This window comes from Synergistaceae bacterium (genome assembly GCA_017450125.1).
In the GTDB taxonomy this organism is placed as follows: Bacteria; Synergistota; Synergistia; order Synergistales; family Aminobacteriaceae; genus JAFUXM01.
Genome location: JAFSWZ010000034.1, coordinates 1 through 168,835 on the forward strand (window position 1 = coordinate 1; position 168,835 = coordinate 168,835).

Below are 168,835 nucleotides of genomic sequence, written 5' to 3' on the forward strand. Positions count from 1 at the left end.
CTCGTGAAATTGCAGGACTATGTTGACGCTGAGAGGCTCGCGGACGCAATCATGACGACTCTTCACGCACACCCTGCATACTTGACCGTAATTGAGGAACGAGACGGAGTCCCGGTTCAGCGTTACGTGCCTGACATCATCGCCGACATTCCCGTAGAGCGAATCAGTGAGGATGAATTGATGACGCTCAAGGACGATCTGATTCAGCCCTTCCGCTGGGGAGAAGCATTGTGCAGGTTCAGGCTGTTCATCACAGAGGCGGGAAAGTATCTGTTCTTCGACGACCATCACATCATCTGCGACGGTTTCGGCAAGGTAATTTTCTGGCAGGATATGCAGAGAGCCTACGACGGCCAAGAAATAGCACCTGACTCGTGGTTCGCTTACCTTCAGGAACGTGAAGCCGCTAAGTCATCGCCGCATTACGACGCGTCCCGCAAATGGTACGAGGACAATTACGGACATCATGATTTCTGCGGGTATCCTGTTACGGATTTTGACGGACTGGGGGGGGGGCATAACAAGCAAGGGCTTCTGAAAGTCAGCACAGGCCTCAATGATGACAGTTTCGACGCTCTGAGAAGTTATCATCTCACCCGCACAGAGTTCTTCATCGCAATATCACTTCTCGCTACCGCAGAATACAATCTCAATCCTTCCGTACTCATAACATGGTGCAATAAAGGCCGCTGGAAAAAGGAACATCACAGAATCACAGGCATGATGATTCAGGATATGCCCGCATTTCTGAATGTTGAAGGACTCTCGCCGGAGGAGATAGCTTCATCCGTCAGGCAGCAGGTTAAAGGCTGTATGCTTCACCGTGATTACCCTTATGCGTCGCTTGATGAGAGAATGCTTGCGGACGAGAATTTATGCCTCATCTATCAGGGCAGGATATTTACTGACGGGCCGAAGATTCCTCTGTTTGCCGGGCTGCTGGAGATGCAGAACAAGCACGCAGGCTCAGATAACATTCTTAACGTTGAGGTTCTGGAGACTGATGCAGGAATAGATCTGCTGTTCGACTATGCCGTCCACAGGTACAAGCACGAGAGCATAGAGAGATTCGCGGGGCTGTACGTGAGGATTCTTCATGACGCTTTGAGAAGGATGAATGCTGATGCGTAACTCTTTGGGGCAGAGAAAATTCTTGTCCATGCTGGCCGTCTCAAGCACAGAAATGGTGCTCACGATAATTGCGCTTCTTGCTGACACTGTGATTGCGGGACATGCCGCAGGAGAAGCCGGCCTCTCCGCAATGAACATCATGACTCCGTTCGTAAGCGTGATGGCGTTCATCGGCGGGCTGATCTCAATGGGAGTGTCATTCACTTACGGCGAGGCTATGGGCAGAGCGGACAAGAAGCGTGCTGACGGCCTCTTCGGAATGAGCCTGATTCTGGCTGTGGCGTTCGGGCTGGTGATGTTCTTGCTGGTGAGCGTGCTCCGAGATGAGTACTTTGCGTTCATCAAGCCTGATGCTGGCGTGATGGGCTTTGCTGTTGAGTATCTCCGCTTCTTCAGGTTCGTGATGATTATTGACCCGCTCGCTATGCTCTTGGGCGTTATGGTCTACAATGACGGCGACGAGCTAATCTCCAACATCGCTAACCTCACCAACATTGCCGGAAACATCGTGCTGTCGCTGTTCTTCGCATTCACCCTCAAGATGGGAATAGCCGGAATAGCTCTCGGTACTCTCATGAAGGACGTAGTCAGCTTGGCGGTGCTCTCCTGCCACTTCATGCGGAAGACTAACTCGCTTCATCCGCGTCTGCACTTCAGCTTCAGTGATTTATGGGACTTCGTAAAACGGGGCTTCATCGACTCGGGAATGTACCTGATGCTCGGAGTTATGCTGTTCGTGATGAACAAATTTGTTATTGCGCAGTTCGGCGGCGAATATCTGCCCGTCCTGTCAATGGCTGTCAGCTTAATCGAGGTGTCGGTGGTCTTTGACGGCATCGCTCAGGCTATGCTCCCGCTGGTTAGCGTCTATCACGCAGAGGGGAACTCTCCGGCTGTCCGCAAGGTTATCACTCTCGCGGCGAAGGTCTCAGTGATTGAGGGTGTCGCTTTCTCGGCGGTTATGATTGTGTTTGCTGAGTACGTGCCCGCGATGTTCGGGATAGATGAGCCGGAGACGGTGAGGCGTTGCGTGAGTGCTGTGCGTATAATCTCGACAACGCTGGTTGTGTCGTCCCTGCTGTTCCTGTTCGAGACGTACTATATGATTCTCGGCAAGAACGGTCTGGCGGTAATCTCGTCGTGTGCCCGCAACCTGATAGCGATTCTGCTTATCTCAATTCCTCTCGGCATGACGGGAAGCATCAGCGGAGTCTGGTGGGGGTTTGCCCTTGCGCAGCTGTTCACGCTGATTCTGTGCTGTGCCCTCGCTGTCATGAAGTACGGCCGTGAAGCCTTCCCGCTCTACCTTGAGGAGAAGCAGCCCGTTGCGGATTATGACCTTCTACTCTCGCCGGAAGCCTTGATGTCAGTTCGGGACTCTGCTGAAGAGTTCCTGAACGCTCACGGCATCCCGAAGGACACAGTGAATCAGGTGATGCTTATCATCGAGGAAACAGGTATGCTCATCATCGAGCGCAACAAGGGCGATGTCTTGGCCGAATACACTATAGAAGTTGATGAGGATGAACGCGTGAGGATAATCATTCGTGATGACGGAGAAATCTTCGACGTTACGGACGAGGATCTGAACGTAACATCACTGCGGAGCTATGTTGTGTCGCGGCTCATGACGAGGCAGAGACTGCGCAGGAACATCACGACGACGAGCTTCAACCGCAATGTGTTCAACGTTAGGGGCGGGCTTGCAGAAAAATTAATCATGCGCTAGAATTTTAGCCGTTCTTGCGGACGTAGCTCAGTTGGTAGAGCATCAGCTTCCCAAGCTGAGGGTCGCGGGTTCGAATCCCGTCATCCGCTCCATAGTGAGATTAACAGACCCTGCGGAATATCTGCGGGGTCTTTGCTTATACTGAGAGGAGAAATCATCATGAACTACAGGACAGAGCGCGACTCGATGGGAGAAATACAAGTCCCCTCCTATGCTTACTGGGGAGCGCAGACGCAGAGGAGCAGCGAGAATTTCCCGCAGACGGTCGAACACATGCCCGCACAGATTATCCGTGCACTTGCAGTCGTGAAGAAGGCCTCCGCACTCGCGAACTTCAAGGCAGGACGGCTCGATGAACGCCGAAAGGACTTAATCATTACCGTGTGCGATGAGATTCTTGACGGGAAACTTGATGCACATTTCCCCCTTGTCGTGTGGCAGACAGGAAGCGGAACGCAGACCAACATGAATGTTAATGAAGTCATCGCCAACAGGGGCAACGAGTTAGCAGGAGAAAAGCTCCTTCATCCCAACGACCACGTGAACATGTCCCAGAGCTCTAATGACACTTTCCCGACAGCAATGCACGTTTCTGCAGTTCAGGAGGTCAAGAATCACCTTCTGCCCGCGCTCGATGAAGGCATCAAGGTTATGGACAGGCTCATAGCTGAGAACAAAGACATCATCAAAACGGGGCGCACTCACCTGATGGACGCTGTGCCGGTGAAGTTCTCGCAGGAGATTTCCGGCTGGCAGGAGATGCTCAGGCACGACAGCGCGAATCTCGGCCAGGCAGTAACCAGCCTCTACCGTCTTGCTCTCGGAGGAACAGCAGTAGGTACAGGCCTCAATGCTCCTGCAGGTTTTGCGGCGGACTCTGCGCACGAGATTGCTGAACTCACAGGACAGCCCTTCACCACAAGCCCGAACAAGTTTCACGCGCTCTCCAGCATGGGAGCAATGGCGTACGTTCACGGTGCAGTGAAGGCACTTGCGGCTGACTTCATGAAGATTGCCAACGACATACGCTGGCTCGCGTCCGGGCCCCGCTGCGGGCTCGGAGAAATCTTCATCCCCGAGAACGAACCCGGAAGCTCCATAATGCCCGGCAAGGTCAACCCTACGCAGTGTGAGGCTCTGACGATGGCGGCCGTTCAGGTTATGGGCAATGATGCGGCGATAGGTTTTGCGGCTTCGCAGGGCAACTTCCAGCTGAATGTGTTTCTGCCCGTTATCGCGTATAACTTCCTGCAGTCCGTTCACCTTCTTGCTGAGACGTTCACGTTCTTCACGAGGAAGTGCCTTGCAGGAATACGCGCAAACACCGAACGCATGAGCGATAACCTTTCGCGGTCATTGATGCTCGTTACGGCTCTCAACCCGCACATAGGCTACGACAACGCCGCGAAGATCGCGCATTACGCACACGAGCACAGCACGACTCTCAAGGAAGCGGGAATCACTCTCGGGCTTCTGAGTGCTGAGGACTATGACAGGTATATAGTGCCGTCGGATATGGTGTAGGTTTGCGGAAAGTTTGTGCATTGTATATACTAATTCTGCACCACAAATATTTTCAGGAGGCATAAATTACAGATGCGTGTATTGCTCTCATGCATTCACATAATTGTTTCTGTTGTTCTCATCGCTATAGTGCTTCTTCAGCAGAGGAAGCAGGGAGGATTCTCTGGGGTCTTCGGCGGAGGAACTCAGGCGGACACAGGCCAGTGGCAGAGGTTCACGGGGGCGACGAAGCTCACGATAATCCTTGCGACGGTATTCATGATTACCTCATTCTTCCTCGTATTTATGAGCTAAAGGGGAAATAACATTGCTTAACTCACTCAAGGACGTTACAGCACTCAAGGTCAATCCTGCCAGGCTTCACAGCGCAACCCACGACGAAATCAAGGCCGGAGCAACGACAGATATATACTTCATCAACACGCGCGATGTTCTTGCGAGCGTCGGCAAACTTGATACTGAAGTTACGGCGGAAATCTTCACGCGCACAACAGGAATGTTCGCGGGTCTCGAGGAAGTCATGGAGCTTCTGAAAGACGCACCCGTGAAGGTAGAGGCACTCCCTGAAGGCGAATACTTCTCGCCGAAGGAAGTTGTGATGAGGATACGCGGGCCGTATGGGGCATTCGGCTATCACGAGACGAACCTGCTCGGAATACTCTCCAGCTCCTGTGCGTGGGCAACTGCGGCGCGCGAGTGCGTCGAGGCGGCAGGCGGAAAACCCGTGCTGGTGTTCGGCGCGAGGCATCTTCATCCGGCGATTGCTCCCGTGATGGAGTCTGCGGCGGTGAAGTTCGGCGGGTGCACTGCGGCAAGCTGTGTTCTCGGCGCGAAGCTCTGCGGGCGCGAACCTTCCGGCACTGTCCCTCATGCGGCGATCCTCATCATGGGCGACACCCTGAAGCTCGCGGAAGCCTACGATGCCGCGATGCCCCCCGAAGTCGGCAGGACGTTCCTCGTTGACACGTTCCACGACGAGTGCGAGGAAGCGTTGAGGCTGGCTGACGCTATGGGCGACAGGTTAGGTGCTGTACGTCTCGACACTCCGGGAGAACGCGGGGGAGTTACGGCGGAGCTCGTGAAGGAGATGCGTTACCGTCTTGACCACGCAGGACACCCGAACGTCAAGATAGTTGTTTCCGGCGGTCTCAACCCCGAACGCATTAAAACACTCGCGGCGGCCGGAGCTGACATCTTCGGAGTAGGGAGCTACATTGCCCACGCTGTCCCGATGGATATGACGATGGATCTCAAGGAAGTTGCGGGCAAACCCGTCGCAAAGAGAGGCCGTCTTCCCGGTGTACTTGAAAACGCGCGGCTTGTTGCGATAAAATAGCTATCCATGTGAACAAGCCCCCGTTCGCTGATGAATATACACAAAGGAGAATCCAACACACTATGACGGGCAGCAGCTCATACTTGGCCAAGCCCGGCCAAGTCGAACGAAAATGGTACGTTATTGATGCCGCAGACAGGTCGCTCGGTCGTCTTGCGGCGGCGATTTCACGCATACTCACGGGCAAGAACAAGCCCACCTATACTCCGCACGTTGACACGGGAGATTATGTCATCGTCATCAATGCGGCAAAGGTGAAGCTCACCGGCAACAAAGCCTCACAGTCCACGTGGCACTACCACACGGGACACCCGGGCGGCTACCGCGCGACGACTTGGGGAAAGCTCCTCGAGAAGAAGCCTGAAGCACTGTTCCATCACGTCGTGAAGGGAATGCTTCCCAGAAACAGGCTGAAGTACGCATCGAAGCTCAAGGTTTACGCAGGGTCTTCGCATCCGCACGAGGCACAGAACCCCCAGCCGCTGGAGATATAGGAGGAATTGAGAGATGGCAGACGATAAATACATTTGGGGAACAGGCAGGCGCAAGAACGCCGTAGCAAGAGTACGCATCTGCTCGGGCACCGGCGAGGTCAAGGTCAACGGCCGCGCAGTGGAGGAGTACTTTCCGCGCCTTATGTGGCAGTCTCAGGTCTACCAGTCGCTGAAGACCGCAGGCGTTGAAGGACGCGTTGACGTGTTCGTGAATGCTTCGGGCGGCGGACTGACCGGCCAGGCAGGAGCTACGAGAATGGGCATTGCACGCGCGCTCGTGAAGATGAACGCAGACCTTAAGCCCGCGCTGAAGAAGGAAGGGCTGCTCACCAGAGATCCGAGAATGGTTGAGCGCAAGAAGTTCGGCCAGAAGGGCGCAAGAGGAAAGAGGCAGTTCTCAAAGCGTTAGTGAAAACGTTGTCCCCCCGCGTTATTGGGGGGAATTTTTTTGCTCTCCGGCTTCAAGAGGAAGAGCAGTACTCCCTGCAATTGAGTGTGTCCCGTCAGTGAAGACAACATCCGCCAGCATCCCCGTCGGCGCAACAACAGACGAAAGTATCTTCCTCACGTTTCCGTCCGAAAGCTCAAGCAGTCCGTTCTTCAGCTCATGTTCCCTCACGCGCTCAAGGTCTGCGGTGATCTCGCGGTTCTGGTCTTCCAGCTTAACGCTCGTGAAGATTCCTGCGCTCTGGTCGTAGACTTCGAGGCTCTGAAGGTCAGCGTACATGTCGAGAATCTCGCTCTTCGGGAGGGTGATTCTCACTCTGTCGCCGTAACCCTCAGAGACTTTCACCTGAGTCAGGTCGCACCCGCAGACTATCGTGCCGTTGTAGCGGAGCATGAATTTACGTGTTGTGCCGGGAATAGTCCAAGCGAGGCCGGGAATCTTCTTGCTGCTCGAGAAGGTTACTATGGACTGGAAGTCCCGCCGTACCGTAGCGAGCTCGCTGACACTGCGGATGCCCTCAAGTATCGTTGTGCGGACGGACTCGGGTTCTGGCTTCGGCTTCTTCCTGAAAATCAGCATGGTATTTATCGCTACGGAGATTACGAGCGCGAGGATTAGTATTATTGCTGTCAAGGTTACGCCTCCTTTTGGGGATTATAAGGATGATAATATCATGATGGATTGCCATTTTCTAGAAAAATGTTATCATACCACAATATGTACAAAATTACGTTGACAATAAAGGAGTAGTGTGCTATGGTTTTGACCAGACCAGACCAGACCAGACCAGACTGTCTGTTGCTTTCTTCGTGAGTGGCTGAACAGGGAGGCATCGTTTATCTTTTGGATGACGGTGTTGGGTTTTACTGCCGCATGAGTAACTTATCAGATGTTTATGCGTGGTTTATTGGCGGCCGTTACGGAGTTGCTCATACTTGCTAGAGATGTGTCAATCACTTTCTTCACTGTAGTTGTTATCGATTTCCTGCTTTATTGTGTCATAAGACGATTCGTCGCTTTCTTCAGGCTCGCAAAGTTCATCCTGCTTAGCGTAAGTTGTTGCATGTTTGCTTCCGACCTCTTCACTCTCTACAACTTCGGACTGCCGCTAAATACTCTGATGCTGGAAATGATCGTCATGTCTAATCCCACAGAGAGCATTGAGTTTTTGCAGGCCTACCTCTCTGACCCCAATATATGGCTGTTCTTCGGCATAATCGCGATGGTGCTGACAGCCCTGCGTTACGTGTTCGGAGCAATATACAGGCACAAGAAGCTACTGTACGTCTTAGCGTTAATCGGACTAATTCTAGGTATTTTTGCCACAGGAAGAGAGTGCTTGTACGTGTGGTACGAAAAACGTCCGCTGCGAGCTTTTGGGTTGTCGAGGTTATGCTTCATGCTGAACACCGTCCATGAAGGCAACAAGGCCTATCAGAGAATGCTTGCGAGTTCTCCGCAAGATGTACACATCACGAAGAATAACGGCAACATACCTTACGTTGTGTTCATACTGGGCGAGTCCACGTCCAGAAACAGAATGTCGGCGTATGGTTATGAGCTGAGGACTACGCCCTTCCTTGATGAGGCCGTGCGTAACGGCATGGCATATGTTTTCAGCGACGTAATCAGCCCTCACGGAATAACGAGCCTGAGCCTGCAGAAAATGTTCACGTTCTGCAACTACGAAGCTCCTAGAAGATGGTTTGAGTATACGAGTCTCTTCAGAATCATCACTGAGGCGGGTTACCGAACTGCATGGCTATCCAATCAGGAAAGCTCGAGCAGCTGGAAGGTTTCTGGCTTCTACATCAAGGACTGTACTACACATGCATTTACGGATCGCCTCAACGAAAGCCATAAGCGTGGCGCGTTGTATGATGAACGGTTGCTGCCAATTATCGATGATGCTATGCGGTCGGATACAAAGAAAAATTTTTACCTCATCCATCTGTTGGGCACTCATCATCACTATCACAAGAGATATCCCGAAAATTTCGAGACATTCTCTCTTGAGGACGAGGGAGGGTACGATGGAATCTCTGCCCTTCAGAGAAATGTGCGCGCAAAATACGATAATGCGGTTCTATACAATGACTTTGTCGTGAACGAGATAGTCAAGCGTTTTTTGGACAAGGATGCAGTAGTGATTTACGTGTCGGATCACGGCGAAGAAGTCTATGACACGATGAACTATTCAGGTCATAACGAGGGGCTTATTAGTCGCTTCGTGCTGGAAATTCCTATGATAATCTGGCTCTCAGACAGCTTCAGGGAGTCATATCCCGAACTGGTGCAGAGGATAGCGGGCAGTGTTGACAGACCTTACATGACGGATGATATTATTCATACAGTGCTTGATATTATGAGCATCGAGACGGAGGAGTTCGCATCTGCCAGGAGCATAATCAGCCCTGAATTTGATTCTTCACGGCCAAGAGTCTATGCAGGCCAAGTTTACGACAAGGAGACAGGGTTTCATGAACTACGGTAATCCTCTGCAGAGAATCATCAATGCTTCAAGATACTCGCTCGACGGTCTGGCGTACGCTCTGAAACATGAGCAGGCCTTCAGGTACGAGGCTGTAGTGCTTGTGATTGTGTGTACTGTCATGGTGATCGTGGATATTCCCGCACTGCAGGGAGTTATATTTGCTGGAGCATGGCTGGTTGTGATGTGCCTGGAGCTGGTCAACAGTGCTGCAGAGAAAATTTTTGACCTGCTCACCGAAGACTACAGCCCCATCGTGAAGGCCGGAAAAGATATGCTGTCGGCTTCCGTGTTTCTCGGTATATGCTTCAACATAATCTTATGGGTCGTTGCTATAATTAGTCATTCCAATTAACGGAGGGCAACGGCAATAGAACACTCAGAGACTATCACACACCTCAAGACGCTCGGCCTCGACGTAGGCGCAGCTCCTGACGATATACGCGCGGCATTCCGCCGGCTGGCGAAGGAGCTTCATCCCGACGTAACGGGACAGAAGAGCGACTTCCGCTTCAAGCTGGTTACGACGGCCTACAACGCCTTGAAGGGGCTCAGTGCTGAGGACTTGGCCGGACTCGCGGAGAGCAGCCCCGCATACGCACAGATTCGCGAACGCAGGCAGCGTCAGGAGGAAGAGCAGAGGGCAGCAGAGAAGATTGACGCTATCCTCGACAAGTACGAACGCGAGATGAAGGACTACTGCACTTCACGTCCGCCTGATGACCAGCTCGACGTAAAAGCTGCCGTCCTCCGCATGAAGTCCCGCAACCCCAAAGCACTCCGGGCAGTCCTGAAACACTCGATGCACCTCGCCAACAGAGTGGAGTTCCGCAAAGCAGTAACAGAGATTCTCACGAGGCCGGAAGTTGACGAGGAGTGTGCGAAGGTTATCGCCTCGTTCCCGTTCGACGCGATGACGCGGAAGCTGATAGCGCAGGATGTTTCCGGCAACGCAGGGAATCTTCCTGCCGGGTTAATCATCAGCCTTGCGGGCAGCGACACGGATGCGATAGAGAGCTTTCTCCTGCACATAAAGCCGGAAGATTACGCCGCACTTCTCCGACGCTGGCCTTCAGGCAAAGCCATGAACCCCAACATCACACGCAAGCTCCTAGAGGCCGATGACGCAAGAATACTCGTGCCGCTTCTGTCGCTGATAAAGACGAACTTTCCGCAGGCCGCCGTGCATTACAGGAAGAGGCTCGTTGACCTTGAGGCGCATCCTACTGCGGCGGTCAGGGCTTGGGCGAAAAAACTGGTATGATTCACACACAATACTTCTAGGGAGGCGGTCTAAATGACTTGCAGAAAGTTTTATGCGTTCATGTTTGTCTTGTGCCTGCTGTTCCTCTCTCTCTTCACTTCAGGCTGCGGAGGCGGAGGTGGCGGAGGAGATTCTGGACAGGATAATGTTGACCCGGACGTTCCGGCGACAAGCCCCGATGTTCCCGCGCCTTCACCATCACCTACAAGCCCCGACAATCCCTCACCCTCACCATCGCCCTCAAGCTGTACTGTGGACTTCAGCACAAACGGAGGCACTGGGATAAGCAGCATTCTCGTCAGCCGCGACAGCACTATCGAACAGCCCGAAGACCCTACACGTGAAGGCTATATCTTCGTCGGATGGTACAAGGACAACGGGACATTCGCTGAGCCTTTCGCGTTCGGTGAAGGCGGCGACACAGTTACTGAGGATATTACGCTCTATGCGCAGTGGGTTGAAGACAACCCCGCAATGTTCGCCGTTGAAGACGCGCTGGCTTCCTTAACGATAACTTACGCATCCAGCGACAATCCTAGTTACGTTACGCAGGATGTCGGCCTGCCCCCGAGCTCCGAAGGCCTCGCGATAACGTGGACGAGCTCCAATCCCGGCGTAATCTCAACGAGCGGAAACGTGTCCCGTCCTTCAGGGAGCAACGCAGAGGTTACGCTGACGGCCTCAGCAACGAGCGGGGACTTCACGGCGGAGAAGAGCTTTGCGCTGACGGTCATTAAAAAACGAACACGCACGGTTGAGGAGGCAAAAGCTCATGAGCCGGTAACTCCTGAGGACATCGAGCTGCTGAACGAGAGCGACGACAACTTCGAGATAACTTACGGTGATGAGGTTGTGCGGCACATTGACGGGCAGTTCACGGACGTTAAGGTAGAGACGGCTGATGATGCGCTTGACGCACTGCAGAGCGTTCACGAGATTCTGGGCATTGATGACCCGTACACGGAGCTTGAGTTCTTCACGACGGCGCGGGATGAATACGGTGCGCAGTATTCCTTCAGGCAGATGCACTCGTCCGATAATTCCGGCTATGCTGAGACGCTCGAGGTATGGGGACGTACCGTAATGGTCTCGGCTAACGCTTCAGGTGATACGGACTTCCTCAGCTCGTCGTTCATCGAGACAAGCAGGCTCAACGACGTATACACGCAGTACGCTCAGGAATCTGCGGAAAGCGCGGCACTAAGGCATTACGCTGGGGAAACAGGGCTTGAGGTTGTCTCTGCAGACACGAAAAAGATCGTGTACTCGCTCGGAGAGTATGAGCAGGAGCCCGTGATGGCGTTCATCGTCAGAGTTACGGGACAGCTTGGGAGCGGCGAACCTGTTGATGACACCGTGATAGTCAGCGGCCAAGACCTCGCAATAATCCGCGTAATGAGCAATATCCGCACGTGGACAACCACCGACTACGGAACTGACGAGCTCGGCGTGAACCGCAAATTCCCGGTAACGGTCGGCTATATGCTGTTCAGGAAGCATCTCAGGGACAGCGGCTCTCCTGAAGTCAGGATATATTCTGCGGATGCCGATCACCCTGTCAGCACGAGTTACAACGGCAGGTGGAGGGACAGGCATCAGATTTCTGCCTACACGAACATGAGGACTGTGCTCAAGTGGTGGAAGGATACCTTCAACAGAAATTCTCTCAACAACAAGGGAATGACCGTTAAGGTGATAACCCACGACACGAGCATGAATGACAATGCGTGCTGGAGGCCAAGTCTTGAGATGATCAGCATCGGCAACATCAGCGATACTTCACTGTACAACATGACCCGCGCGATAGGCCTCGACACACTGACCCACGAGACCACTCACGCCGTAATGTACTACTCGACCGGCGGCATACCCTACCAGAACGCTACGGGAGCGATTGATGACGGTTACGCGGACATCTTCGGCTGTCTCAGGGACAGGGACTGGCGGCACGGCTGGAGGACTGCGGGCAACACGCAGAATCCCGACGAAGGCATCACGTACTTCATCGACAAGACACAGTGCCTCCGCGACGCAAGAGAAGACGTAACAGTGAACAGCATCTCTAAAGTTGACTGGAACAGCGGGACTCTCGATACGATTGATGACCTCTATAACATGTACAAGACAGTTACGCCCACCCGCACCGGCAACGACTACAACGGCTGCCACTTCTATTGCAGGCTCGTAACTCACGCCGCGTACCTCATGCATCAGGACTACGTCGGCTCAAGAGGCCTCACATGGGAGGAACTCGGCGATCTCTGGTACAAGTCAATGTCTATGGGGCTCGACGCAACTTCCGACTTCCACACAGTCAGGCGCAACGTCCTGCGTGCCGCGAAGCAGTACGGCTTCACTGCTTCTGAGCAGCAGATCATCAAGGACGCTTTCGACAAAGTCGGCGTAACTGTTCCGCAGGGTACGCTGAGGGCTCGTGCAGTTGACGGCTCTACGTACACAGTAATTCCCGGCGCGGTAGTCCAGCTCATCAACGATACAATACCTCACCTTCACGACGGAGCACGCACGGACGCACTCGGCTACGCTTCTGTGTCGTCGGATGCGGGCTCGTACAGAGTACGTGTAACGGCTTCGGGCTATCAGGTAGCGGAGTTCAGGAAGTACCTTGCTGCTGACAAGACGGAGAACGAGACGGTGTATCTGGTGAAGACAGGGACAGCCAGCTTTGACCTCGCAGTCAGAGATTCCGGCGGGAGTGCAGTAAGCGGAGCAACAGTGAACCTCTGCACGGGCTGGTACACTCTGACGGGATTCAGGCGTGCTACTACGGACGCAAACGGCAGGTGCACATTCGAGAACATTCCTGCGGGGTACTACACTCTTCTTGTGAGCAAGACATCAGCGAACTACTCCGAGCACAGGACGAGAGTAACGATAGCACCGGGCGGAAACAGCATGACCAAAACAATCTTCGAGGATTCGGAGCTGTATTACACGGCGTGCCTGTACAAGATGAACAGGTCGTATCTCGACTCTCACCTGAAGGCACACATCTGGGGCGGGGATAATTTCCACCTCAGCGAGGAAAACAAGACGGCATACCTCAGCAACGGACGGCAGGCCGCGCGGTTCTGGTCGTATTCGTCAAAGGACTGGGAGTACATCAAGTTCACGAACTTCTACGGGAGCTCCTTCACGTATTATGTTCACTGGGACAACGCCAATGTCCCGGACTGGAGCAGCAACGTGTACGTGTACCTGTACTACAAGAATAAGTTTCTGCGCACGTACACCCCGCCTTCGAACGGAGGCACAGGCACTTACTGGAAGGTGTTTACCCTCAAGAACGGAACGCGCAACGACGTGAACGAAATCGTGAACGCTGAGCCTGAAGCAGAGTAACCGGCATTACAAGGGCGGGATGGTGAAACAAATTACTGTCCTGCCCGTTTTGCGTTTAGGGCTGTAAAGGCTATAATCACAATATCCGCAAACTTTTATTCAGGAGGATTATTCTTTAATGGCAGACATCAAGGGACTAACCGACTCCGAAGTCCAGGCCAGCCGCGAGCTGCACGGCTCAAACGCTCTCACTGAACTTCCCCGCGAATCTCTCCTCGCGAAATTCCTCGCTTCTCTCTCTGACCCGATGATCATCATCCTGCTCTGCGCTCTGGTGATCCAGCTCGTGCTGTTCTTCTTGGGACGTGCTGAATGGTTCGAGCCATTCGGGATACTCGTTGCCGTGCTGATAGCTTCAGGGGTATCGTCGGTAACCGAGTACCAGCAGGAGCAGAAGGCCTCTCTCCTCAAGGCACAGCAGGAGGCCGGAGAGACCACGAAAGTTATCCGCAACGGCAGCATTCACGAAATCCACGTGAGCGAGGTTGTTGCGGGCGACGTGGTGTTCCTTCAGGCGGGCGACAAGATACCTGCGGACGGGACAATCATTGACGGCAGCGTCAAGGTCGACCAGTCGGCACTTAACGGCGAGACTGAGGAGGCAGAGAAGCTCGTCAACACAGAGAACGCTTCCTTCGACACGCGCGACCTGCTCAACAAGTTCTACGTGTATCGCGGGACTGTCGTTGTGTCGGGCGAAGCGTACATGAAGGTTGACGTTGTCGGCGACAAGACGCTGTTTGGCGAACTTGCGCTCGAGGTTCAGGAGGCCACGAGGAAGACACCCCTTCAGATCAAGCTGGGCAAGCTGGCTCACCAGATCTCGATCTTCGGGTACACCGGCGCAACCGCGATCATCATCGGCATACTGCTGCGCACGCTCATTAGCGGAAACCTTCCGGCAGATGCTTACGCGTGGATAAGGCTCATCGTCGACGCAATCACAGTCGCAGTTACGATTGTTGTGTGTGCTGTGCCCGAAGGACTACCGATGCTCACATCAATGCTGATGTCCTTCCAGTCGATGCAGATGGCCGGAGACAATGTTCTTGTGAGGAAGCTCAACGGTCTCGAGACAGCCGGAAGCCTCAATATACTTTTCAGCGACAAGACGGGGACAATCACCGAAGGCAGGCTGACAGTGGCAGAGATTGCCGCACCAAACGCGAAGGTCTACACGTCGCTTGATTCTCTGCCGAAGACGCTGCTTGATGACCTCATCTCTGGTGCGGGCGTGAACAACAGCGCAAGTGTCGGAGACGGCCAAGTCATCGGCGGCAACAGCACAGACCGCGCACTGATGGGGTTCTTCCTGGCCAAGCCCGAACTCATCAGCAAGATTGAGGAGCGGAAGAAGGATGTATCTGCGTTCGAGGCCTTCAACTCCGACAAGAAGACTTCAACGGTGGAATTTTCCGGCGGCGTGAAGTACATCAAGGGCGCACCCGAGAAAATCATAGCCGAGTGCACAAACATTCCTTCGGTGAAGAAGCTCGACTCGTACATCAACGCTCAGGCAGGACGCGCAATGAGGCTTCTTGCTGTGGCTAAGGACTCCGGCATGGGCATGGAGCTTGTGTGCATTCTCAGCATCAGGGACAACGTCAGGAAGGAAGCAGTTGACGCGATAAAGCAAGTGCGCAAGGCCGGTATTCAGGTAATCATGGTTACGGGAGACCGCAAGGAGACCGCCGCCGCAATAGCCCGCGAGGCCGGATTAATCACGAGCCCGGAAGAAATCGCGATGACCTCCGCAGAGATGGCCGAGAAGACTGACGACGAACTGAAAGCTATTCTCCCTGATTTGAGGGTAATCTCACGCGCGCTGCCTTCCGACAAGAGCAGGCTGGTGAAGATTGCGCAGGAACTTAACCTCGTTGTAGGAATGACCGGCGACGGAGTGAACGACTCGCCCGCCCTGAAGAAGGCAGATGTAGGGTTCGCGATGGGCTCGGGCACGGAAGTCGCGAAGGAAGCAGGAGACATCACGATACTTGATGACAACTTCAAGTCGATTGCGAAGGCGATTCTCTACGGGCGCACGATGTTCAAGAGCATCCGCAAATTCCTCGTGTTCCAGCTCACCGTCAACGTCTCAGCAGTGGCAATCTGCTTCTTGGGGCCTCTGTTCGGCGAGAACGTTATCCTGACGGTCATCCAGCTCCTCCTCATCAATCTTGCGATGGACACGCTGGCAGCAATAGCTTTCGGCTCAGAGCCACCGCGAGAAGTCTACATGAACGAGAAGCCCATTCCGCGCGACGAGAACATCATCACGAAGCCGATGCTGAGCGACATTCTGACGGGAGCGGCGTACATCACGGTTATCTGCCTTGCGGTGCTGTTCGCCAAGCCCGTGCGGGGACTGTTCGCAGGTGCTGATGCAACGTACCTCAAGACCGCACTTTTTGCCGTGTTCATGATGGCTATAACCTTCAACGGCCTGCGTATGGCTTCGTCGCTGAACTGCGTATTGACGATGCTGTTCATCTTCGCGCTTCAGTGGGTGTTCATCGAGTACGGCGGGGAAGTGCTGAGCGTTGAGGCACTGAGCCTTGACTCGTGGCTGAACTGCTTTGTACTGGCGGCGTGTGTTGTGCCGTTCGTGTGGCTGGTGCAGAACTTCATCATCAACGGGAAGCTGTTAGAGCTCATCGAGAAGTGGCAGAAGGCCTAGCTGCTGATAACGGCTGATATTTCGCGGCACTCCTGAAAAAATTTCGGGGGTGCTGTATTTTTTCGGTTGAGTATAATTAACGATACACATTCTATTGTTCACGGAAGGAGATTTTTGCTTGCCGAAATACATATGCATTCACGGACACTTTTACCAGCCTCCGCGAGAGAACCCGTGGCTCGAGGCCGTAGAGGTTCAGGAGTCCGCCGCCCCGTTCCACGACTGGAACGCCCGCATATCGTCCGAGTGTTACAGCCGCAACGCAGCATCCCGCATACTCGACGAGAAAGGCGACATCCGCCGCATCTGCAACAATTACGCCCGCATGAGCTTCAACATCGGCCCGACGCTGTTGGCGTGGCTTGAGGACAACGACCCGCTGTGCTACGAGGCGATTCTTGAGGCGGACAAGATAGGCCGTAAAAGATTCTCAGGGCACGGTCCGGCGATGGCTCAGGTCTACAATCACATAATAATGCCCCTCGCGAACCGCCGCGACAAAGAAACCCAAGTCCGCTGGGGAATAGCAGACTTCCGGAGCAGGTTCGGACGGATGCCGGAAGGTATGTGGCTTGCTGAATGTGCAGTCGACACCGAGACCCTCGAAGTCTTGGCCGAGAACGGAATACTCTTCACGGTGCTTTCTCCGTACCAGGCACAGTCAGTGCGCGTTCAGGGCTGGGGAGACTGGGAAGATGTTACCGGCGGGCGCGTGGACTCGCGGTGCGCATACGTCTGCAACCTTCCTTCTGGACGGAGCATCAACCTCTTCTTCTACGACGGCCCCCTGTCCCAGCGTATAGCCTTCGCCGGACTCCTGAACGACGGCGGAAACTTTGCCCGCGAACTCATAGAGGCCGCACCGAATCCCGGACATCCCGTGCTTACCCACGTAGCAACCGACGGAGAATCGTACGGGCATCACCACAAACATGGTGATATGGCGTTGGCGTACTGCCTCGAGACGATTGACCAGAGCGCGGATGCACAGCTGACGGTTTACGGCGAGTTTCTCTCGTTCTACCCGCCGGATCGCGAGGCCAGAATTATCGAGAACTCTTCATGGAGCTGCGCGCACGGAGTAGAACGCTGGAGGAGCGACTGTTTCTGCGGGGACGGAACTCCGGGCTACCACCACAAGTGGAGAAGACCTCTCAGGGTTGCGCTTAACGATTTGCGCGACAAACTGATAGAGATTTACGAGAAGAACAGCATGTTTATCGATGCATGGGCGGCACGGGACAGGTACATTGACGTTATCCTCGACAGGAGTGAAGAGAGCGTAAATATCTTCCTGCGCAACAACGTAGCCCGCGAACTTACCCATGACGAGCGCGTCAGGGCATTACAGCTCCTCGAGATGCAGAGGAACTCCCTGCTGATGTTCACGTCGTGCGGGTGGTTCTTCGACGAGATTTCGCGGATTGAGCCGGTGCAGATTATGCGTTACGCGGCACGGGCAATACAGATTGTGCAGATGCTTACAGGCGAAGACCTTGAACCCGCCTTCCTGAAACTCCTGGCCGAAGCACCCAGCAATGTCCCCGAACTTCAGGACGGCGCGAAAATCTACGAGCTCCGCGCGAAGCAGGGCATCACCGACCGAAAGCAGATGGCGGCGTACTACGGCATAACGACATTACTGCGGGACTTCAAGCCCGAGTTCTCGGAAGGATGCTGGGACATGAAGGGAAGCGTCCTCAAGCTCGAGATCGGCGACGGAAAATCTTTCTCCGCCGGAAAAGTTCACGTGCACTCAAACATTACGGACATTGAGGGAGATTACATGTTCGCCGTCAAGCACAACGGAGGCACGTCAATAGCCTGCGGCATCTCTGAGGCAGAGAACCTCGACGCTCTGACCATTGAGCAGGTCAAGGAACTGCAGGCCGTCTTCTACAACGAGGACAGCGCGAACCTCCTCTATGACGAGTTCGGCTATGACCAGTACACGCTGAACAACATACCTTCAAATTCGCGTTACAGGCTGATTAACGAGCTGTTACAGCAGGACGTTCAGAACATGGAGAACAGAGTCAGGGACATCGTCAAGAATTACGATCAGCTTATGGAGTACCTTACGCTTCTGGGTTCGAGGCCTCCCGCAATAATCACGATGGCGGCAGAATTTACCCTCACGAGCGACATAATCCAGAAACTTGCGAGTCCTTTGCCGGAAGTGTCGAGCATCCGCAGGGACTTCGAGTTTGCGGGCTTCTGGCAGGTCAGGCCTTACGAGGAGCAGATACGTTACGCCTTCGCGGAATGCATGGGTCGTATCCTTGCCGGAATGTGCATGAGCGGGCTTGATGTGGATATTCTGGAAAACTTGAACGGGCTGATAAAATTATTCACCGAGAAATTCGAGTGGCACTTGACGCTTGATGATGTTCAGAATCTGTATTACGAGCTGCTGAAGAAATACGGCGTGTTTGTTCTCGGAGAGTCTGAGCGCGTTCGGGACGGGCTTTATGAACTTGGCCGGGCACTGAGATTTTCCGACGAACTCATCAATGAGTTTATGCCAATGAAATTATGAGGTGATGATAATGTTCTGGTTCAACCGCCTTAAGGAGTACGTTACGAAGCTAGTTAAGCCGTCAATGTACATAAGCGGGATGGATTACGTGTTCAAGCTGTGGCAGGAGTCGGACGCAAAGGAGCGCGGAATACTTCTGCTGACGTTCTCGCCGATGTTCCTGAGCATGGGAGGCTTCGTCTTCACGATAATATACTTCGTGCTGTTCGTTCTGCCGTCGTACCTGTTCAGCGTATTGGGCTGGGGAGTATTGACCGCTCTTTTCGGTGCAGGGGGCAAGTACTGCTTCAAGTACTTCACGGGCAAGGAGCTCAAAGGCGCAAAAGACTCTAACGTTATCGACGTGTCATTCACTGATGCGGACGATGAGGAGGAAGAGGACGAGCCTGAGGAAGAGCCTGAAGCATCCGCCGAGCCCAAGAAGAGGACTTCACGGAAGAAGTCAGATGCACAGTGATAGCAGCAAGCTGGTGAGGTTCAGCGTAACAGTTCCTGAGGGACTGCTTGAGGAGTTCGAGGGGAGCTATTACGCTGAGAACCTGCCCAACCGTTCGGAGGCTATCCGTAGCCTTATGCGGGGGTGGATTTCCTCCGGGCGGTGGCGGTGTTCTGAAGGCGAGGTGTGCGCGACAATCACAATCGTGTATGATCATCATCTGCCCGAACTTACCCGCCAGCTCACAGCCGCACAGCATGACTTCGGCCAAGTGATAATCTGTTCGACGCACGTGCACCTAAATCACTCGTCGTGCCTTGAGTGCATAATCACGAAGGGAGAGACAAAAGAAATTCAGGCTCTAATTGATGCATTGAAGAAGGTACGGGGCATCAAGAGCCTGAACGTCAACGTTACAGCGGAGATTTAGCGCGCTACATGCTCTCCTTCAGAATCTCTATGACTTCCTCGCGGGTCAGCTTCCTGTAGCCTCCGTCAAGAATGAATGTCCCGTCAGCTATTCCGTCGTACATTTCCGGCGTAACTCCGAGTTCCTTAAGGCTGAGGACGACTCCGATTTCGCGCATCCAGCCTTCAAGAGCCTTCAAGCCTTCATCCGCCAGCTGTGCTTCAGACTTCCCGTCGGGGTTGACTCCCCAGACGTTCACGGCAAAACGTGCGAACTTCGCGAGACCGTCATTCATTATGTGCCTGTAGTACGCGAGGGAGACGGCGGAGAGTGTCATTCCGTGCGTTGCGTTTGTGTAAGCTCCTACGGACTGCCCTATCATGTGAACCATCCAGTCCTGCGTCTTGGCCCGGCCGATTAACGTATTCAGTGCCCATGTTGCCGTCCACATGATGTTGCTGCGAGCCTCGTAGTCTTTGGGATTCTTCACGGCGATGCGCGAACTGTGGACGAGGGACTTCATGAGGCCTTCAGCGAGGTAGTCGCTGGTGTTGTCGTCAGTGCCGGAGAAATACTGCTCCATTATGTGGCTCATGATGTCGAAGAAGCCAGCGACCATCTGATACTGAGGAATCGTGAACGTATATTCCGGGTTGAGCACCGAGAATTTCGGGAAGACTTCCGGGCCGAAAACGTGTCCTATCTTGAGCTTCTGCGCATGGTTGGTGATGACGCTCCCGCCGTTCATCTCGCTTCCTGTCCCGACCATCGTTAAGACGCACCCGACAGGAATAATCTTGCACTCGGGCTCTTCCATCTTCAGGAAGTATTTTTCCCACGCGTCGCCGTCGTAGTATGCCGACACTGATACCGCCTTGCTGTAATCGCACACGCTTCCGCCTCCGACAGCAAGAATCAGGTCTATGCTGTTCTCGCGCGCGAGCTTTGCGCCCTCAATGAGCTTCTCGACTGTGGGATTGGACATTACGCCGGGAAGGTCGACGATGTTTTTGCCGCTGGCTTTCAGGATTGCGACTATCTCGTCGTAGAGGCCGCTCTTCTTCACCGAGCCTCCGCCGTAAGTCAGCAATACGTTCGGGCCGTAGTTCTTGAGTTCCTGCGCAAGGTAACCCAGTGCGTTTTTCCCGAAGTATAAGCGCGTCGGGTTTGAGTACATGAAATCGCCTAACATGAATTGTCCTCCTATATTATTATGGATACGCTCAATGATACACACTTAACCGCGCTTCAGGTCAACACAATCCGTCTGCGCTGGTGAATGAAGTAATACCCCGTCATAATGACCGCACACAAAATCCATCCCGCAGGATACCCGAACCCCACAACATAGACATTATCAGGTACGAGCCGCGTAATCACGAACAGGTATATCTGTCGGAAGAATACATGAGTGCACAGAGTGATAATCATCGGCATTCTGGATTCTCCGTCCCCGCGAAGGTAGCCCGCAAGCAGCTGGTTGAAGCAGGTTACTACGGCTATTGGGGTGCACATCCTGATGAACATTGCACCGTAAGCTATGACTCCTGCATCAGGACTGAACAGCCGCGACAGTTCCGGCGCAAACACGCAGAGCATCAGAGCAACGAGCGACGAAATCCCCAGCATCATCCGCAGTGCTGACCACGTTCCGGCCTTAGCGCGGTCATTGTGTCCTGCCCCGAGATTCTGCCCGGTGAAGACCGTAACCGCCTGCCCCATGCTCTGAATCGGAATCATCATGTACTGGTCAAGTTTCATGTATACTCCCCAGCCAGCGATTACCGCCGTCCCGAAAACATTAATGTACCCCTGCACGAAGACATTGGAGAACGCCACAACTGCCATCTGAATCCCGAACGGCAGCCCTATCCTCAAAATATCCCCCGAGAGTTTGCGGTTCATTCAGAGAGTCCCGAAAGCTCCCGTAGAGACAGCTACAGCCCTCATCACCAGCACCGCGCTCAAAGCCTGCGCAAGCACCGTAGCCCACGCAACTCCTGCGATTCCCCAGCCGAACGCAACAACGAACACAACATCAAGCACGATGTTCAGGACTGAGCAGAAGACGAGGAAGTACAGAGGACGCTTCGTGTCGCCCATTGCGCGGAGGACTGCGCCGCCGACGTTGTAGAAGAGAAGGCCGGAAATTCCGCCGAAGTAGATTTTCAGGTACAAATCAGCTTCTGCGAACACGTCTTCAGGGGCTGAAGTTATGCGCAGAAGCCACGATGACAGCCCCACGCCCATAACCGTGAGCACTACACAGCCCAACGCCGTAAGCAGTATCGTCGTGCTGACTGCTTCGCGGAGCTTGTCCCTGTCTCCTGCCCCGAACGAACGGCTTATCACAACCCCCGCCCCTGTCGCAGTGCCGTTGAAGAACCTCACCAGCATTCCGACAATGTGAGTCGTGGCACTTACTGCGGCGAGCGCGGAAAGTCCGACGTACTGGCCGACTACTACACTGTCCGCAGTGTTGTAGAGGAGCTGTAACGTGTTCTCGAGGAGCAGGGGAAGCGTGAAGGCCAGAAGGACAGGCCAGATTCTGCCTCTGGTCATGTCGAGCTCGTGATGTCTCATCGGTGAAGCCTCTTCGCGATGGCGGTTAATGTCCTGCGTGAGTTCTCGATAAAGAACTTATCACGTAAAATCAGCAGCAGCGTGAAATATATTGCCGCACCTGCAGGAATTATCGTGAAGGTGTTTGCGACGGATGGAGTCATGTTCCTGCCAATGAACAGCACGGCGGCAAGCATAATCACTCCTGCAATGCAGTTCTTCACGCCGAGAGAGAGAATCTTCCTGTAGTCGAGCTCCTTGCGCAGAATGTAGAGCTGGCTGGCGGCTATTGATGCCTCCGCAACGACAGAAGCTACCGCCGCACCGTATGACTGGAACTTAGGGATAAAGGTTATGTTCAGGCAGAAGTTCACGGCCGCTCCGATTACGATTGTGAGGGTGTAGAGGTTGTGCCGGCGCGTGGGGACTAAGTACTGTCCTCCTGTTATGCTCCCGAGACTGATCGCCAGAACGAGGAAGCTGGTTATCTTCATCAGCCCCGCAACCTTCATGTAGCCCGGCCCAAAGAACCAAGGGACGAAGTTGTCCGCTATCCCTATCAGACCCAGACACACAGGCACTCCCAGAAACCAAACGAACCTGTAGCTCTGGTACGTGTACTCCTTTATCTTCTCCATGTCGTTCTGTGCGAACAAGTGCCCTATTCTCGGAATCATCACGCCGGACTGCGATACTATTATTGCCAGCACTATGCGGGAAATCCTTATGCTGAACTCGTAGTAGCCGTTCTCCGCAGCTATGCCGGTGAAGAGGCCTATCATGATCTTGTCTAGAACGGTATACACTTCGGCGGCGATGCTCGGCAGGAACAGAAGCCAGATCGTCCCGAAGTCGTGATAAGGCCGCAGCCTTCGGAGCTTTGGCCTGTTGATGTATTTCGGGAGCATTAACCACATGGCAAAGTTGCCCGCCATCCCAAAGAATACCTGGCTGCCCATGTACAGGTGAAGGTCTGACCTGTGCCTCACAAAGGTTATTATGAATATCACGTTGCTGATTCTCACGATGAGATTTTTCAGCACCATCTCCCTGAACTCCTCGAGCCCCTCGTACAGCCATCCCACCTCAAGGAACACGTTGATGATGTTCATTGCGGCGATGAGGTACAGATGGCGGTTGTCCTTGACGTACGTGAATGTCATCACAAGGAATGCCGCCATGCTGAGCACTGCATTAATCAGCGCAAGAGTCTTGAGATTCCAGAAAATCCAGCTGCGTCTGGTTATGTCATCTTGGTTGTAAGATATTTCCCGCTTCCCGTAACCGTAAATTCCCATCCCCGCAAACAGCAGGAAGTTCTGCGCCACAGACAAAATGAAGCTCGCTGTCCCTACACCGTCGGCCTTCAGGACTCGCGACAAATACGGTGTCGTGATGAATGGTGTGAATATTATCAGCAGGTTGTACGATGCGTTGTATATGTAGTTTCTCCGTAAGCTCTTGGCCATACTCTAACGTTTTTCCCCCGTCATCTCTCGAGATTAATAGCTTGATATTTTACCCTCTTTCGCATAGAATTACCGGCGATAATTAATCAGATTTGGTTAAAGGAGTGAAATTGACATGGACGCAAATAAACTTACACGCAAAAGCCAGGAGGCACTAGCACAGGCTCAGGTTATAGCCAGCGATTACAGCCACCAGAGCGTGGACGCAGAGCACCTGCTCTCGGCAATGCTGAAGGACTCCGGCGGGCTGATAGTTCAGCTGCTGAAGAGGATGGGCGTTGATGTTCCGGCGTTTGACCGCGCGATTACGGACGAGCTGTCGAAACTGCCGAGAGTTACCGGGCCGGGCGCGGAACAGGGAATGGTGCGCATAACCCAGAGGCTGGAGCGCATACTCAACCGCGCAGGTGAACGTGCACAGGCACTTAAGGACGAATATATTTCCGTTGAGCACATATTCTTAGCGATGCTCGAGGAAGGCAGGAACAAGGCCTTTGCGGCTTTCGGCATAACAGAGGAGAGATTCCTTCAGACGCTGAACGAAGTCAGAGGCTCGCAGAGAGTCCAGAGCGCAGACCCCGAAGCAACGTATGAAGCTCTCGAGAAGTACGGCAGAGACCTCGTGCAGGCGGCGCAGAACGGCAAACTTGACCCCGTTATCGGCAGGGACGAAGAGATACGGCGCGTTGTGCGCATCCTCAGCCGAAAGACGAAGAACAACCCCGTACTTATCGGAGACCCGGGAGTCGGCAAAACCGCAATAGTTGAGGGTCTTGCACAGAGGATTGTGCGCGGGGACGTTCCCGAAGGACTCAAAGACAGGACAGTTTTTGCGCTGGATATGGGCTCGCTGATTGCGGGTGCGAAGTTCAGGGGAGAATTTGAGGAACGCTTAAAGGCTGTGCTTAACGAGGTGAAGAACAGCGACGGCAGAATAATACTCTTCATCGACGAACTTCACACGATTGTCGGGGCAGGTGCGGCGGAAGGAGCAGTAGATGCCGGAAACATGCTGAAGCCTATGCTTGCGCGCGGAGAGCTTCACTGCATCGGAGCAACGACGGTTGACGAATACCGCAAATACATCGAGAAGGACGCGGCACTAGCACGGAGATTCCAGCCCGTTGACGTTGAACAGCCCAGCGTAGAGGACACAATCTCGATACTTAGGGGAATCCGCGAGAAACTGCAGGTGCATCACGGCGTAGTAATCAGGGACAACGCGCTTGTTGCCGCCGCAGTTCTGTCGGACAGGTACATAACCAACCGCTTCCTTCCCGACAAAGCTATAGACCTCGTTGACGAGGCTTGCGCGATGATCAGGACGGAGATTGACTCACAGCCCGCAGAACTCGACGCGGCTTCACGCAGGGTAATGCAGCTGGAGATTGAGGAGACAGCCCTGAAGCGCGAAGAGGACGACGCGAGCAGGGAACGCCTTAAGGCACTGCAGAAGGAGTTAGCGGAAGCACGGAACGAGGCGGACACCCTCAGAGCACAGTACGAGACCGAGAAGAAGGCCATTGCGGGAATAAGAGACCTGCGCAAACAGATTGAGGAGGTCAAAGCGGAAATTGAGAGGGCAAAGCGTGATTACGACCTCGAGAAGGCAGCAGAGCTCGAGTACGGGAAACTCCGCGACCTCGAGACAGTTCTTGCCGCAAGAGAGACCATCAAGCAGGAGACGTTAGAGGGCATCGACGAGAAGAAGCTGTTACGTGAAGAGGTTACCGACGACGAGATAGCCGGTATCGTGAGCCGCTGGACAGGAATACCTGTTAGCCGACTGCTTGAAGGAGAACGTGAAAAGCTCCTGAAGCTCGACGAGATTCTTCACCGCCGCGTTGTCGGACAGGATGAGGCCGTGCAGTTGGTGGCTGATGCAGTCCTCCGGGCACGGAGCGGCATAAAGGATCCCGGTCGGCCTATAGGTTCGTTCATCTTTCTCGGCCCGACCGGCGTGGGCAAAACGGAGCTGGCCAAGACACTGGCTGAAGCACTGTTCGACACAGAAGACAACATGATTCGCATCGACATGAGCGAGTACATAGAGAAGCATTCGGTCTCGCGATTAGTCGGAGCACCTCCCGGATACATTGGCTATGACGAAGGCGGACAGCTCACGGAGGCAGTCAGACGCAGGCCGTACAGCGTGATTCTGTTCGACGAAATCGAGAAGGCGCACCCGGACGTGTTCAACATTCTGCTTCAGGTTCTGGACGACGGAAGGATAACGGACTCGCAGGGGCATGTTGTGGACTTCAAGAACACAGTAATCATAATGACGAGCAACATCGGCTCACAGAACCTCCTTGAAGGCAACGTAGGCGGGACTATTTCCATCTCTGCGCGCGAGGAGGTCATGCAGTTATTGCGGGAACACTTCAAGCCCGAGTTCCTGAACAGGATAGATGACATAGTTTTCTTCAAGCCGCTGAGCATCGACGAGGTGAAGTCAATCGTGAAGATTCTTCTTGCGCGTCTGTCGAAGAGGCTCGAGGACAGGCAGATAGAGCTGAACTTCTCCGACGAGGCAATATCCTTCATCGCGGAGGCCGGGTATGACCCGGTGTACGGTGCGCGCCCGCTGAAACGGTACATCACGCAGAACGTCGAGACACGGCTGGCGAGGGCGATGATTGCCGGAGGTGTCCACGAGAAGAGCACGGTGAACGTGAACGTGAAGAACGGAATGCTGGCGTTCAGCTTCGTGTAGAGAGCGCGGATGACGAAGATGGGGCTTCCTGAATGCCGGGAGCCTCATTTTTTGTGTATACTATCCGGCAGCAGAGGAGGTAGAGTTATGGAACAGCAGAAAACGTATATTGTCAGCTTCAACAGCACGGGGGAAGAGTACGTGTTCGGCGACGAGAGGTTTGCGGGGTTCTTTCAGGCCTGCCGGAGCGTCTACCCGATGATTATGGGAAGCCAGCCCAACGACGGCGGAAATCTCTTCCTGACTCCCGAAGAACGCGCCGAAGTCCTCAGCAGAGAACCGGGGCTCGGGAAATTCATCAGGAGGGTATACGGCTCAAAGGAGTTCATTCAGAACATTGAGCGTTACTGCTTCTGGCTGGTCGACGCAACGCCCGCAGACATAAAGCACTCTAAGATACTCTATGAACGCGTGAGCAGGGTCAAGGAGCACAGGCTTGCGAGCAGAGCAGAGGCAACGCGCAAGAAATCCGACAACCCCGCGCTGTTCTCCTGTATCCGCCAGCCGTCAGAAGAATACATGTTAATTCCACGTCATTCCTCAGAATGCAGAAAGTATATCCCTATGGGCTACGTGTCGCCTGACATAATAGCTACTGACGCTGTTATAATCCTGCCGAAAGCTACGCCCTATCATTTCGGAGTCCTCACAAGCAGTGCACACATGGCATGGATGCGCGTAATATGCGGAAGGCTGAAGAGTGATTACCGCTACTCGAACACTGTGGTGTACAACAATTTCGTGTGGCCGAAGGCAGACCCCAACATGGTCATGAAGATTTTCCGCACCGGCAGCGAAATCCTCCGCGCCCGCGAGAAGCACCCTGAGTCCTCGTTTGCCGACCTCTATGATGAAGTCTCGATGCCCAAAGACCTGCGCGACGCACACCGCGAAAACGACCGTGCAGTTCTCGAAGCATACGGGCTTCCTGCGGATATGGATGAGTTCCACATAGTAGAACATCTCGTGAAGCTGAACTATGCGATGACCGGCCGTGAATATCCTGAATGATTGGGAGGGGGATTAGTGGCGGTCCCAGCGGGATTCGAACCCGCGTCGCAGCCTTGAAAGGGCTGTGTCCTAGGCCTCTGGACGATGGGACCTCTTGCGTGTAAGCTAGTGGTGAATCGCGCGGGACTTGAACCCGCGACACCCGGATTAAAAGTCCGGTGCTCTACCGACTGAGCTAGCGATTCGGAAAAGCAACAGGGGCTATTATATTCTCACAGGCGGAAAATTGCAAATTCACGTGTTATTATTACTGCAATTATCATACACAGGAGGCAGGTAATCATGTTCAGGAAAGCAGAGAGGCGCAAGGCAAAACTCAGGCTCGCAATCACCGGCCCTGCAGGAAGCGGCAAAACATGGGGAGCACTCACGCTGGCTCAGGGGCTCGGAGGCCGCATCGCGATGATAGACACGGAGAACGGTTCGGGAGACCTTTACGCGGATATGTGCAGCTACGACGTTGAGACGCTCACAGCACCGTACTCTATACAGAAATACCTTGCCGCAATCCACGAGGCGGAAGAAGAAGGGTACGACGTGCTGATAATCGACTCGCTGTCCCACGCGTGGGCAGGAGAAGGCGGACTGCTTGACGTTCACAGCCAGCTCACGCAGAGCATGAAGAGCGGCAACAGTTATGCGGCGTGGAACAAGATTACCCCCATGCACAACAAGCTGATAGAGACGATGCTGGCTTCACCGTGCCACATAATAGGCACAATGCGGAGCAAGACAGATTACGCACAGCTCCAGAACGACAGAGGCCGGACAGAGATCCGCAAGGTAGGGCTCGCCCCCGTCCAGCGCGACGGAATGGACTATGAGTTCACCGTAGTGTTCGACTTGGGGATGGATCACAGCGTAACGGTCAGCAAGGACAGGACGGGGCTCTTCGACAGGCAGGTCTTCACGATAACTGCGGACACAGGCCGTATCCTCAAGGACTGGCTGAACAAGGGGGCGGAAGCTGTCCCGAATGCTCAGGACATCAGGAACGCCATCAACCGTCTGTATTATGGCTACATGGAACTTTTCGGGCAGGACGCGGCGACGGCGCAGGCGGCAATGCTGGCGGTTACGGAGGGGCGGGCTTCGCGTGAATGGACGCAGGAGGACATGAGGAATCTCGCGGAGGACCTGGCACTAAGGACGCAGAAGCAGGGGGTTGCGGACTCGGAAGCACTCTGAGGAGAGGAAGCGGCAGGAGGTGCTGAGCTGCTCCTGCCGGTGGGTTCACGTGCGATGTGTTTTATGTCGGCAGTAACATATGATGTACAATAGCAGAGTCCATACCATCACAATTTTTACCATGTGCTTGCCGAACAGTATAGTCCCCATCAGGGGGAAATAAAGCAGTGATTTCTTCCTGAACAGTATAATAAGTGCCATGCAGGGGATTGATAAATACTGCATTGATATAGCTGATGCAAAGCACACAGCTGAAATTGTGTAAAGCAGGAAATTGTTATCTATGTCTTCATATCTGAACGTGTACGCTCCAGCCAGCATAAACAGAGCATATACAGCGAATAAATACCTGTGAAACGGCAGAAATTCCATTCCATAAGGATCTGCAATGCTCCGGCTGAATACCGGGAGATGATTAATAATCCTGTGCAGAATATCAAGCCCGAATAGTGGAAGATTATTCCGCGATCTGTACAGAAATACGTTACTGATTATTCCCTGCTGTCCTGTGCTCCAGTATGGGGCAAAGCTCATTAGGAACAGCAGAACGGGAACGAACGCGTACAGAAACTTTTTGCGCGTATTAATCCTTCTGCTCATGAGAAGCCACATAGGAAACGCCCACATGATATGCTTAATTATGAGGCTCATCGAGAGCAGAACAATTCCTGCTGCGTCATTAATAGTGAAACGTTCATTCTCAGCAGAGTCTTCGATGTAAGATATTCCGTAAGCAGCACAAGCTACTGCCAGACCGTCAAACTGGCTTAAATAACTTACTGTCAGAAACGATAATGGATTCAGAAAAAACACGAGCCCCCACGTCAGGCTTGATTTCTTTGCTACAAGTCTGGCAATTAAGAGATCTGCAAGCGTCAGGACTGCGACGAGCATTAACTTGAAGACCAGCGCAACGTTCGGGAAATGAGATGCCACCTTGTACAGCCAACCCAGCAGTATGAAGAACGCCGGGCCGTAGTTGTAGAATTTCTGCTCAGCGTAGACGTTTCTTCCAGAGGCTGCAATCTCGCCGGTAGCTAGGAAGTTCCTGAAGTCAACGTAGTTCAGGGAGAAAGCCCCGACAACGAAGCGCGCGGCTACACACAACACGACCAGCGACACGCACAGAATTATCTTGCGTTTTTCCGTCATGCCGCCGCCTCCCTGAGATTCTTCCTGAGCTTCAGAAAATCACGGACAGTCCTCCAGCCAATCTTCACGATGCTCTTGATGTTCACAAAACTTTCTCCGCCCTGTCTTGGCCGGAACGTAATATCCTTGAACGTAATATTCTCGTGAAACCAGACGAAGCAGACTGTCTGCATAACGTTCAGCAGGAAAAGGTCATCCGTAAGGTACGGCAGATACTTTGCGACAAGCTCAGGTTTCATAAGTCTGTAAGGCACGTTAGCGTCAGGTATGTATATCCCGAACATCACGCGCTCAACAAGCCGCAGAACATTGCTGATGAATACCCTAGCCGCCCCATCTTTCCTGTCAGGCCTCTTGCCCAGCACAGCGTCATAATCATTCCGCAAAGCCCAGAACGCCTCGAACTCTTCTGCTCTTGTCTGCCCGTCCGTGTCCGTCTGGAAGATATACTCTGCCCCGTGTTCCAGCGCATACTTGTAGCCGTAAATGCACGTGCTCCCGTGCCCGCTGTTGGGCTTGGTGATGGGCTGGAGAAGCGGGCGTGCGCGCGACAACTCCTGAAGGATCACGTACGTGTCATCCTTGCTTCCGTCATCAATAACAACAAGGCGCGACAATCCTCCGCCGTCATGACTCTCAACAACGGGATACCATTCTTCAACAAATTGTGCTATATTTTGGGATTCGTTATAGGCCGGTGCAATGAGGTATAATACGGCGCGTGAGCTGTGAGCTGTGAGCTGTGAGCTGTGAGCATTGTACTTACATTATCTGCCATTGTCAACCTTCCTTCCTTACAAAATTTCCCGAAATTATATCACACATCATCACCTCTCAATTCAGCAAGTATCTTTTCTGCCGTCGCTTTCCCGATGCCCGGCACAGCCATCAGTTCTTCAGCACTAAGCTCGCTGACCTTCCTCGCGCTCCCGAATCTCACGAGCAGTTCTGCCGCAGTCTTCTTCCCGATGCCCGGAATGTCCTCAAGCCTCGACCGCCGGAAGCGTTTATCCCGCGCGTTCCTGTGAGTCGTTATCGCGTACCTGTGAACCTCATCACGAAGCCTCTGCAGGAGCTGTAGTGCCTCGTCGTCCCGGCCAAGCCTCAGAGGTTCAGCCCTGCCCGGCAGAAACAGAATCTCCTCGCGTTCCGCCAGCGCAACAAGAGGGAGACTGTACCCCAGCTCCTCGAGTGCACGTAACGCGTAATCAAGCTGTCCAGTCCCGCCGTCAATCACCGCCAATTGCGGGGCGGGCTCGGACTCGTCCAGAACATGACGGTAACGCCTCTTCACCGTCTCGTACATCGACTCGAAGTCGTTAATCTCCCCGTCCTCAATGCTCCGAATCTTGAAGCGTCGGTACAGGCTCTTGTTAGGACGACCCTGCTCGAACACAACACAGCAACCGTACGTGTCGTGCCCTGCCGTGTGTGAGATGTCGAACGCGTCAATTCTCCACGGGAGAATCTCAAGCCCCAGAAGCTCCTGAAGACGGTTCAAGACCTGCCACGTCTCATTGTCGAGGTCTTCCTGTAACGCCGACGACACTTTTTGCCGCGTCAGCCTCCAGATCGCCCGTATCGTGTCCCGGTAACGTGCCGCCTTCTCGAACTCCTGCTTCTTGGCCGCCTCGTCCATGCGTTTGCGGAGACGCTCGACTAATTCCGCCTGTTTCCCCTCGAACAGAAGCACAATGTCAGCTACGCGTTCCCTGTAATCGCTCTGTGAGCACAGCCCCGCACATGCACCCATTGACCGGCCAAGAGAATACTCAACGCACGGACGGCGTGAGGTGTCAGGCTTGATGGTCTGTCTGCACACACGAAGCGGGAAGTAGCGTTCCGCGAGCCGCATCAAGTTCCGTATGTTACCCGCATCGACGAACGGCCCGAGATACAGCGAGCCGTCATTGTTCTTGTGGCGCGTAATCTCCAGTCGCGGAAAGTCCTCGTTGGTGATTCGTATGTACGGGTACTTGTCCGACATCTTCAGCTCGACGTTGAAGAAGGGTGAGTAACGGCGGATAAGTTTTGCCTCGACGATAAGGGCTTCGGCTTCGGTTTCGGTGCGGATGATTGAGATGTCCTCGATGAGTTCAACGAGCTTGTTCAGGCGCGCCGATGCATGATGCCGGAAGTATGACGACACTCTGCGCTTGAGCTTTATTGCTTTGCCGACGTAGATAACTTTCCCGTCAATGTCCCTCATAAGGTACACGCCCGGTTTCTGCGGCAAGGTCTTAAGGATGGCTGAGATTTTGTCTTTCATGATTTCGCATTATAGCATCAACTTTCATCAAGCCTTATAATTTCATTACAATCCAAACTTTCACATAGGAGTGATTCATTAATGAAGTCATCTCGTTTATTGATGGCAGTGCTCGTTGCTGCATTGCTGGCTGGCTGCGCATCAGCTCAGGACAAAGCGGACTGGCCTTCACAGCTCCGTTTCATGGCAGGCCCTCCCGGCGGCAACTGGTTCGCACTCGGAACTGCGTTAAGTGAAATGTGGACAGGCGCAGGCCTCCCGCAGACCACCAGCTCCAGCGGCGGCGGAGTCTCCAACATCCTCAACGCTCACGCAAGGCGCGGGGACTTGGGGTTCTCGGTTACGTCCCTTCTCGGTGCGGCACTAAAGGGAGAAGCCGACTTCAAGGGAAGAGTCGTGAACAACGCGGTAATCATGGCGAACCTCTACACGCAGTACACCTACTTCATCATGAGGAAGGATTTTGCGGAGAAGAACGGCATCACGTCAGTCGAGGACATCATCGCAAAGAAGCTCAAGATGCGTTTCGCAACCCTCAAGCCCGGCACAAGCTCAGAGTTCGTCGTCAAAGCACTCTTCGACAAAGGCTACGGCTTCGACTACAAGAAACAGTTTCAGGAGTGGGGCGGAAGCGTAGAGTACGCATCATACGACGGCGGAGCTGACCTCCTCGCGGACAATCACCTTGACTGCTTCGCGTTCTCAATCGGCAAAGTCGCTTCAACCGTCATGAACATTGAGAGCCAGGTTGATATAGTGCTCCTTCCCGTAGGACAGGAAGCTCTCGACAAGCTCGCCGAAGCATACGGAACTGTTACCCTCACGATTGATCCGGGCATCTACAAGTCCGTTCCCGAAGGTGCAGAGCCGGTTAAGGTTGTAGGAGATTACACGTGCATAGTGATCCGCAAAGACCTTCCCGAGTCCCTCGTGTACGAGCTCAATAAAGCAGTTTGGGAGCACAAGGCCGAGCTGGTTGCGGCTGTTAAGGACATGGGAGAGCTTGAGCCGTCAATAGCTATCCCTGCGACAGTCCCTGCACATGAAGGCAGCGTGAAATTCTGGAGTGAAGTGAACAAGTAATGCGCAAACTTTCAGGTTTCCCGAAAACTATAATCTACCTCTACGTGCTGGCTATGGGAGTGTTCCATCTCTTCACGGCCAGCGCAGGAAACTATGAGGCGTATCTTCAGCGGAGCATTCACCTTGCGTTTGTGCTGCCTCTGGCGTTCGTGCTTTTTCCGGTAAACAGCAAAGCCCCTAAAGACAGAGTACCCTTCTACGACTGGATATTAGCTGTCTTGGCCGCCGCTCCGGGCGTGTATTCGATGGTGAACTACACGGCGATAACCGAGCGCATTCAGCAGATAGACCCTCTGACGACCGCACAGCTGGTACTCGGCTCACTGCTTGTGATTCTTCTGCTCGAGGGCACACGCAGAATCGTCGGGCTTCCGTTGTCGTTAATCGCGGCGTTGTTCGCGGTGTACATGCTTTACGGCTACAAACTTCCCGGGCTGCTTCAGGGCTTCCCGTTCTCGTACCCTGAAATTATCGAGCAGCTGTACTTGACTGATGAAGGCATCTTCTCGTCGCCGTTAGGAGTCTCCGCAACGTACGTAATGATATTCCTGATATTCGGCGCGTTCCTCGAGAAGTCGGGTGCGGGGGACTGGTTCATGAGCGTTGCACAGGCTTTCACGGGAACAACTCCCGGCGGACCGGCACAGATAGCAGTGCTGAGTTCGTGCCTGTTCGGCTCAATCTCAGGTAGCGCGGTTGCGAACGTCTACGGCACAGGAACTTTCACGATTCCGCTGATGAAGAAAATCGGTTACGAGCCGTTCTGTGCGGGGGCTGTCGAGGCTGTTGCGAGTTCGGGCGGTCAGATAATGCCTCCGATTATGGGAGCGGGCGCGTTCTTGATGGCTTCATTCTTGGGTCTGCAGTACCGCGAGATAATGATAGCCGCAATCTTCCCGGCACTGCTCTATTACGGCGCGCTGTTCCTGATGGTGAGGCTTCGTGCACTCAAGACCGGCCTTAAAGGTCTGAACCCTGAAGACCTGCCGACGAAGCATGAAGTCTTGGCCAAGTTCTACATGATTGCGCCGATTCTGGGGCTGATTGTGTTCCTGCTGATAGGTTATACGCCGATGCGCGCGGCACTTCTCGGGATCGGTCTAGCGTGGCTCGTGTCGTTCTTCAACTTCAAGCCCGAAACCACCGGCACACAGAAGGCAGTTGCGTGCGTTGTTGCGTTAATCTCTCTTGCTCTCGGAGTGTTCCTCACGCTGAAGCCTGAAGTGTTTAGCGGAATAAAGCCCGGCCTTCAGTTCGTGATTATCGGTGCGTACATGCTGATAGCTTCGTGGTTCAACCCCGGCATGAACACCCGCGAGTTCATCGACGCGATAGAGCAGGGCGCGCAGGGTATCCCTCTGGTGTGCGTTGCGTGTGCGACGGCGGGAATAGTTCTCGGTGCTGTGTCATTAACTGGCATCGGCGGTAAGCTCGTGGGGTTCGTAATCTCCTTTGCGGGTGATGCTCCTCTGCTTGCGTTAATCCTCGTCATGCTGATTGCTACCCTTCTCGGAATGGGACTACCTACGACCGGCGCATACATTCTTGCGGCGGCACTCGGTGCACCGATTCTCGTGAAGCTGGGTTTCCCTCCGATTGCGGCTCACATGTTCGTATTCTACTACGCAATAATCTCGAACATCACGCCCCCTGTTGCGCTGGCGGCCTATGCGGCGAGCTCAATAGCTAACTCCAACCCCAACAAGACAGGATTTCAGGCTATGCAGCTGGGATTCCTAGCGTATGTTGTGCCGTTCGCGTTCTGCTATGACCCGGGCCTTCTCATGCAGGGAAGCTGGGCGCAGATAGGCTGGGCAGTGCTGAGCGGGCTCGGGGCGGTGTTCTCGTTCGCGTATATGTGGATGGGTTACATCAAGAAGCCGATTAACGTCGTGATGAGAATCCTGCTGTGCGTTGCGGGCGTACTGTGCTTGACGGTGTGGCCTGCCTCGACTGTTGCGGGACTGGTGATTCTCGTTGCAGTGTATGTTCTGAACAGGAAACAGTAATCTTTGTGCGCAGACTCGTAAAACTCTTGCGGGTCTGCGTTTTTCGCGTTTACAGCATGAAATTGTCCTGAGTGATGCGCCTGAAATCTTCCGCGCCTAATGCTTCCGATGCTTCATCGATTCTCTGCCGGTAATACTCTTCCGCCGGAATGTCGTAGTAGTACCTCATGACGGGAAAATCACTTCCCCACAGCACACGTGAGATCATCCCTTCATCCCTGAGCCTCACAATGTTTTTCACCGGCATGAACGCGGTATCAGCCCATGCATTGGGACACTCCTTCATGACGGCTATGCACTCATCGATAGGGCGGCCGTGCGCGAGGATGACTCTTACGTCAGGGAAATCACGGCAGATGTTCATGTAAACTCCGGCCTCGCAGGCATCCCTTCCTCCTGTGTGGAACATTACGGGAAGGTTTCTGTCCCTAGCGATGTCAAATATGCGGCGGATTTCCTTACCGTCAGGATTCCAGTCCTGATGGTAGCCGTGAACCTTCAGCCCAGCAAACTCACGGAACAAGTACGGTTTCAAGCCCCGCGAGTGCCTGAGCATTCCCGGCGACACCCACAGGAACGGGACGGCTCTCCCCTCACTCAGAGAGACCGTCTCCTCAATCTCGCGCCGAACTTTACGGAATGGAACGCTGCCCGTTGAAGTTGAGGAGAAATAGTACCGTTCAACGTTCAGAGCCTTCATGCCCTCCGTGATTTCTTCGGGAGAGAAATACAGCTCGCCCTTGAAATATCCCGTGTGTACGTGAACATCAAACATTATTGTTTCCCAGCTTTCCTGTATTCTTCAACAAGCCTCTTGTTCAGGAACGCCACATCACAGAAATGTTTGCTGACCTCAAAGATTGAGCCCGTCTCGTTGAGATTCCTGACCATGCACATGGCGCAGAAAGGTTTTGCTTCGCACGCCATGCACTTCGGGAAATCCCGCCACTTCACAGCCCGCAGTTTCTTCAAGGCCTCCGAGTTATTCCACACATCGGCGACAGTCTGAGCGTGGGCATTGCCCAGAGGCCAGCCCTGAAACCCGGAGCACGGGTAAAACTCCCCGTTTGCCGCAACACACATCGAGTCTAGTCCCGCGCCGCAGATATGCTCGTCAGGATTCAGCGGTGAAGGCTCAATGTCCGCGTCAAGGATTGTCCTGTACTGTACATCGTAGCTGATTATGTCCTTGAGAAGTAGCTCTGTCTCATCGAGCGTCAGCCTGTTATCGAGGTTGTCCGTTGTCCCGTCAATCCTAGCCATCATGATATAGTCGGTGTAGCCCTTGATGCCGTGAGAATATGCCCAGTCAAGAACGTCCTTATATGATGCATAAGTTCTCCTCATTGTCGGACAGCTTATCTGTACGGGAACATCAGCGGCTATCAGGCGTTCGAGGCTGGCGATTGTCTTTGCGTGGGAGCCCGGGAGCTGAGTGATATAGTCATGCTCTCCCGGGTTCATGCTGTACACGGAGGCTTGCAGAAGGTCTATGTTTGCTTCCTTGAGGGCAGAGATTATCTCGTCAGTAAGAAGCGTAAGATTGCTCAGCACGGAGATTGAGAAGTCATTTTCCCGTGCTCGCCTGAGAATGGGGATGAAGTCCTCGTGAAGAAGACACTCACCGCCCGAAAATGTAACCTTCAGCGTTCCCATTTCCGCGAGCTGGTCGAGGATGCTCAACACAAGGTCAGTCTCCATGTCGTGAAAATTCCTTGTTCCCGGCAGGTAGCAATGTCGGCATCTCTCGTTGCACCTGCTCGTCAGTTCGAACTGGAACGCGAAGAGGTGCGGATCATTCCTGAAGTATTGTCCGAGAAATTCTGTCGTGGCCTGAGCGTCAGGCGATGCATCAAGTGCTGTAAGCGGTGCTGTCTTCTTATCCTTATGGGAGTAACTGAAGCGGGGCATCTTTACGCTGATTTCCTCCTCCGTCATCCCGGAAACAACAAAACTTTCAGCCTCAAGCTCATTCACGAACTCTGCGAAGTCTTTCGCAAGTTTTTCGCGTTCCGCACCCGTATAAACCTTCATGAGGCTGTCAATTATTTCGTCTATGGTCTTGGGTTTGCGTGTGAACTGCTGGAGAAAGATTTTGCCGTTGATGTCATAGATTCTGTCCTGCTTTGTGAGCTGGTTGACAATGTACCCAATATCCCCGAACGTTCGGACAAATGAATCATTAGCGAGACATACTAACAATTATTATTCCTCCTGTGAACAAAAAAAATTTCCCGGAGGATAAACTCACTCCGGGGCTGGCTTGTTTAGTTCTCGAATTCGCACTTATGGCAAGAAAAAGTGTTGCTGTACTCTTCGGGGCAGCCTGCGACGAATGACCTTTTCCTCGCGCTCTTTGCTACTGTCTTCGGTTTGCTGTATGCCATTGAAATTCACCTCCTTCTTGTAATGCCATCCATTGACGAAAATTTAAGCACACAACTATCAATCATCTTATTTCCCGAACTATGCTATAATACATGCGGGACAAGATAAGACCGCTGGCACACGCCAAAAAGTCATGTGCTTTTTCAACTTTGGTGAGTATGATTATAGCATGAAAACTTGTCCTTTTGTTGTTTTGTGAAAAATTAATTTTCCGCATCCTTAGAACATGACTCCCGAGACCAGATACACCCCTCCCCAAATAAGAGCAATCCCGCACAGAACGTTCACGACTTTCACAGCCCAGTACGTCAGGCTGTCTTTGCCGCTGTCCAGAAACTCCGAGAAAATCTGCGCAAACGTCCCCGCCCCGACAAGCACCGCACAATACCCCAGAGCGTAGCACAGCACCAGCAGGATACTTCCCGCCATTCCGCCCGAAGCGTCGGACATCGCGAGCGACAGCACGGGACTCACGTAGCCTATACTGCACGGCCCGACCGCCAGCCCCGACACAACGCCGAGCACAACAGCACCCTTGAGGCTGCGGCTTTCCGTTCCTGTCCCTCCTGAACCGAGCGCAAAGAACTTCACGCGGATTATCCCGATAAGGTGAAGCCCCATCACGATGAACACTGCGGCAGTTATCAGCGTCAGGAAACGTTCATAGCCGCCGAGCAGCATACCTATTCCCGACGTTATGAACCCCACAAGCAGGAGGTTCACGATTATTCCCAGACAGAACGCGCACGAAATCTTGAACGCGTTCCAGTGCGACGGGCTGTCAGTGTTCGCGACGTAACCCACAACCAGAGGGACGGTGCTTATACCGCAGGGGCTGAGCAGTACGCTGGCGATTCCCCAGAGGAACGCGCCGAGAAACTTCACAGCTCCCGACGCGTACATAAAGCGGAATATACTACTGACCATTATTCAGCCACCTTGCAACATCTTCCTTGAGCCTTCCGCCGCCGGAATAATGCACGGAGAGTCCTTCAGTGATGTTTGCCTTCGGTGCGAGCTTGGCTATTGCGGTGAGTGTCTGCCCGAACCTTCCGCCCCCGTGTGAGCAGAACGGCATTATAGTTTTGCCGGAAAAATCGTACTCCTCAAGGAATGAGGCAATCGGCATCGGGATGCTCGCCCACCAGTTGGGATAGCCAAGAATAATCACGTCGTACTGCTCGAAATTCTCGACGTGAGTCCTGAGCTTCGGACGTGCCTGCCTGTGCTGGTCTCTCTGTGCTTCGCGTAAAACTGTGTTGTAGTTCTCGCTGTAGGGTTTCTCCGGCGAAATCTCGAAGATGTCCGCCCCCGTCTGCTTCTGAATCTCGTACGCTATTCCCTGCGTGTTCCCGCTCCACGTGAAGAACGCGATTAACGCCTTCCCGCTGGTCTTGGCCGGTTCCTGCACAGCCTGAGAGGTCAGCGTCCCCGTCCCGACTGCTCCGCGCGCGAGCCTGAAGCCGACATTGTAGAGCCTGCGTTCTTGAGGAGCTGCCGCACGGTACGCACTGCGCATGTTCTTCGCAAAGTCATTCCAGCCCCCGCCCCTGTACACTCTGCGCGTACCTGTCTCCGGCCCTGCAGGAAGTGAAGGGTAATATGGTGCGTAAATGTCCCAGCACCATTCGCCAACGTTGCCGTGCATGTCGTACAGTCCCAGCCTGTTCGGAGGGAAGCTCCCGACATTGACGGTAGTAGCGCGATAGATGCCCGGTTTCGTCGTCAGCTTGCTCTGCGAAAAGTAATTCTCCTCTATCTCGTAGGGATAATGCCCGTAGAAATTCGCCTCGTCCGCACCTATCGAGTGTTCAAGGTTGAAGGGTGTTGACGTTCCAGCCCTGCAGGCGTACTCCCATTCTGCCTCTGTCGGGAGACGGTAGCCGTCTGCGGCCCAGTCCCACGTAACGCGTTCGCCCTCTATCTTATACGCAGGAGCAAGACCTTCCGCCGCGCTCTTCGCGTTGCAGAACATTACGGCTTCAAGCCACGTAACATTCTCGACGGGCAAACTGTCTCCCCTGAAGCTCGAGGGGTTGCCGTTCATCAGCGCGGAGTACTCCTTCTGCGTAACCTCGTACGGAGAGATGCTGAAGTCCTGCACCGTAACTTCATGCTGTGTCTCGTCGCTGCTCCGCCAGTTCTCGGACTCGGGGCTGCCCATCAGGAACTTTCCGCCCTTCACGCTCACCATTTCGTCAGCAAACGCACAGCCAGACATCAGCGCAACAAGTGCAAAGATGATTAATGCCCGCATTACTCTGCCGCCTTGTTGATGCAGGTTATTGCGTTGAGGCTTCTCGGGTAGCCGATGTACGGCACGCACTGCGCAACAACGTCCAGCAGGAACTCCCTGTCGTTGCCCATGTTCATATTGCCTTTGGCGTGGCCGATGAGCTGGGGTTCACAGCCTCCCTGTGCCGCAATGTAGCAGAACGTAATCATCTCGCGTTCACGGAGCGTCAAGCCTTTGCGCGTGTAGTAGTCCCCGAAGCAGTTGCCCGCAAGAAAACGGTTGATGACTCTCCTATCCTCAGGAGCATTCTCCACGAAGCCGCGCATCACTTCGCCGAAAATCTCTATCTGCGTGTCATTCCCGGCCTTCACGCGGGTTTCCGGCGTTGTCGTTGAAGCTGGAGGCAGAGGAAGGGAGATTCCTTTTTCCGCGAAAACTTCGTTGGCGGCCTTGAGGAAGGGACGTGTGCGTCCTATGCCGAGATACGCCGTGCCCTGATAGATGACTTCCTTCACCTCTGAGGGAGTCAGTCCTGCATCGAGTGCCTCAGGCAGAACTGCCCTGAACTCGTCGACACCCTGACAGCCAAGCAGCGTCGCGACAATCGCCATGTACCTCGTGCGTGCATCCAGCTTCGACTGGGCAGGCACTTCCTCAGAAGCGAAACGGCCGAAAAACTCCGCGAACTCCGGGTCTGTCTCCCTGAACTCCTCAACGTTCGCGAACACACATGAACTCATCACCATAACCATAATCACCCCGAAAAGTATTGTTCTCATCACGTTACCTCAACTTTGCGTATTCTTCTGCAGAGACGGCCTCGCACCACTCGTTTGAGGTCGCTTCTCCGCTGACTTCGACGGCCAAGTGCTGGAACCACGAGTCTTTTGCCGCTCCGTGCCAGTGCTTGACGTTCGCGGGAATGTTCACCACGTCGCCGGGAAAAAGCTCGCGCGCAGGCTTCCCCCACTCCTGATAGTAGCCTCTGCCGTACACGCAGACCAGTATCTGTCCGCCGCCGGTCTTTGCGTGGTGAATGTGCCAGTGATTCCGGCAGCCGGGCTCGAACGTTACGTTGAAGATCCCGACCTGCTCGAGCGAAAGGGGCGCAAGGTAGCTCTGTCCGTCGAAGTACTGCGCAAACGCATCGTTCTTCTTACCGAGCGGAAACGCGCTCAGCTTCTGCGCCTCAGGCTCAAGGTGAAGCCCCTTCGTGCTCAGCGTAATGTTCACGGGGTTGTTGGTGATCACCTTCACCGACTTCACGAGTCCTGCTGCCTTTGCGTTGTAGGCCTTGAACCTCTCGGACGCAAAATACCTCTCTCTTGCTTCGTCGTCCGCGAACATCTCCAGCGTGTGGACGAAGTTATTCCTGTCGCCCTGCTCCGCCGTCGCGAACAGCCCCATCACTCCCGCGTCCTCAGCCACAGCCCGCGAGAACTCCTGCACTGTCAGAGCCCTGAACTCCTCGAGGCATTCCGGCTTGACCTCGACGAGTGCCATCGACACGGTCTTGGCCGAACCTTCCTTCTTCTGCTCGAGGACTATCGGGTCAACCGGCAGAATCTTGAGGCTCTCGAAGATAGGTTCGCGCTCCGCAACGAATGCCTTGAACCCTTCACTGTCCCTGTGAACCTGATACGCGGCTTCATCCTCGTAGATTTCGAGTATCCTCATCAGATCAGGATTCCCCGCGTCAACTCCTCCGTAGAGCGAGTAGCTCCCCGACTCGTTTGGCGTGTACTTCGCGACGGTGCGGGCACTGATTGCCGCCATCTCTGGCATCTTGCCGGGCTTGGCCTGAAGCACCGCCCAGTGAACCTTCAGGGTATGACCCTCCGGCGCAAACACCGTGTGTGCCTCCGCAGTCCTCGCGAACAGCACGCACATCATCAACAACAACAATACTTTCATGATTCCCTCCTTAATTATTGTTAGGATGCCTGCGATTATACATGTTATATCTAACCTTCAAGCCTACGTAAAATTAACTATTGCGTTTTAGGGTTGAGGGGGTTATCATTCCCCGCGTTGTTCAGTTAGCACTAAATATGATTGAGTGCCATTAAGCAGGAGGAAGAAGTCATGAAGCTGAAACCGTTAGGCGACAGGTTGGTTGTCAAGGTACTTACACGCGAAGAGAAGACCAAAGGCGGAATAGTTCTGCCCGATACCGCAAAAGAGAAGCCCACTGAAGGTGAAGTAGTAGCAGTAGGGACGGGCAAGGTTCTCGACAACGGCCAGAAGCAGCCCGTAGAAGTCAAAGTAGGCGACAGGATAATATTCAGCAAGTACGCAGGGACAGAAGTAACAGTAGACGGCGAAGAGCTGGTAATCTTCAGCGAGCGCGACGTTCTTGCAATCGTAGAGAAGTAAGCAGGAGGATACACAGATCATGGCAAAGATATTAGCATTCGGCGAAGAAGCCCGCAGAGCAATGCTCAGGGGCATCGACAAAGTAGCAGATACAGTAGGAGTAACACTCGGGCCTAAGGGACGCAACGTAGTCCTCGAGAAGAAGTTCGGCTCACCGATGATCACGAATGACGGCGTAACCATCGCGAAGGAAATCGAGCTTGAAGACCCGTTCGAGAATGCCGGCGCACAGCTCCTCAAGGAAGTAGCCAGCAAGACCAACGACATAGCCGGAGACGGAACGACGACCGCGACGATTTTCTCGCGCGCAATCATCCGCGAGGGCATGAAGAACGTAGCCGCCGGTGCAAACGGAATGCTTATGCGTCAGGGCATCGAGAGGGCAATAGAGTTTGTGGTCGAGGAGCTCAGGAAGCAGAGCACCCCCGTAAAGGACAAGGAGAAGATTGCGCAGGTAGCATCAATCTCCGCCAACGACTCGGCAGTCGGCGCGCTCATCTCTGAGGCAATGGCGAAAGTCGGAGAAGACGGCGTAATCACCATCGAGGACAGCCAGACGGTCGGAACAACCCTTGAGATGGTCGAGGGTCTGCAGTTCGACAAGGGATATATCAGCCCTTACATGGTAACCGACAGCGACAGAATGGAAGCCAGCTTCGACGACGCATACATTCTGATTCACGACAGCAAGATAAGCAACATCAAAGACCTTCTGCCCATCCTCGAGAAGGTAGTGCAGACCGGCAAACCCCTCGTGATTATCGCAGAGGACGTAGAGGGCGAGGCACTTGCAACGCTCGTAGTGAACAAGCTACGCGGAGTAATGCAGGTTGCGGCAGTGAAGGCACCCGGCTTCGGCGACAGGCGCAAGGCAATGCTTCAGGACATCGCCATCGTAACGGGCGGAGTTGTCGTGAGCGAAGAGACCGGCATGAAGTTCGAGAACACTGACCTGTCGATGCTCGGCCGTGCCAAGAAGGTCAAGATCACGAAGGAAGACACGACCATCACTCAGGGTGCAGGCAACCCCGACGAGATCCGCGCACGTGCAAAGCAGATCCGCAAGGAGATCGAGGACAGCACATCGGACTACGACAAGGAGAAGCTCCACGAGAGGCTGGCCAAGCTGGTCGGCGGCGTAGCGGTAATCCAGGTCGGCAGTGCAACCGAGACCGAGCAGAAGGAACTTAAGCACCGTATCGAGGACGCACTTAACGCGACGCGTGCGGCAGTCGAGGAAGGCATAGTAGCAGGCGGCGGAGTTGCGGCACTGAACTGCGCGGCGGCACTTGAGCCGTTCGTCGAGAAGCTCAGCGGCGACGTACGCACCGGCGCAAGGATAGTGCTTGACGCGCTGAAGGCTCCTCTGTACCTCATCGCAGAGAACGCGGGCTATCAGGGTGATGTAGTTGTCGAGAGGGTCAGAGCCGAGAAGATCGGGCACGGCCTCAACGCGGCAACCGGCGAGTACACCGACATGGTAGCGGCCGGCATAATCGACCCCGTGAAGGTTACGCGCTCAGCACTCCAGAACGCGGGCTCAATCGCGGCAATGGTGCTCACCACTGAAGGCATCGTCGCCGACAAGCCCGAACCCAAGCAGGCCGCTCCTGCAATGCCCGGCGGTATGGGCGGAATGGACGGCATGTACTAGACGCTGTAAGCAGACAATTATCCCCCGTAAGTCAGAACGGCTTGCGGGGGAGTTCTTTACCCGTTAAGTGCTTCGTCAAGACCTGCCCAGTCCATGTTTCCCGCACATTCAGCAACTGCCTTGAAGCGTTCGGCCTCTGCCTGAGGTATCTTGTACTTCCTGAGCTCGGCAACTATCCCGTCAATAGAATCAATGTCGAAGCTCGACGCAAATTCTCTTATCGCTTGGTAGGCCTCATGAAGTTCATCGAGAGTGATTTCTTCCTTGTCGGCATCGTCATCACCAAACAACGGCGACAGAATCTCCGACAGCTTGCGGTAATCCTGCAGGAGCTTCGGCGTGAGGCTATCGATTTGTTCCGCGTCCTCCGCGTTGCCCAGTTCCTCGAGCTTGGCCGCGTCTGCCGACAACCCCAACGCTCCTATCAGCCGTGCAGAACTCTTCAGCGCGTGAACCTTTATCGTGTAGTTCCTGAGGTCATGCGCGCGTAGGAAGGCCTCTATTGCGTCGGCGTTGGCTGTGATTGAGCGGTAGAACTGCTCGAGCGTCTTGATGAGGATTGACTCGTTGGAGCAGAAACGCACTGCGTCGTCATAGCTCAGGCTTCCAGTGCCCTCGTAAAAGGCTTGAAGCTCGGTCTTTGGCTGTTCTTCTTCCGGCTCGTCGTCAGAGGCCTCCTGAAGCATGACTTTCTCCTCTGGGAGGTACTGTATCAACGCCGCCTCAAGCGCAGGCCCCTCGACGGGCTTCGACAGGTAGTCCGTGAAACCTTCCTCGAGGTACTTTGCCCGTGCTCCGCTCACTGCATCAGCTGTCAGGCAGATTACCGGCGTTCCAGTGTTCATGCCGCCGGACTGCGAACGTATGCGCTGCAATGCCTGCGTTCCGTCCATAACGGGCATTCTCTGATCCATCAGGATGAGGTCATACTTCGTGCTTCTCGTGAAGGTCAGTGCCTCAGAGCCGCTCTGCGCGGTGTCAATCTGAACCTCCGTCTTGCTCAGCAGGCCTTCAACAACGGTGAGGTTCATCTCCGTGTCATCAACAACGAGAATCCTCGCGTCCGGCGCACGGAACGATTCCCTGTAAGCGCGCATCTTGCGGATGTACTGGCTGAACTTCTCCTGAAAGTCTCCGATTGGGCTGTCATCAACAATTTTCTGTGGAAGGTATACCGTGAACGTCGAGCCCTTGCCGTACTCGCTGGCTACGTCGACTTCTCCGTTCATCATCTCGAGCAGGCTTTTCGTTATCGACAAGCCCAAGCCTGTGCCCTCAACCGTGCTGTTCTTCTCGAGGTCAACGCGCTGGAACTTCCCGAAAAGTTTGGGGAGGTCTTCGGGCTTTATCCCTATGCCCGTATCCTGGACGGTGAACACGAGGCTGATTGTGTCTCCCTTGCGCTCTCCGCCGACATGGAATGACACTCCCCCTTCGTGCGTGTACTTCACCGCGTTGTTGAGGATGTTGATGACTACCTGCCTCACCCTGACTTCGTCGCCGTGAAGACCGTCAGGCAGGCTCTCGTCAACGTTCACCGTGAACTGCAAGTCCTTCTGCCGCGCCTTGAACACTATCATGTTCGTTACGTCGTTGAGCACGGAGCTGAGCTTGTAGTCTGCCTCGACAATCTCCATCCTTCCGGCCTCGATCTTGCTGAAGTCAAGAATGTCGTTGATGATGGAGAGGAGGTTTCGGCCTGCGCTCTCTATGTTGCGGGCGTACGTCGTGATGCGTTCGTCGCGGCTCTCGCGGATAATCATCTCGTTCATGCCTAACACAGCATTAATCGGCGTTCGGATCTCATGCGACATGCTGGCGAGAAATTCGCTCTTCGCAGCGTTGGCTTGTTCCGCCTGAGCTCTGGCGATCTCTAGAGCTTTCTCGCGCTTGTTCCTGATGGAGAATATGCTGAACAGTATTACCAGGCTGAGAATACACAACGCCATCTGTATCATGCTATTCTTGATGAGCGAGGCACTGATTAAGCGGTACACTTCGCTGTTGTCAACGACAATCCGTATGTCGTTGTATATCTCCTGCCTCATCCACAGCGCCGACACGAAGAACAGCATCAGCAGCATCGCAATCCACACAACTATGGACTTGCTGAATCTATGCCCGTCATCCCCTGCGACAAGCCTGCGGAAGAACGCAAGGCCAAGAATACCCCATATCGTCAGTATAAGGTACGACTCCGCCGCAAGCGTGCTGACCGACCAGAAGTTAGGCACAATAGCCAGCATGAAGAACCCCAGCGACACAACCACTCCCAGCGCGCCGAGAAGCTGCATTTTTCTGTCTCTCTCCTTGCCCGCTGTCCTGAACGCCGCCGCAGAAGTGTACCCGTAAGCTACCGTAGCACCGACCGACGTAACATCAACTATCCAGCCTATCGCGGTTCGCCCGAAGAACGGGATGAACACTGACACGCACATTATGAGCAGAATGCACTTTTCGGGAGTTCCGTACTTTCCCAGCTCGTGGAACTTCTTGGGGATTATGCCTTCGCCCGCAAGAGCGTAGAGCAGACGCGAGGCCGCAATGTAGTTCCCAACGATGCCGGTAACTACTGCTCCGAGAAGAGTTACTGCGAGAATCACTAGGCCGATATTGCCCATGATTTCCTTCGTCGCGTAGAACACTGGCAGACCCTGCAGGCCGTCCATCTTCCCCAAGTCCTTGATGTACGCGAGCCACGACGAATAACCTTCGGGCTGAACTGTTACAGCAAGCCACGTGAGGAACGTGTAGGCTACTCCGCCTGTTGCAACAGCTATGGCCATAATCATTAATGACTTTTTCGGCGAGAATCTGAATTCTCCCGCAGAGTGCGAGATTGACTCGAACCCCACGAACGCCCACGGGACTAACGCGGTTACCTGCACAACCTGAACCCACGCCTTTTCGCCGTCAGCAAACAGCGGGTAAGCCGTACCATGCCCCCTCGTGCCGAACAAGCAGACCGCGAGGCAGAGGACTATTCCGGCGATGAGCAGGACGGCCATCACGGACTGGACAGCTCCGGCGAGGGACTTGCTGCGTATGCAGACAAACCCGAACAGCACAACAGCACCTGCGGAGACGAGAAACTCTCCGAACCAGACATCATAGCCCGCAACAGTGTAGTGAAACCCGAACTGCAGGACACCTCCGGCCAAGTTGCGCGCGATGAGGACGAGTGCCGTTGCGTTTGCCCAGAGTATGGCGATGTACGTCAGAACGAGAAACCAGGCGCACAGAAAACCGTGCTCGTCGCCGAAAGCCGCCCGCGTGTACGAGAAAGCTCCTCCGCTGTCGGGATACCTGTTCAGCATGTAGTGGTACGTTCCGCAGATTACGAGCATCAGGGCAGTTCCGGCGGTCATGCCGATTATCGTGCCCAGAGGCCCGGCCGTCGGCAGAAACGTTGAGCCGGGCATTACGAACGCTCCCCAGCCGACAGTGCACCCGAAAGCCAATGCCCACGCAGTCAACGGAGAAACATACTTGTCTTTGCTGTCTAGTCTTTCCATGAAACGACCTCCTTGAATTAACGCCGTAGAAATATCCCTCCCTGTTCACTCTCGAACAAGGAGGGACGGTGTTACTTAGTGCTTAGGTTGTCTGCGTTGTGTATTACTTCTTGCGTGCCGCGATGAATCCGCCGAGTACTGCAAGTGCTAAAGCTGTGAATCCTGCCGAGCACCCGCCGCCTGAACTGCCGGGATCGTTGAACGTAAGGTTGTTGTTCTCTTCACCGCCATTATTTTGTGCTGCAACCTGCAGCTTCGCCGCGAGAACAGGAGCACTCACGTCATACGCTGAAATGCTCACGATGTCATCAGCTGCGTCGTTGACCTTGAAGACCACGTAGCAGTTGGTCTTGCCGTATGCATCGTTCGGTGTTGCCAGTTCCGCCTGAGCCGAGTCGAACACCCTTATGTCCTTTGAAGCTGAGCTGAAGCCCTTAGGATAGAAGTCGAAGGACGCATCAGCATCAGCAGATGCCGGCTTTGCTTCAAAGTCTATCGAGGCTACGTAGTACAGACCGGCAGGAAGGTTGTTCATGGCAGGGATTCCCGTCGTCATTACAGCATAGTTACGGCTCTTTGCCTCAGTAATGACAGTATCCATGCTGTAGGTCGGGAACTCAGCTCCCTCAACAAGCAGAGCGTTCGTAGGAGTTGCACCGAGAACAGCCGCCATAACCGACGTGTCTACCGCTACTACCACAGACTCCACAGTGTTGCCGTTCTCGTCAGTTACTACCTTCACCGTCTCGACATCGTACGATACAACATTCACCGTCGCGGAAGCAGTGTCCGTGCTGACAGTGTCAGGGAGATCGCTGACAGATGTGTAAATAGTCGGCTCATACACCTGGCCTGCTTCCATGACTACCAGCATGTTCACGAAGCCGGGCATGACGGTACTATCACCTGAGCCAGGGATCGCATCGATGGATTCACCCTTGCTGTTCAGGAAAGCAATACCGCTGTTGTCAACTGCGCTTGCCTGTATGCCTGAACCCTTGACGCTAGCCTTGAGGCCTCTGTCTCCCATGATCTTCGTACCGAAGAGAGCTGACCCGAAAACCTTGGGCTGCTTGTACGTTCCGCTCTTCTTGGGTCTTACCGCCGTTCCTGTTGAAAGGGCAGTGTTGCCGCTCCCGAGTCTGTCTGAGACCGCCGCGAGCTTCTGCTCAACTGTCGCATCGTCCGATGTTGAGGATACCGCTGCCTCAAGCTGATCATTTTCCTGCGGCGTAGTATCTGTCGTAACGCCGGGGAACAACGCGGCTCTCTTTGCATCAGTGTCAACTGCTCCCTGAGCACTGGTCTGGATTGACTCCGCACTGCTTGCCCACTGCTTCTGCTCTGCTGTTACACCAGCTAAAGCATTCGCCAGAATATCCGCAATCGCCCTTGCTACCGACATGATCGTCTGGGCAAAAGTCGTCTGCGCCACTGACTGCTGCGCCGCTCCCGTGATGACTGTCGCCGTAATCGTCCTCGTGCTGGTGATAGTCTCAGTTACCCTAGTAACAATCTCGACTCCAGCAGACGGGGTAGTGGGGGTAGGAGGGGTAGTAGGCTCGTTGTGCCCTGCACCGAAAGCCGCTCCGGCAAATGCCATTACCAGCACTGCCGCCATTAACGCTAAGTACTTCTTCATAAACATAAAGCACTCCTTCCGAGTAAAATAAGATTGGTAAAACTAAGTAATACACGCAGAACCGAGATGTGCACATTCTACACCGTGTTAGCGTTTTGTCAATTGATACCGCACAAATTTTTACGTGTTTATACTAATTCAGCGAGCCCCTCAGCATCGCAGGAAGCCGCCCGTCATTCTTGAGCTGCCTCACGAGTTCCGCTCTCCTCTTATCTTTAGCGTCGTACAGGTCCACAAGCCGGCACTTCACCAGCAACGCCCTGCGCGAGTTCGGGTAGTTCTTGAGGCACAGCTCCAGCATCTCCGCCGCCTCCTTGCGCATCTCCTCAGGAAAGCCGTCAAGGTACAAGTCGGCCAGATCCCAATACGCCGCCTCGCCCTCTTCTGTGCCCTTGCACCTGTCAATAATCCTCTTGAGGACTGCCTCGCGCTCGAACGGGTCTCCGTTAGTGCCCAGCCGGTTGTACTCCGACTTCAGGATCATCCCTTCACGCTCAATGCTCACGATGTCCGCGCACCATCCCGCAGACGCACACGCAAGCACCAGCGCGAAAGCCAGCAGCTTCCTCATGCCCTGACCTCCGGCCTGCCGACCGAAACGTACTCGAACCCTCTGCGCTTCATCTCGTCGAGCGAGTAGAGGTTACGTCCATCCACTATAAGCTGACGATTCATGAGCCTCTTCATGCGCTCGAAGTCGGGCTGGCGGTAGATGTCCCACTCCGTCATGACTGCGAGGACATCCGCACCATTCACTGCGTCGTACATGTCGTTGACGTACACGAGACCCTGACGGTCGCCGAGAACTGCGCGTGTCTCCTCGACTGCTCTCGGGTCGCTGGCCTGGATTCGTGCTCCGGCATCGAGCAGAGAACGTATCAGCACCTGAGCGGGAGCTTCGCGGGTGTCGCTGGTCTTGGGCTTGAAGGACAATCCCCACACGGCGATAACTTTGCCCTGAAGTGCGTCGAACTTGGCCGAAATCTTCGTGAACATTGAGGTCTTCGCGCGTTCGTTCACGTCGTCAATTGCCGTGAGAATCTGGGGCTCGTAGCCTGCCGCACGTGCAAAGTCCCTAAGTGCCCGGACATCCTTCGGGAAGCATGAGCCGCCGTAACCGCATCCGGCGTTCAGGAAGCGTTTGCCGATTCGTTCGTCGAGGCCGATGCCGCGCCTGACGCTCTCAACGTTTGCGCCGACGTGCTCGCAGATTCCCGCCATCTCGTTCATGAAGGAGATTCGGGAGGCAAGCATTGCGTTTGCGGCATACTTCGACATCTCCGCGCTGGCTGTGTCCATGAAGAGGAGCTTGGGCGGCTCAAGGAAGGAATAGAGCTGAGAGAAAATCTTCTGCCCCTCAGCGTCATTCACGCCGATGATTACGCGGTCAGGCTCGAGAAAATCGGTGAGCGACGAGCCTTCGCGCAGGAACTCGGGATTTGAGGCCATGTAGAGCTTGAAGCCTGCCTGCCTCTTGGCCAGCTCTTCCTCAATTATGCCCTGAACCATCCTGTTCGTTCCGACGGGGACGGTGGACTTCACGATGACGAGGAGGTCTCCGGCCATTCCCTGCCCGATGTCGCGCGCGGCACTCTGGATGTAGACCATGTTTGCGCTTCCGTCGGGAGCTTGGGGAGTTCCGACGCAGATGAAGCAGGCTTCCGCACCCTCGAGGGCTTCGGCGGTGGAGGACGTGAAGGACAAGCGGCCTTCGCGCATGTTGCGGGTCATCATCTCTTCGAGGCCGGGCTCGTAGAATGGGACTGTGCCCTTGCGGAGGGTCTCGACTCTCTCTTCATTGACATCGACGCAGATGACGTTGTTGCCGTAGCGGGCGAAACATGTTCCTGTAACGAGACCTACATATCCTGTGCCTATAACTACTAACTTCATTAATTTTTCTCCTTACGTTGAATGTGTGAACGTGAGAGATTATACACTCTGTGTGATATAATGCGGTCATTCTACAAAATCAGCAATTCAGGGGGGATTGACAAGAATGAAGCCGAATCAGTATAATGGATCGTGGCTCGTGGCTATTCTTGTCAGGTAAAATCCCTACATTATAATTCCCACAACACAACAATAAATCAGGAAGCAATATGCTCCGCTGAGATGTTCTGCGTGAACTCCGGCGGGGCATTTTTTATTGTGAGGAGTGATTAACATGTTCGGAATCAAGCGCGCGGCAAAATTTCTGCTTCAGAAGTGTTATCTGAATCAAGTAAAGATAAGGCAGAAAGCATACCGTATGGTTTCTGAAGAGGGGAACGTTCTGGACAGAAGGGGTTTCCTTCAAGGCACGGACAAAGCCTCGCTTCAGCAGACATCGGGCTACATTCGGATTGCTCACGACTACTTGAGGCACTACGACTACTTGTTCAGTCCGTTCAGAACAGAAAGTTTCCCGCTTATCGAGTTCGGTTGTGCAAGGGGAGATTCCCTCAGGATGTGGGAGGAGTATTTCCCAAGCGCAGACATCTACGGCATAGACCTCGACGAGACGGCAAAGCGTCATGAAACAGAACGTATACACGTTGTTATAGGCGACGCAACATCACAGAAGACCCACGACGATCTGAAGGCCTCAACCGGCGGAAGTGCGTTCATCATCCTCGACGACGCATCCCACGCGTGGGGAGACCAGCGCAGGAGCTTCGAGCTGTTCTGGGACATGGTGAGCCCGGGCGGGTTTTACGTGATTGAGGACTTGGAGTGTGGAACTCTGGGCGCATACCCTGCCTATCCTCCTAAGGTGCTTGATGCACAGCCGCTGAACGAGTACATGCACGACAGAAGCAGGATACTACGCTGGGCACCTGACAGACAGCCCGAAGAGAATACGTACCACTTTGAGCATCTTCCTCCGCACATACAGCAGATAGAACGCGAAATGGACATGTGCATATTCATTCCCGGTGCTGTGATTGTCCGGAAGAAGCCTGAAACTATTTCGGGGGTTGCAAAAAACTGACACTCTGAGTAAAATAATCCCCGCGTTGCCCGGGTGGCGGAATTGGTAGACGCGCTAGATTCAGGTTCTAGTGGTCGCAAGGTCGTGGAGGTTCGAGTCCTCTCTCGGGCACCATCAATCAGAAGATAATTAGAGGTACAGTTATGTTGCTTGACATGGCTGTACCTTTTTTGTTATCATTCGTCATTGCACCAAAAGCCAGACAATCAGGGGAGGTACAAAATGCCTGAGTTCGTACCAATCAGCAAGAGCCGGAGCAGGTACACATTCGGCCGGGCGCATGACGTGATAGAAATGCCTGACATGATAGAAGTACAGAGAGCATCATATCAGTGGTTCTATCAGGATGACATGGAACCTGAAGAGAGGAAGTCGCAAGGTCTTCAGGAACTGCTAGAAGAGGTATTCCCCATAGAAAGCTATGACGGGACATACGCTCTGGAATTTGTAAGCTATTCGATCGATAAACCCAAGATAACAGAAGAAGAAGCAAGGCAGAAAGATATGACGTGGGCACGTCCCATCAAGGCGACGATACGGCTCACGAACAGGAAGACCAACGTCAGGAAGGAAGCCCGCGAGGTGTTCCTGAGTGATTTTCCTGTGATGACGGAGAGAGGAACATTCATCATTAACGGCACGGAACGTGTAGTGATAAACCAGCTTGCGCGTTCGGCCGGAATATACTTTACGCATTCAGGCGACGCATACTCGGCCAAGCTGATACCCGACAGAGGGGCATGGCTGGACTTCTCGTTTCCCGACAAAGAAGGCATAACTGCCAACATCGACAACAGGAAGAGGATGCCTGTAACACTTCTGATGAAGGCACTGGGAGCACAGAACAACGAGGAGATCATGAGGCTTCTTGATGTGGGGACGGTGTTCATGCCGTTCACTGCTGACCTGAAGGGTTACATGTCCGCCGAAGAAGTCCGCAATAACGAGGGAGAAGTCATAGTCGCCAAAGATGCCATTCTGACGGAAGAGATCATCGGAAAACTTTTCGCGAACAACCCGGACAGCGATGCTGGGATAACTGTTTACGACATGGACACTGCCCTTGCCCGAACCTTTGAGAAGGACAAGACCAAGAGCCCCGACGAAGCCATACAGGAAATCTTCAAGAAGCTGCGTCCCAACGAGTTAGCACGAATCGAGAACGCACGGGACTACTTCAGGGGGCTGCTCCAAGACCCAAGACGCTACACGCTCGGACGTGTCGGAAGGTACAAGCTGAACCGCCGTCTCGGGATGAACATCTCGACGGACGAGAGGCTGCTTACACTGCAGGATGTTGTGGCGATCGTCAAGGAGATGTTCGCGATGAAGGCAGAGGACAAGATAACCGACGACATAGACCATCTCGGCAACAGGAGGGTACGTTCAATCGGAGAGCTTCTGCAGAATCAGGTGCGCATAGGGCTTCTGAGGATGGAGAGGATAGTCCGTGAACGCATGACCACAATCCCGAACCTCGACGAAGTTACCGGCCGCGAACTCATCAACAACAGGCCGATAGCCGCGTCTCTGCGTGAGTTCTTCGGGTCGGGGCAGCTGTCGCAGTTCATGGATCAGACTAACCCACTCGCGGAAGTTACGCACAGAAGAAGGCTCTCAGCACTTGGCCCGGGAGGCCTGAGCCGCGAACGTGCAGGCTTCGAGGCAAGGGACGTGCATTACACGCACTACGGGAGAGTGTGCCCGATAGAGACACCCGAAGGCCCCAACATCGGACTTGTCTCATCACTTACGACTTATGCCAGCCTGAACTCATACGGATTTCTTGTTACACCGCGCCGGGTAGTCAGGGACGGCAAACTGACGGATGAGGTTGTGCTCCTCTCTGCTGATGACGAGGACAAGAGCTATGTTGCTATGGCAAACACTCCGCTTGAGGATGACGGCATAACGTTAGCGGGGGATTCCTGCCCGACAAGGCACGCGGACGAGATTGTTACCGTGCCTGTGGAGATGGTGAACTACATGGACGTTTCGCCGCGTCAGATTGTCTCACCGTCGACAGCATTAATCCCCTTCCTCGAGCACGACGACGCTAACCGTGCGCTTATGGGCTCTAACATGCAGAGGCAGGCAGTACCTCTCCTTGTGCCGGAAGCTCCGAGAGTCGGGACGGGAATTGAGCACAGGATAGCGAAGGACTCCGGCTCATGCGTAACTGCGCGCGAGGCAGGGACAGTAACTTATGTGGACTCCGACACGATAAAGGTCAAGAACAAGAAGGGCAAAATCAGGACGTACGAGCTGATAAAGTTCAGGCGTTCTAACCAGTCAACGCTTATCCACCAGAGGCCGCTTGTGCGGAAGGGCGAGGAAGTTGAGCGCGGGGACATTATCGCTGACGGACAGGCAATCGAGAACGGAGAGCTTGCACTTGGCCACAACGTGCTTGTTGCGTTTGTCCCGTGGGAAGGCTACAACTTCGAGGACGCAATACTCCTCAGCGAAAACCTCGTCAAGGAGGATAAATTCTCCTCAATACATATAGAGGAGTACGAGATAGAGGCTCGAGAGACAAAACTTGGCCGCGAAGAGATTACCCGCGACATCCCCAACGTCGGAGAGGACATGTTACGCAACCTCGATGATGACGGAATAATCAGGATAGGCGCGGAAGTCAGTGCAGGAGATATTCTCGTGGGCAAAGTTACGCCCAACGGCGAAAGCGACCAGACTCCCGAAGAGAAGCTGTTACGCGCGATATTCGGCGAGAAGGCACGTGAAGTCCGCGACAACTCCCTGAAGCTGCCTAACGGTTCGTGGGGAAAAGTCGTATCCGTCAAGCAGATGAGCCGCGACGAGAACCCCGAAGCCATGAGCTCGGGTGTGCTACGTTCGGTGAAGGTGTACGTTGCACAGCGCAGGAAGATAACCGTAGGCGACAAGATGGCCGGCCGTCATGGCAACAAAGGCGTTGTGAGCCGCATTCTTCCCGTTGAGGACATGCCTTACCTTCCCGACGGAACACCCGTTGACGTTGTGCTTAACCCTCTGGGAGTTCCGAGCCGCATGAATCTCGGCCAAGTGCTCGAAACCATCATGGGCTTTGTCGCTCTGAACAACGGCTGGCACGTCAGCACACCCGTTTTTGAGGGAGCGAACGAGAACGAGATTTTCGCGGAGATGCGCAAGATTGCCGCGACGAAGTACAAGGACTTGACGGAAGACGGAATGATAACCATCCGCGACGGCAGAACCGGGCGGCCTATGGATAAGAAGGTAACGATAGGCTGTATGTACATGCTGAAGCTGAACCACCTCGTTGACGACAAGATTCACGCGCGCTCGACAGGACCTTACAGCCTCATAACACAGCAGCCTCTTGGCGGTAAAGCGCAGTTCGGAGGCCAGAGGTTCGGAGAAATGGAGGTCTGGGCACTCGAGGGCTACGGTGCGGCGAACGTACTGCAGGAGATTCTGACGGTCAAGAGCGACGACATCAGAGGACGCGACAAGACCTATGAACGCATCGTCAAGGGTCAGAGCCTCGTGAAGCCCGGCGTTCCCGAGAGCTTCAGGGTTCTCGTGAAGGAACTGCAGGGACTCGGGCTTGATGTCGAGGTTACGTTTGACGACGGCTCGCACGGCGACATACCGATTGAGGACGATGATAAGCCGGTCTTCATGGGCAAGCCTTCGGAGATATTCGCGCCTTCGCCCAGAAAACAGCGCAAGCGCAAGCAGTCCCAGCCCGCAGAAGATGACGCTGTGAGCATGGCGGACATAACGGACATCATGAGTGTTGCAGACGAAGCAGCGGAGATGCCGCAGGAGACGGATCTCTTCGAGGAGACAGAACCCAGCATTGAGGATTTGATGAGCATGGGCGAAGAGATTGATCCGCTGCCAGAAGATGACGAAGAGGAGGAGATGTAGGCTTGGCGAAGAGGAAGGAAATTACGGGAGTCCGCATAAAGCTGGCAACTCCCGAAAGGATACACGCGATCTCTAAGGGTGAAGTTACCAAGCCCGAGACGATAAACTACAGGACATTACGGCCGGAGACTGACGGACTGTTCTGCGAAAGGATTTTCGGCCCTACGAGAAGCTACGAGTGCAAGTGCGGGAAGTACAAGAGGAGCGGCCCGAAGTTCAAGGGAGTTGTGTGCGAACATTGCGGTGTCGAGGTTACGGACAACAGGGTACGCCGTGAGCGCATGGGACACATAGACCTTGCCGTGCCGGTGGTGCACATCTGGTACTTGCGCGGAATACCCAGCAGGCTCAGCCTTCTTCTGGGGACGAGCGCGAAAGACCTCGAGAGAGTGATCTATTTCGCTCCATCCAGAAGGGGCGAAAAAGGCTTCAAGGTTACGGAGTCCGCACGGCCTGAGGTTGTGGCAAAAGGCGACATAGTTTTCGATAGCGACATCAAGATTCACACGCACTATCAGGGTGATGCCTTCAAGTACGAGGAAGCGATACAGATCGAGGGCATCGACAACATGCCTTCGGTGGATGTCGGAGACCTTATCACCGCACAGCAGGCGGCAAAGTACATCTCTGACTACGGCATGGAGAGCCTGAAGGTCGAGCCCGCGTTCATCCTCAGCAATGACAACGAGGAGCTTGGCCTCAGCGCAGGTGCCGCAGTTCCTCAGTCGAAGGCCGGAGAAGACGACGTGCGCGCAAAAATCGGCAGCAACGAAGCCTTCATCGTAACTGATGCCGTGAAGATACCTTACAGGAAGGGCGACGTTCTCTCACGCAGCGAACTCACTGAGGTTGAAGCCAGATACCACAAGTTCAAGTGCACGTTCAGGGTTATGCGCTACGAGAAGAACATAGATGACCCCAGCCACCTCGTCATTGAGCCGGGAAGCTCGTACTTCTCTCAGGGCGACGTAGTCTTCGAGCACCAGCAGGAACTCTGCAGGAAGTATGACCCTGATTTCGAGGCAGGGATAGGTGCTGATGGAGTTCTCGCGCTCATCAACAAACTTGACCTCGACCTCTTGGCCGACAACCTCCGCGAGTGGATAGCCGACTCAACGGGACAGAAGAAGCGCAAGTTCATCAAGCGTCTTCAGGTTGTGGAGGACTTCAGGAAGAGCAACTCACAGCCGCAGTCGATGATTCTGCAGGTGCTGCCGGTAATCCCGCCGGACTTGAGGCCTCTGGTTCAGCTCGACGGCGGACGTTTCGCCACCAGCGACCTTAACGACCTCTACAGGCGCGTCATCAACCGCAACAACAGGCTCAAGAAACTGCAGGCTCTGAACGCTCCCGAGATAATCATCCGCAATGAAAAGAGGATGCTTCAGGAGTGCGTTGATGCCCTTATCGACAACGGCAGGGTAGGCAAAGCAGTTCTCGGTGCAGGGAACAGGCCGCTGAAGAGCCTCACTGACCTGCTCAGGGGCAAGAAGGGACGTTTCCGCCAGAACCTGCTCGGCAAGCGCGTAGACTACTCGGGCAGGTCGGTTATCGTTATCGGGCCTCAGCTCAAGATCTACCAGTGCGGACTTCCCAAGCAGATGGCGTTGGAGCTGTTCAAGCCGTTCGTGATAAGGCGGCTCGTCGAAGGGAATTTAGCCCCCAACGTCAAGAACGCAAAGCGCAGGATAGAGAAGGGCGGTGCTGAGGTCTGGGAGATTCTGGAGAACATCATCAAGGATCACCCAGTAATGCTCAACCGTGCTCCTACTCTTCACCGTCTGGGCATTCAGGCATTCGAGCCCGTGCTTATGGAGGGCAAGGCGATACGTCTTCACCCGATGGTTTGCACGGCCTTCAACGCGGACTTTGACGGCGACCAGATGGCGGTACACGTTCCGTTGAGCATCGAGGCTCAGGCGGAAGCACGGCTGCTGATGCTCTCGGCGAACAACCTTCTTTCACCGGCTAGCGGCAAGCCTGTCGTTACGCCGACACAGGATATTGTGCTTGGAGTGTACTACCTCACCGACATGCGCGAGGGGCTTCAGGGAGACGGAAAGCACTTCATGAACGTTGAGGACGTTCTCTCCGCAATCTCTCACGGCACAGTCCACGTTAATGCCAGAATATGGCTCAAGGAGAACCCTGACGAGTGGGGACACCCCAAAGGCCGCAGGATGTACATCGCCAACAATGAAGCAGTTGTCGTGGACGGCTTCGAGGACGTGCAGGGCGAACCCAGAAACGTATTCTTCGAGACGAGTCCCGGCCGCGTGATGTTCAACACACGGATTGCGCCGGTACTGCGCTACGTCAATGAACAGCTCGGCAAAAAGAGGATCGGCACACTTCTTGATGCTGCGTATGACAAGGTAGACAGGCCGGGAGTTGTGGAGATGCTCGACGAGATAAAGTCTCTGGGCTATCACTGGGCGGCACGGAGCGGAATCAGCTTCGGAGTTCAGGCAGTGAGGATTCCCGACGAGAAGGCGATAATCACGCGCGCAACTCAGGCGGAAGACGACATCGCCAAAGAGAACTACGAGATGGGGCTTCTTACGCATGACGAGTACCTTGACCAGAAGAGCAAGCTGTGGGCTCAGGCCACGAGGGACATTGCCGAGAAGATAAAGGAACACATGAGCGAGGACAATCCCGTTCGAATGATGGTAGATTCCGGCGCAAGAGGTTCACTCGGACAGATGGGACAGATGGCGGGCATCAGAGGCCTCATGGCAGACCCGACGGGCAAGACCATCGACTACCCGATAACCGCGAACTTCCGCGAAGGAATGAACATGCTCGAGTACTTCATCTCCACTCACGGAGCAAGGAAGGGCTTAGCGGACACTGCACTGCGCACGGCCAAGTCCGGCTACCTCACGAGAAGGCTCGTCGACGTTTCGCAGGACTTAATCATCACGGAGCACGACTGCGGAACGGACAAGGGAGTCTGCATCATGCCGCTTCTCAGCGAGGGCAAGGTCATGATAGGCATCGCCGAGAGAATTGCGGGACGCACCGCACTTCACGACATCGAGAAGGACGGCGAACTCTTCATCAAGGGCGGAGAGATAATCACCGAGTCCGTCGCGAAGAGAATAGAGGCCGCCGGGTTCGACAAAGTGTGGGTGAGGAGTCCTCTTGCGTGCGCGCTGAAGAAGGGCGTGTGCCAGATGTGTTACGGTCATGACCTGTCCTCACGAAAACTCGTGCCGATCGGCGAGGCTGTCGGAGTTGTTGCCGCGCAGTCAATCGGCGAGCCCGGAACTCAGCTCACGATGAGGACGTTCCACACGGGCGGAGTGCGTTCGGCGGACGACATCACGCAGGGTCTTCCCAGAATCGAGCAGCTCTTTGAGGTCAGGAGGCCGCGCAAGGTCTGCATTCTCGCGGGGCTTGACGGGCACATCAAGGAAATCATCACCGAAGGCAAGCGCAAAGTCATCATCGAGAACGACGAGGGCGAGACCATAACCCACGCCATCCCTGCAGGCCAGGAAATCAAGGAAGGCATAGAGGTCGGCATGGAGGTTCAGAAGCTGACTGCCCTCACGGAAGGAAGTATTGACCCGCAGCAGCTGCTTGAAGTTGAGGGCATAGACGCGGTACAGAGAATGCTTGTCGACGAGATTCAGAGCGTCTACAACTCTCAGGGTGTCAGCATCAACAACAAGCACATAGAAGTCATCCTGCGCAAGGTTGCTCCGCTCAACAAGGTGAGAGTGATCGAGGAAGGGGACAGCGATTTTGTTGCCGGAGACATGGTCTGGGAGGATCAGGCCGAAGAGGTGAACCGCCAGATTCACGACGACAACGAACGCAGGATCGCTGGTGCAGTGAACGCGCTCTCTGGAGATGTACTTCTCGCCTCCGACAGGCCCGACGAGGTCATAGAATCACTGATAGGCAAGCCTCTCACAGAGGAAGCTATACGCGCAATCCTCACGCCCGGCACAACGATAAAGACGCTCACGGTCGAGCACGAAGGCCAGGAAGTTGACGTAGTTCTGGGCAAGTCAGCATTCAGGAAGCGCATGGAAGGTCTGAGCCTTGTCCGCGACGTAAAGACCGAGAAGAAGGGCAAGCTCAAGAAGAGCACGAAGCTCACGAGGGACGAACTCAAGCGCATAACCAGCGGCGGCCCGACGATAATTCGCGTGAGGGACAAGGAAATGCTCCAGCGTATGGTTGGCGTGAAGTGGATCGCTGAAGACATCACCGTCGGAAGCAGGAAGGTCGCGCCTCATGACACACTGATCACCCCCAAGTACGCCGACAGCATATCAGGAAGCGGCATCAGGGACATTAAGGTCTGGAGCAGCGTCGAGCACTACAACGTAGCCGACGAACTGCGCGTGTTCCTTCAGGAGAAGAACATGCTGGGCAAAGAGATCTACGAGGACGGCGAAGCTACCGGGCGTGTCGTTGACGATGAAGTCCTCCGCGAAATGGCAGAAGGCACGCTGGAGACCATCGACATCGAGGACGAGAAGGACGGTGTCAAGACATACTCGCGCGCTGATATGCTCGAGCGTATGCTCAACACCAAGATCAAGGGCAAGATTATCGTGAAAGTGATCTTCTACCGCACTCCCGAACAAATCGCCGCAGACGAGGAACGCGAGAGAGCCTTAGAGGAAGCCCGCGCCCGTGCCAGAGAAGAGAACAAAGCCAGAACGAAGGAGTTCATGAAGCGTAAGGCACTCTTTGAGGCCGGAGAGATTGCAGAGATGCCTGAAGAGCCGGAACTCATCAAGGTCGAGGAACCTGAAGACGACGCTGACAGCATAAAGTTCACCGGCGGAACGGAACTCAAGGGCGGAATTATCGAGGATATGGCCTCGCGCAAACCTCTCGATGTCTACGTCAGGACGCAGGGCGTGAAGGCGGAAGTCTGCCACCTCATCCGCGACTATACGTTCGTGCAGAAACTGCGTGAGTTCCCGTTATGCAGGCCGTTCATTCACGGCATCACGAAGGCAGCACTAGCGACGGACAGCTTCTTGAGCGCGGCATCCTTCCAGCAGACTGCGCAGGTTCTCGCAGGTGCGGCGGTAAAGGGAGAGTTAGACCCGTTGAGCGGCCTCAAGGAGAACGTAATCATCGGTCATCTTATCCCCGCAGGAACAGGAGCAGAAGCCTTCAGGGGAATAGCCTACCAAAGCTCCGGGAGGCCGAAGCCCAAGCCTGCCGCAGCCTTGCAGGAGGCCGAAGCCAAGCCCGAACAGCCGACGATAGCCAGCGAAGACCTCTTCACCGAGTAGCAGCAACAAACAACCCCTCCTCATCATCGGGGAGGGGCTTTCTCTTACCTAATACCTCAGGTCGTATGACGGATGGTAGATTCGTTCGTCGTTGAGGGTTTCCTTCTGGGTGCGCAACGCCTCACGCCCCGCACTGCCCATGTCCTTCGCCAGCATTGACGTAAGGACGTGAACAGCGAACATCGAGCCGATGAGGCTGCTCCCGAACAGCGGAGAGTTGTCGCTCACGTAGAAGTTCATCCGCGAGTACCCGCACACAGGTGCCGCAGGGCTGTCGGTTATCGCGGCGGTGATGACGCTGCGCGAGGCCGTAAGTTTCACCGCTTCGGTTACCTCTATGACGTAGCTTGGCAGCTCGCAGACGATTAACATGTCATTCTCGCCGATGCTACGTGCCTGTTCGAGGAGGGAGAGCGAACCGCGCTTCATCAGTACGCTCTTGAGGCCGAGCTCGGAAAAGCGCGTGTAGAGCCATTCGGCAGGAAGAGCAGAGATTCCCCAGCCCATGCAGTAGATCGCGTCGGCTTCCTGCGCGGCGTTGCAGAAGTCGGAGACCGCGTCGGGGTTGAGGATGATGCTCCTGTAGGTCTCGTCGATGTTGGCCTGTTCGAGGCGGCAGAGTTTGCCGGGCATGTCAGAGTCGTCGGACGGGTCGCTGATTGCCGCAGGGATGACCTGAGCAAGCAGCTTCTTCTTGAGAGTATTCTTGAGGTCAGCATAACCGTTGAAGCCCAGCATTCGCGCGACTCTCACAAGCTGGGCTCGCGAAACGCTCAGCTTCTCCGCAGTCTCACTTATCGAGTGGAAGGCTACTTCAGGAGAGTTCCCCAGAATGTATTCTGCCACCCTCCTGGTCTTGGCCGGAAACTCGTTGAGGCGGCCGCGTATTTGTTCCTCTAAATGCCGGGCATCCATAGTTATATCACTGTCCTATCTTTACGCACCTTACGTAATTAACTCCGCTTCCCCTCGATGAACGCAGCGTGCCTTCAACGTGAACGGGGTCTTTGTCCTTGAGTGTGGCGAGAATCTCCTTCTGCTCGTCGTCGTAAACGCGCACAACGATGAAGTCTATTCCTGTCTCCGGGTTGTCCTGCCGCACAGCAAAGCGTATGTACCTGCCTGTTCCGTTCTCGCCTTCTGCCTTTGCCTTGACGAAATGTACATTTCCCGAAAGTTCTGCGGAGTTCTCGGGGACTGCAGGAAGTTCGCTTAACGGTTCTGCTTCGAGGACGGACAGGTAGAGCTCGCCGCTGCCCTTCGAGGAACTCAGGATGCCTTTTACGCGCACGGGAGCGTTCTCGGGGAGCTCTGAGAGCTTGGCCTGCAGTTCTTTCGGGAACGCGCGGGCGTTCAGGAAATCCTTGCGGGTTGTGCAGTCAGTCCAAGTGCTCTCGTGGCGGATCGAGAAGGGAAAGTACTTGCTGTCCTTCTTGCGGCTCAGATGATGCACCAGGCCGGTAATTGTTACTGTGTTGATGATGTTCAACGGGTATCACCTCTGTAGTGTAATAGATAAAATCTACACCGGCTATTCTACAACTGAGATTGAGGGGCTGCTACGTGTTAAGCACAGAAAGTTTCGGCGGCTGTGCTACAATTCCAAGACATATGAGGTGATTTGATGGTGAACAGTTCGGACAAGAAGCTCAAGGTGCTGCTGTTTATGGCGGCGTATTCGTTTTTCACGATAATTAAGCTGGCACGGCATTTTGTTACGAGTGCCAGACATGCGGCACAAGGTATGGGAACGTTTCTGCAAGATTCTGCTGAAGGAGTCATGATGTCTAGGATCTCGCGTGTAAGCGTAATCTTCCTGGCTATGGTGTGCTGTGTGCTCGTGCTGGCGATGGGCAGGAAGAAATTTGAGTGGGGACGGGCGGCAAGCTCCTTCGTGTACGGGATTACTCTGTAGGGAGCATATATCACGCACTTCAACGGCCTCGAGTTTCTTGACGGGCTGTCGGGTATCTTCATGGCTCACGGAAGGTACAGGGAAGCGTTCGGCTTGGGGCACTACAACACGGTCGGCAGGTTGTGCCTGTATTATTTCATCTTTACCGCGTTGTACCGCACCACGCTGTCAGAACGTCAAAGTCAGCACAGTAATTTACGTAAGGGGGGGGGGGGGCAAGAAAGTTCAAGCCTAACGCTCTGTATGTATACCTGATTGTTATTTCTCCCGCAATATTTCTGATGCTTCTCTCGTCCGCTTCCCGGACCTCACTCTCTGCCCTCATACTCTTCTACTTGGTCTACACCTCACTGAACGTCTATTCACGCTCTGGATTCCACACAAAGGCTATGATGATTGTAGCTGTAATGTTCGCATTGGCAGCCTCTGTATTAGTGTGGGACTGGATGGAAGTGTGGGACACGTTCTGGTACAACAGGGGCATGAATTACACAGCCACCCTGCCTATACTTACGCAGAAAAGCTCATGGATAGCCGGACTTGGCTTCAACTTCCACGAGCACGTTGCTGACATAATCGGCACTACAATGCTGGACAGCTTCTACCTCTGCATTCTGCTCGAGGCGGGAATAGTGGGGTTCATCCTGCTGATAGGGAATATACTGCTCTTCACGAAGAGGTATTTTTCTGACATCAGGCACATGACCAAGTTCCACAAACAACTGGGCGGCCTGCTTGCCGTCATGCTGTATTACGCCGTCTTTGAGAGTGTGCTCCTTAACGGCGGACCGTTCGACCTCCTCAACTGGTGTTCGCTCATTACCGTACTGAACGACAGGCAGGTCTCAAGAAAGTCTTTGCTCTCATGAATACCCATGAACTCGGGCTAAAGCTGTTGCATAATTCATAAACGCTGATATAATGCAGGAAAATTCCAGCTAAGAGGTGCAAATTATGACCAAAGCAGAACTTATTGACGCAATCACCGCGAAACTCGCAATGCGCAAGAAAGATGTCGCGCCCGTAGTAGATGAAGTGTTCGCGGAGATTCAGGGAGCACTCGGCAAGGGCGACAAGTGCACGTTCGTGGGCTTCGGCGTGTTCGAGGTGAGGGAGAGAGCCGAGAGAGAGGGTCGCAACCCTCAGGATCCCAGCAAGAAGGTCATCATCCCGGCCAAGAAGGTACCCGTCTTCAGGCCCGGCAAAGACCTTAAGGACGCAGTGGTGAACGTAAAACTTCACTAGGCACGCAGATTTCATTCTGACCTAGAGGCGGCTTCTGAGCGATTCAGACCAGCCGCTTTTTTGTGTACATTCACGAAAGGATTGTTGCTATTCATGTTAGAGTTCCGTAAATTCTCATGGCACGACAAAGATACCTACACTCCCTACTTTCAGGCTTCACCCGTTCATTACGCAGAATACTCCTTCTTCACGCTGTGGGCATGGCTTCACTCTTACCCCCTCGAAATCTCCTGCGGCGAAAATTTATGCTGGCTCAGATCCGGCGGCCCATTGCCGGGAATCTTCGGCCCGGTCGGAAACTGGAATGCTGTAACTGACTGGGGCAAAGAGTTATCATGTTTTGAGCCCGGCGACTTGGTCTACGAAGTTCCCGGAGGAATCAGGGACATCCTCGATGGCAGGGAAGGACTCCGCTTCACAGAGGACAGAGACCAGTACGAATACCTCTACTCGGTGAAAGACTTAGTGGAGCTGAAGGGCAAAACCTACAGGCAGAAGCGCAACAGAGTCCGCGCGTTCCTCGACGGCTACGAATGGGACTACGAGGAACTTACTCCGGCAGTGTTCAGCGAGGTGATGGACTTTCAGGAGAGATGGAGGGTAAGGCGTGAAAGCACGATGACTCCCGACGAGGCAGAATCACTCGACGGAGAGGACGAGGCGATAAGCAACGCATTCAGCAAGTGGGATGAGTTCCAGCTCTGCGGGGGGCTTCTGCGTGTTGACGGGCAGATAATCGCCTACACTATCGCGGAGGAACTTGACCCAGAGAATCTCGACATACATTTTGAGAAGGCGTTTGGCGAGTACGCGGGGAGCTATCAGGCCATAAACTACATGTTCCTGAAGAATCACGGCGCAAAGTACAAGTTCGTGAACCGCGAGGAAGACATGGGAGAACCCGGCCTGCGTGAAGCGAAGGAGTCATATCATCCGACAATTATGCTGGAGAAGTACCAGATGGAAATCTTGTAGGACGGGTGAACTTATCGCATGATATTCATAGTTATCGGTGTAATCGTAGCTGTCGCGGTTGGGGCATTCCTGCGGCAGCAATCCAGACAGTCAGCGCAGACCACTCCGACTGAGGAGTCTCATCCTCCGTTCGGGCAGATAGACATTCCTGCGGTTGAGGTCTCTGATGAAGATGAAGGCTACACGCTCACGGCCAAGCCCGTAACCTCGCCGGAGCTTGCGTCGGGAGCAACGTACTCATCACACGCACCTGCTGGGGAAGAGTCGCCTTACGGACGTTCCAGCGAGCCGAGAAAGCAGGCACAGCCCGCCGCGAATCTTCTCAGGTGGTGCGGGAGGACGGGCATCATCCAGCTCGAGAACTTCGCCGTTCCCAACCCCGTAGCGTACTGGTCGAACGGAGACCCCGCAACTCAGGAGCCCTCGTGCATTGACGTAACGCTTCCAGTGCTCTTCCCGCAGCCCGGCGAACAGTTACCGGCGGAAGGTGCTGCATCGTACGCGGAGATGTCGCCTATGCAGAGAGGAATCTATCTCACGTGGCTTTCCGGCGCGCGCATACAGCCCCCGTTGCACATGTGCTACCCTGCGCTGTGGCTTTACGGCATCGAGAGACGTACAATCGTCGACAAACTAGACCTGCCGATGTGTATAAGCGAGTCGTTCAGGCTTCTTCCGTTACTGCGGTGGGACGCGCTCAAGGACAAGCTGATAACGTTCATCACATGGCTCGCGGTCAAGGTGTGGCTTCCTGATGAAGACCTGCTGGGCTTCTGCAGAAGACTTAACTCCGTGCCTGAAGGACTGCTCGACATCCTAATGAACTCCTACGCAAACTCAATGCTTCCCCTTCCGTCAGCAGTTGCCTTCACGATAATACGAACTTCCGCAAAACTTCACAGGGAGGATGAACCAGTAATCCCCCATTCCGACGAAGACTTAAAGACTTTCACGCCGATCTACAAGGACTTGTGCAACGGCGGACTTGTGCTGATAAAGCCTGAAGAGATGCTCAGGCTCAACTACACTCCCTCCAACCCGTCAATAGAGCTCAGCGACAAGGACAAAGAGCCGGTAGAGATTCCCGACTTCTTCAGCAACCTTGCGCCGTTCAAGCCGCTTGTTGATGCGTGGGAAGTTTTCCTGACGGCCAAGAAGCAGGAACAGCCCGTGCCGGACTTGTCCGACATTGCGGAACGCCCGGACTTCGAGGGATTCATCAAGAGCCTGCGCCCTGAAGGCAGCGACATTCCGTTAATCACGAACCTTGAGGCACTCGGAAAACTTATGAAGTTCGACACGTCTCCGGGCACGAAGCTGAGCGGCAAGGAGAGAAAGTCTGTCGTGGACACCGCGCAGGTTGAGGGCTGGCAGATTGTGCCGGACTTAGGGGTCTCGGGGAGAAACTACAACTGGCAGGACAGAATACTCTTCCTCGAACTTGCGCCGGGTACTCTTCTGCCTCACAGCTACCGTGTCGCGTCGTTTATGCTGGAGTTCATATGCGCGTCGATTGCGGCGGATGAAGACAGAGTGTTTGAGCCCCTCCGGCAGAGGATGAATGAATTTTTCCCGCTGAGCGAGGACGACAACATACGGCTTGAGGCACAGAAGCCGCTGAACCTTCCGACGCAATACGGGCCGGAGTTCTACGGGGAGTTTCTGTGTTCGTGGCTGTCCGAGAAGGAGCGCAAGGCCGTGCGGAATCTCGCGCTTGATGCCGTGAGCCTGCTGACCGGCTACGGCGGAAATCCTGAGGTCAACTCGATACTGTGCGAGGTTCTCGGCCTTCGGGAGGACGAGGAGATTCCCGAAAAAGACCTGAAGAAGTCCCCGAAGGACAAGGGAGCAGAAGTCATGAAGATGATGGCGTTACTGTTCAAGAACGGATAAGCAGAATTTCTCTACACGGCAGGCCATCTCCTGAACCGTGATAATTTTCTCAGGGTTGAGGGGGCTTGCCGTTCCTTCCTCGAAGAATCTTCGTATAGCCTCGCGCCACGCCGACACATCCCCGTCCGGCACTAACTCACCTTCCGCAAAGTCCCGCAGTGCCTCAAGGTCAGACGCAATCACCGGCAGTCCGATGCTCAACGCTTCCAGCACCACAAGCCCCATCCCCTCGCTGTGCGACGGAAACAGCAGGCACGACGAGAACGCCATAAACTCCTCCGCGTCGTCGTTGCTCACCGCCCCGTGAAACCTCACACGCTCGCCGATGCCCAAGCTCTCCGCGAGCTCCTCTAGCTCAGCGTGCTGAGACCCTTCACCTAGAACGTCCAAGCTCCACGCGTAACCTTTGAGCTCCGAGAGTGCACGTAATGCGTCGTCGAGCCCCTTAAGCCGCGTCAAGCGTCCGACAAACAGCAGGCGATTCCTCGCCGAGCCCCTGTGTCGGAACTTCGGGGGAGTTATGCCGTTGGGTATTGTGATAACGTTCTGCGGAAGGTAACCCGCGAGGTCATGGCGGACGGCTTCGGAGACGCAGATTACACCGTCAGCATGTCGCAGGGGCAGGAGGCCGGGATTGTGGGAGTAGAACGCGTGAGCAGTCATCAGCCACTTCGAGCCCGTCAGCCTTGCCGCAAGCCACGCCGCCCACGCAGGAACGCGCGAGTGTGCGTGAATCACGTCGAACCGGCCAAGACGCGACAGCCGAAATGCACAGTACAGAACCACAAGCGGATTCTTCCGCCACAACGGAAGGTGAATGCTTCTGATGCCTTCGGGGAGCTCTCGTTCAAGATGCCCGCCCGATGATGCCAGAGTTATATCATGCCCGCGCTTTGAGAGTTCGCGGATAAGGTTCAGCACGTGAAATTCTGCCCCTCCCTCGTCGAAGCCAGGCACAACGTAGAGTATCCTCATGGCATCTCAAGTATCCATTCTGCCGCTCTCTTGGCCTCGTTGAAGTCCTGTCCGTGCTTCTGCTCCGGCTCTGAGAGGAAGTTTACGTAGTCAGGATGCTGTCCCAAGTCAACGATGAGATTCCTGCTCTTCATCACCTCGAACATGTCGTCAAACCTCTTCGGCCCTCCGCCGAACATCTGCTTCATGAACTTCTTGCGTCTCGGAACTCTCAGCAGTCCCACCCTGAAGCCCGCAGTTACCGCCTCAGACACCATCGATACAGAGTCTTCCGTAACCAGCACGTGAGTAGCCTTGCCCATCATCGCGGTCAGTGCGTTCACGCGCGGCTTCTTGGAGAGTATCAGCATGTAGCCCAGCGATGCATCGTTGATGAACATCTTCTCTATCGTGTCGTCGAGAGCTTTTCCCGAACGTCTTGAAGTCGTCAGCAGAATCTTTATGCCGTCAATGTAGCGCAGAGGCCCGAGCGTGTCTTCTGCCCAGATGGAATCGGGATTGTAGTTGTTGTCGCTGCCTCCGACGAGAACCGCAACTATCTTCTTGCCGCCGAACTCACGCCCCGCGAAGAAGTTAGAGCCTATGAGCTCAAGCTCTGAAGGGTAAATGTGATTCGGTGCTCCTAACGTAGTGAGAACGTGCTTGTCTTTAAGGTCATGCTTGTCGTGGCTGGGGATTATCGCGTAGTCGAAGGGTTTTGTGCTGAGAACTGAGGGGGTCATCACAACCGCTGACTTGCTGCCGGTAGCTTTTGCGCTCGCCAGGCAGAACGGTGCTGCGGAACTTCCGGCGGAGATGAACAGCGTACGCGGTGCTGTCCGGCCGATGTTGAGGCCTGCGGCGTAAAGCCAGTTCTGTGCGTAGGAAGCATCATAAACTGTGAGCCCGTGTACAAAGATCTTCAGCTTGAACAGCCAGTCGAGCCCCGTAAGGTGCGGGACGTTTATCGGCTGGTGAAGCTCTCCGCCTCCAAGACGCACGAGCCATTCTGCGATACCTAATGACTGGTGATAGTGCCCGCGTATTCCGTCGCTGATTAACACAATGTGGTCAAATTTCGGCATTCATCAACGCCCTCACTCTCTCCAAATCTTCCGGCGTGTCCACACCTATGCTCTCTTCCCTGCACTCCGTAACCTTTACCTTTATACTGTAACCGTGCTCCAAAATCTTAAGCTGTTCCAACGATTCAGCATCACTCAGCGGAGTCGGGGGAAGTGATACGTACTTCTTCAGGAAATCTATTCTGTAGCCGTAGATCCCTATGTGCTGGTAGTACGGCAGGTTTGATGCGTTGCGCTTGTAGGGGATTGCTGAGCGCGAGAAGTACAGCGTGAACCCGTACTGAGACATTACGACTTTGACGGTGTTAGGGTTGTCGATATCGCCGGTGAGTTCACGGCACAGCGTCGAGCAGTGCGCCCCCCCTAAAAGCTCCGTAACCTCGTCAATCATTCGCGGATTCAGCAGGGGTTCATCTCCCTGAATGTTTATCACTCCGCCAACGTCATAACCTCTTGCGGCCTGTTCGCATCTTGCCGTTCCGTTGGGGAGGTCTGAATCCGTCATGACTGCCTTTCCACCGAAAGACTCGACGCAGTCATAGATTCTCTTGTCATCTGTCGCAACAAGCACATCATAGAGATTTTCTGCGAGTTTCGCGCGCTCGTAAACGTGCTGTATCATCGGTTTTCCGCAGATGTCAGCGAGCGGTTTGCCGGGAAATCTTGTTGATGACCAGCGGGCCGGTATTATTCCGATAACCTTCATGCTATACCTTCTCTCAGAAGTTCGTGAATGTGTACAATTCCTGCAGGTTTGCCGTCCTCTACGGCTATCAGTACGCTGATTTCGTTGTTCTCCATCACTCTAACTGCTTCGGCGGCCAGCGCGTCGGGTGAAATTGTCTTGGGAGTCTTCGTCATTGCGTCCTGTATCAGCGCGTCGAACGCTCCAGCTCCCAGCCTCTCCATGAGCCGCCGCAAATCACCGTCCGTAAATATACCCGTTAATCTGCCCTCTATGTCAACAACGCACACAGCACCATAGCCCTTGCCGGTAATGACAAACAATGCATCCCGAACGCTCACGCCTTCGTGCACGACTGGGAGGCTGTCTCCTGTGCCCATAACGTCGCGGACACGGGTAAGGAGCTTCCGGCCAAGTGCACCGCCAGGGTGGAACAGCGCGAAATCCTCACGTTTCAGCCCGCGCAGAAGCGTAACCATCACCGCCAGAGCATCGCCGATAACCAGTTCAAGCGTCGTGCTGCTCATCGGTGCGAGCTGGAGAGGGTCTCCCTCAGACTCGACGTGCGCATCAAGAACTATGTCGCTGTGTTCGGCAAGGGGTGAGGACATTGCGCCGGTTATGGCAATCATCTTTGCGCCGAGCCTCCTGAAGTGCGGGAGAAGTGCGGTCATCTCTGGTGAAGCTCCGCTGTTGCTGATGAGCAGTCCGACATCCTCGCGCCGAACCATGCCTAAATCACCGTGCGAGGCTTCTGCGGCGTGAAGGAAGAACGACGGAGTACCCAGAGAAGCGAGCGTCGCAGAGATTTTCCGTCCCACGAGGCCGGATTTCCCCAGCCCAACAACCACAACGCGCCCCCTGCATCCGTAGATTAACCGCGCGGCCTTCACGATGTCGGGAGTCAGGCGCTCAGAGGCCGATAGTATCTCGTCTGCCTCCGTCTTCATGAGCGTACGTGCGGCTTCAAGTAATTTGCTGTCAGTGCGGGGCAATCAGTCCCAGTCCTCCTTATTGCGGATTACCAGATTATACAGTGCTCTTATTGCCTGGTTGTAATCCTCGTCAGCAACCCCAATGATAATATTCATGTCGTCCGCTCCCTGCTCTACCATCTTCACCTTGATGCCGACACATGCAAGCGCGTCGAATATCTTGCTGAAGATTCCTTTGGCAGTACCCATTCTTTCGCCGATTATGGCAATCAATGACAGCCCTTTTTCCACAGTTATGCTGTCGGGGCTGACCATGCCCTTAATGTCGTTGAGAATCTGTGCACGCCGGAGGTCAAAGATCGGGTCTTTCAGAATGAGCGACATCTTATGAATACCGGTGAGGTAATGCTGGCAGGCTATGCGGTGCTTCGCGAATATCCCGAAGAGTTTTTCTCCGAAACCGTAAATCTTGTTCATGCCGTACTTGCTGATGTGGAGCGTCGTGAAGTTGCTGTGTCCGGCTATACATGCCGCAATGTTGCGCGAGATATTCTCGGGGAGCTTCGGCGTGATGAGCATTACGCTTTCTTCAGGGTTGTGGGTGCTGCAGATCTTCATAGGGATACCAGCTTCATTGAGCATGAACGACACGTTGTCCTTCACTATCTCTATTCCGACGTAGGTCATCTCTACGGCTTCCATGTAGGTTACGTTCCTGACTATCTCCGAATCGGGAATCACCTCAGGGTCAGCACTGTAGACCTTTGCGTCCTCGCTCCACTTCTCGAACAAGTCGGCTTTTGCGGCACAGGCTATCAGTGCTCCGGCAGTGTCGCAGTCCCCGCGCGTGAAGGTCTTTATCTTCCCGTCAGGTCTCGTACCGTAGAAGCTGGGGATGACTGCGTGGTCAAAGCCGCTCAGGATTTCTCCTGCCGTGCTGAAAGTCTTTTCTGTGTCGGGAGTGCCGTCCCTGCTGAAGAAGATCAGCTTTGACGCATCGATGAACTCCCAGCCCAGAAACGCCGCGAGAATTTTTGCGATGATGTATTCTCCTCTGCTGCCGATGAAGTCTAAATCCATTCCGAGCAGAAGATTTTTCTTCAGCTCAAGTATCTCTGCCTCAACGTCGAAATTCATTCCGAGCCCGCTCACTATCTCTTTGTAGCGGTCAGAGATTTTGCCCAGCATCACGGAATAATCTTCATTGTTCCTGACGGACGCGTGGCACATGTAGAGCATGTCAGTTATGCCGACTTCATCAAGCGTTGCACCCGGCGCGGACACAACAAGATAACGCCGTGCAGGGTCAGCCTTGATTATCTCGAGCGTCTTCTTGACTTCCTCAGAATTTGCCGCTGCGTTTCCTCCGAACCTCGAAACAATTAACTTATTCATCATTTTCACCGCCTTCCGTCAAACTAAAACTCTGCTGTACGTTGTGAACCGCCAGCACTTGGTCAAGGAACTCACCCATAAGGTTTAGGGGTATCATGTTGGGGCCGTCGCTGAGTGCTTCTTTGGGGTTAGGGTGAGTTTCCGCGAAAACTGCATCAATCCCCACACCTGCCGCCGCCCGTGCGAGAGGGAACGCCAGCCGGTAATCTCCCCCGCTCATTCCGCCGAGACCTCCGGGCTGCTGTGCGCTGTGGGTTGCGTCGAACATCACGGGGTAACCGAGTGCACGCATCTTCACTAGGCCTGTCATGTCGACAACGAGCCTGTGATAACCCATGAACGTACCGCGCTCGCAGAAAATCACCTTGTCGTTGCCGGACTCCCTGCACTTGGCCGCGACGTACTGCATGTCTTCAGGGGCAAGGAACTGTGCCTTCTTGATGTTGATGATGCGTCCTGTCTTTGCCGCAGCAGTGAGAAGGTCTGTCTGTCTGCACAGGAAGGCCGGAATTTGTATTATGTCGGCGACTTCACCGGCAGGGGCAGCCTGATGTGATTCGTGAATGTCCGTCAGGATTGGCACTCCGACGGCGGTCTTAATCTCTGCTAGCTGCTCGAGCCCCTTCTCGAGGCCCGGCCCTCTCCATGCGTGGACGGAAGTACGGTTAGCTTTGTCGAATGAAGCCTTGAACACGTAGAGCAAGCCGCGTTCTTCACACAGTCTCTTCATGAACTTTGCGACTCTGAGGCCAAGTTCAGGGCTTTCAAGCGAACAGGGCCCCGCTATTACTGCGAGGCTCCCGTTACCGATAAACTTACCGTCCAGAAAATATGTCCTTACGCTCACGGTTTACGCTTTGCCGTCCGAACCGAACAGGCGGATCTTTGCGCGTACGGTCTCCTTGATGGCCTCAACGCCGGGTGCGAGGAGCTTGCGCGGGTCATAGCCTTTGCCCTGCTTGTCCTTGCCCGCTTCGACGTATGCTCTTGTTGCCGCCGCGAATGCCAGCTGGCACTCCGTGTTGACGTTGACCTTCGACACTCCGAGAGTGATAGCCTTCTTGACCATCTCATCGGGGATGCCTGAGCCGCCATGAAGAACGAGGGGCATAATTCCCGTCTTCTCCTGCACTGCCGCGAGAGTCTCGAAGGATAAGCCCTTCCAGTTCGCGGGGTATACTCCGTGAATGTTGCCGATGCCTGCCGCCAGCATGTCAACGCCGAGATCTGCGATGCGCTTGCACTCGTCGGGGTCTGCACACTCGCCCATTCCTACGACTCCGTCTTCCTCGCCGCCGATTGCTCCGACTTCCGCTTCAATCGTCATGCCGAGCATGTGTGCCGCGTGGGTCAGCTCTACGGTCTTTGCGACGTTCTCGTCAATGGGGAAATGCGAGCCGTCGAACATGATTGACGTGAAGCCGGCCTTGATGCACTTGTACGCGCCTTCGTACGTTCCGTGATCGAGGTGCGTGCAGACGGGTACGGTGATGCCGAGTGAAGCGTCCATCGCCTCAACCATTGCCTGAACGGTGCGGAAACCGCCCATGTACTTGCCTGCGCCTTCGGACACGCCGAGAATTACGGGAGACCTGAGCTCTTCGGCGACCTGAAGAACTGCCTTAGTCCACTCGAGGTTGTTGATGTTGAACTGGCCGACTGCGTAGTGTCCTGCCTTTGCGGCGGTGAGCATCTCTTTTGCGTTTACTAACATGTGAGATTTACCCTCCTGAATTAATTTATGTGGATTGGCTTATAATATCACGAAATCATTATCACGCTATGAGGAGAATTATTAGTATGACAGACCTTGAGCTTGCTACATCCCGAACATGGGCAGAGATTAACCTTGACGACCTCGCACACAACTACACAACATTACGCAGCATACTCACTCCTTCCGCAAAATTCCTCGCCGTCGTAAAAGCCAACGCCTACGGGCACGGAGCAGTACCCTGCGCGCGGAAACTTCAGGAGTGCGGAGCAGACTTTCTCGCCGTCGCAACAGTCCCTGAAGGCGCGGAACTCAGGCAGAACGGCCTCACACTGCCCATTCTGTGTCTTGGCCAAGCCTCCCCTAACATGGCTTCCCTTATGTGCGAATACGGCATCACTCAGGCAGTCGGAGACCTCGAGAACGCACGTGCACTCTCAGATTACGCGGAGGCGAATCGCAGGAAGATTCGTGTTCACGTGAAGATAGATACAGGGATGAGCAGGACGGGCTTCTGGTGGCCGGACGACAAAGAAAGCAAGGAGGACACCGCCCGCGATATAGAGGAGCTGTGCAGTTTGCCGGGCATCGAGGCAGAAGGGCTCTTCACACACTTTGCTGTTGCCGATGACGACAAAGACTTCACACACCTTCAGCTTAACCGTCTTCTTGAAGCAAGGCGATACCTCGCGAAAATCGGCCGGACTTTCAGCATCACTCACGCGGCGGCGAGTGTCGGAACTCTTGATTACCCTGAAGCTCATCTCGACATGGGACGCTTCGGGCTTGTGCTGTACGGTTACGCGTCAACAGAGACCGGCAACAAGGGCAGCACTCTCGGCCTCCGTCCCGTAATGACCCTGAAGAGCAGGATAACTGCAGTGCGCAGACTTCCCGCCGGGACAACGATAAGCTACGGGCGGACGCACACCCTCAAGAGGGATTCTGTGATTGCTGTGCTCCCGATAGGCTACGCTGACGGACTTCACCGCGTTCTGTCCAACAAGTTCAGCGTGAAGGTTCACGGTGCGCTTTGCCCGAACGTAGGACGTGTCTGCATGGACATGACGATGATTGACGTTACGGACATTGACGGCGTTAAGGCGGGTGATGTAGCTGTGGTGTGGGACGAGGAGCTGATTACTGCCGCCGCAAAGAACGCAGGCACAATAATTCACGAGATGGTGTGCAGTCCGTCGCTGAGAGTGCCGCGCGTGTACGTCGAGGACGGGAAGCTGAGGGCATAGGGACATGCTGCCGTTCCGACTGTCTCCGGCGTACAAGAATTACCTCTGGGGTGGAACGAGGCTGCTCGAGGAGTGGGCCAAGACTTCGGGCACTGAGACACTCGCCGAGAGCTGGGAGCTCGCTTCGCATCCCGACGGGGACAGCGTAGTTCTTGACGGCGAAATGAAGGGATTGACGCTCTCTGAGGCAGTGAGGCAGCATCCCGCGATAGTCTCGCCAGCCTTCACGCCGCACGATACCTTTCCGCTGATGGTCAAGCTTATCGACGCACAGAAGCCCCTCTCAGTTCAGGTGCACCCGTTCAACGACTACGCACGCAGGGTGGAGAACAGCAAGGGCAAGACTGAGGCATGGTACATTCTGGATCATGACGATGGAGCGTACATCTATCTTGGCTTCCGGAAGAGCGTATCACGCTGGGAGTTCGAGCAGGCCATCATTAACGGCACAGCAACTGACCTTCTGCGGAAAGTTTACGTGAAGACGGGAGACCTGTACTTCATTCCTGCAGGGACAATCCACGCCATAGGTGCAGGGATACTTCTCGCCGAGATTCAGGAGAACAGCAACATCACCTACAGAGTTTACGATTACGGGCGGTTAGGGGCTGACGGGAAGCCTCGAGAGCTCCACATCGCGAAGGCACTCGACGTAACCAACACCTTCCCGCTGAACATCATTCCTCCGGGTCGTAACGGCAACGTCATCGTTGACTGCAACAAGTTTCGTGTCGAGAAGGTTAGAGCTCCGTACGAGGGGCGGGCTGGCGGAAGGTTCAGGTTCGTGCTGTGCATTGACGGCGTGGGTGAGTTTGCGTGCGGAGGGTTCGCGTGCGGGCTTAGGAAGGGCGGGAATATCTACGTGCCCGGCGACTGTGAGGAGAGTTTCCGGCTTGAGGGAGACTGCGTGTGCCTGATAACAAAAACGCCCCTCCTGTGAGCGTACAGGAAGGGCAGATGTTGTCGCCTAGTAGTTCTCTGCGCGAATCTCGAAGTACGAGCCCGGGTGCGCACACACGGGACACACCGCCGGAGCTTTCGTCCCGACAACGATGTGCCCGCAGTTCCTGCACTCCCACACCTTCACTTCACTGCGCGCAAATACTTCCTGCGCCTCTACGTTCTTCAACAGTGCGCGGTAACGCTCCTCGTGGTGCTTCTCGATTGCCGCTACCATCCTGAACTTCGCCGCCAGTGCCTTGAAGCCCTCTTCCTCCGCAGTCTTCGCGAAGCCCTCGTACATGTCGGTCCACTCGTAGTTCTCGCCGTCAGCCGCCGCCGCCAAGTTCTCCGCAGTCGTGCCGATGCCGTCCAGTTCTCCGAACCAGATCTCCGCGTGTTCCTTCTCGTTCGCCGCCGTCTGAAGGAATATCGCCGCTATCTGCTCGAAGCCTTCCTTCTTGGCTACTGACGCAAAGTACGTGTACTTGTTGCGCGCCTGCGACTCTCCTGCAAATGCCGCCTGCAGGTTCTTCTCGGTCTGAGTTCCTGCATACTTGTTCGCCATATTGTTTTGCCCTCCTCTGATTTGGTGCAATGAAGTTATCCGCGTATTATACCATGCATTATTCTTCGAGCTCAGGAAGTATCTTCTCGAACTCGCTCTCGTACGCGTGAGCCTTCTTGCTGATGCGGCGGATCTTCGCGACTTCACCAGCCGCCTGCGTGATAAGTTCGACAGTCCCTGCACCTCCGACGCAGCCTCCCGGACACGCCATGCCCTCGAGAAGGTAGCCGTTGCGTTTCCCGGCCTTCGCCATGAGAAGCATCTTGCGGCAGTCGTTGAGGCCTTCGGCACGCTCGGTGAGGACTTCGCGGTCAGGGTGAAGCTGCTTGATGCAGTTCACGACAGCTTCAGCTACTCCGCCACTCACCGCAAAGCCTCTTCCGTCAGCACTCGCCGTGTCGGGAAGCTCCATCTTCTCGAGGTAGTCGAAGTCAACTTCTTTGGCCTCGAACATCCCCAGCACTTCCTCGAACGTCAGCACAAAGTCAACATCACTGCGTACGCTCCGTCTGCTGGCTTCGAGCTTCTTGGCCGCGCACGGTCCGATGAAGGCTACCTTACAGCCGGGATGCTCCTTCTTGATGAGCCGTCCAGTCAAGACCATCGGAGTCAGTGCCATGCTGATGCACTCGGCGTACTGCGGGAACTCCCTCTTTGCCATGACCGACCACGCAGGACAGCACGACGTGCCCATAAACGGAATCTTCTCGGGAACTTCCTTCACGAAGTCTTCTGCCTCCTGCAGTGTGCACAGGTCAGCACCGACCGCAACTTCTACGACATCGTGGAAGCCCAGCTCACGGAAAGCAGCCCGCATCTTCTCTGGTGTCAGGGTCTTGCCGAACTGTCCGGCGATGGCGGGGGCTATTGCGGCGTAGACGGGAACATCACTGCGTATTGCCTGTATGCACTGGAAGATCTGCGCTTTGTCGGCGATTGCTCCGAACGGGCAGTTAGCGAGGCACATTCCGCAGGAGACGCACTTGTCCTGGTCAATGTCGGCACGTCCGAACTCGTCGGTAACGATTGCTTTTACCCCGCAGGCAACGGCGCAAGGTCTCTGCATTCGGAGGATGACTCCGTACTGGCAGACGGTCATGCACTTTCCGCACTTGATGCACTTGTCGTAGTTGATGTGCGCCTGTCCGTGCTCAAAGTAGATTGCGTCTTTCGGGCAGACCTGAGAGCATGGACGTGCGAGGCAGCCCTGACACTGGTCAGTGATGACTACTTTGTTGTCGGGGCAGGAATGGCACGCGAACTTGATGATGTTGATTAGCGGCGGCTGGTAGTACTTCTCGGGGTGGACGCACTCTTCTGCGCCAGTTGAGACTGGTGCGTGTTCTGAGGCTTTACGCAGGGGAAGCCCCATTGCGAGCCTCATGCGTTCGCGGACGATTGCGCGTTCAAGGAAGACGCTTTCTCTGTAGCGGGAGACTTCTCCGGGAATCACTCGGTAGGGGATCTGCTCCATCTCGGAGAGGTCGCCTTCCTTGTAGTTGTAGGAGAGGCGGGCGACTTCGGCGAAGATTGCGCGGCGGATGTCGTTGATTGACGTGTGGATACCTCTCATGCCCATAGCGATAGTACCTCCTCAATAGATTTTGTGTAATGGAATTAGGGGATATTATAATTCACACAATCTATATATGGCTGTGCTATCTTTATGATTATGAAAGGCGGGATGAATCATGAAGAAAGTTATCGTGTTATTCGCACTGCTCGTGGTCATAGCGGCCGGAGCATGTTCAGCATCAGCCGACACACCTGCACGCGAGGGAATGATCGCCTACTCAGGCACGGAAGCCTTCACCAAGCTCACGCCTGAGGAACGCCAGGCCTGCACGAGCTGGCTGGTCTACGGCGGCGAGATGAACGACGACTGCAAGAAGGCGACCATGAAGCTCATCGCGGAAGCCCCTGAAGCAGTTACGGCGGAACAGCGCAAGGCACTCACTGCGGCGGCCTCAGGAAACACCGTTGCGGCCAAGACACCCGAAGCCCCCAAGCAGGAAGAGCCCCCAGTCATCAAGAAGGACGACACCGGTGCTAAGATAGCGGCTATAGGGCTGATAGCGATTATGGGACTGGTGATACACAACAACATGAAGCGTCATCACAGATCCGAGCCCGTGTACCAGCCTGAACCTCCGAGATCTGCACCCGGCCGCGAACGCGTACCTGCTCCGAGAAACGACAGACGGCCTCCACAACCGCCGAGAGTTCCCACGAACCAGCAGCAGAGGCCGCCAAGACGCTAAGGGGGAAGCTCCCCCTTTTTTCATGCCTTGCCCGGAACGTCAATGCTTGCCGCGTATGCACTGTTGCACAGCCCGAAGACCGCCGACAGCATGAACAGCGTCTCAATCCCCATTACCTGCCATATCCACCCGCCGAACAACGCGATCAATATCGTTATGAGGTGGTTCACTGACACTCCCGTCGAGATTGTTGCCTTCACCTCTTCGGGGTTGTCGGACAAATCCTGAACGTAGACGTTCGAGGCCATCGACGCAAGAGAGATTACCGCGTCAAGGACGTAGTTCACACAGCACACGATGAATGCCGTCTGCATAGAGAACAGGTGATGCGCAAAGCCGTAGAAGAAGCACACAACCACAAGTATAATCGTGTCCATGACCATAACAATCTTGTAGCCGAAGCGGTCAATTATCTTCCCGACGAGCGGCGAGCACACGAAACATGCTATCGCCGACAGCGCGAACAGTATACTTATCGCCATTGCCCCTGCTCCGTAGAACAGAACCAGAAGGTACGGCCCGAACGTGAAGAATATCTGCTTCCTTGCTCCGTAGAAGACTTCCAGCATGTAGAACTTGAAGTATTTTCGCCGGAAATAGAACCTGCTCACGGTGTGATCCGGCCTGCTGTGTCCCTTCAGGTGCAGTGAGAAGATGAAGCCCGCGACGATTATTGCCGACGACACGCAAAACACCGGTCTGTAGAGGTTCATCCTGCTTCCCAGAAACCCGAACACGAACGCGACGAGGATATACCCCGCCAACGTCCCGAACTGGTACGCGGAGTTCTGGATGCCGAGTGCCGCTCCTCCGTGCCCGTCCTGCGAGTACTCGAGGGCTATCGTGCTCCTCATGCCGAACTGCATGTGTTCACCCAGCGAGTAGACGAACACCGCGCATGTAACAAGAAATCTGCTGGGCGGAATAACAGACTGCATTAACATTCCGGCAAGCATGATCAACGCTCCGGCCTTGAAGATTTTTTCTGCGCTGAACTCGTACAGCACAGCGAGAACAAACACCAGCATGAAGCCGGGAAGTTCTCTGAAGAACTCCGATACTCCTCTGTCAAATTGTGTCATGCTGACGATTTCAGCAAGGTAGTTGTCGATGATTGCTTTGTAGAGGCCGTAAGCCAGTCCGAACGTTACGAGCGAGATGATGAATGCCCTGTACTGTGAATCAGGCTTGAATGCTTGCGTCATGTTTCCTCCTTGAACGCTGATATAATATCTTCTGAGTTTTATCAGGGGGGTAATATACCATGAAGGCACTATTTGTAAACGGGTCGCCGCGAAAGAACTGGAACACCTACAAGATGTTAGCAAGCGCGATGCGGGGAGCTACGGACGCAGGAGCAGAGTGCGAGCTGGTGAATCTCTATGAGCTTCAGCCGTTCAGAGGGTGCATAAGCTGTTTTGCGTGCAAGGTCAAGAACTCGAAGACTAACGGACTGTGTGCGGTGAGGGACAGTTTGAGGCCGGTGCTCGAGAAAGCGTTAGCCAGTGATGTTATTGTTGTGGGAACGCCGGTATACTTCAGCCGTGCTACAGGAGTGGCGTATTCATTCCTTGAGCGTCTGATGTTCCCTGTGCTGAGCTATAAGGGTGAAGGTGAAGCGGGGATATTGGGCAAGACGATTCAGACGGCCATGATCTACACGATGGGCTATCCCAATGAAGAAGGCATCAAGAAGTTCGGCTACTTCGAGATGTTCAGGGAAAACAGCAGGTTCATGGAACAACTGTTCGGGACGTGCGAAACTCTTTACGCGTACAACACATACCAGTTTGCGGACTACTCGCGCTATGATGTCATGGAAGGCATCGAATCAATGAAGGCCAAGTGGCGCGAGGAACATTTCCCCGAAGACCTCAAGAAGGCGTATGAGCTCGGCAAACGTTTAGCAGAGAAAGCAGGAGGTATAGCATGAAGGCATTATTCATCAACGGAAGCCCGCGCAAGAACTGGAACACACACAAGATGCTTGAAGAAGCTATGCATGGTGCGGCAGATGCGGGAGCTGAGTGCGAGCTGGTTCACCTGTACGATTTGAGCTTCAAGGGCTGCATGTCATGTTTCGCGTGCAAGCTCAAGGGCAGCAAGACTAACGGGCTGTGCGTGATCCGCGACTCGTTGAGGCCGGTGCTGGAGAAGGCATTAGCGAGTGATGTCATCATCATGGGAAGCCCTGTGTACTTCAGCTATCCTACGGGAATGTTCAGGCTGTTCATCGAGAGACTGTTATTCCCGATAATGAGCTACAGCATTAACCCCGACGGAACGAGACCGCGCGCGATAGACAGGACGATATACTCCGGCATAATCTACACGATGAACTGCACGGAGGATTTTGCCCCGAAGGTGCACTACCCCGAACTTCTCGCGCCTAATGCTGATGCCTGCGAAAGGGTGCTGGGGTACTGCGAGACGTTATGCGCGTATAACACGTACCAGTTCGCGGACTATTCACGGTATGAGGCTAACATGTTCAGCGAGCCGGACAAAGCAGAATACAGGGAGAAGGTTTTTCCTGAGGATCTGCGGAAGGCTCACGAGCTCGGGAAGCGTCTTGCGGAGAAGGCTGCAGCACAGAACTGAACACGCCGATGAATGCCCGGACAGCCTTAGAGGTGTATTCCCGTCTGGGCAGCACTCCATAAAACGCCCTCTCTGTTACATCAGAATCTATCCTGTAGAACCTCAGTCCATCATCCCCGCGCTGTATCATCCTGTCGCTGATGAACGCCGCCCCGAAATTCGCGCCGGCCAAGTGATACGATGTCGCAAGCTGTGCAATCTCGAGCTTTATTCGCGGAGTTATGCCCGCCTCCTGAAAGATAGTCAGCGCACGGTCATGAAGGTTGTTCCCCTCCGACAAGATAACGTACTCCAGCCCGTTCATTGCCTCAGCGGGAATCGCAGGACAGTCCGCCTGAAGATGCTTCCCCTCTATCACGTCCTCAGCACTCAGTGCGCACGGAAGATTCATCCTTAACGGAGACACCGCCAGCAGTATGTGATCCTTGAACGCCGGAATATGCTCAAAGTTATTGATTATGTCCTCCCTGCACGAAAACGTGAGGTCAATCAATCGTTCTTCCAGCATCTCCGCAAGTTCCGCCGAGCTGGCTTCGACGAGCTCAAGCCTTATGCCGGGATATTCCGCGCTGAAAGTCGCCATAGCTTCAGGAAGAATATACGCGTTGATGTAGTGAGACCCTCCGATGCAGAGGCTTCCTGCTCTAAGTTCGTGAATGTCGTGAATCTGATTCGTCATGTCCTCTTCGAGAGCAAGCATCTTCTCTACCGCATCAACGTAAATCTTTCCGGCTTCCGTAAGGCTTACAGGTCTTGTGCTTCTGTCAAACAACGCCATTCCTATCGAGGCTTCGACCTTCTTGACGGCCATGCTCAAAGCAGGCTGTGTGATGTAGAGGTTTTCCGCCGCCCTCGAAAAACTTCCGGCCTTGTAGATTGCGTAGATGTATTCCAGCTCCTGCTGCATTATAACTCTCCCTTATTCCCGCATAATTAATGATAATTGGAATTTATGCACGGACAATATTAACATAAGCTCATCCACAAACAAACCAGACAACAAAACTTGAGGGGGTCAACTCATGAAGATTAACGCGCTCCTTATCGATGACATTGACAACGTAGTTACGTGCGTTGCTGATGTTCCGGCGGGGTCGGAAGTGTGCTACAGGAAGGGTGATGAACTTCTGAGCCTCAGAGCTGAGGAGGACATTCCTTACTGCCACAAGATAGCACTGAAGGATTTTGCGGAGGGCGACGAGGTCATCAAGTACGGCGAGTCTCTTGGCCGGACTACGGAAGCAGTGAAGACGGGGCACAGGCTGTGGGATAAGAACATGCGGAGTGTTCCGAGAGATTACGACAGCGAGTTTGTCGAGATAACAGGAGGTAACGGCTAATGCAGTTCTGGGGGTACAAGAGAAGCGAGGGCAGGGCAGGAATCAGGAATCACATTCTTATTCTTCCGACGTGCGTCTGTGGTTCGGAGTCAGCCCGCATAGTCGCCAGCCAGGTGCGCGGTGCGGTCAACATCGTCTTCAACACGGGATGCTCTGACGTTCAAGCGAATACCGACATGAGCCAGAAGGTACTCACGGGCTTTGCGTGCAACCCCAACGTGTGGGGAGTGGTGATTATCGGTCTGGGCTGCGAGACCGTAGGGCACAAACAGCTGCGCGAGAAGATTCAGGCCATGACGAAGAAGCCGGTTGTGTCGTTCGGGATTCAGGAGGAAGGCGGAACGCTCAAGACGATAGAGAAGGCTGTACGTGCGGCGCGTGAGATGGCGGCTCAGGCAGGACTTCAGCAGAAGGAACTGTGCGACATCTCGGAGCTTCTGCTGGGGATTGAGTGCGGGGGCAGCGATGCAACGAGCGGACTTGCCAGCAATCCTGCAGTGGGTGAACTTAGTGATCTGCTTGTGGACATGGGAGCATCAACAATGATGAGCGAGTCCATCGAGTGGATAGGCGGCGAGCATGTCCTTGCGAAACGTGCGGCAACCCCTGAGATTCACAACCAGATTATACAGGTCTGCAAGGATTACGAGGCTCATCTTCTGGCGGCGGGTCAGGACTGCAGAGCAGGACAGCCCACACCCGGCAACAAGGCAGGCGGACTCTCGACGCTCGACGAGAAGAGTCTCGGATGCATCCGCAAGGGCGGGACTCGTCCCATCGTTGAGGTCCTCGAACAGGCGGCACGTCCCACGAAGCGCGGAGCTGTTGTGATGGACACGGCGGGTTTCGACATCTCGTCAATCACCTCAATGGTTGCTGGAGGGTGCAACGCAGTAATCTTCACGACCGGCAGAGGAACTCCGACGGGCAACGCGATAGTTCCCGTGCTGAAGGTTACAGCGAACGCGAGGACGTATCAGGCGATGGAGGACAACATGGACGTAGACCTGAGCGCAATAATCTCCGGCGAGAAGACATACAAGGAGATGGGGCGTGAGCTTGTCGACGTAATTCACGAGGTCTGCAACGGCAGGCTGACGAAGGCAGAGGCATACGGTTTCAGTGATATAGCAGTAGATCACGTGTGCAGGTTCGTATAGAGGAGGAATAAGAATTATGGGATATATCTTCAAGCCGTGGCGCAATTGGAGTTTGTTCACAAGAATAATGATAGGGTTTGTTCTGGGTATAGTTGTCGGACTGTTCTGGGGGCCGGGTGCAAAAGCTCTTAACCCTCTCGGGACAATCTTGACCCGTCTGCTCACAATGGTAGTTGCTCCGCTGGTGCTGTGCCTTCTTGTGTGCGCGGCAGCAGATGTCGGCGACGGAAAGAAGCTCGGACGAATGGGCATCAAGACCGTTGTATGCTTCCTGCTCAGCACGGCAATAGCAATCGTGTTAGGCCTCGTAACCTCGAACATTATCGGTGTCGGAACGGGAGTAACTATCCAGCAGACGACACAGGCAGTTTCCAAAGCAAAAGAAGTATCGATGCTGGACACCCTGATTAACATTATCCCCAACAACCCCTTTGAGGCACTCTCGAAGCAGAACCTTCTGCAGATAATATTCTTCGCGCTGATACTGGGCTTCTCGCTGATGAAGATCGGCGAACCGGCCAAGCCCCTGCTCGACATGTTCAGGGCGGGACAGGAAGCCATGAAGGAGATCACCAACATAGTGCTTGAGTTCACGCCTTACGGGGTGTTCGGACTTATGGCTAACGTAGTCGGGAGCAACGGCCCGGAGATTCTGATACCGTACATCAAGGCGATTGCGGCAATGTACATCGCGGGTGCAATCTATGTAATCATTGTTCAGGCAGGAATCATGGTCGGAGTAATCGGCAGGGTCAACCCCTTCAAGTTCCTTAAGACGATGAAGGAAGCTATGGCGTTCGTGTTCGCGACATGCTCGAGCGTTGCTACGATACCGCTGAACCTCGAATGCACGAAGAGGCTGGGAGTTGACGACGAGACTGCTAACTTCGTGATACCTTTCGGGGCAGTGATGAACATGAACGGCACGGCAATCTATGAGGCGGTTGCGGTAGTGTTCACGGCACAGATTTTCGGGATTGAGCTTGGCTTCACTCAGCAGGTTATGATTATGCTCACGGCTACTCTTGCTTCAATCGGGACGGCAGGTATCCCGGGCTCAGGACTCGTGATGCTTACGATAGTGCTTTCTTCGGTGAATCTTCCGATGGAGGCTATAGGTCTTCTCGCAGGGATTGACCGCATCCTCAACATGGGACGCGTTATCCCGAACATTGTCGGTGATGCTGCAAGTGCGGTGATAGTCTCGCGTACAGAAGGAACGTTCAAGGATTAAGCACAGAAAAAAAATTATCCCCCCTCGATGCTGAAGGGGGATTTTGTTCTGCGTTATTACCTGCCGGACTTCCTGAATGCCATAACTCCGAGAAGTAGCAGGCTCATAATTCCCAGACCTGATTCACAGCCGCCGCCGCCTTCTGATTCTCCAGCGTCATTATTATTGTTGGGGGCTGGAGGCGTTGGGTTGTCGTTGGTGTTGTTATTGCCGTTAGTGTCTCCATCGTTGCTGTTACCGTCGTTATCTCCGTTGTTGCTGTCGCCGTCTGTGTCGGTGTTGTCAGGGACATTAGGAGTTGTGCTCTTCGCCTGAACCTTAAGCGTAAACTCTTTCGTTGCTGGTGCGCCGGATGCCGGGCTTGCCTTGACGGTGAAGGTGTAGTCTCCTGCAGTTTTCGGTGTGCCCGAGATTGTGCCTGTATTTCTGTCGAGGCTCAGGCCTTCGGGAAGGGTTGTGCTGTTGGTGAGCGACCACACGACCGCAGAGCTGGAGTCAGTCGTGAGGGTTGCGGAGTAGGGTGATTCTGCTGTAGCGTCTGGGAGTGAAAATGTTGTGATGGAGATGCTTGCGCCGACCTTGATACAGCCTTCCTCGCTGGGGACACCCTGAGCGTTGTTGCCGATGCCGTGTTCTGCGGAGGAGTAGCGGTTGTTGCTGATGGTGTAGGATGCCGCGTCGAGTTTGCCGACGACTCCGCCCATGTTGGGAACGTCGCCCGAGATTGTGGCGTAGGACTGGTTGTTGCGGACGGTGGAGGCGTTCATGAGGCCGACTATGCCGCCGATGCCTTCTGCCGTTGTGTCGCCGGAGACGGTAACGAGAGAGGATACATCACAGCTTTCGAGGAGTGTTGACTCGCCGATACGTCCTGCGATTCCGCCTGATGCGTAACGGCCTGCTATAATACTCATTGCGTTTGTATTGGCTACGATATTGTTGCTCTGGAGATTGCCGCTCTGCATGTAACCTACAATACCGCCTGCGTACTGACTGCTTGCTACTGTTCCTGAAAACGTACAGTCCTTTATTGCCTCGAAGTTCGCAATATTGGCATAGCCAACTATTCCTCCCGCGTAGGCTGGCTGTATACCTGACGCATAATTACGAGAATACGCATATATGCCCTCTGAAGCTGCTGTAACAGTACAATTTTCCACAGTACCGCCTGTCATGTTAGCTACAATCCCACCAGCATATCCAGGTTGATCTGAATTACCTGCGATGCCGCTTTTTATTACACCGTTAAACGTGCAGTTACTCACTAGACCGTTGGACATATTTCTCACTATACCGCCTGCGTATGTACGAATATCACCGTACCACAGATAGTATCTGCTCTCGATCGTTCCTGTGAAATCACAATTCTCAACAGAAGCTGAAGTATTTAGAGTATCAACGACTCCAGCAGCATATCTCCCGTTAGAAGTTCCGCTTACTGTAAGGCTTCGTACAGCAAATCCCTCTGATGTGGAAACTGTCCCAAATAGTCCGGCAACATTGCTTCCCCTGTCTATATTGATATGAATCGATTTTCCGTTGCCGTCAAAGTGTCCAGTGAACGGGTGCTCTTCTGTTCCAATAGGCTCCCAGTCAGTGATAGACGATATATTCAGATTCTGAGTCAGCTTGTAGTACATATCTCCCGACTCCGTACCCGCATTCACCCTGTCCCGCAACGCAACCAGATCCGCGTTCGTGTCAATCACATACGGATCCGCCGCAGTCCCGGAATGCCCCTCGTTGTAGTACTCGGCAGACGCACAAGACGCAAGCCCGAGCACCGCAACAGCCATCAGTACCACACGCGCAAAGTTCTTCATGGTATACCTCCTGAAAAATTAAGAGTAAACAAGAATACACATGATTGCCCCCGCCTGCCTTATGGTATAATTGCAACATAAAGCAAGGAAGACTAGAAGCCGCAAACTTCTAATCGTGTGTTCGAAAACTGGTGAAGCAATTATAACACACCTTGCTTCTTTTCTCGTCTTCTTGTTTTACGCTGTCCTGAACGACGCGCGCACCTCCGTACCCTTGCTCGGTGAAGATACTATGCTCAGGTTTCCGCCCATGAGGCTCATCCTCTCGGTCATGCTCGCAAGCCCTCTGTGTCCCTCCACCCTCAAGGTCTCGGGGTTGATGTTCCCAGCGTCAAAACCCGTCCCGTTGTCGGAGATGTTCATTATCACAACGTCTTCGTTCTTGCGCAGGTACACGTCAACTTCATCCGCTCCGCCGTGCCGTACCGCATTAGACACAGCCTCCTGAATTATCCTCAGGATTGAGAGTATGCGTTCATTGTCGATGTCGAGTTCTCTTATTCCGTCGTCGAAGTCCGCAATCACCGAAATATCATAGACCTGCGACAGCCTCTCTACCAGCTCCGTAACAGCCTCCGCAAACCCCAAGTCCATCCACGGGGGAGCAAGTTCATCACACAGCGAACGGAGTTCACGCACGACACTTTTCGCGATGATTTCCGCGCGCTTTATCCGTGCTCCTGTGGAGTCCTCGTCGTCAATCGCCATGTGAATCTGTTGCAGCAACGCCGTAATGTCCTGAAGCGGCCCGTCGTGAATCTCACGTGCCATGTCCATACGTTCCTGCTCCTGCGCGCGCACAACGTCTTTCACGTAGCTGTTCCTGAGAGCATCACGCTCGATTGCCGCCTGAGATGAGCGTACAAGCGCATTATGTACACGCTCAATCTCCATGATCGCGCCTTCCGCGAGCTCGTCGGGTACGTCCTTCCCGAGCGTCATGTTGTCGATCTCCGCAACGAGGGACTGAAGCGGAATCACCAGCCTGCTCCAGAGAATCCTTATCGCCGCGAAACTTGCCAGCGTGATAATCATTATCAGCACGGGCCACAGCCTTACGACGCTCACGAGTCCGCCGAGAAGGTTAGTCCACGAGACAGCCGCGATGACGTAGCCTCCGCTCGGCCTCTTCACGGGGTAGACTGCGAGCGTGTAATGTGCTCCCTGCTTGTCGTCAATCTTTATGGCTTTGCCGATGGGAAGGTCAGGCTTCCAGATTGTGGCGATGTTCATTGCGCCGGGCGAAGCCAGAATCACTTTGCCGTTGTGGTCAGTCAGGGCAACCCAGCCCGGAATCGACGGCCCCCACGAGAAGAACGGATACCGCGTGAAATCACTCAGCATCTGGAACGTCCACGAGTCCGAATCACTGCTGAGGTGATAGCTCATGCTTTCGGCCAAGTCCTGAACGTAGGAGCTCACGGCGGCTTCCATCGCGCTCTCCTGATTGACCATTCCGGCGACAGCGACAATGACAACTGCGGCGGAAGGAAGTATCAGAGCGCAAAGCAAAAAGGCCAGGAAGTGAGATCTTGGCCTTGTGAAGAAATCAAGCATAAAGCTCTTAGTCGTCCTCTAAGAGTTCCTCGAGGGTAACGACTCCGTACTTGAGGGCTAACAGTAATGCTTCGGTCTTGTTCCGGCTTCCCAGCTTGTCGTATATCGAGGCAAGATGAGTCTGTACGGTGCGCTCGCTGATGAATAACTTTTTGGCGACTTCCTTGCTGGAGAGCCCCTTTGCGGCCAGAAGCAGCACTTCACGTTCCCTCACGGATAACTGCTCGGGGATAAAGTCCTGCTCGCCCATCACTGAGGCGACTTCCGGGTCAAGGTACAGTCCGCCCTTCGCGACAGTGTTAATCGCCGTAGTGAGTTCCTTCGGGCTCACGGTCTTAAGGACGAAGCCGCGTGCTCCTGCCCTGAGGGAAGCTATGACGTACTGCTGGGCATCGTACGATGTGAGCATCAGCACGGCAGTCGGGAGTCCCTCGTTCTTGACCTTCTGCGCTACAGTAACGCCGTCAAGGCCGGGCATTCTGATGTCCAGAAGGGCAACGTCAGGCTTGAGCTCCTGCAGGAGTTCCCACGCTCTTATTCCGTCCTCAGCATCAGCGACAAGCTCAAAGGTAGGTTCGCGCCTCACAAATTCACCGATGCCCGAGCGGGTCAGAGGGTGGTCATCGGCGAGCAAAATTCTTACAGCCATATCACTACATCATCTCCTGAAAAGTTATCACATGCCTATCTGTTTCTCGACAGGCCTTAATGCCAATATTGTCTCATTAATCACGTCATCAAGGGGCATGTTCATTCTCTCCGCGCCCTGCTTGATGATGTCTCTGTTCACTCCGCGCGCAAAAGCCTTGTCCTTCCACTTCTTCTTGACGGACTTGACTTCGAGGTCTGCGAGGGACTTCGAGGGTCTCACGAGCCCGGCAGTGATGATTAAGCCGGTGAGCTCGTCGATGGTGAACAATGTGCGCTCGAGGCTGTTCGAGGGCTCGATGTCGGTGCAGATCCCGAAGCCGTGAGACTGTACGGCGTGAATTATGCTCTCGTCGACTCCGGCTTCCCTGAGCATTTCGGGGGCTAAGTGGCAGTGCTGCTCGGGGGTAGCGGCGGTCTGTTCCCAGTCTATGTCGTGAAGAAGTCCGACGACTCCCCATAGTTCGGGGTCTTCGTGGTAGAGTCCTGCGAAGTGGCGCATTGTGGCTTCAACAGCCTGTGCGTGGTGAATATGGGACTCTTCCTTATTGTACTTGCGCAGAAGGTCTAATGCCTGCTCTCTTGTCGGTATCAATTTTCGTGTCTCCAATGGAATTTTTCCAGTATTATATATTATTTCGCGCAGTGTATAATCTCTTACATATAAACTTTTCAGGAGGTTATCTCTCAATGCACAAACTTTTAGCCGCAGTATCGCTCGTTCTTCTTCTGCTGTCCGGCGTTTCCGCTGCTGAGGAGAGCAAATCCGCAGTCCTCGTCGTGTCGTTCGGCACGTCAATGCCCGAAGCACGGCAGGCCATCACCGCACTCACAGACGAAGCCCGCCGGGAGTTCCCCAGCTTTGACGTACGGCTGGCTTTCACGTCGAACATAATCCACCGCAAAGTTGCCCGCGAGTCCGGCGAACTCATCCCTAACCCTGTACAGGCACTAGCACAGCTCAACGACGAGGGATTCAGTGAAGTGTACGTTATGCCGACGCACATGATTCCAGGAGAGGAGTACGACGAGATCGCGAACGTCGTCGATGCTTTCGGCTCGCTCTACGGCAAATACGGTTTCGAGACGCTGGCACTTGGCCGCCCGTTCCTCGACGGAGTTGACGACTGCGAAGGAATGGCTGATGTCCTGCTCGAACGCTTCAAGGCTCAGCTTGAGGACAAGGACACCGCAATAATCCTCATGGGGCACGGAACGCCAGAGCATTTCGCCAACGCAATGTACTCACAGCTCCAGCTTGCTCTGGACACGAAGGCCTACGGACGGTTCTTCTTGGGGACTGTCGAGGCAGCTCCGAAAATTGAGGACGTAATCACGAGGCTGAAGAGGCATCCCGAAGTGAAGAAGCTCGTACTGAGTCCGTTAATGATTGTTGCCGGAGACCACGCACATAATGACTTGGCCGGAGAGGACGACGATGAGTCGTGGCTTAACGTCCTGAAAGCTGAGGGCTACACGGAAATCAGCACGTACCTTGTGGGGTTGGGCGAGGATAAGAACATACAGCGTGAGTTCGTGAGAAGGATTCATGAACTGATGGAGTAAAACACACAAGGGAGGGCAGAGCAGAAATGTAACGTCCTCCTTGTGATATACTTGTGCAAAATCCATAAAAGGAGGCTTGACAAAATGGAATTTATCCCCATAATTGACACGACACGACCGTTGTTGCTGTCTCTGATGGCGAAGATAACTACCTAGATGCCCTCAACACCGCTTCAGGGAAGTATATTTACTTCACCAGCAGCAAGTCCATCCTCGAACCACAAGCAATAGAGATCCTACAATCCCTCTCCGAACAGAATAACCTCGACGTACTGTGCTTCAACTCCGGGCTGTTGTACGGGAAAGACCGCACAGAGATTCCCGACTTCTGGCTGGCCGTCGGCATGTACCCTGACGTTCTGCCGGGCCAAGAACTTCTCGGGCAGTTACTCAGCAACAACGACTACAAAGCACTCTTGCCGTTGTACTTCTACAGGACAGACTTCCTCAGGCAGAACAGACAGGCCTTCAGGGATGGAGAACCCTTCACGTCCGAAGCTCTGCGCAAAGCTGAACGCGCAATGCACATCCCCGCCGTGCTGTGTTACTGCAGGGTGCGGAAGGGAATGCTCCTGCGTTACGGGCGGAATTACCTGCTGTACCGTCATCCCGTGCTCAAAGAAGCTCTGAGGAACTGCTACAAACCGCTGAAGAGAGCTGTACGCCGACTGCACCCAAAACTCGACGACGAATGCAGAAGCATAATCAGCACCCTCAAGGACACAAACAAGCCGGGCATCAGCCGCATTATCACTCTCAACGTTCCCAGATACGGCAACAGAGGCGACATCGCCATAGCACTTGCAGAGCGTAGGCTCTTCAACGAACACTGCAGAGACCGCCTCCTCATAGAATTGCCGTTCGACCTGTGCGATGATTATCCGCATCTCATAATTCCTCACATCAACAGCAGGGATATTCTCATGACTGTAGGCGGAGGCTGGTACGGCAGCTTCTGGAGAAACGCAGAGATGACAGCTCTGAATATCCTCCGGCACTTCCCTAATAACAGGGTAATCATAATGCCGCAGACGATTTATTACTTCGACAGTGCGCAGGGTAGGAAGGAGCTTGCCGATGACAGAAAGTCTTTCGCGAGGTTCAAGGATCTTCACGTATTTGTGCGGGACAGAAAGTCCTTTGAGATGATACATAGCACAAATCTTTTCCCGAATGCACAGAGTGTTGACCTCGTGCCGGACATGGCCTGCTCTATGGACTTCACGAACCTTGCTCCCGAAAAACGTGAGGGCGTGCTGGTGTGCCTTCGCCCCGACGTTGAGCAGGTACTCACTAACCATGAACGCAACACGCTCTGTGTCCGTCTGCTCCGCGAGTTCGGGCACGTCGGGTTCTTCTCGACGAATCCTGTCCGCAGTACGGTCATGCTCAGCGAGTGGGAGAAAGTGCTGGATGAGACACTGCGAATGATCGCAGGTGCTGAGCTCGTCATCACTGACAGGCTTCACGGAATGCTTTTCGCGGCAATCACCGGGACTCCGTGCGTGGCGTTCGACAACAAGACCGGGAAGGTGCACAGCGTCCACGAGTGGATTTCCGGCTGTGAGTATGTCCAAGTGTGCAGGTCAGCTGAGGAGTTCGACGGTGCGGTGAAGAAAGCCCTCTCCTCTCCGCGAAAGTGGGACAACTCGGAGCTTCTGCCGTATTTCAACAAAATACTATCACTCATCTCATAGGAGGAACAAATGGACAAGATAAAGAAGGCACTGATGTTCACCATTCCTACATCAATCTGCAATTTCCGCTGCCAGTACTGCTACATAGCACAGAGGCCGATACACTATCAGGGAAAGCAGGCAAAGATGCAGTATTCTCCCGAGCAAGTTGCGTACGCGTGTCGCCCCGAGAGGCTCGGAGGCCTGGCGTTCATGAATTTCTGCGGAGACGGCGAAACTCTGCTGTCGAAGGATATTGACCTGTACGTCAGGGCACTCGTCGAGCAGGGGCATTATGGAGAGATAGTTACGAACTGCACAATAACGCCGATGATCGACAAGATATTATCATGGCCTGCAGAGCTCAGGGCGCGTACGGAGTTCAAGTGCTCGTTCCACTACCTAGAGCTGAAGAAACGCGGGATGCTGGATACTTTCGTGAAGAACGTGCATCACATCTGGGACGCGGGCTCTTCGGCAAACATCGAGCTCACTGAACATGACGAACTTGTGCCGTACATTGACGAGGTCAAGGAGTTCTCGATGAAGCACTTCGGGGCACTGCCGCAGGTAACTATTGCGAGAGACGACGTGAGCGGCGGCATCGACTACCTCACCAAGCTCCCGATGGACGAATACGAGAGGATATGGAGCACCTTCGACTCTAACTTCTGGGAATACAAGAAAAGCGTCTTCGGTGTGAAGCAGACTGATTTCTGCTACTCTGGCTTATGGTCGGCGTTTATCTTTCTTGACTCGGGAGTCGCACGTACCTGCTACGGCGGCTATTTTCTCGAAAATGTCTTCGAGCACCCGGAGCGTCCTTTTCCTGCCAGACCGACGGTTAAATGCGTCCTTCCGCACTGCTATAACGCACACGCCTTCCTGACGCTAGGCTGCATACCCGGCGCAACTCCTGTAGGTTACGGCGACATACGCAACCGTAAATGTACGTATGGGGGGGGGGGCATGATTGGCTTCAGCCCGGACTGCTTAGCTTCTTCAACACCAAACTTGAGGACAGCAACGAACGTTTTACTCCCGAGCAGGAAAAGCGTCTGCAGGCAGTAAACTCCGTGAAGATGATTTACCTGAAGCTCAGACGGCAAGCCGGAAGGGTGAAGAGGTTTCTTCAGAGGCTGGTGGTCAAGCAGTGAGCATTATAGCCAGATTACTCAGCAAGATTGTTTACAGGTTCAACGGTGTGATTGATGTGGAGAAGACCGAACGCTACAAGTTCCAGCTTGACGTATTCAGGGCTTCTCCGCGTGATGACGATGTTATAGTCATGCTCGGGGACAGCCTCACGGAGAACACGCCGTTCAACGAGCTTCTGCATTTCCGTTTCCGCGTGAAGAACAGGGGAATCTCCAGCGACAACACATGCGGAGTCCTTGCGCGCATAGACGAAGCCGCAAACAACCTGCCCGAAAAGATGTTCATTCTTCTGGGCACAAACGACATCGGCAACGGAATACCCTTAAGCGAGAGCATGTCGAACTACAGGGAGATAATCCGCCGCGTTAGAGCGCTTTCACCGCGCACAAAAATCTACGTTCAGTCAGTGCTTCCCGTTGACCACAAGAAGCTGGAGGACAACGTACGCTGCAGACGCAGAACACGTGAGGCTATTGCGGCCTTCAACACTGCGCTTGAGGAGCTTGCGCGCGATACGGGCTGTGAGTTTCTGGATACACACAAAATCTTCAATGCAGGGGACGGCGAGATGGATGCAACATGCACAGCTGACGGACTTCACCTCAACGGCACAGGAATGCTGAGATGGTGCGGCTTCCTTGAACAGTACATGTGAAAAACGATCCCCCTTGCCGTAAGGGGGATTCGTGTTTCTGCGTTACTCCTGCTCTGTCTCTTCCTTCGTGCTGAAGTGGAACATCACTATTCCCAGCGGCGGGAGTGTCAGCATCAGTGAATAAGGCATATTGCTGCAGCCTACCATTTCCGCTTCCATGCCTCCGCAGTTCCCGAGACCGCCTCCGCCGTACTTTGTCGCGTCGCTGTTCAGAATCTCCTTCCAGAAGCCCGAACGCGGAACTCCCACACGATACCCGTAACGCGGTACAGGCGTGAAGTTCGCGGCACAGAGTATGTACTCATCATCGCTCCTGCCCTTCCTCAGCCACACAATGATGCTCTGCTGCCAGTCCGAACAGTCAACCCACCTGAACCCTTCAGGCGTGAAGTCCAGCTCATAGAACGGAGGATATTTCTTGTACGCGGTGTTGAGGTCGCGCACCCAGTCCTGAATCCCCCTGAAGTCGTCCTTCTGCAGGAGATGCCACTCAAGCGCGGAGTCGTGATTCCACTCGAGACCCTGCGCAAACTCTCCGCCCATGAAGAGCAGCTTCTTGCCGGGATGCGCCCACATGTAGCCGTAGAGCAGACGGAGATTCGCCCTCTTCTGCCACCAGTCGCCGGACATCTTGTTGATGAGGCTTCCCTTGCCGTGAACAACCTCATCATGTGAGAGCGGAAGCATGAAGTTCTCGCTGAACGCATACCAGATGCTGAACGTCAGCTGGTTCTGGTGATAGCTCCTGTAGATCGGCTCAAGGCTCATGTAGTCGAGCGTGTCATGCATCCAGCCCATGTTCCACTTCATGCCGAAGCCGAGTCCTCCGAGAAACACCGGGCGCGTAACCATCGGCCAGTCTGTGGACTCCTCCGCAACTGTCTGGATTGTCCCGAACCTGCCGAACAATTCACTGTTCATGTCGCGAAGTAAGGAGATTGCTTCAAGGTTCTCACGGCCTCCGTAAATGTTGGGCACCCACTCGCCGTTCTTGCGGGAATAATCCAGATAGAGCATCGATGCCACTGCGTCAATCCTCAGCCCGTCCGCGTGGAACTGGTCAACCCAGAACGCCGCGCTGGAGATGAGGTAGCTGCGTACTTCGTTGCGTCCGTAGTTGAAGATGTAGCTTCCCCAGTCAGGATGGTAGCCTTTGCGGGGGTCTTCGTGCTCGTAGAGTGCTGTTCCGTCGTAACGTGCAAGCCCGAAGTCGTCCGTCGGGAAGTGGCTGGGAACAAAGTCGAGGAGCACAGCAATGCCCTTCTTGTGGAGGGAGTCGATGAGGTACATCAAGTCTTCGGGAGTGCCGTATCTTGCCGTCGGAGCAAAGTAACCGAGCGTCTGATAGCCCCACGAACCGTAGAACGGATGCTCCATCAGCGGCAGGAACTCTACGGCGTTGAAGCCCATGTCCTCGCAGTAGCCGGGCAGTTCTTCGGCCATCTCGCGATAGGACAGCGACAGTCCGTCGTCCCAGTGCCTGCGCCAGCTTCCCATGTGAACCTCATACACGCTCAGAGGTGCAGAAAGGTTCATTCTTTCGCCGCGCTTGGAGAGCCATTCATTGTCGCCCCACTCATATTCAGGCCAGTGAACGATTGATGATGTTCTCGGAGGAAGCTCGAACGCCCGCGAAAACGGATCCATCTTCTCCTTGACTTCACCGTGAGAGTTGCGGATGTGGAACTTGTACAGCTCCCACTTCTGAATGCCGGGCACAAAGCCTTCCCAGATTCCAGAACCGTCCCAGCGTGCCGCTAAAGGATGTGCTTCGGGATTCCAGCCGTTGAAGTTTCCGACTACGCTGACTGCCTGAGCGTTCGGAGCCCACACGCTGAAGGCTACTCCCTCTGTGTTGTCGGCGGGATCCGTGAACTTCTGCGCTCCCATCTTCTCGTAAAGGTGGTAGTGAGTTCCCTGCTTGAACAGGAATATATCATAGTCGCTTAATGGTGATACGCCATGACGTACTGAACCGGCCATAAATTAATCTGCCTCCTTGTGAAAAATTGTGATTTGATTGGGTGGGTAAATTTTACCGTATTTATCACGCCTTATTCAATCACCTTTCTACTTGCTTGGAGGCTTCCTCGAGTGCGCGGGCTATAACTTCGTCCATGTTGTAATACCTGTACTCGCCTAATCTTCCCCCGAAGATGACTCCTTCCTCGCGCGAAGCAAGCTCCTTGTAGCGTTCGTAGAGTGCCTGATTCTTTGCGTCGTTGACGGGGTAATACGGTTCGTCGCCCTGCTTCCACGTGCTGCTGTACTCCCTCGTTATGACCGTGCCCCTGCATTCGCTGAACGTGAAGTGCTTGTGCTCGATTATGCGCGTGTAGGGAGTTTCTGCGTCCGTGAAGTTCATGATGGCGATTCCCTGATAGTTGTCGATGTCGGGGAGTGTCTCTGTCTCGAACCGAAGGCTTCTGTACTCGAGAGTTCCGAGCGAAAACCCGAAATACTCATCTACCGGCCCGGTGTAGACCACACGTCCGGCCAAGTTTCTGAGTTCATCCCTGTGCTCGAGGTAATCCGTCCCAAGCCTGACTTCGATTCCGTCAAGCAGACGCTCGAACATTGCCGTATAACCGTCTGACGGGATTCCCTGATACGGGTCGTTGAAGTAGTTGTTGTCGTACCTGAACCTCACGGGAAGCCTCCTGATGATGAACGCAGGAAGTTCCGTGCACGGCCTGCCCCACTGCTTCTGCGTGTAGCCCTTGATCAGGCGTTCGTAGATGTCCCGCCCGACAAGGCTTATTGCCTGCTCCTCGAGGTTGGAGGGTTCGCGGCCTGAGAGTTCTGCGCGCTGGCGGGCGATTTCTGCCTGTGCTTCGGCAGGAGTTATCACGCCCCACATCTGGTGAAACGTGTTCATGTTGAAGGGAAGGTTGTAGAGCTGCCCCTTGTAGTTCGCGACCGGCTCTGTGCGGAAATGGTTGAACTCCGTGAAACGCGAGGCGTAATCCCAGACAGCTTTTCGCGCCGTGTGGAAGATGTGAGGGCCGTACTCGTGAACCTGAATCTCTCCGGCACTGCGGGTGTATGCGTTTCCGCCGATGTGGCTTCGCTTGTCGATTACGAGGCACCTGCGGCCTGCGTCCGTCATCTGACGTGCGAAGACCGCGCCGAAGAATCCTGCCCCTACGATGAGATAGTCATACTTCAAATCAATATGCTCCTTCTCCCCTGAATACTACGGGAATAGTCTTCAAGATAAGTTTGATGTCTTCAAGTATGCTCATATTCTCGATATAGTCAAGATCCATTTCTATCCACTGCGCCCATTTCACGTCCGCCCTGCCGCTCACCTGCCAGTAACACGTCAAGCCCGGCGTAACCAGCCATCGCTGTTTGTCGTAGTCGTCTATGCTGTCTGTGCCGACGGTCATGATTGCGCGCGGCCCTACAACAGACATATCGCCCACAAAGATATTCCAGAGCTGGGGGAGTTCATCGATGCTCCACTTCCTGATGAAGTGTCCTACACGTGTGATTCGGGGGTCATTCTTGATCTTGAAGGCGTGGCCGGTCATCTCGGAGTCTTTCAGCAGTTCGTTAATCATTGCTTCGGCGTTCACTCTCATTGAACGGAACTTGTGCATACGGAAATTTCTCATGTCTTTTCCCCAGCGGTCGGCGGAGTAGAACACCGGCCCTCCGTCCTCGAGCTTTATCGCAATTGCCGTAGCAATGAACACCGGCGACAGCACCACGAGCGCGAGCCCCGACGACAGGATGTCAAACAGCCTCTTCAGCGCAAGATAGAGCCTGCTCTTCCGCGCGAGCACTGCCCTCATGTTGTAGCGGTAATCCTTCCTCAGCGAGGTATCTGTTTCTCCTGAGGGGCCTTCTGCGGCAAATGCTGCCTTTGCTCTGAAGACGCTAAAAAACTTACGGACTAAGGATGGAAGGTTATTCATCATGCTTCCTCCTGCTTGAGAGGAGAAGTGAGGACATAGAGAAGGCGACACGCGACACGCGACACGCGACACGCGACACGCGACACGCGACACGCGATTATACATAGGTGATGCCATTGCGTCAAGCTCCTTTGCACAAAAGATTTTGTTAGTTGTTGGGGTATTATAGCATTGAGGGTACAGGCCGTGAAAATTTAGGGTATAATCAACTTCACGAACAATACACATAAAATCTCACACACTTATTATCTTTCGGAGGAGGAAATTTATTGATGCGCATAAAACTCTCGCACATACTCCTAATCTCATTCACGCTGCTTTTCACGGCACAAGCCTTCGCCGCCTCACCCAGAATCATCATGAACGGCGATGCCCACGTCGGAGAACAGGCAGTGCTAGCCGTCGATGCGTCCGGCATAGCGTCGGGCGGGTCAGTTGAGTGGTCAGTAAGTCCGACAACCGGGCAGAACCCCGACAGAATCTCCCTCAGAGCCGGAGGCCGCGAATGTGCCTTCACCCCGCTCGACACTCACCCCGTCAAGGTCGTAGCGTCATTCATCGACAGGGACGGAAACGTGATGTCCAGCACAGAAAGCCTCGTAACGCCCAAAGAGTTCCTGATTAACATCGCTGTAGTCGTCGAGAGGCCTTTAACCCTCTGGGACTCCTCTAAGCGTTCGAACTACGTGCTGAGCCCGGAAATCCTCATGGCTGACACTCCCATACGCGTGCGGGCATCACTCACCCCTGCCTTCAAGGGACAGCACAGCTTCAAGTGGGACGGAGACGCTGCTACTGCACTGATGAGCCAAGACAAGGACGACATCTTCATCAGGCGCGGGGCAGTCGGCGAGAGTGAAATCTCCGTTACGGCCTTCAACGCGAACGGAGTCCGTCTCGGCAGCGGAGAAAGCAGGGTGAACATAACCCTTCCTGTGTCGACCTATGAGGAGTCAGCCAGCGAGCGCGAAGCATGGCAGAACTGGCAGAGAGCCCAAGCACTATGGGAGAGCAAGAATTACGCAGAGGCAGTCGAACTTGCGCAGAGAGCTTCAGCATTGTCGCCTAGAGACACGGAGATTGCGGAGGGACTGCGGGCAATAACGACGAACTATGCACGTTTCACGAAGGCACAGAAGCTCAGGGAGGACGCGGAGAACTTGGAGTCGCGGGGACTTCTTGATGATGCGCTGAAGAATTTGCGGGCGGCGCAGGTTATCTGGCCGGTAGACTCAGGAGCAGAGGAGATAGCGGAAGCCGAGCAGAAGGTCAACGAGCAGAGACTCCTGCAGCAGCGCGCGAACTGGCTGCGCGACACTGCCAGCGCATACGACAACGAGAACATGTACGAGGACGCTCTGGACTACTACGCGCGGAGCATTGCTGTTGTGTCGAGCGATGCAGTAACCGACAGGATGAACAAGATACGCAACCGCCTGACCCTTATTGCGGACGCGGACAGGTACGCCGGAGAGGGCAACACGTTAGAGCGCGAGGGGAAACTTCAGGAAGCTCTTAACCGTTACGGAGCAAGCATAATGAGCAACCCTGATGCAACGTTACGCCAGCACATCGAGGAGCTCCAGAGCGTAATCTCGAGGCGTGAACGTCAGGCCAACGCACTTTACCGCGAGGGACAGGACCTGCAGAGGCGCAACCAGAATCAGGAAGCCCTGAAGCGTTACACTGAGAGCGTGAACGTCTGGGACAACGACAACGCCAGCCAGCGTATCCGCCAGCTCAGCCGGAGCGTGAGGCTTGCACCGGGGACAGTTATTCGCGGGCCGGAAGACTTCGGGATAGGGACGAGGCTCGATGCGCAGAAGATGATTCAGGCCGCCGACGAACTGTACGCACAGGGAAATCTCACGGAGGCCGCCGCACTCTACAGAAAGGCACAGAGCATAGCACCTTCCGATGAGATGAAGAACTGGGTTGCACGTCTCGATGCCCTCATCAAGGAACGCGACGCAGTAGAAGCCGCCAACAAGCAGATAGCGGAAGCCAATGCACTCTACAAGGCCGGAAAGGTCAAGGAAGCACTTGAACTTTACCGCGATAGCCTGAAGACGCACAAGAACGCAGAAATAGAAGCATTCATCAGAAGGCAGGGGAATTAGCGTGATAATCATAGGATTCTGCAACCTCAAAGGCGGAGTAGGGAAGACTACTGCCTGCCAGAACATAGCAGCAGCCCTCGCGAAAATGGGAAAACGTGTCGCAGTTGTCGACATGGATCCGCAGAGCAACCTGAGCGCGGGGTTCGGGGTTACGCCTTCGGAGACTGAAGCTCAGGTGTTCGACCTCTTGAGCGGCGGGGCATCGTGGGATGACATAGTCTGCCGCAAAGAAGGCGTGGACATTATCCCGAGCTGCCTAAACCTCGCGATGGCGGAACTCAACGACGCAAGCCCGGTGAACAGCAACACGGCACTTCGCGACGCGCTGAAACAGGTTGACCCGGACAGGTATGATTTTATTCTGCTGGACAGCCCTCCTCAGCTGGGAGTCTTCACGCGCAACGTTCTGTGTGCCAGCGACAAAATCATTGTGCCGATGGACGGAGGGTTCTACAGCCTGTTCGGCCTGCGCCTGCTGAATGGTGCAATGCCTGTTTTCCGCGAAAGGCTTAATCCGGGACTCGAGATTGCGGGCATCCTTATGACGAACTACAACCCCAGACTGTACATCACCAAGCAGGTTTTCGAGGAAGTCGGAAAAACGTTCGGGGATGTTCTGTTCAGGAACTGCATACGGCAGAACGTGAGCCTTGTTGAAGCGTCGAGTATGGGGATGTCAATCTTCGAATACGCGCCGAAGTCTAAGGGGGCGGAATGCTACAGGGATGTTACGCGTGAACTTCTAGACAAGCTGGGAGGTCATCACGTGCCATCAGAGGTGAAGTACGAACCGGTCATGATCGCACGGACTCCTGTTCCCGAGCCGATGCCCGAGCCCGAACCGGAACCTGAGGCGGTGAGCTTGGCCGAACCTCCCGCTGAGCCTGAACCTGTCCCTGAGCCCGAGCCTGTTGCTGCTCCAGAGCCTGAGCCGGTGAAGCCCGAACCTCCTGCACCTCCCGCGCCGCCGAAGCCGACTGTTGTGTACCCTGAACGCCGTACGCTTGGGGAGTACGAGGAGAGCATAAAGCAGTCCGTCCTAGCGATGCTGCCCGAGAAACGGCGTATGACGTGGGAGCAGATACTGAACTCCGTGCAGGACATTTCGCGCGACGAGATAGATGCACGGAGACTGCGGGAAGACTTCGAGGAGTGCGACAGGGAACGCTACAAGTTCTACGTTCTCAACGACGAGAAGGACTCTTTCTGGCCGGTTGTGTACCCTGACCAGATAATAGACCCGATGAGGTGCGTCATGAAGTTCGACGAGTATGAAGGTTCTGCTGAAGTGTATATATAGCCTGATGAACAAGTGCCCTCTGGAGGATTCTTCAGGGGGCTGATATTGGACAGGAGAGCGGGTATTATGGCAATTGTGATGTGTGTCGTGGCGGTAATAATAATTGCTATAGCAAACTTACGGAATAGTGTTAACGATCTCGGCAAAAGGAATACTCAGCTGACAAAAGCTAATACTCAACTAAAACACGACCTTAATGCTATGCAGGAAGAAAACTTAAAACTTACTCAGTTTTTGGAGGCGTTACGGGCAGAGAATGATACTCTCAGAAAATCTCTCTCCGAAGCTCCTCTAGGCTTCCCGTCCTTGCTGGAAGCTCTCAGGCAATATGACTTTCAGCATGACAGACATCTGGCATACTGGCTGAAGACTAAATCTCACCCTGCATACACTGCCGCAGAAGTAGTCAGAATCGAAACCAAAAAACGCCGTGATGCTGAATCTGTTCTACGCAGGACAAGGTTGCTGCTGGAATACTACTTCAGCATTTTCCCGGATGTTCAAGAGTTCAGCGAAGCTTCTGCAGAACAATCCGCTGTTCAGACGGAAGCATCATCCCCAGACAATAGCGTGGACACTGCCAGATATTACTTAAGCAGTGAGGAGTATTCCAAACTGTCAATCACCCAGCGAAACCAACTGGCTCTGGACAGATTTTGGTCCGCAAGAAAGTCAAGACACCTCATAGGCAGACTTTACGAGCAATATATAGGCTGGCTCTATGAACATGACGGCTGGCTGGTAGAATATTTCGGAATCAGTGAAGGTTTCTCCGACTTGGGACGCGATCTCATCTGCCACAAAGACAACACAACACTGATAGTCCAGTGCAAAAACTGGTCAAAATCCAAGCGTATCTATGAGAAGCACATTTTCCAGCTGTTCGGCACAACGTACGAATACATGAAGAATAATCCGTTCGAGGAAGTACACGGAGTATTCTTTACATCAACACAGTTATCCGGATTGGCCCGGTCATTCGCTGGAGAGTTTCACATAGAGCTGCATGAAGAGTTTGAACTAAAACGCTTTCCGATAATCAAGTGCAACATAGGGCGTGAAGGAGAGAAAATCTATCACCTGCCGTTCGACCAGCAGTATTACACCACGAGAATCAAGCCTAAAGACGGAGATTTGTACTGCTCAACTGTAGCTGAAGCAGAGTCTCTAGGCTTCCGCAGAGCATACCGCTGGCACGGCAGCAGGGAAGATTAAGGCTTACCTCTTCCAAGTAAAACTGTCGGGAAAGAACACTGCAAGCCTCTGCACAATCAGTCCTGCGCACAGGCTCTTCACGATGTCGCCGGGAAGGGGCATAAGCACAAAGTACATCAGCAGTGTCTTAGCTCCGAGCTCGTTGCCTAGATAGTATTTCGACATCACATAGTAGTACGGAATCCCGAACGCATAAATCACCGCAATTCCAGCAAGCGCACCCAGAAACCACGTCCGCCAGCACGGTCTGAACTTCTCCGCCACGTACCCCGCAAGCCACGCGCCCGGAATGAACCCGACAATGTAGCCGAACGTCGGATTAAGCACCGAGCCCGTGAACACAGGAAGTCCGATAAGCCCCGCCGCAACGTACACGCACACAGCCACAGCCCCGAACTTTGCACCGAGCACAAGCCCAGACAGAACCACAAACAGCGTCTGCAGGGTCAAGGGCAGAAGCGGAGTCGGAATCTTGATGTGCGTTCCTATGGCGATAAGTGCCGCGAAAAGTGCACAGAGCGTCAGTTGTCTTGTAGTAGTCATTAATTCATCTCCTCTGGTCTCACCATGAAGACTTCTCCGCTCCTCAACGTCTCGAGTTTTCCGGCATAGTTCAGAATCACTAACCCTCCGGCATCATCAATCCCCTCAACGCAGCCCGTGCACTTGGCCTCACCCTTCATGAACGTTATGTGCTTCCCGATGAGGATTGAGCGTTCACGGTAGGCATTGATGAGGGACGGAGCTTCGAGGTTCTCCGCAAAGTCCATGATGTAATCAGCGACACGTGCGCAGAGTTCGTCCCTCCCGAAAGACGGAGCTTCGCTGTCGAAGATTGAGCCCGCTGTCTCGACGGAAAACTTGTGCGCTGAAACGTTGATGCCTATTCCAGTAACAACGCTGTCTATCTCTCCGTTCTCGAAGTTCGTAACAGCTTCCGTGAGTATGCCGGTTATCTTCCTGCCCCTGAAGAATATATCGTTGACCCACTTTATCCCGAGTTTTCCGCGAGCTTCAGGGTAAAGGTCCTCTACAGCAAGGCACACAGCCACCGCGTCAGCAATCGTAATCATCTGGAAGTGTTCAGCATCAACGTCAGGCTTCAGGATAAGCGTCATGTACAGACCTGTTCCTGCAGGAGACTCGAACGTATGCCCGTGCCTCCCTCTTCCGGCTGTCTGTCGGTCTGCCGCAACAAGAGTCCCGTGTTCTGCTCCGGCCATTGCGAGCTTCTTTGCGTAGTTGTTCGTGGAATCGACTTCCGCGAGACAGATTACACGGCTTATGCGCGAACCCTCCTTCAGGTTCAGCAGGATACCTGACTCCGTGAGTGCGCCGCTTTGGGTTACCAGCTTATAGCCCTTGTTCGTTACGGCCTCGATGACGTGCCCGTCCTTGCGCAGCGAGTCTATAGCCTTCCACACGGCGGCTCTCGTAACTCCGAACGTCTCGGCAATAGATTCGCCAGACACAAATTCTCCCCTCTTGTCATTGAGGAGGCGTAATAGTTTAGTCTTCATGATGCGGATAGTTATAGCACATCGAACCCGAAACTGTAAACCATAAATTTTTCTGCGGTTGACAATGATATACAGCTTGCACAAAGATTGCAGTTACGGTTATAATCTGGCTATCCCGTATCTTTTATGTTAAGGAGTGTTCAGAAATATGGCACTTGCTGCTAATCTGCGAATGCTGAGGAAGAAAGCAGGCCTCACACAGATTGAGCTTGCGGAAAAAGTCGGCGTGTCTATCGCTACGTTACGGCGTTGGGAGTCCGGCGAGACAGCACCCAACGGAACGCGCATCATCGAGCTAGCGAACCTGCTGAAAGTTTCGCCCGACGAGATAATCAACGACGCAGAGAACTATCAGATGAGCAAAGCTGCCCTGCTTTACCCTGTACATGAAGCCAGCAACGGAATGCTGGTATTTGAGGGGGAAGGCACAAGGATAGAGCTTCCCCCGACAGAACAAGGTTACGAACTCTTCCGTCAGCTCATCCAGAACCTGATGGAGCGGAAGAAGGAACTTCGCGAGCAGATTCAGGAGAAGTCTTAGCAGGCGTAATCCTGAGATGTCCCGTTTGCGAGCTGCTCGATGTTGCTCATCACCTGAGTGCTGAGACCCATAGCTTTGCCGAGTTTGGCGAGGTACTTGCGCTCTGCGTCGGTATCAACGTTAATCGCCATAAGAGAAGCCGAGTAGACTTCTGCGGCGAGTTCGGGACGGCCTTTGACTGCAGCGACAATCTTTGTGGTCTCCATAGGCCCCTGAAGCTTCTGGATGACGTAATTCATTCCGTCCTGACCGAGACCGTTCTTCTTGAGGCTGCTGGTTATGCGCTGGAACTCGTCAGCGTCAACCTGTCCATCTGCTTTTGCCGCGTCAATCATTGCCGTGATGATTATCTCCGCGTCGTTGGCCTGCTGCTGGGGCGTGGTCTGAACGTAGGGCTGTGCACTTGCTGATGAAGCAGAGGCCGAGCTTCCGCCCATTGAACCCCTGAGAGCCTTGTAGGCCATCATTCCGAGAAGCCCCATCATTCCGCCGCCGAGTGTGTTTGCGGTTGTGCTCTCAGAGCCGCCCATAAGTGCACCGAGAAGCGCACCGATTCCGCCTGCCGCGAGGTTGTCCCCGCCGACTTTGTTCTTGACGGTCTGTCCTGCGCCCATCAGCGAGCTGAGGATGTCCTGAATGCCGCCGCCCGCGTTGGACATTCTGGAGGAGGCTGTGCGTGAGGATGACATGTTGCCCTGAACCATAGAGCCGAGAAGACTCATGAAATCCATAGAAAAATTACTCCCTTCATGTTTAGTGAATGATGGAATGATTGTAGCATGTTCGTGAAAATTTACGGCTTACATAACAATTCTGTAGACATCGTTATGTGCCCAATAACCTTCGTCGTCCTCATACCTTGTATAATCTCTAGGATATTTTCCTTCGTTATCCTTAGCGTATTTGTTCGCCCCGCGCCTCATGAGAATATCTGCTCTTTCTACATCCCCTGCTCCGGCTGCCAAATGCAATGGTGTCCTGCCGGCATTATCCCTAGCGTTTATGTCTGCGCCGTGCCTCAAGAGCAGCTCCATGGTGTCCACGTTACTAGGCCTGAACAAGGGGGTACGTCCGAAATTATCCTTAGCGTTGACATCTGCACCATACTTCAGCAGAAGTTCTACTGTCTTTGTGAGTGGGAGATACCGCGTTTCATACACAATTACGTGCAAAGGTGTCTCGCCGTCATTGTTTCTGGCGTGGACATCTGCACCGTTTATCAATAAAACTTCTGCTGTCTCTGCGTTTCGAGCAAAATGCAAGGGTGTATTTCCCTGTTCGCTCCTAGCATTGATATTAGCACCATTCCTCAGAGCCTCTTCAACTGCTTTGACATCGTCCGACCTGCAGAGTTTCAGGAAATCGGCATCACTCATCGCAGTACGCGGGAGAAGTGCCGCAACACTTTTATGACCCTTAGCCTGTGCAATGTCAAAAGCCGTCTTGCCTTGATCGTCCCTAGCATCGGCCTTAGCACCGTGACTCAGGAGCACTTCCGCAGCGTCTGCGTGGCCGTTCAATGCCGCCCGCATTAAAGCTGTCTCGCCTTCATCGTCTCTGGCGTTGACATTAGCACCGTGCCTCAGAGCCTCTTCTACTGCTTCCGCATCGCCGCTCTGACACAGCTCCAGAAACTCCTCATCACTCATCGCCGGACGCGCAGGCCTCGCAGGTGATGCACTCTGTCTCCTCTGTGCCCTCGAACCTTCAGCACCGTGCTTCAGCAGAACCTTCGCAGTCTCACGGTGTCCTCCGGCCTTCGCCATCCGCAAGGGCGTGTCCCCGTCGGACGTCTCCGCGTTGACATCAGCCCCGTACCTCAGCAGCATCTCCGCAATCTCCGCGTATCCGTAGAACGCCGCCACGTGAAGCGGTGTCTTGCCGTACTCGTCCTGAGAGCTCGCGTCCGCACCGTGCTTCAGCAGAACCTCCGCAACCTCCGCGTACCCCTTGCTCACCGCAAAACCCAGTGCCGTAGCACCGATAAAGTCCTTAGCGTCAACCTCTGCACCATACTTCAAGAGTACTTCGGCAACATCAGGGTTTCCGCTGTTTGCCGACTCGTGAAGTGCCGTCGAGCCGAACTCGTCGCAAGCGTTTGCATCTGCGCCGTTCTTCAGAGCTTCTTCGACCGCCCTAGCATCCCCCGAACTGCACAGCTCCAAGAACTCATCATCACTCATCGCTTCCACGACTACGGGTGCTGAACTCACCTCGAGGCCGAGAACGCCCGCTATCATGTTCACGAACTTCACAGCTACGTCCTCAGGAATGTAGTTGTCCGTCAGCTTGCTCTTCTCCGCGAAAATCCTCCGCCGTAGCTCATCTCCTGACGTACCGGCCTGTTTGAGCTTCACCAACGCCTTCATAATGCCTTCACGCGACATCATGTTCAGCATCGAGTAATCCCCTTTGTGCGACGAGGGGCTGAAGAAGTCAGGCAGAAGGCTCATGATGTCTTCCTTGCCAGCTGTTTTCCCCTGTCCCGCGAGAATCTCTATCCCGAATTTGCCGGTGAGATACCGTAACACGCTCTCCAGATCATCCTTGTCGAAGTCCTGCAATTCTGTTACCTCCTGAACGTTGAGACTGCACACGATTATATCAGCCGTTTGTGATACAATCAGCGCATCCAACATTTATTCTTTCAGGGAGGTATTCTCGTGAAAAAGTTAGTGTGTGCAGTTCTCGCAGCTGTACTGGTGCTCAGCTGTGCGGCGTTCGCATCCGCAGAGTGGAAGTTCGAGCGCAAAATCTCCATCGTCTGCCCTTGGGGTGTCGGCGGCGGTGCTGACTCTACCCTCCGGCCTATGGCTAACCTTCTGAAGCCCATTCTCGGCCAAGAAGTCGAAGTAATGAACGTTACCGGCGGAAACGGCGTTACTGCAGTCGAGTACGTCTACAAGCAGCCCGCAGACGGCTATACGTTCATGCTCGGGACGCAGAGCCTGTTCATGCAGGACATTCAGGGCACAACGTCAATGAACTTCAAGGAAGAGTTCATTCCTGTAGCGCGCCTCGTACACGCAATCAACGTCATCACCGCGTCAAAGAAGGCAATGGACAGGAAGGGCTACAAGACGTTCTCCGAGATGAGGGAGTACGTAACCAAGAATCCCTTTGAGGTCAGCGTAGGAATGCTCACGAGCACGGGGCTTGACGGTGCGTCGCTGAAGCAGGCTCTCGAAGGCCTCGACATTCTGGACGTGTCCTATCCTTCCGGCAGTGAGATGAACTCTGCGCTTGTCGGCGGGCACATTGACATCATGGTAACCGGCACGGACGAAATAGAGGGTCTCATTGCGGCCGGTGATGTCGTTCCTCTTCTGACGCTCGCGGAAAACAGGATGAAGCGTTATCCCGACGTAGAATGCTCCGTAGAGCTGGGCATAAACTCAGTACTTGGCCCGGCAAGAGGAATCTTCGCGAAGAAGGGCACTCCTCAGGAAGCCATTGATGCACTTGTTGCGGCAATCGAGCAGGCCTCTAAAGACCCGCAGTGGCAGGCGTTCCTCGTTCAGGGATGCTACGACGAGAGGCCGGGTTTCGCAGGACCTGCAGAGTACGCGGCGGACTGCGAGACAGACTATAAGCTCCTCAGCGATTACCTGAAGGCTGAAGGCGTAATGAAGAAAGATTACTACGCGAAATAGTATGAAGTGAAACTGCGGGGTGTGTAGTCATGCCCCGTTTTTTTCTGCAAAGGAGAAATCTACAGTGTTCGAATTAATCTGCAACATTCTTCTGTGGTTAGGGCTTCTGTACGCGTACTTCTTCAACGTGCTCGAAGCTCCCATTCCCGACAGGACAGCAAGGAATCCCTACACCTTAAAGCCCGACATCTGGCCTAAGGCAATAATCATCCTCCTGCTGGTCTGCATCGCAATCAACATCTTCAACATCATCCGCAAGAACAAGGGCAACCCTGATTTCACGTTCGCATCAATGTTCGACATCAGAGTCAGACGCTGGCTCGGCATCGTCCTCATTGTCGCCGCAAGTTTCGTCCTTGAACCCTTCGGCTACATGCTGACGTGCTTCCTCGTGCTGTTCCTCTACGGCCTTCTTCTCGGACAGACGCACGTGATAAGGCTGTTCGTGTTCTCCGTAGTGATTACGTTCGTGCTCTACATCGTGTTCAGCGTGTTATTGGCGGTCAACCTTCCGCGCGGTACAATCCCGGAACTGCGGAACTTCTCGCTGTACATTGAGAGCCTCGTCTCTGCGGCCAAGTCCGCGATAATGTAGGAGGTGCATGAATCATGTCAACATGGGAATTATTCACTAACGGTTTCAGCGTGCTCATGGATCCCTACACGTTCTTGATGGTCGTGTTCGCCATCGTTGTGGGCACGATCTTCGGGGCACTTCCCGGCGTGAGCGCGACAATGGCTGTAGCACTCGGACTGCCCTTCACCTACTCGATGCAGCCGATACCCGCGATCGTGTTTCTCGTTGCTGTGTACTGCTCGTCGATAACGGGCGGGAGCATCACTGCAATACTCTTCAAGATTCCCGGCGTTCCTTCGAGCGCGCCTACAACGTTTGACGGCTACCCGATGGCACAGCGCGGAGAAGCGGGCAAGGCACTCGGCATAGCGTTAGGTTCTTCCGCAATCGGAGGCCTCGTGTCTGCTCTGGCAATGCTCACGCTCTCTCCCCAGCTCACACAGGCGGCACTGTCCTTCAGCCCGTCAGACATTTTCGCGATTACGTTTATGGGACTGTCGATTCTTACGTGCCTCGACAGCAAAAACATTCTCCGTACGCTGATTTCAGGACTGCTCGGATTGCTTCTCGCGTGCGTAGGCCAAGACCCGATGTACGCTGTCCAGCGTCTTACTTTCGGGAGCGGCGAGCTCATCGCGGGGCTGGAGATGATTCCTGTCCTGATAGGAATATTCGCGGTTACGGAAGTCCTCAAACAAACGAAGGTAGCGGACAGACTTTCGGCGGACAAAGGAACTGCGAGCGTCAACACCAAGATGCCTTCTTGGCGCGAATGGTGGGGCATAAAGTGGCTGTTAGCTCGGTGCTCAATCATCGGTACAATCATCGGCATTCTTCCCGGAGCAGGCGCAACAATCGCATCATTCCTGTGCTACTCGACTGAGACGAAGCTCTCGAAGCACCCTGAGAAGTTCGGGACGGGCATCATCGACGGAGTAGCTGCCTCCGAGACGGCGAACAATGCCGCAACGGGCGGAGCAATGGTGCCGCTTCTGTCTCTGGGTATTCCGGGAGGGAACGCCGCCGCAGTCATGATGAGCGCGCTCGTGTTGAAGGGCGTACAGCTCGGGCCTCTGCTCCTCGTCAATCAGCCGCAGTACCTCAGCGCAACATTCGCATCAATGGTCGTAACCAATATCCTCATGGTCATTGTGGCAATCGGAATCGCTAAGGTGTTCGCGCAGATTCTCGCCGTGCCGTATTCGTATCTCGGCCCGATAATCATAATGCTCGCGATAATCGGTTCTTACGCAACGAACATGAGCATAGCTGACGTAAAGATTATGGCGATTGCGGGAGTTCTTGGTCTGGTGATTTCTGCCTGCCACTTCAACAGTGCGGCACTGATTCTGGGTCTGGTGCTCGGTGTAATCTGCGAGGGTAATTTTTCACGGGCGTACACGATTTCGCGCGCCAACCTCGTGAACATGTTTGCGCGTCCTGTCGCCGGGACGTTAATGGTAGTGAGTATCGTGCTTCTGGTCTGGCCGATAGTTTCGGGGCTGTTCAAGAAGAAAGAAGGCTAGCATTAACGGTGTGCCTCTCCTGAAGATTCGGGGGAGGCATTTTTACGGCACAATACGCGTATTCCCATTTCAACGGGCTGTGATAAAATTTCAGTCAATCCATACCATAACATTCAACAGATATTCACACGTGCACCACAAATTTTGCAGGAGGTGTTTGTTCACATGGAGTTAAAAGCGGTGGGAACTGCCGGAACTCTGGAGTCAAGCGACGTAATGATTACGCTTGAACCCACGACGAGCGGCGGTATCGATTTGTCGCTTGAGAGCTCTGTACTCAACCAGTACGGCCGCCAGATCAAGGCACAGGTGCTGGCTTCGCTCGAAAGGCTCGGCGTGAAGAACGCAAAAGTTATCGTCAACGATCACGGTGCTCTTGACTGCACCATCAAAGCCCGCGTTGAGTGCGCATTCTACAGGGGATGCGGCATCGACATGGACGGCAAGTTCGACTGGGGAGGAGTGATCCGCTAATGAGTATACCGAGACCAAAGCCGGAGAGATTCCGTCTCCGCAGAACAATGATGTTCATGAACGCCCAGAAGCCCGGCCTCATCAAGGATGCGTACATTTACGGCGCAGACAGCATCATGCTCGACCTTGAAGACGCTGTAGCAGAGAACCAGAAGGACAGCGCGCGCTTCTCCCTCTACCATGCTCTGAAAGAAATCGATTACGGTGATACAGAAGTCATCGTGAGAATCAACGGCCTTGACACTCCGCACTGGAGGGAAGACATCAGGGTATGCGTTGCCGGCGGAGCAGACGGAATCCGTATCGCGAAGACCGAATCGGCAAAGGATGTCCAGATTGTTGACGAGGCAGTTACCGAAGCAGAGAAAGAATTTGGCGTTGAAGTAGGACGTACGCTCCTCATGGCGGCACTCGAGAGCCCGAAGGGAGTCCTTAACGCCGTAGAGATCTGCGCGGCCTCCCCGAGACTGTTCGGCGTGGCACTTTCCGGCGGAGACTACAGGAAGTGTATGCAGGTCAAAGTCATTCCCGGCGGAATCGAGATGCTGTTTGCACGCGGCTTCATGCTCAACGCGGCAAGAGCGGCAGGCATCCAGTGCTTCGATACGGTGTTCACGAACCTGAACGATGACGAGGGCTTCAGGGCAGAGGTTAAGCAGAATGTGGAGATGGGCTTTGACGGAAAGTCGCTCATCAACCCGAAGCAGATACCGATAGTCCACGAGATGCTTGCTCCGACGCAGAAGGAGATAGCGGAGGCCGAGAAGATAGTCCGTGCATTCCGTGAACAGGCGGACAAGGGAGTCGGAGTCTTCACGCTCGACAACGGCAAGATGATAGACATAGCCTTTGTGCCCGGCGCAGAACGCGTAATCCGGCTCGCGAAGGCCAGCGGAATTTACGAGGGGGATCTTTAATCATGAAGAACGCAGTAGGCAGAGAGATACCCGAAGAAGCATTAGCAGTACAGCTCCGTAACGGCAGGAAGTATGAGCCGTATCAGGGCAAGGGTTACAGGGACGGAAAGTACATCAAGAAGGCCGGCCCTACGAGCAAGATTTACGAGAACCCTCAGGAGAGCAAGCTCCTTCCGTCGATCCGTGATGCAGTTATTGCTTGCGGAATCAGGGACGGAATGACAGTATCCTTCCACCACCATTTCAGGAACGGTGATTACATCGTCAACATGGTCATGAAGGAGATTGTAGAGCTGGGCATCAAGGACATCACGATAGCGGCATCAAGTCTCGGAGACGCTCACGACCCGATAGCCGAATACATCGAGCAGGGAATCGTAACGGGCATCCAGACATCAGGAATACGCGGAAAGATGGGCGATGTCGTTTCTCACGGCAAGCTGAAGACACCGGCAATCCTGCGCTCGCACGGCGGACGTGTCAGGGCAATCGAGGAAGGCGACGTACACATTGATGTAGCGTTCATCGGTGCACCGACCTCCGACGAATACGGCAACGCACGCGCGCTCGGCGGAAAGGGAGACTGCGGAGTCCTCTCCTATGCAGTGCCCGACTCAGAGTACGCGGATAAAGTCGTAGTCATCACTGATACGCTCGTTCCTTACCCGAACTTCCCGCCCAGCATTCACGGCGTAAATGTTGATTACGTTGTGAAGGTCGACGAGATCGGCAACCCGAAGAAGATTGCTTCTGCGGCGGCACGCATGACCCAGAACCCCAGAGACCTCATGATGGCCGAGAACACCGCAAAAGTTATCGCGGCATGTCCGTGGTTCAAGGAGGGCTTCAGCTTCCAGACAGGCGCAGGCGGTCCCTCACTCGCTGTGAACAGATTCCTTGAGCCCTTCATGGACGAGCGCGGAATCAAAATGGCGTGGGCAATCGGCGGAATCACTTCGGCAATCTGCGAGCTCCAGCGCAAGGGCAAAGTAGGGAAGATTATCGACGTTCAGGACTTCGACACCGGCGCAATCGAGGACATCAGGACGAACCCCAACCACTTCGAGATGACAGCCAGCGAGTACGCGAACCCCGCGAACAAGGGAGCGTTCGTGAACAAGCTGGACTTCGTGGTCTTGGCCGCGCTCGAGGTTGATATTGACTTCAACGTCAACGTTATCACGGGCTCTGACGGAGTACTCAGGGGAGCACCGGGCGGACACCCCGACACTGCGGAAGGCGCGAAGTGCTGCGTAATCGTTACCCCGCTCACGAGGGGCAGGATGGCGACGATCTGCGAGCATGTTGTTACGGTAACGACACCGGGCGACTGCGTTGATGTTGTGGTTACGGATTACGGCATTGCGGTCAACCCTGCACGCAAGGACATCATCGAGGCACTCGACAAAGCCGGAATCAAGCACGTACCCATCAAGGAACTTCAGGAGAAAGCGTATTCGCTCGTCGGAAAGCCTGACGACCTGCAGTGGAAGGATAAGGTAGTGGCGATTCTTGAGGCGCGCGACGGAACGATACTTGACGTTGTGCGGGAGATAAAGCCTTACGAGGTCTAAGAAGAGTTGTTATCCCTCCTGAAACATGGAGGGAATTTCTTTGCGCTGTCATTAGAGGCCATAAATCGCAAAGATAATCAACCGTAAGCATTATCAGGACAAATCAGCTCCGTGAAACTATAATCACTCACAAATTTTTCACGAGGAGCTGACTTCATGAAACACGTCATAAAAATTGTAATCGGCATTCTCATAATTGCCGGAATATACTACGGCCTTAACACTTTCCGAGAGAACAGCACTCCCGAACCAGAACCCGAAATCGTCCGACCGGTCAGAACTGTAACACTGAGCGGAGGAGCGGGGTCATTCAGGCGCAGATACTTCGGGACAGTTCAGGGCGGCAGACGCGCAGATTTGTCGTTCAGGGTCTCGGGAACGCTCAGGAGGATTTACGTCGACAAGGGAGCATCAGTGAGAAGAGGTACTCTTCTTGCGACGCTTGACCCGCGGGACTTCAACACGAACATCAAGCAGGCACAGAGCGCGCTCTCTCAGGCACAGGCTCAGCACGAGAACGCAAAAGCAGACTTCAAGCGTTATGAGAATCTCTACAAGCAGAAGGTTATAGCCCGCGCACAGTACGACAGCTACAAGACACAGCTTGACGTAGCGCAGTCCGCAGTGAACTCCGCACAAGCGAACCTCAAGAGTGCACGTGATGCCCTCAAGGATACGGAGCTCCGCGCACCGTTCGACGGAATAATAGCCGACAGGAAGGCCGAGAACTTTCAGGACATTACGGCGAAGGAGACAATCTTCAGCCTTCAGGACTTGAGCAGCCTAGAGATTGTGTTCAACATTCCCGACAACGATATACTTCTTGCGCCGATACCCAGAGTTAGGAGCATTGACGACCTCCGCAGAAACTCTAACCTGTTCACGATGAATGCACGTTTTGACGCGATACCGGATCGAGTTTTCCCGCTCGCACTGAAGGAGATTGCGACACAGGCAACGGCCGCGAACACGTACCCTGTTACCGCGACAATGTCCCAGCAGAAAGACATACGTATCCTGCCGGGAATGGCCGTAACGGTTGAGGTGGCGTTTGCGGGCGAAGATGATGCTGTTGAGGAGAGAGACAGCTACCTTGTGCCGTCGACAGCAATTCTCAGCGAGGGAGGAAGTAATTACGTGTGGAGGTTCGCAGTCGGCCAAGTGTCGCGCGTACCCGTGAACGTCGGACAGATGCACAATGACGGCACAATAGAGATTGAGGGGAAGACGCTCAGCAATGGTGATGTCATCGTTACGGCAGGCGTATACTTCCTTCACGAAGGCCAGCGCGTGAGGCTTCAGGAGGATTAGCACATGGACATAGCAAGAGCAAGCATACAGCGTTACCGTGTCGTGATATTCATCTGCCTTCTGACGCTGGTAGGGGGAGTGATGGCGTACTTCGAGATCGGCAAGCTCGAAGACCCGTCATTCACCATAAAGACCGCCGTAGTCTCCGCTGTGTATCCGGGAGCAAGCGCGTACGAGGTTGAACAGGAAGTAACCTCGCGCCTTGAAGACGCGATTCAGGCAATGGGTGAGGTCGATGTCATACGTTCGCGTTCAACACCCGGCCTCGCAATAATCTACGTGGACATCAAGGACGAATACTCCTCAAGCGAGCTTCCGCAGGTGTGGGACAAGCTCCGCCAGAAGGTCAACGACGAGCAGGTCTACATGCCTTCAGGAGTAACTGTTCTGGTCAACAACGACTTCGGGGAAGTTTACGGCCAATACTATGCATTAGTAGGGGACGGCTACACGATGAAGGAGCTGTACGATTACGCGGACTTCCTCAAGAAAAATCTTGTGCTCGTTAAGGATGTCGCAAGAGTAGAGATTCTCGGAGAGCAGACGGAAGCAATCTATATCGAGTTCTCAGCCTCCAGAATGTCCGCGCTCGGAATATCCCCAGAAGCAATCTTCGGCGTGCTCAACCAGCAGAACACTTTATCCGAGACCGGCAGCATCACTCTGGGCAGCAGGTATATACGCGTCTCCCCGACAAGCGCGATATTCTCCGTCGACGACATAGCGGACTTAGTTATAGGCGGAACAGGAGGAAACCTTACGCGCCTCCGCGATGTTGCGACGGTCAGAAGGGATTACGAAGAACCTCAGAGCTTCAAGCTGAAGTTCAACGGTCGCCCCGCGCTCGCAATAGGCATCTCTACTGTCGAGGGCGGCAACGTCGTGAACATGGGACGTGCAGTCTCCGCGAGGCTGAAGGAGTTAGAGGCTTTCCGTCCCGTCGGAATTGAGCTGACCCCGATATACATGCAGTCCGAACAGGTTATAAAGTCCATCAGCGACTTCATTGTCAACCTTCTCGAATCGCTGGCTATCGTCGTCGGAGTCCTGCTCGTGTTTATGGGGCTGCGTTCCGGGCTGATTATCGGGCTTGTGCTGCTGATCACTGTGGCCGGAACGTTCATCATCATGAACCAGATGGGAATAACCCTGCAGATTGTCTCTCTCGCGGCACTGATTATCGCGCTGGGTTCTCTCGTCGACAACGGAATAGTTGTAGCTGAAGGTATGCTCGTAGGCACTGAGCGCGGAATGTCCATTGAAGATGCGGCCTCTGACTCGGTGAACGGCTCGATATGGGCGATGCTCGGCGGAACATTCATTGCGGTGCTGGCATTCGTACCTGCAGGGCTCTCGGCTACGCAGACAGGCGAATACCTGCAGAGCCTCTTTCAGGTTGTCGCAATCTCAATGATGCTGAGCTGGTTTGCCGCACTGATTGCCGCTCCTGCACTGGGAAAGGTCATGCTGAAGCCCTCGAAGCAGGAAGGAGACCCCTACGGCGGGTTCTTGTTCCGTGCGTACAGGGCGTTCCTTGAGCTGTGCCTGCGTAACAGGTTCACGGTTCTGGCTGTCATCATCGCGGTGTTCGTGTTCTCAATGATGGTGTTCTGGGAGATGCCCACGTCGTTTTTCCCTGACAATGATACTGTGTATTACACCGTCGACTTGTATTCGCCCGAAGGTACGTCGCTGAATGCTCAGGAAGAAGTCACGCAGAAACTAGCCGCCCACATACAAGCTCAGCCCGGCGTGAAGAACATAACGCAGTTCGTGGGAGGAGGCGGCCTGAGGTTCACGTTGACCTACAACCCGCCGGAAGACGACACATCATTTTCACAGCTCCTTGTTGAGACGGAGGACGGGAAATTTACGCGCCCATCACTTCTTGACACACAGGCATATATCGATGAATTGCCGGAACTTCAAGGAGTCTGCAAGCTGTTTGCGCGCGGGGGTGATGCTGAAGAGAAAATCGGCCTTAGAATCTACGGCTCTGACCCTGCGACATTGAGGAGGATTGCTGGGCAGGTCATGGCGATAATGGAGAAAGACCCTGCGAGCCAGTTCATACGCACGGACTGGCGCGAGCCTGTGGAAGTTATACATCCCGTGCTCTTCAAGGATCAGATGCAAAGTCTCGGCCTGACCCGACCGGCAATCAACCAGGCGATACTCACGGCAACGACTGGTGCGGCTGTCGGAGCTTTCAGGGACGGGGACAAATCGTTAGCCATACTTGCGGCCTTCACCCCAGAAGAACGCAACAGGATAGACGTTCTCTCGTCGCTTCTGGTGTGGGCACCTGCTGCCGGTAAATCCGTCCCGCTGGGTACAGTGTTCTCGAGCCTTGAGACAGCTTTTGAGGACAACATAATAATACGCAGGGACAGAAGCAGAATGATAACGGCCAAGAGTGAAGTCAAGTTCGGGATGAATGCTGATGCTATGCTGGAGAGGATTACGCCGGAGATTGAGGCACTGAAGCTTCCGTTCGGCTATCACGTTGAATGGGGAGGCGAGAAGGAAGAGGACGACGAGGCTATGGATGGCATGGCTGTAGCTTTTCCTCCGGCGATACTGATAATGTTCATCATCATGATTTTCCTGTTCAACGGATTCCGTCAGACTGTGATAATCTTCCTGTCCCTGCCGCTGATTCTTATAGGCATTGTTCTGGGCTTGTGGGTTATGGGAATGGACGTGAGCTTCTTGGCGATGGTCGGTCTGTTGTCACTGGTGGGGATGCTGGCCAAGAACTCGATAGTCCTGCTAGATCAGGTGAGCGCGGATTTTGCGGCCGGACGCGACAAGTATGAAGCCATCGTTGAGGACGGAATATCACGCTTGAGGCCTGTAGCTATGTCTGCACTCACTACGGTGCTCGGAATGATTCCGCTGGTTTGGGATGTGATGTTCGGGCCGATGGCTGTAACGATTATGGCGGGCTTGACGGTGAGCACGGTGCTTACGCTGCTGGTTATTCCTGTTATGACCGCAATAGCGTACAACGTGAAGTGTCCTGAACCTGACGACGAAGAAGACGAGTAACAAAAAAGGGGGCTGGTGTCCCCCTTGCTTTTTGTCGCAATACTGTGGCTAACTGTGAGATATTCTCTCCTTAATCGCTGAGACATGTTTCATAACTGCATCAAGGGCAGCCTGTTCCAAGAGTCCTCCTGTTTCTTTGCTGTAACCGCCGATAAAGAAGCCCCTGTAATTGGCTGAAGCTCCCTTTGAGGTCTGCTTGTAACTTCCTGTTTGTCTTGCAGTATAAACTATCTCGCCTGTGGAGCTGTCGACTATCCTGATGTGGATGACCACATATGCAGTCTTGGACTGGGTTGCTATTCCGAGAATAGGGATTACGACTCCCGAGCCTTTCTCGTAGTATTTGCAGAACATGATTGACCCCATCATGTGGTACTGGATGCCCTTCATCTTTCCTACACTAGGTGCTGTTGAGGGGTCTACCAAGCCAGACTGCCCGATATTGACTTCTCGGCCAAGATAATCGTCGAAATGTTCACGTTCCATCAGAGCAAAGAGATGTGTATTGCCCAGTTCGTCAATCATAAGGTCCGTTATTGCTGAGGCGGTCTTCTTGCCAATATCGCACTTGTCATCAAGCGTACGGACTGCCAATCTTAGCTTAGTGTCTGCGAGGTGCAGGGGATTGGCTTTTCGTTCCTCGCTCTTGTCCTCGACGTCAAGAACGGCGAGTCGCGGTTTTGGTGGAGTTGCGGGCGTGGGGGGAGTCGTTGCGACAGCTGGAGCAGAGGGCTTCTGCTGAGTTTCGAGCCTTGCGAGGGCTTCTTGTGCCTTCTTGTTGCCTTTAGCCGCTGACTGACGGTAATATTCCATCGCCTTACGCAAATCCCTGCTTGTGTTTATACCGTTCTCGTACATATGACCAAGATTATTCAAGCCATAGTGGTCGCCTCCCTCTGCCGCTTTCGTGTACCAGTAGAAAGCCTGCTTATAGTCAAACTTCACCCAGAGGCCTTGTTCATAAAACCAGCCAAGCTGATTGAATGACCTAGCAATACCACGCTCTGCTCCCTTTGTGTAATACTCAAAGGCCTTTCTGTAATCTACCTTGACTCCTAATGCTTCTTGATACATCCACCCGAGATTGTGGAAAGCCCAGCCATAATTCTGAGCGGCAGCTTTCTCGTACCATTCGCGGGCTTTTCTGTAGTCCTGCGCTACTCCGTCGCCTGTCTGATACATCCGGCCAACCCGAAACTGTGCGTAAATATCTCCGTTCCTAGCTCGTTTCATCAGAACATTGAAGTCATCGCCGAATGCTGAACACGCCAGAAGCATCACCAGCACCACCGCCGCGAACCGCATCTTCCTCACGCACATTCACTCCTTCCCGGAATTTCCCGCGCCGCCTGCACCTCTACAGATCCAGATTAATGATTGCGGATACGTGCTTCACTACGGCGTTTCGGGTTGCCTCCTGCAGAAGACCTCCCGCCCTCTTGCTGTACCCTCCGATAAAGAAGCCCTTGTAGGACGCTCCTCCGCCCTTCGAAACCTGCTTGGCTTCGCCGTACTGGTTGTTGGCGTAGATTATCTCGCCGGTCGAGTTGTCGATTATCATGAGGTCTATGACTACGTAGGCGGTCTTGGCCTCAGTCGCTACCCCGATGATGGGAAGCACCATCCCAGCACCTTTCTCGGTGTAGTAGTAGAGCGTGATTGACCCCGTCATGGTGTACTGAAGCCCCTTGAGCTTGCCGACAGCAGGAGCAGTCTTCGCGTCAACAAGGCCGGACTGTCCCATCTTGATCTCTGTGCCGATGTAGTCGTCGAAGCGTTTGCCTCGAAGCATGACGGTGAACTCGTCGGTCTTCATCAGCTCGGTTATCATCATGTCCGTTATCGCGTCAGCAGGAGCTTTTCCGTCCTCGCTTCTGTCCTCAAACTCACGGACTGCCAGTCTTGGCTTGGGACGCGAATCGTCATCGGTCTTGGCCTTTTGTGCAGTAGGTGTCGGCTTTGACGGAGTTTTTGTGGGCGCAGGAGCAGGTGCAGGTGTCGGAGTTCTTGCAGGTGCAGGCGCAGGCTCAGGCGTTCTCACGGGTGCGGGCGCAGGCTCAGGCGTTCTCGCGGGAGGTGCGGGCGGAGTTGGCTCAACCGTAACCTGAGGGGGATTGCTGGCGTACGTCGGCTTTCCGGGAACATTCCGTGAACCGTCCAGCCTTGCGATAGCTTCTCTCGCATCCTCATTGCCGCGACTTGCGGACTTCCCGTAGTATTCGCGTGCCTTGTTGATGTCCGGGTACACTCCTTCTCCGAACTCGTACATCCAGCCGAGACTGAAGAGCGCGTGCTCGTTGTTCCTCGAGGCGGCCTTCTCGTACCATTCACGAGCCTTGTCGAAGTCCTGCCTCACTCCGTTGCCGAAACGGTAGAGGTCGCCCAGATTGTTCTGTGCCATGTCGTGCTTGCGCATCGCCGCCTTCTGATACCATTCCGCTGCCTTCGTGTAGTTCTTCTCAGTGCCGTCGCCCTCTGCGTACATGCGCCCGACTTCGAACTGTGCGTTGACATCCCCGTGCTGTGCCTTGTCCATGACAGCAAAAAAGCCGCTCCCCACACTCTTAGGACTTTTTGATGTCGTAGAAGCGGCTTTCTTCGAAGAGCTAGGTGCAGGGGTCTTAGGGCGCGCAGGAGCTACGCTTGTGCTTCCCCGCGACGAACCGTAGGGAGGGTTTTGCGGCTGGTAAGCGGCGCGCTGTGGGTTGTTCAGCCTTGCGATGGCGGCTTTCGCATCCTCGTGACCGCGACTTGCGGCTTTCTCGTAGTATTCTTGCGCCTTAGCAAAATCCTGGCGTACACCTTCTCCGGCTTCGTACATCGTGCCAAGATTGTAGAGCGCGTACTGATTGTTCCTCGAGGCAGCTTTTTCGTACCACTCGCGGGCTTTGTCGAAGTCCTGCCTCACTCCGTTGCCGAAACGGTAGAGGTCGCCCAGATTGTTCTGTGCCATGTCGTGCTTGCGCATCGCCGCTTTCTGATACCATTCCGCCGCCTTCGTGTAATTCTTCTCAGTGCCGTCGCCCTCAGCGTACATGCGACCGACTTCGAACTGTGCGTTGACATCCCCGTGCTGTGCCTTGTCCAGAACAGCGAAAAATCCGCTCCCCACGCCCTTAGAGTTCTTTGACGCAAGCGGAGCAGCTTTCTGCCGGGAAACGACAAGAGAAGCCCCGCGCTCTGCCTGAGGGCTGGCAATCCCTGCATTCCCGGCCATATCACCAAACTCAACGCCGAATGCCGCACACGCAAAAAGCACCGGCAACAATGCTGCTGCAAAACATGCCTTCTTCATAGATCCTCACTCCTCCTTATAAGCTAACCCTCTCGTCCTCACTGCGTCAACAAACAAGTAGTCCTTGTCCCTGACCTCAACTATGTACACGTTGCGTTCCGCAGGACGGTGGAGACCGGGCGAAATGTCCAGCACCTGATTCCCGAACGGTATCGACTGCACACGGCTCAAGTTCGCGAGGAGCTGTCCTCTGGGCATATTGTCCACAGGCTGGGGCATCATGTCAACCGCCCTCTTCAGCCACTCGTACAGCGCAACTGCTTTTCCCGCCGCCGCAGGGTCATGGACGGGCATTGCGCGCGTCCTCCACATCATGCGCTTGGTCTCGATGAAACCGCCTTGAGTGTTCAGCAGTATGTTCTGGTCGGCGAAGACCATCCCGCGACACGACAGGTACGTCTTGTCCGGCGCAGAACAGTTCCACAGCCGCCAGTTTGTACGCAGGCGCATGAAGTTCCGCCATATCTCACGCGCTCCCATGCTCCCCATGAACGAGATAACTACTCCGGCCTCTTCTCCCTCGAAGCTCTCGATCTCCTCCGACAGCATAAGGTACGTGTCCCTGACGCTCGCATCTGCCCAGTACGGCATCGGCATGAATCCCGCCTTGTCCATGAGGTCATAGCAGATTTTCGCCTCGCGCTCCTGATTCACGGTGAAACGGCTGGCAGCTAATGCTATGCGCTTCTGGCGGTTGTAGATTGTTTTCGCGTACTCAGTGAACGCCGCTGAACGGTAATCACGGTACAGGTCAAGCGCAAAAACGTTAGATAGCGGACGGCCTCCCCTGTCGATGACTACACTCTCTCCGCCGGAAAGAATCAGAGGCACATCACGGCCTGCCATCCGCGCGACCAACACCCTGTCGAGCTCAGGAAGACCGGCAAAGCTCATCACTGCGATTACGTCCCTGCCGTAGTTCAGCCCGAGCGTCTCGAATGACCTTATGTCGCCGGAAACTTCAGCCCGCAGAAAGTGCACGTCATGCCCGCCTACTCCCGAACTGCTCTCAGAGATTTCGCGCTCGCACCACGCAAGGGCTGTGCTGATGGATTTTCCGGGCTCGGTGTCCCAGCCGCCTGAAGGGGGAATAACAAGAACGTTCCACACCCAGCTGTGAGACTGAGCGCAGAACGCCTCCGTGTTTCCCCAGACTGTCAGGCATAAAACCGCCGCGATAACCGCAAGAAGTTTACGCATGACACATAGGAACGTTATTTGCTCTTGGCCAGCTGCTGGATTACGTCCTGTGTGATGTCCTCTCCGCCGATGAGCACTACGAACTTGTCCAGTACCAGCGTCAGTTTCTTGCGCACGGCAACTTCACGCACTGCCTGCTCGCAGTCCCTGTATATCGGTGCCATCAGCTTCTGCTCTTCCTGCGCAAGCTCCATCCTCTTGGCCTGCACTGCCTGCGCCTTCTTGGCCGTGTCGGTCTCTTTGTCGGCGGCGGCTTTGGCCTCGTTCTCCTTCTGGCGGGCAATGTTCGCTAATTCCTGGCGAACCTGGTTAAGGCGCGGATGGTTGTTGAGGATTTCTCCTCTGTCTACTATGCCTACTGCGGTGGCTGATGATGCGGCGGCGGGTGCTGCTGCCTTCTTCGCGGCGGCAAATGCTGATGTTGCGCTGAACAGAACTGATACTGCGAGTACGACTGCTAATACTTTCTTCATAAGAAATGTATTCCTCCCTTATCTTGCGTCAAATGATTCGTGTTGCATTCTAACATTCACGCTTTGCAAGCAAAAACGTAAAGATTACTAATTAGCCCGTGTGATTATTTTGCGCGCGTCAAGCACCTTCATCAACGGCACTCCGACGAGCCAGCAAGCTCCTGCTTCCCCGAGACCGACATAGAGGCATGTTGCCATGAGCGGCGCAGAGACGAGCACATGAAGCATTACGCCGATGATGACCATGTTCGAGACGACAGGCCAGAGCGCGGCAATCCAGATGTTCCCGGACTTCCGCGAGAGAACTGCGGCAATGAGTGTCGCCAGAGACCCGAACACCATGTCCGGCAGTCCGAACCCTCCGAAGAAGTTCGCGAAGATGCACCCTAAGAACAGTCCCGGTATTGCCTCAGGCAGGCAGAACGGCAGAAGCGTCAGTGCCTCCGAGACTCGGAACTGGACGGGGCCGTACGAGATGGGAGCAAGGCTTATCGTCAGAACCGCGTAGAGTGCTCCGATAAGTGCTCCGCGTGAGATTTTTGCTGTGTTAATCGCTATTCACTCCTTACTGTGATGCTGAGCATTCCTGAATACTGCTCAAGAATTTCTGAGACATCATCGAGCCTGTCGGTGTTCACGTAGAGAGGTTTGGTCTCGTCTCCCGGATCCATCACGAACAGCCCGTTATCCTCAAGAATGTCTATCAATGTTTCGCGCGCTATTTTACCCCTTGTGTCAATCTCTATCATGTATCCGCACGGAGGCATCATGAACTCGTCGCGTTCCCTGAGCTCCTCAGCAAGGAACTTTTCCCAGCCCTGAAGCAGGTATTCAGCCAGCTTGAGCCCAGTCCGCCGGGCTTGTACGAGAACCTTGCGCGGTGTTCTGCTTCCTGCGTACAATGACCTGTACAACATGCTGAAGACCAAGCGGCGTTTATCGTAATCATCACCCCAAAGCTCCAAGTCCAGGTCAACCCACGCAATCAGTGAGACATCGACCTTCTCGACGACATCGAGGCCTGAACGTGTCGCTAGGATCAAGCCCCTGTTGTGCTTGGCGTTCTTGTCGTAGAGCTTCACCTTCGGGTAGTACCTGCTGACAATCTCAGCGAGTGCCTCAATGCCCGGCCTCCTGCCCCTGAAGAATCTGCGCCCGCATTCGCACTTCTCGGGAAGTTCACGGACAGAACCGCACATCGGACACTTCAGGAGCTCTCCTCCGCCGAAGCTCCGCATCACCGAGCCGCAGCGAACGCACTTCAGGACTGCGCCGCACTTCTCGCAGTAGACTTCACGGGCTGTGCCTGTCCTGCTGAGAATCCATACTACATTATTCCCGTGAAGAAGTTCTGTGTACGTCCGCCGTATCAGCGAGAACGTCAGCGGTATTTGCCCGTCGATGCCCTGTGCCTCCTCCTTGCGGCTTCTCCAGATGTCAGCAAGAATGATGTTCCTGCGATCCGGCTTGACGGTCTGCGATGGATGAGCGCGCATGTAGGTTTTCAGCGACGGCATTCGTCCTCCGAGAATCAGCGTCGCCCCGAGAAATGATGCCCTGTGTCCGGCGAGGCTTCGTGCTGAGATTCTGAGGCCGTAAGGAGTGATGTAGTTCGGGCTGTCTTCGTCGTCGACAATGATTTTCTGCGGGGAAAGCGGCGCGGAAACTGCTCCGGCCGTGCCGACAACAACACGGAACTTCTTTGTGTTCACGGCCTCCCAGTCGGACGAACCCTTCCAGAACAGCACGTCATCGGCGGCAATGGTGCGGTAGAACCTCTGCGCGGCTTCCCTTGACGAAAAGAGGATGAGTACACGTTCATCACACTTCATCTCTTCCGCATAAAAATTAACCCGCTCAGCATCAAACGGGTTAAAGTTGTGCACCTCTCTGAACTGCCCGCGTGTCTCGGCAAGATATGGAGGAGCTTCGACACGTTCTCCCGTCCAGAAAATTTTGGGGAGCAGGAAGCGCAAGGCAGTATTCATTCCGCACAGGCATACCTTGCCCGCCCACTTGGCCAAGTCCCAGATGTCCGGGTCAGTCATCAGCCGGTCGTCAATGATGCCTGCCACCGGCTTTATCTCCGCGTCTCCAACGTCCCGCTGTGTTTCACCGAGAACAAACCCCGCGTGAAGACTCCTCTGTACCTCGACAATAACCCTCGCGCCTTCGGGAATGTCCGTGTCCGTGCTGTAGGTCAGAGGCGGCAACGCCATTTCCGGCACGGCAACATCAATGAGCATTCAGCGCGCTCCAGATGTCGAAGGCCGCATCTTCCTTGAGGCCGGAAAAGACCTGCTCGCTGTCATAACTTATCAGGCGCAGAGTGTTTGTGTCCGTCCCGAAGCCCGAGCCCTCAGCAGTAACGTCATTAGCTAGAATGTAGTCGAGGTTCTTGCGGGCGAGTTTTTCCCGCGCGTGCGCAATAACGTCGTCAGTCTCTGCCGCGAAACCTATCAGCACCTGTCCTTCACGCTTGAGCCGCCCTGCTTCTGCGGCAATGTCGGGGTTCTGCACGAGCTCGAGCGTCAGGGTGTCCTTGCCCTCACGCTTGAGCTTCCGCGAGCTGTAGTCCTTAACGCGGTAATCTCCTACTGCGGCGGCCTTCACCACGTAATCAGCCCACGAGAGATTTGCTTTCACCGCATCAAGCATCTCGAGAGCCGACGTAACGTGCTCGACCTTCATTCCCCAGCCGTCAAGTTCAACAGGCCCGGCAACAAGTCTCACGTCCGCGCCCCTGTACCACGCAGAACGTGCCATCGCAAGCCCCATCTTTCCGCTCGACGGGTTGCTGATGAAACGCACAGGGTCAATGTATTCGTGTGTCGGCCCGGCGGTAACGAGAACGTGTTTTCCCGACATGTCGTGAACCGGACAGAGTGCCCTGAAGACCTCGTGCATAATCTCTTCCGGCTCGGGCATCCTGCCTTTGCCGGAAACACCGCACGCAAGCTCGCCGTCCTCCGGCTCAATCACGCGTATTCCGCGACGCTTCAAGGCCGCTACGTTCTCCTGAACGGCAGGGTTGGCGTACATGTGTTCGTTCATTGCCGGGAAAACCAGCATCGGGCACGTTGAAGCGACAGCCGCAGAGGTCAGGAGGTTGTCGGCGATTCCGTGCGCGATCTTGGCGAGGGTGTTCGCGGTGCACGGTGCAATCACGAAAACTTCTGCCCATTCAGCAAGCCGTATGTGTGGGATGGTTCCGCCGAAATCGTCGTCAGTCCAGACCTTACGCCCCGACAAAGTCTCGAGAGCCATCGGAGCAGCGAAGTTTTTGGCCGCGTCCGTCATGATGATTTCCGCCTCACAGCCCGCCTTGCGTATCAGACGGACAAGGTAAGGTGTCTTGTAGGCGGCTATGCCTCCCGTAATGCCCAGAAGAATCTTGCGGTTACTCTTCCAGCAGGGCATCAGGGTTAGTTATCTGGCTCGTGCCGTCCTCTATCTCCTGAAGGACGTTCGAGATGTAGCGTTCGTTGCCGGGTGTCCCCTTCTCGAGCGAGGCTTCTTCGCTCTCACGCCGTGCCTCCGCCGCAATCCGTGCCGTAATCTCGTACTTGTTGTCCGTCCCGCATTTCTGTGCGAGCCACTCCAAATCATAGAACTTCATTCACTCTTCCTCCTACACAAAACGTCTCGTGAGTTCTGTGATGCTGTTGTCCTTCGTCGCCTGGCCTATCGCGTTGAACTTCCACTGGCCGTTTCTCAGGTACATTTCACCGAACACCATTGCCGTCATTCCGTCGTAGTTCTCCGATAAGTTGTAGCGGCAAAGTTCGGTGCTGGTCTCGTTGTCGCAGATTCGTATGAAGGCGTTGCGTATCATCCCGAAGTGCTGGCTTCTCTCGGAGGCCTTATAGATGTTCACGACGAAGACTATCCTGTCGCAGTTCGCTGGAAGCCTCGTGAGGTCAACGAAGATTTCTTCGTCATCGCCCTCGCCTTCGCCCGTAAGGTTGTCGCCCATGTGCCGGATTGCGCCGGAAGCGTGCTCGAGGTTGCCGAAGTACACGATGTCGTCATTGCTTGCGAGCTTGCCGTTCCTGCACACAAAGACTGTAGCGTCGCAGTCGATGTTATGCGTCCTCTTCCGTCCTCTGAAGAGCCCGCCGAGCATTCCGCCCCCAGCGGCCTTTTCTGCGGCATCCCAGCCCAAACCTATCATCACAGTCTTGAGGCTGCTTCCGTCAGGCTTCCTGAGGTCTACTTTCTGTCCCTTGACTAAGTTCACTGCCATTGCTTAACACTCCTTTAGCGCGGGCCTATCATTCCCTTGAGCCACGAAGAGAATGATGAGGGGTTGCGCGTCTGAATCAGCACTGTTCCGGGCCCCCTGAACCTGCACACGAGGCTTTCGCCGCTCGTTATGCTCGAGACCCAGCCCGATGATGCCTTCTCCACCTTGTAGTTCATGAAGTCCGGCCAAGCTACAAGATGTCCGTTGTCGATGAGGACTTCCTCACCTGCCGCAAGCTCTACCGGGTGAATCGCCCCGAAGCTGCTCAGGAAGACTATTCCTTTGCCGTGAACATCCAGCACGAAGAAGCCTTCACGCGAGAACAGCCCCTGTGCCAGGTTCTGTACGGCCGTCCCTGTCTCTATGGTCTCTTCGCTCGCAAGGAAACCGTCTTTCTGCACCCTAAGACCGTAAGACCCGTCGAGCACAACGTCAGCAATTCCGCCCGGAGCACTGTGCCCGAGCAGGACGCTTCCCGGCCCGCGCGTGGCGGTGATGCGCTGGAAGAAGAAGCTCTCGCCGGTGAGGAACTTCCGCGCCAGTCCGCCGAGAACTCCGCCTTTGCCCATTGAGCCTTCAACGTCGAGGGTTGCGGACATGGTTACCATCGCATCACTCTCTGCCTTGATGGATTCGCCGCGCGACAGGTCGCACCTCACGACGGGAAATGCGTCCTGATGAAGTATCTCGTACCTCATACGCTTACGCCGAAGTTCAGGCACAGCGCGCGAAGTCCGCCCTTGAAGCCCGAGCCGATTGCGTTGAACTTCCACTCGCCGCCGCTGCGGTAAAGTTCTGCGACAACTACAGCCGTCTCAATCGAGAAATCTTCCCCCAAGTCGTAGCGTATGAGTTCCTCGCCCTTTGCCTCGTCGAATACGTGGATGAAGGCATTGCTGACCTGCCCGAAATTCTGTTTGCGCTCCTCTGCCTCGTGGATTGTTACGGTGAAATCTATCTTGTCGATGCTTGCGGGTACTGCGGCCAAGTCTACGCGTATAACTTCGTCGTCGCCTTCTCCTGCTCCTGTCCTGTTGTCGCCCATGTGCTGGACTGAACCCGACGAGTGCTTAGGGTTGTTGTAGAACACAAAATCTGCGTCGCCGGTTACTTTGCCGTTCGCGCTGAGAAGGAACGCCGCCGCGTCAAGGTCAAAGTCTGCCTGTCCGTCGTACTTGTTCACGTCCCAGCCCAAACCTATAATTATTTTCGAGAGACCGGGACGGCCTTTGGTGAGGTCTACCTTCTGGCCTTTGGAGAGACTTATCATTTGTGTGTTACCTCCTGCATGGGAAATTTCAGCCATTATAGCAAAACCAAAGCTGTATAATTCTTCAATCCTTATATTGAGAGAGGTGCATTCTATGAAGCTGTGCAGATATGTACTGCTGCTTCTTGCGCTGGCCTTCGGAGTCATAGGCTGTGCTGAGGCTGAAACCAGCCCGCAGATCCGTGCATTCGATGGCAAACGTATAGGAGTCTTCACAGGGACAGTACACGATAAGATTATTCAGGAAATCCTGCCTGATGCCAAGCTGTTCTACTTCGACGTTTCGGCCAATGCCATAAGTGCTCTGACGAACGGCAAGATTGACGCAATCGCGCAGGACAAGGCTATAGTTCTGTCAATGGAGCGGGCAACTACCGGCCTCACGCACATTGATGAGTACCTGAGCACGTTCGACAACGCATTTATCTTCACGAAGTCCCCTGAAGGCGACAAACTACGCAGAGAGTTCAATGAGTTTGTACGTTCACTGAAGGCAGACGGTACGCTAACGAAGATTGGTGATGTGTGGTTCGGCACGGACGAGAGCGCGAAGACTCTTCCTGACTACGAGAATTACCCTGCAGAGAACGGGACGATTAAGGTTGCGCTCGACAACGAGACTCCTCCATTTGCGTATATCAAGGACGGCAGAAGCGTCGGCTATGACGTTGATGTTTTCGTGCGGTTCTGCAAAGCTAAGGGTTACAGGCCGGAAGCCTCTGCTATGACATTTTCCGCGATACTCCCTGCCGTGATGTCGGGGAAATGTGCTGTGGGCTTAAGCGCAATCACAATCACTCCCGAACGTGCGGAAAACGTGAATTTTTCCGAGCCGGTCTACACTGACGGAGCAATGCTGCTCGTGAAGAGGACGGACGACGGGCAGGAAGCCTCAGTATCCCGCGCGAAGTACACGAAGATTTCTGACCTAAACGGCAGACGCATCGGTGTACAGACCGGCGTAGAAGAATGGGCTGATATTGTCCGCGTCCTGCTCCCTGACTCGAAGATAATCTACTACAACACATTTGCTGACATGACAGCCGCCCTGAAGAGCGGGAAGATTGACGCTTTCCCTTGCGACAGCCCGGTACTTTCGCTGATTATGGCGCAGAACAAGGAAGTTGCTGTGCTTGGTGAAGTGCTTGAAGAGAGCTTCGATGTGGCTGTGGCCTTCCAGAAAAGCGGGAAGGGCGAAAAGCTGAAAGCCCAGTGGGACGAGTACATTACCGCCATGAAGAACGACGGAAAGATAGACTCCCTCATCCAGAAATGGACAGGTGCTGATGAGAACGCCAAAACCATGCCGGACTACTCCTCACTGCCCGCGACAAATGGAGTCCTGCGCATGGCCACTGAAGGCGAATATCCCCCCTTCAACTATTACAGCCATAACAAGTTAGTGGGGTTTGAGGTTGAGCTTGCGGTCATGTTTGCTGAAAGGTATGGTTACGGCCTCGACGTAAAAGCTATGGCGTATGACGGGATATTCTCTGCTGTGCAGTCAGGCAGGTGTGATTTCGCGCTGTCTGCTCTGTCGCTGAAAGAAGAACATAAAGAAGTTATGCTGTTCTCCGTGCCGTATTATGCATGTTCAACGCAGATGGCAGTGCTCGCCGAAAAACTGCAGGCATCTCCTGCTCCAGCTCCTGAAAAGCGCGCGAGGTTCACAACAATTGAGGACTTGGCCGGAAAACGAATCGCTGTCCTCACGGGTACAACTCACCCGCAAATCGCGAAGCAGTACGTTCCGACAGGGGAGCTTGTGTACTTCGACAACGTGCCGGACACTTTCACGGCTCTGAAGACGGGGAAGGTTGAGGCAATCTGCACGAGTATTCCCATCGCAAAAATGGTTATGGCTGAAGACGACAGCTTTGCGTTTTTCGGCGAACAGCTCACTTACGTTGAATGTGCTCCGATTTTCGCGAAGACTGAGGCAGGCCGCAAGCTCTGCGAACAGTTCAGCAGCTTCCTCAAGGAACAGTGGGACAACGGCACGATTCAGGAGATGGACTCCCTGTGGTTCGGCTCAGACGAGAGCAAACATGTCGTCAAGGATTACTCTAACCTTCCTTCACCGAACGGAGTCCTTAAGATGGCCGCTGAAATATCGCTTCCTCCGTTCATCTACGTTAAGGACAACAAGATTACGGGCTATGACGTTGATACTGCGGTGCGATTCTGCGAGGCAAACGGTTACGGGCTGGAAATCGTGCCTATGAACTTTTCGGGTGTGATACCTTCCGTTGTGTCGGGGAAATGCGACTTCGGACTTTGCGGCATAACACGCACAGCCGAACTTGAAGAGAGCGTGTTGTTCTCGTACCCCAACTGCAGGGGCGGGAATGCTTTTGTTGTGAGGAAGGCAGATACACAGCTGGAGGTAACTCATCAGACTTCCGCAAGGTTCTCAAAGATTAGCGACCTGGCAGGAAAACGCATCGGTGTAACTGTAGGGACTACCAATGCACAGACTGCCTCTAAGTTTGTCCCGGACGCGGAAATAGTCTACTTCGACAGCAGGCCTGATGCATTGATCGCCATAAAGCAGGGGAAAATCGATGCTATATGCATGGGACAGAACACGGCGCGCTTCCTTCTTCTGGAAAATGAAGACCTCGCTATTCTGGGCAAGCCTATGGTTACTACGGATACCGCTCCGATCTTTCCCAAGACCGAAGCCGGCCGGAAGCTGTGCGCACAGTTCAGCGAGTTCGCCAAAGCCCAGAGGGATAACGGCTTTCTTCAGGAGCTCGACGCAATATGGTTCGGCAGAGACGACAGCAAGAGGACAGAGAAGGATTATGCGAGCCTCCCTGCACCGAACGGCATCCTGAAAATGGCAACAGATACTGCGGCGGCTCCATTTGCTTACATCAAGAATGACAAGATAGTCGGCTATGAAGTTGATTTCGCCGTGAAGTTCTGTGAAGCGTACGGTTACGGCCTCGAGGTTGTGCCGATGAGCTTCGGTGCAATTATTCCTGCCGTGATGTCCGGGAAGTGCGACTTCGGAGCATGTACGCTCTCCATCACGCCAGAGAGGGCAGAAAGCGTGTTATTCTCCGCTCCCAACGGCATAAGCGGTGAAGTTATGGTCGTGAGGAAAGCAGACACAGAAGCAGAGCCAGCCCCTCAGCCTTCCGCGAGGTTCACGAAGCCTGCGGACTTGGCCGGAAAGAGAGTAGGCGTTCAGACGGGGACAACCAACGACAAAGCCGCCGCAAAAGCCATTCCTGACGTAACAATCGATTACTTCGACAGCTTCGCGGATATTCTTGTAGCTCTAAGGCTGGGGAAGATTGATGCCGCGTGCCTTGCACTCAACGCCGCAAGATTCTCGCTGCTCAGCAATGAAGACCTCGTTGTGCTGGACAAGCCCTTAGCGGAGCTTGATGCCGCACCTATTTTCGCGAAGACAGATGCCGGCCGTAAGCTCTGTGAACAGTTCAACAAGTTCATCAAAGCCCAGTGGGACAACGGAACGTTCCAGAGGATGGACGCAGTGTGGTTCGGCAGGGACGAGAGCAAGCGCACCGTGAAGGACTACTCGAACCTTCCTGCCCCTAACGGAACTCTGAAGATGGGTGTAGATACTACTCTTGCACCGTTCGCCTACGTTAAGGACAACAGGGTCGTCGGCTACGAGGTAGAAATGGCGGTGAAGTTCTGCGAGGAGAACGGTTACGGCCTTGAGGTTGTGCCGATGAATTTTTCTGCGCTTATCCCTGCGATTGCGTCAGGGAAAATAGACTTCGCGTCCTGCACCATCGCCATCACTGCGGAGAGGGCAGAGCAGGTGCTCTTTGCGTCGCCCAACGCCAAGACGGGGAATGTTCTCGTTGTCAGGAAGTCGGACTCTCAGAGTTCAGGGCAGCATGACGGCATTGCGGCGATGTCAGGCAAGCGCATAGGGGTTCGCACAGGCTCGAACAGCGACCTTATCGCCTCACAATTCATCACTGAGGCAAAACTGGAATACTACGACACAGTTACGGACATCGTTACAGCCCTGAAACTGGGGAAGATTGACGCTATGTGCACAGGCATTCCGATAGCAAGATACATCATGATTGAGCATGATGATATAGAGATGTTTGGAGGCCCACTCACAGACTTGGATTGCGCGCCTGTCTTTGCGAAGACTCCTGAAGGCGAAAAACTCTGCGCACAGCTCAGCGAGTTCATCAATGCCCAGCGTGAGAATGGGACGCTAGCTGCTCTTGATGCTCTGTGGTTCAGCACTGACAATGCCAGAAAAACAGTGAAGGACTACGCGAAGTTCCCTGCTCCAAACGGTATTCTGAAGATGGCTGTTGATCCGTCAACTGTCCCCTTTGCATTCATTAAGGACGGGAAATTTGTCGGCTATGATGTCGATATGTCTGCACGTTTCTGCGAAGCCTACGGCTATGGACTGGAAATTGTACCGATGAACTTTGCCGCTATCATCCCTGCGGTACAGTCCGGGAAGTGTGATTTTGCCGCATGCAGCATAGCAGTAACCCCCGAAAGGGCGGAGCAGGTACTCTTTGCCGCCCCTAACGCTAAAGGCGGAAACTGTCTGCTAGTCCTCAAGTCCAGACCAGAAGCCCCGAAAGCAGCGCAGACTGTTTCAGCGGCAACATCCCCCGACACACCGTCATTCTTCGATGAACTTGCTGCCAGCTTCAACAGGACGTTTATCCGCGAGAACAGATGGCGGCTCTTCGTCGACGGCATAATCAGCACAATGATAATCACCGTGCTGTCCATAATCTGCGGGACAGTGCTTGGCTTTGCGGTGTACATGTTCTGCAGAGGCGGGAATGTTTTTGCGAACCTCATAACGAGATTCTTTGTGTGGCTGATTCAGGGTATGCCGATGGTCGTGCTGTTAATGATTCTCTACTACATAATCTTCGGGAAGGTTGACATCGCAGGAATCTGGGTAGCAGTGATTGCGTTCTCGATGACCTTCGGGGCAGCAGTCTACGGGATGATTTGTTCCGGCGTGAACGCCCTCGACAGAGGCCAGACAGAAGCAGCCTACGCGCTGGGCTTCTCGGACAGCCGGACGTTCTTCACGGTGATACTTCCTCAGGCGGCACTGCACTTCATGCCTGCGTTCAAGGGTGAGGTTGTCGCGCTCATCAAGGCAACGGCGATAGTGGGCTACATAGCTGTTCAGGATCTCACCAAGATGGGCGACATCGTCAGAAGCAGGACGTACGAGGCATTCTTCCCGTTAATCGCTGTGGCAGTGATATATTTCGTGCTCGCCGGACTGCTGAATGTTGTCGTGAGCATGATACACAGCCGGATAAGGCCAGAGACACGGAGCAGAGATGACATATTAAGGGGGATAGATACTCATGATAAGGATTGAGCACCTCAGGAAAGTTTACCCTAACGTTACGCCGCTTGCCGACGTTAGCACGGAGATAAATGACGGCGACGTAATCTCAGTAATCGGGCCTTCAGGGACGGGCAAGAGCACGCTTCTGCGGTGCATAAACCTTCTGGAGAAGCCCGACGGAGGAAGAATATTCCTCGATGATGAGGAGATAACATCCCCCAAGTGCGATGTTCCGGGAATGCGCCAGCGTATGGGGATGGTCTTCCAGTCGTTCAACCTGTTCGGGCATTTAACGGTGATAGAAAACATAATGCTTGCTCCCGTGAAGCTGAAGGGTGCATCACGGCAGGAAGCCTTCGACGACGGAATGAGGCTGCTGCGTCAGGTCGGGCTTGCCGAGAAGATGCTGAACTACCCACACGAACTTTCAGGCGGCCAGAAGCAGAGAATCGCGATTGCCCGCGCCCTCGCAATGAACCCCGACGTGATTCTGTTCGACGAGCCCACGAGTGCCCTTGACCCGACGATGGTGGGTGAGGTTCAGGCAGTAATCCGCGACTTGGCCAAGACCGGGCACACAATGATGATAGTTACGCACGAGATGAACTTTGCGCGGACGGTCAGCAGCAGAGTTTTCTACATGGACGAAGGCGGAATATACGAGGACGGAAGCCCCGAGCAGATATTCGGTTCTCCGAAGCGCGACAGAACCAGAAGGTTTATACAGAGGCTTAAGGTGCTGGAGCTGAAGATTCGTAGCAGGGATTACGATTATCCCGGCACTGTCTCGGCGATCGAGGACTACTGCAGGAAGAATCTCATTTCCCCGAAAACCTGCGGGCGTATACAGCTGGCGTTTGAGGAGCTTGTACAGCAGATACTTCTGCAGAAGCCCGGGAAGCCGGAGATAGATATTGCTGTGGAGTACTCAGAGGAGAAGGGCGGAGCAGTCATGAACGTCAGCCACAGCTGGAAGGGCAGCAATCCCCTCGAGGATGCCGACGAAATATCGCGTGCTGTGCTGAAGAGTGCTGCGTCAGACTTTCAGGTCTCGCAGGATGCCGGGACTATAAGGCTGGTCATTCGTTAGCACACACAAAATCCCCCTAGCTTGCGGGCCGGGGGGATTTATTCATTCGTGAGTGCGTTAAATCCTGCTGAGCTTCTCGATGAGCTCGGTGAAACCGTAAATTTCCAGCGTTGTCTTTCCGGCCTTGAGCTGTTCGACGATGTGAGCTTCCTTCTCGAACTTCGCAAGTGCCTTCGCGAACACATCATCTTCATCCTCTCTCGGGACAACTACAACCCCATCGCAGTCCCCCGCAACAATATCACCCGGCCTCACTAATACTCCTCCGCAGAGCACAGGCACATTCACTTCACCGAGCGACTTCTTCACCGTGCCCGAAGGGTTGAACGCCCGGACGAACATCGGGAAGCCCATTGCCTTAATGTCCTGTGAGTCCCTGCATGAACCGTCGAGAATAACCCCAGCGATTCCCCTGACCTGACACGCGAGAGCCATAATGTCCCCGAAGTGCCCGGCCTCAGTGTACCCGTGAACATCTAGAACCAGAACATCACCTGCGTTTGCGGCGTAGATTGCCTGATGAAGCGCGAGGTTGTCGCCGGGGTAACACCGTGCTGTTACTGCGCGGCCAAGCACATGGCTTGCGGGGTCAATGGGCTTGATTGAGGAGTGCATGACTCCCTGACGCGGAGCATTGTTGTTGTTGTCGGCGATGTTGCCCGTCGGAAGTTTCGAGAGTTCGGCGAGCTTCTCTGCTGTGAGTTCCATGATGCTACTCCTCCGGTGTCTGCAGTGTGTGATAGCCCGTAAGCCTTCTGGCTTCCTTGAGCGGCATTCCAGCCCTGACGTGAGCAAGTATCTGCTGCTCTACCTTCTCGATGTTCAGAGCAACTTCCAGAACCTCACTCACCCTCTCGAACGGTACGACAATCACTCCCGTGTTGTCCCCGCAGACTAAGTCGCCCGGGTTGACCTGAATACCTGCAATGCTCACGGGGCAGTTAGTGCGGTCGACAAATACGCGGTCTTTCCCCGTAACCATGTATGTACCCTTCGTGAAGATCGGGTACTTCAGCTCACGGATGACGTTAATATCTCTGCACACTCCGTCAATGACTGTTCCGGCGATTCCGTGCTGTGATGCGTAGATTGACATTATGTCGCCCCACACAGTGCAATCATCGCGTCCGTTGTTGTCGAGCACCGCAACTTCTCCAGGAAGAATGTCGTCTATGAAGTCGCCTACTGTTCCCTTTGTCGTACCGTTGGGCATGTAGTGAACAGTGAAGGCCTGCCCGCATAAATACGTGTCCGGCACAACAGCTTTGATGCGGTAGAGTGCTCCGAAGATTCTCAGCTTGTCCATTGCGTCAGAGATTGACGGAACATCAAGCCTCTTGTACTCCGCGATAATTTCAGGTGCTAACGTTCTTTCTGCCAACATAATTATTCCTCCTTAGAATATCTTTCTGTGCGTGTTCATGAAGAGCAGTCCTATTCCGTAACATACGGCCATCAATCCCGCGCCGAAACCCAGAAGCATCATTGTGCCGTTCTCCAATACAGCAAGTTCCGGGCCGACCGCTATCATTCCGACCCAGATGGGCATGAACAAGAACAGTCCCATTCCTCCGGCATCACCTGCACAGCTCTCTGTTTTCGGGTCAATGCAGCGCAGAAGGGTAAGGCCTGTTGCCGCGTTGCCTATGCACTGTCCGAACACAACAACCATCTTCTCAAACCACTGTTCGCGGCAGATTTTCGCGCTCATGTAGACGTAAAGGAATGTGAGGATTGCGAGCATCAGCACACAGTAAATCGTGATGGGGATTATGAACGAGACCATTGCACTTACGCTTATTGTTCCTACTGCCGAAACAATCAGGTATTCCAGGCAGAAACCGCTGATGTTCGAGCATGTCTTCTTGTCGACGTAAACATCTGCACCTGTCCTGCACATTATCGGCCAGATTATTATTGCGCCGATTATCCCCAGCACGAGGTCATTAACATTCTTGAAGTAGGGTGATATGTAGGTTATACCTGCGAGCCTGAGAACGTAGCCGAGCATTATGCACAGCGAGATGAAGAACATCTGCAGGGCTATAGCGTTGATGCCCGCTGTCGAGGTCTTGACTGTTCCGATTGGAGTCTGTTTCTCGACGGGCATAGGTCCTCCGTAGTAATCCGGCGGAAGTTTCTCGGGTTTGTCGACAAATTCGCAGTAGCCTTTGCGTATTCCCCAGTTCAGCAGGGGCATTCCGATTGTGAGGGCGGCAACGAGTCCGACAGTAGCGATGACCATTGAGATACCCATAAAGTCAGGGTAACCCTTCTCCGTGAAGATTGCGGACGCGCTTCCTGCTGCTCCGTGCCCTGCGAAGAAGGAATAGATTGCGCTTATGCCCCAGTTGGGCGGCATGTTCGTCCAGAGTTTGGAGAGCAGTGCTCCGATGCCGACACCGAAAAATAACTGTGCTCCGTATGTCCCAGCGGCTACAAGCGTATAATCCATGTATGAACGTGCTCTCTTGCTGTCGAATTTTGTCCCGAACACGAGGCAGGTCAGTATGATGATGATTAAGAAGTTGGGGTACTTGCCTATCATCGGGGAAATGGGAACGATGTTAAGGACTTGAGGGCCGCAGATTAGGAGCATTATTCCGCCGACGACTGATGAAGGCATGAAGATACGCTGCAACACCGGGAACTTTTCGCGCACAAACCAGCCTAATCCGAGAAAAATATTGAGGATCATGAAGTCTAACAGCAGGTTCATTAGTAACTGCCTCCGTTATGATTCAAATTTTCCTTCGCGCGTCGGAATGCGTGTATAATATCAGCGTCTATAATTCCCGTAAAACAGATAATTATCATGATTAACATTTGCTGAACAGATATTTTGTGTACGGCGGGTGAAAACAGTATGACCTACGAACAGATAGAAGCCTTCATCGCAATAATGACCTACGGGACAATAACCAGTGCCGCAAACTTCCTTCACGTCTCGCAGTCAACAGTGTCATCACGAATCCAGATGCTCGAGGATGAGTTAGGTACAGCCCTCCTCATACGGCACAAAGGGCACAGAAGCATTGAGCTGACCTCTTACGGGCAGGCGTTCCTTCCTCTGGCCTCGCAGTGGTCTTCCGTCTTCAGGGACAGCAGAAGCCTAAAGACTCTCGCGAACATCCGTACCCTCTCAATTGCCAGCGTTGACGCGGTGAACAATTACACGTTTGTTCCGCTCTTCAACCGCATCATAGACACACAGCCCAACATACGCCTTCAGATCCGTACGCACCATTCAGACGAGATTCACGGCCTTATCTCGAACAGGACAGCAGACATCGGCTTCGTGTTCTCGCGCTCGCCGTACCCGGACATAATTTCGCGCCCCGTCTACAGGGAATTGATGTACCTGATATGCCGCAAAGACAGCCCCTACTACGACGGCATCAGCCCAGCAGAGCTTCAGCCAGAACTTGAAGTGTACCTGCACTGGGGATTAGACTTCCAGCAGTGGCACAACAGGTACTTTTCGCCGGAACGTTATCCCCTCGTGAGCGTGAACACCGGCTCGATGCTCCAGCACTACATTGACGCGCCGATGAGGTGGGCAGTTGCTCCGCGCTCCGTCGTCAACGCGATTGCGCACCGCACTAGCCTGACCTGCTATACCTTGAGCGACCCTCCTGCGCCGAGAATCTGCTACATGCTCACGAACAGATACCCCAACGCCCGCCGTCTCGAAGCAATCACCGTCTTCACATCCGAGCTCGAGAAGTTCATAGCAGGAAATTCCGACATATGCAGGTTCGAGTCATGGATGCTTGACACGGTGAGATAATATCGTTTGAGGTGATAATAATGAACTTTCTCCGCCATGTCAGCGAGGCCTTCGGGCGGTATATGGCCGCAATCGTCGTAGTTGTTACGCTTCTCGCGCTGTTCGTTCCGCAGTCGTCGCTGTGGATTCAGACGGGCTGGATTACCCCGCTCCTGATGATAATAATGTTCGGGATGGGCTTAACCCTCGAGCCGAAGGCTTTTGCTCTGGTCTTCACTCAGCCGAAGTACATCCTTCTGGGATGCCTCGCGCAGTTCATCATCATGCCCGCACTGGCTTACGGGCTCAGCTTGGCGTTCGCGCTTGATGTTGGGCTGATGGCTGGTGTCGTCCTCGTCGGAACATGTCCCGGCGGAACGTCCAGCAACGTAATCACGTACCTTTCACGCGGTGATGTTGCACTCTCCGTCGGAATGACCAGCGTCAACACACTTCTTGCGCCGTTCCTCACGCCAGCGATAACCTACATGCTGTTGAAGACCACAATACGCGTTGATGTTGTAGCGATGTTCATGTCAATCGTTCAGGTGGTTATTGTCCCGATAGTGCTCGGCTTCATCATCAACAAGCTGTTCTCGAAAGTTACCCGGACTCTCGTTGACGTTCTGCCTGCAGTGAGCGTTACGGCAATCTGCATGATCGTCGCCTGCGTCGTCTCTCACAATGCCGCTCGCATCCTCTCGACTGGGTGGCTGGTGTTCGCGGTGGTGTTCCTGCACAACATGCTGGGGTATCTGTGCGGCTTCCTGCTCGGCAAAATTCTCGGGCTCGATGTCGCTCGCACTAAGGCACTCTCTATTGAGGTCGGGATGCAGAACAGCGGGCTTGCTACTAGCCTTGCGGGGTCAACGTTCCCTGACTTGGCGATGGCGACAGTTCCGGGAGCAATCTTCAGCGTGTGGCACAACATCTCCGGCGCACTGCTGGCTAGCGTGTACCGCAGGTGGGAATGATTTAGAGAAACCAGCTATTGACAATGCCCCCCCCCCCCATACAGTATAATACGCAAAAAATCAAGTAGGAGGTAACAATCTATGAGAAGATTTTTGAGTGTATTACTGTCGGTCTTTGTGATTGTAACCGTATGTGCTGCGATGTGTTCGGCAGATGCTGCGTCAGACTTTGTGAGGAGCTTGACACCAGAACAGCGGGAGTTGTTCTTGAAGGCTCTTTCTGAAGGCAGCGATGAAGATACTAATCATCCTGTACCCAGCGGTGTAGATCCTGCTCTCAAGAACGGTGTAAAGAGCGGAGATATTATCACTGGCGGCAATAGTGATTCTCCTGCGCCCGCTCCACAGCTGTCAAACGGTCAGGCATGGCTAGAAGGTGCACAGCGTCAGATAGTCAACCTTAAGTTCAGCGACAAGAGCGCGTCATTCCAGTATCTCGACAGGAAGACAGGAGCGACGGGGGCAGCTATAAGTCTCACACGTCTGCAAGACGGAGGCTTTCAGCTCAGGAAGAAAGTACCTGCGCGCACCCAGATGAAAGTCCCGGAAGGCTGCACGGTTCACTGTAACCCTTCAACGGTTGATATGGGCGGCAAGGAGAAAACAGATAATTACGTCGAGTTCTCTGGGGGCGAGACAATTTACTTCATCAAGGATGTGAATCCGGGCTTTACGATATTCCGTCTTTGGTAAGCAGCAAAACTTGTCAGGGTAAATTTTTGCGCGTATAATCTGCAACAATTTCACACTAAATTCGTGAAGGAGCGGGAACTTCAGCCCTCTCCTTTTTTTCTACGTATGAGAGATTACACATGGAAGAAAATTTTTTGCACAGCATTGAACAGATTGTTACGGGATTAGGCTTTGAGTGCGTCAACGTCAGCGTCAAGAGCGACTTCGGGAAGCTCCGCCTTCAGATACTAATTGACACTCTCGGAGGCATAAACGTCGACGACTGCGAGACAGTCTCAAAGCGCGTCAACAAGTTCCTCGACGAATCACCTGACCTGCCCGAGCTCGACAAGGGACGCTACTACCTCGAAGTCTCCTCTCCCGGCGTTGAACGTCCGCTCTACAGGCTGGAAGACTACGTGCGGTTCTCGGGACGCGAAGCCCGCGTGAGGCTCTCTAAGCTCCTCGACGGACGCAAGACCTTCACGGGAATAATTCTCGGAGCAGAGGCAGGGACAGTGAAGCTCACGTGCGACGGAGAAGAGAAACTGATACCGTTCGAGGCTATACGGAGTGCAAACCTTGTGTACAGGTTCGAAGATGACACCAAGCACACCAGAAGAAGGAGGAAGAAGTAGATGCGACTGGGGCGCGATTTTATTGCAGCACTGGATACACTTTCTGAGACGAGGGGGCTTGATACCGCCGTGATAATCTCAGCTCTGGAAGCGGCGTTATTGTCAGCGTACAGCAAGTTCCATCCAGGCGACCAGAAGACAGAGATACACATAGACCACGACACCGGCGAAATGACTGTCAGCGAGCTCCGCACCGTCGTAGAAGGCACGGCCAAAGCAGGCACGGAGATTACCCTCAACGACGCGAAAGCCCTTGACCCTTCCGCAGAACTTGGCCGGATCATACGGATAGAGCTCAACCCTGAGGACTTCGGGCGAATAGCCGCACAGACAGCACGCCAGGTCATCACCCAGCGTCTCAGGGACGAGACCATGAAGGCAGAGGTGAGTGCTTTTGCGGACAAAGTCGGCGACATGGTCAGCGGAACGATCTACAAGACTGAGGGCGACAACGTTATAGTGAGGCTGAGCGACAAAGCAGAAGCCGTCCTCCCAAAGAGAGAGCGCATACCCGGCGAGAAATACAACTACGGGGACACGATGAAGTTCTACGTTCTCGAGGTCAAGGACAAGGCCAGAGGCCCGAGAATAATGCTCTCGCGGACGCATCCCGGCCTCCTGAAGAAGCTGCTGGAGCTGGAAGTTCCCGAGATACAGCAGGGCATAGTCGAGATACGCAACATCGTCAGGGACGGCGGAACACGGGCGAAGGTCTCTCTTGTGAGCCTTGACCCGAACGTTGACCCTGTAGGTGCATGTGTCGGCAACGGAGGAGCACGCATAAAGGCGATAAGTTCCGCGCTCAGGGGCGAGAAGATTGATGTGATAGTCTTCAGCCAAGATCCTCTGACGTACATCAAGAACGCCCTGTCGCCAGCGCAGACGGCGAAGATTGAGCCTGTTCTCGACAATGAACGGGCAGTAACTGTGTACGTTTACCCTGACCAGCTGTCGCTCGCTATCGGCAAGAGCGGGCAGAACGTGAGGCTGGCGGCCAAGCTGACGGGCTGGAAGATAGACATAACGCCTGTAGAGCCTGAGAGGATGCCGACCTTGAAGGATATATTCAGCGATGTATTCCACGAGAAGAACTAGAGAGAGGAGCAATGCCATTTGAACAAGATAAGAGTGTACGAACTGGCCAAAAAGTTAAACAAGAGCAACAAGGAATTGATAGCTGTACTGCAGGAGCTTGGTGTAACGGTGAAATCGCACTCAAGCTCAATTGACGCAGACATAGCGCAGACAGTAGAAAACCTGCTGAGCGAGGCACAGTCTCCCAAGAGCAAGCCAGAAGCCTCTCCCAAGCCTCAGCCTCAGCCCGCACCAGAACCCGCACCTAAGACACCCGCCGCACCTGAACCCAAGCCCGCCGCAAAGACCTCAGAACGCCCGCCCATCATCACTGTGATGGGGCACGTGGATCACGGAAAGACAACGCTTCTTGACCACATCCGCCACGCCAGCGTAGCAGCTCACGAGGCAGGCGGAATAACCCAGCACATCGGAGCATATGTCGTCATGCACGACGGCAAGCCCATCGTCTTCCTCGACACGCCCGGGCACGAAGCCTTCAGCGCAATGCGCATGAGGGGAGCTGACGTTACGGACATAGTGATTCTGGTGATCGGCGCGGATGACGGAGTGATGCCGCAGACACGCGAAGCCATCAGCCACATCAAGGCCGCCGGAGTTCCGCTCGTCGTCGCCATCAACAAAATCGACAAGCAGGGCGCAAAGCCTGACAGAGTCCGCCAGCAGCTGTCCGAGCTCGGCATATTCGTTGAGGGCTGGGGCGGAGATGTCGGAGCTGTGGAAATAAGCGCAAAGCAGGGCATCGGTGTTGATGACCTCCTTGAACGCGTACTGCTTGAAGCCGAGATGCAGGAGCTTAAGGGAGACCCCAACGCTACCCCTGAAGGCGTAGTCATAGAAGCACGTCTCGACAAGGGCAAGGGACCTGTGGCGACAGTCATCGTCAAGGACGGCACGCTGAAAGCCGGAGACACTGTGCTGTTCAGTTCAACGTGGGGCAAGACGCGGGCACTCTTCGACTGGGCGGGCAAGGCACTCAAGAAGGCCGGGCCAAGTACACCGGTGGAGATACTCGGGCTTGATGGTGTACCCAACCCTGGCGAAAAATTCACGGTCGTGAAGTCGGAACGCGAGGCACGGGATGCTATAACCGCCGCGAAATCCGCCGAACGTGAAGGCACTGCGGAGACTAAGCGTGCATCCTTCGAGGACTTGTACTCCAGCCTCAAGGAAGGCGAACTCCCTCACCTCAACCTTGTGGTGAAGTGCGACGTTCAGGGCTCGCTTGAAGCACTCTGCGCAGTCCTCGAGAAACTCGCGACAAACGAAGTCGGAGTGTCCATCGTTCATAAGGGAGTTGGCAGGATAGCAGAAAGCGACGTGATGCTTGCCTCAACCTCCAACGCAGTAATTATCGGCTTCAACGTCCGCCCCGACGGCAACGCAAAACGCATCGCTGACCTCAACGGCGTAGAGATACGCATCTACAACGTAATCTACGACATCATTGACGACGTGAAGAACGCAATGGCAGGCCTCCTAAAGCCCGTTCTCCGCGAAGACACGTTAGGCGAGGTCGAGATACGGCAGATTTTCCGCGTCCCGAAGGTCGGCAAGATTGCCGGCTCTCACGTAACAAGGGGAGTAGTGAGGCGTACTGCGCGCGTGCGTGTTATCCGCGACGGAATAGTGATCTGGGACGGCAGGATAGCGTCTCTCCGCCACCTCAAGGACGAGGTCAGGGAGCTTCGTGAAGGTATGGACTGCGGGATTTCGCTTGAAGGTTATCAGGACTTCGGGGAAGGAGACGTTCTCGAGGTCTACGATGTGATAGAGGAGAAGAGAAGCCTGTGAGCACGAACCTGCGGATGTCGCGCATCAACAAGCAGCTTCAGCGCGAGATTGCGTTAATCTTCGAGACACAGATAAAGAAGGCCAGCCTCAAGAGCATAATCATCACCGGCGTTGAGTGCACGAAAGATCTCATGAAGGCGCGGGTGTACTTCACTGCCCTCGAGGCACGGAAGCGTCCCGGCATTCTCAAGGACTTGAACGAGGTCAAGGGAGTGGTACGCGGTCTTCTCGGCCAGACAATAAAGCTGAGGAGAGTTCCAGAGCTGGAGTTCGTGATAGACACCAGCGAGGATTACGGCGCGCACATTGACGCGATACTTGACGGCTTGGGCTTCAGCAGCAATTACCGTCAGGGCAACAGCGAGGAGGAAGACTATGACGAATGACGACCTTATGCGGGCATCAAAGACCCTCAAGGCAAACCGCTCGTGGCACATCTTCACGCACAGGAAGGCCGACGGTGATGCGTGCGGTTCGGCTAACGCGCTGTTCGAGGCAGGGGTGAACGCCGGACACTCGGTGAAGTGGTCGAGCCCTGACGATGTTCTGCCGGACGGCTACGGCTACCTTCCGCACTTCAAGGAGCACAGCACGGCCGAAACCTTTGCCTTCGACGAGCCTGACACACTCTACGTGTTCCTTGACTGCTCGAACGAGGCACGTAGCGTCGGAGGTTTCCGGGACGGGCTGAACTCGCTGAGCATTGACCACCACGAGGACAACTCACATTACGCGCGGGTGAACTGCGTTGACGGCAAGGCATCATCAACGTGCGAGATGCTGTTCCGCGTCTTCAAGGCCGGAGGCTGGGACATCACACGGACAATCGCCGAGTGCCTCTACACCGGGCTGTTCACGGACACGGGGAGCTTCACGTTCTCGAACACATCCCCGCTCACTCACAACGTGGCCGCCGAACTAATCACGCTCGGAGCTGAACCCGGGCACATGACTGACCTCATCACGCAGAACAAGACTGTTGCAGGAATGGCGTTGTGGGGAGTTGCGCTGTCGCGTGTGAGGACGTTCGGTGAAGGGAACATCTTTGCTGTTACGCAGCTCTACGCTTCGGACTTTGCGGACACAGGAGCAGTTGCCGCAGAGACTGAGGGCTTGCCCGCATCGTTGATGAGTATTCGCGGCACTCTGTTCGCCGTAACCTTGACGGAATACCCCAACGGCTCAAAGCGTGTGAGTTTCCGAAGCCGTGAAGGCAGTCCCTTCGGAGCAGGAGAGATAGCGCGTCTTCTCGGCGGCGGAGGGCATGAACGTGCGGCGGGAGCATCGTTTGAAGGCAGTGTCGACGATGGCGTGAGGATGATGGAGGAGCTGTTGTTGCGGAAGTACCATGAATGCCGTAGTCCTGATTAACAAGCCGGAAGGGTACAGGAGCACGCAGTGTGTTGCGATAGTCCGCAAGGCACTCGGAGGCCAGAAGGCCGGGCACGCCGGGACGCTCGACAGCACGGCATCAGGGTTGCTTGTGGTGCTGGCCGGGCAGGCGGCGCGCCTGAGCGAATACGTTATGAGCCTCCCCAAGACTTACAGGGTAGTGATACAGTTCGGGAGCGAGACGGACACGGCGGACTATTCGGGTGAAGTAACGAGCTCTGTCGGCTGGAAGGACGTTGACCCGCAGGCAGCATATGACGCGCTGTACACGTTCACGGGGTGGAGAATGCAGGCACCTCCTCCAGTTTCTGCGGTGAAGATTGACGGTGTTCCGGCGTACAAGCTCGCGCGGAGCGGCCAAGAACCCGTCATGAAGCACCGTCCTGTGTTCTTCCGCCGTATAACAGTAACCGCCCCCTTCAGCCCTGACGACGGCACAATGACCCTCGAAGTCTCGTGCTCGAAGGGAACGTACATCAGGAGTTTGGCGCGGGACTTTGGGCGTATGCTTGGGTGCGGAGCTCACGTTAAGGCTCTGGCGCGCACGGCGATAGGGACATTCACTCTTGATGAGGCAGGTTCGCCGGAGGACTTCGCGCTTCTGCCGCTTGGCCGCCTCGCGGAGAATTTCACGCGTATACTCGTCGGCGAAAAGGACGCTAAGAGCTTCACCAACGGAATGAGCATACTTCTCGGGCACGCGGAAGGAATTGTGCGCGGAATTGCGCTGATGAACGGGTCTCTTTGCGTTGAAGGCAGGGGGTTCGTGGGCTTCGGGCAGTACGCTGGCTATGATTACGTCCGGCCGACAGTGATTGTGCCCAAGTAATAATCATGCTGATAACTATCGGAGCATTTGACGGCTTTCACAAGGGCCACGCGCAGCTGCTCAGGCTCTGCCGCGAAAAGTCTGGCGGCAAGGACTGGGGGGTAATGACGTTCAGCCCGCATCCCGCGCAGTTCATGAGGAAGCTCCCTCACACCTTGTTCACCAGTCGTGAGCGCGAACTAATCCGCCGTGTTCTGGGCATCCCGAAGATGTACGTTCTGGAGTTCAGCAGTGCACTGCGCAACCTTTCTCCCGGAACGTTCATTCAGATGATACGCGAGAGGTTCGGTGTTGACGGCATAGTGATGGGGAGTGATTTCCGTTTGGGACGCGACCGTGAAGGCAGCGCAGAAAGCCTCTCGAAGCTCGTGAAAGTCATCACAGTTCCTCTCCTCGACAAGTCAGAGTACTCGAGCTCCAACGCCCGAAAGTGTTTCGCCGCAGGCAACGTTGAGGAGGCCGCCGAAATCTTCGGTTATCCTCCGTTCATGATTAGCCGTGTGCTTCACGGACGGGGGCGCGGGCACGCGATGTCTTTCCCGACCGCCAACATCGACATCACGGACAGGATAATTCCTGCTTTCGGAGTGTACGCTTCTGCTGTGCTGGTGAACGGCGAGTGGCACTGCGGGGCGGTCTCTGTCGGGACAAATCCTACGTTCGGGGACGTTTCTTCGGCGCGATGCGAGGTGCACATAGAGGGCTTTGACGGCGACATTTACGGCACGGAACTGCCAGTGTTCTTTCTGGGGCGGGTGAGGGACATGAAGAAGTTTTCCTGCCCCGAAGAACTTGCGGCACAGATAGAGCACGACATAACGGAATGCCGGAGGATTTACCGTGATGCGACGGGGACAGCGGAGACGCGCAGGTTTCTTGACGAGGCGCAGCGAGTTTACAGCAGGCAGGAATTGAGCACAGAGGTTATAAGGCTGGTGGAAAAATGTATATAGATTCGCATTGTCATATCAATTCACAGGAGCTCAGGCTGGACGCACGGGGAGTTATAGCGCGCGCCAGAGACGCAGGGGTCAGCCGGATGGTGATAGTCGGGTGCGACTTCGAGGATTCGTGCGAGGCGGCCGCGATGTCGGAGGACTTCTCGCAGTTCGGGCTGTACGCGTCAATCGGCATTCACCCACACGAGGCCGGACGCTACGGCGCAATACCGCCTGAGTTCGCTAAACTTGTCCACAACGACAGGGTAGTAGCAGTCGGCGAGATAGGGCTTGACTACCACTACGACCATTCATCGAGGGCAGACCAGCAGAGGATGTTCGAGGCACAGCTTGACTTTGCGCATGAACACAACATGCCGGTAATCCTCCACATCCGCGACGCAATGAAGGAAGCGATGGACATCCTGAAGTATCACAGGGACTTGAAGCTGATGTTCCACTGTTACAGCGGCGGGCTGGAGTGGCTTGAACGTGTCATCGAGATGGAGGGCATGTGTTCATTCGGCGGGGCAGTAACGTGGACAGGCAAGGCTTCGGACGAACTCCGCGAAGTGGTGAGGCGCATCCCCATCGACAACATTCTTGCCGAGACGGACAGTCCCTACATGGCCCCCTCGCCGCTCAGGGGCAAGCTCAACGAACCCGCGAATGTCCGCTACGTTTACGCACGGATAGCAGAAGAGCGCGGCCTTCCGTTAGCTGAGCTCGAGGCCAAGATAGACAGCAACGCAGAACGGTTTTTTGAGTGGAGCATGATTAATGTTTGAGTTCAGGATAATCGCGGAGTGCCCGCATACGGGTGCGCGTGCCGGAGAACTCACGACACCTCACGGCGTGATACGTACACCTGTCTTCATGCCGGTGGGAACGCTTGCGACGGTCAAAGCGATGTCCCCGCGCGAACTTGAGGAGATAGGCTCGCAGATAATTCTCGGCAACACGTATCACCTCTACCTTCGGCCGGGCCCGGAGATTATCGGTGAGGCGGGAGGCCTTCACGCTTTCATGAGCTGGGACAAGCCCATACTGACCGACAGCGGAGGGTTTCAGGTGTTTTCGCTCGCACGCCTGCAGAAGATAACGGACGAGAAGGTGATATGCAGGTCTCACATTGACGGCTCATTGCTGGAGATGTCGCCCGAATGGTCAATGAAAATGCAGGGAGTGTTAGGGAGCGACATAGCGATGTGCTTCGACCAGTGCTGCGAGTACCCCGCCTCTCACGACAAGGCAGAAGAGGCTCTGCACCGCACGACCTTGTGGGCAAAGCGTTCGCGGGAACACTTCATGACGCACAACGACACCTCACGTCAGGCACTGTTCGGGATAGTTCAGGGCAGCGTGTACGACGACCTGAGAAGACGCAGTGCGGAGGAGATCTGCACGATGGATTTTCCCGGCTACGCAATCGGAGGCCTGAGCGTCGGCGAGAGCCACGAGGCAATGTATCACAGTCTCGACGTGCTCAATGACGTGATGCCCAAGCACAAACCCCGCTACCTTATGGGAGTCGGTTACCCGCCGAACATCGTCGAGGGCATTGCGCGCGGGGTTGACATGTTCGACTGCGTTTTACCGACACGCAACGGCAGGAACGCGACGGTCTTCACCTCGACGGGACGGCTGAACATGCGGGGAGCGAAATACGCGCATGACTTCCGGCCTCTCGACGAGAACTGCGACTGCTACACGTGCACGAACTTCACGCGGAGCTACCTGCGGCACTTGGCGATGTGCGGGGAGATTCTGGGTTCGAGGCTCTTTACGTGGCACAACCTGCACTTCACGATACGCCTCGCTGAGCAGGCAAGGGAAGCAATAATCGCCGGGACATTTCCCGAGTTCATTAAACACTTTACAGAGACATTCCATGACGACACAGAGAGCAACAGTTGACAGGTGGCATCCTGATCTGATGGTCATAGCCCGTGCCGCAAGAATAATCAAGAAGGGCGGGCTTGTAGCATTTCCGACAGAGACAGTTTACGGGCTCGGGGCTGACGCGCTGAACCCCGAAGCTGTGGGGAAGATTTACGAGGCGAAGGGCAGGCCGTCAGACAACCCGCTTATCCTTCACGTTGATTGCATCGCGCAGGCAATGAGGGTTGTTCACACCAACACAGCCGCAGAAAAACTCATGATGAAGTTCTGGCCCGGACCTTTGACCTGTGTACTTCCGGCCAAGACTGCGGTTGTCCCGTCAGTTACGCGCGGAGGCCTCGACACCGCCGCCGTGCGGATGCCCGACAACGTCATAGCCCTCGCGCTTATCCGCGAAGCCGGAACTCCCATCGCCGCACCGAGCGCGAACCTCAGCGGCAGGCCAAGCCCTACGGATGCAGAGAGCGTTATGGCGGACATGAACGGGCGCATAGACATGGTGATTGACGGAGGTAGCGGGCGCGTGGGGATAGAGAGCACGGTCATCGACCTCACGAATCCTCTCAGGGCAGTGCTGCTCCGGCCGGGAGGTTTGGGGCGCGAAGCCATCGAGGAAACGTTAGGGATGAGGCTCGCAGCTCCAGACGAGACGGGCGCGAAGAGGTCTCCGGGCACACGGTACAGGCATTATGCACCGTCAATCCCGGTGAAAGTCTGGCGGCGAACGGAGGACTTCCCGGAATGCGATTACTCTTCGGCGGGATACATAGGAGTTCACGAACCTGCGCACAAGACGGCAGAGGCTGTTCTCTGCGAAGATTTTGCCGGGTACTCACGCAAACTTTTCGCAGTGTTCAGGCGGTTTGAGGCTAAAGGTTTCAGCTGTATCATCGCGGAATGGCCCGATGAAGATTCTGGAATCTGTGAGGGACTTAGGGACAGGATAATACGCGCGGCTATGGATTAACCGACAAAGCCCGTTATGTATAATTAAGGCTACACAACTCAAGAAGGAGTGAAATGCGTATAAATGATCTGGATAATTTTAGCCCTGACGCTCGGAGCATCGATTACCTCGATAATACACGGAGTATTTATGCTGTTCGGCTCACTCTCCATAACGGGGGCAGCAATTCCCGGCATTCCCTCAACGATGCTGGCGATCCTGCCAATAATATCGGCTATCTTCGCACTCATCGGAGGAATAATAGCCTTCAACCGCAGCAAGTGGGGGGCACTGTTCCTGTTTATTGCGATGGGGCTGTGTATTCCTGCGCGTGATACCTGGCTCTACGGAGGGCTGTACTTTTTCGCCGGACTGTTCTGCTTCTTCCTGAGCGGCAAGAAGTCGGACGAGTACCAGGACGTCTACGATGATTACGGCGATGGCCAAGAGGACGAAGAAGCACCGTACCCCTACTATTCCGACGGAGCGGACTTCTACTACGAGCCGGAAGAAGAACCATCTCCCAGCATTCCGCTTGATGTTACGGCACAGCCGGAAGGAGGAGATGTTCTGCCGGTCGTCAACCCTGATCCCCCGAGAATGAGGCGTAGCAGGATCTCGAAGTCGTGCCCTGAATGCGGAGCTATAGTTTCGCGTGATGCGTTCTACTGCCCGACGTGCGGGGCAAAGTTATTCGTCATCTCGGATGACCCGGAAGCGGCTGCCGGGACGGGGCCTGTTCTGGCACATGAACCGCTCGAGCAGGAAGAGGACCTGCAGAGTGTGAACGAGCAGCTGTTTACGCCGGAAGAAGGAGATAATCCGCCCGGAGAGACTACAGCCGGATACGACGAAGGCGGCACGGCAGGAAGCCCGGAAGTCCCTAATTACCGGGTAGCAGTAAACCAAATGAGGCAGGAGGCAGAAAGGGCAATGGCATCGACCCGTCAGCGTAGCAGTACGAGAGCGAAAGATGCGGCATCAAGTTACACGGAGTTTTCGCGTTACACGAACAAGGGCAAGAAGCGCAGGAAGTCATTCGGCCGAAAGATGCTGAGTATGCTTCTGCTCGTAGGGGCGGTAGGAGGAGCGTTGTATTTCCTTCTAGGCTTGAGGAAGCTTCCGCCCGGAGACCTTCCGCCGATGAACCGGCCTGACCCTATACCGGCCTCCGACACGAGGAGTGTACAGCCGACACCGTCAACGCCGTCGACCCCAGCAAACGACACGCCTATAGCCGAGCCCGGAGAAGTCAGCGTGGGGGACAACAGCCTCCCGAACTTTACGCCCGAGCAAACGCCCCGCAACGGTGCTATAATCGGCAGCAACGTCAATGTACGCGCAGACCACACGACGAGTTCCGCCCGTGTAACGCGCCTGAGCGTAGGTACTCGCGTAGAAGTGATAGGGATGTTCAACGTGCCTTCTGGGCAGTATTCCGGCACGTGGTACAACATCAGGACGGGCGGACGTGAAGGCTGGGTTTACGGCAGATACCTTCAGCCGCTTGGTTCAGGCATTCCGGCGGGGTACAGCAACGGGCTGCTGAGGACGTTCGGCAGCACGAGGACGCAGATGATCGAGGCACTTGGCCAGCCGACGCGGAGCACGAGTTCCAGCGTGGAATGGAAGGGGCTGACTGCGACGGTGAAGGGCGAGGACATCACGAGGCTTCGTCTTACGGGCAAGGACAGGGAGCTCCAGAACGGACTTAAGCCCGGAGCGAGCCAAGACACTCTGCGGGACATCATGGGTTATCCTTCGAGCGTGAACAACAGGACGCTGAACTACAACGAGAACGGCAAGACGGGATTGAGCATACAGCTTGACCGCAACAACGCAATAAGCACGATCACTGTGAATGAAGTTCAGTGAAGCGCAGGACAAACAAATACCCCCTAGCTTGTGAGGCTGGGGGGTAAATTTTTTGCGCTGGATTAACGCTCTTTTCTCCTGAGGAAGAGCAGCGCGAGGAGTGCGAGTGCGGACGGGACGCTGCTGCATCCGCCGCCGTTGCTCCCTAATGTATCTGATGTTTCCGGCGCAGATGCCGTCGTTACCACAGGCGCGTAAGTAGTGCCCGCTTCCATGTAGGCCGCCGCGTTGACGCTCTTGCTGGCGGGGACGTTGGTTACTTCGTTGCCGTCGTCGTCGACGAACACGCACACATCCTCCTCAGCTTCAGCCGCCGAGAACTCAGCATTACGTGCATCGCTCTCCGGGAACATGTGCAGGATGATGATGTCGCCTACGTTGAGGTTCGAGAGGTCAACTGCCCAGACGTACACCGCAGACTTGGTTACCTGCATTACGGGGAAGATTATCGCTGGTGTCTCGTCTTCAGGGATAGCCGCCTCTTCTTCCGGGCTGAGGGATTCTCTCTCAGTTCCAGACGCACTATCCGGGAGTTCGACAACTTCGGTGTCGCCGCTCAGTACTCCCACTATGGCCTGAAGAAGGTCGACTATCCTTCCGGTTACCGTTTGGTTCTGCAGGTTAGCGGTCGGACGAGAAGGTCTCGCAGGCTTGGGCTCGACTGTCGGTGCGGGAGTGTCTCCGCTTTCGGTTCTCACGTCGCGGCTTTCAGGTCTAACGTCGCGGCTTTCGGGGTTCACGTCGCCACTGTCAGGTCTCACATCGCGGCTATCGGGTCTAACGTCTCCGCTGTCGGGGCGCACATCGCCACTGTCAGGTCTCACATCGCCACTGTCTGGTCTAACGTCCCCGCTGTCGGGTCTAACATCGCCACTGTCGGGGCGCACGTCTCCGCTGTCTGGTCTAACGTCGCCGCTGTCGGGGCTGGGATCAGGCTTATCACTGGGCTGAGTGCCGCTAATAAGTCTCACGTCCTCAGACGTTGCTTCTGCCGCAATCACAGGCGCGTACGTTCCGGCCTTAAGGTACACCGCCGCGTTGATGAACTCGTCCCCAGAAAGAACGTTCGCGAAGTTCACGGAGTCGTCCATGAAGATTGCTCCGTCCTTCTCGAACGATGCTTTTGCGTCAGAACTTGCCGTCGCCACAGCAGAGACATTGACCGCCGTCTCTTCCTTGTACGCGTGCCAGAATATTGCCGTACCGTTCCTCGTGATGTTGTCCACAGGAATGCGGAACACGTACACCGCGTCATCGTGAACCGTGAAGCGCGGGAGAATCACCGCCGCAAGCTGCGGAGTGTCCTCGCTGATTAACGCGGCCTTGAGTTCGTTGAAGACCGCGACAGCATCGCGTGAGGCCAAGAAGTCAGAGCTGACGAGAGAATGTATGTCGTAGCTCAGTCCGAGCCCGCTGAAGAACACGCTGACTTCTCCGTACACGTCATCAGAAACATCGCGCGGCATCGCAAATCTCGGCTTCACTGAGAGCCCGGCAATCCCTGTATCCTTCGCAGTCTCATCGTAGGCTGACGGGTCAAGAGGAATGTTGCTGTCGGATTCTTCCGGCTCATCATCACTGACTATAACCAGCCGCAGTGTCTTAGAAGCAGCATCCACGCTGTTCTCCACCCTGACGGTAACATCACCCGAGAACACCTCCGAAGGTACACCGCTGATTGTTCCGGCAGCTTCGTCAAGGGTGAGGCCTTCAGGCAGTCCCTCGACTGACCATGTTACGGGCTTTGTGCCAGTTGCCGCCAGAGATGCATTATAGCTCTCGCCGACCTTGCCTGACGGAAGGCTGTTGGTCGTGATCACAGGAGCAGCAGGTCTTATCACGAGCGTGTAGTTCTCTGACGCTGTAACTCCGCCGAGTGCCGCCGTTACTGTGATGTCAAACGAGCCTGCCTCTGAGGGAGTGCCGGTTATGCTGCCGTTCGCGAACGCCAGACCAGCAGGGAGCTTCCCGCTCAGTGTCCACGTGATGCTGTCTCCTGCTTCTGCGTCCGACGATGTCGCAGAAAACGTGAACGAGTATCTTTCGCCGTCTTTGCCCTCAGGGATGCTTGATGGCAAGGTAGCTATCTTTACACCCACTGTGAATGCAACTATCGTGAACTGCTTTGAGCTCTCTCCGGCTTCGTTGGAGGCTTTCACCGTGAACGTGAATGTTCCTGCCGCTGTCGGTTTGCCGCTGAGAGTGCTGCCTGAGAGCGTGAGCCATCCGGGAAGGCTGTCTGCTGTCCACGTAATGGGAGCTGTGCCCGTCGCCTCGAGGGTGATCGAGAGGTCTCTTCCGACACGGACGCGGCCAAGATCTGCTGAGGTTATGATGTCAGGCGAGACTGCTTCTTCGGGCTTCTTATTCACGCTGAGCTTTAGGGTTCTGCTGTCGGTGCTCGTGTCGTTGCTGGCGGTTATGGTTACGTCGAATGACCCGGACGCTGTCGGTGTGCCGGTGATTTCGTCGCCGGAGACGGTGAGGCCTTCGGGTGCGCCTGACATGGTCCACGTTATGGGAGTATAGCCGAGAGCTTCAAGGGCGAACGTGTACGGTTTGCCTTCCGCTGCGTCGGGAAGATAGCCGGTTACTATCGTGGCTTCGGGCTGAAAAGGCAGCAGCGTTACGTGAAGTAACTTTTCGCCTGCGGGCAGCTTCGTATCGTAGTAGTAAGTTACAGCACCCGGTTCTGCCAGCTGTGCTAGGCCTGTCGTCTTGTCGTAGCCGTCCATGCTGACATTCTCGAGCTTTGCTGCAGGAATGCTGACGTAATAGAAATTGTCAGTGCTGTGAATAAGCGTCATGCCTATGTGGTTCTGCGTCGAGAGGTCTGCGCTGGCCGCGTCAAGCTGTGTGTTCTTGTCGAGGTCAAGAGCCGTCAGCTGGTTGTTGAAGCAGTTTAGGTACGTCAGAGCTACGTTATTGCTCACGTCGAGGGATACCAGCCCGATGCTTGAGCAGTCCAGGTATGTCAGTGCGGTGTTTGCGCTCACATCAAGAGCCTTAAGCTGGTTACTGCCGCAGCTCAAGTATTTCAGGTCAGCGTTGCCGCTCACGTTGAGAGCTGTAAGGTCGTTATTTGAACAGTCCAGCATCGTTAGTTTCTTGTTCCAGCTGAAGTCAAGAGCTGTAAGGTGGTTCAGCGAACAGTTCAGGTACACAAGCTCAGTGTTCTTGCTGACATCAAGAGAGGTAAATTTGTTCAATGCGCAGTCCAAAGACTTCAGCGCAGTGTTTATGCTCAAATCAATTGATGTCATTAAGTTGCCGTAGCAGTCCAGACTTTCGAGGCTGGTGAAAAGCTCAATGCCCTTCAGTGAAGCTATCTCTGGAGTGCTTGTGTTCGTGCGGCGTACATTGATGCTTGTTGCGGCCGCAATCTCCGCGTCAGTCAAGTAACCGTCCTGGTCTTTGTCAAAGCTGGTATCTGCGCTCGCGACGTATGCCCTGAAGGTTTCGTCGGGGAATATCTCTGCGTCAATCTTGATGCCTTTGGGCTCAGATGAGGTTGCAGGGACGGTGAAGGCCTTGAGGCACGCATTGCGGGGCGTTGCGGATGCTGCTCCGTCGTTCCATGAAGTGCCACTGCTGGAAAAATAACTCTCTCCGGCGTTCACTACAGGCTCGGCATAGGGACTCCCGTTGCCCCAGTTCAGAGGCCACTCCATTGATGACCAGCTGCCTTTTCCGTTCATCACCACCGAGAAATAATGCCCGGCCTCGAGCGTTACCGTCTTGTCGAAACTCACCGTGTGGTATCCGGCATAAGGGCTGGTAACATCAACGCTCACGAGCAATGTCCCGCTTGTCGGCGAAGAAGGCGCGCTTGTTCCGAGATCGTACACGTAGATTTCATAGCTCTGGTTGTTCTCTACGGTGTAGAGGCTGACCTGCTTGAGAATCTCTTTTGCGTCGGTCTTGAAGACATTTGCCGCCCATGTGGAGGAGGTCTTGCCGCAATTTCCCAGAGGAGAATAATCGTAGAGCTTGAACGTCTCCTGTCTCGACTCGGTGATTATGGCTGTAACTTCGTCCATGTACTGCTCATAGGATATCCAGAAGTACCCGCCTTCTCCGTACCAGTCGCCCCACGAGTTGCGTGCGAGCCAAGCTCCCGGCTTTGACGGCCGCATGTCAGAGGAGAAATTCTCGACGGCGAAATTATCGTCCCAGCCTATCAGCACGATGCTGTGATTCGTCGCCGTGTCCTGCGTGTTGTCGAAGTACGCTGAAACCTTCACGCCGCCGACTGAGCTCGCGTAGGCATCCGCTCCAGCATAGTAACTTATGTCGACCGCGCCGTTCTCGACGATGAGGTTCTTGACGGTGTTCATCATTTCGTCGCCGCTGAGGACTCCGAGAGTGTAGGCTTCCTTGAGGTATATCCCGGACAGGTCGTAGCTCTCAGGCCACAAAGACGGAGCGGTGTAATTCTTGCTCTTGTCTGTTGGGTAAGGCAGGACTGACTCGCTCACAGTGCCGATGCGGCTGAAGAGTGCTATTGCTTGGTCTGCGTTGCCTCCCTGATCCAGAATGTCATCTTCAGCGTGGGGCTCGGAGAATGAATACCCGGTTCTCGGGTCGCCGTACACGAAATAAGCCACGTGAAACTCGGCCAAGTCCGCCGAAGTCCCAGCGTTCTGCGTCATCCAGCTCGACTCGGCCGCCGCAGTTGCCGCGAATGACCAGCAGGAGTTCCATGGACTCTGACTCCTGATTCCTCCGACACGGTCATACTGCCTCAGGTCATATGACACCGGCAGAGGCACAATCCCTTTCGGGGTCTTGCCTTCAGCGGCGGGACGCGGAGGGTTCTTCCAGAGGTCCGACCTGTCTATCGGGCTTGGAATAGCTCCGCCGTGCATATACTCCGGGTTTGCCGCCCATGACGGCATAACACACAGTCCGCACAAAATCCCGGCAACAATCATAATGCCGGCAAACTTGCTGCGCATAAAACATAACCTCCTATAATGAGATGTGAATAGCTGTATTATCGCACAAGGCACAAAAAAACTCCCCCCGTTCATGTGGGAGGAGTACTGATTTTCTCTGGCGCGGTTACTTCTTCTTTGCGCGTACGACTCTCTTCGCGGGAACTGTCGAGCTCTTCGACGTGGACGACGTGCTTTTGGCTGCTGTCGAGGATGACGGTGTCTTGCCCGTCGCGAGCACTGCTCCCCTGTACACTGCGTGCTTTGAGCCTGCCGCCGCTACTGACGCGAACGTCTTGTTCTCGCCCTCGTATACTGTGCCGTGAAGCTCGTTGCCCAGCATGTCGTAATGACGCAGATAGGTCATCGCGTACTGCTTGCCGTCGGGAGTGTATTCGTAGCCGTATTCCGTGAAGTACAGGCTTCCGGCAACTTCGGGGGAAAGCCCGAACTTCGACATGAGCAGCTCGATGGTGTCGTTCTTGATTGTGGCGTTGGTGTAATACTTCCTCGAGATTGCGAAGGGTACTCCTGCTTCATTCGTGCCGTAGTCGAGGATGTACCACTGCATTTTGTTGGCATCCTGCCCCAGATTCTTCTGCTTGGCCGCATCCCACGCAAATACAGGGGATGCAAGAGCGGCGATTAACAGCGCACATACTATTAACTTCTTCATGACTATAACGCACAGCCTTTCTCTGCTGAAAATTTAGGTGCTATTCTATCACAAATCCGTTATCTGGCTATTGCTCCCAGTCCATAACTTATGCTTCGTTCGTAGCCGTCCGAAGGCATGTTGTAGATCCTGCCGTCAACAATCAGCTCCGTAGAGCCGCCTCCGTCGAGGTTCAGGGCGTGAGTTACGTTTTGCGCGCGCAGAATCTCCGTGAGCTCGCTTATCGTTGCTCCTGACGAGTGCATTCCGTTGCGCCCGTCCACGATCATGAACACCCACTGCCCTGCGCTGTTGACACCTACAGCCGAACGCGGATGCCTCGCGGCGGTGAACGCGCTGGTGAAGTCCTCCTCCGTGCGGGCGGGAATCCCGTTGTCGATGAGCATCGGCCCGGCCTGAATGACGTTGCTCATCTCGTACACGGAATAATCTTCTTCCGTCGGAATGCCGAACACTGCCTCGTCGTTGTCGTCCCAGCCCAAGCCCCCGCGTCCCTCGTAGAGAGTGCCGAAATCACGCCCCCCGACCTTCAGCGCACCTATCGGGTAACCTTTCCCGCCCTTCTGCGCGGCGAAGAACCCGGCGTTGATGACCGCGCCTGTGTTGTTCTGGCGGGCAATCTGCGACAGCGGAGAAAGCTGGGTCGGGCCGTTCCTCGAAGCTACGGGAAGAATCTTCCAGTAAGACGGGTCAACCGTAACCATGACCCAGAAGCGCGGGACTATTCGCGTCTTGGGGTTGGTCATTGACGGAATCAGCCTGTACTTTATCTTGCGGAAGTTCAGGAACGCGATAAACCTTCTCGCCACAGAGAAATCTTCCAGCTTTGCGGTGCGTACGCCGGAATTATTGCCTGAACCTGTGAGGCCGGACTCTATGCCCTGAGACTTCAGGAGGTTCTTGACGTTGTTTGCGGTCTCGCGGTTCATCCCGTAAGCGTAGACCCTCCACGACGGAATCCCCGTCGGCACTCCTTCGCGGTGAATGTACACCCTGATTCCGTTGAGAGGGTTGCGGATCATGTTGAGGGTGAGGCTTCTGCCTGCCTGGATCACGCGCGACAATACTGCGTCATATTCCTTGTTGGTGAGTGCATTCGATGGGTTGAAGGTGTCGGCTTTGGCGAACAGCGGAGGGTTCATGTTCGTTGCGACGACCAGACACCCGCGCTCGAAGTCAGAGAGCTTCCCTGCGTCCCGAAAGCCTGAAGGGTAATCGGAGAGAAGCTCAGCCTCGAAGGCCAGGCCAAGACTCTCGATGCACCACCTTAGAGCCTCAATGCGCGTAACGGGCGAGTCGAGCTTGTCCACGTCGTCGGTAACGTAGCCAGTCCTCAGCATGAAGCCGCCCGGGTCGTCGAACTCTGCTTCCGGCGAACTGCTCCAGTCTATTCCGCGCGCGTCAAGAAGCCCGGAGAGGAAGGCATACTTGGTTACGGCCTCTGCCTGCGATGCTGTAAGGAACAGAATCACTATCAGGCACAAATGCTTAAGTTTCTTCATTATCTGTCAACCTCGCGTAAAATTTTGGTGAAACCTGATATAATTTACCACATCGCCTCTGCGGTATGCGTGATAATGATGAAGTTCTGAGCCAACACTCGTTTACTCAAGGCTAAGGCCGCAGACTTCATGTCTTTTCAGGGACGGGTCAGAACACTCGTTACACGGTACGCGCGGAGGTTTTGTCTATATCAGCCCCAAGTGCCTGCAAGCCTCAAGTATTCCCCCCTCGTCGATGTCCCCGCAAACGTAATCCGCCGCACTCTTCGCGTTCTCGTCTGCCCTCCCGACAGCCACACCGATTTTCGCCCGCGCAATCATCTCTACGTCATTCGGGCCGTCCCCGAACACAACAACATCATCAAGCGACGCACCTTCATGCATGATAACTCTCTCGATGCCGTTCCACTTCGATGAACCTCCGCACCGCACCTCCGTGAATGCGTGCATAAGCTCAACGGTTACACCCTCAGGCGGAGAGAAGAACAGCCCGTGCTCTGGGGTAAGTGTTTCGGGCGGAAGCATGATGTAGCAGATTATTGCGTGCTCGAGCTCTGAGAGCGAACGTATGCAGTTGTACCCTGCCTGAGCGTTGAAGTAGCTGAAGAACGGGGAAAATGCTTCCGTCGCGTACAGATAACGTTCATCAATCGCGGCTGTCAGGCTCGGGAATCTCCCTGCAACTTCGCGGAAACCGTCAAGCTGTTCATCAGGGAACATCGCGCGGTGAATCTCCTTTCCCCTCACGAAGACCTGCGCACCTCCCGAGCACACCTTGTAATCAATCCCGACCTCTTCAGCCGCCAGTCGTGCGAGAAATGCCCCCCTGCCTGTGGCTATCGCGGGAACGTGTCCGGCCTCGCGCAGAAGCCTCACAGCCTCGCGTGTCTCCGGCGGAATGTGGGGAGTTCCCTTGTGGCTGACTAACGTATTGTCGATGTCAAAGAATATGTACTTCATGAATCATCCTCCATTAATGAAGGTAGTATATCCTACGAACTTCTTTTTTCTTGACGCTTGAGCCCGCAAATGATATTTTTAGCTTAACCCATTGTAGGAAGTAGGTATTAACACGTTGGAACATTTAAGTAGACTTGCAGAGGTCTGCTGCCAGAAGAATGCGGTAATGAGATTCTGCTCGCAGAACAGAGAGATGAATCTTGCCGAACTTCTCGACGTGCAGGCCGGAAAGGTGAAAGCTAACCGCAGAATCACTCCGCTCTATGAGCCTGAAGATTTCTTCGTGCAGGCAGAGAGTTTCGCCGCTGAACGTGTCGGCCAAGAACTCGCCGCAAAAGTCGCTGAAGCATTGAGGCTCGGTGCAATAGGTACTGCGGATCATCACGGCGGTATATATTGTGCGCAGACGTTCCAGTCAGATCTTCTGTTCGGGCAGATTCTGCGTAAACTCGGGGTGGGGGGGGGGGGGCAACAAGGTCAAGTTAAGGTAAAACCTATATTATCCTGCGGTCAGGTGAAATTGAGCAGCTCGACATGGGCAAAAGGTATCTCGATTTTTTCGGACCGCGATAACATAAGGAACATTCCTATTTTCCCGTTCAACCCCAAACTGCAATTAGCATTCAGTGCTCCGACAATCAATCAGGAACTACTTTCGCGCTTCCGTCATCGCTTCGTTGACATTCAGGATCCCGGCCCGATAGAACATGCACTCGACGAAATACTACGCACGGCATACGAGACAGCGTACGCACAGAACAGCGTAAGGTTCGAGGATCAGGTTACAAGGATAGGCGCGACACTTTCACGCGGACTGTTCAGCCAGTCAGAAGATGCGCCTGTGATTGTCTACCTCGAAATTGAGAGCCTCTTGACACCCCTGCTGCTCCGGGAACTTTCCGACAGTGATTCGCTCGTATCACGTCTCCTGTTTGATAAACGCTTCAACAAGTATCTTGCAGCCGAGACACTGTCTGATGTTATCTTCAAGATGGCAGATGACCAAGGGCAGCTTGTCAGAGTAGACATGACTTCAGAGCATACATTGTACGGGACAGATCTTAAGGGTAATGAAATTTCTATCCCGATGGAGCGTCAGACTATCGTAGGCCTGATTGAACAGCGCAGATTAATTCCAGGCGTGTTTCTTACCTCACTTCTTACTGTCTTTGAACGCGGCCTGACCTGCTTTAACGGTGTCTTTGCCTCGCTGTATACCCCAATGTGGCAGAAAGCTCTAGTGCACATGCTCGAGGCAGAAGGCATGAAGCATGAAGCTGAAGTGATAGGCGAGTACGACACGACCGGCTATGTGTGCGGGCCGGTATTCGCTGTGTGTCAGGGGGACGGGTATATCACTCCTGCCGGGCCTGTAGAGTTCTGGCGGGCAAAACCAGACTTCCGCACGCTGGAGAAACTCATGAATGAAACTCGCCTGTGGGACTCGCAGTTAATGGGTCTCACCATTATGTACGACGACCTCGTGAATCATCATGAGCGTGAAGACGGGTGGTACAGAGCCATAACAGAAGGCTCTAGAAATTCTTTCAAGGAGAATGTGATTATCAATGTATAACAGGAAGAAGTTTTTTGTGTCTGCATTGTCGCTGATGATGATGCTTTGTGCGTTCGTCCCTGCTGCGTTCGGCGCACAGGAAGTTGACATGCCCCCTCACCTGAAGCCGGACGGAAGCAAGTACCAGTTCGCTTACATCGACTATGACGAGTATATGCCCGCGAGCACGCAGTTCTTCCACATCTTGGCCGGGCTTCAGGAAAGAGGCTGGATTAAGGAAGGCGGTCTTCCTTTCACGATTAACGACATCGAGACAAAGCGCATGTCAACCCGTGAAATGTATTCAGCACTGCAGGAGGCCGATTTGGGAGAATACATCGCGTTTGCGAAGGGTGCGTTCCACTATCTCGGCTACGAAGAAGCATCGCAGGTTGAGCAGGATCTCAGAGCCCGTGCCGGAAAAGGTATAGACTTCGTAATCACGTTCGGGACAAGTGCCGGTGTGTTCGTGAAGAATCTGGGGCTGCCGATTCCTATGGTGGACTTTTCCGCAACTGACCCTGTAGCGTCGGGGATTATCGCCTCGTCAACAGAAGGGAGCGGAAATCCTAACGTATGGGCACAGGTTGAGCCGTCTTTTGCGCTGAGGCAGATAAAGTACTATTACTCCTTAAAGCCGTTCAAGAAGCTGGGCGTGATAATTTACGGGGACGAAATAATCTCAGGCCTTCCCGACATAAAGAAGACTTCACAGCAGAACAGCTTTGATCTCGTTGTGTACCACATCGACGAACAGCCTAGAGAAACTGCGGCGGAACAGCAGCAGTATTATCAGCTTGTTGAGGACAAGTTCAGGCAGATGTCGGGTGAAGGTATTGATGCGTTTTATCTGACTGTAGACCTGATTAATGACCCAGAACGCTTATACCCCATAATTTCCCTGCTTTACGAAAAAGGTATCCCTGTTTACCTGATGGACGACCCAGTGAACGTGAGATACGGAGTGTTAATGCTCGTTTCGGCGTACGACTTCGAGAACGTCGGGCGTTTTGTGGCTGATGCAATCGTAAAGATATTGGGCGGTGCAGAGGCCGGATCTCTTCCGTGTGTTTATGCCAGCGCGCCGAGCATCTACTTCAACTACGAGGTTGCCCGCAGAATAGGCTACCCGCTGCACTTCGAGTTTCTTGCGGTGTGCGATGAGATTTTCACGAAGGTAGGAGCACAGTGATGGCCGGCAAGAGGAACATACAGCGTTCTTATGTGCTGCTGCTCGTTGCCATTGCTGTATTCGCCGTGAATTTCGTGGCGGTGCTGAGCTACCTGAACTACCGCTCAATGGTGATCGAGATGGAAGAGAAGCTGATTGCGCGTGTCGAGAAGGAAGCAATCTCCTCGATGGAAGTTGCGCTGAGTTTCGGCAAAGACTTCCGCAACTACTACGGGATACAGGACGTTTTCAGGACATTCGAGGCGCAGATCAAGGGCCCTCACACGTTCATTCTTGACGCAGATTTGAGGCTCCTCTACGAGACCGACAGCAACACATCCGCGACTTCGGAGCAGGTCGCGGGATTCCTTGCTGATAACTCCGTACGCCGTGCGATGAAGGATGCCGCATCACAGGACAGCCTGCGGACAGAACTGAACGAACGCAAAGCGATATTCACCCCCATTCATGCGGATGAAAACATCGCCGGTTACTTCGGGTGCTTATACACCAACGATATTTTCAGGGAAGGCCTGAGGCCTATCTTCATGAGAGTCGTGATATTCGACGTGATTTTCTCGCTGATTGTGTGTGCGGCTCTCGTTGCCTTCCTCTGGACAGTGCAGAGGGAGTCATTCGTCCAGCAATACGGCAGGATTAATCACGGGCTTATGCGGTTCTTGTCGGTGCTGATAATCGAGCTCGTCATCTTGGGCATTTCAGGTACGGTGATGTACAGCTACCAGCAGGACTACAGAAGCAGGATAGAGGACTCCGTAAGATTCTCTCTCCGCAACATCAGCGAAACCATCAGGCGCGTCCGTTCTGAGGGGGTAGACCTTGCGGAAGTCCCGGATTTGAGGAACTACATAGAACGCCGAGTGAAATCGCTGGAGATTCTGCACAGGACAAGAATAACCGACAACATTTCTGATATAAGGCTGACGAACGAAGATCCGAGACAAATGGTGTTCCAGCTCGATACGGGAGATGCAAACATTTCGTTCTACTTTGAGGCAGAAGTCTCGGAGGTGGCAATGCAGAGGCAGAGGCAGGAAACATTCTTTGTGCTTCTGTCGACGATGATAATCCTGCTGATATTCATCTACGAGCTGATTAACCTCCTGAAAATTTTTGAGATAAAGGATGAGCGTACCAGTCTGGGATTTTCTGAGGGGCAGATTGCGCTCTCACTGCGCTTCTTCAGCTTCCTGTGCTGTGCGGCAGAATATCTGTGCGTACCGTATGCAGCTATGATGATTCGTGAAAGCGGGGAGGCACTTTTCGGCCTGTCTGTCGGAATGACGGCGGCACTTCCGCTCACAATAGAGTCATTCACGCAGTTCATAGCGACTGCGATTTTCCCGCGCGTCGAGAAAAGAATCAGCGTACGTTTTGTGCTGATATTCTCGGCAGTGCTTATGATAGCCTGCAACATAACAACGTTTATTGTCGGCGGAGCGTTGACCGTCGTAACATGCCGTGCCCTTGCCGGTATCGCTTATGCCGGAACAAAACGCGTCTCTAACTTCCTGATAACGCAGGGCTACGAGACAGAAATAGGCCGCAGCAATAACATCGCTCAGGACAGTGCGGGCGTTGTTGCCGGGCTCACGTGCGGGGCAGGTATGGGCGCTATCCTCGCATCTAACGGCGGCTACGGGGTAACGTTCCTGTGTTCGTCGGTCGTGTTCGTGTTCTACTTCATGAGCACGCTCACTATGATTCCGTGGAAGGCTCTCTATGACCGCAAGAACAGTGTCTGCGATTTGGGAGCACGGCCGGTAAGCATGATGGATCTCGTGAAAATACTCGTGTCCCGCGAGGTTGCATTCTTCTGCGTTGTGGTTGCCGCGCCGTTATTCATCGGCACAATGCTGTGCATGACGCTTATACCCGCAATCTGCCAGGAACAGGGTATCTCTGGTGTTACTCTGTCTTACTGCTACATAGTCAACGGCTTGTCGGGTATCTACGTCGGCCCGGCTCTCGTTGCGAAGGCGAAAAAGTACTTCGGCTCGTATCTTCCTGTTGCGTTCGTGTTCGCTCTTACGGCGGCCGGGTTATTTGTCGCTAAGCTCCCTCCCGTCGCAATGATGGTGATTCTCACGAGCCTTATTCTCGGCCTCATCGACGGACTGGCGACCCCAATAGCTACGGACAGCTTCATGAGCCTTGACATCGTGCGGAATTACATCGACGAATCCACAGCCCTCACGTTCTACAACATACTCTCCTACCTTCTCATGATGGCAGCTCCCGTAGCCGCTGAGTTACTGCTTCTCCCGTCCAACGGCATAATCTCACCTATGGCGGTAGGTGCGTTCCTTTACGGGCTTGCGGCAGCAGTTATCGTGATGAGCAGGATGTTCACGGGACGCAGGAGCGCGGCAGCATAACATGCAGAATTTCATGAAAGCAGAGGTAATAATCTGATGGCAGAAAGAAAGAAAATGCCGCGTTCATATGTATTAATGCTCGTTGCAGTTGCTGTGTTCGCGGTGAACTTTATAGCAGTCTTGAGCTATCTCAACTATCGCTCTATGGTCATGGAGATGGAGGAGAGGCTGATAGCCCGTGTCGAGAAAGATACTATCTCATCAATGGAGGTAGCGTTGAACTTCGGCAAGGATTTCCGCAATTACTATGGCATTCAGGACATATTCAGGAGCTTCGAGATACAGTTCAGCGAACCGTACTCCTTCATCCTTGATAATGACCTGAATCTCCTCTACGAGACAGACAGCAGCAGAACGATAACTCCAGAACAGGCAGCGAGGTTTATTGCTGACGAATCCGTGCGCAAGGAGATACAGGCAAACGCAGGGCAGGAAAGCATACAGGCATCACTTGACGAGCACAAGGCTATCTTCACTCCCATACGCATTGACGGGGAAACGGCCGGGTATTTCGGATGCATCTACACAAGCGGTATGTTCAGGGACGGCATGAGGGATATTCTCAGGAAGGTTCTCGTTCTCGACGGAATATTCTCGCTGGTCGTGAGCCTTGCACTCGTGATATTCATTTGGGTTGTGCAGAGAGACTCATGGATTGAGCAGTATGGTGAAATGAGCAACGGCCTGATGAGGTTCGTAGCCGTCCTGATAATAGAAATCGCGGTATTAAGCTTCTCTCGTTACGTAATGACTGACTTTCAGCATGACTACAGGACGAAGATAGAGAACTCCGTGCGTCTGTCGCTGCGGAACTTGAGCGAAAGTGTCAGGCGCGTACATTCTCAGGGAGTCGAGCTGTCGGAAGTCCCTGACCTCAGAGACTACATAGAGAAGCGCGTAAAGTCTCTAGGTATACTTCACAGGACGCGCGTAACCGACAATATCTCGGACGTAATGCTGACGCAGGAACAGTCTAACTTGATGATGTTCCGCCTAGAGACCGGCGAGAACACCCTTCCGCTGTACCTTGAGGCCGAAATCTCAAACACAGCGATGGAGAGGCAGCAGCAGGAAACGTTCTTCGTGATTCTGTCGACAGTAATTATCCTGCTGATGTTCACGTTCGAGCTGGTCAACCTGCTGAAGATCGTCGAGGACAAGCAGAAGCATTCCGGCACAGGATTTTCGGAGGAGCAGATAGGGCTCACGGCGAGATTCACGAGCTTCGTCATCCTTGCGGCAGAGTATATCTGTATGCCTTTCGCGGCGATGATGATTCGTGAGAGCGGAGAATCTCTGTTCGGGCTGTCAGTCGGTATGACCGCAGCACTTCCGCTCACCGTTGAACCTCTGATGCAGATGCTCACGGAGATGATTATTCTCCCGAAGCTCAAGGTTGATGTCCGGGTGAGGCTGCTTGCCGCGACGGTTCTCATGGCTGTGTGCAACATCACGACGTTCATAGCCGGGAGTGCTCTGGTTATCGTGGTATGCCGTGCGCTGGCCGGTGTTGCGTTCCAGTGCCTGAGGTGCGAGCGCATAATGATTGTGTCGGGCTGCGAGACGGAAGAGGGTCGCGTCAACTGTATCACGCAGAATGCAGCCGGAATGATGGCAGGAGGTACGTGCGGTGCAAGTATGGGGGCTATTCTTGCGGCAAACGGCGGGTACGGAATAACGTTCGCGTGTTCTGCCGTAATGTTCGCAGTCTACCTTGTGAGCGTGTACACGATGGTTCCGTTCAAGGCTATGTTTGCCCGTGAGGTTTCGGCATCCGGCGAAGAAGAGAAGCCCGTACGCCTTAAAGACCTGCTGAAGATTGCCCTGTCCCGAGAGGTTGTATCTTTCAGCGTGATAGTTCTTGCGCCGCTGTTCATCGCAACGATGCTCTGTATTACGCTTATCCCTGCAGTCTGCCAAGAAGAAGGCATCTCTGCTATCACGCTGAGCTACTGCTACATCCTGAACGGTATTGCGGGAATATACATCGGCCCTGCTCTTGTTTCATGGGCGAAAAAATATCTCGGCTCATATATTCCTGTCGCGATCGTCTTTGCTCTCACGGCGGCGGGTATTTTCGTCGCGAAACTTCCTCCTGTCGTAATCATGGTAATCATCACCAGCACGATACTCGGCCTCAATGACGGTCTTGCTTCTCCTTTGGCTACAGATACTTTCCTGAGCCTGAAGGTTATAACCAGCAATGTTGATGAGGACACGGCACTGGCGTTCTTCACGATACTGTCATTCCTCATGACGATGGCAGCTCCTACGGCGGCAGAACTTATGCTTTTACCGTCAACAGGTGCTATATCACCCGCGATGATAGGTGCGATGCTCTATGCTCTTGCTGCGGTGGTTATCGTTGTCAGCAGAATGCGTGCGGGGGGGAGGAAGCCGGCATGATGAATGAATTTCCCGGAATTGCAGGACGTTTGCGGGAGCTTGGTTACCGTCCTGTTACAGCGGAGGACTATAACACGTTCGCACCGTACTATGACGAAATGAACGAAGCGTGGTCTTCTGCGCTCTCATTTGTCTGTATACTGGCATGGAGTGATGCTGTACCGGCTTTCTACAAGGTAACGGGAAGGCTCATCACATGCCTGCAGTATGACGGCACAGTCCAGAAGTGGACGGCAATACCCTTCATCGGGCACTACTCGGACGAGAGTTTCGGAGAGGCCTTCAGTGTTCTGCGTTCCGACATGAGGGCTCTGGGGCTTCCTATGCTTATCGTTGATGCGAGTGAATGGATGCTGCCGTTCTATCAGGGAGTCAGCGGTGTCTTCTGGAACGTTGAGCGTCCGCGCAAATGGATGGACTATATTTACCGGCGCGAAGATTTCGTGAAGTCTATGGAGAGTTCTGATTTCCGCTACCGTTACCGCTACTTCCTCCGGCACTTTTCGCCCGAAACAGTTCCTCTCGGCCCGGAGCACCGTGAAGAGTGCATGAACCTGATGCGTGAAGCGTGGTGCTCGTCTCATGAATGTTCCGAGTGTTTCGCGTGTCCCCTTAAGGCTGTCGGAAGGGTCGCCGGAGCAATGGGCACAATCGGTGCGGAAGGGCTTCTTGTGCGAGTGAACGGAAAAGCGGCGGGGTTCTGCGTCGTGTCGATGCGTAACGGTGTCGCTGTCTACGAGTTCAAACACGCCAACAACCGCATGAAGGGTATCAACGAGTACATGCTGAAGGAATGCTTCACACGGTTTCTGTCCGGCGTTGAGGAGATAAACTTCACGGAGGACATCGGGAACGAGGGCTTGAGAGCGTACAAGTGCAGGCTTGCTCCCTACACTTTGGCGGCAAGAATAACGCTAAGCGCAATGGAACTGCGGGAGGCGACTCCTGAAGAAGTCCGGCTGGTGTACGAACGGGATCTTGTTGAAGCGTTTCCGTACGAGGAACTGCGGACACTGCCCGAAATCGAGGAGCTTATCCGGCGGGGAAAGTATAAGTTTCTGTGCCTTCATGACGGCCCGGAGATTGTTGCATCACTCACCCTGTATTCAGCAAAGCCGGGCTGGATGTTGTGGGACTACCTTTATGTTAATCCTTCACACAGAACTTCATTTCTCGGCTCACACTTGATACGCTCTACGGTGAAACGTTATCATGACAGCGTGATAATCGCAGACGCAGAATCCCCAGAACACGCGCCTGACCCGTCATTTGCGAGGAAGCGTCTGGCATTGTTCAGGCGTACAGGA

The 168,835-nt window shown here is 54.4% G+C and carries 134 protein-coding genes, 4 tRNA genes and 1 pseudogene; 77 read left to right on the forward strand and 62 right to left on the reverse strand.

The features are described from left to right. The 8 genes from IJT02_07330 to rpsI form a co-directional block, all read left to right on the forward strand. Positions 1–1,131, forward strand: a 1,131-nt coding sequence (locus IJT02_07330) for a hypothetical protein (GenBank protein ID MBQ7544740.1), incomplete at its 5' end; no start/stop codon positions are given. Next, positions 1,124–2,860 (forward strand): ATP-binding protein, encoded by a 1,737-nt coding sequence (locus IJT02_07335; protein MBQ7544741.1) that lies wholly within the window; start codon positions 1,124–1,126, stop codon positions 2,858–2,860. The genes IJT02_07330 and IJT02_07335, both read left to right, overlap by 8 nt. A 16-nt stretch (positions 2,861–2,876) precedes the next feature. Further along, positions 2,877–2,952 (forward strand) — tRNA-Gly (locus IJT02_07340). A 67-nt stretch (positions 2,953–3,019) separates the two neighbouring features. Next, positions 3,020–4,384 carry a class II fumarate hydratase gene (gene fumC / locus IJT02_07345; GenBank protein MBQ7544742.1) on the forward strand — a complete coding sequence of 455 codons (1,365 nt, stop codon included), beginning with the start codon at positions 3,020–3,022 and terminating at the stop codon, positions 4,382–4,384. A gap of 72 nt (positions 4,385–4,456) precedes the next feature. Then, the gene (gene secG, locus IJT02_07350; GenBank protein ID MBQ7544743.1) at positions 4,457–4,678 is read left to right on the forward strand and encodes a preprotein translocase subunit SecG; all 222 of its coding nucleotides are present in this window, start codon (positions 4,457–4,459) and stop codon (positions 4,676–4,678) included. 7 nt (positions 4,679–4,685) lie between these two features. Beyond that, positions 4,686–5,720 carry a nicotinate phosphoribosyltransferase gene (locus IJT02_07355; protein ID MBQ7544744.1) on the forward strand — a complete coding sequence of 345 codons (1,035 nt, stop codon included), beginning with the start codon at positions 4,686–4,688 and terminating at the stop codon, positions 5,718–5,720. A 62-nt stretch (positions 5,721–5,782) separates the two neighbouring features. Continuing rightward, the gene (gene rplM, locus IJT02_07360) at positions 5,783–6,214 is read left to right on the forward strand and encodes a 50S ribosomal protein L13 (GenBank protein MBQ7544745.1); all 432 of its coding nucleotides are present in this window, start codon (positions 5,783–5,785) and stop codon (positions 6,212–6,214) included. Positions 6,215–6,227: 13 nt separating this feature from the next. Next, entirely contained in the window at positions 6,228–6,623 is a 396-nt protein-coding gene (rpsI, locus tag IJT02_07365) for a 30S ribosomal protein S9 (GenBank protein MBQ7544746.1), read from the forward strand. A 21-nt stretch (positions 6,624–6,644) separates the two neighbouring features. On the opposite strand, the gene IJT02_07370 is transcribed toward rpsI, so the two are convergent. Then, positions 6,645–7,295, reverse strand: a complete 651-nt coding sequence (locus IJT02_07370) for a DUF4230 domain-containing protein (GenBank protein MBQ7544747.1) — start codon at positions 7,293–7,295, stop codon at positions 6,645–6,647. 430 nt (positions 7,296–7,725) lie between these two features. On the opposite strand from IJT02_07370, the gene IJT02_07375 reads away from it, so the two are divergent. The 8 genes from IJT02_07375 (at position 7,726) to nikR (ending at position 19,862) form a co-directional block, all read left to right on the forward strand. Beyond that, positions 7,726–9,156: a phosphoethanolamine transferase gene (locus tag IJT02_07375; protein MBQ7544748.1), complete on the forward strand. Its 1,431-nt coding sequence runs from the start codon at positions 7,726–7,728 to the stop codon at positions 9,154–9,156. Beyond that, positions 9,143–9,508 (forward strand): diacylglycerol kinase, encoded by a 366-nt coding sequence (locus IJT02_07380; GenBank protein MBQ7544749.1) that lies wholly within the window; start codon positions 9,143–9,145, stop codon positions 9,506–9,508. The genes IJT02_07375 and IJT02_07380 overlap by 14 nt, the downstream gene beginning before the upstream one ends. Before the next feature lie 15 nt (positions 9,509–9,523). Continuing rightward, positions 9,524–10,417, forward strand: a complete 894-nt coding sequence (locus IJT02_07385; protein ID MBQ7544750.1) for a DnaJ domain-containing protein — start codon at positions 9,524–9,526, stop codon at positions 10,415–10,417. A gap of 33 nt (positions 10,418–10,450) precedes the next feature. Further along, on the forward strand, positions 10,451–13,780 hold the full coding sequence (locus IJT02_07390) for a M4 family metallopeptidase (GenBank protein MBQ7544751.1): 3,330 nt from the start codon (positions 10,451–10,453) through the stop codon (positions 13,778–13,780). Between the two features lie 118 nt (positions 13,781–13,898). After that, entirely contained in the window at positions 13,899–16,457 is a 2,559-nt protein-coding gene (locus tag IJT02_07395; protein ID MBQ7544752.1) for a calcium-translocating P-type ATPase, PMCA-type, read from the forward strand. Between the two features lie 118 nt (positions 16,458–16,575). Continuing rightward, the gene (locus IJT02_07400) at positions 16,576–18,996 is read left to right on the forward strand and encodes a DUF3536 domain-containing protein (protein MBQ7544753.1); all 2,421 of its coding nucleotides are present in this window, start codon (positions 16,576–16,578) and stop codon (positions 18,994–18,996) included. A gap of 10 nt (positions 18,997–19,006) precedes the next feature. Further along, complete coding sequence (locus tag IJT02_07405) at positions 19,007–19,453, forward strand: hypothetical protein (GenBank protein ID MBQ7544754.1); 447 nt, start codon at positions 19,007–19,009, stop codon at positions 19,451–19,453. Next, positions 19,443–19,862: a nickel-responsive transcriptional regulator NikR gene (nikR, locus tag IJT02_07410; GenBank protein MBQ7544755.1), complete on the forward strand. Its 420-nt coding sequence runs from the start codon at positions 19,443–19,445 to the stop codon at positions 19,860–19,862. The genes IJT02_07405 and nikR overlap by 11 nt, the downstream gene beginning before the upstream one ends. Positions 19,863–19,866: 4 nt before the next feature. Here nikR and IJT02_07415 read toward each other — a convergent pair whose 3' ends face one another. From IJT02_07415 to IJT02_07430, 4 genes are read right to left on the reverse strand one after another with little or no spacing between them, the layout of a single operon-like run. Next, positions 19,867–21,033: an iron-containing alcohol dehydrogenase gene (locus IJT02_07415; GenBank protein ID MBQ7544756.1), complete on the reverse strand. Its 1,167-nt coding sequence runs from the start codon at positions 21,031–21,033 to the stop codon at positions 19,867–19,869. A 56-nt stretch (positions 21,034–21,089) separates the two neighbouring features. Next, positions 21,090–21,746: a hypothetical protein gene (locus tag IJT02_07420; GenBank protein ID MBQ7544757.1), complete on the reverse strand. Its 657-nt coding sequence runs from the start codon at positions 21,744–21,746 to the stop codon at positions 21,090–21,092. After that, a complete protein-coding gene (locus IJT02_07425; GenBank protein ID MBQ7544758.1) occupies positions 21,747–22,424 on the reverse strand; it encodes a polysaccharide biosynthesis C-terminal domain-containing protein in 678 nt (225 codons plus the stop codon). Further along, positions 22,421–23,872, reverse strand: a complete 1,452-nt coding sequence (locus IJT02_07430; protein ID MBQ7544759.1) for a polysaccharide biosynthesis protein — start codon at positions 23,870–23,872, stop codon at positions 22,421–22,423. The genes IJT02_07425 and IJT02_07430 overlap by 4 nt, the downstream gene beginning before the upstream one ends. A gap of 115 nt (positions 23,873–23,987) precedes the next feature. On the opposite strand from IJT02_07430, the gene clpB reads away from it, so the two are divergent. Both clpB and IJT02_07440 read left to right on the forward strand, forming a co-directional pair. Then, positions 23,988–26,588, forward strand: a complete 2,601-nt coding sequence (gene clpB, locus IJT02_07435; GenBank protein ID MBQ7544760.1) for an ATP-dependent chaperone ClpB — start codon at positions 23,988–23,990, stop codon at positions 26,586–26,588. An 87-nt stretch (positions 26,589–26,675) separates the two neighbouring features. Further along, positions 26,676–27,599 carry a hypothetical protein gene (locus tag IJT02_07440; GenBank protein MBQ7544761.1) on the forward strand — a complete coding sequence of 308 codons (924 nt, stop codon included), beginning with the start codon at positions 26,676–26,678 and terminating at the stop codon, positions 27,597–27,599. A 16-nt stretch (positions 27,600–27,615) separates the two neighbouring features. On the opposite strand, the gene IJT02_07445 is transcribed toward IJT02_07440, so the two are convergent. Both IJT02_07445 and IJT02_07450 read right to left on the reverse strand, forming a co-directional pair. Beyond that, positions 27,616–27,691, reverse strand: a tRNA-Glu gene (locus IJT02_07445). Between the two features lie 17 nt (positions 27,692–27,708). Beyond that, a tRNA-Lys gene (locus tag IJT02_07450) sits at positions 27,709–27,784 on the reverse strand. 97 nt (positions 27,785–27,881) lie between these two features. Here IJT02_07450 and IJT02_07455 point away from each other — a divergent pair. Then, complete coding sequence (locus IJT02_07455; protein MBQ7544762.1) at positions 27,882–28,787, forward strand: AAA family ATPase; 906 nt, start codon at positions 27,882–27,884, stop codon at positions 28,785–28,787. 45 nt (positions 28,788–28,832) lie between these two features. Here IJT02_07455 and IJT02_07460 read toward each other — a convergent pair whose 3' ends face one another. From IJT02_07460 to IJT02_07470, 3 genes are all read right to left on the reverse strand, one after another. Then, positions 28,833–29,909 (reverse strand): hypothetical protein, encoded by a 1,077-nt coding sequence (locus tag IJT02_07460; GenBank protein ID MBQ7544763.1) that lies wholly within the window; start codon positions 29,907–29,909, stop codon positions 28,833–28,835. A 26-nt stretch (positions 29,910–29,935) separates the two neighbouring features. Continuing rightward, positions 29,936–30,643 carry a glycosyltransferase family 2 protein gene (locus IJT02_07465; protein ID MBQ7544764.1) on the reverse strand — a complete coding sequence of 236 codons (708 nt, stop codon included), beginning with the start codon at positions 30,641–30,643 and terminating at the stop codon, positions 29,936–29,938. A 113-nt stretch (positions 30,644–30,756) separates the two neighbouring features. Then, positions 30,757–32,208: an excinuclease ABC subunit UvrC gene (locus IJT02_07470; GenBank protein ID MBQ7544765.1), complete on the reverse strand. Its 1,452-nt coding sequence runs from the start codon at positions 32,206–32,208 to the stop codon at positions 30,757–30,759. 81 nt (positions 32,209–32,289) lie between these two features. Here IJT02_07470 and IJT02_07475 point away from each other — a divergent pair, with 81 nt between their 5' ends. Both IJT02_07475 and IJT02_07480 read left to right on the forward strand, forming a co-directional pair. Then, complete coding sequence (locus tag IJT02_07475; GenBank protein MBQ7544766.1) at positions 32,290–33,291, forward strand: TAXI family TRAP transporter solute-binding subunit; 1,002 nt, start codon at positions 32,290–32,292, stop codon at positions 33,289–33,291. After that, the gene (locus IJT02_07480) at positions 33,291–35,300 is read left to right on the forward strand and encodes a TRAP transporter permease (GenBank protein ID MBQ7544767.1); all 2,010 of its coding nucleotides are present in this window, start codon (positions 33,291–33,293) and stop codon (positions 35,298–35,300) included. Before IJT02_07475 ends, IJT02_07480 begins: the two co-directional genes overlap by 1 nt. 49 nt (positions 35,301–35,349) lie before the next feature. Here the strand turns inward: IJT02_07480 and IJT02_07485 are convergent, their stop codons facing one another. The 6 genes from IJT02_07485 to IJT02_07510 form a co-directional block, all read right to left on the reverse strand. Then, positions 35,350–36,075, reverse strand: coding sequence for an amidohydrolase family protein (locus tag IJT02_07485; protein ID MBQ7544768.1), 726 nt, complete (start codon positions 36,073–36,075; stop codon positions 35,350–35,352). After that, the gene (locus IJT02_07490) at positions 36,075–37,502 is read right to left on the reverse strand and encodes a radical SAM protein (GenBank protein MBQ7544769.1); all 1,428 of its coding nucleotides are present in this window, start codon (positions 37,500–37,502) and stop codon (positions 36,075–36,077) included. Before IJT02_07490 ends, IJT02_07485 begins: the two co-directional genes overlap by 1 nt. Positions 37,503–37,907: 405 nt before the next feature. After that, positions 37,908–38,615 (reverse strand): cytochrome C biogenesis protein, encoded by a 708-nt coding sequence (locus IJT02_07495; GenBank protein MBQ7544770.1) that lies wholly within the window; start codon positions 38,613–38,615, stop codon positions 37,908–37,910. Then, positions 38,605–39,945: an SUMF1/EgtB/PvdO family nonheme iron enzyme gene (locus IJT02_07500; GenBank protein MBQ7544771.1), complete on the reverse strand. Its 1,341-nt coding sequence runs from the start codon at positions 39,943–39,945 to the stop codon at positions 38,605–38,607. Before IJT02_07500 ends, IJT02_07495 begins: the two co-directional genes overlap by 11 nt. Then, positions 39,945–40,703: a carboxymuconolactone decarboxylase family protein gene (locus tag IJT02_07505; protein MBQ7544772.1), complete on the reverse strand. Its 759-nt coding sequence runs from the start codon at positions 40,701–40,703 to the stop codon at positions 39,945–39,947. Before IJT02_07505 ends, IJT02_07500 begins: the two co-directional genes overlap by 1 nt. Positions 40,704–40,707: 4 nt before the next feature. Then, positions 40,708–41,838 (reverse strand): antibiotic biosynthesis monooxygenase, encoded by a 1,131-nt coding sequence (locus tag IJT02_07510; GenBank protein MBQ7544773.1) that lies wholly within the window; start codon positions 41,836–41,838, stop codon positions 40,708–40,710. Between the two features lie 171 nt (positions 41,839–42,009). On the opposite strand from IJT02_07510, the gene groES reads away from it, so the two are divergent. Together groES and groL are read left to right on the forward strand one after the other, a co-directional pair. Then, positions 42,010–42,300 carry a co-chaperone GroES gene (gene groES / locus IJT02_07515; GenBank protein ID MBQ7544774.1) on the forward strand — a complete coding sequence of 97 codons (291 nt, stop codon included), beginning with the start codon at positions 42,010–42,012 and terminating at the stop codon, positions 42,298–42,300. Positions 42,301–42,319: 19 nt separating this feature from the next. After that, positions 42,320–43,954, forward strand: coding sequence for a chaperonin GroEL (groL, locus tag IJT02_07520; GenBank protein ID MBQ7544775.1), 1,635 nt, complete (start codon positions 42,320–42,322; stop codon positions 43,952–43,954). A 56-nt stretch (positions 43,955–44,010) separates the two neighbouring features. Here the strand turns inward: groL and IJT02_07525 are convergent, their stop codons facing one another. The 4 genes from IJT02_07525 to IJT02_07540 all read right to left on the reverse strand — a co-directional run bounded on the left by IJT02_07525 (position 44,011) and on the right by IJT02_07540 (position 51,004). Next, entirely contained in the window at positions 44,011–47,469 is a 3,459-nt protein-coding gene (locus tag IJT02_07525; GenBank protein MBQ7544776.1) for an amino acid permease, read from the reverse strand. Between the two features lie 103 nt (positions 47,470–47,572). Further along, entirely contained in the window at positions 47,573–49,111 is a 1,539-nt protein-coding gene (locus IJT02_07530; protein ID MBQ7544777.1) for a hypothetical protein, read from the reverse strand. A gap of 133 nt (positions 49,112–49,244) precedes the next feature. Then, the gene (locus IJT02_07535) at positions 49,245–49,682 is read right to left on the reverse strand and encodes a hypothetical protein (protein MBQ7544778.1); all 438 of its coding nucleotides are present in this window, start codon (positions 49,680–49,682) and stop codon (positions 49,245–49,247) included. After that, on the reverse strand, positions 49,679–51,004 hold the full coding sequence (locus tag IJT02_07540) for a UDP-glucose/GDP-mannose dehydrogenase family protein (GenBank protein ID MBQ7544779.1): 1,326 nt from the start codon (positions 51,002–51,004) through the stop codon (positions 49,679–49,681). The genes IJT02_07535 and IJT02_07540 overlap by 4 nt, the downstream gene beginning before the upstream one ends. Positions 51,005–51,278: 274 nt before the next feature. Between IJT02_07540 and IJT02_07545 the strand changes: the two genes are divergently transcribed. The 4 genes and pseudogenes from IJT02_07545 (at position 51,279) to rpoC (ending at position 60,559) form a co-directional block, all read left to right on the forward strand. Further along, a complete protein-coding gene (locus IJT02_07545; protein MBQ7544780.1) occupies positions 51,279–52,085 on the forward strand; it encodes a class I SAM-dependent methyltransferase in 807 nt (268 codons plus the stop codon). A gap of 27 nt (positions 52,086–52,112) precedes the next feature. Next, positions 52,113–52,199: transfer RNA gene (locus IJT02_07550), tRNA-Leu, on the forward strand. Between the two features lie 108 nt (positions 52,200–52,307). Beyond that, entirely contained in the window at positions 52,308–55,982 is a 3,675-nt protein-coding gene (locus IJT02_07555) for a DNA-directed RNA polymerase subunit beta (protein ID MBQ7544781.1), read from the forward strand. 2 nt (positions 55,983–55,984) lie between these two features. Then, a pseudogene (gene rpoC, locus IJT02_07560) lies at positions 55,985–60,559 on the forward strand (DNA-directed RNA polymerase subunit beta'). Between the two features lie 741 nt (positions 60,560–61,300). On the opposite strand, the gene IJT02_07565 reads toward rpoC, so the two are convergent. After that, a complete protein-coding gene (locus IJT02_07565; protein ID MBQ7544782.1) occupies positions 61,301–62,167 on the reverse strand; it encodes a MurR/RpiR family transcriptional regulator in 867 nt (288 codons plus the stop codon). A 7-nt stretch (positions 62,168–62,174) separates the two neighbouring features. Then, positions 62,175–62,741, reverse strand: coding sequence for an OB-fold nucleic acid binding domain-containing protein (locus IJT02_07570; protein MBQ7544783.1), 567 nt, complete (start codon positions 62,739–62,741; stop codon positions 62,175–62,177). Between the two features lie 135 nt (positions 62,742–62,876). Between IJT02_07570 and IJT02_07575 the strand changes: the two genes are divergently transcribed. The 5 genes from IJT02_07575 to IJT02_07595 all read left to right on the forward strand — a co-directional run bounded on the left by IJT02_07575 (position 62,877) and on the right by IJT02_07595 (position 67,280). After that, complete coding sequence (locus IJT02_07575) at positions 62,877–63,167, forward strand: hypothetical protein (GenBank protein MBQ7544784.1); 291 nt, start codon at positions 62,877–62,879, stop codon at positions 63,165–63,167. Positions 63,168–63,574: 407 nt separating this feature from the next. Continuing rightward, positions 63,575–64,036 (forward strand): hypothetical protein, encoded by a 462-nt coding sequence (locus IJT02_07580; GenBank protein ID MBQ7544785.1) that lies wholly within the window; start codon positions 63,575–63,577, stop codon positions 64,034–64,036. 85 nt (positions 64,037–64,121) lie between these two features. Then, the gene (locus IJT02_07585; protein ID MBQ7544786.1) at positions 64,122–64,412 is read left to right on the forward strand and encodes an HU family DNA-binding protein; all 291 of its coding nucleotides are present in this window, start codon (positions 64,122–64,124) and stop codon (positions 64,410–64,412) included. Between the two features lie 93 nt (positions 64,413–64,505). Then, on the forward strand, positions 64,506–65,387 hold the full coding sequence (locus tag IJT02_07590; GenBank protein ID MBQ7544787.1) for a DUF2156 domain-containing protein: 882 nt from the start codon (positions 64,506–64,508) through the stop codon (positions 65,385–65,387). 18 nt (positions 65,388–65,405) lie between these two features. Continuing rightward, the gene (locus IJT02_07595; protein MBQ7544788.1) at positions 65,406–67,280 is read left to right on the forward strand and encodes a TerB N-terminal domain-containing protein; all 1,875 of its coding nucleotides are present in this window, start codon (positions 65,406–65,408) and stop codon (positions 67,278–67,280) included. On the opposite strand, the gene IJT02_07600 is transcribed toward IJT02_07595, so the two are convergent. From IJT02_07600 to fba, 7 genes are read right to left on the reverse strand one after another with little or no spacing between them, the layout of a single operon-like run. Beyond that, entirely contained in the window at positions 67,260–68,255 is a 996-nt protein-coding gene (locus IJT02_07600) for a glycosyltransferase (GenBank protein MBQ7544789.1), read from the reverse strand. The genes IJT02_07595 and IJT02_07600 overlap by 21 nt on opposite strands. Further along, positions 68,252–69,319: a mitochondrial fission ELM1 family protein gene (locus IJT02_07605; protein MBQ7544790.1), complete on the reverse strand. Its 1,068-nt coding sequence runs from the start codon at positions 69,317–69,319 to the stop codon at positions 68,252–68,254. The genes IJT02_07600 and IJT02_07605 overlap by 4 nt, the downstream gene beginning before the upstream one ends. After that, positions 69,306–70,025, reverse strand: coding sequence for a 3-deoxy-manno-octulosonate cytidylyltransferase (gene kdsB, locus IJT02_07610; GenBank protein MBQ7544791.1), 720 nt, complete (start codon positions 70,023–70,025; stop codon positions 69,306–69,308). Before kdsB ends, IJT02_07605 begins: the two co-directional genes overlap by 14 nt. After that, entirely contained in the window at positions 70,022–70,954 is a 933-nt protein-coding gene (locus tag IJT02_07615) for a KpsF/GutQ family sugar-phosphate isomerase (protein MBQ7544792.1), read from the reverse strand. The genes kdsB and IJT02_07615 overlap by 4 nt, the downstream gene beginning before the upstream one ends. Before the next feature lie 45 nt (positions 70,955–70,999). Beyond that, the gene (locus IJT02_07620; GenBank protein ID MBQ7544793.1) at positions 71,000–72,337 is read right to left on the reverse strand and encodes a hypothetical protein; all 1,338 of its coding nucleotides are present in this window, start codon (positions 72,335–72,337) and stop codon (positions 71,000–71,002) included. Further along, entirely contained in the window at positions 72,327–73,160 is an 834-nt protein-coding gene (kdsA, locus tag IJT02_07625) for a 3-deoxy-8-phosphooctulonate synthase (protein MBQ7544794.1), read from the reverse strand. Before kdsA ends, IJT02_07620 begins: the two co-directional genes overlap by 11 nt. 24 nt (positions 73,161–73,184) lie before the next feature. Beyond that, positions 73,185–74,048, reverse strand: coding sequence for a class II fructose-1,6-bisphosphate aldolase (fba, locus tag IJT02_07630; GenBank protein ID MBQ7544795.1), 864 nt, complete (start codon positions 74,046–74,048; stop codon positions 73,185–73,187). 86 nt (positions 74,049–74,134) lie between these two features. Here fba and alr point away from each other — a divergent pair, with 86 nt between their 5' ends. After that, the gene (gene alr / locus IJT02_07635) at positions 74,135–75,295 is read left to right on the forward strand and encodes an alanine racemase (GenBank protein ID MBQ7544796.1); all 1,161 of its coding nucleotides are present in this window, start codon (positions 74,135–74,137) and stop codon (positions 75,293–75,295) included. Between the two features lie 4 nt (positions 75,296–75,299). Beyond that, positions 75,300–76,235 carry a class I mannose-6-phosphate isomerase gene (locus IJT02_07640; GenBank protein ID MBQ7544797.1) on the forward strand — a complete coding sequence of 312 codons (936 nt, stop codon included), beginning with the start codon at positions 75,300–75,302 and terminating at the stop codon, positions 76,233–76,235. 27 nt (positions 76,236–76,262) lie between these two features. Here IJT02_07640 and IJT02_07645 read toward each other — a convergent pair whose 3' ends face one another. Both IJT02_07645 and IJT02_07650 read right to left on the reverse strand, forming a co-directional pair. After that, positions 76,263–76,802, reverse strand: coding sequence for a rubrerythrin family protein (locus IJT02_07645; GenBank protein ID MBQ7544798.1), 540 nt, complete (start codon positions 76,800–76,802; stop codon positions 76,263–76,265). A gap of 58 nt (positions 76,803–76,860) precedes the next feature. Next, complete coding sequence (locus IJT02_07650; GenBank protein ID MBQ7544799.1) at positions 76,861–78,381, reverse strand: 4Fe-4S dicluster domain-containing protein; 1,521 nt, start codon at positions 78,379–78,381, stop codon at positions 76,861–76,863. Between the two features lie 112 nt (positions 78,382–78,493). Between IJT02_07650 and IJT02_07655 the strand changes: the two genes are divergently transcribed. Continuing rightward, a complete protein-coding gene (locus IJT02_07655) occupies positions 78,494–79,063 on the forward strand; it encodes a hypothetical protein (protein ID MBQ7544800.1) in 570 nt (189 codons plus the stop codon). A gap of 20 nt (positions 79,064–79,083) precedes the next feature. Here the strand turns inward: IJT02_07655 and IJT02_07660 are convergent, their stop codons facing one another. After that, positions 79,084–80,268 (reverse strand): MFS transporter, encoded by a 1,185-nt coding sequence (locus IJT02_07660; protein ID MBQ7544801.1) that lies wholly within the window; start codon positions 80,266–80,268, stop codon positions 79,084–79,086. Positions 80,269–80,327: 59 nt separating this feature from the next. Between IJT02_07660 and IJT02_07665 the strand changes: the two genes are divergently transcribed. Then, a complete protein-coding gene (locus tag IJT02_07665) occupies positions 80,328–80,996 on the forward strand; it encodes a flavodoxin family protein (GenBank protein MBQ7544802.1) in 669 nt (222 codons plus the stop codon). Beyond that, positions 80,993–81,664, forward strand: coding sequence for a flavodoxin family protein (locus IJT02_07670; GenBank protein MBQ7544803.1), 672 nt, complete (start codon positions 80,993–80,995; stop codon positions 81,662–81,664). The genes IJT02_07665 and IJT02_07670 overlap by 4 nt, the downstream gene beginning before the upstream one ends. Here the strand turns inward: IJT02_07670 and IJT02_07675 are convergent. After that, positions 81,555–82,571, reverse strand: a complete 1,017-nt coding sequence (locus IJT02_07675; GenBank protein ID MBQ7544804.1) for a LysR family transcriptional regulator — start codon at positions 82,569–82,571, stop codon at positions 81,555–81,557. The genes IJT02_07670 and IJT02_07675 overlap by 110 nt on opposite strands. A 115-nt stretch (positions 82,572–82,686) precedes the next feature. On the opposite strand from IJT02_07675, the gene IJT02_07680 reads away from it, so the two are divergent. The 3 genes from IJT02_07680 to IJT02_07690 are packed head-to-tail and all read left to right on the forward strand — an operon-like array spanning position 82,687 to position 85,398. Beyond that, entirely contained in the window at positions 82,687–83,004 is a 318-nt protein-coding gene (locus IJT02_07680) for a UxaA family hydrolase (protein MBQ7544805.1), read from the forward strand. Beyond that, positions 83,004–84,164, forward strand: coding sequence for a UxaA family hydrolase (locus tag IJT02_07685; protein MBQ7544806.1), 1,161 nt, complete (start codon positions 83,004–83,006; stop codon positions 84,162–84,164). The genes IJT02_07680 and IJT02_07685 overlap by 1 nt, the downstream gene beginning before the upstream one ends. A gap of 16 nt (positions 84,165–84,180) precedes the next feature. After that, positions 84,181–85,398 (forward strand): dicarboxylate/amino acid:cation symporter, encoded by a 1,218-nt coding sequence (locus IJT02_07690; GenBank protein ID MBQ7544807.1) that lies wholly within the window; start codon positions 84,181–84,183, stop codon positions 85,396–85,398. 56 nt (positions 85,399–85,454) lie between these two features. Here IJT02_07690 and IJT02_07695 read toward each other — a convergent pair whose 3' ends face one another. From IJT02_07695 to IJT02_07710, 4 genes are all read right to left on the reverse strand, one after another. Next, positions 85,455–87,221, reverse strand: a complete 1,767-nt coding sequence (locus tag IJT02_07695) for a putative Ig domain-containing protein (protein MBQ7544808.1) — start codon at positions 87,219–87,221, stop codon at positions 85,455–85,457. A 177-nt stretch (positions 87,222–87,398) separates the two neighbouring features. Then, positions 87,399–88,778: a sensor histidine kinase gene (locus IJT02_07700; protein MBQ7544809.1), complete on the reverse strand. Its 1,380-nt coding sequence runs from the start codon at positions 88,776–88,778 to the stop codon at positions 87,399–87,401. Between the two features lie 7 nt (positions 88,779–88,785). Next, entirely contained in the window at positions 88,786–89,427 is a 642-nt protein-coding gene (locus tag IJT02_07705; GenBank protein ID MBQ7544810.1) for a response regulator transcription factor, read from the reverse strand. A 27-nt stretch (positions 89,428–89,454) separates the two neighbouring features. After that, entirely contained in the window at positions 89,455–90,021 is a 567-nt protein-coding gene (locus tag IJT02_07710) for an HDIG domain-containing protein (protein ID MBQ7544811.1), read from the reverse strand. A 14-nt stretch (positions 90,022–90,035) separates the two neighbouring features. Here IJT02_07710 and IJT02_07715 point away from each other — a divergent pair, with 14 nt between their 5' ends. From IJT02_07715 to IJT02_07730, 4 genes are all read left to right on the forward strand, one after another. Then, complete coding sequence (locus tag IJT02_07715; GenBank protein MBQ7544812.1) at positions 90,036–90,992, forward strand: sirohydrochlorin cobaltochelatase; 957 nt, start codon at positions 90,036–90,038, stop codon at positions 90,990–90,992. 293 nt (positions 90,993–91,285) lie between these two features. Then, the gene (locus tag IJT02_07720) at positions 91,286–92,689 is read left to right on the forward strand and encodes a polysaccharide pyruvyl transferase family protein (GenBank protein ID MBQ7544813.1); all 1,404 of its coding nucleotides are present in this window, start codon (positions 91,286–91,288) and stop codon (positions 92,687–92,689) included. Between the two features lie 9 nt (positions 92,690–92,698). Continuing rightward, a complete protein-coding gene (locus IJT02_07725) occupies positions 92,699–93,739 on the forward strand; it encodes a radical SAM protein (GenBank protein ID MBQ7544814.1) in 1,041 nt (346 codons plus the stop codon). Positions 93,740–93,821: 82 nt separating this feature from the next. Continuing rightward, positions 93,822–94,481, forward strand: coding sequence for a hypothetical protein (locus IJT02_07730; protein ID MBQ7544815.1), 660 nt, complete (start codon positions 93,822–93,824; stop codon positions 94,479–94,481). A gap of 42 nt (positions 94,482–94,523) precedes the next feature. Here the strand turns inward: IJT02_07730 and glgB are convergent, their stop codons facing one another. The 3 genes from glgB to IJT02_07745 all read right to left on the reverse strand — a co-directional run bounded on the left by glgB (position 94,524) and on the right by IJT02_07745 (position 98,407). Continuing rightward, positions 94,524–96,464 carry a 1,4-alpha-glucan branching protein GlgB gene (gene glgB / locus IJT02_07735; GenBank protein ID MBQ7544816.1) on the reverse strand — a complete coding sequence of 647 codons (1,941 nt, stop codon included), beginning with the start codon at positions 96,462–96,464 and terminating at the stop codon, positions 94,524–94,526. Between the two features lie 79 nt (positions 96,465–96,543). Beyond that, positions 96,544–97,656, reverse strand: coding sequence for a UDP-galactopyranose mutase (gene glf, locus IJT02_07740; GenBank protein MBQ7544817.1), 1,113 nt, complete (start codon positions 97,654–97,656; stop codon positions 96,544–96,546). Then, positions 97,652–98,407: a sugar transferase gene (locus tag IJT02_07745; GenBank protein ID MBQ7544818.1), complete on the reverse strand. Its 756-nt coding sequence runs from the start codon at positions 98,405–98,407 to the stop codon at positions 97,652–97,654. Before IJT02_07745 ends, glf begins: the two co-directional genes overlap by 5 nt. A 269-nt stretch (positions 98,408–98,676) precedes the next feature. Between IJT02_07745 and IJT02_07750 the strand changes: the two genes are divergently transcribed. The 3 genes from IJT02_07750 (at position 98,677) to IJT02_07760 (ending at position 103,039) form a co-directional block, all read left to right on the forward strand. Then, on the forward strand, positions 98,677–100,524 hold the full coding sequence (locus tag IJT02_07750; protein ID MBQ7544819.1) for a hypothetical protein: 1,848 nt from the start codon (positions 98,677–98,679) through the stop codon (positions 100,522–100,524). Between the two features lies 1 nt (position 100,525). Further along, the gene (locus tag IJT02_07755) at positions 100,526–101,824 is read left to right on the forward strand and encodes a ParA family protein (protein ID MBQ7544820.1); all 1,299 of its coding nucleotides are present in this window, start codon (positions 100,526–100,528) and stop codon (positions 101,822–101,824) included. Between the two features lie 66 nt (positions 101,825–101,890). Beyond that, a complete protein-coding gene (locus IJT02_07760) occupies positions 101,891–103,039 on the forward strand; it encodes a restriction endonuclease (GenBank protein MBQ7544821.1) in 1,149 nt (382 codons plus the stop codon). 3 nt (positions 103,040–103,042) lie between these two features. Here the strand turns inward: IJT02_07760 and IJT02_07765 are convergent, their stop codons facing one another. Further along, positions 103,043–103,582, reverse strand: a complete 540-nt coding sequence (locus IJT02_07765; protein MBQ7544822.1) for a biotin transporter BioY — start codon at positions 103,580–103,582, stop codon at positions 103,043–103,045. Beyond that, positions 103,582–104,559, reverse strand: coding sequence for a biotin--[acetyl-CoA-carboxylase] ligase (locus IJT02_07770; GenBank protein MBQ7544823.1), 978 nt, complete (start codon positions 104,557–104,559; stop codon positions 103,582–103,584). The genes IJT02_07765 and IJT02_07770 overlap by 1 nt, the downstream gene beginning before the upstream one ends. A gap of 148 nt (positions 104,560–104,707) precedes the next feature. On the opposite strand from IJT02_07770, the gene IJT02_07775 reads away from it, so the two are divergent. After that, positions 104,708–105,100 carry a helix-turn-helix domain-containing protein gene (locus IJT02_07775; GenBank protein MBQ7544824.1) on the forward strand — a complete coding sequence of 131 codons (393 nt, stop codon included), beginning with the start codon at positions 104,708–104,710 and terminating at the stop codon, positions 105,098–105,100. On the opposite strand, the gene IJT02_07780 is transcribed toward IJT02_07775, so the two are convergent. Next, on the reverse strand, positions 105,097–105,831 hold the full coding sequence (locus IJT02_07780) for a tellurite resistance TerB family protein (GenBank protein MBQ7544825.1): 735 nt from the start codon (positions 105,829–105,831) through the stop codon (positions 105,097–105,099). The genes IJT02_07775 and IJT02_07780 overlap by 4 nt on opposite strands. 69 nt (positions 105,832–105,900) lie before the next feature. Further along, entirely contained in the window at positions 105,901–107,697 is a 1,797-nt protein-coding gene (locus IJT02_07785; GenBank protein ID MBQ7544826.1) for an ankyrin repeat domain-containing protein, read from the reverse strand. A 66-nt stretch (positions 107,698–107,763) separates the two neighbouring features. On the opposite strand from IJT02_07785, the gene IJT02_07790 reads away from it, so the two are divergent. From IJT02_07790 to IJT02_07825, 8 genes are all read left to right on the forward strand, one after another. Next, positions 107,764–108,753, forward strand: coding sequence for a tripartite tricarboxylate transporter substrate binding protein (locus tag IJT02_07790; GenBank protein ID MBQ7544827.1), 990 nt, complete (start codon positions 107,764–107,766; stop codon positions 108,751–108,753). Between the two features lie 64 nt (positions 108,754–108,817). After that, positions 108,818–109,348, forward strand: coding sequence for a tripartite tricarboxylate transporter TctB family protein (locus IJT02_07795; protein MBQ7544828.1), 531 nt, complete (start codon positions 108,818–108,820; stop codon positions 109,346–109,348). A 14-nt stretch (positions 109,349–109,362) separates the two neighbouring features. After that, positions 109,363–110,856: a tripartite tricarboxylate transporter permease gene (locus tag IJT02_07800; protein ID MBQ7544829.1), complete on the forward strand. Its 1,494-nt coding sequence runs from the start codon at positions 109,363–109,365 to the stop codon at positions 110,854–110,856. A 165-nt stretch (positions 110,857–111,021) separates the two neighbouring features. Then, the gene (citD, locus tag IJT02_07805; protein ID MBQ7544830.1) at positions 111,022–111,330 is read left to right on the forward strand and encodes a citrate lyase acyl carrier protein; all 309 of its coding nucleotides are present in this window, start codon (positions 111,022–111,024) and stop codon (positions 111,328–111,330) included. After that, positions 111,330–112,247 (forward strand): HpcH/HpaI aldolase/citrate lyase family protein, encoded by a 918-nt coding sequence (locus IJT02_07810; protein ID MBQ7544831.1) that lies wholly within the window; start codon positions 111,330–111,332, stop codon positions 112,245–112,247. The genes citD and IJT02_07810 overlap by 1 nt, the downstream gene beginning before the upstream one ends. A gap of 2 nt (positions 112,248–112,249) precedes the next feature. After that, the gene (gene citF, locus IJT02_07815) at positions 112,250–113,821 is read left to right on the forward strand and encodes a citrate lyase subunit alpha (GenBank protein ID MBQ7544832.1); all 1,572 of its coding nucleotides are present in this window, start codon (positions 112,250–112,252) and stop codon (positions 113,819–113,821) included. A 156-nt stretch (positions 113,822–113,977) separates the two neighbouring features. Further along, complete coding sequence (locus IJT02_07820) at positions 113,978–115,132, forward strand: efflux RND transporter periplasmic adaptor subunit (GenBank protein ID MBQ7544833.1); 1,155 nt, start codon at positions 113,978–113,980, stop codon at positions 115,130–115,132. 3 nt (positions 115,133–115,135) lie between these two features. Next, on the forward strand, positions 115,136–118,183 hold the full coding sequence (locus tag IJT02_07825) for an efflux RND transporter permease subunit (protein ID MBQ7544834.1): 3,048 nt from the start codon (positions 115,136–115,138) through the stop codon (positions 118,181–118,183). 48 nt (positions 118,184–118,231) lie between these two features. On the opposite strand, the gene IJT02_07830 is transcribed toward IJT02_07825, so the two are convergent. The 11 genes from IJT02_07830 to IJT02_07880 form a co-directional block, all read right to left on the reverse strand. Beyond that, positions 118,232–119,497 carry an SEL1-like repeat protein gene (locus IJT02_07830; GenBank protein MBQ7544835.1) on the reverse strand — a complete coding sequence of 422 codons (1,266 nt, stop codon included), beginning with the start codon at positions 119,495–119,497 and terminating at the stop codon, positions 118,232–118,234. A gap of 43 nt (positions 119,498–119,540) precedes the next feature. Then, a complete protein-coding gene (locus IJT02_07835; protein MBQ7544836.1) occupies positions 119,541–121,478 on the reverse strand; it encodes an SEL1-like repeat protein in 1,938 nt (645 codons plus the stop codon). A gap of 6 nt (positions 121,479–121,484) precedes the next feature. Next, positions 121,485–122,678: a hypothetical protein gene (locus tag IJT02_07840; protein MBQ7544837.1), complete on the reverse strand. Its 1,194-nt coding sequence runs from the start codon at positions 122,676–122,678 to the stop codon at positions 121,485–121,487. 14 nt (positions 122,679–122,692) lie between these two features. Beyond that, positions 122,693–123,151, reverse strand: coding sequence for an OmpH family outer membrane protein (locus IJT02_07845; GenBank protein MBQ7544838.1), 459 nt, complete (start codon positions 123,149–123,151; stop codon positions 122,693–122,695). A gap of 87 nt (positions 123,152–123,238) precedes the next feature. Next, positions 123,239–123,703: a QueT transporter family protein gene (locus tag IJT02_07850; protein ID MBQ7544839.1), complete on the reverse strand. Its 465-nt coding sequence runs from the start codon at positions 123,701–123,703 to the stop codon at positions 123,239–123,241. A gap of 2 nt (positions 123,704–123,705) precedes the next feature. Further along, positions 123,706–125,397, reverse strand: coding sequence for a hypothetical protein (locus IJT02_07855; GenBank protein MBQ7544840.1), 1,692 nt, complete (start codon positions 125,395–125,397; stop codon positions 123,706–123,708). Next, on the reverse strand, positions 125,387–126,571 hold the full coding sequence (gene coaBC / locus IJT02_07860; GenBank protein ID MBQ7544841.1) for a bifunctional phosphopantothenoylcysteine decarboxylase/phosphopantothenate--cysteine ligase CoaBC: 1,185 nt from the start codon (positions 126,569–126,571) through the stop codon (positions 125,387–125,389). The genes IJT02_07855 and coaBC overlap by 11 nt, the downstream gene beginning before the upstream one ends. Then, the gene (locus tag IJT02_07865; GenBank protein ID MBQ7544842.1) at positions 126,552–126,770 is read right to left on the reverse strand and encodes a hypothetical protein; all 219 of its coding nucleotides are present in this window, start codon (positions 126,768–126,770) and stop codon (positions 126,552–126,554) included. Before IJT02_07865 ends, coaBC begins: the two co-directional genes overlap by 20 nt. 12 nt (positions 126,771–126,782) lie before the next feature. Further along, the gene (locus IJT02_07870; GenBank protein MBQ7544843.1) at positions 126,783–127,397 is read right to left on the reverse strand and encodes a TerD family protein; all 615 of its coding nucleotides are present in this window, start codon (positions 127,395–127,397) and stop codon (positions 126,783–126,785) included. Between the two features lie 14 nt (positions 127,398–127,411). Then, positions 127,412–128,095, reverse strand: a complete 684-nt coding sequence (locus IJT02_07875) for a TIGR00266 family protein (protein MBQ7544844.1) — start codon at positions 128,093–128,095, stop codon at positions 127,412–127,414. After that, positions 128,092–128,667: a TerD family protein gene (locus IJT02_07880; GenBank protein ID MBQ7544845.1), complete on the reverse strand. Its 576-nt coding sequence runs from the start codon at positions 128,665–128,667 to the stop codon at positions 128,092–128,094. The genes IJT02_07875 and IJT02_07880 overlap by 4 nt, the downstream gene beginning before the upstream one ends. Positions 128,668–128,761: 94 nt before the next feature. On the opposite strand from IJT02_07880, the gene IJT02_07885 reads away from it, so the two are divergent. Then, complete coding sequence (locus IJT02_07885; protein ID MBQ7544846.1) at positions 128,762–134,038, forward strand: transporter substrate-binding domain-containing protein; 5,277 nt, start codon at positions 128,762–128,764, stop codon at positions 134,036–134,038. Then, a complete protein-coding gene (locus IJT02_07890) occupies positions 134,025–135,098 on the forward strand; it encodes an amino acid ABC transporter ATP-binding protein (GenBank protein MBQ7544847.1) in 1,074 nt (357 codons plus the stop codon). Before IJT02_07885 ends, IJT02_07890 begins: the two co-directional genes overlap by 14 nt. Before the next feature lie 57 nt (positions 135,099–135,155). On the opposite strand, the gene IJT02_07895 is transcribed toward IJT02_07890, so the two are convergent. From IJT02_07895 to IJT02_07905, 3 genes are read right to left on the reverse strand one after another with little or no spacing between them, the layout of a single operon-like run. Then, complete coding sequence (locus tag IJT02_07895; GenBank protein ID MBQ7544848.1) at positions 135,156–135,806, reverse strand: 4-carboxy-4-hydroxy-2-oxoadipate aldolase/oxaloacetate decarboxylase; 651 nt, start codon at positions 135,804–135,806, stop codon at positions 135,156–135,158. Positions 135,807–135,810: 4 nt separating this feature from the next. Further along, positions 135,811–136,482 carry an RraA family protein gene (locus tag IJT02_07900; GenBank protein MBQ7544849.1) on the reverse strand — a complete coding sequence of 224 codons (672 nt, stop codon included), beginning with the start codon at positions 136,480–136,482 and terminating at the stop codon, positions 135,811–135,813. Between the two features lie 12 nt (positions 136,483–136,494). Further along, positions 136,495–137,817, reverse strand: coding sequence for a hypothetical protein (locus tag IJT02_07905; GenBank protein MBQ7544850.1), 1,323 nt, complete (start codon positions 137,815–137,817; stop codon positions 136,495–136,497). Positions 137,818–137,964: 147 nt separating this feature from the next. On the opposite strand from IJT02_07905, the gene IJT02_07910 reads away from it, so the two are divergent. The 14 genes from IJT02_07910 to IJT02_07975 all read left to right on the forward strand — a co-directional run bounded on the left by IJT02_07910 (position 137,965) and on the right by IJT02_07975 (position 151,922). Then, positions 137,965–138,888 carry a LysR family transcriptional regulator gene (locus IJT02_07910; GenBank protein MBQ7544851.1) on the forward strand — a complete coding sequence of 308 codons (924 nt, stop codon included), beginning with the start codon at positions 137,965–137,967 and terminating at the stop codon, positions 138,886–138,888. A gap of 20 nt (positions 138,889–138,908) precedes the next feature. Continuing rightward, the gene (locus tag IJT02_07915) at positions 138,909–139,841 is read left to right on the forward strand and encodes a bile acid:sodium symporter family protein (GenBank protein MBQ7544852.1); all 933 of its coding nucleotides are present in this window, start codon (positions 138,909–138,911) and stop codon (positions 139,839–139,841) included. Positions 139,842–139,922: 81 nt separating this feature from the next. After that, a complete protein-coding gene (locus IJT02_07920) occupies positions 139,923–140,534 on the forward strand; it encodes a hypothetical protein (protein ID MBQ7544853.1) in 612 nt (203 codons plus the stop codon). A gap of 134 nt (positions 140,535–140,668) precedes the next feature. Continuing rightward, positions 140,669–141,151: a ribosome maturation factor RimP gene (locus IJT02_07925; GenBank protein MBQ7544854.1), complete on the forward strand. Its 483-nt coding sequence runs from the start codon at positions 140,669–140,671 to the stop codon at positions 141,149–141,151. After that, positions 141,152–142,246: a transcription termination/antitermination protein NusA gene (nusA, locus tag IJT02_07930; GenBank protein MBQ7544855.1), complete on the forward strand. Its 1,095-nt coding sequence runs from the start codon at positions 141,152–141,154 to the stop codon at positions 142,244–142,246. An 18-nt stretch (positions 142,247–142,264) separates the two neighbouring features. Beyond that, positions 142,265–144,040, forward strand: coding sequence for a translation initiation factor IF-2 (infB, locus tag IJT02_07935; protein ID MBQ7544856.1), 1,776 nt, complete (start codon positions 142,265–142,267; stop codon positions 144,038–144,040). After that, positions 144,037–144,426 (forward strand): 30S ribosome-binding factor RbfA, encoded by a 390-nt coding sequence (gene rbfA, locus IJT02_07940; GenBank protein ID MBQ7544857.1) that lies wholly within the window; start codon positions 144,037–144,039, stop codon positions 144,424–144,426. Before infB ends, rbfA begins: the two co-directional genes overlap by 4 nt. After that, a complete protein-coding gene (locus IJT02_07945) occupies positions 144,416–145,411 on the forward strand; it encodes a bifunctional oligoribonuclease/PAP phosphatase NrnA (GenBank protein ID MBQ7544858.1) in 996 nt (331 codons plus the stop codon). The genes rbfA and IJT02_07945 overlap by 11 nt, the downstream gene beginning before the upstream one ends. After that, on the forward strand, positions 145,389–146,261 hold the full coding sequence (truB, locus tag IJT02_07950; GenBank protein MBQ7544859.1) for a tRNA pseudouridine(55) synthase TruB: 873 nt from the start codon (positions 145,389–145,391) through the stop codon (positions 146,259–146,261). The genes IJT02_07945 and truB overlap by 23 nt, the downstream gene beginning before the upstream one ends. Before the next feature lie 5 nt (positions 146,262–146,266). Further along, the gene (locus tag IJT02_07955) at positions 146,267–147,214 is read left to right on the forward strand and encodes a riboflavin biosynthesis protein RibF (protein MBQ7544860.1); all 948 of its coding nucleotides are present in this window, start codon (positions 146,267–146,269) and stop codon (positions 147,212–147,214) included. Beyond that, complete coding sequence (locus tag IJT02_07960; GenBank protein MBQ7544861.1) at positions 147,205–147,987, forward strand: TatD family hydrolase; 783 nt, start codon at positions 147,205–147,207, stop codon at positions 147,985–147,987. The genes IJT02_07955 and IJT02_07960 overlap by 10 nt, the downstream gene beginning before the upstream one ends. After that, on the forward strand, positions 147,980–149,116 hold the full coding sequence (gene tgt / locus IJT02_07965) for a tRNA guanosine(34) transglycosylase Tgt (GenBank protein ID MBQ7544862.1): 1,137 nt from the start codon (positions 147,980–147,982) through the stop codon (positions 149,114–149,116). The genes IJT02_07960 and tgt overlap by 8 nt, the downstream gene beginning before the upstream one ends. Continuing rightward, entirely contained in the window at positions 149,091–150,068 is a 978-nt protein-coding gene (locus IJT02_07970) for a threonylcarbamoyl-AMP synthase (protein ID MBQ7544863.1), read from the forward strand. The genes tgt and IJT02_07970 overlap by 26 nt, the downstream gene beginning before the upstream one ends. Positions 150,069–150,131: 63 nt before the next feature. Beyond that, entirely contained in the window at positions 150,132–151,922 is a 1,791-nt protein-coding gene (locus IJT02_07975) for an SH3 domain-containing protein (GenBank protein ID MBQ7544864.1), read from the forward strand. 62 nt (positions 151,923–151,984) lie between these two features. On the opposite strand, the gene IJT02_07980 is transcribed toward IJT02_07975, so the two are convergent. The 4 genes from IJT02_07980 to IJT02_07995 all read right to left on the reverse strand — a co-directional run bounded on the left by IJT02_07980 (position 151,985) and on the right by IJT02_07995 (position 159,997). Continuing rightward, positions 151,985–156,880 carry a putative Ig domain-containing protein gene (locus tag IJT02_07980; protein ID MBQ7544865.1) on the reverse strand — a complete coding sequence of 1,632 codons (4,896 nt, stop codon included), beginning with the start codon at positions 156,878–156,880 and terminating at the stop codon, positions 151,985–151,987. Between the two features lie 106 nt (positions 156,881–156,986). After that, a complete protein-coding gene (locus IJT02_07985; protein ID MBQ7544866.1) occupies positions 156,987–157,535 on the reverse strand; it encodes a hypothetical protein in 549 nt (182 codons plus the stop codon). 59 nt (positions 157,536–157,594) lie between these two features. Further along, entirely contained in the window at positions 157,595–159,037 is a 1,443-nt protein-coding gene (locus IJT02_07990; protein MBQ7544867.1) for a phosphodiester glycosidase family protein, read from the reverse strand. Between the two features lie 186 nt (positions 159,038–159,223). Then, positions 159,224–159,997, reverse strand: a complete 774-nt coding sequence (locus tag IJT02_07995; protein MBQ7544868.1) for an HAD family phosphatase — start codon at positions 159,995–159,997, stop codon at positions 159,224–159,226. Between the two features lie 115 nt (positions 159,998–160,112). Between IJT02_07995 and IJT02_08000 the strand changes: the two genes are divergently transcribed. From IJT02_08000 to IJT02_08020, 5 genes are all read left to right on the forward strand, one after another. Continuing rightward, on the forward strand, positions 160,113–161,573 hold the full coding sequence (locus IJT02_08000) for a hypothetical protein (protein MBQ7544869.1): 1,461 nt from the start codon (positions 160,113–160,115) through the stop codon (positions 161,571–161,573). Continuing rightward, positions 161,566–162,744: a hypothetical protein gene (locus IJT02_08005; GenBank protein ID MBQ7544870.1), complete on the forward strand. Its 1,179-nt coding sequence runs from the start codon at positions 161,566–161,568 to the stop codon at positions 162,742–162,744. Before IJT02_08000 ends, IJT02_08005 begins: the two co-directional genes overlap by 8 nt. Beyond that, on the forward strand, positions 162,744–165,122 hold the full coding sequence (locus tag IJT02_08010) for an MFS transporter (GenBank protein MBQ7544871.1): 2,379 nt from the start codon (positions 162,744–162,746) through the stop codon (positions 165,120–165,122). Before IJT02_08005 ends, IJT02_08010 begins: the two co-directional genes overlap by 1 nt. 36 nt (positions 165,123–165,158) lie before the next feature. After that, positions 165,159–167,528, forward strand: coding sequence for an MFS transporter (locus IJT02_08015; protein ID MBQ7544872.1), 2,370 nt, complete (start codon positions 165,159–165,161; stop codon positions 167,526–167,528). Continuing rightward, positions 167,525–168,835: hypothetical protein (locus tag IJT02_08020; protein MBQ7544873.1), on the forward strand; the 1,311-nt coding region annotated here is incomplete at its 3' end. The genes IJT02_08015 and IJT02_08020, both read left to right, overlap by 4 nt.

Coding starts and splice junctions, on each gene's coding strand:
- IJT02_07335 (MBQ7544741.1), top strand. CDS start 1,124: ATGCGTAACTCTTTGGGGCAGAGAAAATTCTTGTCCATGCTGGCCGTC.
- fumC (MBQ7544742.1), top strand. CDS start 3,020: ATGAACTACAGGACAGAGCGCGACTCGATGGGAGAAATACAAGTCCCC.
- secG (MBQ7544743.1), top strand. CDS start 4,457: ATGCGTGTATTGCTCTCATGCATTCACATAATTGTTTCTGTTGTTCTC.
- rplM (MBQ7544745.1), top strand. CDS start 5,783: ATGACGGGCAGCAGCTCATACTTGGCCAAGCCCGGCCAAGTCGAACGA.
- rpsI (MBQ7544746.1), top strand. CDS start 6,228: ATGGCAGACGATAAATACATTTGGGGAACAGGCAGGCGCAAGAACGCC.
- IJT02_07375 (MBQ7544748.1), top strand. CDS start 7,726: ATGTTTGCTTCCGACCTCTTCACTCTCTACAACTTCGGACTGCCGCTA.
- IJT02_07380 (MBQ7544749.1), top strand. CDS start 9,143: ATGAACTACGGTAATCCTCTGCAGAGAATCATCAATGCTTCAAGATAC.
- IJT02_07390 (MBQ7544751.1), top strand. CDS start 10,451: ATGACTTGCAGAAAGTTTTATGCGTTCATGTTTGTCTTGTGCCTGCTG.
- IJT02_07395 (MBQ7544752.1), top strand. CDS start 13,899: ATGGCAGACATCAAGGGACTAACCGACTCCGAAGTCCAGGCCAGCCGC.
- IJT02_07405 (MBQ7544754.1), top strand. CDS start 19,007: ATGTTCTGGTTCAACCGCCTTAAGGAGTACGTTACGAAGCTAGTTAAG.
- nikR (MBQ7544755.1), top strand. CDS start 19,443: ATGCACAGTGATAGCAGCAAGCTGGTGAGGTTCAGCGTAACAGTTCCT.
- IJT02_07415 (MBQ7544756.1), bottom strand. CDS start 21,033: ATGTTAGGCGATTTCATGTACTCAAACCCGACGCGCTTATACTTCGGG.
- IJT02_07420 (MBQ7544757.1), bottom strand. CDS start 21,746: ATGAACCGCAAACTCTCGGGGGATATTTTGAGGATAGGGCTGCCGTTC.
- IJT02_07425 (MBQ7544758.1), bottom strand. CDS start 22,424: ATGAGACATCACGAGCTCGACATGACCAGAGGCAGAATCTGGCCTGTC.
- IJT02_07430 (MBQ7544759.1), bottom strand. CDS start 23,872: ATGGCCAAGAGCTTACGGAGAAACTACATATACAACGCATCGTACAAC.
- clpB (MBQ7544760.1), top strand. CDS start 23,988: ATGGACGCAAATAAACTTACACGCAAAAGCCAGGAGGCACTAGCACAG.
- IJT02_07440 (MBQ7544761.1), top strand. CDS start 26,676: ATGGAACAGCAGAAAACGTATATTGTCAGCTTCAACAGCACGGGGGAA.
- IJT02_07455 (MBQ7544762.1), top strand. CDS start 27,882: ATGTTCAGGAAAGCAGAGAGGCGCAAGGCAAAACTCAGGCTCGCAATC.
- IJT02_07470 (MBQ7544765.1), bottom strand. CDS start 32,208: ATGAAAGACAAAATCTCAGCCATCCTTAAGACCTTGCCGCAGAAACCG.
- IJT02_07475 (MBQ7544766.1), top strand. CDS start 32,290: ATGAAGTCATCTCGTTTATTGATGGCAGTGCTCGTTGCTGCATTGCTG.
- IJT02_07480 (MBQ7544767.1), top strand. CDS start 33,291: ATGCGCAAACTTTCAGGTTTCCCGAAAACTATAATCTACCTCTACGTG.
- IJT02_07485 (MBQ7544768.1), bottom strand. CDS start 36,075: ATGTTTGATGTTCACGTACACACGGGATATTTCAAGGGCGAGCTGTAT.
- IJT02_07495 (MBQ7544770.1), bottom strand. CDS start 38,615: ATGGTCAGTAGTATATTCCGCTTTATGTACGCGTCGGGAGCTGTGAAG.
- IJT02_07500 (MBQ7544771.1), bottom strand. CDS start 39,945: ATGCGGGCATTAATCATCTTTGCACTTGTTGCGCTGATGTCTGGCTGT.
- IJT02_07505 (MBQ7544772.1), bottom strand. CDS start 40,703: ATGAGAACAATACTTTTCGGGGTGATTATGGTTATGGTGATGAGTTCA.
- IJT02_07510 (MBQ7544773.1), bottom strand. CDS start 41,838: ATGAAAGTATTGTTGTTGTTGATGATGTGCGTGCTGTTCGCGAGGACT.
- groES (MBQ7544774.1), top strand. CDS start 42,010: ATGAAGCTGAAACCGTTAGGCGACAGGTTGGTTGTCAAGGTACTTACA.
- groL (MBQ7544775.1), top strand. CDS start 42,320: ATGGCAAAGATATTAGCATTCGGCGAAGAAGCCCGCAGAGCAATGCTC.
- IJT02_07525 (MBQ7544776.1), bottom strand. CDS start 47,469: ATGGAAAGACTAGACAGCAAAGACAAGTATGTTTCTCCGTTGACTGCG.
- IJT02_07530 (MBQ7544777.1), bottom strand. CDS start 49,111: ATGAAGAAGTACTTAGCGTTAATGGCGGCAGTGCTGGTAATGGCATTT.
- IJT02_07535 (MBQ7544778.1), bottom strand. CDS start 49,682: ATGAGGAAGCTGCTGGCTTTCGCGCTGGTGCTTGCGTGTGCGTCTGCG.
- IJT02_07540 (MBQ7544779.1), bottom strand. CDS start 51,004: ATGAAGTTAGTAGTTATAGGCACAGGATATGTAGGTCTCGTTACAGGA.
- IJT02_07545 (MBQ7544780.1), top strand. CDS start 51,279: ATGTTCGGAATCAAGCGCGCGGCAAAATTTCTGCTTCAGAAGTGTTAT.
- IJT02_07555 (MBQ7544781.1), top strand. CDS start 52,308: ATGCCTGAGTTCGTACCAATCAGCAAGAGCCGGAGCAGGTACACATTC.
- IJT02_07565 (MBQ7544782.1), bottom strand. CDS start 62,167: ATGGATGCCCGGCATTTAGAGGAACAAATACGCGGCCGCCTCAACGAG.
- IJT02_07575 (MBQ7544784.1), top strand. CDS start 62,877: ATGGTGAACAGTTCGGACAAGAAGCTCAAGGTGCTGCTGTTTATGGCG.
- IJT02_07580 (MBQ7544785.1), top strand. CDS start 63,575: ATGTTCGCATTGGCAGCCTCTGTATTAGTGTGGGACTGGATGGAAGTG.
- IJT02_07585 (MBQ7544786.1), top strand. CDS start 64,122: ATGACCAAAGCAGAACTTATTGACGCAATCACCGCGAAACTCGCAATG.
- IJT02_07590 (MBQ7544787.1), top strand. CDS start 64,506: ATGTTAGAGTTCCGTAAATTCTCATGGCACGACAAAGATACCTACACT.
- IJT02_07595 (MBQ7544788.1), top strand. CDS start 65,406: ATGATATTCATAGTTATCGGTGTAATCGTAGCTGTCGCGGTTGGGGCA.
- IJT02_07600 (MBQ7544789.1), bottom strand. CDS start 68,255: ATGAGGATACTCTACGTTGTGCCTGGCTTCGACGAGGGAGGGGCAGAA.
- IJT02_07605 (MBQ7544790.1), bottom strand. CDS start 69,319: ATGCCGAAATTTGACCACATTGTGTTAATCAGCGACGGAATACGCGGG.
- kdsB (MBQ7544791.1), bottom strand. CDS start 70,025: ATGAAGGTTATCGGAATAATACCGGCCCGCTGGTCATCAACAAGATTT.
- IJT02_07615 (MBQ7544792.1), bottom strand. CDS start 70,954: ATGAAGACGGAGGCAGACGAGATACTATCGGCCTCTGAGCGCCTGACT.
- IJT02_07620 (MBQ7544793.1), bottom strand. CDS start 72,337: ATGATGAATAAGTTAATTGTTTCGAGGTTCGGAGGAAACGCAGCGGCA.
- fba (MBQ7544795.1), bottom strand. CDS start 74,048: ATGTTAGTAAACGCAAAAGAGATGCTCACCGCCGCAAAGGCAGGACAC.
- alr (MBQ7544796.1), top strand. CDS start 74,135: ATGACAGACCTTGAGCTTGCTACATCCCGAACATGGGCAGAGATTAAC.
- IJT02_07640 (MBQ7544797.1), top strand. CDS start 75,300: ATGCTGCCGTTCCGACTGTCTCCGGCGTACAAGAATTACCTCTGGGGT.
- IJT02_07645 (MBQ7544798.1), bottom strand. CDS start 76,802: ATGGCGAACAAGTATGCAGGAACTCAGACCGAGAAGAACCTGCAGGCG.
- IJT02_07650 (MBQ7544799.1), bottom strand. CDS start 78,381: ATGGGCATGAGAGGTATCCACACGTCAATCAACGACATCCGCCGCGCA.
- IJT02_07655 (MBQ7544800.1), top strand. CDS start 78,494: ATGAAGAAAGTTATCGTGTTATTCGCACTGCTCGTGGTCATAGCGGCC.
- IJT02_07660 (MBQ7544801.1), bottom strand. CDS start 80,268: ATGACGCAAGCATTCAAGCCTGATTCACAGTACAGGGCATTCATCATC.
- IJT02_07665 (MBQ7544802.1), top strand. CDS start 80,328: ATGAAGGCACTATTTGTAAACGGGTCGCCGCGAAAGAACTGGAACACC.
- IJT02_07670 (MBQ7544803.1), top strand. CDS start 80,993: ATGAAGGCATTATTCATCAACGGAAGCCCGCGCAAGAACTGGAACACA.
- IJT02_07675 (MBQ7544804.1), bottom strand. CDS start 82,571: ATGCAGCAGGAGCTGGAATACATCTACGCAATCTACAAGGCCGGAAGT.
- IJT02_07680 (MBQ7544805.1), top strand. CDS start 82,687: ATGAAGATTAACGCGCTCCTTATCGATGACATTGACAACGTAGTTACG.
- IJT02_07685 (MBQ7544806.1), top strand. CDS start 83,004: ATGCAGTTCTGGGGGTACAAGAGAAGCGAGGGCAGGGCAGGAATCAGG.
- IJT02_07690 (MBQ7544807.1), top strand. CDS start 84,181: ATGGGATATATCTTCAAGCCGTGGCGCAATTGGAGTTTGTTCACAAGA.
- IJT02_07695 (MBQ7544808.1), bottom strand. CDS start 87,221: ATGAAGAACTTTGCGCGTGTGGTACTGATGGCTGTTGCGGTGCTCGGG.
- IJT02_07700 (MBQ7544809.1), bottom strand. CDS start 88,778: ATGCTTGATTTCTTCACAAGGCCAAGATCTCACTTCCTGGCCTTTTTG.
- IJT02_07705 (MBQ7544810.1), bottom strand. CDS start 89,427: ATGGCTGTAAGAATTTTGCTCGCCGATGACCACCCTCTGACCCGCTCG.
- IJT02_07715 (MBQ7544812.1), top strand. CDS start 90,036: ATGGAATTTTTCCAGTATTATATATTATTTCGCGCAGTGTATAATCTC.
- IJT02_07725 (MBQ7544814.1), top strand. CDS start 92,699: ATGGACAAGATAAAGAAGGCACTGATGTTCACCATTCCTACATCAATC.
- glgB (MBQ7544816.1), bottom strand. CDS start 96,464: ATGGCCGGTTCAGTACGTCATGGCGTATCACCATTAAGCGACTATGAT.
- IJT02_07745 (MBQ7544818.1), bottom strand. CDS start 98,407: ATGATGAATAACCTTCCATCCTTAGTCCGTAAGTTTTTTAGCGTCTTC.
- IJT02_07750 (MBQ7544819.1), top strand. CDS start 98,677: ATGCGCATAAAACTCTCGCACATACTCCTAATCTCATTCACGCTGCTT.
- IJT02_07760 (MBQ7544821.1), top strand. CDS start 101,891: ATGGCAATTGTGATGTGTGTCGTGGCGGTAATAATAATTGCTATAGCA.
- IJT02_07765 (MBQ7544822.1), bottom strand. CDS start 103,582: ATGACTACTACAAGACAACTGACGCTCTGTGCACTTTTCGCGGCACTT.
- IJT02_07770 (MBQ7544823.1), bottom strand. CDS start 104,559: ATGAAGACTAAACTATTACGCCTCCTCAATGACAAGAGGGGAGAATTT.
- IJT02_07775 (MBQ7544824.1), top strand. CDS start 104,708: ATGGCACTTGCTGCTAATCTGCGAATGCTGAGGAAGAAAGCAGGCCTC.
- IJT02_07780 (MBQ7544825.1), bottom strand. CDS start 105,831: ATGGATTTCATGAGTCTTCTCGGCTCTATGGTTCAGGGCAACATGTCA.
- IJT02_07800 (MBQ7544829.1), top strand. CDS start 109,363: ATGTCAACATGGGAATTATTCACTAACGGTTTCAGCGTGCTCATGGAT.
- citD (MBQ7544830.1), top strand. CDS start 111,022: ATGGAGTTAAAAGCGGTGGGAACTGCCGGAACTCTGGAGTCAAGCGAC.
- IJT02_07810 (MBQ7544831.1), top strand. CDS start 111,330: ATGAGTATACCGAGACCAAAGCCGGAGAGATTCCGTCTCCGCAGAACA.
- citF (MBQ7544832.1), top strand. CDS start 112,250: ATGAAGAACGCAGTAGGCAGAGAGATACCCGAAGAAGCATTAGCAGTA.
- IJT02_07820 (MBQ7544833.1), top strand. CDS start 113,978: ATGAAACACGTCATAAAAATTGTAATCGGCATTCTCATAATTGCCGGA.
- IJT02_07825 (MBQ7544834.1), top strand. CDS start 115,136: ATGGACATAGCAAGAGCAAGCATACAGCGTTACCGTGTCGTGATATTC.
- IJT02_07835 (MBQ7544836.1), bottom strand. CDS start 121,478: ATGAAGAAGGCATGTTTTGCAGCAGCATTGTTGCCGGTGCTTTTTGCG.
- IJT02_07840 (MBQ7544837.1), bottom strand. CDS start 122,678: ATGCGTAAACTTCTTGCGGTTATCGCGGCGGTTTTATGCCTGACAGTC.
- IJT02_07845 (MBQ7544838.1), bottom strand. CDS start 123,151: ATGAAGAAAGTATTAGCAGTCGTACTCGCAGTATCAGTTCTGTTCAGC.
- IJT02_07855 (MBQ7544840.1), bottom strand. CDS start 125,397: ATGCTCATTGATGTTGCCGTGCCGGAAATGGCGTTGCCGCCTCTGACC.
- coaBC (MBQ7544841.1), bottom strand. CDS start 126,571: ATGCCCTGCTGGAAGAGTAACCGCAAGATTCTTCTGGGCATTACGGGA.
- IJT02_07865 (MBQ7544842.1), bottom strand. CDS start 126,770: ATGAAGTTCTATGATTTGGAGTGGCTCGCACAGAAATGCGGGACGGAC.
- IJT02_07870 (MBQ7544843.1), bottom strand. CDS start 127,397: ATGGCAGTGAACTTAGTCAAGGGACAGAAAGTAGACCTCAGGAAGCCT.
- IJT02_07875 (MBQ7544844.1), bottom strand. CDS start 128,095: ATGAGGTACGAGATACTTCATCAGGACGCATTTCCCGTCGTGAGGTGC.
- IJT02_07880 (MBQ7544845.1), bottom strand. CDS start 128,667: ATGATAAGTCTCTCCAAAGGCCAGAAGGTAGACCTCACCAAAGGCCGT.
- IJT02_07885 (MBQ7544846.1), top strand. CDS start 128,762: ATGAAGCTGTGCAGATATGTACTGCTGCTTCTTGCGCTGGCCTTCGGA.
- IJT02_07890 (MBQ7544847.1), top strand. CDS start 134,025: ATGATAAGGATTGAGCACCTCAGGAAAGTTTACCCTAACGTTACGCCG.
- IJT02_07895 (MBQ7544848.1), bottom strand. CDS start 135,806: ATGGAACTCACAGCAGAGAAGCTCGCCGAACTCTCGAAACTTCCGACG.
- IJT02_07900 (MBQ7544849.1), bottom strand. CDS start 136,482: ATGTTGGCAGAAAGAACGTTAGCACCTGAAATTATCGCGGAGTACAAG.
- IJT02_07905 (MBQ7544850.1), bottom strand. CDS start 137,817: ATGAACCTGCTGTTAGACTTCATGATCCTCAATATTTTTCTCGGATTA.
- IJT02_07910 (MBQ7544851.1), top strand. CDS start 137,965: ATGACCTACGAACAGATAGAAGCCTTCATCGCAATAATGACCTACGGG.
- IJT02_07915 (MBQ7544852.1), top strand. CDS start 138,909: ATGAACTTTCTCCGCCATGTCAGCGAGGCCTTCGGGCGGTATATGGCC.
- IJT02_07920 (MBQ7544853.1), top strand. CDS start 139,923: ATGAGAAGATTTTTGAGTGTATTACTGTCGGTCTTTGTGATTGTAACC.
- nusA (MBQ7544855.1), top strand. CDS start 141,152: ATGCGACTGGGGCGCGATTTTATTGCAGCACTGGATACACTTTCTGAG.
- IJT02_07945 (MBQ7544858.1), top strand. CDS start 144,416: ATGACGAATGACGACCTTATGCGGGCATCAAAGACCCTCAAGGCAAAC.
- truB (MBQ7544859.1), top strand. CDS start 145,389: ATGAATGCCGTAGTCCTGATTAACAAGCCGGAAGGGTACAGGAGCACG.
- IJT02_07955 (MBQ7544860.1), top strand. CDS start 146,267: ATGCTGATAACTATCGGAGCATTTGACGGCTTTCACAAGGGCCACGCG.
- IJT02_07960 (MBQ7544861.1), top strand. CDS start 147,205: ATGTATATAGATTCGCATTGTCATATCAATTCACAGGAGCTCAGGCTG.
- tgt (MBQ7544862.1), top strand. CDS start 147,980: ATGTTTGAGTTCAGGATAATCGCGGAGTGCCCGCATACGGGTGCGCGT.
- IJT02_07970 (MBQ7544863.1), top strand. CDS start 149,091: ATGACGACACAGAGAGCAACAGTTGACAGGTGGCATCCTGATCTGATG.
- IJT02_07975 (MBQ7544864.1), top strand. CDS start 150,132: ATGATCTGGATAATTTTAGCCCTGACGCTCGGAGCATCGATTACCTCG.
- IJT02_07980 (MBQ7544865.1), bottom strand. CDS start 156,880: ATGCGCAGCAAGTTTGCCGGCATTATGATTGTTGCCGGGATTTTGTGC.
- IJT02_07985 (MBQ7544866.1), bottom strand. CDS start 157,535: ATGAAGAAGTTAATAGTATGTGCGCTGTTAATCGCCGCTCTTGCATCC.
- IJT02_07990 (MBQ7544867.1), bottom strand. CDS start 159,037: ATGAAGAAACTTAAGCATTTGTGCCTGATAGTGATTCTGTTCCTTACA.
- IJT02_07995 (MBQ7544868.1), bottom strand. CDS start 159,997: ATGAAGTACATATTCTTTGACATCGACAATACGTTAGTCAGCCACAAG.
- IJT02_08005 (MBQ7544870.1), top strand. CDS start 161,566: ATGTATAACAGGAAGAAGTTTTTTGTGTCTGCATTGTCGCTGATGATG.
- IJT02_08010 (MBQ7544871.1), top strand. CDS start 162,744: ATGGCCGGCAAGAGGAACATACAGCGTTCTTATGTGCTGCTGCTCGTT.
- IJT02_08015 (MBQ7544872.1), top strand. CDS start 165,159: ATGGCAGAAAGAAAGAAAATGCCGCGTTCATATGTATTAATGCTCGTT.